At 71.7% G+C, this 227,073-nt stretch carries 213 protein-coding genes, 7 tRNA genes, 1 other RNA gene and 2 pseudogenes (1 of these 223 cut by a window edge); 89 read left to right on the top strand and 134 right to left on the bottom strand.

The window, feature by feature from the left end:
• Positions 1-72 precede the first annotated feature (72 nt).
• From DEJ18_RS15990 to DEJ18_RS07235, 4 genes are all read left to right on the top strand, one after another.
• Positions 73-312, top strand: a complete 240-nt coding sequence (locus DEJ18_RS15990) for a helix-turn-helix domain-containing protein (protein ID WP_502866262.1) — start codon at positions 73-75, stop codon at positions 310-312.
• A gap of 214 nt (positions 313-526) precedes the next feature.
• Positions 527-883, top strand: coding sequence for a hypothetical protein (locus DEJ18_RS07245; protein ID WP_146241521.1), 357 nt, complete (start codon positions 527-529; stop codon positions 881-883).
• Positions 884-1,376: 493 nt separating this feature from the next.
• The gene (locus DEJ18_RS07240) at positions 1,377-1,664 is read left to right on the top strand and encodes a hypothetical protein (RefSeq protein WP_146241522.1); all 288 of its coding nucleotides are present in this window, start codon (positions 1,377-1,379) and stop codon (positions 1,662-1,664) included.
• Between the two features lie 67 nt (positions 1,665-1,731).
• Entirely contained in the window at positions 1,732-2,436 is a 705-nt protein-coding gene (locus tag DEJ18_RS07235) for a hypothetical protein (RefSeq protein WP_111210164.1), read from the top strand.
• A gap of 99 nt (positions 2,437-2,535) precedes the next feature.
• On the opposite strand, the gene DEJ18_RS07230 is transcribed toward DEJ18_RS07235, so the two are convergent.
• From DEJ18_RS07230 to DEJ18_RS07210, 5 genes are all read right to left on the bottom strand, one after another.
• The gene (locus DEJ18_RS07230) at positions 2,536-3,597 is read right to left on the bottom strand and encodes a toll/interleukin-1 receptor domain-containing protein (protein WP_146241523.1); all 1,062 of its coding nucleotides are present in this window, start codon (positions 3,595-3,597) and stop codon (positions 2,536-2,538) included.
• Between the two features lie 203 nt (positions 3,598-3,800).
• Entirely contained in the window at positions 3,801-4,613 is an 813-nt protein-coding gene (locus tag DEJ18_RS07225) for a TIGR02391 family protein (RefSeq protein WP_111210166.1), read from the bottom strand.
• A gap of 202 nt (positions 4,614-4,815) precedes the next feature.
• Positions 4,816-4,887: transfer RNA gene (locus DEJ18_RS07220), tRNA-Val, on the bottom strand.
• A gap of 23 nt (positions 4,888-4,910) precedes the next feature.
• A tRNA-Cys gene (locus DEJ18_RS07215) sits at positions 4,911-4,984 on the bottom strand.
• Between the two features lie 87 nt (positions 4,985-5,071).
• A tRNA-Gly gene (locus tag DEJ18_RS07210) sits at positions 5,072-5,143 on the bottom strand.
• Positions 5,144-5,424: 281 nt separating this feature from the next.
• Between DEJ18_RS07210 and DEJ18_RS07205 the strand changes: the two genes are divergently transcribed.
• The 5 genes from DEJ18_RS07205 to DEJ18_RS07185 all read left to right on the top strand — a co-directional run bounded on the left by DEJ18_RS07205 (position 5,425) and on the right by DEJ18_RS07185 (position 11,718).
• Positions 5,425-5,497, top strand: a tRNA-Val gene (locus DEJ18_RS07205).
• 98 nt (positions 5,498-5,595) lie between these two features.
• Complete coding sequence (locus tag DEJ18_RS07200) at positions 5,596-7,131, top strand: DUF3375 family protein (protein WP_111210167.1); 1,536 nt, start codon at positions 5,596-5,598, stop codon at positions 7,129-7,131.
• Complete coding sequence (locus DEJ18_RS07195; RefSeq protein ID WP_181434164.1) at positions 7,128-7,961, top strand: DUF4194 domain-containing protein; 834 nt, start codon at positions 7,128-7,130, stop codon at positions 7,959-7,961. The genes DEJ18_RS07200 and DEJ18_RS07195 overlap by 4 nt, the downstream gene beginning before the upstream one ends.
• Entirely contained in the window at positions 7,958-11,323 is a 3,366-nt protein-coding gene (locus DEJ18_RS07190; RefSeq protein WP_111210168.1) for an ATP-binding protein, read from the top strand. Before DEJ18_RS07195 ends, DEJ18_RS07190 begins: the two co-directional genes overlap by 4 nt.
• 56 nt (positions 11,324-11,379) lie before the next feature.
• Positions 11,380-11,718, top strand: a complete 339-nt coding sequence (locus tag DEJ18_RS07185) for a hypothetical protein (protein WP_146241524.1) — start codon at positions 11,380-11,382, stop codon at positions 11,716-11,718.
• A gap of 243 nt (positions 11,719-11,961) precedes the next feature.
• On the opposite strand, the gene DEJ18_RS07180 is transcribed toward DEJ18_RS07185, so the two are convergent.
• Entirely contained in the window at positions 11,962-13,425 is a 1,464-nt protein-coding gene (locus tag DEJ18_RS07180; RefSeq protein ID WP_111210169.1) for a peptide MFS transporter, read from the bottom strand.
• A 231-nt stretch (positions 13,426-13,656) separates the two neighbouring features.
• On the opposite strand from DEJ18_RS07180, the gene DEJ18_RS07175 reads away from it, so the two are divergent.
• Entirely contained in the window at positions 13,657-15,792 is a 2,136-nt protein-coding gene (locus DEJ18_RS07175) for an acyl-CoA dehydrogenase family protein (RefSeq protein WP_111210170.1), read from the top strand.
• 96 nt (positions 15,793-15,888) lie between these two features.
• Here the strand turns inward: DEJ18_RS07175 and csrA are convergent, their stop codons facing one another.
• The 17 genes from csrA to aztB all read right to left on the bottom strand — a co-directional run bounded on the left by csrA (position 15,889) and on the right by aztB (position 30,925).
• On the bottom strand, positions 15,889-16,140 hold the full coding sequence (gene csrA, locus DEJ18_RS07170; RefSeq protein ID WP_111080142.1) for a carbon storage regulator CsrA: 252 nt from the start codon (positions 16,138-16,140) through the stop codon (positions 15,889-15,891).
• Positions 16,141-16,200: 60 nt separating this feature from the next.
• Positions 16,201-17,163 carry a hypothetical protein gene (locus DEJ18_RS07165; protein ID WP_111210171.1) on the bottom strand — a complete coding sequence of 321 codons (963 nt, stop codon included), beginning with the start codon at positions 17,161-17,163 and terminating at the stop codon, positions 16,201-16,203.
• Positions 17,138-19,192 carry a flagellar biosynthesis protein FlhA gene (locus DEJ18_RS07160; protein WP_111210172.1) on the bottom strand — a complete coding sequence of 685 codons (2,055 nt, stop codon included), beginning with the start codon at positions 19,190-19,192 and terminating at the stop codon, positions 17,138-17,140. Before DEJ18_RS07160 ends, DEJ18_RS07165 begins: the two co-directional genes overlap by 26 nt.
• On the bottom strand, positions 19,189-20,382 hold the full coding sequence (locus DEJ18_RS07155; protein WP_111080145.1) for an EscU/YscU/HrcU family type III secretion system export apparatus switch protein: 1,194 nt from the start codon (positions 20,380-20,382) through the stop codon (positions 19,189-19,191). Before DEJ18_RS07155 ends, DEJ18_RS07160 begins: the two co-directional genes overlap by 4 nt.
• Before the next feature lie 4 nt (positions 20,383-20,386).
• The gene (locus DEJ18_RS07150; protein WP_111080146.1) at positions 20,387-21,148 is read right to left on the bottom strand and encodes a flagellar biosynthetic protein FliR; all 762 of its coding nucleotides are present in this window, start codon (positions 21,146-21,148) and stop codon (positions 20,387-20,389) included.
• The gene (locus tag DEJ18_RS07145) at positions 21,148-21,423 is read right to left on the bottom strand and encodes a flagellar biosynthetic protein FliQ (RefSeq protein ID WP_110824888.1); all 276 of its coding nucleotides are present in this window, start codon (positions 21,421-21,423) and stop codon (positions 21,148-21,150) included. The genes DEJ18_RS07150 and DEJ18_RS07145 overlap by 1 nt, the downstream gene beginning before the upstream one ends.
• Positions 21,424-21,447: 24 nt before the next feature.
• The gene (fliP, locus tag DEJ18_RS07140; RefSeq protein WP_111080148.1) at positions 21,448-22,275 is read right to left on the bottom strand and encodes a flagellar type III secretion system pore protein FliP; all 828 of its coding nucleotides are present in this window, start codon (positions 22,273-22,275) and stop codon (positions 21,448-21,450) included.
• Positions 22,272-22,838, bottom strand: coding sequence for a FliO/MopB family protein (locus DEJ18_RS07135; RefSeq protein ID WP_111210173.1), 567 nt, complete (start codon positions 22,836-22,838; stop codon positions 22,272-22,274). The genes fliP and DEJ18_RS07135 overlap by 4 nt, the downstream gene beginning before the upstream one ends.
• A gap of 5 nt (positions 22,839-22,843) precedes the next feature.
• Positions 22,844-23,557, bottom strand: a complete 714-nt coding sequence (gene fliN, locus DEJ18_RS07130) for a flagellar motor switch protein FliN (protein WP_111080150.1) — start codon at positions 23,555-23,557, stop codon at positions 22,844-22,846.
• Positions 23,554-24,435, bottom strand: a complete 882-nt coding sequence (locus DEJ18_RS07125) for a flagellar motor switch protein FliM (RefSeq protein WP_111080399.1) — start codon at positions 24,433-24,435, stop codon at positions 23,554-23,556. The genes fliN and DEJ18_RS07125 overlap by 4 nt, the downstream gene beginning before the upstream one ends.
• A gap of 66 nt (positions 24,436-24,501) precedes the next feature.
• A complete protein-coding gene (locus DEJ18_RS07120; RefSeq protein WP_111210174.1) occupies positions 24,502-25,428 on the bottom strand; it encodes an OmpA/MotB family protein in 927 nt (308 codons plus the stop codon).
• A 2-nt stretch (positions 25,429-25,430) separates the two neighbouring features.
• On the bottom strand, positions 25,431-26,243 hold the full coding sequence (locus tag DEJ18_RS07115; protein ID WP_111080152.1) for a motility protein A: 813 nt from the start codon (positions 26,241-26,243) through the stop codon (positions 25,431-25,433).
• A gap of 1 nt (position 26,244) precedes the next feature.
• On the bottom strand, positions 26,245-26,532 hold the full coding sequence (locus DEJ18_RS07110; RefSeq protein WP_111080153.1) for a flagellar FlbD family protein: 288 nt from the start codon (positions 26,530-26,532) through the stop codon (positions 26,245-26,247).
• 172 nt (positions 26,533-26,704) lie between these two features.
• Positions 26,705-27,922, bottom strand: coding sequence for a hypothetical protein (locus DEJ18_RS07105; protein WP_181434165.1), 1,218 nt, complete (start codon positions 27,920-27,922; stop codon positions 26,705-26,707).
• A gap of 26 nt (positions 27,923-27,948) precedes the next feature.
• A complete protein-coding gene (aztC, locus tag DEJ18_RS07100) occupies positions 27,949-28,869 on the bottom strand; it encodes a zinc ABC transporter substrate-binding protein AztC (RefSeq protein ID WP_258376889.1) in 921 nt (306 codons plus the stop codon).
• The gene (locus DEJ18_RS07095) at positions 28,866-30,086 is read right to left on the bottom strand and encodes an ABC transporter (RefSeq protein WP_111210176.1); all 1,221 of its coding nucleotides are present in this window, start codon (positions 30,084-30,086) and stop codon (positions 28,866-28,868) included. The genes aztC and DEJ18_RS07095 overlap by 4 nt, the downstream gene beginning before the upstream one ends.
• Entirely contained in the window at positions 30,011-30,925 is a 915-nt protein-coding gene (gene aztB, locus DEJ18_RS07090; protein ID WP_111210177.1) for a zinc ABC transporter permease AztB, read from the bottom strand. The genes DEJ18_RS07095 and aztB overlap by 76 nt, the downstream gene beginning before the upstream one ends.
• 50 nt (positions 30,926-30,975) lie before the next feature.
• Between aztB and DEJ18_RS07085 the strand changes: the two genes are divergently transcribed.
• On the top strand, positions 30,976-31,605 hold the full coding sequence (locus tag DEJ18_RS07085) for a metal ABC transporter ATP-binding protein (protein WP_258376890.1): 630 nt from the start codon (positions 30,976-30,978) through the stop codon (positions 31,603-31,605).
• An 11-nt stretch (positions 31,606-31,616) separates the two neighbouring features.
• Here DEJ18_RS07085 and DEJ18_RS07080 read toward each other — a convergent pair whose 3' ends face one another.
• From DEJ18_RS07080 to DEJ18_RS07070, 3 genes are all read right to left on the bottom strand, one after another.
• Positions 31,617-33,206 carry a Na+/H+ antiporter gene (locus DEJ18_RS07080; protein ID WP_111210406.1) on the bottom strand — a complete coding sequence of 530 codons (1,590 nt, stop codon included), beginning with the start codon at positions 33,204-33,206 and terminating at the stop codon, positions 31,617-31,619.
• Positions 33,207-33,312: 106 nt separating this feature from the next.
• Positions 33,313-33,531, bottom strand: coding sequence for a hypothetical protein (locus DEJ18_RS07075; RefSeq protein ID WP_146241525.1), 219 nt, complete (start codon positions 33,529-33,531; stop codon positions 33,313-33,315).
• A 190-nt stretch (positions 33,532-33,721) separates the two neighbouring features.
• Positions 33,722-34,423: an SDR family oxidoreductase gene (locus tag DEJ18_RS07070; RefSeq protein WP_111210179.1), complete on the bottom strand. Its 702-nt coding sequence runs from the start codon at positions 34,421-34,423 to the stop codon at positions 33,722-33,724.
• Positions 34,424-34,516: 93 nt separating this feature from the next.
• On the opposite strand from DEJ18_RS07070, the gene DEJ18_RS07065 reads away from it, so the two are divergent.
• The 9 genes from DEJ18_RS07065 to DEJ18_RS07025 all read left to right on the top strand — a co-directional run bounded on the left by DEJ18_RS07065 (position 34,517) and on the right by DEJ18_RS07025 (position 42,339).
• The gene (locus DEJ18_RS07065) at positions 34,517-34,918 is read left to right on the top strand and encodes a MerR family transcriptional regulator (protein WP_111080159.1); all 402 of its coding nucleotides are present in this window, start codon (positions 34,517-34,519) and stop codon (positions 34,916-34,918) included.
• A 161-nt stretch (positions 34,919-35,079) separates the two neighbouring features.
• A complete protein-coding gene (locus DEJ18_RS07060) occupies positions 35,080-35,484 on the top strand; it encodes a hypothetical protein (protein WP_111210180.1) in 405 nt (134 codons plus the stop codon).
• A gap of 300 nt (positions 35,485-35,784) precedes the next feature.
• Positions 35,785-37,377, top strand: a complete 1,593-nt coding sequence (locus DEJ18_RS07055; protein ID WP_111210181.1) for a peptide chain release factor 3 — start codon at positions 35,785-35,787, stop codon at positions 37,375-37,377.
• Positions 37,378-37,494: 117 nt separating this feature from the next.
• Positions 37,495-38,043: an alternate-type signal peptide domain-containing protein gene (locus DEJ18_RS07050; protein ID WP_111210182.1), complete on the top strand. Its 549-nt coding sequence runs from the start codon at positions 37,495-37,497 to the stop codon at positions 38,041-38,043.
• Positions 38,044-38,107: 64 nt separating this feature from the next.
• Positions 38,108-38,995: an SMP-30/gluconolactonase/LRE family protein gene (locus tag DEJ18_RS07045; RefSeq protein ID WP_181434166.1), complete on the top strand. Its 888-nt coding sequence runs from the start codon at positions 38,108-38,110 to the stop codon at positions 38,993-38,995.
• A 126-nt stretch (positions 38,996-39,121) separates the two neighbouring features.
• Positions 39,122-39,358: a hypothetical protein gene (locus DEJ18_RS07040; RefSeq protein WP_110911277.1), complete on the top strand. Its 237-nt coding sequence runs from the start codon at positions 39,122-39,124 to the stop codon at positions 39,356-39,358.
• Between the two features lie 70 nt (positions 39,359-39,428).
• Positions 39,429-40,238: a glycosyltransferase family A protein gene (locus DEJ18_RS07035; RefSeq protein WP_111080166.1), complete on the top strand. Its 810-nt coding sequence runs from the start codon at positions 39,429-39,431 to the stop codon at positions 40,236-40,238.
• Entirely contained in the window at positions 40,235-41,425 is a 1,191-nt protein-coding gene (locus DEJ18_RS07030; protein ID WP_111210184.1) for a cytochrome P450, read from the top strand. Before DEJ18_RS07035 ends, DEJ18_RS07030 begins: the two co-directional genes overlap by 4 nt.
• Positions 41,422-42,339, top strand: a complete 918-nt coding sequence (locus DEJ18_RS07025) for an NAD-dependent epimerase/dehydratase family protein (RefSeq protein ID WP_181434167.1) — start codon at positions 41,422-41,424, stop codon at positions 42,337-42,339. The genes DEJ18_RS07030 and DEJ18_RS07025 overlap by 4 nt, the downstream gene beginning before the upstream one ends.
• A 145-nt stretch (positions 42,340-42,484) precedes the next feature.
• Here DEJ18_RS07025 and DEJ18_RS07020 read toward each other — a convergent pair whose 3' ends face one another.
• The 18 genes from DEJ18_RS07020 to DEJ18_RS06935 all read right to left on the bottom strand — a co-directional run bounded on the left by DEJ18_RS07020 (position 42,485) and on the right by DEJ18_RS06935 (position 58,048).
• A complete protein-coding gene (locus DEJ18_RS07020) occupies positions 42,485-43,144 on the bottom strand; it encodes a hypothetical protein (RefSeq protein ID WP_111210186.1) in 660 nt (219 codons plus the stop codon).
• Between the two features lie 134 nt (positions 43,145-43,278).
• Complete coding sequence (locus DEJ18_RS07015) at positions 43,279-44,454, bottom strand: flagellar hook protein FlgE (protein ID WP_111080186.1); 1,176 nt, start codon at positions 44,452-44,454, stop codon at positions 43,279-43,281.
• A gap of 42 nt (positions 44,455-44,496) precedes the next feature.
• A complete protein-coding gene (locus DEJ18_RS07010) occupies positions 44,497-44,937 on the bottom strand; it encodes a flagellar hook assembly protein FlgD (RefSeq protein ID WP_111080187.1) in 441 nt (146 codons plus the stop codon).
• A gap of 27 nt (positions 44,938-44,964) precedes the next feature.
• Positions 44,965-46,452 carry a flagellar hook-length control protein FliK gene (locus DEJ18_RS07005; protein ID WP_111210187.1) on the bottom strand — a complete coding sequence of 496 codons (1,488 nt, stop codon included), beginning with the start codon at positions 46,450-46,452 and terminating at the stop codon, positions 44,965-44,967.
• Positions 46,449-47,207, bottom strand: a complete 759-nt coding sequence (locus DEJ18_RS07000) for a C40 family peptidase (RefSeq protein ID WP_111210188.1) — start codon at positions 47,205-47,207, stop codon at positions 46,449-46,451. The genes DEJ18_RS07005 and DEJ18_RS07000 overlap by 4 nt, the downstream gene beginning before the upstream one ends.
• Complete coding sequence (locus tag DEJ18_RS06995; RefSeq protein WP_111080190.1) at positions 47,204-47,629, bottom strand: flagellar FliJ family protein; 426 nt, start codon at positions 47,627-47,629, stop codon at positions 47,204-47,206. Before DEJ18_RS06995 ends, DEJ18_RS07000 begins: the two co-directional genes overlap by 4 nt.
• Positions 47,629-48,972, bottom strand: a complete 1,344-nt coding sequence (locus tag DEJ18_RS06990; RefSeq protein ID WP_111210189.1) for a FliI/YscN family ATPase — start codon at positions 48,970-48,972, stop codon at positions 47,629-47,631. Before DEJ18_RS06990 ends, DEJ18_RS06995 begins: the two co-directional genes overlap by 1 nt.
• Positions 48,969-49,598, bottom strand: a complete 630-nt coding sequence (locus tag DEJ18_RS06985) for a FliH/SctL family protein (protein WP_111210190.1) — start codon at positions 49,596-49,598, stop codon at positions 48,969-48,971. Before DEJ18_RS06985 ends, DEJ18_RS06990 begins: the two co-directional genes overlap by 4 nt.
• A complete protein-coding gene (fliG, locus tag DEJ18_RS06980; RefSeq protein ID WP_111080193.1) occupies positions 49,591-50,628 on the bottom strand; it encodes a flagellar motor switch protein FliG in 1,038 nt (345 codons plus the stop codon). The genes DEJ18_RS06985 and fliG overlap by 8 nt, the downstream gene beginning before the upstream one ends.
• Complete coding sequence (gene fliF, locus DEJ18_RS06975) at positions 50,625-52,295, bottom strand: flagellar basal-body MS-ring/collar protein FliF (RefSeq protein ID WP_111210191.1); 1,671 nt, start codon at positions 52,293-52,295, stop codon at positions 50,625-50,627. Before fliF ends, fliG begins: the two co-directional genes overlap by 4 nt.
• On the bottom strand, positions 52,295-52,600 hold the full coding sequence (fliE, locus tag DEJ18_RS06970; RefSeq protein WP_111210192.1) for a flagellar hook-basal body complex protein FliE: 306 nt from the start codon (positions 52,598-52,600) through the stop codon (positions 52,295-52,297). Before fliE ends, fliF begins: the two co-directional genes overlap by 1 nt.
• Positions 52,600-52,995 (bottom strand): flagellar basal body rod protein FlgC, encoded by a 396-nt coding sequence (locus DEJ18_RS06965; protein ID WP_258376891.1) that lies wholly within the window; start codon positions 52,993-52,995, stop codon positions 52,600-52,602. Before DEJ18_RS06965 ends, fliE begins: the two co-directional genes overlap by 1 nt.
• Positions 52,992-53,336: a flagellar basal body rod protein FlgB gene (locus tag DEJ18_RS06960; protein WP_111210193.1), complete on the bottom strand. Its 345-nt coding sequence runs from the start codon at positions 53,334-53,336 to the stop codon at positions 52,992-52,994. Before DEJ18_RS06960 ends, DEJ18_RS06965 begins: the two co-directional genes overlap by 4 nt.
• Before the next feature lie 159 nt (positions 53,337-53,495).
• A complete protein-coding gene (locus DEJ18_RS06955) occupies positions 53,496-53,849 on the bottom strand; it encodes a hypothetical protein (protein WP_111210194.1) in 354 nt (117 codons plus the stop codon).
• Entirely contained in the window at positions 53,839-54,321 is a 483-nt protein-coding gene (locus DEJ18_RS06950) for a flagellar export chaperone FliS (RefSeq protein WP_111210195.1), read from the bottom strand. Before DEJ18_RS06950 ends, DEJ18_RS06955 begins: the two co-directional genes overlap by 11 nt.
• Before the next feature lie 17 nt (positions 54,322-54,338).
• Positions 54,339-55,742 (bottom strand): flagellar filament capping protein FliD, encoded by a 1,404-nt coding sequence (gene fliD / locus DEJ18_RS06945; RefSeq protein ID WP_111210196.1) that lies wholly within the window; start codon positions 55,740-55,742, stop codon positions 54,339-54,341.
• Between the two features lie 122 nt (positions 55,743-55,864).
• A complete protein-coding gene (locus tag DEJ18_RS06940) occupies positions 55,865-57,100 on the bottom strand; it encodes a flagellin N-terminal helical domain-containing protein (protein WP_111210197.1) in 1,236 nt (411 codons plus the stop codon).
• 129 nt (positions 57,101-57,229) lie between these two features.
• Entirely contained in the window at positions 57,230-58,048 is an 819-nt protein-coding gene (locus DEJ18_RS06935) for a sigma-70 family RNA polymerase sigma factor (protein ID WP_111210198.1), read from the bottom strand.
• Between the two features lie 370 nt (positions 58,049-58,418).
• On the opposite strand from DEJ18_RS06935, the gene DEJ18_RS06930 reads away from it, so the two are divergent.
• From DEJ18_RS06930 to DEJ18_RS06910, 5 genes are all read left to right on the top strand, one after another.
• Positions 58,419-58,904, top strand: coding sequence for a flagellar protein FlgN (locus DEJ18_RS06930; RefSeq protein WP_111210199.1), 486 nt, complete (start codon positions 58,419-58,421; stop codon positions 58,902-58,904).
• Between the two features lie 2 nt (positions 58,905-58,906).
• Positions 58,907-60,343, top strand: a complete 1,437-nt coding sequence (gene flgK / locus DEJ18_RS06925; RefSeq protein ID WP_258376892.1) for a flagellar hook-associated protein FlgK — start codon at positions 58,907-58,909, stop codon at positions 60,341-60,343.
• Positions 60,344-60,345: 2 nt separating this feature from the next.
• Complete coding sequence (locus tag DEJ18_RS06920; RefSeq protein ID WP_111210200.1) at positions 60,346-61,230, top strand: flagellin N-terminal helical domain-containing protein; 885 nt, start codon at positions 60,346-60,348, stop codon at positions 61,228-61,230.
• Positions 61,227-61,619, top strand: a complete 393-nt coding sequence (fliW, locus tag DEJ18_RS06915; protein WP_111210201.1) for a flagellar assembly protein FliW — start codon at positions 61,227-61,229, stop codon at positions 61,617-61,619. The genes DEJ18_RS06920 and fliW overlap by 4 nt, the downstream gene beginning before the upstream one ends.
• Before the next feature lie 68 nt (positions 61,620-61,687).
• Positions 61,688-62,527 carry a hypothetical protein gene (locus DEJ18_RS06910; RefSeq protein ID WP_181434168.1) on the top strand — a complete coding sequence of 280 codons (840 nt, stop codon included), beginning with the start codon at positions 61,688-61,690 and terminating at the stop codon, positions 62,525-62,527.
• Between the two features lie 80 nt (positions 62,528-62,607).
• Here DEJ18_RS06910 and DEJ18_RS06905 read toward each other — a convergent pair whose 3' ends face one another.
• Together DEJ18_RS06905 and DEJ18_RS06900 are read right to left on the bottom strand one after the other, a co-directional pair.
• Entirely contained in the window at positions 62,608-63,576 is a 969-nt protein-coding gene (locus DEJ18_RS06905; RefSeq protein ID WP_111210202.1) for a beta-ketoacyl-ACP synthase III, read from the bottom strand.
• Positions 63,577-63,653: 77 nt separating this feature from the next.
• On the bottom strand, positions 63,654-64,046 hold the full coding sequence (locus tag DEJ18_RS06900) for a ChaB family protein (protein WP_111210203.1): 393 nt from the start codon (positions 64,044-64,046) through the stop codon (positions 63,654-63,656).
• Positions 64,047-64,165: 119 nt separating this feature from the next.
• On the opposite strand from DEJ18_RS06900, the pseudogene DEJ18_RS06895 reads away from it, so the two are divergent.
• Positions 64,166-64,270: pseudogene (locus tag DEJ18_RS06895) on the top strand (aldo/keto reductase); the annotation flags it as partial.
• Between the two features lie 70 nt (positions 64,271-64,340).
• Positions 64,341-64,664 carry a hypothetical protein gene (locus DEJ18_RS06890; RefSeq protein ID WP_146241526.1) on the top strand — a complete coding sequence of 108 codons (324 nt, stop codon included), beginning with the start codon at positions 64,341-64,343 and terminating at the stop codon, positions 64,662-64,664.
• Between the two features lie 69 nt (positions 64,665-64,733).
• Here the strand turns inward: DEJ18_RS06890 and DEJ18_RS06885 are convergent, their stop codons facing one another.
• Both DEJ18_RS06885 and zapE read right to left on the bottom strand, forming a co-directional pair.
• Positions 64,734-66,008 carry an ammonium transporter gene (locus DEJ18_RS06885; RefSeq protein ID WP_111080205.1) on the bottom strand — a complete coding sequence of 425 codons (1,275 nt, stop codon included), beginning with the start codon at positions 66,006-66,008 and terminating at the stop codon, positions 64,734-64,736.
• A gap of 177 nt (positions 66,009-66,185) precedes the next feature.
• Positions 66,186-67,256: a cell division protein ZapE gene (zapE, locus tag DEJ18_RS06880; RefSeq protein WP_258376894.1), complete on the bottom strand. Its 1,071-nt coding sequence runs from the start codon at positions 67,254-67,256 to the stop codon at positions 66,186-66,188.
• Positions 67,257-67,391: 135 nt separating this feature from the next.
• Between zapE and DEJ18_RS06875 the strand changes: the two genes are divergently transcribed.
• Complete coding sequence (locus DEJ18_RS06875; protein ID WP_111210204.1) at positions 67,392-68,303, top strand: sulfurtransferase; 912 nt, start codon at positions 67,392-67,394, stop codon at positions 68,301-68,303.
• Entirely contained in the window at positions 68,300-68,752 is a 453-nt protein-coding gene (locus tag DEJ18_RS06870; protein WP_111210205.1) for a SufE family protein, read from the top strand. The genes DEJ18_RS06875 and DEJ18_RS06870 overlap by 4 nt, the downstream gene beginning before the upstream one ends.
• 203 nt (positions 68,753-68,955) lie before the next feature.
• Here DEJ18_RS06870 and DEJ18_RS06865 read toward each other — a convergent pair whose 3' ends face one another.
• Positions 68,956-69,096 carry a hypothetical protein gene (locus tag DEJ18_RS06865; RefSeq protein ID WP_181434169.1) on the bottom strand — a complete coding sequence of 47 codons (141 nt, stop codon included), beginning with the start codon at positions 69,094-69,096 and terminating at the stop codon, positions 68,956-68,958.
• 267 nt (positions 69,097-69,363) lie between these two features.
• Between DEJ18_RS06865 and DEJ18_RS06860 the strand changes: the two genes are divergently transcribed.
• From DEJ18_RS06860 to DEJ18_RS06820, 9 genes are all read left to right on the top strand, one after another.
• The gene (locus DEJ18_RS06860) at positions 69,364-70,143 is read left to right on the top strand and encodes a DUF6531 domain-containing protein (RefSeq protein WP_146241527.1); all 780 of its coding nucleotides are present in this window, start codon (positions 69,364-69,366) and stop codon (positions 70,141-70,143) included.
• Positions 70,140-70,496, top strand: coding sequence for a hypothetical protein (locus tag DEJ18_RS06855; protein WP_146241528.1), 357 nt, complete (start codon positions 70,140-70,142; stop codon positions 70,494-70,496). Before DEJ18_RS06860 ends, DEJ18_RS06855 begins: the two co-directional genes overlap by 4 nt.
• A gap of 402 nt (positions 70,497-70,898) precedes the next feature.
• Positions 70,899-71,633, top strand: coding sequence for a hypothetical protein (locus DEJ18_RS06850; protein ID WP_146241529.1), 735 nt, complete (start codon positions 70,899-70,901; stop codon positions 71,631-71,633).
• The gene (locus DEJ18_RS06845; RefSeq protein ID WP_146241530.1) at positions 71,633-71,896 is read left to right on the top strand and encodes a hypothetical protein; all 264 of its coding nucleotides are present in this window, start codon (positions 71,633-71,635) and stop codon (positions 71,894-71,896) included. The genes DEJ18_RS06850 and DEJ18_RS06845 overlap by 1 nt, the downstream gene beginning before the upstream one ends.
• A gap of 237 nt (positions 71,897-72,133) precedes the next feature.
• Positions 72,134-72,913 (top strand): hypothetical protein, encoded by a 780-nt coding sequence (locus tag DEJ18_RS06840; RefSeq protein ID WP_146241531.1) that lies wholly within the window; start codon positions 72,134-72,136, stop codon positions 72,911-72,913.
• Positions 72,910-73,320, top strand: a complete 411-nt coding sequence (locus tag DEJ18_RS06835) for a DUF6188 family protein (RefSeq protein ID WP_111210211.1) — start codon at positions 72,910-72,912, stop codon at positions 73,318-73,320. The genes DEJ18_RS06840 and DEJ18_RS06835 overlap by 4 nt, the downstream gene beginning before the upstream one ends.
• Positions 73,317-73,691: a hypothetical protein gene (locus tag DEJ18_RS06830; protein WP_111210212.1), complete on the top strand. Its 375-nt coding sequence runs from the start codon at positions 73,317-73,319 to the stop codon at positions 73,689-73,691. The genes DEJ18_RS06835 and DEJ18_RS06830 overlap by 4 nt, the downstream gene beginning before the upstream one ends.
• Positions 73,688-74,083: a DUF6188 family protein gene (locus tag DEJ18_RS06825; protein WP_111210213.1), complete on the top strand. Its 396-nt coding sequence runs from the start codon at positions 73,688-73,690 to the stop codon at positions 74,081-74,083. The genes DEJ18_RS06830 and DEJ18_RS06825 overlap by 4 nt, the downstream gene beginning before the upstream one ends.
• A 48-nt stretch (positions 74,084-74,131) precedes the next feature.
• Positions 74,132-74,926: a hypothetical protein gene (locus tag DEJ18_RS06820; protein ID WP_111210214.1), complete on the top strand. Its 795-nt coding sequence runs from the start codon at positions 74,132-74,134 to the stop codon at positions 74,924-74,926.
• A gap of 125 nt (positions 74,927-75,051) precedes the next feature.
• On the opposite strand, the gene DEJ18_RS06815 is transcribed toward DEJ18_RS06820, so the two are convergent.
• Positions 75,052-76,296, bottom strand: coding sequence for an alpha/beta hydrolase family protein (locus tag DEJ18_RS06815; RefSeq protein WP_146241532.1), 1,245 nt, complete (start codon positions 76,294-76,296; stop codon positions 75,052-75,054).
• Between the two features lie 98 nt (positions 76,297-76,394).
• Here DEJ18_RS06815 and DEJ18_RS06810 point away from each other — a divergent pair, with 98 nt between their 5' ends.
• From DEJ18_RS06810 to DEJ18_RS06795, 4 genes are all read left to right on the top strand, one after another.
• A complete protein-coding gene (locus DEJ18_RS06810; protein ID WP_111210216.1) occupies positions 76,395-76,991 on the top strand; it encodes a DUF3000 domain-containing protein in 597 nt (198 codons plus the stop codon).
• Complete coding sequence (locus DEJ18_RS06805) at positions 76,984-78,342, top strand: HRDC domain-containing protein (RefSeq protein ID WP_111210217.1); 1,359 nt, start codon at positions 76,984-76,986, stop codon at positions 78,340-78,342. The genes DEJ18_RS06810 and DEJ18_RS06805 overlap by 8 nt, the downstream gene beginning before the upstream one ends.
• 126 nt (positions 78,343-78,468) lie before the next feature.
• Positions 78,469-79,680 (top strand): thiolase family protein, encoded by a 1,212-nt coding sequence (locus tag DEJ18_RS06800; RefSeq protein WP_111210218.1) that lies wholly within the window; start codon positions 78,469-78,471, stop codon positions 79,678-79,680.
• A gap of 2 nt (positions 79,681-79,682) precedes the next feature.
• Positions 79,683-81,821: a 3-hydroxyacyl-CoA dehydrogenase NAD-binding domain-containing protein gene (locus DEJ18_RS06795; protein WP_111210219.1), complete on the top strand. Its 2,139-nt coding sequence runs from the start codon at positions 79,683-79,685 to the stop codon at positions 81,819-81,821.
• A gap of 154 nt (positions 81,822-81,975) precedes the next feature.
• Here the strand turns inward: DEJ18_RS06795 and dxs are convergent, their stop codons facing one another.
• The 5 genes and pseudogenes from dxs to dut form a co-directional block, all read right to left on the bottom strand.
• Positions 81,976-83,910 carry a 1-deoxy-D-xylulose-5-phosphate synthase gene (dxs, locus tag DEJ18_RS06790; RefSeq protein WP_111210220.1) on the bottom strand — a complete coding sequence of 645 codons (1,935 nt, stop codon included), beginning with the start codon at positions 83,908-83,910 and terminating at the stop codon, positions 81,976-81,978.
• Between the two features lie 162 nt (positions 83,911-84,072).
• Positions 84,073-86,910, bottom strand: coding sequence for an aconitate hydratase (locus DEJ18_RS06785; protein ID WP_111210221.1), 2,838 nt, complete (start codon positions 86,908-86,910; stop codon positions 84,073-84,075).
• A 129-nt stretch (positions 86,911-87,039) separates the two neighbouring features.
• On the bottom strand, positions 87,040-87,885 hold the full coding sequence (locus tag DEJ18_RS06780; RefSeq protein WP_258376895.1) for a DUF3159 domain-containing protein: 846 nt from the start codon (positions 87,883-87,885) through the stop codon (positions 87,040-87,042).
• Positions 87,886-87,925: 40 nt separating this feature from the next.
• Complete coding sequence (locus DEJ18_RS06775) at positions 87,926-88,645, bottom strand: DUF3710 domain-containing protein (RefSeq protein ID WP_111210222.1); 720 nt, start codon at positions 88,643-88,645, stop codon at positions 87,926-87,928.
• Between the two features lie 104 nt (positions 88,646-88,749).
• Positions 88,750-89,205 (bottom strand): annotated as a pseudogene (gene dut, locus DEJ18_RS06770) (dUTP diphosphatase); the annotation flags it as partial.
• Positions 89,206-89,282: 77 nt separating this feature from the next.
• Between dut and DEJ18_RS06765 the strand changes: the two are divergent.
• Positions 89,283-89,765 carry a DUF3093 domain-containing protein gene (locus tag DEJ18_RS06765; protein ID WP_111210223.1) on the top strand — a complete coding sequence of 161 codons (483 nt, stop codon included), beginning with the start codon at positions 89,283-89,285 and terminating at the stop codon, positions 89,763-89,765.
• A 109-nt stretch (positions 89,766-89,874) separates the two neighbouring features.
• On the opposite strand, the gene DEJ18_RS06760 is transcribed toward DEJ18_RS06765, so the two are convergent.
• On the bottom strand, positions 89,875-90,174 hold the full coding sequence (locus DEJ18_RS06760; protein ID WP_110825450.1) for a DUF4193 domain-containing protein: 300 nt from the start codon (positions 90,172-90,174) through the stop codon (positions 89,875-89,877).
• A gap of 262 nt (positions 90,175-90,436) precedes the next feature.
• On the opposite strand from DEJ18_RS06760, the gene sepH reads away from it, so the two are divergent.
• The gene (gene sepH / locus DEJ18_RS06755; RefSeq protein ID WP_181434170.1) at positions 90,437-91,456 is read left to right on the top strand and encodes a septation protein SepH; all 1,020 of its coding nucleotides are present in this window, start codon (positions 90,437-90,439) and stop codon (positions 91,454-91,456) included.
• 102 nt (positions 91,457-91,558) lie between these two features.
• Here sepH and DEJ18_RS06750 read toward each other — a convergent pair whose 3' ends face one another.
• Positions 91,559-92,707: an alkaline phosphatase family protein gene (locus DEJ18_RS06750; RefSeq protein WP_111210225.1), complete on the bottom strand. Its 1,149-nt coding sequence runs from the start codon at positions 92,705-92,707 to the stop codon at positions 91,559-91,561.
• A 43-nt stretch (positions 92,708-92,750) separates the two neighbouring features.
• Between DEJ18_RS06750 and DEJ18_RS06745 the strand changes: the two genes are divergently transcribed.
• On the top strand, positions 92,751-95,237 hold the full coding sequence (locus DEJ18_RS06745) for a DNA gyrase/topoisomerase IV subunit A (RefSeq protein WP_111210226.1): 2,487 nt from the start codon (positions 92,751-92,753) through the stop codon (positions 95,235-95,237).
• A gap of 30 nt (positions 95,238-95,267) precedes the next feature.
• Here DEJ18_RS06745 and DEJ18_RS06740 read toward each other — a convergent pair whose 3' ends face one another.
• The gene (locus DEJ18_RS06740) at positions 95,268-97,457 is read right to left on the bottom strand and encodes a DNA gyrase/topoisomerase IV subunit B (RefSeq protein WP_111210227.1); all 2,190 of its coding nucleotides are present in this window, start codon (positions 97,455-97,457) and stop codon (positions 95,268-95,270) included.
• A 179-nt stretch (positions 97,458-97,636) separates the two neighbouring features.
• Here DEJ18_RS06740 and DEJ18_RS06735 point away from each other — a divergent pair, with 179 nt between their 5' ends.
• A complete protein-coding gene (locus tag DEJ18_RS06735; RefSeq protein ID WP_111080230.1) occupies positions 97,637-97,864 on the top strand; it encodes a DUF7455 domain-containing protein in 228 nt (75 codons plus the stop codon).
• 136 nt (positions 97,865-98,000) lie between these two features.
• On the opposite strand, the gene DEJ18_RS06730 is transcribed toward DEJ18_RS06735, so the two are convergent.
• The 5 genes from DEJ18_RS06730 to DEJ18_RS06710 form a co-directional block, all read right to left on the bottom strand.
• The gene (locus DEJ18_RS06730; RefSeq protein ID WP_111210228.1) at positions 98,001-98,774 is read right to left on the bottom strand and encodes a type 1 glutamine amidotransferase; all 774 of its coding nucleotides are present in this window, start codon (positions 98,772-98,774) and stop codon (positions 98,001-98,003) included.
• Positions 98,771-100,033, bottom strand: coding sequence for a MurT ligase domain-containing protein (locus DEJ18_RS06725; protein WP_111210229.1), 1,263 nt, complete (start codon positions 100,031-100,033; stop codon positions 98,771-98,773). The genes DEJ18_RS06730 and DEJ18_RS06725 overlap by 4 nt, the downstream gene beginning before the upstream one ends.
• 7 nt (positions 100,034-100,040) lie before the next feature.
• The gene (locus tag DEJ18_RS06720; protein WP_111210230.1) at positions 100,041-101,354 is read right to left on the bottom strand and encodes an RNA polymerase sigma factor; all 1,314 of its coding nucleotides are present in this window, start codon (positions 101,352-101,354) and stop codon (positions 100,041-100,043) included.
• A 171-nt stretch (positions 101,355-101,525) separates the two neighbouring features.
• Complete coding sequence (locus DEJ18_RS06715; RefSeq protein WP_111210231.1) at positions 101,526-102,845, bottom strand: MFS transporter; 1,320 nt, start codon at positions 102,843-102,845, stop codon at positions 101,526-101,528.
• A gap of 216 nt (positions 102,846-103,061) precedes the next feature.
• On the bottom strand, positions 103,062-103,976 hold the full coding sequence (locus DEJ18_RS06710; RefSeq protein ID WP_111080235.1) for a proteasome assembly chaperone family protein: 915 nt from the start codon (positions 103,974-103,976) through the stop codon (positions 103,062-103,064).
• A gap of 95 nt (positions 103,977-104,071) precedes the next feature.
• Between DEJ18_RS06710 and DEJ18_RS06705 the strand changes: the two genes are divergently transcribed.
• From DEJ18_RS06705 to sucB, 3 genes are all read left to right on the top strand, one after another.
• Positions 104,072-105,577: a leucyl aminopeptidase gene (locus DEJ18_RS06705; protein WP_111210232.1), complete on the top strand. Its 1,506-nt coding sequence runs from the start codon at positions 104,072-104,074 to the stop codon at positions 105,575-105,577.
• Positions 105,578-105,745: 168 nt separating this feature from the next.
• The gene (gene lpdA / locus DEJ18_RS06700) at positions 105,746-107,119 is read left to right on the top strand and encodes a dihydrolipoyl dehydrogenase (RefSeq protein WP_111210233.1); all 1,374 of its coding nucleotides are present in this window, start codon (positions 105,746-105,748) and stop codon (positions 107,117-107,119) included.
• 67 nt (positions 107,120-107,186) lie between these two features.
• A complete protein-coding gene (gene sucB, locus DEJ18_RS06695; protein WP_111210234.1) occupies positions 107,187-108,719 on the top strand; it encodes a 2-oxoglutarate dehydrogenase, E2 component, dihydrolipoamide succinyltransferase in 1,533 nt (510 codons plus the stop codon).
• A gap of 12 nt (positions 108,720-108,731) precedes the next feature.
• On the opposite strand, the gene DEJ18_RS06690 is transcribed toward sucB, so the two are convergent.
• Positions 108,732-109,655, bottom strand: coding sequence for a hypothetical protein (locus tag DEJ18_RS06690; protein ID WP_146241533.1), 924 nt, complete (start codon positions 109,653-109,655; stop codon positions 108,732-108,734).
• 128 nt (positions 109,656-109,783) lie between these two features.
• Here DEJ18_RS06690 and DEJ18_RS06685 point away from each other — a divergent pair, with 128 nt between their 5' ends.
• Positions 109,784-110,497, top strand: a complete 714-nt coding sequence (locus DEJ18_RS06685; RefSeq protein WP_111210236.1) for a DUF4191 domain-containing protein — start codon at positions 109,784-109,786, stop codon at positions 110,495-110,497.
• 172 nt (positions 110,498-110,669) lie between these two features.
• On the opposite strand, the gene DEJ18_RS06680 is transcribed toward DEJ18_RS06685, so the two are convergent.
• On the bottom strand, positions 110,670-111,107 hold the full coding sequence (locus DEJ18_RS06680) for an RDD family protein (RefSeq protein WP_111210237.1): 438 nt from the start codon (positions 111,105-111,107) through the stop codon (positions 110,670-110,672).
• Between the two features lie 142 nt (positions 111,108-111,249).
• Here DEJ18_RS06680 and glnA (DEJ18_RS06675) point away from each other — a divergent pair, with 142 nt between their 5' ends.
• Complete coding sequence (glnA, locus tag DEJ18_RS06675; protein WP_110825433.1) at positions 111,250-112,674, top strand: type I glutamate--ammonia ligase; 1,425 nt, start codon at positions 111,250-111,252, stop codon at positions 112,672-112,674.
• 315 nt (positions 112,675-112,989) lie between these two features.
• Here glnA (DEJ18_RS06675) and DEJ18_RS06670 read toward each other — a convergent pair whose 3' ends face one another.
• From DEJ18_RS06670 to glnA (DEJ18_RS06650), 5 genes are all read right to left on the bottom strand, one after another.
• Complete coding sequence (locus DEJ18_RS06670) at positions 112,990-114,417, bottom strand: UDP-glucose dehydrogenase family protein (RefSeq protein ID WP_111210238.1); 1,428 nt, start codon at positions 114,415-114,417, stop codon at positions 112,990-112,992.
• Complete coding sequence (locus DEJ18_RS06665; protein WP_146241534.1) at positions 114,414-115,943, bottom strand: glycoside hydrolase family 26 protein; 1,530 nt, start codon at positions 115,941-115,943, stop codon at positions 114,414-114,416. Before DEJ18_RS06665 ends, DEJ18_RS06670 begins: the two co-directional genes overlap by 4 nt.
• The gene (locus DEJ18_RS06660) at positions 115,936-117,510 is read right to left on the bottom strand and encodes a glycosyltransferase family 2 protein (protein ID WP_111210240.1); all 1,575 of its coding nucleotides are present in this window, start codon (positions 117,508-117,510) and stop codon (positions 115,936-115,938) included. The genes DEJ18_RS06665 and DEJ18_RS06660 overlap by 8 nt, the downstream gene beginning before the upstream one ends.
• Before the next feature lie 514 nt (positions 117,511-118,024).
• Complete coding sequence (locus DEJ18_RS06655; RefSeq protein WP_111210241.1) at positions 118,025-121,000, bottom strand: bifunctional [glutamine synthetase] adenylyltransferase/[glutamine synthetase]-adenylyl-L-tyrosine phosphorylase; 2,976 nt, start codon at positions 120,998-121,000, stop codon at positions 118,025-118,027.
• 34 nt (positions 121,001-121,034) lie between these two features.
• Positions 121,035-122,372 carry a type I glutamate--ammonia ligase gene (gene glnA / locus DEJ18_RS06650; RefSeq protein WP_111210242.1) on the bottom strand — a complete coding sequence of 446 codons (1,338 nt, stop codon included), beginning with the start codon at positions 122,370-122,372 and terminating at the stop codon, positions 121,035-121,037.
• A gap of 187 nt (positions 122,373-122,559) precedes the next feature.
• Between glnA (DEJ18_RS06650) and DEJ18_RS06645 the strand changes: the two genes are divergently transcribed.
• Entirely contained in the window at positions 122,560-123,651 is a 1,092-nt protein-coding gene (locus tag DEJ18_RS06645) for an iron-containing redox enzyme family protein (RefSeq protein WP_258376896.1), read from the top strand.
• Positions 123,641-123,886, top strand: coding sequence for a CDGSH iron-sulfur domain-containing protein (locus DEJ18_RS06640; protein ID WP_111080247.1), 246 nt, complete (start codon positions 123,641-123,643; stop codon positions 123,884-123,886). Before DEJ18_RS06645 ends, DEJ18_RS06640 begins: the two co-directional genes overlap by 11 nt.
• A 4-nt stretch (positions 123,887-123,890) precedes the next feature.
• On the opposite strand, the gene DEJ18_RS06635 is transcribed toward DEJ18_RS06640, so the two are convergent.
• The gene (locus tag DEJ18_RS06635; RefSeq protein ID WP_111210243.1) at positions 123,891-124,076 is read right to left on the bottom strand and encodes an SPOR domain-containing protein; all 186 of its coding nucleotides are present in this window, start codon (positions 124,074-124,076) and stop codon (positions 123,891-123,893) included.
• 68 nt (positions 124,077-124,144) lie between these two features.
• On the opposite strand from DEJ18_RS06635, the gene map reads away from it, so the two are divergent.
• The 3 genes from map (at position 124,145) to rnpB (ending at position 126,225) form a co-directional block, all read left to right on the top strand.
• On the top strand, positions 124,145-125,008 hold the full coding sequence (gene map / locus DEJ18_RS06630) for a type I methionyl aminopeptidase (protein WP_111210244.1): 864 nt from the start codon (positions 124,145-124,147) through the stop codon (positions 125,006-125,008).
• Positions 125,009-125,051: 43 nt separating this feature from the next.
• Positions 125,052-125,804 carry a polyphosphate--glucose phosphotransferase gene (gene ppgK, locus DEJ18_RS06625; RefSeq protein ID WP_111210245.1) on the top strand — a complete coding sequence of 251 codons (753 nt, stop codon included), beginning with the start codon at positions 125,052-125,054 and terminating at the stop codon, positions 125,802-125,804.
• A gap of 60 nt (positions 125,805-125,864) precedes the next feature.
• An RNA gene (gene rnpB, locus DEJ18_RS06620) (RNase P RNA component class A) lies at positions 125,865-126,225 on the top strand.
• Between the two features lie 86 nt (positions 126,226-126,311).
• On the opposite strand, the gene DEJ18_RS06615 is transcribed toward rnpB, so the two are convergent.
• From DEJ18_RS06615 to DEJ18_RS06580, 8 genes are all read right to left on the bottom strand, one after another.
• Positions 126,312-127,046, bottom strand: coding sequence for a zinc ribbon domain-containing protein (locus DEJ18_RS06615; RefSeq protein WP_111210246.1), 735 nt, complete (start codon positions 127,044-127,046; stop codon positions 126,312-126,314).
• 2 nt (positions 127,047-127,048) lie between these two features.
• Positions 127,049-127,882: a Nif3-like dinuclear metal center hexameric protein gene (locus tag DEJ18_RS06610; protein ID WP_111210247.1), complete on the bottom strand. Its 834-nt coding sequence runs from the start codon at positions 127,880-127,882 to the stop codon at positions 127,049-127,051.
• Positions 127,883-127,920: 38 nt separating this feature from the next.
• Entirely contained in the window at positions 127,921-129,051 is a 1,131-nt protein-coding gene (locus tag DEJ18_RS06605; RefSeq protein ID WP_111210248.1) for a hypothetical protein, read from the bottom strand.
• 155 nt (positions 129,052-129,206) lie between these two features.
• Positions 129,207-130,166 (bottom strand): helix-turn-helix domain-containing protein, encoded by a 960-nt coding sequence (locus tag DEJ18_RS06600; protein WP_111210249.1) that lies wholly within the window; start codon positions 130,164-130,166, stop codon positions 129,207-129,209.
• Positions 130,167-130,232: 66 nt separating this feature from the next.
• Positions 130,233-130,661, bottom strand: coding sequence for an ATP-binding protein (locus DEJ18_RS06595; RefSeq protein WP_111080254.1), 429 nt, complete (start codon positions 130,659-130,661; stop codon positions 130,233-130,235).
• The gene (locus DEJ18_RS06590) at positions 130,652-130,990 is read right to left on the bottom strand and encodes an STAS domain-containing protein (RefSeq protein WP_110825419.1); all 339 of its coding nucleotides are present in this window, start codon (positions 130,988-130,990) and stop codon (positions 130,652-130,654) included. The genes DEJ18_RS06595 and DEJ18_RS06590 overlap by 10 nt, the downstream gene beginning before the upstream one ends.
• Positions 130,991-131,100: 110 nt before the next feature.
• A complete protein-coding gene (locus DEJ18_RS06585) occupies positions 131,101-133,758 on the bottom strand; it encodes a phosphoenolpyruvate carboxylase (RefSeq protein ID WP_111210250.1) in 2,658 nt (885 codons plus the stop codon).
• 158 nt (positions 133,759-133,916) lie between these two features.
• Positions 133,917-134,585: a biliverdin-producing heme oxygenase gene (locus DEJ18_RS06580; RefSeq protein ID WP_111210251.1), complete on the bottom strand. Its 669-nt coding sequence runs from the start codon at positions 134,583-134,585 to the stop codon at positions 133,917-133,919.
• Between the two features lie 76 nt (positions 134,586-134,661).
• Between DEJ18_RS06580 and DEJ18_RS06575 the strand changes: the two genes are divergently transcribed.
• Entirely contained in the window at positions 134,662-135,522 is an 861-nt protein-coding gene (locus DEJ18_RS06575; RefSeq protein WP_111210252.1) for a siderophore-interacting protein, read from the top strand.
• Between the two features lie 83 nt (positions 135,523-135,605).
• Positions 135,606-136,181 carry a GIY-YIG nuclease family protein gene (locus DEJ18_RS06570; protein ID WP_111210253.1) on the top strand — a complete coding sequence of 192 codons (576 nt, stop codon included), beginning with the start codon at positions 135,606-135,608 and terminating at the stop codon, positions 136,179-136,181.
• Between the two features lie 174 nt (positions 136,182-136,355).
• Here the strand turns inward: DEJ18_RS06570 and DEJ18_RS06565 are convergent, their stop codons facing one another.
• The 4 genes from DEJ18_RS06565 to DEJ18_RS06550 form a co-directional block, all read right to left on the bottom strand.
• Positions 136,356-137,375: a putative endonuclease domain-containing protein gene (locus tag DEJ18_RS06565; RefSeq protein ID WP_111210254.1), complete on the bottom strand. Its 1,020-nt coding sequence runs from the start codon at positions 137,373-137,375 to the stop codon at positions 136,356-136,358.
• Positions 137,376-137,422: 47 nt separating this feature from the next.
• Positions 137,423-138,100, bottom strand: coding sequence for an RES family NAD+ phosphorylase (locus DEJ18_RS06560; RefSeq protein ID WP_111210255.1), 678 nt, complete (start codon positions 138,098-138,100; stop codon positions 137,423-137,425).
• Between the two features lie 10 nt (positions 138,101-138,110).
• Positions 138,111-138,713, bottom strand: coding sequence for a hypothetical protein (locus DEJ18_RS06555; protein ID WP_111210256.1), 603 nt, complete (start codon positions 138,711-138,713; stop codon positions 138,111-138,113).
• A 131-nt stretch (positions 138,714-138,844) separates the two neighbouring features.
• Positions 138,845-139,039: a zinc transporter permease gene (locus DEJ18_RS06550; protein ID WP_111210257.1), complete on the bottom strand. Its 195-nt coding sequence runs from the start codon at positions 139,037-139,039 to the stop codon at positions 138,845-138,847.
• A gap of 127 nt (positions 139,040-139,166) precedes the next feature.
• On the opposite strand from DEJ18_RS06550, the gene DEJ18_RS06545 reads away from it, so the two are divergent.
• Positions 139,167-140,135 (top strand): acetylxylan esterase, encoded by a 969-nt coding sequence (locus DEJ18_RS06545; RefSeq protein WP_258376897.1) that lies wholly within the window; start codon positions 139,167-139,169, stop codon positions 140,133-140,135.
• A gap of 37 nt (positions 140,136-140,172) precedes the next feature.
• Here the strand turns inward: DEJ18_RS06545 and DEJ18_RS06540 are convergent, their stop codons facing one another.
• Both DEJ18_RS06540 and DEJ18_RS06535 read right to left on the bottom strand, forming a co-directional pair.
• Complete coding sequence (locus DEJ18_RS06540) at positions 140,173-140,424, bottom strand: DUF4287 domain-containing protein (RefSeq protein WP_111210412.1); 252 nt, start codon at positions 140,422-140,424, stop codon at positions 140,173-140,175.
• A 110-nt stretch (positions 140,425-140,534) separates the two neighbouring features.
• Entirely contained in the window at positions 140,535-141,848 is a 1,314-nt protein-coding gene (locus DEJ18_RS06535) for a reverse transcriptase family protein (protein ID WP_220034313.1), read from the bottom strand.
• Between the two features lie 235 nt (positions 141,849-142,083).
• Here DEJ18_RS06535 and DEJ18_RS06530 point away from each other — a divergent pair, with 235 nt between their 5' ends.
• Entirely contained in the window at positions 142,084-142,587 is a 504-nt protein-coding gene (locus DEJ18_RS06530; RefSeq protein ID WP_111210414.1) for a heme-degrading domain-containing protein, read from the top strand.
• Positions 142,584-143,018, top strand: a complete 435-nt coding sequence (locus DEJ18_RS06525; RefSeq protein ID WP_111210259.1) for an HIT family protein — start codon at positions 142,584-142,586, stop codon at positions 143,016-143,018. Before DEJ18_RS06530 ends, DEJ18_RS06525 begins: the two co-directional genes overlap by 4 nt.
• 147 nt (positions 143,019-143,165) lie before the next feature.
• On the opposite strand, the gene DEJ18_RS06520 is transcribed toward DEJ18_RS06525, so the two are convergent.
• The 3 genes from DEJ18_RS06520 to DEJ18_RS06510 are packed head-to-tail and all read right to left on the bottom strand — an operon-like array spanning position 143,166 to position 147,006.
• The gene (locus DEJ18_RS06520; protein ID WP_111210260.1) at positions 143,166-144,125 is read right to left on the bottom strand and encodes an SDR family NAD(P)-dependent oxidoreductase; all 960 of its coding nucleotides are present in this window, start codon (positions 144,123-144,125) and stop codon (positions 143,166-143,168) included.
• A gap of 31 nt (positions 144,126-144,156) precedes the next feature.
• On the bottom strand, positions 144,157-144,915 hold the full coding sequence (locus DEJ18_RS06515; protein ID WP_111210261.1) for a hypothetical protein: 759 nt from the start codon (positions 144,913-144,915) through the stop codon (positions 144,157-144,159).
• A 51-nt stretch (positions 144,916-144,966) separates the two neighbouring features.
• The gene (locus tag DEJ18_RS06510; RefSeq protein ID WP_111210262.1) at positions 144,967-147,006 is read right to left on the bottom strand and encodes an acyltransferase family protein; all 2,040 of its coding nucleotides are present in this window, start codon (positions 147,004-147,006) and stop codon (positions 144,967-144,969) included.
• A 135-nt stretch (positions 147,007-147,141) separates the two neighbouring features.
• Here DEJ18_RS06510 and DEJ18_RS06505 point away from each other — a divergent pair, with 135 nt between their 5' ends.
• Both DEJ18_RS06505 and DEJ18_RS06500 read left to right on the top strand, forming a co-directional pair.
• Positions 147,142-147,603 carry a BLUF domain-containing protein gene (locus DEJ18_RS06505; RefSeq protein WP_111210263.1) on the top strand — a complete coding sequence of 154 codons (462 nt, stop codon included), beginning with the start codon at positions 147,142-147,144 and terminating at the stop codon, positions 147,601-147,603.
• A 42-nt stretch (positions 147,604-147,645) separates the two neighbouring features.
• Positions 147,646-148,908 (top strand): APC family permease, encoded by a 1,263-nt coding sequence (locus tag DEJ18_RS06500; protein ID WP_111210264.1) that lies wholly within the window; start codon positions 147,646-147,648, stop codon positions 148,906-148,908.
• Between the two features lie 49 nt (positions 148,909-148,957).
• Here DEJ18_RS06500 and DEJ18_RS06495 read toward each other — a convergent pair whose 3' ends face one another.
• Genes DEJ18_RS06495 through DEJ18_RS06485 form a run of 3 tightly spaced genes read right to left on the bottom strand, consistent with a single transcriptional unit; the run spans position 148,958 to position 152,083 of the window.
• Entirely contained in the window at positions 148,958-150,139 is a 1,182-nt protein-coding gene (locus tag DEJ18_RS06495; RefSeq protein WP_111210265.1) for a low temperature requirement protein A, read from the bottom strand.
• Positions 150,136-150,804, bottom strand: a complete 669-nt coding sequence (locus tag DEJ18_RS06490; RefSeq protein ID WP_220034314.1) for a response regulator transcription factor — start codon at positions 150,802-150,804, stop codon at positions 150,136-150,138. Before DEJ18_RS06490 ends, DEJ18_RS06495 begins: the two co-directional genes overlap by 4 nt.
• A 13-nt stretch (positions 150,805-150,817) precedes the next feature.
• Complete coding sequence (locus DEJ18_RS06485) at positions 150,818-152,083, bottom strand: sensor histidine kinase (protein ID WP_146241535.1); 1,266 nt, start codon at positions 152,081-152,083, stop codon at positions 150,818-150,820.
• A 255-nt stretch (positions 152,084-152,338) separates the two neighbouring features.
• Here DEJ18_RS06485 and DEJ18_RS06480 point away from each other — a divergent pair, with 255 nt between their 5' ends.
• The 11 genes from DEJ18_RS06480 (at position 152,339) to DEJ18_RS06430 (ending at position 168,194) form a co-directional block, all read left to right on the top strand.
• Positions 152,339-157,798, top strand: a complete 5,460-nt coding sequence (locus DEJ18_RS06480; protein WP_111210268.1) for a discoidin domain-containing protein — start codon at positions 152,339-152,341, stop codon at positions 157,796-157,798.
• A 141-nt stretch (positions 157,799-157,939) separates the two neighbouring features.
• Complete coding sequence (locus DEJ18_RS06475) at positions 157,940-158,611, top strand: NADPH-dependent F420 reductase (protein ID WP_111210415.1); 672 nt, start codon at positions 157,940-157,942, stop codon at positions 158,609-158,611.
• Entirely contained in the window at positions 158,608-159,108 is a 501-nt protein-coding gene (locus DEJ18_RS06470) for an SDR family NAD(P)-dependent oxidoreductase (RefSeq protein WP_111210269.1), read from the top strand. The genes DEJ18_RS06475 and DEJ18_RS06470 overlap by 4 nt, the downstream gene beginning before the upstream one ends.
• Positions 159,109-159,189: 81 nt before the next feature.
• Positions 159,190-160,149 (top strand): alpha/beta hydrolase, encoded by a 960-nt coding sequence (locus DEJ18_RS06465; RefSeq protein WP_111080274.1) that lies wholly within the window; start codon positions 159,190-159,192, stop codon positions 160,147-160,149.
• A gap of 109 nt (positions 160,150-160,258) precedes the next feature.
• Complete coding sequence (locus tag DEJ18_RS06460; protein WP_146241536.1) at positions 160,259-160,720, top strand: nuclear transport factor 2 family protein; 462 nt, start codon at positions 160,259-160,261, stop codon at positions 160,718-160,720.
• Positions 160,721-160,776: 56 nt separating this feature from the next.
• On the top strand, positions 160,777-161,181 hold the full coding sequence (locus tag DEJ18_RS06455) for a nuclear transport factor 2 family protein (protein ID WP_258376898.1): 405 nt from the start codon (positions 160,777-160,779) through the stop codon (positions 161,179-161,181).
• Between the two features lie 85 nt (positions 161,182-161,266).
• Positions 161,267-161,782, top strand: a complete 516-nt coding sequence (locus DEJ18_RS06450) for a MarR family winged helix-turn-helix transcriptional regulator (RefSeq protein WP_111080276.1) — start codon at positions 161,267-161,269, stop codon at positions 161,780-161,782.
• Positions 161,783-161,862: 80 nt separating this feature from the next.
• Complete coding sequence (locus tag DEJ18_RS06445) at positions 161,863-164,649, top strand: helix-turn-helix transcriptional regulator (protein WP_111210271.1); 2,787 nt, start codon at positions 161,863-161,865, stop codon at positions 164,647-164,649.
• A 179-nt stretch (positions 164,650-164,828) separates the two neighbouring features.
• Complete coding sequence (locus tag DEJ18_RS06440) at positions 164,829-165,563, top strand: ABC transporter ATP-binding protein (protein ID WP_111210272.1); 735 nt, start codon at positions 164,829-164,831, stop codon at positions 165,561-165,563.
• On the top strand, positions 165,560-166,933 hold the full coding sequence (locus DEJ18_RS06435; protein ID WP_111210273.1) for an FtsX-like permease family protein: 1,374 nt from the start codon (positions 165,560-165,562) through the stop codon (positions 166,931-166,933). Before DEJ18_RS06440 ends, DEJ18_RS06435 begins: the two co-directional genes overlap by 4 nt.
• Positions 166,934-167,048: 115 nt before the next feature.
• On the top strand, positions 167,049-168,194 hold the full coding sequence (locus tag DEJ18_RS06430; RefSeq protein WP_111210274.1) for a glycosyltransferase: 1,146 nt from the start codon (positions 167,049-167,051) through the stop codon (positions 168,192-168,194).
• Positions 168,195-168,206: 12 nt separating this feature from the next.
• On the opposite strand, the gene DEJ18_RS06425 is transcribed toward DEJ18_RS06430, so the two are convergent.
• On the bottom strand, positions 168,207-168,806 hold the full coding sequence (locus DEJ18_RS06425) for a TetR/AcrR family transcriptional regulator (RefSeq protein ID WP_111210275.1): 600 nt from the start codon (positions 168,804-168,806) through the stop codon (positions 168,207-168,209).
• A gap of 123 nt (positions 168,807-168,929) precedes the next feature.
• Between DEJ18_RS06425 and DEJ18_RS06420 the strand changes: the two genes are divergently transcribed.
• Positions 168,930-169,913, top strand: a complete 984-nt coding sequence (locus DEJ18_RS06420; protein WP_146241537.1) for a hypothetical protein — start codon at positions 168,930-168,932, stop codon at positions 169,911-169,913.
• 69 nt (positions 169,914-169,982) lie between these two features.
• Positions 169,983-171,092 carry a fatty acid desaturase family protein gene (locus DEJ18_RS06415; RefSeq protein ID WP_258376899.1) on the top strand — a complete coding sequence of 370 codons (1,110 nt, stop codon included), beginning with the start codon at positions 169,983-169,985 and terminating at the stop codon, positions 171,090-171,092.
• Between the two features lie 115 nt (positions 171,093-171,207).
• On the opposite strand, the gene DEJ18_RS06410 is transcribed toward DEJ18_RS06415, so the two are convergent.
• Positions 171,208-172,425 (bottom strand): glycosyltransferase, encoded by a 1,218-nt coding sequence (locus DEJ18_RS06410; protein WP_284178499.1) that lies wholly within the window; start codon positions 172,423-172,425, stop codon positions 171,208-171,210.
• Positions 172,426-173,016: 591 nt separating this feature from the next.
• A tRNA-Val gene (locus tag DEJ18_RS06405) sits at positions 173,017-173,092 on the bottom strand.
• Positions 173,093-173,169: 77 nt separating this feature from the next.
• Here DEJ18_RS06405 and DEJ18_RS06400 point away from each other — a divergent pair.
• A complete protein-coding gene (locus DEJ18_RS06400) occupies positions 173,170-173,724 on the top strand; it encodes a lipoprotein (RefSeq protein ID WP_111210278.1) in 555 nt (184 codons plus the stop codon).
• Between the two features lie 271 nt (positions 173,725-173,995).
• Entirely contained in the window at positions 173,996-174,817 is an 822-nt protein-coding gene (locus tag DEJ18_RS06395; RefSeq protein WP_111210279.1) for a L,D-transpeptidase, read from the top strand.
• Here the strand turns inward: DEJ18_RS06395 and DEJ18_RS06390 are convergent.
• Both DEJ18_RS06390 and DEJ18_RS06385 read right to left on the bottom strand, forming a co-directional pair.
• Positions 174,810-175,697, bottom strand: a complete 888-nt coding sequence (locus tag DEJ18_RS06390; protein ID WP_181434171.1) for an alpha/beta fold hydrolase — start codon at positions 175,695-175,697, stop codon at positions 174,810-174,812. The two genes, DEJ18_RS06395 and DEJ18_RS06390, sit on opposite strands and share 8 nt — an antisense overlap.
• Before the next feature lie 114 nt (positions 175,698-175,811).
• Complete coding sequence (locus tag DEJ18_RS06385; RefSeq protein ID WP_111210281.1) at positions 175,812-176,300, bottom strand: peroxiredoxin; 489 nt, start codon at positions 176,298-176,300, stop codon at positions 175,812-175,814.
• A gap of 243 nt (positions 176,301-176,543) precedes the next feature.
• Between DEJ18_RS06385 and aceE the strand changes: the two genes are divergently transcribed.
• From aceE to DEJ18_RS06355, 6 genes are all read left to right on the top strand, one after another.
• Entirely contained in the window at positions 176,544-179,288 is a 2,745-nt protein-coding gene (aceE, locus tag DEJ18_RS06380; RefSeq protein WP_111080287.1) for a pyruvate dehydrogenase (acetyl-transferring), homodimeric type, read from the top strand.
• Between the two features lie 7 nt (positions 179,289-179,295).
• On the top strand, positions 179,296-180,522 hold the full coding sequence (locus tag DEJ18_RS06375; protein WP_111080288.1) for a PucR family transcriptional regulator: 1,227 nt from the start codon (positions 179,296-179,298) through the stop codon (positions 180,520-180,522).
• A gap of 115 nt (positions 180,523-180,637) precedes the next feature.
• Complete coding sequence (locus DEJ18_RS06370) at positions 180,638-181,567, top strand: ACP S-malonyltransferase (protein ID WP_111210282.1); 930 nt, start codon at positions 180,638-180,640, stop codon at positions 181,565-181,567.
• Positions 181,564-182,652: a beta-ketoacyl-ACP synthase III gene (locus tag DEJ18_RS06365; protein ID WP_258376901.1), complete on the top strand. Its 1,089-nt coding sequence runs from the start codon at positions 181,564-181,566 to the stop codon at positions 182,650-182,652. The genes DEJ18_RS06370 and DEJ18_RS06365 overlap by 4 nt, the downstream gene beginning before the upstream one ends.
• Before the next feature lie 83 nt (positions 182,653-182,735).
• A complete protein-coding gene (locus tag DEJ18_RS06360) occupies positions 182,736-182,984 on the top strand; it encodes an acyl carrier protein (protein WP_058741348.1) in 249 nt (82 codons plus the stop codon).
• An 88-nt stretch (positions 182,985-183,072) separates the two neighbouring features.
• Positions 183,073-184,317 carry a beta-ketoacyl-[acyl-carrier-protein] synthase family protein gene (locus DEJ18_RS06355; protein WP_111210283.1) on the top strand — a complete coding sequence of 415 codons (1,245 nt, stop codon included), beginning with the start codon at positions 183,073-183,075 and terminating at the stop codon, positions 184,315-184,317.
• Positions 184,318-184,476: 159 nt separating this feature from the next.
• On the opposite strand, the gene DEJ18_RS06350 is transcribed toward DEJ18_RS06355, so the two are convergent.
• From DEJ18_RS06350 to DEJ18_RS06330, 5 genes are all read right to left on the bottom strand, one after another.
• A complete protein-coding gene (locus tag DEJ18_RS06350; protein WP_502866261.1) occupies positions 184,477-184,977 on the bottom strand; it encodes a DUF3145 domain-containing protein in 501 nt (166 codons plus the stop codon).
• A 176-nt stretch (positions 184,978-185,153) separates the two neighbouring features.
• Positions 185,154-186,194: an AI-2E family transporter gene (locus DEJ18_RS06345; RefSeq protein ID WP_258376902.1), complete on the bottom strand. Its 1,041-nt coding sequence runs from the start codon at positions 186,192-186,194 to the stop codon at positions 185,154-185,156.
• Between the two features lie 94 nt (positions 186,195-186,288).
• Positions 186,289-186,363 (bottom strand) — tRNA-Ile (locus tag DEJ18_RS06340).
• Positions 186,354-187,586, bottom strand: a complete 1,233-nt coding sequence (locus DEJ18_RS06335; protein WP_111080292.1) for a glycosyltransferase — start codon at positions 187,584-187,586, stop codon at positions 186,354-186,356. The genes DEJ18_RS06340 and DEJ18_RS06335 overlap by 10 nt, the downstream gene beginning before the upstream one ends.
• Before the next feature lie 230 nt (positions 187,587-187,816).
• Entirely contained in the window at positions 187,817-188,731 is a 915-nt protein-coding gene (locus DEJ18_RS06330) for a DMT family transporter (protein WP_181431046.1), read from the bottom strand.
• Positions 188,732-188,770: 39 nt separating this feature from the next.
• Here DEJ18_RS06330 and def point away from each other — a divergent pair, with 39 nt between their 5' ends.
• Positions 188,771-189,346: a peptide deformylase gene (gene def, locus DEJ18_RS06325; RefSeq protein WP_111080293.1), complete on the top strand. Its 576-nt coding sequence runs from the start codon at positions 188,771-188,773 to the stop codon at positions 189,344-189,346.
• 38 nt (positions 189,347-189,384) lie between these two features.
• Here the strand turns inward: def and DEJ18_RS06320 are convergent, their stop codons facing one another.
• The 11 genes from DEJ18_RS06320 to dusB all read right to left on the bottom strand — a co-directional run bounded on the left by DEJ18_RS06320 (position 189,385) and on the right by dusB (position 202,479).
• Complete coding sequence (locus tag DEJ18_RS06320) at positions 189,385-189,897, bottom strand: hypothetical protein (protein WP_111210285.1); 513 nt, start codon at positions 189,895-189,897, stop codon at positions 189,385-189,387.
• A gap of 148 nt (positions 189,898-190,045) precedes the next feature.
• Positions 190,046-190,118 (bottom strand) — tRNA-Asn (locus DEJ18_RS06315).
• A 128-nt stretch (positions 190,119-190,246) separates the two neighbouring features.
• Positions 190,247-191,254 carry a D-isomer specific 2-hydroxyacid dehydrogenase family protein gene (locus DEJ18_RS06310; protein WP_111210286.1) on the bottom strand — a complete coding sequence of 336 codons (1,008 nt, stop codon included), beginning with the start codon at positions 191,252-191,254 and terminating at the stop codon, positions 190,247-190,249.
• Entirely contained in the window at positions 191,251-192,126 is an 876-nt protein-coding gene (locus DEJ18_RS06305) for an ATP-binding cassette domain-containing protein (RefSeq protein ID WP_111210287.1), read from the bottom strand. The genes DEJ18_RS06310 and DEJ18_RS06305 overlap by 4 nt, the downstream gene beginning before the upstream one ends.
• A 138-nt stretch (positions 192,127-192,264) precedes the next feature.
• Positions 192,265-193,971, bottom strand: a complete 1,707-nt coding sequence (locus DEJ18_RS06300; protein WP_111210288.1) for an ABC transporter ATP-binding protein — start codon at positions 193,969-193,971, stop codon at positions 192,265-192,267.
• Entirely contained in the window at positions 193,968-194,966 is a 999-nt protein-coding gene (locus DEJ18_RS06295; protein ID WP_111080298.1) for an ABC transporter permease, read from the bottom strand. Before DEJ18_RS06295 ends, DEJ18_RS06300 begins: the two co-directional genes overlap by 4 nt.
• 2 nt (positions 194,967-194,968) lie before the next feature.
• On the bottom strand, positions 194,969-196,063 hold the full coding sequence (locus tag DEJ18_RS06290) for an ABC transporter permease (protein ID WP_111080299.1): 1,095 nt from the start codon (positions 196,061-196,063) through the stop codon (positions 194,969-194,971).
• 71 nt (positions 196,064-196,134) lie between these two features.
• Entirely contained in the window at positions 196,135-197,754 is a 1,620-nt protein-coding gene (locus tag DEJ18_RS06285; RefSeq protein WP_111210289.1) for an ABC transporter substrate-binding protein, read from the bottom strand.
• Positions 197,755-198,046: 292 nt separating this feature from the next.
• Positions 198,047-199,981, bottom strand: a complete 1,935-nt coding sequence (dnaG, locus tag DEJ18_RS06280; RefSeq protein ID WP_111210290.1) for a DNA primase — start codon at positions 199,979-199,981, stop codon at positions 198,047-198,049.
• A gap of 69 nt (positions 199,982-200,050) precedes the next feature.
• On the bottom strand, positions 200,051-201,331 hold the full coding sequence (locus DEJ18_RS06275) for a deoxyguanosinetriphosphate triphosphohydrolase (RefSeq protein WP_111210291.1): 1,281 nt from the start codon (positions 201,329-201,331) through the stop codon (positions 200,051-200,053).
• The gene (gene dusB / locus DEJ18_RS06270) at positions 201,328-202,479 is read right to left on the bottom strand and encodes a tRNA dihydrouridine synthase DusB (protein WP_111080303.1); all 1,152 of its coding nucleotides are present in this window, start codon (positions 202,477-202,479) and stop codon (positions 201,328-201,330) included. Before dusB ends, DEJ18_RS06275 begins: the two co-directional genes overlap by 4 nt.
• Before the next feature lie 47 nt (positions 202,480-202,526).
• Here dusB and DEJ18_RS06265 point away from each other — a divergent pair, with 47 nt between their 5' ends.
• The gene (locus DEJ18_RS06265) at positions 202,527-203,015 is read left to right on the top strand and encodes an aminoacyl-tRNA deacylase (RefSeq protein WP_111080304.1); all 489 of its coding nucleotides are present in this window, start codon (positions 202,527-202,529) and stop codon (positions 203,013-203,015) included.
• A gap of 115 nt (positions 203,016-203,130) precedes the next feature.
• Here the strand turns inward: DEJ18_RS06265 and DEJ18_RS06260 are convergent, their stop codons facing one another.
• The 4 genes from DEJ18_RS06260 to DEJ18_RS06245 all read right to left on the bottom strand — a co-directional run bounded on the left by DEJ18_RS06260 (position 203,131) and on the right by DEJ18_RS06245 (position 206,786).
• Entirely contained in the window at positions 203,131-203,298 is a 168-nt protein-coding gene (locus DEJ18_RS06260) for a hypothetical protein (RefSeq protein ID WP_181431047.1), read from the bottom strand.
• Positions 203,295-204,014: a DsbA family oxidoreductase gene (locus tag DEJ18_RS06255; protein ID WP_111210292.1), complete on the bottom strand. Its 720-nt coding sequence runs from the start codon at positions 204,012-204,014 to the stop codon at positions 203,295-203,297. Before DEJ18_RS06255 ends, DEJ18_RS06260 begins: the two co-directional genes overlap by 4 nt.
• 174 nt (positions 204,015-204,188) lie before the next feature.
• On the bottom strand, positions 204,189-205,574 hold the full coding sequence (locus DEJ18_RS06250) for a glycine--tRNA ligase (protein WP_111080306.1): 1,386 nt from the start codon (positions 205,572-205,574) through the stop codon (positions 204,189-204,191).
• Between the two features lie 105 nt (positions 205,575-205,679).
• Entirely contained in the window at positions 205,680-206,786 is a 1,107-nt protein-coding gene (locus DEJ18_RS06245) for an aminotransferase class V-fold PLP-dependent enzyme (protein ID WP_111210293.1), read from the bottom strand.
• A 71-nt stretch (positions 206,787-206,857) separates the two neighbouring features.
• On the opposite strand from DEJ18_RS06245, the gene DEJ18_RS06240 reads away from it, so the two are divergent.
• Positions 206,858-207,799 (top strand): LysR family transcriptional regulator, encoded by a 942-nt coding sequence (locus DEJ18_RS06240; protein WP_111210294.1) that lies wholly within the window; start codon positions 206,858-206,860, stop codon positions 207,797-207,799.
• 58 nt (positions 207,800-207,857) lie between these two features.
• Here the strand turns inward: DEJ18_RS06240 and DEJ18_RS06235 are convergent, their stop codons facing one another.
• The 15 genes from DEJ18_RS06235 to hrcA all read right to left on the bottom strand — a co-directional run bounded on the left by DEJ18_RS06235 (position 207,858) and on the right by hrcA (position 223,176).
• On the bottom strand, positions 207,858-208,658 hold the full coding sequence (locus tag DEJ18_RS06235; protein WP_111210295.1) for an isoprenyl transferase: 801 nt from the start codon (positions 208,656-208,658) through the stop codon (positions 207,858-207,860).
• A complete protein-coding gene (recO, locus tag DEJ18_RS06230) occupies positions 208,655-209,512 on the bottom strand; it encodes a DNA repair protein RecO (RefSeq protein ID WP_258371031.1) in 858 nt (285 codons plus the stop codon). Before recO ends, DEJ18_RS06235 begins: the two co-directional genes overlap by 4 nt.
• A gap of 175 nt (positions 209,513-209,687) precedes the next feature.
• Positions 209,688-211,457 (bottom strand): 2-isopropylmalate synthase, encoded by a 1,770-nt coding sequence (gene leuA / locus DEJ18_RS06225; protein ID WP_111210296.1) that lies wholly within the window; start codon positions 211,455-211,457, stop codon positions 209,688-209,690.
• A 237-nt stretch (positions 211,458-211,694) separates the two neighbouring features.
• Positions 211,695-213,089 carry an ABC transporter permease gene (locus DEJ18_RS06220; protein WP_111210297.1) on the bottom strand — a complete coding sequence of 465 codons (1,395 nt, stop codon included), beginning with the start codon at positions 213,087-213,089 and terminating at the stop codon, positions 211,695-211,697.
• On the bottom strand, positions 213,086-213,835 hold the full coding sequence (locus DEJ18_RS06215) for an ABC transporter ATP-binding protein (protein ID WP_111210298.1): 750 nt from the start codon (positions 213,833-213,835) through the stop codon (positions 213,086-213,088). The genes DEJ18_RS06220 and DEJ18_RS06215 overlap by 4 nt, the downstream gene beginning before the upstream one ends.
• Positions 213,836-213,943: 108 nt before the next feature.
• Positions 213,944-214,636 (bottom strand): response regulator, encoded by a 693-nt coding sequence (locus DEJ18_RS06210; RefSeq protein WP_111210299.1) that lies wholly within the window; start codon positions 214,634-214,636, stop codon positions 213,944-213,946.
• Between the two features lie 40 nt (positions 214,637-214,676).
• Positions 214,677-215,912 (bottom strand): sensor histidine kinase, encoded by a 1,236-nt coding sequence (locus DEJ18_RS06205; RefSeq protein ID WP_111210300.1) that lies wholly within the window; start codon positions 215,910-215,912, stop codon positions 214,677-214,679.
• Positions 215,913-215,968: 56 nt separating this feature from the next.
• On the bottom strand, positions 215,969-216,904 hold the full coding sequence (era, locus tag DEJ18_RS06200) for a GTPase Era (RefSeq protein ID WP_111210301.1): 936 nt from the start codon (positions 216,902-216,904) through the stop codon (positions 215,969-215,971).
• The gene (locus tag DEJ18_RS06195; protein WP_309146580.1) at positions 216,901-218,232 is read right to left on the bottom strand and encodes a hemolysin family protein; all 1,332 of its coding nucleotides are present in this window, start codon (positions 218,230-218,232) and stop codon (positions 216,901-216,903) included. Before DEJ18_RS06195 ends, era begins: the two co-directional genes overlap by 4 nt.
• Positions 218,229-218,690: an rRNA maturation RNase YbeY gene (gene ybeY / locus DEJ18_RS06190; RefSeq protein WP_111080316.1), complete on the bottom strand. Its 462-nt coding sequence runs from the start codon at positions 218,688-218,690 to the stop codon at positions 218,229-218,231. Before ybeY ends, DEJ18_RS06195 begins: the two co-directional genes overlap by 4 nt.
• Positions 218,687-219,730: a PhoH family protein gene (locus tag DEJ18_RS06185; RefSeq protein ID WP_502866260.1), complete on the bottom strand. Its 1,044-nt coding sequence runs from the start codon at positions 219,728-219,730 to the stop codon at positions 218,687-218,689. The genes ybeY and DEJ18_RS06185 overlap by 4 nt, the downstream gene beginning before the upstream one ends.
• Positions 219,720-220,073: a histidine triad nucleotide-binding protein gene (locus DEJ18_RS06180; protein WP_111210420.1), complete on the bottom strand. Its 354-nt coding sequence runs from the start codon at positions 220,071-220,073 to the stop codon at positions 219,720-219,722. The genes DEJ18_RS06185 and DEJ18_RS06180 overlap by 11 nt, the downstream gene beginning before the upstream one ends.
• A gap of 149 nt (positions 220,074-220,222) precedes the next feature.
• Complete coding sequence (locus DEJ18_RS06175) at positions 220,223-220,987, bottom strand: 16S rRNA (uracil(1498)-N(3))-methyltransferase (protein WP_111210303.1); 765 nt, start codon at positions 220,985-220,987, stop codon at positions 220,223-220,225.
• Positions 220,987-222,102, bottom strand: coding sequence for a molecular chaperone DnaJ (gene dnaJ / locus DEJ18_RS06170; protein ID WP_111210304.1), 1,116 nt, complete (start codon positions 222,100-222,102; stop codon positions 220,987-220,989). Before dnaJ ends, DEJ18_RS06175 begins: the two co-directional genes overlap by 1 nt.
• A 51-nt stretch (positions 222,103-222,153) precedes the next feature.
• Positions 222,154-223,176 carry a heat-inducible transcriptional repressor HrcA gene (hrcA, locus tag DEJ18_RS06165; protein WP_111210305.1) on the bottom strand — a complete coding sequence of 341 codons (1,023 nt, stop codon included), beginning with the start codon at positions 223,174-223,176 and terminating at the stop codon, positions 222,154-222,156.
• A gap of 108 nt (positions 223,177-223,284) precedes the next feature.
• Here hrcA and DEJ18_RS06160 point away from each other — a divergent pair, with 108 nt between their 5' ends.
• Positions 223,285-223,818, top strand: a complete 534-nt coding sequence (locus DEJ18_RS06160) for a DUF4870 domain-containing protein (protein ID WP_258376903.1) — start codon at positions 223,285-223,287, stop codon at positions 223,816-223,818.
• Here DEJ18_RS06160 and hemW read toward each other — a convergent pair.
• Positions 223,808-225,049 (bottom strand): radical SAM family heme chaperone HemW, encoded by a 1,242-nt coding sequence (gene hemW, locus DEJ18_RS06155; RefSeq protein WP_111210421.1) that lies wholly within the window; start codon positions 225,047-225,049, stop codon positions 223,808-223,810. The genes DEJ18_RS06160 and hemW overlap by 11 nt on opposite strands.
• Positions 225,050-225,057: 8 nt before the next feature.
• On the opposite strand from hemW, the gene DEJ18_RS06150 reads away from it, so the two are divergent.
• Positions 225,058-225,822, top strand: a complete 765-nt coding sequence (locus DEJ18_RS06150; protein WP_111210306.1) for an HAD family hydrolase — start codon at positions 225,058-225,060, stop codon at positions 225,820-225,822.
• Between the two features lie 84 nt (positions 225,823-225,906).
• Here the strand turns inward: DEJ18_RS06150 and DEJ18_RS06145 are convergent, their stop codons facing one another.
• Positions 225,907-226,551 (bottom strand): DUF1990 domain-containing protein, encoded by a 645-nt coding sequence (locus tag DEJ18_RS06145; protein ID WP_258376904.1) that lies wholly within the window; start codon positions 226,549-226,551, stop codon positions 225,907-225,909.
• A protein-coding gene (gene lepA / locus DEJ18_RS06140; RefSeq protein WP_111210307.1) for a translation elongation factor 4 crosses the window boundary here: on the bottom strand, positions 226,548-227,073 show its final stretch. 1,322 nt of this gene lie beyond the right edge of the window; 526 of the gene's 1,848 nt are visible here — the last part of the coding sequence; its start codon lies beyond the right edge, outside the window; the stop codon is at positions 226,548-226,550. The genes DEJ18_RS06145 and lepA overlap by 4 nt, the downstream gene beginning before the upstream one ends.

Genomic DNA, 227,073 nt, shown 5'->3' with positions numbered 1-227,073 from the left:
GCCGGGAGCCCCCGACTAGACCGAAATCGCTGACGGCGGGAACCTCGGACGTAGGTCGTTCATCATCGAGCAGTGCCGTGTCATCGCGCTGCTCTCCGAGCGACTTCACCGGAGGACTCCGTGAGTACACCGACGACCCCAGACCTGTCCATTGCTGACGCAGCAGCGCAGATGGGCGTGGACTATAAGACGATCCGACGTTGGGTGTCGAGCGGCCGTCTGGCCGCCTACCGCTACGGACCTCGACTGGTCCGAATTCGCCAGGCCGACCTTGACGCCCTTGGCACGCCGCTCGGGCCGGGTGGTCGCTGATGGGGGCGCTGCTCACTTGGGCGGCCGTCCCATGGCTACTGCTCTTGCTCTACTGGGTAACGGGCGCCTGGCTCGCCCCACGGGGAATAGAGCGAGCCAGGCCAGTCGCCGAGATCCGAAGCCATCACCAAGAGGCAGATTCGCAGCAGGTTCAGTATAGCGACCTACTGCCGGAATCGACCGGTTCGGAATGCGCACCGTGGGCGCGCGGCTAGTGGGCGAGGCATTCGCGTTCGCCACTCAGGCGGAACTGACGCACTCCGAGGCGCGGCTTTTGGCTTACATGGCATTGACGGCTCTCGACACCCCAAACCCAGAGCGTGGCGTCCCAGCCCGCCGCTATTTCGGCGGTCGCGAAGATGCCGCCTATGGGCTCGGCAAGATAGTGCCGCCAGAGCCTGACGATGGCGCCGGCGATGCCGCAGAGATCCAACGCCAGCGACGCAACATCTTCGAGTCGGTGAACACCGCAACCCGAGTACTGGTGTCCAAGGGCGCCCTGCGAGTCGTGACCTTCGGCCGAGAGGGTCGCCGGTCCGAGTACGAACTGACGATGCGAGTGCGCTCATGAGGCACGACGGTCGGATGGCAAACAGGAAAATCCTGTCGTCACAACAGGAAAATCCTGTCGTCACAACTGGAAAATCCTGTCACGGCTACAGGAAAAACCCCACCCCAAGGAACCACCAGGAACCACCAGGAACTACGGCAGGAAGAACATCACCTGACCCGACCACCTCACCAGGGCCTGTGGACAGATTTTCGAGGTGGGGCGTCGAGATCTCGTACGGGACGGCGCACGTCCGGGTGCGGGAGGCACGAGGCCGGGCAAGCGAACACGAGTGCATCGACTGTGGTCGCCAGGCGGAGCAGTGGTCCTACCGCGGTGACTCGGCCCACGAACTCCAGGGATGGAACCAGCCCAGGGCTCCGCACTCCTGGATGACCTACGGGCCGCACCCGGAGGACTACGACCCACGGTGCCGGCTGTGCCACGGAGCGTTCGACAGTGAGCGTCGGTGGCAGGCCCGAGCCGATGCCAGCAGCCGGTCAGAGGTGTTCGCATGACCCATCACGGACCAGTCACGCCGCCCGACGGGCGCACAACATCGTCAGCGCGGCCCCCTGCGCCGGTTTCAGCGGCTTTGGTCGCGGATCTGACTGCCGAACACCAGGACGAGATCCTGGCCGCTCAGAGGGCCGAGGACGCCGCCGAGGGCAAGCGGGCCAGAGCCCTGGCCCGCTACGAGAAGACGCTGGCGAAGGCGACGACCCGCCCGCAGATGCAGCGGGCGCTCGATCGGCTGCTGACCGACCTGGAGCGCGCCGGTGGCAACCGACCCATCGGCTGACCGCATGGCTCACCAGACCAGCACCACCAACTCACCAACGGGCACCAGCCCAGACAGGAGCACCACCATGATCGAGAACGCTGCACCCACGCCCGACACCACCCCGCACGCCGACGCTCAGGTGGCACGAGACGCCGCTGCCCAGGCCGCCGTCAACATGCGCAACGACGATCTGACGCCCGACGCACTCGACCGAGCGCGAGCCACCGCCATCCGCACGGCCGACGCCACGCACGCCGAGGCCGCTGCTGCCGCTCGTGCAGCCCGGGACGACCTCACCGGACCGAGCCGCAGCGACGTGCTCGCCGGCCGTGCCCCGGCGAACGCCGACCAGGTGGCGGTGGCCACGATCCAGCGAGCCCAGGTGCAGGCGCTGCTCGACCACGGCCGGACCATCCTCGACGTCATCGACGCAGCCGACGAGAACCGGGTGACTGCGCTGCTGTCGATGGTCGAGACCCTGCCCGACGTGCTGAGCGCCACCGAACCTGAGGCCGTGGCCGCCGAACTCCAGGACCGGCTGTTCGATCGGCTCGTGGCACACGGCGCAGCGGACGCCGTGGCCGCACACCAGAACGAGGCCGCCCTGGCGCCGCTCGCTGCCTGGGCTGCTGTGCTCAGCGAAAGCGAGAACGGCGGCGAGGTGACGTCCGGCGCACGCTCCGCTCTGTTCCGAGCGGATGAGCCGGGCTACCACCGGGTGTTTGCGTCCGACGCGGCGTACGCCCTTGACTCGCAGGCCATCGCCCGCCTGCGGTCCAGTCAGCTGTAGCGGCTCACGCTAACCACATCGAACCGCCCTCGGAGTAGGCCCGGGGGCGGTTCGATGCGCCTAGATGGGATCAGCCGGATCAGTCGGCACACGCGCCCGTCATATCTGAGCTTTGCCGAAGCGGTCGAGGGCGGCTTGATGGCGCGACGAGACCTCCTCGGTGATGTCAAAGGCGATCGTGAGCTGCATTGAGACCGTTTCGCCGCGGTCCAACGTCTCGGTCAGTACGTCCATGCGGTTCTGTAGGTCGATGATGAACTCACGCACGGCTTCAACGGGCTGCGCCGCGTATTCGGCGGCCGCCCGCAGAACGGCCCGGCCCTCGTCCGTCGGGGTCGAGGCAGAGCGAAGCCTGTAAGCCCAAGCCAACAACTCGTCGAAGATCAGCAACATTCGTCCGGCCAGATGCTCGATAAGGTCCGCATCGCCAGGTTCGCCCGGCGCACCCATCGCCGCGTCCTGAGCCGGACCGAGCAACAGACTCTCGAAGGTCTCAGTGATGCTGAGGATGCGCGCCATCTCGGAATTGACGTAGTTAGGGAGGGCGTCGGTGGAAATGAACTCGCCGCCCAGAGCGAAGCGCATCACGTGGTCGTTGTAAGCCGACCGACGCTGTTCCAGCCCGGCACTGAGCCAGTAGCTGAACGCGATGTACTCCCAAGCGCGCGGACGCTCGCCCAGGAGTATTGCCGCTTCTGCTGGTGACCGTGGAACTCGACCGTTGAAACGACGTTCGCCGTCGGCTCGTGATGCCCCGACCTTCGCCTGCACGGCCTTCGCGACTCCAGCTGGTCCCTCGGCCAGACCATCGAGGTAAGCCACTGTGCTTCGCACTCCAGGCAGTGTCGTCGAATCGAGGCGGACGGGCAGCAGGTAGGGCGTCGGGCTCTCGATGGCCCTCACCAAAACGCTCCGCCGCTCGTGGCGAGTCCAAGCCTTTGCTGCGTAGTGGGCCGAGACGAACATGACTGCGTAGCGCGCACGTCGCTCGTACACGTCAGCGAAGAACTCCGTGAGGTCTTCGCCCCACATCTCGACCTTGGCGTCCTCGTCGTAGAACACCGTCATCCCGGTCGCCTTGACCAGCTTCACGACCTCATCGACGAACTCCCGGTCCTCCCCCGCGAACGTCACAGCGATGTCGAAATCATGGTCGGTCATGGTGCCCCCTCGGGTCGTCGTCTTCTCAGAGTAGAGGGTCACTCAACAGCCCGGCCCCGCGCATGTCTTCGCATCCAACGCGATGTACGCCCGCGATTCGCGGGCCAACGCTCGCCCGCGCTTCGTGGCGATCCGACCACCAAGCCTGAGACCCGAACGGCCCCCAGAGATCTCACCGCTGCGGGCCGTTCGGCATGCTGGCGCTAGACCTCTTCGATCACGCAGGTCTCCAGCCACCTGGCGACGAGGCTGAGGACCGCCAGCCGCTCCGACGCCTCTACCAGCGTCCACTGCCCGGTCTCATGCGCTGCGGCATTGCGGATGGTCATCTGCACGCCAGCCGTGATGCTCCGCAGGCCCTCGTTCATGGAGCGCACGGTGCGGTCGGTCGGGTTGCCCGGCCAGCGCAGCCGCGGCTTGCCGGTCTCGGGCGGTCGCTCGGAGAACGTCTCCTGCCAGAGCGCGGTCTCCGCGATGCCGTTGCGTCCGGTGCGGGCCTTCAACTGCCCCACCAGAGCCTCGGCTGCCCCTGCCACCGCCTGGCGGTAATGCCCGTCGCGCCACATGGCCCGGGCGGCGCCCCACACCAACGGGTGCATCGCCTCAGCGCTCACAGACGGCACCGCGTTCGCCTCTGCCTCCGCGATGTGCACTTCGAGGCGTCCGAGCATCTGCCCGCACGCCGACAAGATGTTCTCGGGCTCCAGGACGGGCTTCGGGCCGAGGATGGTTGACCACGCCGCTACTGGATCGACCACACCCATGCCCTGCACCTCGTAGCGCGTTCCTGTGATGGCGACCGCAGCAACAGCACGGCCAGATGCGATCTCCACGCGACGTTGCGAGGCGGCGTACTCCGCGTCGGCTACGCCCTCCCGCCTGTAGACGGCAGGCAAGACCCCGCGGGCGAAGGTGTTCGGGTCGTGCATCGTCAGGAACTCGCGCAAGGCTGCCTCGAACTCGGCAACCGCATCGACCAGGGCGCGAAGGTAGGCGGGAGAGTGCTTCTTGCTCATGCCGGCAGGGTGCCACAAAGCGCCGCCACCGAACCGACCAGTCGATTGCCAAAAATGCGCGCGCGCTCGTGCGCGTACGCGAGGGCGCCTTGCTCAGCGGCAACCGCCACGCGGGCGCCTCTTTCGCAGGCCGTTCTCCCACGTATGTCCCACGGCCTCCGCAGGCAACAAGAAAACCCCCGGTGAAACCGGGGGTTTTGTGTGGGCGATACTGGGATCGAACCAGTGACCTCTTCCGTGTCAGGGAAGCGCGCTACCGCTGCGCCAATCGCCCAGATGAGTTCCGCCGGAGCGGACTGGAGGTGGGGACGGGATTCGAACCCGCGTGGACGGCTTTGCAGGCCGCTGCCTCGCCTCTCGGCCACCCCACCATCAAGGTCCACGTCTGGCGTGAGTACCCGATCGGTGGGATACCTCTTCTGGAGAGTTGCTGTCTTCCGGAGAAGACAGGCACCTCGAGCGGATGACGAGATTCGAACTCGCGACCCTCACCTTGGCAAGGTGATGCGCTACCACTGCGCCACATCCGCATGACGTGACCGGAGTCACATCGCTTTCGTCCGACCCGCTCTCGCGGCGACTCGTAAACTGTACCGATACCCCGCCGTTTCTCCAAAACCGTTCTCGTTCACCGGGCGTGTCCCCCGTGTTCACGCGGATCGGCGGGGTCTGGGCGGGCACTACGGCCGGATGGGACGACATCCCCACGCGCCTCCCGGTCGGACCCGAGCAGCGCGACGCGCGCGACGACCCACACGTGTTCGGAGCACGGCCCGACATCCGCTACTATCGATCCGCACGCAAGTGCAGGGGGCGATTGGCGCAGTTGGTAGCGCGCTTCGTTCACACCGAAGAGGTCATCAGTTCGAGTCTGGTATCGCCCACGTGCCCATCACGGGCAAGCAAGACCACCCGAAGAGCCCGACGCAACCGCGTCGGGCTCTTCGCATCCCACGACCCGTACGACCGCAGCAAGGGCAGCATGACCGACGTCGACCTCGAGTTCGCCAGGGTCCGCCAGGTGCTCGACCGGCCGACGCTCCGACTGATGTCGCGTCCGACGAGCGCCGCCGTGGTCACGGTCTTCCGCACGGTGTTCGACCGTGACGTGCAGTACGTCCCCGCCGACCGCATGCACCTGCAGGTCGAGGAACACGTCGCCCGCCTGCAGGCCACGGGCGCCCGGGTGCCCGCGGGCGACTCCCCCACCGGAGACGTCCCGGCGGGCGAGGCGCCACGTCCGAACGGCCGGTCGCTCTGCCGCGAGTGGGTCGCGGCACAGTGGCTGGTGCGCTCGAACTCGCCGGACGGCGACGAGCAGTACAGCCTGACGAGCCACGCCCTCGAAGCCCTGAGCCTCATCGACGCGCTGTCCGCCGAACGGGCCCTCATCAGCGAGAGCCGCCTCGCGATGATCGTCGACGCCGTGCACCGCTGGGCCGCGCGCGCCGAGCCGGACCGGGAGACCCAGGTCCGTCGGCTCGACGCGCAGATCGCGGAACTGCAGGCCGAGCGTGCGCGTCTGGCCAGCGGGGACGAGGTCGTCACCGTCGACGCCGACCGCATGCGGGACGGCTACGCGAACATCACCGACCTCATCCGGCAGTTGCCGAGCGACTTCAAGCGGGTCGAGGAGGCGGTCGCGACCATGCACCGCGAGATCGTCGAGGACTTCCGGCGGGAGGTGCGCCCGATCGGCGAGATCCTCGACGGCTACCTCGCCCGGACCGACAACCTCATGGAGTCGACACCGGAGGGCCGGGCCTTCCAGGGCGCGTTCGAACTCCTCCGCGACGACGCCCTGCTCCTCCGGCTCCGGGACGACATCACCACGATCCTCGAGCACCCCTTCGCCGGCTCCCTCAGCGCGTCCGAGCGACGGACCTTCCGCGGGACGGTCGGCATCCTGCGGCAGGGCATCGAGGACGTCCTCGCCCAGCGCCGGATGCTCACCGCCACGCTCCGCGACCAGATCGTGGCCCACGACGTCGTGCGGGACCGCGAGCTCGACGCCGTGCTCCGCTCGGTGAACCGCGGCCTGGCGGCGTGGATGGAGGTCGGTTCCGCCCGCGACCGCGTGCCGCTCGGACTCCTGCCACCGTCGGCGGCCGTCGGCACCCTGCGGGAGAAGTTCTACGACCCGGACGCCGAGTCCGTGCCACCGCCGATCGAGGAGCCGGACGACGACGTCTTCGAGGAGATCGACGTCGAGTCCCTCCGCCGGCACGGCGGGCCGCTCCTCGCCGAGCTCCGGCACGTCCTGGCGGGCGGGTCGGCAGCGACGAGCGTGGATGCGTTCCACGAACTGCCCACCGAGCAGCGCCGCCCCGTCGAGCTCTTCGGCCTGGCGCACCTGCTCACCGGGCACGACGACTTCGAATCGGGCACCGCCTCCGCGCCGCACCGCACGGTCCGACCCGACGGCGAACCCGTCACCTTCCAGATGCCGACCGCCGCGCTCCCCCGCGGCGGCGGCACGACCCACCCCGACGACGAACCCGGCCAGGAGGCACGGTGAGCGACACGACGCCAGTACCCGTCCACGACGAGGTCGCGTTCGAGGACGCGTTCGGAGCCTCCGGCGTGTCCTCAGGGGGCCACGGCGAGGCGACCGTCGACGAGCCGGTGCGCGACGAGAGCACCTTCGCGCTGTTCGAGGGTGACGAGGGCCGACTCGACGAGCCGCAGCGCCGCGCCCTGGTCGCCCTCCTCCGGCACCCGTACGTGAGCGCACGGACCCACGTGGACGAGTGGCGCGCGGTCCTCGACGCCGAGCACCAGCTCCGGTCCCGGCTCAACGACCTGTTCCTGGAGCTGCACGTCGACCGTGACCGCGAGGTGGCCTTCAAACGCCAGGCGCGCTCCGAGAGCACCCGGCGCGGGTTCCCGACCCTGCTCCGGGACGCCCCGTACACCCGCGAGGAGACGATCGTCCTCGTCTACCTGCGCATGCGCCTGCGGGCAGACGGCCGACCAGGCCCCGACCAGGTCGTCGTGGACCGGTCCGAGATCCTGGGACACGTGTCCGGCTTCCGGCCTGCGACCGCGACCGACCGCACGCGGGACGAGGCCCGGGTCGCCAAGGCGATCGAGCGCCTCGTCACGGCACGGGTGCTGCTGAAGACCAGCGACCCGGACCGCTTCCGGGTCGCGAGCGTCGTCGAGGTCCTGCTCCCGTTGGAGCGCCTCGTCGAGCTCGACACCTGGCTGCGGACCGCGGCCACCGGCGGCGGCGGTGAGCCGACGGACGGCGACGGGGCGGGCCTCCCGGCCACCTCGGACGCCGAGGACGGCGACGACACCGAGCCCGGGACAGCGGGCGACGACACCGAGGAGGACCGCGCGTGAGCACCGTCGACATCGACACCACGGGCATCCCCGCCCTGTTCGACACCGTCGCGCAGTGGCGCGCCGAGTCGATGCAGGTGGTCAACTGGGGTGGCTTCCAGGGGCATCGTCAGGTCGAGCTCTCCGGGACGGCGACCCTCATCTCCGGCGCGTCCGGGACGGGCAAGTCGACGTTGATGGACGCGTACCTCGCGGTGATGATGCCGTCCGACGTGCCGTTCAACGGCGCCTCGAACGACGCGACCACGGGCCGCGCGCGCAGCGCCGACCAACGCAACCTGCTCACCTACCTGCGCGGCAAGGTCGACACCCGGCGCGATCCGGAGACCGGGGCGCTCAAGGACGTCACGCTCCGCGGCGACGAGCAGACGACCTGGGGCGCGGTCGCGGTCACCTTCCGGAACGACGACGAGCGGCGCTTCACCGTCCTCCGCGCCTACATCGTGCCGCGGCGTGCCCGGGGCGTGGCGGACATCCAGATGACCATGGCGACCGTCGACGACGTCTTCGACCTGCGCCGGCTCGAGGACTTCGTGCCGTCGCGGTTCGCGCACCTCGAGCTCACCGGTCGGATCCCGGGGCTCGTGATCCGCGACACCTACCAGGAGCTGGCGTACACGCTGCAGACCCGGCTGGGCATCGGCGACTCGGGTGGCGGCAACCGCGCGATGCGCCTGCTCGCCCGGATCCAGGCCGGACAGCACATGCCGACGGTCGACGCCCTCTACAAGTCGCTCGTGCTCGAGACCCCTGGCACGTACGAAGCGGCCGACCGTGCCCTCGCGCACTTCGCGGCCCTCGACGAGGCGTACGAGGCGATGGACACCGAGGAGCGCAAGGTCCGCATCCTCTCCCCCGTCACCGCGCTGCACGACGAGATCGAACGCTCCCGTGCCGCAGCAGCCGCGCTGGACGGCATCGCCACGGGCGCCGACGTCTCACCGTTCGCGCACTGGACGGCGTCGCGGAAGCGGGAGCTGCTCGACCTCGAGGTCGAACGGAACACCCGGGAGCGCACCGCCACGCGCGCCGAGGTCGAGGCCGCGTCGGCCCGGCACGCCGCGGTGGAGGTCGAGCTCCGCGACGCCGAGGCCCGACTCCGCGACTCCGGCGGCAACGCGCTCGCCCAGCTCGAGGACCGCATCGACCGCGGGACCCGGGAGCGTGCCGCCGTCGCCCGCGCCCGCGAGGTCTTCGACGAGCGCACCGCACCCCTCGGCGAACCGTCGACGACCGAGGCGGAGTTCGCCGAGGCCCAGCGCGCGAGCCACGAGTTCCTCGGCACGTACGCGGCGCGCCGCGACGAACTCGACGGCCGCCGGGACGCCCTGACCCGCGAGGAGTACCCGCTCCTCGACCGTGAGCGGACCCTGCGCCAGGAGCGCCGGTCGCTCGAGCACCGCCAGGGCGCGATGCCGCTGCCGATGCACGAGGCCCGCGTCGCGATGGCCCGGGCCGCCGGTCTCGACCCCGCGGACGTGCCGTTCGTCGCCGAGCTGCTCGACGTCCTGCCGGCCGAGGAGCAGTGGCGCACGGCGATCGAGTCCGTGCTCGCGCCCGTGGTCCGGACGTTGCTCGTCGACGAGGACCGACTCGACGACTTCAGCGCCGCGATCGACTCGCTGCGCCTGCCGGTGCGGGTGCAGTTCGAGGGCGTCCCGATGGGCCCGCACCTCGACCTGCCGGGTGACAGCTCGATGGTGTCCGGCAAGCTCGCGATCAAGCCGTCGCCCTTCAGCACCTGGGTCCGGGAGCGCATCGAGTCCGACCGGATCGACGCCCGCTGCGTCAGCGACGCCACCGACCTCGGTGGTGGCGGTCGGCGCGTCACCGTCGCCGGGCAGCTCCGGGACGGCCGTCGCGGTGCGCACGGCGACCGCCGTCAGGCGAACGTCATCGGGTTCACGAACGAGTCCCGCGTCCGCTCCGTCGAGACCGAGCTCGCCGAGATCGCCGCGGACCTCACCGCCCTGGAGGCCCGCCGCACCGACATCGCGCAGGACCTGGCCGCCCTCGACGCGCTCCGCACGGCGCACCAGCACCGGGTCGACGTCACCTGGGACGCCGTCGACGTGGCGGGCGCCGACGCAGCGCTCGCCCGTCTCGAGGACGAACGGCAGGCACTGCTCGCCGCCGACGACGGGCTGCGGACGCTCCGCGAATCCGTGGCACGCCTGCGCGCCGCCCTCGACGAGGCCGCCGACCGCCGCTCCGCCGCCCGCCTCGGCGTCAAGCGCCTGGAGGAACGACACGGGGTGCTCGTCGACGGCCAGGACGCCGCCGCCGAGATCCTCGAGCGGTTCGCTGACGCACCGGAACGCCTGCCCGACGAGCAGCAGGAGCGCCTGCTCGCCGAGGCGTTCGACGAGGTCGGGGCGCCCGACGGCGTGGACGGCTTCGACGACGCGACCAAGCGCCTCCGCCGGCGGCTCGAGGAGCGGCTGTCGCAGGCCCTCGACGGTGCAGCGACCGCGTCGGTGGCGCTGACCACGACGTTCGAGCGCTACCAGGACGCCTGGCCGGACCCGAACCTCGGCACCGGGGTGGCGTCGTACCCGGACTACCGGGCGATCCTCGACCAGATCGTCGCCACGGGCCTGCACGCCCGACGCAGTGAGTGGCGTCGACGGCTGTCGCAGTGGAGCGGTGAGGACCTCGTCCCGCTCTCCGGTGCGTTCGACCGCGCCGTCGTCGAGATCGAGGAGCGGCTCGAGCCGGTCAACGAGATCCTCCGAGACCTGCCGTTCGGTGCGAACCGGGACCGTCTGAAGATCGTCATCCGCCGCGTCACCCGTGAGGACGTCACGCAGTTCCGCAAGGAGCTCCGCGCGCTGTCGGCGTCGGTGGACGCCGAGCTGACCGACGACGTGCTCGAGACGCGCTTCCGGCGGCTGCGGCGGTTCATGGCGGTCATCCGCCCCGATCCCGGAGCCCCGCGAGGCCGGACCACCCAGCGTGACGCCGTGCTGGACGTCCGCCGCCACATGGAGATCACCGCCGTGCGGTACGACGTCGAGGGCAACGACCTGGGGGTGTACTCGTCACTCGGGGACAAGTCCGGCGGTGAGACGCAGGAGCTCGTGGCGTTCATCGTCGGCGCCGCCCTGCGCTACCAGCTCGGCGACGAGACCCGTCCCCGGCCCCGGTTCGCGCCGGTGTTCCTCGACGAGGCGTTCATCAAGGCGGACTCGGAGTTCGCCGGCCGCGCGGTGACGGCCTGGCTGCGGCTCGGGTTCCAGCTCGTGGTGAGCGCACCGCTCGACAAGGTCACCGCACTCGAGCCGTCGATGGAGCGGCTGCTGTCGATGCGGAAGCACCCGGACACGGGGTACTCGTCGGTGACGGAGATCCGCCGGGTCTGAGGGAGTGGGGCCGGGCGACGGGGGCCGTTCCGGGCCGGCGACGGTAGGGTCGTCGCGTGTTCGGACGTCGTGAGCCCCGCCCCACTCCCCCTGACGCCACCGCGGCGTCGGACCTCCCCGTGCTCGGCATCGGTGCCGTCGTCCGGGTCGTGCCGTCGGTCCGGGGTGAGCAGTGGGCCGACGAGCCGATCGGTCTCGTCGTCGCGCCGGGCGGCGCCCAGCTGGCCGGGTACGCGGGCGCCGGTGTGCGGGTGGCCTGGGTGGTCGAGTTCGACGAGCCGGCGTACACGACGGACGGCCGCGGCCCGTTCGAGCGCGCGACCGTCCAGAGTCGTCAGTTGGTGCCGGTCCCGATGGAGCACGATCCCGCGTCGGTGGACGCCGGAGTGTCCTGACCGCCCGGTGCCGCCCGGAGGCCGGTGGCGTCCGGGGTCCGGTACCGCCGAGGGCTCAGTACTCTTCCGAGCCGGCCTTCATCATGGCGGCGGCCGCCATGCAGGTGCCCACCCCACCGATGACGCCGATGCCGATGATGATGCCTGCGATGAGCTCGAGCATGGGGTGACTCCTCGTGATCCGGGGCCGGTGTGGCTGGGCCTGGGGTGGCCGGGTCCAGGGTACCGGACGACGGGTGCCGACTAGCGGATGCCGCGCATGAGGCGGAGCACCGGACGGGCGACGGCGAGCAGCACGACCCCGACCACGACGGCGGCGAGTCCGAGCACCGTGAAGTACGGCGCCTCGTCCTCCGGGTCGTAGAAGGCGGACAGCACACCGGTCATCGCGGTGCCGAGCGACACCGACAGGAAGAACAGCGCCACCATCTGCGTCTGGAACTTCGGTGGCGCGAGCTTGGTCGCCACGGACTGCCCGGTCGGCGAGAGCAGCAGCTCCGCGAGCGTGAACACCAGCAGGATGCCCACGAGCGCGATCACCGGGGTGCCGTTCTCGCCGGTGCCGGTGAACGGCAGGAAGAGCAGGAACGCGACGCCCATGATGCCGGTGCCGAGCGCGAACTTCGTCGGGGTGGACGGCTGGCGGTCCCCGAGCCGGGTCCAGAGCGCCGCGAAGACGCCGGAGAGCAGGATGATCATGATCGGGTTGATCGACTGCACCCACGACACCGGCATCTCGAACCCGAACAGGTCGCGGTCGAGGCGCTGGTCGGCGTAGACCGTGACGACGGTGAACTGCTGCTGGTACAGCGACCAGAACACCGCGCTGCCGACGAACAGCGGGATGAACGCGAACACGCGGGACCGCTCGTCCGGGGTCAGCCCGCTGCCGAGGATGACGACGAAGTAGCCGACCGTCGCGACGACCACCACGACGACGACCACGAGCGGGAGGGTCGAGACCGTCAGGAGGCCCGTGAGGACGGCGACCGCGACGACGGCGAGCCCGACGACCGCGAGCACCGCGACGAGCGGGTAGCGGGAGCGCGGCAGCGGGTTCGCGACGTGCTGCACGGCCTCGGGCAGGTTGCGCCGGCGGACGGCGTACTGCACGAGGCCGGCCGCCATCCCGACCGCGGCGAGGCCGAAGCCGAAGTGGAACCCGAGCGCCGACTGCAGCAGTCCGGTGAGGATCGGCCCGGCGAACGCGCCGAGGTTGACGCCCAGGTAGTACAGCGAGAAGCCGGCGTCCCGCCGCGGGTCCTCGGGGGCGTACAGCGACCCGACGATCGTCGTCGCCGTGGCCTTGAGTCCGCCCGAGCCGAGCGCGATGAGCACGAGGCCGACCCCGACCCCGGCGACCCCCGGGACGAGGGCCAGCGCGATGTGCCCGATCATGACCACGACCGCGCTGCCGAACAGGGTCCGGTCGGCCCCGATCAACCGGTCGGCGGTCCAGGCCCCGAGGATCGTGAAGAGGTACACCGAGCCGCCGTACGCGCCCATGATGCCCGTCGCGACACCCTCGTCGATGCCGAGCCCGCCGCGGGTGAGCGAGTAGTACATGTAGATGAGGACGATGCCCTGCATCCCGTAGAACGAGAAGCGCTCCCAGAGCTCGACGGCGAACGGTGTCGACAGCTCGAACGGTTGCCCGAAGAAGGTCCGTCCGGTGCGCTGCTGCTTCGGTCCGGTGGTGCTCGACATGTCAACCAGTGTGACGCCCGTACCGGCGCGGCACACAATCGTCGCGCGGGTCGCACCGGAGGCGGGCGTCGGATGTTGGAGGGTTCCCACCATCGGAGGGAGGCGCCACCGGGTCGCGCTTGTGGTCCGGCACGGCTGTCATGCCTTCCGCAACACCGGTGCCTACGCTGGACCGGTCGGACCGCCGTGGCAGTGACGCGGTCCGCGACCGTGCAGTTCAGGAGGCACCCGATGGTCGAGACCGCACCAGTCCGCAGCAGCAGCTCCACAGCCGGCAGCGGCGTCCGCACCAGCACGGGTGGCGTCAGCGCTCCGAAGGCCGACGCCACCGGTGACACCGCGGCCGGGACGCCCACGGGCGGGACCGACACCGACGTCCGCATCGACGTCGACCTGCTCGCCGAGCACCTGCTCGGTCGTTGGGCGGAGGACCGCCGCACCTCGCGTCGCCTGGTCCGCGACCCGGCTCTGCACAAGATCGAGGGCCAGCCCCTCGCCGAACACCGGGCGCGCACGCTGGAGCAGCTCCGGCTCCTCGTCGACGCCGGAGCGATCCAGCGCCCGTACCCGCCGGAGTTCGGCGGTCAGGACAACCACGGCGGGAACCTCGCGGCGTTCGAGGAGCTCACCGTCGCCGATCCCTCGCTGCAGATCAAGGCCGGTGTGCAGTGGGGCCTGTTCGGTTCCGCGGTGCACCACCTCGGCACCGAGCGGAACCACCGGGAGTTCCTGCCCGGCATCATCGCCTTCGACGTGCCCGGCTGCTTCGCGATGACCGAGACCGGCCACGGCTCGGACGTCCAGAACATCGCCACGAGCGCGACCTACGACCCGGAGACGCAGGAGTTCGTCGTGCACACGCCGTTCCGCGGTGCGTGGAAGGACTACATCGGCAACGCGGCCCTGCACGGCAAGGCCGCCGTCGTGTTCGCGAAGCTCGTCACCCAGGGCGTCGACCACGGCGTGCACGCCTTCTACGTCCCGCTCCGCGACGACACGGGCGCGTTCCTGCCCGGCGTCGGCGGCGAGGACGACGGCGTCAAGGGCGGCCTCAACGGCATCGACAACGGGCGGCTCTGGTTCGACCACGTCCGCGTGCCCCGCACGAACCTGCTCAACCGGTACGGCGACGTCGCCGAGGACGGCACGTACTCCTCGCCGATCGACTCCCCCGGACGTCGGTTCTTCACCATGCTCGGCACCCTCGTGCAGGGCCGCGTGTCCCTCGACGGCGCGGCGGTCGTGGCCCAGAAGATCGGCCTGCAGATCGCGCTGACGTACGCGATGGAGCGCCGCCAGTTCCCGACCGGTGACGGCCACGAGGGCGTCCTGCTCGACTACGGACGGCACCAGCGACGGCTCATCCCGCGCCTGGCCACCGTGTTCGCGCAGTCCTTCGCGCACGAGAAGCTCCTGCAGACGTTCGACGACGTGTTCAGCGGCCGACAGGACACCCCGGAGCGCCGCGAGGACCTCGAGACCCAGGCGGCGGCGTTCAAGGCGATGTCGACCTGGTCGGCGCTCGACACCCTGCAGGAGTGTCGGGAGGCGACCGGCGGCGCGGGGTTCCTCGCCGAGAACCGGATCACGGGCCTCCGGGCCGACCTCGACGTCTACGTGACCTTCGAGGGCGACAACACCGTGCTCCTCCAGCTCGTCGGCAAGCGTCTGCTCACCGACTTCCGCAAGGCCGCGCCGCGGGACGCTGCGTCGACGGCGAAGTTCGTCGCCGCCCAGGTCGGGTCGAAGTTGGCGGACGCGACGGGTCTGCGTCGTCTGGGCCAGACCGTCGCGGACCGCGGGTCGCTCGCAGCCTCGGTCGCGGACCTGCAGGACCCGGCGACGCAGCGCTCCCTGCTCGTCGGACGGGTCGAGACGATGGTCACCGAGATCGGCATGCGCCTGCGCACCGCCGGCAAGGACCGTGCCCGCGCCGCGGTGCTGCTCAACCGCTCGCAGCACGAGCTCATCGAGGCGTCGAAGGCACATGCCGAGCTGATGCAGTGGGAGGCGTTCACCGAGGCGATCGACGACGTGCCGCCGGGCGACACCCGCACGGTGCTCGTCTGGCTCCGCGACCTGTTCGCGCTCGGGCTCATCGAGGAGCACCTCGACTGGCACCTGCTGCACGGGCGGATCTCGGCGCAGCGCGCGCGTGCCGTCTCGGCGTACGTCGACCGCCTCGTCGCACGGCTCCGTCCGGTGGTCCCGCAGCTCGTCGCGTCCTTCGGCTACGAACCCGCCCACGTCCGCTCGCCCATCGCGAGCGGTGCGGAGCAGGCCCGGCAGGACGAGGCCCGCGCCTGGTACGAGGCCGAGCGCGCCGCCGGACGGCTGCCCGAGCAGGAGAAGAAGCCGCGCCCGTAGGCACCGCGCAGCGGCCGCGACCGTCCTCCGGTCATCGCGTCCCGTCGCCCTGACGGGGCGCGACGAGCGTCGTGGGGCCGGGTGACGGGACCCGCGTCAGCCCGCGGCGGGCGGTCGCGAGGCGCCGAGCGCTGCGCGGAGCCGGGCCTCGGCGTCGTCGTCGGCCCCGGCGGCAGCGGCGACGTTCGCCTCGGCCACGGCTCGGACGACCTCTTCGCGCTGGATCTTCACACCGCGGGGAGCGTCGATGCCGATCCGCACGCCGTCCCCGCGCGAGTCGAGCACCGTGATGACGATGTCGTCACCGATGAGGATCCGCTCGCCGACCTTGCGCGTGAGTACCAGCACCCGGCAAGCCTAGCGACTCCCCGCGGACGAGCGGGTCGACGCCCCGGTGTGGGTCGGTGGTCAGAGGGTCCGGACCGGCAGGCCGAGCAGGTGCACGGTGTCCGGGGTCGCGGTCTCCTCGGCACCGATGGCGAGCACGCCGGCGAGCGGGACCGGTGTCTCGGCCACCGCGGCGAGCATCCGGACGGCGTCCTCGTGCTTCCGTCCGGCGTCGACGACGACCCAGACCTGGTCGGGTGCGAGGGAGGTCGTGGTCGCGACGTCCGTCCACGCGGCGACCGCGAGCAACGCCACGCCGTCGCGCACGGCGTCGGCGCGCGCGAGGATCCCGCTCCGTCGGTCGGACGCAGCCGTCGCCCGCAGGCCGTGCCGGGTGGCGAACACGCCGGCGGCGGCGTCGACGTCGGCGGCCCGGCCGACGAGGAGCACGAGGTCACCGTCGGCGGAGCAGACCGCGGGCGCGGGTGTCCGGACGGGCGCAGGAGCCGGAGGAGCGGGCCGCTCGGGACGCATTTCGGCCCACGGGTCGGTCTCCGGGCCTCCGGGCCCGACGGACGCGACCGAGGTGGTCGACGCGACCGGCTCGGGCGACGTCGCCCCGGACGGGACGACCTGGAGGCCCGGCTCGGCCGGAGCGGGGACGCCGGCGGTCCGGCGCGGCGGAGCCAGCCCGTCGGCCGCGAAGCCGTCGAGCACCGACGCGAACGCGTCGGCGCGGGTGGTGGCCGTCCCGTCGGTGTCGGCGATGCGCGCCTCGGCGGCCTCGGCGTCGGCGAGGAGTGCCGCGATCCCGATGCGCTTCGCCGGCGAGGCCGCGATCGCGACGCGGGCCGTGGGCGGGTCGAGCGGATCCGGGACCTCGATCGTCGCCTCGACGTGGGCCTTCCGGAACAGCCCGGCGACCCCGCCGGTGGTGACGCGTTCGGCGGCGACGATGCGCGCGCCGGGGCCGAACTCGGCGAGGACGGCGGCGCGGACCTCGTCGAGCGTGGCCCCGCTACGCTGCGATCGGATCGGCGGCACGGACCACTCCCACGGTCTCGATGGTGGACCCCGCTGCCGTGGCCTCCTGGTAGGAGAGCACGGGCAGCCCGTTCGCCTGCGCCGACACCATCCGGTGCACGGCCGGACGGAGCTGCGGGGCGCAGACGAGGACCGCGGACAGCCCCTGCTCCTCGACGGCCTGGACCGAGTCGCGCACGGAACCGAGGACCTGCTCGATCCGGTGCGCGTCGAGCAGGATCTGCGTGCCCTGCTCGGACGGACGGAGTCCCTCGAGCATCGCCTGCTCGAGGCCCGGGTCGATCATGATCACCCGGAGCACGGAGCCGTCGAGGTGTCGGGCGGCGAGGGCCGGACCGAGCGACGCACGCGCGGCCTCGACGAGCCCCTCGGGGTCGGTGGAGACCTTCGCCCGGAGGGTCAGCGCCTCGCAGATGCGGCCGAGGTCGTTGATCGGCACGCGCTCGGCGAGGAGCCCCTGCAGCACACGCTGGAGTTCCGCCATCGAGAGCATGCCCGGCACGAGCTCCTCGACAGCGGCGGGGTTGACCTGCTTGACGCCCTCGGCCAGGACCTTGACGTCCTCGCGGGTGAGGAGCCGGGCGGCGTTGTCGCCGATCACGGCCTGCAGGTGGGTGACGAGCACGGACACGCGGTCGATCACGGTCGCACCGGTCATCTCGGCCGCGTGCCGGAGCTCGGAGGGCACCCACTTGCCCACCAGGCCGAAGACCGGCTCGACGGTGGGGTCACCGGGCAGGCCGTCGAGCTGCTCGCCGAGGGCCAGGACGCTCCGCGCGGGGGCGGTGCCACGCCCGGCCTCGACCCCGGCGATGCGGATGGCGTACGTCGACGGCGGCAGGTCGATGCTGTCCCGGGTGCGGACCGGCGGGACGACGATGCCCATGTCGACGGCGATCTTCCGCCGCAGCGCCCGGACCCGCCCGAGCAGGTCGTCCGACGCGCCGGAGACCATGTCGACGAGGTCGGGGGCCAAGAGGATCTCGAGGGCGTGCACGCGCATCTGTTCGAGGAGGTCCTCCGGGGTGTCGCTCGGCGGGGCGGCCGCGGCGATGGCCTGTTGCTCGGCGGCTGCGGCGGCGGCCTTCTTCGCGTTCTGACCGATCCGCCAGCCGGTGAACAGCAGCGTGCCACCCACGAGCAGGAACGGCAGGATCGGCATGCCCGGGATGAGCCCCATCGCGATGGCGGCGACCCCGGCGATCATGAGGGCGACCCGGGACTGCGAGAGCTGGTCGGCCGCCGAGGTGCCCATCTCGGTCTCGGCACCGGAGCGGGTGACGATCATGCCGGTGGAGACGGCCATGAGCAGCGCCGGGATCTGGGTGACGAGCCCGTCGCCGATGGTGAGGATGCCGTAGTGGGACAGCGCCTCGGTGACGCCCATGCCGTTCTGCAGCATGCCGATCGCGATGCCGCCGATGAGGTTGATGACGATGATGAGGATGCCGGCGATGGCGTCGCCCTTGACGAACTTCGAGGCGCCGTCCATCGCGCCGTAGAAGTCGGCCTCGGCGGAGACGGCCGCGCGGCGCTCCTTCGCCTCGGCGTCCGTGATGAGCCCGGCGTTGAGGTCGGCGTCGATCGCCATCTGCTTGCCGGGCATCGCGTCGAGGGTGAAGCGCGCTCCGACCTCGGCGACGCGCTCGGCGCCCTTCGTGACCACCACGAACTGGATGACGATGAGGATGAGGAAGACCACCGAGCCGATGATGATCGAGCCCGAGACCGCGACGTGCCCGAACGCCTGGATGACCTCGCCCGCGAAGCCCTCGCCGAGGACGAGCCGGGTGGACGCGACGTTGAGGCCGAGCCGGAACAGCGTCGCGACGAGCAGCAGCGACGGGAACACCGAGAAGTCGAGCGGCTTCTTGACGAACAGCGTCGTGAGCAGGATGACGAGCGCCAGCAGGATGTTGCAGATGATGAGGAAGTCCAGCAGGAACGACGGCACCGGCAGGATGAGCAGCAGGATGATGCCGACGACGAACACCGGCACGGCGAGCTTCGGCAGGTCGGAGCGCTTCATGCGGGGACCCCTTCTGGTTCGGTCTGGACGCCGCGCGGGGTGCGGAGCTTCCGGGGGCGGACGTCGCCGGTGAGCGTCGTCGGGTCAAGGACGGTGGCGACCTCGTCCGGGGTGGTCGGACGGGGCGGGGTGTGCGTGCCGCTCGCCGCACCGTGGGCGGCGAGGGTCATGACGAACGACAGGACGCGGGCCACCGGCGTGTAGAGGTCGACCGGGATCTCCTGACCGAGCTCGCACGCCGCGTGCAGCGCCCGGGTGAGCGGGACGTCGCGCACCATCGGCACGCGCTCCTCCTCGGCCCTCTGCCGGATCGCGTCCGCCACCGGGCCGGCCCCCTTCGCGACGACCCGGGGCGCGGACTTGCCGGCCTCGTACTTGATCGCCACGGCGTAGTGCGTCGGGTTCGTCATGACGACGTCGGCGGTCCCGATGGCGGCGATCATCCGGTTGCGGCTGCCGGCGAGCTGCCGGGAGCGGCGCTGGGACTTCACGAGCGGGTCGCCCTCGGCCTGCTTGTTCTCGTCCTTGACCTCGCGCTTGGTCATCATGGTGCGCTTGCGGTTCCGGCGGATCACGACGAACACGTCGAGGGCGGCGAGCACGAGGCCGGCGGCGACGGCGGCCTGCAGGAGGGTGCCCGCGCCGGCGCCGGCTGCCTCGAGGACGCTGGTGAGCGGCAGGGACCCGCTCGACATGAGCACGGGGACGAGGCCCTGCACGGCGAACCACAGCACGAGTCCGACGACCGCGGTCTTCAGGAGCGCCTTGACCCCGTTCCAGAGCGCCTGCGTGCCGAACACCCGCTTGAGGCCGGCGACGGGGTCGAAGTGGTCGGGCTCCGGCGTGAGCTTCTTGATGTGCACGCCACCCTGCGCGACCGAGGTGGCGAGCACCGCCACCGCGACGACCCCGAGCATCGGGCCCAGTGTCGTGCCGATCGAGGCGAGGGCGTCGTCGAACACGTGCCGCATGGTCCCGATCGAAGGGTCCGCGATGACGAGCGCGACGGCGTGCATCTGCTGCTGTCCGGCGGCCGAGGCGTGACCGATCAGGGACGGGAACATGAGCGCCGCGACGGCGATGCCGATCCAGGCGCTGAGGTCCTGCGACCGCCCGAGCTGTCCCTTGCGGTGGACCTCGCGCATCCGCTTCGAGGTCGCTTGTTCGGAGCGTTCTCCGCTGTCCGACACGTCGTCACCCCCTGCCCGTGATGGCCTGCACCGCGTCGCCGGTGAGGGACGACACGACGCTCGGCAGCGCCATGAAGAGCGCGCCGGCGAACAGGACGGTGAGGCCGATCTTGATCGGGAAGCCCATCTGGAAGGCGTTGAGGGCCGGGGCGACGCGGGTGAGGAGCCCGAGGCCGACGTCGGCGAGGAACAGCACCACGACGAGCGGCCCGGCGATCTGGAGCGCGGCGAGGAACATCTGTCCGAAGGCCGCGACCAGCATCGGGGCGACGCCGTCGATCGGGAAGCGTCCGTCGACGAGCGGCACCCCGTCGAAGGACCGCACGAGCCCGCCGATGATGAGCTGGTACCCGCCGGAGGCGAACAGCAGGGCGAGGGACGCCATCTGGAACAGGCGGGTGAACTGTGCGCCGTTCACCTGGGACTGCGGGTCGAACGCCTGCGCGAGGGTGAAGCCGCCGAACAGGTCGATGAGCGCACCCGCGGACTGCACCGCGGCGAAGACCAGGTAGACCATGAAGCCGAGCACGAGGCCGACGAGCAGCTGCGTCACGAGGGCGACGAGGAAGGTCGCGGTGTCGAGCTGCTCGTAGCCGGCGGTCACCCTGGGAGCCACGCCGATCGCGAGCCCCAGGCCGAGGATGACCTTCACGACGCCGGGGAACGCGCGGTACGAGAACGGCGGTGCGACGACGAAGAACGCGACGAGCCGGACGCCGGCGAGCATCGTGCCCTCGAGCCGGGCCGCGTCGAACAGCAGCTCCATCAGCCGCTCCCGAGCAGCTTCGGGATCATGTCGAACGCCACGTGCGTGAACGCGACCATCTCGGAGATCATCCAGTTGCCGCAGACGACGAGGGCGACGGCGACCGCCAGGGCCTTCGGCACGAACGAGAGCGTGACCTCCTGGATCTGCGTCACCGACTGGAACAGCGAGATCGCGAAGCCGACGACGAGCGAGGTGACGAGCACGGGCGCGGCGAGCTTGCCGGCGACGAGGAGCGCCTGGAGGGTGAGGTCGATGACCGCCTGCTGGTTCACGAGTGCCCCCCGGGCCGGACGGCGTCAGACAACGTGGTAGCTCTCGATGAGCGACGTGATGATGAGACCCCATCCGTCGACGAGGACGAACAGCAGGATCTTGAACGGCAGCGAGATCATCACCGGCGGGAGCATCATCATGCCCATCGACATGAGGGCCGCCGAGACCACGAGGTCGATGACGAGGAACGGGATGAAGATGACGAACCCGATGATGAACGCGCTGCGGAGCTCGGAGATGATGAACGCCGGGATGACGGTGGTCATCGGCACGTCGGCCATCCGCGCGGGGTTGTCACGACCGGCCGCGCGGGTGATGAGGGCGACGTCCTCGTCACGCGTCTGGTGCAGCATGAAGGTCCGGAGCGGTGCCGTCCCGGCGTCGACGGCCTGCTGGAAGTCGATCTTGCCGGCCAGGTAGGGCTGCAGGGCGTCGTCGTTGACGTGCCCGATCACCGGCGCCATCACGAAGAGCGACAGGAAGAGCGCGAGTCCGGCGATCACCTGGTTCGGCGGGATCGACTGCAGGCCGAGCGCGTTCCGGGTCATGGCGAGGACGACGAAGATCTTCGTGAACGACGTCATCATGAGCAGCAGCGCCGGGGCGACGCTGAGCAGCGTGATGCCGATGAGCGTGACGACGGCGGACGACGGCGTGCCGTCGGGCCCGTTCACGTCGACGCTGAAGCCGCCCGTGGACGGGGTCGCGGGGGCGGTCGGCACAGCGGGCGCGGTGGGTTGGACGACGCCGGCGGCGGAGGCGCCGGTGGTCGTGAGCATGAGGAAGCCGGCGACCATCGTCAACCCGAGGAGGACGAACAGCACGATCCTGCCCGTGCGGGCCGCGCTCACCCGGTCCGCCGCGAGCGGAGGACCGACGCCGCCTGGCGCCAGGTGTCCGCGGAGAGGATCGAGCCCTGCAACTGCGCGGCGATCGGGACGACCCGCTTGTCCCCCGTCACCGTGCGGTGGGCACGGCGACCGCGGGGCCGGAGCGGCAGTGGGTCGGAGCCCGGCCGGCCGGTGTCGGCCGGGGTCGCGGCGACGACCGGGAGGCCCGGTGCGGCCTGGTCCTGCCGGTCGAGTTCGGCACGGAACGCGTCCGCCGTCGGCAGCGCCACCGGACCCGTCACGAGCGTGAGCTCCGGCGCGGGCGCCTGCCCGCTCGTCAGGAGTGTGACGCCCTGTTCGGCGACCCCGAGGACGAGTCGCTCGCCGTCGACGTCGACCACGACGACGCTCGCCTTGCCGCCGATGCCCTGCCGGGCGACCACCTCGACCGACGCCGAACGACGCCCGCGCGTGCGACCCGCGCCGAACTGCCCCTTCTGCATGCGTCGGTGCAGCACCCACATGAGGGCGAGCACGACGCCGAGGGAGAGCGCGACGCGGAGCGCGATGACGAGCGTGTCCACCGGGGTCAGACCGTCTCGGCGACGTCGAGGATCTTCGTGATGCGGACGGCGTAGTCCTGGTCGACGACGACGACCTCGCCGTGCGCGATGAGGCGTCCGTTGAGCAGGACGTCGGCGGGGGCCCCGGCGGAGCGGTCGAGTTCGACGACCGCGCCGGGCTCCATGCCGAGCACGTCGCGGACGGACATCCGGGTGCGGCCGATCTCGACGGTCAGGGTCATCTCGACGCTGTTGATCCGGCCGAGGTTGCCGGCGGGCAGGCTCGGCGCGGCGCTGACCGGTTCGGCGACCGTGCCGTTCTCGCGGATCCGGACCGCGACCCACCCGGCGGGGGCCCCGGCGCCGGTGAGCGCGAAGACGACGGTCTCCGGGTCGGCGACGAGCGCCGCCGCGGACTCGCGTCGGCCCTCGCCGAGCACCCCGGCGCCGAACGGGGCGACCGCGGCCTCGAGCGACGGGCGGAGCACGTCGGCGACCGAGACGAGTCCCGAGTCGACCCCGCCCGCGGCGGTGATGCCGGCGAGGTCGACGAGGACCACGGCCAGGTCGGCGGACACACCGCCGACGAACGAGGCGACCACGGCGTCGGCCGCGCGCGCCTGCAGGTCGGGGGTCGGGCCTCCCGGCTGCGCGGACGCGATGAGCGGGACGGGGGTGGGCAGCGCGCTGGCGAGCGCCTCGGCGGCGGTCGTGTGCAGCGTGGAGGTGACGGCGGTCATGCGGACGGCTCCGATGCGGTGGTGGTGACGACGACGCCCGCGAGTCGCGAGCCGTTCGCGCCGACGGCGGCGGTGCCGACGGGTTCACCGTCGACGGAGATGGTGAGCGGGCGGTGCTGGGGGTGCGGCAGCGGCAGGACGTCCCCGACGGCGAGGCCGAGGACCTGGGCCGGCAGGACGGTCGCGGGCGCGAAGCGGAGCGAGACGCCGACCGGCACCGCGGCGAGCTGCGCGTCGATGAGGGCCTTCGCGTCGGCGGTCGAGACGTCGGCCGGACGGTCCACGAGCTGGGGCAGGACGGCCTCGGCCGGCAGGGCCAGCGTGCCGTCGGCGATGCGCTCCCCGACCCGGATCTCGAAGGACGCGACGATCATCAGGTCGGACTTCTGTGCGGCCTGGGCGAACTGGCTGTTGAACTGGAAGGCTCCGGCGGAGATCGCCCGGTCGAGCAGCCCGCCGAGCGAGTAACGGAGGTCGTCGAGGGCGTCCTCGACCAGGCGGCGCACGAGGGCCTGCTCGATCGGGGTGAAGGTGCGCTCGGGCGTCGGCAGCGGCTTCGAGGCACCGAGCGAGTGCGACACCCACGTCAGTGCGGCGTCGAGCGGCACCTGCAGGACGCCCTTCGCGGGCACGCCCTCGATCGGCAGCAGCACCATGCCGGTGAGCGCCGGCAGCGAGGCGGCGTACTCGTCGTAGGTCATCATCGCGACCTGCTCGCACGTGACCTGGCTGAGGACGCGGACCTTCGCGGTCAGCTGCGTGCCCCACTGGCGTGCGAACGTCTCGAAGGCGAGTTCGAGGACCCTGGCGTGCTCACGCGCGAGCGTCGACGGGCGCGCGAAGTCGTACACCTCGGGCGCGGTCAGGGTCTCGGTCACGAAGCGCACTCTCGACCACCGGACGGCGGCCGTCAGCTCTGGCCCCTCTTCTGGGGCGGCGTCCCGCTACCCGGAGCGGGCCCCGTCCTGTGCTGCGGCGAGGGCCGGCATGAGGGCGCTGACGTCCTGGTCGGCGTTCGACAGGACCACGATGTCGACGCGTCGGTTGAGCGCGAGGTCCTGGTCGCGGGTGCCCTTCGCCAGCGGTCGGCTCGACCCGAAGCCGACGGACTGGATGTGCTCGGCCGGCATCCGCCCGCGTTCGACGAGGTCCCGCAGCACCCCGGTCGCTCGGGCCGAGCTGAGCTCCCAGTTCGTGGCGTACGGCGCGGTGGAGTTCCGGCTGTCGGCGTGCCCCTCGACGCTGACGTCGTGGTCGGCGTCGCGGAGGACCGGGGCGATGGCGTCCATGATCCGCCGTGCCTGGTCGGACAGGTCCGCGCTGTTGGTGCCGAAGTAGGTGTCGCTGCCGACGAGCCGGACGGTGAGGCCGCGGGCGTCGAGGCGGAACTGGACGTTCGCGTCCTGCCCGGCCTTCTGGAGGTTGCCCGAGATGGCCCGCTCGATGGCCTGCAGGTCGTCGAGCTCCTCCTTCGCCGCCGCCAGGTCGGCCTTCGTCGCGGTCGGCGGCACGACGGCGGCCGCCGGGTCGGCGTTCGTGTCCTCGGCGCCGGAGGCTGCGGTGGAGTGGTCGGCCTGCGCCTTGTCGACGGAGTACCCCGCGCCGTCCTCGACCTCGTCCTTCGTGACGATGGTCCCCGAGGCGGTGTCGATCTTCTGCGACTCGACCTCGCCGAACCCGGTGGCCAGGGACTCCTTCAGGGCCATGTACTTGTCCTGGTCGACGGAGGACATCGCGAAGAGCACGAGGAACATGCACATGAGCACCGTGATCATGTCCATGTACGAGGCCATCCAGCGCTCGTCGGGGTGCTCGACCTCGTGCCCGCCCTTCGTGCGACCGCGTCCGCGACCGCGCGGGTTCGCGCTCACGGTCAGGCCGCCAGCTGCTGGTCGTCGGCGCCGGCCCTGGTCTTCCCGCCCTTGCCGGCTGCGCCGCGGGCGCTCGGCGGCACCATCGCGGTGAGACGCTCACCGAGGAGCCGCGGCTGGCTGCCGGCCTGGACGGCGAGGAGGCCCTCCATGAGGAGCGTCTGCCGGTCGGACTCGAGCTGCGCGAGCTTCCGGAGCTTGCCACCGAACGGCAGCCAGAGGAAGTTCGCGGTGAGCAGACCCCAGAGCGTGGCGACGAAGGCGCTGGCGATGAGCGGGCCGAGCTCGTCGGGCTTGCCGAGGTTCGCCAGGACGTGGGTGAGCGAGACGACGGTGCCGATGATGCCGACCGTCGGGGCGAAGCCGCCGAGGCCCATGAAGAACGCGCTCGCGCTCCGCATCGGTGCCGCGTTCGACTCGATCTCGTCCTCGAGCAGGATCCGCAGCTCGTCGCCGTCGGTCCCGTCGGCGATGTTCTGCAGGGCCTTCTTCATGAACGGGTCGTCGTGCTTGTCGGCTTCCTGCTCGAGGGCGAGCAGGCCGTTCGCGCGGGCCGTCTCGGCGAGTCCGACGACGTCGTCGATGACCGTCTGCGGCGGGGTGACCTTGCCCGTGAAGGCCTTCGGCACCATCGCGAAGGCGGCCAGGGCGTCCTTCAGCGTCGTGCTCGCGACGCCGCAGCCGATGGTCGCGACGAACACGAGGAGCATCGGCGCGGGCAGGAAGAGCCCCGCCATCTCGACGTGCTCCATCTGGGCCATCCCGAACAGGGCGCCGAAGGCCAGCAGGATCCCGATGATGGTCGCGATGTCCACGTCAGCGCCCCCCGTCCTGCGAACGGAGGGTCGCCACGGGGGCGAGGGTGGGCTGCGGCCCGGTGGCCGCCGTGTCCCGGGCCGTCGGCAGGTCGGTCCCGTAGGCCATGCTGACGATGCGGGCGCGGTACGCGGCGATCCGCTCGATGACCTCGGCCAGGGACTCGCGGACGATGTACTTCGCCCCGTCGACCATGATGAGCGTCGTGTCCGGCGTCTCCTGGATGCGCTCCACGAGATCGGGGTTCACAGCGAATCCGCTGCCGTTCAGTCGTGTGACGACGATCATGGCCCGTCCTGGTTCTCGATCGACCCGCCGCCGTCCGTGGGGCAGGTGTTCGACCGCCCGTCCGTGGGTGGTCAGTGCGCACTATCGGCGCGTCGCGCCACGCCGTAAGTGCGGGACGGACGCGAGGCCCGTGACCGACTGGTCACGGGCCTCGCGGGTGCGGTCGGTCGGCTCAGACGACCGCGATCTCGTTCGGGACGCCGGGCAGGCGGTCGCTGGTCGCGACGACCTCGCCGGTCTCGAGGTCCACGGCCGAGACCGTGCGCTCGCTCGGGTCCGTGACGTAGGCGATGCCGTCGACGACCTTGAGTGCGGGGTGCGCCTCCTGCCACTCGGCGGGACCCTCCCACGCCTCGATCACCGGGAAGGTGTCGAGCGACTCGCCGGTCTCCTCGTCGAGGACGTGCAGGGCACCGTCGCTGCCGAGGAGCACGGCCGAGTCACCGGGACCACGGGCGATGTCACGGAAGGTGAAGCCGACACCGTCGGGCATGTCGGCGAGGCGGTACTCGCCGGCAGCCGCGTCGATGAGTGCGACCTGGTCGAGGAGGTACCCCTCGGAGTCCGGGTCGTCGTTGTAGTCGCCGACGGCGATGCTCGACGACTCGGTCGTGAAGAGGTTGCCGGTGCGGCCGTACTCGGTCGGGGCGTCGATCTTCTCGAAGGCGCCGTCCCGGTACACGAGCGCGCCGTCGGTGCAACCGAAGACGGCGACCTCGTCGGCCACCGCACCCTCGCCGTGCACGTCCGGGCACTCCTCGGAGCGGGCCGTCTCCTGGCCGTCGGCGTCGAGCGCGCGGACGCCGGAGCGGGACTCCTCGGTGCCGATGGTGGTGAGGAGGGTGCCGTCCTCGAGTTCGATCGCGACGCCGTGGTGTGCGGCCTCGGACTCCGTCGTGTCGACGTCGGGCAGGTCGCCGCCCTCGACGGCGCTCGCCAGGTCGGCCGTGTCGAACGTCGTGACGTCGCCGGAGCCGTCCGCGAACAGCGCGGTGCGGTCCCCGTGGACCACGACGTGCCCACCGGTGTCGGCCGGGAACGTGACGTCGGTCAGGGCGGTGTCCGCGCTGGTGCCGGCCGCGGTGTCGAGCACGCGGAAGCCCTCGGGGACGGTGACCATCACGTGCCGGTCGTCGCCGGCGGGGTTGACGCGGGTGAAGCCGTCGATGGCGTGCTCCCCCACGACCTGCAGGTCGCTGTCGAGCACGAGCAGGCCGCCGTCGTGCGTCAGGGTGATGCGGTGACCGGTGTCGGTGTCGGTGTCGGCGGCCTGCGTGGCGGAGGCGCTGCCACCACCGGCGGGCGCGGTGCCGGTGCCGGCACAACCGGTCAGGAGGAGGGCGGACGCGCCGAGCAGCACGGCCGGGGCGAGGAGTGTCTTCTTCGTCATGGTCATGACTGTATTGATTCTCATTCTCAATTGCGAGCCGACAGGCCGTCGACGATCGCCTCGGTGTTCGCGCGCATCATCTCGAGGTAGGTGGCAGCTCCCTCGCCTTCGGGCGTGAGCGACTCGGTGGCGAGGGAGCGGATCCGGACGTGGACGTCGACTTCGTCCGCGAGCACCTCGGCGAGGCGCGCAGGCTGGGACGCGTCGACGAAGATCGTCGGCACACCGGCGTCCTCGATGGCCGACGCCAGGTCCCGCAGGTCCGCCGCGCTCGGGGAGGCCAGGGTCGTGCCGCTCGGGATCACCGCCCCGACCACCCGGAAGTCGAACCGGTCGGCGAGGTACCCGAACACGTGGTGGTTCGTCACGAGGGCCCGTCGCTCCTCCGGCAGCGCAGCGAACGCGGTCGCCATGTCGTCGTCGAGGGCGTCGAGTTCCCCGCGGTAGTCGCGGAGGGCGCTGTCGAGCGTGTCGTCGTCGAGCCCCTGGACCTCGTGGAGCTCCGCACCGAGGGCGTCCACCACCGCGCGCATCCGGGCGGGGTCGGTCCAGAAGTGCGGGTCGGGGCCGCTGGCGTCCTCGGTCGTCCAGTCGAGCACGTCGATCGCGTCCCCCGCGGTGAACACCGGGACGCCGTCCGTGGCCGCGGCCTCGACGTGCCGGGCGACACCCTCTTCGAGCCCGAGGCCGTTCTCGACGACCAGGTCCGCGGAGCGCAGCCGGGCCGCCTCCTGCGCGGAGACCTCGAACGAGTGCGGGTCGGCGCCGGGCGGCATGAGGACCATCACGTCGGCACTGTCGCCGACCACCCGTTCCACGACGTCGCCGAGGATGTTCGTGGTCACGGCGACGAGGGGTCGCTCGTCGGCACCCGCCGCGGTGCACCCGGTCGTCGCGAGGGTCGCGAGCACGGCGGCGGTGACCGCGACCCGGCGGACGCGGATCACCGGCCGACCTCGGCGAGCACGTCGGGGCGGACCGGGACCTCGATCGACCGGGCGACCCGGGCGCCGTCGGCGAAGTCGATCTCGTGCACGACCGAGCCCTCCGGGTCGGACAGGTAGGCGCGCTGCGCGTCGAGCTGCAACGTCGCCCGGCCAGCGGCCGCGAGGGGTTCGGTCGTCACCGGGGCGGAGTCCCCGTCGGACCAGACGCGGACCCGGCCGTCGGTGTCGAGCGCGACGACGTGCGCGTCGGCGTCGTCGACCGCGACCGCGTGCACCAGGGGGCGGTCGGTCGGGACGTGCTGCCAGGTGCGCTCACGGGTGTCGAGCAACCAGTACCCGGAGTCCCCGGCGAGGGCGGCAACGGTGGGCCGACCGGTGCGGTTCGCGAAGTCGGTCGCCCGCGGGAGGTCCGCATCGGCTGCGGGGACCGCGACGGTCTCGACGACCGGGTCGCCACCGTCCGGCCCCTCCGTCACGAGGACCGCGCCGTCCGCGCAGCCGACGACCGCGCCGACCCGGGTGACGATGCCACCGGCCGGGTCGGTGCAGGCGGCGTCGACACCGGTCGGCTCCCCCTCGGCGTCGAGCACCGTGACGCGGTCCTCGTCGACGTCCCCCGCCACGAGGAGCGTGCCGAGCGGCAGCAGCACGCCGGCGCCGGCGACCGTCGCGGTCTCGCGTACCTCACCCTGTCCGAGCGCCGCACGGTCGAGCGCGACCGCCCGGGCCGACTCCGGCCAGGCCAGCGTGGTGGTCGACTCCGAGGACGCGAGTTCGACGGGCCCGCCGTGGTCGAGTCCGCCGACGACCCGTGCCGTCGCGTCGTAGTAGTGCGTGTGGTCGCCGTGGTCGACGGTCCAGGACCCACCGTCCACGATCGTCGTGCGCTCCCCGTCACTCGTGGCGAGGAAGCGCCCGTCGGTCGCCGCGTGCGCGGGAGCCGGGACGTCGTCGAGGGACGCCGTCTCGCCGGCCAGCAGGTCGTGGACGGCGACGCTCCCCTCGTCGTCGGCGAGCAGCAGCCGCAGCTGGGGCTCGGACGCCTCGGACGCGCCCTCGACGTACCCGTGCGGTTCCGCCGGAGCGGACGACGCACTGCCCGGTGCGCCGGACGGGTCGGCGTCCGGTGACGAGCAGGCGGTCAGGAGGAGCGCGGCAGCGACTCCGAGGGCTGCCGGGACGGCGATCGGGGCTGGTCGTGTGCGGAGGTGGTGCATGGTTCCTTCCGGGGACGGTGGACGAGGAGCTGGGTCGAACGGCGGAGGCCGTGCGAGAGGGCGACGGCGACGATCGCGACGAGGGCGATGCTCGCGCCGGCGGCGGTGCCGGCGTGCCACGAGACGAGGAGACCGACCGTGACCGCGGCGACCCCGAGCACCGCACCGAGGGCCATGGTCGCTCCGGCGCCACGCGTCCAGGCGCGGGCGGCCGCGGCGGGGGCGAGGAGCAACCCCACGACGAGGAGCGTCCCGACGGCCCGGTACGAGGCGACGACCGCCAGTGTCACGAGGGCGACCAGGACGACCTCGGCCAGTCGGGGTCGCAACCCGAGCGTCGCGGCCTTCCGCGGGTCGAACGCGGCGGCGGTGAAGGAGCGGTGGAACAGCCCGGCGACGGCGAGGGCGACACCGGCGGCGACCACCAGCGTGCCGACGTCGGCCGGGGTCACGGCGAGCACGTCGCCGAACAGGATCGCGGTCACGTCGGTGGCGAACGACCGCGACCCGGACACGATGATGACCCCGAGCGCGAGCATGCCGACGAAGAGCAACCCGATGGCGGTGTCGTAGGACAGCCCGCCGCGACGACGGAGCGCCTGCACGCCGAACACCATCACCCCGGCGCTCACCGCGGCACCGAGCACGGCCGGGACCCCGGTGAGGGTGGCGACCGCGACGCCGGGGAGCATGCCGTGCGCCAGGGCCTCGCCGAGGAACGCCATCCCGCGGACCAGGACCCAGGTCCCGACGACGGCGCAGAGCACGGCGGCCGTCGCTCCGGCCGCGAGGGCGCGGAGCATGAAGTCGACGGAGAACGGATCGGTCAGCCAGGTCACGGACGACCACGCTACATGGGAATGATTCTCCTTACTGATAGCCTCCTCAGGTGTCGACCCTCCCCGTGCGCCTCCGTTCCGTGACCGTCCGACGCGGGGGACGCACCGTCCTCCACCGCGCCGACGCGGTCTTCGAACCCGGGTCCGTGACGGTCGTCGCGGGTGCGAACGGCTCCGGCAAGTCGACGCTGCTCGAGACCGTCGCCGGGGTCCTCCCCGCGGTCGAGGGCACCGTCAGCGGCGTGTCACCGCGCTCGGTCGCGCACGTCGCCCAGTCGGTGTCGATCCCGGGGCCGCCGCTCACCGTCCGCGCGACCGTGGCGATGGGGCGGTGGGCCGCGCTCCCCTGGTGGCGTCCCCTCCGCGCCCGGGACCGGGCCGTCGTCGACGAACAGCTCGCCCGCCTCGACCTCGACGACCTGGCGGACCGCCCCCTCGCCGAACTCTCCGGCGGACAACGGCAGCGTGCGCTCGTCGCGACCGGGCTCGCCCAACGCGCGCCGGTGCTGCTCGTGGACGAACCGACGGCGGGCGTCGACGCCCGCTCGCTCGGCCTCGTCCTGGACGCCCTCGCGACCGAGGCCCGCCGCGGCGCGGTCGTCGTGCACGCGGCCCACGACCCCGAGGCGCTCGCCGCGGCCGACCGGGTGCTCACCCTCCGCGGCGGCACCCTGTCCTGACCGCGGACCGGTCAGTCGCGCTGGTCGAGGCGGAGCAGTCGGGTCTCCTCGGCGTCGTACTCGGCACGCACCTGCCGGAGCACGAGGTCGTCGATCTCCCCCTGGTCACGCAGCCGCAGGACCGTGGCGGCCTTGAGACGCACGAGCGCCAGTTCGAGTTCCACCGCCGCGCCGCGCTGCTGCAGGAGCGGGTGGTCGTCGTCCTCGCTCTCTTCGGCCTCCACGAGCGCCAGGTGTCCCTCGTAGTCCGCACGGATCCGGTCGACGATCTCGGCGTCCGCCCCGGTCTTCCGGGCCAGACGCGGCAGCGCGTCGAGGGCCTCCTCGAGTGCGGTGCGCTCCGCCGACCGACGCTCCTCGAGCACTTCGCCGCTGCCGTCGAACGCCGCCCACCGGACGACCGCGGGCAGCACGAGCGACTGTCCGACGATCGTCACCACGACGACGCCGGCCGTGACGAAGACGATGAGGTCCCGGTCCGGGAACGCGCCGCCGCTCTCCACCATCCGTGGGACGGCCACCGCCGCCGCGAGCGAGACCGCGCCGCGGAACCCGGTCAACCCGCTCACCAACCGGTCGCGGTGTCCCTCGCGGGGTGAGCCTCCCGTCCGGAGCGTCACGAGCCGCACCGTGCCCCAGGTGAGGTTGAGGAACGCGAACCGGAGCACGACGACGGCCAGCGACACGGCGCCGATGAGCCCGAGGCCGACCGCGATCTCCCCGCCCGTCAGGGCACGGACCGAGATCGTCGCCTCGATGCCGACGAGCACGAAGAGCGCGGCGTTCAGCAGGAACGTGGCGAACGACCAGAAGGACCGGACCTGCTGCCGCGTCTCCGCCCGGTCGAGCTTCGGCGCGACCTGGCTGACGACGAGGCCCGCCACGACGACCGCCAGGACTCCGGACGCGTGCACCGCCTCGGCCACGAGGAACGCGGCGAACGGCACGAGCAGCGTCAGCAGGTTCTCGAGGACGACCGCGTGCACGCGACGGAGGACGAGCATCCCGAGCCACGAGGTCAGCAGCCCCGCGGCGATCCCGCCGACGTACGACAGCAGGAGCATGCCGGACACGTTCCAGAACGTGAGCTCCTGCTCCCCCGCCGTCACCGCGACCGCGATGCCGTAGATCACCAGCGTCGTGCCGTCGTTGACGAGCGACTCGGCACGGAGGACCGTGGTGTTGCGCCGCGGCAGCGACCGGGTCAACGCCCCGACGGCGGTGGCGTCGGTCGGGGCGACGGCCGCGCCGAGCACCCACGCGGGACCCCACGGCATCCCGAGCAGGTGCAGGAGCGTCGCGACCCCGCCGGCGGTCAGCACGACCAGGAGCGTGCCCATCAGCACGATGCCCCGGAGGTTGGCGCGGATCTCGCGCAACGAGATGGTCAGGCTCTCCCAGTACAACAGCGCCGGCAGGAAGAGCAGGAGCACCGCGTCCGCCGGCAGCTCCAACTCCCCGAACACGGGGATGAACGCGATGCCTGCGCCGAAGGCGAGGAGCAGCACCGGGGGTGCGATGCGCACGCGGTTCGAGACGGCGGTGGCGACGGCGATCGCGACCACGAGCACGACGACCAGTTCGGGTGCGATGAGTTCCATGAGGAGCACAGCCTGACAGGGCGGAGGTGTCCGCGCTCACGCCTGGTCCGCGTGGCGAAGTCCGACGGACCGGCGCGGCGTGCCGGGGGGGGGCGGGGTGATCGGCTCAGCGGCCCCGCTCGGCCCGGCTCGTGATGACCAGGAACGTCACGTGCCCGAGCAGCGCGATGCCGAAGAAGACGAGTGCGACGGCGTAGACCCGGTCGAGCGTGCCGTCGCCCGTGAGCAGCAACACGACGCACCCGACCACGGCCGCGGTCAGCACCCCGACCTGCACCATCGACCACGTCTTCCGCCAGCGCGGCTGCTGTCCCTGCCCGTTCACACTCCCATCATCGACCACGTCGGACGCGGTGCCGACGGAACACACCGTCCTCGTCGCCGTCCGTCGACCCTGCCGTCCGGTCCGACTGAGGCCACTGCGGACGGGAGGCCCGTGGCGGGGTCGCCTCGGGCCTCCCGTCCCGACCGTCTCGACGCTCGGACCGGTGTCCGCGCTCGCGCCAGCGGGTCGATCAGCCGAGCTGCGCGGCGAAGTCCACCGGGTCGCCGGCGAGGGACGCCTTGACGAGGCGGCTCCAGTCATCGACCAGGACCTCGGCCGTGTCACGCTCCACACCGTCGAGCGCGAGGCGGGCGACCTCCGTCGGTGCGGTCTTCGGCCCGTCGTACTCGGCCATCATGTCGGTGTCCGCAGCACCGAGGTGCAGGCCCTGGACGGTGATGCCGCGGCTCGCGAGCTCGGAGCGGACGCTGTTCGTCATGTTCCACTCGGCGGCCTTCGCGGCCGCGTACCCGCCCGCACCCGGTGCGGCGAACCAGGAGAGCGCCGACAGGACGTTGACGATCGCGCCGCCGCCGTTGCGTTCGATGACCGGAGCGAACGCCCGGACCATCTCGAGCGTGCCCCAGAGGTGCGTGTCCATCGCGGACCGCGCACTCGCGAGGTCGCCGGTGACGAGCGAGCCCGACGTCGAGATCCCGGCGTTGTTCACGAGCAGGGTGACGTCGGTCGCCGCAGCGGCAGCCGCAGCGACCGACGCGGGGTCGGTGATGTCGAGGGGCAGCACCTCGACCCCGGGGACGTCGACGAGCTCCGGTCGCCGGGCCGTCGCGTAGACCTTGGCGGCGCCGCGCTCGAGGAGGTGCTCGACGAAGCCCCGGCCGATGCCGCGGTTCGCGCCGGTGACGAGGGCGACCGATCCGGTGATGTCCATGGTTTCCTTCCGCCGAACGGGTCCGTCCCGCTGCGGCTCGGTTACGGTAGGACCTCACATCAGTGTCAGGGGCAAGCCCGGGACGGAGACGACATGCGCATCGGGGACCTCGCTGCCGAGACCGGGGTGAGCGTCCGCTCGCTCCGCTACTACGAGGAGCAGGGGATGCTCGCCGCGACCCGCACCGGGAGCGGACAACGGACCTACGGTGCGGACGCCGTGGACCGCGTGCGGCTGGTCCAGCAACTCTTCGCCGCCGGGCTGCCGAGCCGGACCATCGTGCAGCTCCTGCCGTGCGTCGACGCGGGTCGCGCGACCCCGGAGAGCTTCGCCCTGCTCGTGCAGGAGCGCGACCGGATCACGGCCCAGCTCGCCGAGCTCACGGCGGCGCGGGACCGACTCGACGAGGTCATCCACATCAGCGAGCACCCGACACCGGAGCACTGCCCGGCACTGCGGACCGGGGCGGAAGCGGTCGTCACGGCGGCAGCCTGACCGCAGGGGCCCCTCCCGCCGACGGCCGGCCGGACCGGCAGTGGACGGCGCAGCGCCGAGCGGCGACACTCGGAGCATGCGGGCGACGGGCGGGGACGTGGGTGCGGGCCGGCCCTGAGTACCGGCTTCGGGCACGTCCGGACGGACGTCGGATCGCCGTCGTGGTGGTCGTCCTCGCCGTCGTCGTCGTGGTGGTCGTCGCGCTCGTGCGCGTCCTCCACCCGCCGGTGATCGGCGAGGAGTACTCGGGTGCTGGCCCCGGGACCCTCGGTGTCGACGGCTCCGGGGACACCACGCCGACCGTCGGCTGGGTCGAGCCCGGCAGGCGGTTCTTCGTGATGGCCTACGGGTCCTCGACCTGCCCCCAGGCCCCGACCGGCATCGACCAGCGCGGCACGTCCGTCGAGGTCGAGTTGCGACTGCAGGGCGGACCGGCGTGCACGGCGGACTTCGGACCGACGGCCTACGCGCTCGACCTCCCTCACCCGACCGGCCCCGGGACGGTGCTCGACGTGACCATCCGCCTCGACGACGGCGGGACCACGGTGGCACGGCTCAGTGGGTGACGAGTACCGCCGACCCACCCGGACCAGCACACGGACGTCGAGCGGGTCCGGGACCTGGCGTTCCAGTTCCCGGCGGGTGACGGAGCCCGTCGACGCCACCCTGGCGGCACACGGGTGTCAGCCGCGCCGGAGCGCGTGGGGCAAGCTGTTCCGTCGGGTCCTGGGGATCCCGCCCTGCGGTGGAGCCCGTCTCGACTCGTCCGGTTCGTCGTCTGTCCGAGGCAGTCTGTATCGTCGTGGGGTGCAGATGACGGAACACCAGGATGTCGCCGTCCGCGGACGGCTCGAGCGAGGCGCAGCATGACCGGCCCCGCTGTGGTCGAGGTCGCTTCGGCCGGCCTCGTGCAGCGCGAGGCCTCACGCCGTCGGACCGTCGCCGTCATCGCGCACCCGGACGCGGGCAAGTCGACGCTGACCGAGTCGCTCACCCTCGCGGCCGACGCCATCGACGAAGCCGGCGCGGTCAAGGGGAAGGCGACCCGTCGTGCCACGGTCTCCGACTGGATGGAGATCGAGCGGAGCCGCGGCATCTCCATCAGCTCCGCGGTCGTCCAGCTCGACGCCGGTGGGACGCTCATCAACGTCGTGGACACGCCGGGGCACGCGGACTTCTCCGAGGACACCTACCGGGCCCTCGCCGCCGTCGACTGCGCCGTGATGCTCATCGACGCCGCCAAGGGCATGGAGGCCCAGACGATCCGGCTGTTCGAGGTGTGCCGCACCCGCGACATCCCCGTCATCGCAGTCGTCAACAAGTGGGACCGGCCCGGGCGCGAGGCGCTCGACCTGCTCGACGAACTCGAGGAGCGCACCGGCCGCACCCCCACCCCGGTCACCTGGCCGGTCGGTGAGGCCGGTGACCTGCGCGGTCTCGTCGACACCGCGACGGGAACCCTCACGACGTTCGAGTCGACCGGCGGCGGACACCTCCCCGTCGCGACCGGACACCCGGCCGGAGCAGCGGCCGAGCTGCTCGGCGCCGCCTGGCAGACCGCCCTGGAAGAGGTCGAACTCACCCGAGAGGTCCGCGGCCTGCCCGACGAGGGCGACTTCCACGACCGGATGAGCATGCCGGTCTTCTTCGGCGTCGCCACCAAGCACGTCGGCACCGTCGACCTGCTGCGCTTCCTCCGCGACGCCGCTCCCGCCGCCCTGCCCCGCCGCACCCAGGACGGCGCCGCCCGCCCGGTGACCGAGCCCTTCGCCGCGCAGGTCTTCAAGGTGCAGGCCAACATGGACCCCGCGCACCACGACCAGGTCGCCTTCGTGCGCATCTGCTCCGGCCGCTTCGACCGGGGCATGATGCTGACGCACGCCCAGTCCGGTCGGCGTTTCAACACCAAGCACGCACTGAGTGTGTTCGGGCGTGAGCGTGACACCGTCGACGTGGCCTGGCCCGGCGACGTCGTCGGCCTCGTCAACGCGACGATGCTGCACCCCGGCGACACGCTGTTCAGCGAGGAGGCCGTCGAGTTCGAACCGCTCCCCCGCTTCGCTCCGGAGATGTTCGCCACCGTCGCCCCCACCGACCCGAGCACGGCGAAGAAGTTCCGGAAGGGCATGCAGCAGCTCGCCGGGGAAGGCGTCGTCCAGCTGCTGCACTCCGAGCGTCGGACCGCGCAGGCGCCGATGGTCGGCGTCGTCGGGTCGCTGCAGCTGGAGGTCCTCACCTCCCGCCTGATGGCGGAGTTCGGCACCGCCGTCCGGGTCGAGCCGTTGCCGTGGACCATGGTGCGCACCGTCACGGACGCGGACTTCGCGATCCTCGAGAAGCGTCGCGACCTCGAGATCGTCACCACCGACCGCGACCGGTACGGACTGTTCCGCGACCAGTGGCACCTCAACTCGGTGATGCGCGAGCTGTCGGGCCTGGAACTGCCGGCGCCCGTCTGACCAGCGGTGCGCGTGCCCCTCGATCTGGGGCCGCACGAAGCGGACGGCGTCCCGTGTCCGCACTTCTGGGGACCGGTACGGTCGGGGCATCCACCGACCCGACCCGAACGGGCCCCCATGCACAAGATCGTCACCGGTGTCGTCGCCAGTGCCAGCGGCCTCGCCCTCCTCCTCGGCGGCGCGGGCACCTTCGCGCTCTGGAACGCCGAGGCCTCCACCCGTCCAGCGACGGTCTCCTCCGGCACGCTCGCGCTGTCCGCGAACCCGGACGGCGTGTGGACGGACATCACGAACGGTCGGTCGGACGTGGTCGACATCACGACGGTGCGGATGGTCCCCGGCAACGCGTACCAGTTCCACCAGACGCTGGACGTGACGGCGACCGGCGACGAGCTGACGGCGGACCTGTCCTGGGTGCCGCAGAGCATCACGGGCGACGCGGAACTCATCGCCGCGTCGACGCAGTCCCTGTCGCTCGCCTCCACCAGCTCGAGCCTCGCGCCCGCGGGCCGCACCTCGTGGACCGTGACACCGACGGACGGTACCTCGGTCCTCGACGTCACCTTCACGATCGGGCTGTCGTCGGACGTCACGACGGGCAAGGGACAGTCCATCGACCTCAGCGGCATCGCCTTCACGCTCAACCAGAAGCCGATCGGGCCCTGAGCCCGGTCGTCCGGCACACGTCCTCCCCGTGCGCCGACGCCGGGCCGGGTGGCAGGCTGGGGGTGTGCACACCACCCTGCAGTCCGCGACCGACGTCGTCACCGGTATCCGCTTCCCCGAGGGGAACCGCTGGTACCGCGGCCGGCTCTGGTACTCCGACATGCACACGGGCGAGGTCTTCTCGATCGACCCCGGCACGGAGGACGGGCCGCGTCTGGAGACCACCGTGGACGGCCAGTCGTCCGGGCTCGGGTGGTTGCCCGACGGACGGCTCATCGTCAGCGCGATGGAGTCCCGCACGGTCGTGGCGGTGGACGCCGCGGGGACGACGAGCGTCTTCGCGGACCTGTCCGCCACCGAGCCGTCGCTCCTGAACGACCTGGTCGTCGACCCGGAGAGCGGCCGCACGTACATCGGCGCGTTCGGGTACGACCTGTACGGCGGCGAGGAGTTGCGCCCCGGCCCGCTGTACGTGATCGACCCGGACGGCTCCTCCCGGCTCGCTGCGGACGGACTGGTGTTCCCGAACAGTGCGAACGTGTTGCCCGGGACGCGGACCCTGGTGGTCAGCGAGACCTGGGGTGGCCGTCTGACCGCGTTCGACATCGAGCCGGACGGCAGCCTGACGGGACGGCGCGAGTGGGCGGCGTTGCCGGACGGGGTCACGCCGGACGGGAGCACGGTGGACAGCGAGGGGGCGATCTGGGTCTGCTCGGTCGACACGGGCGAGTTCCTGCGCGTCGTCGAGGGCGGCGAGGTCACGGACCGCATCGACGCACCCGGCCTCTGCGCGATCGACTGCGCACTCGGCGGACCCGACGGCCGGACGCTGTACCTCGCCACCGCGGACAGCTACGACCCGGCCACCACCGCGCAGACACGCGCGGGGCGGATCAGCGCCGTGCAGGTCGCCGTCCCCGGGCCGTCGACCGTCGCGCGGGACGGTGCCTGACCGGCAGTCCCCCGGGACGGCATCTCCCGGGACGAGCCGACACGCTCCCATGGGACCGTTCCCAGCAGCGGTCTCCGGGCCGCTAGGTTGTCCCTACCGGACATCGTCCGGGAAGGGGGGAACACCGTGATCGTCGTCCTGACACTCACCGCCGTGGCCGTGCTCGTCGTGTCCGCACTCGTCGTCCTCGAGCTGCAGGACCGCCGCCGACGTCGTGTCCTCGGGCACCTGGGACGTCCGGACCGGGCCGTCGGGGACCGCGCGGTCGCCGACATGGACGCAGCACGGTCGACCGCCGAGGGCATCTCGAGGGCAGCGCACCCCGGGACCTCCGGTGCCGCAGGGATGTCTTCCGTCGCCTGACGACCCGTTCGTGCACGACCCCGCCTCGACGGGACCACGCGCACGAGTTCCGTCAGTCCGGAGAGCGACCATGTCCCGTACCGTCCCGTCCGACACACCCGAGACGAGCGCCGGCATCCGTCTCGGTGTCATCGTCCCCGCCTGGAACGAGGCGCGCCTCGTGCCCGGTCTGCTCGACGCGCTCCGCGACCAGGTCGACCCGGACTTCACCGTCGTCGTCTGCGACAACGGGTCGACCGACGGCACGGAGCGGATCGTCGCCGACCACGTCCGTCGGCACGCCCTGTCCTGGCAGGTCGTCGTCGAGCGGCAGAAGGGCACCGGTGCCGCATCGGACACCGCCGCCCGCGCCGCGATCGCCGCCGGGTGCACGCACCTCGTCCGGACGGATGCGGACTGCCTCCCGGCCCCGGACTGGACCGCCACCGTCAAGCGCCTGTTCGCCGAGACGGACCACCTGTTCTTCGGCGGCCTGACGCTGCCACGGCGCGACGACTTCCCGGTCGGGCCGCTCCGCTACCGGTTCCTGTGCGTCGTCAACGAGGTCGCGATCTGGTGTGGGCGCCTCCTGCCGGAGAACCGGGGCAGGCAGTACCAGGGCCCCTACGTGATGGTCGCCGGGAACAACCTCGCCATCACCAGCGAGCTGTACGAGCGCGTCGGCGGGTTCCCGCGGACCGCCATCGAGGACACGCACGAGGACCGTGACCTCACCAACGCCGTCCGGCGGGTGACGGACCGGTACGGCCTGCACCGCGAGATGGTCGTCACGATGTCCGTCCGCAGGATCGCCGTGTGGGGCATCGTCCGGTCGCTCGCCTGGTACGCCGGCCACCGGTACCGCCCGCGGTCCACGAGCACGGTGGACGTCCGACCGTGACCGGCATCGACGCCCGCGCCGCTCGCCGCGCCACCCGGGAGGACCGCCGCGTCGTCCTGCACGCCCACCGCGCCGGGTACCTGGCGCTCCGCGGGATCACCCGGCTCGGCCGGGTCGTGCGGGTCCCCGGTCTCGGGGTCGTCGTCAGCGACGCGGCGCGGATGCGACAGATCCTCCTCGACCCCGTCACCTACTCGAAGGTCGGGCCGGGAGGCTCGGACCGGCTCTGGACGCCCATCATCGGTCCGAGGGGCCTGCTCAACATGGACGGGGAGGAGCACGCGCACCTGCGCCGGAAGCTCACTCCCCTGTTCTCGCAGCGGTTCCTCCGCAGCATCGTCGACGAGGTGCTCACCCCGGAGATGGACCGGTTCGAGGACGCGGTGAGCCGAGGCGAGGACGTCGACGTCGTGACCGTCATCGAACGCGCGGCCGCGCTCATCATCTGTCGCTTGACCGGGTACCCGGAGGACGACGCCGCCGCGCAGCTCGCACGGGCTCGCGAGATCCTCGGCTTCGTCACCCTGACGACGAAGGAGTTCTCGGGTGTGCAACTCGCCGTCATCCACGAGAAGCTCGCCGTCCTCAACCGCAGCACCCGCAGGGCGTACCGGGACGCCGACACCGGGACGGTCCCGGCGCTCATGCGGGCCGAGGGCATCAGCGAGGAGGACACCGTCTCGGTCGTCACGGCGATGATCGTCGCGGGCACCGAGACCATCGTCAGCTTCGTCCCCCGCTTCACCAACCTCGTCATCGAGTCCGGGTACCTCGACCACCTGACCGAGCACCCCGAGGACGTCCCGACGGCCGTCGCCGAAGCGATGCGCGTGACGGTCCCCTCGCCGGTGATGATCCGGAGCGTGCTGCGGGACCACCGCATCGACGGCGTCCGGGTCCGTGCCGGTGAGCGGATCGTCCTCGCGAACGTCTTCGCCTGCGCCCGGGCTGGCGACTTCGACCCGTTCCGCACCGTCCCGAAGGAGATGCGCCAGCTGTGGTTCGGTGCGGGGGCGCACTTCTGCATCGGGATGCCGCTGGCGACGCTCGAGGCCGAGGTGTTCGCCGCGGCACTCGCCCGCGCGGCCGCGTCCGGGCCGCTCCGGATCCGGGCCCGGGTGCGGAAGCAGCGCACGATGGCGGCCTCGTACAGCCGACTCGTGATCCGCGCGGAGGGGGCGACGTGAGGAGTGCCGTCGCCGTCACCGGCGGGAGCGGGTTCGTGGGGGGCCGGGTCATCCGGGCCCTGCAGCAGGAGGGGCACCACGTCATCGACCTCGGACGGCGCCCCGCTCGGGGCGACGCCGACGAGCACGTCCACGTCGACCTGACCGCCGGTCCCTCCGGGGTGCCGCGGCTCGGTGACGTCCCGCTCGTGCACTGTGCCGCGGAGGTCCGGGACGGGTTCGACCGTGCCGTGCTCGACCGGAACCTCCGGATCATGGAGTCCGCGCTCGCCCTCACGACGGGCAGGGTCGTCCACGTCAGCTCGTCGTCCGTGTACGACCTCGCGCGCCCGTCCGTCGATGCGCAGCCCGGCGAAGCGACCGGACGGTACCGCTGGTTCGGCACCTACGGCGAATCGAAGTACGCCAACGAACGGCAGCTCGTGGCGGCCCGTCGGGACGCAGCGGTCATCCTCCGGCCGCACGCCGTCTACGGTCCCGGTGACGGGACGTTGCTCCCGCAGGTGCTCCGTGCTTCACGCCACGGGGTCCTCCCGCTCCCGCGGGGTGGACGGGCGCCCCATGCGCTCACCTGGGTCGACAACCTCGCTGCGGCCGTCATCGCAGCGCTCCGCGCCGACGTCGACGGCACGCACGCGCTGAACGTCACCGACGGCGACCCCGTCCCGATCGGCGACGCGTTCCGAGCCGTGGCCGGCGGACCGCTGGCGGTCCTCCACGTGCCGATGCGGACCGCTCGACACGTCGCCGCTGTCATGCGTGGCCGACTCGGGATCTCGCCGTACGCCGTCCGTCAGCTCGGTCTCGAGCGCACCTACGACCTCAGCCGCACGACGGATCTGCTCGGCTGGGTCCCGGAGCCCGGGACGCTGGGACGTCTGACGGGTCTCCGCCACCCCGTCCCGGTCCACTGAGGACCGAGCGTGCGGCTTCAGCGTCCGCCGTCGTCCGGTCGCACCAGGGGTTGACGACCGGTCGCAGGACGAGGACGGACCGCGCGCTCTCGCGCGGCCGACACGTCTCGGGCCCCGTCCGACACGGTGGATGACGGGCCGTCGGTCAGGTCAGCGCGACCTGCGCGGCGACGAGGACGTCGTGCAGGTCCGGGCGGAGTGCCTCCTGTGACGACGTCCGCACCTTCACGATGAGCGCAGCGCCGGGCTTCGCGAACGCCCGCGCCACCGTCGCGGACCACGACCCGTCGGTGTCGTGCCCGGCGATCGACAGGAACTGTGCGGTGCCACCGGTCATCGTCGGCAGGAGTTGCTCCTCGAGCTGCTCGGCCGGCAGCCCCGCTGCGGTGAACATCTGCTCCGTCGCGGCCCGGTCCCCGATCGTCGGGTCGAGGTCGGTGATCCGCTGCTGCGTGATCGTCGCGACCGAGCCGTCCGCGTTCGTGTACTCCCGCGAGCCCGCGGTCGGGTCCTCGCCCGTCTGCTCCCACCCGTCGAGCGCGGAGACCTCGAGGCTGAACGCGGGCAGCGAGCTCGCGGAGAGCGTGGCGCCGTCCTCGAACGTCAGGTCGGTGGGCGCTGCCGCATCGGTGGGCGCCGCTGCCTCAGCGGTCGGTGTCGACGACGACGCAGCTGGTGCCGGTGCCTGCGACGCCGACCGCTGGGCTCCCGCCGGCCCGTTCCCGGTTCCCGCGCAGCCGGACGACACGACGACGGCGAGCACGGCGGCCGCACCCGCCTTGGCGATCCTGGACGTGATGGACATGTGGTTCCCCCTCGGCTGTCGCCGTGCGCCCCGTGCACCGGCGAGTCCGCTCTCGACCGTACGCGTCCGGGCCGAGGTCGTCCGGAGGACCCCCGGATCCCGATCGACAGGAGGCCGGGGGTCCCCGAGGTCCGTCAGCGCTTCAGGTTGGTGAGCTCCTGCAGCACCTCGTCCGAGGTGGTGATGATGCGCGCGTTCGCCTGGAACCCGCGCTGGGCCACGATGAGGTTCGTGAACTCCTGCGACAGGTCGACGTTCGACATCTCGAGCGTGCCCGACGCCAGGGTGCCGACACCGGCGGACCCGGCGACGGCGACGGTCGCCTCCCCCGAGTTCGCCGTCGCACGGTAGCCCGACGCGCCGGTCTTCTCGAGGCCGGCCGGGTTCGCGAACGTCGCCAGGGCGATCCGACCGATGGCGAGCGACGCGCCGTTGGAGAACGACCCGAGCACGGTTCCGTCCTTGGAGATGGAGTAGCTCTGCAGCGCCCCGGCAGCCTGACCGTTCTGCGACGAGATCGACGCGGTGTTGAGGCCCGCGAAGCCGGAGAGGTCCCGCATGTCGACCGCGATCCCACCGACGCGGAGGGTGGCTCCGCTGGCGATCTTCCCGTCGGCAGCGAACGTGATCGCACCGGTCGCGGAGGCGCCCTGGCCGTTCGACGCCACGACGGACCAACCGGCGTTCGTCTTCGTGTACGCGAGGGACAGGGTGTGCTTGGCGCCGCCCTGGTCGTACACGGTGGCGTCGCGGGTGATCGTGACGCCGACGGCGGTCTCGGCGGGGAGGTTGCCGGTGACGCCCGCGGCGGTCGTGACGGTCGCGGGCGCGGCGGTGTCGATCGGCAACCGGATGTCCGTCATCTGCCCGCCGTCGTCGACGACGCCGTTCGTGGCCGAGTAGCCCTGCACGATCTTGCCGTCGGCGGTGACGAGGCGGCCGTCGGCGTCGAAGTCGAACGCTCCGGCGCGGCTGTACACCGTGTCGTTGCCGAGACGGGTGACGAAGAAGCCGTCGCCCGAGATCATCAGGTCGGTCGCCTTGCCGGTGGCCTGGGCGGAGCCCTGCGCGAAGTTCGTCGAGACACCGGCGACCTGCACACCGAGGCCGATCTGGGCGGGGTTCGTGCCGCCGACGCCGGTCTGCGGCCCGCCGGCGCCCTGCGTCATCTGCGAGAGGGTGTCCTGGAACACGGTGGTCGAGGTCTTGTACCCGACGGTGTTCACGTTGGCGATGTTGTTGCCGGTGACGTCGAGCATCTGCTGGTGCGAGCGGAGGCCGGAGATGCCGGAGTAGAGCGAGCGGAGCATGGTGCGTCCCTTCGTGGACGAGGAGCGGAGGAGGAGGGAGGGTCAGGAACCGGAGGTGGTGGAGATACCGGAGATCACGTCGAGATCGACCTCCTTCCCGTTCACGGTCACGGTCGGCACGCTCTCGGCGTAGGACACCGCGGTCGCGGTCCCGGTGACGGCCTTGCCCGAGGTGGCGTCGGTGTAGCTGACCTGCTTCCCGACGAGGTTCGCGGCGGCCATGCGCATCTGCAGCGAGAAGCCCTCGTTGGCCGTCGTGGTCTGGTTGGTGATCTGCTCCATCATCGCGAGCTGCGTCTGCTGGCTGATCATCTGGTTCGTGTCCATCGGCGACGACGGGTCCTGGTTGCGGAGCTGTGTCACGAGGAGCTTCATGAAGACCTCGGAGTCCATCGTCTGCGACCGCGAGGACGCCGCGTTCGCGGCGAGGGCGGCGGCCTGGGCAGCGGGGTCCACGGACCCGGTGATCCCGTCGAGTGGCATGGTTGCGTTCCTTGTCGTGGTGGCCGGTCAGGCGAGGACGTCGAGTCCCGCGGTGCGGACGGTGGTCGAGGCGGACGGCTGCTCGGTGGCGGTGACGGGCCGGGCCTCCCGGCCGGGCAGACGGGCGTCGCCGCGGACGGCGTCCGCACGAGCGCCCTGGCGGCCGTCCCGTGGGCCGCCGTCCGCCGGCTCACCGCTCGGCCGGTTCTGGGCGGACAGGTCGAGGGTCGTGCCACCGGCGGCGTCGCGACGGAGGTCCGGCAGGATCTGCCGCACCGCGTCGCGCCCCGCGTCGGAGGCGGCGAACAACTCGACGTGCATCCCGTGCCCGCCGACGTGGGCGCGGACGGTGACCGGGCCGAGGGCGTCGGGGCTGAGCTGGACGGTCACGACGTGCTCGCCGGGCCCGGCGGCGGCGAGTGAGAACAGCGGGCGCGCGAGCTGCTGGGTGAGCGGCTGCGCCGTCGGTGCGCTGCCGTCCGGCGCGGTGGACGGGGCCGCGGTGGCCGCGGTGGTGTTCGTCGCGGCGGCCGCGGGCACGGCCAGCACGGCGGGTGCGTCCTGCGCCGTCACGACCGGGAGGCCCGGCCCGCTCTGGTCGATCGCCGTCCCCGTGGGTCCGTGGAGGGGCGGGGCGGTGCCGGCCGTCCCGGTCGTCGGCGTGGCTCCGGTCACCGGCAGCGCGGGAGCGCGGCCGGCGTCGGCGGTGTGTGCTGCCGGCAGCCCGGAGCCGACGGGTGACGCCGGTGCGCCGACCGCACCACCGGTGGCAGTCCGAGTGGCCTCCTCCTGCGTCACGGCCGAGGCGGTGCCGGCGGTCGGCTCCGTCACTCGGGCGGTGGCGCCTCCGAGGACGGGGACGGTCGACGCTCCGGCGGCGGACACCGGCCCCGGAGCCGTGACCGAGGCGGTGGCACCCGCGGCGGCACCGCCGGACGGCTCGGCCGGGGTCGCCGTGGGGGCGCCGTCGTCGGCGCGCGTCGAGCTCCCGGTGACGCCCGAGCCCTCGTCGGTGCCCGGACCAGCGTGGAGGCCGTCGCCCGCGTGCGCTGCCGGACCGGTCTCCGTGGTGGTCGAGGTCGCTCCCCCGACGGTGGTCGAGGATCCCTGCAGGCCCGGTGTCGCCTCGGTCGTCGTCGAACCCGGGCCCGTGACGGCAGCGACGACCAGGGTCGCGTCGACGGCAGCGGGGTCGGGATCGACGAGCGTCGCGGGGTCGCCCTCCGCCGGCGTCTCGACAGCCGAGGGGCCGCCGGTTGACGTCCGGCCAGCCGGTTGCTCGACCACCGAGCCGAGCAGGGACCGGGCCACCGCCGCCGCGGTCGGGTCGGCTCCGGGGTCGCTGACGCGAGTGGGCGCGGCGGGCGTGCCCGTCGGCAGGAGCGCGGTGGCGGCGGACAGCGCCGCACCGAACCCGGTGGGGCCGCTGTCCACCGCGACGGGACCGCCCGCCGGGCCGCGGTTCGCGTCGACGCTCCGCGGGGTGCCGGACGGCGGCGCGGTGACGGCGTTCACGCGGCGCTCCCGGCGGCGAGCAGCGACTTGAGTGCCGCGGTCTGCAGGTCGGTCGTGCTCGTCGCGCCCGCTGCACCGACGGTCGAGGCGACCTTCGTGGCGGCGGTGGCTGCCGCCTCCTGGGCGGAGGGCACGATGCGGCGGATGGTGGCGATGTCGCCCTCCGAGTACCAGTTGTCGACGATCCGGACGTCCTTGCCGGGGCGGGGTGCGTGCAGCACCTTGCCGTCACCGAGGTAGATGACGATGTGTCCTTCGCCCTTCGGGATGATGAGGTCGCCGGGCTGCGCCTGCGCGAGCGAGGGCACGGCGACGCCCATGTCGGCCTGGTCCGGCACGACGCGGGGCATCGTGACGCCGAGGTCCTTGAACACCGTCTGCACCAGGCCGGAGCAGTCCATGCCGGCTCGGGTCTCGCCACCGAACACGTACGGGACGCCGAGGTACTTCTTCGCGGCCGCGACGACGTCGTCCCCGGTCGCGCCGCTGCCCGTCGCGATCGTGCCGCGGCCGGCGTCGACGGAGGTCGCGGGGGTCGCGGACGCCGACGGACCGGCGCCGGCCGCCGCCGCGGTCGCGGCCGTCGCGGACGAGGCACCGGTCCCGGTCGCGGTCGCCAGTGCGTCGGCGAAGGCGGCGGACGACGGTGACGACGTGGCCGGACCCGCCGCGGTCGAGGCGGTCGAGCGCCCCTGTAGCGTGTCGATCTGGCTGCGGATCTCGCTGATCCGCGACAGCACGGCGTCGATGCTCATCGGTGTCCCCCCTCGGTGCGACGTCGCGCGGCGATCTCGTCGAGCGCGGTCTGTTCGGTGCGCAGGTCCTCGGCGGCGACACGGGTCGCGTGCTGCCCCTCGAGCTTCTCCAGCCCGAGGGCGGAGCGGCGTGCGGCGTTGTAGGTGTCCTGGGCGCGCTCGGCGTCGGCGCGACGGGAGCGGACGACGGCGTCGAGCTCCTCGAGCATGCCCCTGGTCGCGGCGCGAGCCGATGCGACGGCGCTGAGGGTCGCGGCGTCGGAGATCGTCCGGGGCTCGTCGTCGAGGGTCCGGCGGGCTGCCATCCGGGCGTCGGCGGCGTCGCGCACCCGACCGTTCGCGTCGGCGAGGGACGCTGCGGCGCGGTCCTGTTCGGCGTGCCGCAGGCGGAGGAGCCCGGCGAGCGGGAAGCGGCGCTGCATCAGGAGACACCTCCCGCGACACCGAGGGTGCGGACGAGTCCGGCCAGACGCTCCCACGAGCCCGTGGCCGTGACCCGCTCGGCCATGCCCTGCCGGAGGAAGGCGTCGATCGCGTCCTGGTGGTCCACCGCGGCGTCGACGAGCGGGTTCGTGCCCCGCTGGTAGGCACCGACGTCGAGCAGGTCCTGCGCACTCCGACGCGCCGCCATCACCTTCCGCAGGGTCGTCGCGACGGCCCGCTGCTCGGGCGTCGTCACCTTCGAGGCCACGCGCGAGATCGACCCGAGCGCGTCGACGGAGGGGAAGTGACCGGTCACCGCGAGCTTGCGGTCGAGGACGACGTGCCCGTCGAGGATGCTGCGTGCGGCGTCGGCAATGGGTTCGTTGTGGTCGTCACCGTCGACGAGCACGGTGTAGAGCCCGGTGACGCTGCCGACCCGGTCCGTCCCGGCGCGTTCGAGCAGCCCGGCGAGCACCGAGAACGTCGACGGCGGGTAACCCCGGGTGGCCGGGGGTTCCCCGACGGACAACCCGATCTCCCGCTGCGCCATCGCGACGCGGGTGAGCGAGTCCATCATGAGGACGACGTCCTGGCCGGCGTCGCGGAACGACTCGGCGATGCGCGTGGCGACGAACGCCGCACGAAGGCGCATGAGGGCCGGCTCGTCGGACGTCGACACGACGACGATCGACCGCGCGAGCCCCTCCGCGCCGAGGTCGTCCTCGAGGAACTCGCGCACCTCGCGCCCGCGCTCACCGACGAGGGCGATGACGTTCACGGCCGCGTCGCTCCCCCGCGCGATCATCGACAGCAGCGACGACTTGCCGACGCCGGAACCCGCGAAGAGCCCCATGCGCTGCCCGCGGCCGACGGTCGTGAGCGTGTCGAGCACGCGGACACCGAGCTGCAGCGGCGTGTCGATGCGGGTGCGTGCCATCGCGTTCGGGGTGTCGTGGTCGAGCGGTACCCAGGACTCGGCGGCGAGCGGCCCACGGTCGTCGATCGGTCGGCCGAGTCCGTCGAGCACACGCCCGAACAGGCCGGTACCCGTCGGGACGAGCACGGGCTGCCCGGTGGACCGTGCCGGGGTCCCCGCGGTGATGCCGGTGAGTCGTCCGAGGGGCATGCAGCGCACACCGGACGCGTCGGTCGCGACGACCTCGACGGCGGTCTGGTCGGCACCCTCGGCGCCGACCGTGACGACCTCGCCGACGCGGGCATCGAGCCCGGCGATCGTCAGTCCGAGACCGACCGCGCTCGTCACGGTGCCGACACGCTGGGGGCGCGCCGCCGCGACCGCGGCGTCGAGGCCGCGCGGCCGGAGCAGGGTCGCCGCCGTCACCGGAGGCCTCCCAGCGCGGTACGGGCACGGTCGAGGGCGGCACCGATGCGCGCGTCGAGGATCCCGTCCGGCAGGTCGACGACGGCGTCGCCGTCGCGCAGTGCCGGGTCGGCGACCACCGGGACCGGCAGTGGCAGTCCGTCGAGCACGTCGGCGTCGCCCGGGCTGAGCCGCACCGCCGTCGCCACGGCACCGTCGACGGCGGCGAGGGCGCGGCGGACGGTCTCCTCGGCGGACGCGGCGCGACGCCCCGACGGCCCCGGCCCGTCGCCGTCCGGACGGGAGGCCCGGATCGCCGACCCGACGACGGCCTCGGCCAGGTCGACGGCCGCGCGGGCGACCGACTCCTCGGCGGCGGCGAGCACCGGCGCGACCCTGGCCTGCAGCGCTGCCGCCGCACGGTCGAGGACGGCGATCCGCTCGGCGACGACGGCGTCGAGGGCCGCGGCCCTGGCTTCGTGCTCAGCTGCCATCCGGGCCCGGAGCGCGTCGGTCTCGACCTGCGCGGCCCGGAGTCCGGCGGCGTACCCGGCGGCGTGCCCGCGGACGTCGGCGCTCGCGGCGCGACGGGTGAGCGCTGCGTCCGTGATGACCGGGAACGCGACCGGGGCGAAACGGTCAGTCAACGAGCTCGTCCTCCTCGGCGCGGTGGACCGTGATGACGCCCTGGGCCTCGAGTTCGCGGACGGACCGGACGACCTCGGCGCGGGCCTCCTCGACCTGCGACACCCGGACCGGACCCATCGACTGCAGCTCGTCGTCCAGCAGCTCGCGGTTGCGCTCGGACACGTTCGCGCGGATCGTCTCGACGACCGGGGCGGACGCGCCCTTCATGGCGGTCGCGAGGATCTTCGAGTCGATGCCGCGGAGCACCTGCTGGATGTCGCGCGACTCGAGCTTGACGATGTCCTCGAAGGTGAGCATCCGCGAACGGATGTCCTCGGCGAGTTCCGGGTCACGGGCCTCCAGGCCGTCGAGCACGGCCTTCTCGGTGGCGACGTCCGAGCGGTTGATGATCTCGACCAGCGGTGCGATACCGCCGACGACCTCGACGCTCTCGCGCGGCGAGACGACGGCGCCGGCACGCGCACGGAGCACGCCCGCGACGATGCCGACCGACTCCGGGGTGGCGGTGCCCATCGTGGCGAAGGCCTGCGCGACGTCGGTGCGGACGCGCTCGTCGACGCCGGCGAGGACCGCGCTGGCCTGGGCCGGCTTGAGGTGCGCGAGCACGAGGGCGATCGTCTGGGGCAGCTCGCCCTCGAGCAGGGCGATCACCTGGCCGGGCTCGGCGTCGTCGAGGAACTCGAACGACTGGCCGGCCAGGTTCGACGCGAGCCGGTCCATCACGCCCGCGGCGCGCTCGGCGCCGAAGGACGCCTCGAGCAGCCCGAGTGCGGTCTCCTTGCCACCCCGGCGGCTGGTGCGACCGGTGCGGGTGAGCCGGTGGAACTCGCCGAGGGTGCGGTCGACGGTCTCGTCGTCGACCCGGCGCATCCGGACGATCTCGGCGGAGATCTCCTCGGCTTCGAGTTCGGAGAACTGCTTCATCACCTCGGCTGCGCGCTCGGTCTCCATCTGCATGAGGATGAGCGCCACCTTCTGCGCACCCGTCAGCTGACGGTCGGTGCCGGGCGCGGGGACGACGGCGCTCACACGGACGCCCGGTCGTCGAGCAGCCCGCGGAGGAGCTCGGCCGTGCGCTTCGGGTCACGCTCGGCGAGGGCGGTGATGTCCTGACGCCGACGTTCGGCGGTGATCTCGTCGGTGGTGAGGACCTCGGTCGGGGCGTCCTCGACCGGCAGGGCCTGCAGCGCCACGGTGGGCGCGTCGCCGGCGTCGAGCCCGCTGCGGTGCTCGGCCGGTTCGACCGCGAGGGGCAGCTGGAAGGAGTCACCGAACGCGTCGAGTTCGCCGATGTCGACCTGTTCGCGCTGCTGCCGGCGGCTCCGGCGGGCGAGGAAGACCATCAGGGCGACGAGGGCCAGGACGATGCCGACCACGATGCCGGCGGTGCGGATCGCCGACCACAGGGCCTCCTGCTCCTCCGCCTGCTGCTGGGCCTCGAGCGCCTTCGCCGCGTCGTCGGCAGCGCTCGTGTCGAAGTCCATCACCGCGACCTTCACCTGGTCGCCGCGGGCTGCGTCGACCCCGGCCGCGTTCGCGACGAGGTCGTTGATGCTCTGCAGGTTGACGCCCTGCACGGACTCGGCCTTCGAGTTGAGCGCGACCGAGATGGTCTGGCGGTCCATCGCCCCGGCGGGGATCTGGGTCGTCTCGGTGGTCTTGTCGACGGCGTTGTTCTTCGTCGCGGACTCGTTCTGGTACCCGTCGTCCGTGCCGGCCGCGCCGTCGGCGGTGCCGTTCGGGACGGCGATGTTGTCGGGTCCGAGCACGCCCGTGGCGTTCGCGCCGGCACCGGCGCCCGCGCCGTACTCCTCCTTGGTGGAGGACTCGTTGAGCGCCACCGGACCGGTCGTCGGCGTCGTGTAGGACTCGGTCGTGCGGGTGCCGGAGTTGTCGCTCATCGTGGCGGCCACCACGACGCTGGCGTTGCCCGCACCGAGCGTGGTGTCGAGCAGGTCCTGGATCTTCTTGCTCGTGGCGGCGTCGTAGTCGGCGGCCTGGTCGGTGCCCGAGCCGGTGGCGCCGGTGCCGACGGCGGACAGGGTCTGCCCCTTCTGGTCGACGACGGAGACGTCGGTCGGCTGCATGCCCTCGACGGCGGCGCTGGTCAGGTGCACGATCGCCTGGACCTGGTCGGACCCGAGCTGTGCGCCGTTCTTCGTGGCGACGAACACCGACGCCGTCGGGTCCTCCTCCTCGTCCACGAACACGGACTTCTCCGGGATCGCGAGCTGCACGCTGGCGGTCTGCACGCCGTCCATCGCCGAGATCGTCTTCGCGAGTTCGCCCTCGATGGCGCGCTTGTAGGTGACGTCCTGCTGGAACTCCGAGCTCGTCACGCCCATGTCGTCGAGCAGCGAGTAGCCGCCCTCGTTCGACGACGGCAGCCCGTTCGACGCGGCCTTCAGTCGTTCGCCGTACACCTTCGCCTGCGGCACGAGGATCGTCGCGCCACCGTCGGTGAGTTGGTAGGGGACGCCGTCGGTCGTCAGCTGGTCGGTGATCGAGCTGGCGTCCGCCGCGGCGAGCCCGGTGAACAGCGGCGCGTAGGACGGCTTGCCGAGCCAGGACGCGAGCGCGACGCCCCCGAGCACGAGGGCGGCCACGCCGATGATCGCGATGGTCCGCTGCGCGGCGGTGAACCCCTTGACGTACGCGCCGAGCCGGCCGAGCACGTTCTGCATCCCGGCGGGCATCAGGCCTGCATCCGCATGATCTCGTTGAACGCGTCGACGCCCTTGTTGCGGACGGCGGCGACGAGTTCGAGGGTGACCTGGGCGCGGGTCGACGCGATGGTGGCGTCGTGGATGTCGTCGAGGTTGCCGGTGACGGCCTTGAGCGCCAGCGTCTTCGAGTCGCTCTGCAGCTGCTGCAGTCCGTCGACGGCGGAGCCGAGGCTCGCGGCGAAGCCGTCACCGCTGTCGCTCGTGGTGCCGGACACGCTGGTCGCGGCGTTCGTCATCGCGTTGGTGGTCACACCGTTCACGGCGTCGATGGGCATCAGTTCTTCCCGATCTGCAGTGCCGCCTCGTAGGCGGTCTTGGCACGGTCGACCACGGCGGCGTTCGCCTGGTAGCCGCGCTGGGCCATGATGAGGTCCGCCATCTGCGTGCCGAGGTCGATGTCCGGCATGCGGACGTAGCCCTCGTCGTTCGCGAGCGGGTTGTCCGGGTCGTACGTCACCCGGCCGGCGGCGCTGCCGAACGCTGCGCCCTTCACGTAGGCGCCGGAGACGCCGTTGCCCTCCTGGACCTCCACGTACCGGGCCTGGAACGCGGAGTCGTCCATCGAGCGCACGGTGTTGGCGTTGGCGAGGTTGTCCGAGATCGCGTCGAGCCACTTGCGGTGCACGGTCATGCCGGTGCTCGCAATGCCGATCGCGTCGAAGGTCGTCACGAGTTGGTCCGCATCGCCGTGCGGAGGCTCGTGGCCTCACCGCCGACCGCCTGGGTCGCGAACTGGTAGCGGAGCACGGTGTCGACGTTCGAGAGGGTCTCCTCGTCGAGGTTGACGTTGTTCCCGTTCGTGTTCGTCGGCTCGAGGCTCTGCGCGACGGTCGGCGTGGTGCGGCCGTCCCCGTCGACGATGCTCTTGGCGAGCGCGTCCTCGAACCGGACCTTCTCGGCCCGGTAGTTCGTGGTGTTGATGTTCGCGATGTTGTCCGCGATCACACGCTGACGCATCGAGAGACCGTCGAGCGCGCTCTGCAGCGCAGCCGACGTCACGGAGTCGAACACGGAGGGGTCCCCTCGTCGGGCGTCGCCACGAGGGACGTCGCCGAAGCGGTGGTGGCCGATCCGTGGCCGGTTGTCGAGCGATCCGTGCTCGTGGGGGCCTATCGGCGGGCCCGCGGAGCCGTGTAAGCCGTCGCCCCGAACGGGGGGCCGACGGACGGGTCAGGCGCTGGCGTCGAGGTAGACGGAGCCGGACGGCAGGCGCGTCGCGTCCACGGCCCGCAGTGCGCCGAGGTGCTCGAGCGTGGTGCGGCGCGCGTCCTCGACGGCCGCGATGCGGTCGCGTTGCGCGGCGAGCAGCCGGGAGGCCCGCCCGACCAGGTCGCGCGGGATCGGTCCCAGCCCGGCCGGCTCGGTCCAGGCGGTGCCATCGCCGTCGACCGTCGCTTCGAGGGCGGCGAGGGCCGCCTCCCAGCGCTCGTGTGCCCCGCTGTACTGATCGCCGACGGTCCGGTCACCGGCGATCAGGTCACCGGTGGTGTCGCCGGTGACGGCCTGCTCGGGGTCAGGCGACACCGAGTGCTCCGCCGGCGCTCTGCTGCCCGGCGGCCGGGGGCGCCGGCAGCGCGGCTGCGGCGTCGTGCCAGGCCTGACGGAGCGGCTCGAGGATCCGGATGCAGTCGCGTGTGGCCTCCACGTCGCGGTGCACGTTCGCGGTGATGAGCGAGGTCGACGCGTAGTTGTACACCGCGAGCAGCCCCTCGCCGCCGTCCCACACGTCGATCTTCAGCGTGGAGGACAGCTCCCCCACGATGGCCTGGGCGTGCAGGAGCTGGTCGCGGGCGGCGTCCCAGTCCGCGGCGACCTGAGCGGTCTCAGCGCGGTGCAGGTCGAGCAGCAGCCGGTCGTAGAGCATCGTGACGAGCTGCGCGGGGGTGGCCGACAGCACGGCTTCGTTCGTGTACTGCGCACGGCGCTGCTCGGTCACCGACCGGGGCTTCGCCGCCTGACGGAAGGCGGCCGCGCCGCTGAGGTCGTAGGCGTTCATGTCGGTTCTCCTGCGTCTCAGCTCGAGCTCATCGACGAGATCTGGCTGGCGAGCCAGCTCGACTGCGACTGCAGCCTGCTGAGGCTCGTCTCGAGCGCCGCGTACTGCGTCTGCAGCGTTGCGCGGCGCATCGTCAGCCGGTCGGTCCACGAGTCGATCTGCGTGTTGAGGTCCTTCACCACGGACTGCTTGCCCGTGATGGCCGTGGTGATGGAGCCGTTGTACTTGTCGCTCGCGGTGGCGGCGGCGTCCGCGACCGTCTTCGCGACACCGGTCAGGATCGCCTGCGTGCCGGCGGGGTCGGCCGCGAGGGCCTTCTGGAACGCGGCGGCGTCGAAGTCGAAGTCACCGTCCTTCGAGATGACGATGCCGATGGAGGACGGTGACTTCCCGTTCACCGGCGTCGACATCGCGCTCGTCAACCGCTGGACGGCCGAACGGGTGGTGGCATCGCCGAGCAGGACACCGGCGGTGGTGCTCGTCGTCCCGTTCGTCGGGCTCGTGGTGCTCGTGACGCCGGTGTTCGAGGCGTAGTAGGACGTGACGGCGTTCAACGCGTCGACGAGTCCCGACGCCACGCCCTGCGCCTTCGTCGTGTCCCGTGCCACCGTGATCGTGACCGGGTCCGCGGACGCCTTCGAGACGGTGACGTTCACGCCCGGCAGCAGGTCGGTGAACGCGTTCGTCGCGCTCGTCACGGTCTGGGCGGCCGCCGTGCCGGCCCAGAGGGTCACCGAGGCGTCGGCGGCACGGGTCACGACGGCCGCCCCGGTCTCGGCGAACACGTCCGTCGCGGTCCCCGCCGTGACGTCGGCGGCCGTGCCCCGGTGCAGGGTGAACCCGTTCGCGGCACCGGTCGCCGTGCTCGTCAGCTGCAGTCGGTAGAGCTTCGTCCCGGAGGCGTCGGTACCGGCGGCGACCTTCGTCGCGGTGACCCCGGCGGCCGAACCGTTGATCGCGGTGACGGTGTCGTCGAGCGACCCCGACCCCGGCGTGACCGTCGTGGTCGTACCGTCCGGCTTCGTGAACGTCAGCGGCGACGCGGTGTCCCCCCAGGACGACATCGCGGCGGTGACGCCGACCTGCGCCGCTGCGGTCTGCCCGACCGTGAACGAGACGGAACCGGGCGTGGCCGCGGTACTGGTCGACACGGTGGCGTTGGTGCCGCTCGACGTCGCGGTGTACAGGTCGAGCGACCCGGCCTTCGCCGCGGCCGAGGCCTTCGTCGCGAGCGACTGGACGAGCCCGTTGATCGTCTGCAGTGACGAGATGAACGAGTTGGTCGTCGTGACCTTCGACTTGAGCAGCGTCTGCGGGACCTGCTCGATGGTCATGAGCGAGTTGATGAGGTCCGAGGTCTTGAGCCCGGACACCAGGCCGTCGATCGCGAGCGAGGTGCTCGTCGCGGACGTGGTGGACATCGCGGGCTCCCCGGCGGTCGTCGGATCGAGGTGGTGGTGGACCGACCGCGGTCAGTCCGAGGGGGTGGGCGCCACCACCGAGGAGCACCCGAACGGCTCCTCGGTGGTGGCGACCGGTGCGACTAGCGGAGCAGCGACAGGACGCCCTGCGTGCTCTGGTTCGCCTGCGCGAGCATCGACGTGCCGGCCTGGCTGAGGATGTTGTCGCGCGTGTACTTGACCATCTCCTCCGCCATGTCGACGTCGGTGATGCGGGACTTCGCCGCGGTGAGGTTCTCCTTGGCCACGTTCGTCACGTTGATGGCGTGGTCGAAGCGGTTCTGGATGGCACCGAGGTTGGAGCGGGCCGAGGAGACGGCCGCAATCTGCTTGTCGATCGCGACGATCGCCGCCTGTGCGTGGTCGGCGGTGTCGAACAGCAGGCCAGCAGCGGCGTCGCCCTGCTTGCCCGTGAACACGGCTTCCGCCGGGTCCGCGCCGTCTGCACTGTCGGAGGCGAGCGGACTGGTCTCTGCCACGAATCCACCGTTCCGCGCCTGCACCGTGAAGCCGGTTGCGGCACCGTTGGTGTCGCGCGTCGTCGTCGCGGTGAAGTTCGTGGAGAAGTTGGCGTCCGAGTTGAGCGCGGACACGTAGTCGTCGACCGACGTGAACGCGCCGTCCTCGCCGGAGCCAGTCAGCTTGCCCGTCGTCACCGTCGAGGAGTCGACGGCGGCGCCGGTAGCCTTTCCGTCGGCCGTGACGGTCGACGTGAAGGACAGCTTGTCAGTGGGGAGCGCGGTGAGCGCGGTGCCGCTCTTGATGGTGAACGCCGTGCCGGCGGCCGTGGTCGCGCCGAGCGAGTCCAGGACCTTCTGCACGTTTGCGCCCGACAAGTCGACCGCGATCTGGCTGTCCGCACCGGCGTTCGCGCCGACCTGGAACTTCAGGGTGTCGTTGCTGTTGAGCAGCGACGTGCCGTTGAAGTTGGTCGACGTCGCGATGCGGCCGAGCTCCTTCTGGAGCTGTCCGACCTCGGTCTTGATCGCGTCACGCGAGGACGCGTTGTTCGAGTCGTTGCCGGCCTGGACGGCCAGGTCGCGCATGCGCTGGAGGATCGAGTGGGTCTCGGTGAGGCCACCTTCAGCGGTCTGCACGACGGAGATGCCGTCCTGCGCGTTGCGGGCGGCGACCGTGAGGCCACCGACCTGCGACTTCAGGCCCTCGGAGATCGACAGACCGGCAGCGTCGTCGGCAGCACGGTTGATGCGGAGGCCGCTCGAGAGCTTCTCGAGGGACTTCGACAGGTCGTTCTGCGTCGCGTTGAGGTTCCGGTACGTGTTGAGTGCCGAGAGGTTGGTGTTGATGGACATACCCATGATGTGTTCCTCCGTGAAACTGGGCCGATCGTCAGCCCGTCCGTGGGCTGACATGTGCTCCTCTCGGCCGTTCGGCCGGAGGCGTTAGACGATCCGTCGGACGATTCCGTCCGTCGGACCGTCGGACGGTCAACTCGCCGCGACCCTGCCGAGCGGGGCGGCGTCCTGCACCGCGCGGGCGACGCCGGCGGCGGCGTTCGTGGCGACGCGGGCGAGGTAGGCGCTCCGGCGCGCAGCCGTGGTGCGCGAGGCGGGCTCGGGAGCGGTGCCGTCGTCGCCGTAGTGCGCGGCCAGGCCGTCCCGGAGCAGGCGCATCGCCTCGGAGCGCTGCTGCGACACGGCCGAGTGGGTGATCCCGAGCTCGGCGGCGACGTCGGTCACGGTGCGGTCACCGAAGTAGACGGCCTCGACGATGAGCCGCATCCGGTCGGGCAGCGCCTGCACGGCGGCGAGCAGGTAGCGACGCTTCTCCGCTTCGAGCAGGTCCTCGCCCGGCAGCGGCAGGTCGGCGGCGACCGTGTCGTGCACGGTCTCGTCGATCGGTGTGATCGTGCGGGCCGCGTCGGTGAGTGCGTCGACGGCGGTCTGCCGGTCGACACCCATCGCGTCGGCGATCTCCTGCGGGGTGACGCTCCGCCCGAGACCGGCGGAGAGGGCCTCCTGGGTGGCGAGGGTCTCGCGGATGCGCTTGCGGGTGCCGCGGCTGGCCCAGTCGCCGGCACGGAGGTCGTCGGCGATCGCGCCGGTGATCCGCGTCCGGGCGTAGGCGCCGAAGGGGACGCCGAGGGTCGGGTCGAAGGCGTCCGCCGCCTGCACGAGGGCGACCGAGCCGACCTGCGCCAGGTCGTCTCGGCTGAGGTGGGTGGCGCGTGCGCAGGTCTCGGCGACGATGTAGCCGACGAGCGGCAGGTGCTCGACGATCATCGCGTTGCGAGCGGTCCGGTCCATGTGGTTCCCCTGGTCGTCCTGGTTCGACTGACCCGTCCGTGGGCATGACGAGCGCCGGCGTCGGGACCGCCGGAGTACGTCGAAGAACCGCGAGGGTCCGTCCTCGCGGTGCACCCGCGCCCTGGGCGCGACCTGGGGGTTGTCCCCCGGTGCTGCTTCCGAACCTATCGGCTGTGCAGGTGCTGAACGAGTGCCTGTCCGTACCCAGTGCGGGGGTCGGTACCGCCTGCGTCGGTCGGCACTTCGGGGGACCCCGCCGGCGGTTGTCCCCCGATCGGCGGACCCGGCCGTCGGTGCTTACGCCGGAGCCGCGGACGCCGATAACCCCAGGAGACCGCAGCCGGCGGTCGACTGATCCCGGAGGGAGCTGATGAGCGTGAACGACCTGTCCGCCGTCCTGTGGCGTGAACGCGAACTGCTCGAGCTGCTCACGTTCAAGCTCGAGGAGGAACAGCTCATCCTCGCCGCCGGGCGCTCCCGCTGGGTCTCGCACGCCAGCCGCGAGGTCGAGCAGGTCCTCGACCGCCTGCGCACCACCGGTCTCGAGCGCAGCGCCCAGAGCGCTGCCGTCGCCGAGGAGTGGGGTGTGTCGTCCGACGCTCCCCTGCGTGAGGTCGTCGCCGCGGCACCGTCCGGACCGTGGGGCGAGATCCTCGCCTCGCACCTCGCCGCCATGCTCGAACTCACCACGCGCATCGGCGCCCTCCGCGACGAGAACGACCGGTTCCTCCGGATCGCCGCACAGGCCACGCAGGAGACCCTCGCCGGCACGGTCGCCGACGCCGACACCTACGACGCGACCGGGTCCTCCGGCGCGAACCCGGACGGCGCGCGCCTGTTCGACGGGAACCTCTGACCGTGGTGAGCACCTTCGGCTCCCTCCAGACCGCGTACTCCGGGCTCGCCGCAGCGCGCGCCGGACTCGACGTGACGGGCCAGAACATCGCCAACGCCGGCACCACCGGCTACACGCGCCAGCGCATCGTCCAGTCCGAGGTCGGCGCGCCGGCACAGACCGGCTTCGTCCGTGGCACCGCCGTGCTCGCGGGTCAGGGTGTCTCCGTCGACGCGATCGCCCGCCTGGCGACCGCGACCCTCGACACCCGCGTCCGGTTCTCCGCCGGTGCCGCCGCGTACGCCGACACCCGGGCGACCGCACTCGACCAGCTCGAGACCGGCCTGCACGAGCCCGGCACCGACGGCCTCTCGGCGAAGCTCGACGGGCTCTGGTCCGCCTGGAGCGACCTCGCGACCCACATCGACGACCCCGGCGCCGCCAGCGCGCTGCTCGGTGCCGCGAAGACCGTCGCCACAGCGCTGTCCGCCGGCTCGAAGAGCGTCGACGCGCAGTGGTCCGCCGCCCGGTCGACCGTCGCCACGCAGGTCACCCAGCTCAACGACGCCGCGGCACAGATCGCCGACCTCAACGGCCAGATCCGGTCGACCGTTGCATCGGGCGGGAACGCGAACGAACTCCTCGACCGCCGCGACCAGCTCACCGAGACGATCGCGACGCTCACCGGCGCCGCCGTGCGTGACAACGGCGACGGCACGGTCGACGTCGTCATCGGCGGCAACGCACTCGTGCAGGGCACCACCGCGCGCTCGGTCGCCCTGGACGGTGCCACCACACTCGCCGACACCCGCAGCGGGACCGCCGCTCCCGGCCTGACCTGGGTCGGTGGCTCCGCGGGCGCCGTGGCACTCGACGGCGGCTCGGTCGCCGGCGGACTGTCCCTGCTCGCCCCGGCGAACGGTGCACGGACCGGCGGCGCCCTGGCCGAGGCCGCCGCCGCGTACGACCGTGTCGCCACCGACCTCGCGACCTCGGTGAACGCCCTGCACGCCACCGGCACGACGCCGACCGGCGCGACCGGCGTCCCGTTCTTCGCCCTCGCCGCCGGTGTCCCCGCGGCGGAGGGGCTCTCCGTCGTCCCCACGGACGCGAGTGGCCTCGCCACCCGGAGTGCCACCGGTCAGTTCGACGCCTCGGTCCTGACGGCCATCGCCGCCGTCGGCAACCGCGCCGGAGGCCCCGACACGACCTGGGCGACGTTCGTCACCGGGGTGGGCAGCGCCTCCCGGACGGCCACCTCGGAGGCGACGCTCACCGGACTCGCCCTGACCAACGCGCGGACGCAGCAGCAGTCCAGCGCCGGTGTGGACATGGACGAGGAGAACGTCTCCCTGCTGGCGTACCAGCACGCCTACCAGGGCGCAGCGCGTGTCCTGACCGCCGTCGACGAGATGCTCGACACCATCATCAACCGCCTCGGCCTCGTCGGGAGGAGCTGATCGTGATCACCCGTGTGACCACCCAGATGACCATGGCCGCTGCACAGTCGCGGCTGCAGGCCGGCGCCGCGAAGGTCGCCGACCTGACCGACCAGGCGACGACGCTCAAGGCGATCCGGAAGCCCTCCGACGACCCCGCCGGCACCGCCACGGCCATGCAGGTCCGCAAGGAACAGGCGCAGGCCGCGCAGCACGCCCGGAACGCCGACGACGCCGTCGGTTGGCTCGCCACGACCGACAGCGCCCTGGCCGGGGTGTCGAAGGTGCTCGGCAAGGTCCGTGACCTCACCGTGCAGGCCGCCAACGACGTCGCGATGAGCCCCAGCGCCCGGGACGCGTTCGTGCAGGAGCTCCAGGGCCTCAAGGCCGACCTGCTCAGCTCGGCGAACACGAAGTACGGCACCCGCTCGGTCTTCGCTGGGTCGTCCCCCGCCGCCGCCGCCTACGCGCCGGACACCACGTGGGCCGGATCCTCGGCCGCGAGCGTCATCCGGACGATCGGATCCGGCGACGAGGTCCGCGTCGACACCGACGGCAGCGCCGTGTTCGGCACCGGCGACACGTCGGTCTTCGCACTCCTCGACGACATCGTCGCCGACCTGCAGGCGGGCACGAACGTGAACCCACGGCTCGACGAGATCGACGCGGCGCAGGTCGCCGTCCGCAGCGCCCAGGCCGACGTCGGCGTGCGGCACTCCGCGGCCCTGTCCGCGCAGGACGCGTTGAAGTCGCTGTCCACCACGCTGGAGGGACGCCGGTCGGGCGTCGAGGACAAGGCCCTCGCCCAGGCCGTCCTCGACCTGCAGGTCCAGAGCACCAACTACCAGGCAGCCCTTGCCGTCACCGCGAAGGTCCTGCAGCCGACCCTGATGGACTACCTCCGATGAGCATCGACCTGACCTTCGCCGTCGCCCCGTTCGGCCTCGAACCGCTGCGGTCGTTCACCCTCGACCCCGTCGAGGGTGCCGACGGCCTGTTCGCCCTGGCGGGGTCCGGCACCACGGAGTCCGGCGTCGACGACCCCCGGCTGTACCTGCTCGACGCCGCGGTACACCTGCCCGACTACGCGCCGGAGCTCTCCGACGAGCAGGCCGACCGCATCGGACTCGAGCGTGCCGAGGACGCCATGCTCCTCGTCGTCGCGAACCCCGACGCCGCCGGCACGACCGTGAACCTGCTCGCCCCGGTGGTCGTCAACGCGCGCAGCGGCGTCGGCGCGCAGTTCATCCTCGAGGACCAGGACCTGCCGATCCGGGCCGAGCTCGCCCACAGCTGAGCACGAGCGCTGGCCCCGGTACCGTCCGTCCCAGCGTCTCCGGGCACCTCCGGCGTAGCGTCTGGCACATGTCCCGCACCCCCAAGGACCACGACGCGCTCGTGCCGATGCCCCCCGCACCCGTCCAGGCCGCTCCCTCCCCGGACGGAGCCCGCGTCCAGCCCGACGACGCCTCGGGTTGGAGCAGCTGGCTGGACCGCGCCATCTCCGTCCAGCGTCCCGTCGTCGTCGCCCACGTCGCCCGAGTCCGACGCCGTCACCCCCACGCCACCCCCGCCGAGGTCATCGAGATCCTCGAGCGGCAGTACCTCACCGCAGTGACCTCGGGCGGCGCAGCGGTCGGCGCCAGCGCCGTGATCCCCGGTGTCGGCATGATCGCGAGCCTGGGGCTCAGCGGCGCCGAGACCGTCGGCTTCCTCGAGGCGAGCGCCCTCTTCGCACAGTCGGTCACCGAGGTGCACGGCATCACCGTCGAGGACCCGGAGCGTGCCCGCGCCCTGGTCATGGCGATGATGCTCGGCGCCCCCGGGACCCAGCTCGTCAAGCAGCTCGCCGGCCAGGCCCGTGGTGGGCAGGGCCGCACTGCCTTCTGGGGCGAACTCGTCACGTCGTCGCTGCCGAAGCAGGCGGTGAGCGGTATCGGCGGCAAGCTCCGCAACACGTTCGTGAAGCGGTTCCTCACCCGTCAGGGCACCTCCGTCCTCGGCCGGGCGATCCCGTTCGGGATCGGGGCCGTGGTCGGTGGGCTCGGCAACCACGCGCTCGGCCGCAAGGTGGTCCAGTCGTCGCGGAGCGCGTTCGGTCCGCCCCCCTCGCACTTCACGGTCGTGGTCGACGCCACCCCGGTCGGATCCGCTGATTCCGCCAAGCCCCTGAGCAAGCGGCAGCAGCGCAAGCTCGACCGCTGACGCGGACGACGGACGGGAGGCTCCCCACCGAGTGGTGGGGAGCCTCCCGTCCGTCATGGGGTCGCCCGAGGCGACCGCGGTCAGCGGCGGCGGACCGGGGTGGTGACCACCTGTCCGGCGTGCGCGAACCCGCCGCCGAACCCGAACAGCAGTGCCGGCACGCCCTCGGGCAGCTCGCCGCGGTGCCAGGCCTTCGACAGGCCGAGCGGCACACTCGCCGCCGAGGTGTTGCCGGACTCGACGACGTCGCGGACGACGTACTTGCCCTCGCCGCCGAGCGCGGTGACGAGCGGCTCGATGATCCGCAGGTTCGCCTGGTGGAACGCGAACACACCGATGTCGTCGAGGGTGAGGCCGGCACGCTCGACGACCGCGCGGGCGTGGCCCTCCGCTTCCGTGATGGCCCAGCGGTAGATGGAACGGCCCTCCTGCTGGAAGACCTCCGGATCGTGGGTGACGCGCACGGCGTCCTGCAGGTGCGGCACGCTCCCCCACGACACGGGTCCGATCCGCGGTTCGTCCGACACCTGGAGGACGGCGGCCCCCGCCCCGTCACCGACGAGCACGCAGGTCGAGCGGTCGGTCCAGTCGGCGATGCGGGACAGCGTCTCGGAACCGATGACCAGCGCGGTGTCGGCGGACCCGGTGCGGATCGCCTGGTCGGCGATCGCCGTGGCGTACTCGAAGCCGCTGCACGCGGTGTTGATGTCGATCGGCGCCGGGCCGTTCGACATGCCGAGCGCCGCCGCCACCCGCCCGGCGGTGTACGGCGAGCGGTCCCGGTGCGTCGTCGAGGCGACGACGACGAGGTCGACGTCCGTCGGGGCGACCCCGGCGTCGGCGAGGGCGTTGCGCGCGGCCTCGGTCGCCATCGAGGTGACGCTGTCCTCGGGGCCGGCGATGTGTCGGGTCCTGATGCCGGTGCGTGTGGTGATCCACTCGTCGTTCGTGTCGACCATGGTCGACAGTTCGTCGTTCGTGAGGATCCGGTCGGGTTGGTGGTGGCCGAACCCGGTGATCCGGCTGCCTCGGAGTGCTGGGATGTTCACACCCGGCACGCTACGCCTGTCGTGCGCCTCCGCATGCCGGGCTCGGCATGCACTCGCGTCGTGGTGGCGGGGCGGGGTCAGTCGCGGGCCTTCGCCGTCGCGCGCCGGTTCGCCTTCTTGATCGCGTCGACGAGCTCGTCCTTCGTCATGGTCGAGCGGCCGCTCACGTCCAGGCGCTTCGCGACGTCGAGCAGGTGCGCCTTCGAGGCGTTCGCGTCGACACCCTCCTCGGTCGACCCGGAACCGCGGGGACCGGCAGCGCCGGAGTCCGACGGGCCGGAGGAGCCCTTCTCCTCCCAGTGGTCGCCGACCTTCTCGTACTCGTGCTTCACAGCGGCCCAAGCGGTCCGTCCGGCTCGCTGGCCGTCGCCGTACTCCGACTCGGCCGACTTCCGGGCAGCACGGTAGATCTCCTGTGCGTGCTCGGGAGACCGCTGCAGGGTGCTGGGGATGTCGTCGTCGGCGGGCATGTCGCTCCTTCATCGCGTGGTCGTCCAGTCTCTCCACCGGTACTCGCGGTGCCTGGCAGGGCGCCGAGGGAGGGGCGTAGACCTGGACCATGGACTACACACACCTCGGGCGTACTGGATCCGCGGTCCGCGCCGTCGACGTCCGCCTCGACCAGGCCACACTCGACCGCCTCGACGATCTCTTCCCCGGTCACCGGACGTCCCCCGAGGACTACGCCTGGTAGCTCCGCACACCGGTCCAGGGTTCGACGACTACCGATGGAGCCTCGGACCACCGATGAGAGGACACCCACGATGACCACTTCCATGCCGAACGACCACGGCGGCGAGGGCGGCAACACCGAGCTCGGCGAAGCGCTGCAGCACGAAGCCGCCACCACCGGCGACTCCGGGTCGGCCGAGGAGCAACCACGTGCCGAGGACGACCGTTCCGGACTCGACCTGGAGGACCGTGGGGACCAGGAACAGTCCGCGCTCGCCGCGCTCGGGAACGACGCTCGCGGAGGTGACGCCCTCGTCGGTGGCGGCGACGACCTCGGGGACACGTCTACCGGGACCCAGACCGACGACCAGGCGGCCCCGGCCGGCTCGCGCGAGGACGGTGCCGACACGCACTGACCACCGGCCGCACGACGACGGCCCCCGCTCCGAGTGAGCGGGGGCCGTCGTCGTGCGTGGCAGGAGCGGTCAGCGCACGCCGACCGGGCTGCTGTCCTCCTGGTCGTAGAGGACGTAGCCCTCTTCACCGTGGACCGCGGTGTCGATGCCGGCGACCTCGTCCTCGGTCTTGACGCGGAAGCCGATCGTCTTCTCGATGATGAAGCCGATCACGAAGGCCAGGACGAACGAGTAGAGGCCGACGATGAGGGCCGCGGCCGCCTGCTTGCCGAGCTGCTCGAACGATCCCGAGTAGATGAGGCCGGTGTCGTTGGCGAAGAAGCCGAGGAACAGCGTGCCGAAGACACCGCCGACCAGGTGCACGCCGACCACGTCGAGCGAGTCGTCGAACCCGAGACGGTACTTCCAGTCGATGGCGAAGCAGCAGACGACGCCGGCGAGGAAGCCGAGGACGATGCCCCAGCCCGGCGTGAGCGCGGCGCAGGCCGGGGTGATCGCCACGAGGCCGGACACGGCACCCGAGGCGGCACCGACGGAGGTGGCCTTGCCGTCCTTGAGCTTCTCGATGAGGAGCCAGCCGAGGATCGCGGCGGCCGGGGCGGCGAGCGTGTTCACCCAGGCGATGGCGGCGATGCCGTCGGCGGCGCCCTCGGAACCGGCGTTGAAGCCGAACCAGCCGAACCAGAGGATGGCCGCGCCGAGGAGCACGAAGGGCGGGTTGTGCGGCTTGTGCGCGCCCTTGGCGAAGCCGACGCGCTTGCCGAGCACGAGCGCCAGGGCGAGACCCGCGGCACCGGCGTTGATGTGCACCGCGGTGCCACCGGCGAAGTCGATGACGCCCCACGTCGCGGCCCAGCCGGAGGTCAGGTTGAAGACCCACGAGGCGACCGGGAAGTAGACGACCGTGACCCAGACGCCGGCGAAGACCATCCAGGCACCGAACTTCGCGCGGTCGGCGATGGCGCCGGAGATGAGCGCGACGGTGATGATCGCGAACGTGGCCTGGAAGCCGACGAAGGCCATCGACGGGTAGGCCGCCTGGATGTCCGACGACTGCGCCTCCTCGAACGCCTGGCCGAGGCCGAGCAGGTTCCAGTCGATGCTGAAGAAGCCGACGATGCCCGTCACCGCGGTGTTGTCCCCGTGGTTCGCGAAGGCGATCGCGTAGCCGTAGAGCACCCAGAGGACGCTCACCAGCGCGATGGCCCCGAAGGACATCATCATCATGCTGATGACGGACTTGGCCTTCACCAATCCGCCGTAGAAGAAGGCCAGGCCGGGTGTCATGAACAACACCAGCGCCGCCATGACCAACACGAACGTCGTGTTGCCCTGATCAAGCATGTGTGCACCTCTCGTGAGCTGTGCGGCTCTCCGTCCGCCTCGGGTGCGACTGAGTCTGGCGACGACGTGTTTCACCGGAGCGCGCGCTCTGTTTCGCGGAGGTAACGTCACAGCGCCTTCTGTGAACGCTGTGTTTCACGACCCCGTACAGCGCCCAGCGTGCCGGGGCGGGGACGCTCAGGAGGCCCGGGGCGCTTCGTCCGCGCGGGTCAGCGCGACGACGCGGCTGGCGGCCCGCAGGTACTTCTTGCGGTACCCGCCCTCGAGCATCACGTCGGGGTACACCGTGTCGAGCGGGATGCCCGAGGCGACGATCCGGACCTGCGCGTCGTAGAGCCGGTCGACGAGCGCCACCCAGCGCAGGGCGTCGGTCTGGTCGGTGAACGCCTGCACGTCGGTGAGCCCGACCGCGTCGAGCCCGTCCACGAGCGCGACGTACTTCGACGGGTGCACCGCCGCCAGGTGGGCGACGACGGACCGGAAGTCGTCCTGCGTGACGCGGGCTGCGCCTCCCGTCCCGGACGCCGTCGTCGAGGACAGGGCCGCCAGCGCGGCCGGGACGTCGTCGACGACCGACGCCGATTCGTCGACGGCACGGCGGCGGAAGTCGAGGCCGTCGATGCGCATCGTGTCGAACCGGTCGGACATCGCCTGGATCTCGCGGAGGAAGTCCTGCGCGGCGAACCGGCCCTCGCCGAGCGCCCCGGGCGGGGTGTTCGACGTCGCGGCGAAGCGGGTGCCGGTCTCGGTGAGTTCCTTGATGAGCCGGGTCATCACCATCGTGTCGCCCGGGTCGTCGAGCTCGAACTCGTCGATGCAGACGAGTGACGTCCCGCGGAGCAGGTCGACCGTGCCCTGGAACCCGAGCGCGCCGACGAGCGCCGTGTACTCGATGAACGTGCCGAACGTCTTCCGCCCGGTGGCCGCGTGGTACGCCGCGGCGAGCAGGTGCGTCTTCCCGACGCCGAACCCGCCGTCCAGGTACACCCCGGACTTCGCGGGCACCTCGGGCTCCTTGCGCTTCCGACCGAACAGCCCCCGCTTGGCCGGCTCGGGGGCCGTGGTCACGAACGACTCGACCGCGTCCCGCACCTCGGCCTGCGAGGCGTACTCGGGGTCGGGCCGGTACGAGGCGAACGACGCCTGGGCGAACTGCGGCGGCGGCACGAGTGCGGCGGCCATCTGCTGCGGGGTGACCTGCGGGTCGCGGTCGACGAGGTGTTCCGGCGCGGGGCGCGGTTCTGGCACGGTGCGGGACCTTCCGGTGGCCTGTCGTCTGGTGTCACGTCACGGCTGCGACACGGAGCTTCCGCGTACCGTTGGCGGTGACGCGCAGGGACCGATCCTAGTCCGCGCGCCATCGATCCCCAGGAGGTACCCCCGATGACCGCACCGGTCGACCCGTCCGAGAAGTTCCGCTCCTACGCGCACCCCGAACGCCTGGTGTCCACCGAGTGGCTGCAGGAGCAACTCGACGCCGGCGTGGGGTCGCCGGAGCTCGTCGTGGTCGAGTCCGACGAGGACGTCCTGCTCTACGAGACCGGGCACATCCCGGGTTCGGTGAAGATCGACTGGCACACCGACCTCAACGACCCGGTGCAGCGCGACTACATCGACGGCGAGGCCTTCGCCCGACTCGTCGGCGGCAAGGGCATCGGCCGTGACACCACCGTCGTCATCCACGGCGACAAGGACAACTGGTGGGCCGCGTACGCCCTCTGGGTGTTCACGCTCTTCGGGCACGAGGACGTCCGGCTGCTCGACGGCGGCCGGGCGAAGTGGATCGCCGAGGGCCGTGCGATGACCACCGACCGGACGTCGGTCGACGCGGTGGAGTACCCCGTCGTCGAGCGCGACGACGCCACCGTCCGCGCCTTCAAGGAGGACGTGCTCGCACACCTGGGCAAGCCGCTCATCGACGTCCGGAGCGCCCCCGAGTACTCCGGCGACCGCACCACCGCGCCGGACTACCCAGAGGAGGGTGCGCTCCGCGCCGGTCACATCCCGACCGCCGTCAACATCCCCTGGAAGTCCGCCGCCGCGGCCGACGGCACGTTCAAGTCGCGCGCGGAGCTCGACACCGTGTACCGCGAGGGCGCCGGCATCGGCGACGCGGACGAGGTCATCGCCTACTGCCGCATCGGGGAGCGGTCGAGCCACACGTGGTTCGTCCTGCAGCACCTGCTCGGGGTCGAGGACGTGAAGAACTACGACGGCTCCTGGACCGAGTGGGGCAGCGCGGTGCGCGTCCCGATCGTCACCGGCACCGAACCGGGTACCGTTCCCTCCCGATGAACGACGTACTCCCTCAGCCCCTCGCCGAGATCCGCGACGACTTCCTCGAGCTGTCCCAGCAGGACCGCCTGCAGCTGCTCCTCGAGTTCTCCGACGAACTCCCCGCGCTGCCCGAGCGCCTGCAGGGGCACGAGGACGAGCTCGAGCGCGTCGAGGAGTGCCAGTCCCCCGTGTTCATCACCGTCACGGTGGGTGCCGACGGCGACGCCCCGGACGTGGTGCGGATGCACGCGACGGCGCCGCGTGAGGCACCGACCACCCGCGGCTTCGCGTCGATCCTGACCCAGGGGCTCTCCGGGTTGACCGTCGAGCAGGTGCTCGCCGTCCCGGCCGACTACCCGCTGACGCTCGGGCTGAACGAGGCGGTCAGCCCGCTGCGGATCCGCGGCATGGTCGGGATGCTCGGGCGGGTGCAGCGGCAGGTGCGGGCGGCGGTCGCGTCCGCCTGATCCGGGTCGCGTGATCGCGACCTGCCGACGGACGGGAGGCACCGTGCCAGCTGGCACCGTGCCTCCCGTCCGTCGTCTTCTCGCCATGTGAACACAACATCCCGGTGGAACGACCGGTGCACGTGGCAGGATGGGCCCGTCAACCGACGAGGGGAACGGGACGACATGGGGAAGATCCACGGCAACGACCCGACGGGGTACTCCTACGGAGACGCCGACGGACTGAAGTCCGCTGCGACGGGGCTCGCGAGCGCGATCAGCGGCCAATCGGGGTCACGGGCGTCGTACGTCACGACCGCGAGCCGGGAGTTCCGGGGGTACTTCTCCCAGGTCTTCGCGGACAACGCGGACGTCGCCTCCCGGGGGGGGCGTCCGAGCTCGTCGGTGCCCTGCAGAGCCTGTCCGGCTTCGTCGAGCAGCTGCGTGAGGCCGCGAAGCAGGAGGACGACCGGCGGGCGAAGGCGAAGGCATGGGCGGCGCGCAAGAAGGAGCGCGAGGACAACCTCTTCGTCGCCGCGACCCACGAGGTCGGCACCTGGTTCGGCGCCGACGACGACCCGAAGCCACCGGAGCCGGAGCCCGAGCCGCACCGCCAGGCCGACGCCGTGACCGTGAGCGGCCGGACCATCCCGGCCGGTGGGGGCGGCGGAGGCGGCGGCACGTCGTCGGCGGTGCCCGCAGACCTCCGGTCATTCCAGTCCGGTGTCCGGTCGTGCGACGAGTCACTCGCTGGTGCGGTCTCGACCTTCCGCAACGCCCTGACCGACTACGAGTCCGGCTGCAACCCGTGCTGGGGCACGCTGAACGCGCAGTCGCTCGTGACCGCCGTGAACGACTGGCTGACCGCGAACGGTCAGGACGCGGCCTGGGCAGGGACCGTCGCGGCGCAGTTCGAGGCCGCAGGCGGTGGCACCGGACCCGCCACACTGTCGGACGCCTCGATCTCCGCGGCCCTGGCCGCGGCCGGCATCGACGCCACTCGCGACGACCTCACCATCGCCCCGTTCTCGGCGATGGGCACCCCGCCGACGAACGGCTTCGCCGACGATCCGGTGAACACCGCGACGGGCAACTTCCTCGAGCCGGAGACCGACCTGCGCTTCGGTGGGGCCGCGGCAGCGCTGCACTTCTCGCGGATGTACAACTCGCTCGACACCCGGGTCGGGTGGTTCGGCATCGGCTGGTCGTCGGTGCTCGACGTCCGGTTGGAGCTCGGCGACGAGGTCGCGTCGATCGTGCTCGAGGACGGACGCCAGGTCGACTTCCCCCGGGACGGCGACGGCTGGGGACGCGGGGTCGGCGAGGACCTCTGGCTCCGCCGTGAGGACGCCGTGCTCGTCGTCGCCGACAACGCCGGATTCCCTACCAACACATCGAAAAACTCACGATGAACGACCTTGGCAATTACCGAGATCAGGCACTCCGCATCATTAGCGAACTCGAGGATCGGCTCGGAATTCAAGCGCTGGAAGATGCGCGCGATCTCGTTGAATGCGACGAAGCCCCTCTCGGTCTGAGCATCGCAGCAGGGATCATCGCGGAGCGCAACCTTACTGTTCCCATGTGGATCGTCGAGGACATCAAACGTCTCTTGCAAGCGTGGCCAGAGGAACTGGCTGAGCTTCCCGAACATTTCGAGACGCATGGCTCTGTTCTCCTCCGCGGCGATGTGCCACCCGAGGGCCGAGCACCTGATCGAGGGTTCCGTTCAAATTTGTCGCGATCAGCGGGGCCGCGAAGGTAGGGGAATTTGCTGCTGCGTTGACTCACGTCTGTGGTCGCCGCCCCTCCTGGACACCGGGGTCTTGAACTGATGCCTGCTGAGAACCTTGCTCGGCAATGAGTCGATCTCGGACGGCGTGAGCCGGCTCATCCTGGACAGCTCGCTGGAAGGCGTGCGGATTTCTGAATCAGAGTATCCACACACCGAACTTGGATGGCAGGTGAGCAGCACGGGGACGGAGTATCCCCAGGCCCGCGAGTGGGACGGCGACGGAGATATGGTTCGGGACCTTGACTTCACCGATCACAATCGACCGAAACTCCATCCAAACCCTCACTACCATCTGTGGGAGCCTAATGAAACGGTCGGATCACGAAAACGGAGCAGGATTGCCCTTCCACTTTTCTAGCCGCAAGGTACCGGATGCTGCGCCTTTTCACTCTTGACTTGATCCAAAATGAAGACGTGGATGTCGAACTCGACGACATTCTGGAGTCTCTGTACCTGCCCGAGCTTCACTGGACAGCAGAGGACATCTTCGTCAACGTCTCCCCTGGTTCCGGATTGGAGATTCGCGAACTCGAACAAGTGTCCGGCACGCCGGGTCTTCCGAACCCGGTGCTCGACCACGCCACGTTCACTCGTCTCGTCGCAGCCACGGTGCAGTTCATCCAGGGCGAGTTCATCGGCTTCGAGGAAGCAGATGTGGGTCAGCTCGACAAAGCCGTCATCGTCATCGATGTGGTGGACGGAGCATGGTGGACGGTGATCCTCGACCTGGATCGAGTCGGAGTGCAAGACCGTTTTACTTCGATCTTCGGGGAAGGAACACCGGCGACGGCCATGTCCCGCCGGCCACACGACGCCCGAAGGAAGGCCCGTGGTCGTCTTCGACTGGATCGAGAACACCCCAGCGCGGTGGTGAGACGAGGGCAGCGCTTTCCCCGGACGGCAACCGAGGCGGACTTGACGAGTACATCATCTGAACGGCATCAAGAAGGGCGCGATCCAGCTCGATCGCGTCAGCGGCATCAACCCGGAGTTCTGACATGCAAGAAGTCTTCTTTCTCTCGTCCATGGACAGCAAGCGGTTCTCGTCTGTCTTCCGGTGCGAAGTGGAACGACCGATCGAGCTCCCGAACGGTCACCATGCACTGATGGTCAGCTGCGATCCGCCGCTGAACGGACAGGAACTCGGCCACCCACTCGGCATCGGAGAGCTGTTGCTCTGGAGTCGCTTCGAAGACGAAGACCTCTGGACCTTCCCCGCCTTCCCGCACTTCGTGCAGATCTGTCTCCCTGACGTCGATCTGCCTGTCCATGCCATGCCTCCGAGCATCGCATGGGGCGAGATCTACAAGACCGAGGCCGACGCGCACGCCCACGAGATGAACGCTCGCCCGCGCTCCTCGACGAAGTGATCGAGTTGTCTGGCAAGCTCCCGCAGACTCGCGAACCGCTCTACGAGGCAGTAAGGAGCGATCCGTGCGAGTGAGTGAGTGAGTGAGTGAGTGAGTGAGTGAGTGAAGATCATGTCGTTCCGCAGGAGATCAGGCCGCCCGGCCACCCGGCGGTCGGAGCCGGAATTCGTCACCTACCACTGTCTGATCGGCTCGCAACCGATGGGCGTTCTGACGTTCCGCAACATCGTCAACGGGATGACCATCCCTCCGCTGCGCTGGCTCGTCACCGACCTGAACATGGTGGTGCTGCCGGACTCGGACATCAACGTCCTCGAGTGGGAGCAGAAGGTTCGCGACAGCAGCGGCGCCGGACTGTGGATCACCGACGACGACATGCGGCGCTTCGTCCGGTACAACCACCAGATGATCGATGGCGAGTTCTTCGGCTCTCCGATCGACAGCACCGCCGATGACGCGTCGCAGGCCATGGTCCGCATCGACTTCTTCGACAGCACGACGGTCACCGTCACCCTGGATCGTTCGGTGATCGGGACCTCCTGGGAGTTCGACCTGTTCCTCGGACCCGGCGTTCCCGCGTCCGGCATCGGGAGCCGCGACGAGGAGATCGCGGACGAGCAGCGCCGCGCACAGGAGGCACGGGACGGTCAGCAGATCCGCGCGCTCGTCCGCGCGTGCCTCCAGAACGCTCGGATCGACGAGGCGCCGGCGCTCCTCACTCAGCTCGACGCAGTGGTCGACGTCACGCCGTCCGGGCCGCGCGCGTGGTCGCTCGCGCTCGAACGCGACGACGCGCCCCGCGTCGACCTCCCCGACGGACCACTGCCGCAAGCCGCCAGGTACCAGACCGACGCCGAGGCAGCCGGGGGCGAGTTGCTCATCTGGGTGCACGACGGCAGGATGCAGATGGTCGAGCTCCCGTGGTGCACCGACGCGATGCCGACCGAACTGCCGCGTCTCGATCAGCTCGTCTTCCCCGCAGAGCGAGACGCCGGCGACGGCGAGAGGACACCGTGACGAACACCACGTCGGTTCCCATCCAGCTGCACCTCGCTGGCGACACGGTGGACGCCGTCACGGTCGACAACGCCGTCACCGTCAGCTTCTCGAGCGGGGCGACCCTCCGGTTCGAGACCGCCTTCTCGCTGACCGAGACCGACGGCACGCACACCTTCATGGAACCGGGCGACCCGCCCTCGCTCCTGCCGCTCCTCGCGCTGCACACGAAGGTGGTGGAACGCGGCACGGTCACCGTCGCCCGCATCGCCATCCGCTTCGCATCGGGTGAGCTCCTGGAGGGGTGGTCCCACCGCGACCGGCCCTCGTGGCACTGGTCCGAACCAGGACGAGCGCGCCTGGACATCGACGTCCTGACCGGCGGCGAGGTCGTCTCCCGCACGCTGCCGGGAGGGATGCCGTCATGACGGACGTCGTGTCGGTCGACGTCCTGCGCCGACGCATCCCGAGATCCGACCCACTCGTCCCAACCCGGGTGCACGAGGTGTTGTCCGGTATCGCCGACGACGCCGAGGTCCTCACCTACGACGTGCCGGCACGCTCCTTCGCCGACGTCGTCCGGAGGGGCTACGCGCAGGACGAACCCAACCTGCTGCCACTGGTCGAACCACTCGAGCCGCTCGGGGACGCGCTCGTCCTCGTGTGCCAGGTCGAGTCCGGGCCGGAGATCATCACCGTCCTCCTCCGTGCTGCCGACCGGGGGTTCCTCTCCGCGACGGCGTACGACCGTTCGGTGATCACCAGATCGCCCATCCGACCGACGGAGGAGGCACCATGACCGACGATCCCGTTCTCGAGTTCGCCGCCGCCCGCGTGGACGTCCTGACCGTCACCTTCCAGACCACCATCGGGTTCTCGAACGGCACGACGATGCAGTTCGAGGCCGAGTTCGCGATCACCGGTTCGGACGGGGAACGCCGGCTCGTGGACCCGACGACCCCATCGTCGCTCGCACCCGTCCTGGCCCTGCACGGCGACACGGTCACGAACGCGACACTCGACGGCGCCGACCTCCGGCTCCACTTCGCATCCGGGACCGTCCTCGAGGCCTGGCCCGACGAGGCGTACGAGTCCTGGCACCACCACGGCGGCGGACCGGAGCGCCGGATGATCACCGCCATGCCCGGCGGTGGCCTGGCGGTCTTCGGCCCACCAGCAACGTCAGACTGACCAGTCGTGCCACGATGAGGGTGTCATCGGACGAGGGGGACGGACGACGTGTTCGGCAAGCGCAAGAAGGACCAGCCATCGGGCTCCGAGTTCCACCAGGCTGACAGCGGGCAGCAGCTCTTCGCGCAGCTCCTGGCCGAGACCAGGGCTGACCCCGAGAAGGTCTTCACCATCGACATCGTCGGCCGCGGCACACCCGGCCGTGACCTCGACGAACAGGTCGAACGACTTCGACGCTCCGGTGCGGCGGCGTTGCATCCGCCCGCAACGGAATCAGCGGCAGACCGCTCGTCCGCCCGCGCCGAGACGCCCGCCGACGAGCTGGTCCCACTCAGCCGCCAACCGTTCACCGCCGAGCCCGGTGACGTCTTCTTCATCCCGGACGGCGGCGGCCGCGTGCTGCTCGGGCACGTCCTCGCGACGCTGCACGACGCCGTCTACGTCGCGGTCTTCCAGCGCCCCGAGGACCTGCCGCGCCCCGCCGACCCGCTCGTCGTGCTCGCCACGCAGCCGGTGGTGGCCGGGCTGACCCTGCCGGCGCGGTTCCAGCCGGGCATGTGGGAGGTCGTCGGCAACGTCGCCCCGGACACCGACCGCCTGTTGCCCGCGTACACCTGGGGCACGGACCTCGACGGCGTGTACGTCACCGACTTCAGCGGGTCGCGCTCCCGACCCGCCACCGAGATCGAGGCGACGACGATCCCCCGCCGCGTCGTCGTGTCGCCGTACTTCATCGACATCGCCGTCCGCGCCGTGGTGGGCCTCGTCGACTGGCACCCGGACTTCGAGCACCTCCGCTACCGCTCCACCCCGCGGTCGGTCGACCTCTTCCCCGCGCGCTGAGCCGGGCAGGCGCTGCAGCGGGCAACCGATGAAGCCGGACGCGTCGCCACGGAGGGCGGGTGGTGACCACCCGTCGGACGGGAGGCGCGTCACGGCTGGTCCCCGCGCCTCCCGTCCGATGTCGGTCACCGCACGTCGGCCGCCGGCCGCGACGCCACCACCTCGGTCAGCCACGCCAGGATCCGCGCGTCGAACCAGTCCGCGTCGTGGTTCCAGAGCTTCGTGTGCCGGGCGACGTGCGCGACCTCGAGCTGCACCAGGTCGGGCCGTGCTGCAGCGAGGTCGTGTGCCGCCGACGAGGGGACGAACCCGTCGTCGTCGCTGTGCAGCAGCAGGATCGGGACGTGGAGTTCGTCGGCGCGGGCGACCATGTCGAGTTCGCGGAGGTCGATCGGCTGATCGAGCCCGGCGATCCGGTGCACGACCGGCGTGCGGAGGACCCACTGCGCCACCTTGCGGACCGGCCGGGGCAGCCGGAGCGCGCGGCTCTGCGACTTGAGGACGGCGTTCCAGTCGACGACGGCCGAGTCCAGGACGATGCCGGAGACCAGGTGCGCGAGCCCCGAGCGCACCAGCGTCTGCAGGACCACGGCTCCGCCCATCGACCAGCCCATGAGGACGACGCTTGCGGCGCCCTGCTGCGCGACCCAGTCGAGCGCGGCGTCGACGTCCTCCCACTCGGTCGAGCCGAGACCGTAGCGGCCGTCCGCACTCGGGGGCGCGACGCCGTCGTTCCGCCACGACACCAGCAGCACGGAGTACCCGGCCGCGCGGAACACCGGGACGGCACGGATCGTCTCGGCGCGGGTGACGCCGCGACCGTGCACGAGGACTGCCCAGGGCGCCCCCGGGTCCTCGGCACGGACGACCCAGGCGGGCGCCGGGCCGTTCGGGGTCAGCACGTCGACGTCCTCGACCGGGACGCCGAGCTCCCCCGGGGTCAGGTAGAACCAGCCGCCCCATCGTCCGCGCCGTGCAAGGGTCGGGTCGCCGGCGTCCACCGCGATGATCCGACGGGTGACGGCGGTGTCGGTGACGGCGAGCACCTCGCCGACACGCATGTGCCCGGTCGCTCCGCCGAACCACAGGCTGTACCGGCCCTGCAGCTCGGTGTCGGGACTCCGGCCCAGGGTGACGGTGCGGGCCTCCAGGTCGACCGCGATGATCGGGACCCGCTCGGTGCGCTTGCGGTCCGGGGTGACGACGGCGCGAGCCACGGCCGCCACCGAGCCACCGATGACGGCGACGCCGAAGGCGGCGGCGGTGAGGCCGGCTCCGAGCGCGAAGAAGCCGGCGGAGCGCGCCGTGCGTTCAACCCGCCCCGGCCGCGACCGACGTGCGGGACGGACGGCGGCGGAAGGGCGGGGCATGCGGGCCTCCAGGAAGAGGACGACTGCGGGCAGCACGACTGCGCGGCGGACGGCGTGCCGCCCGCACCGGTGCTCGATCCGGAGCCTAGTCTGCATCCGTGCCCGAATCCCGAGTCCCCGACGCCGAACCGGAGGCGTTCGCGCGTCTCCGCGCGTTCGTGTCGAGTGGCAGGACCCGCACCGAGACCACGGTCGCCGAGATCCCCTCGCCGAGCCGCATCGCACCCTTCTCGCTCGCCCTCGCGGCGGACGTGTCGGGTGCCGTGCACGGGGTGGACTCGGACCTCGGCACCGGACGCTTCATCGCCCTGCACGATCCGGCCGAACCCGAGGGCTGGGGCGGTGCGTACCGCATCGTCACCTTCGCGCAGGCGCCGCTGGAACCGGAGATCGGTGTCGACGAGTTCGTCGCCGACGTGACGTGGAGCTGGCTCGTCGACGCCCTCGGAGCGCACGGTGCCCGGTACGCGAACGCCTCGGGTACCGCGACGAAGATCATCTCGCGCGGCTACGGCGAGCTCGCGGCGCAGGGCGACGGTGCGCAACTGGAACTCCGGGCGTCGTGGACGCCCCTCGACGACGACCTGACGCCGCACGTGCAGGCGTGGGAGGAGATCGTGGCGATGCTCGCCGGACTCCCCCCGGCCTCGGACGGTGTCTCACTCCTGGCCCCTCGGAGGCTCGCCCGTGACTGACGCCGATCCCGCCTACGAGGACACGCACGACGCCGTCCACGTCATCGAGGACCGCGAGGAGTACCTCGACGCCGTCGCACGACTCGCCGCCGGGCACGGCCCGGTCGCCGTCGATGCCGAGCGCGCCAGCGGCTACCGCTACTCGCAGCGGGCCTACCTCATCCAGGTGTTCCGCCGCGGCTCCGGCTCGTTCCTGTTCGATCCGATCGCGATCGGTGACTTCAGCGACCTGCAGGCGGCCATCGTCGACGAGGAGTGGGTCTTCCACGCCGCGTCGCAGGACCTGCCGTGCCTCCGCGAGGTCGGACTGGTCCCGACGAGGATCTTCGACACCGAGCTCGGGGCCCGGATCGCCGGCTTCCCGCGCGTGGGGCTCGGCGCGGTCGTCGAGCAGCTGCTCGGCATCACGCTCGCGAAGGCGCACTCCGCCGCGGACTGGTCGACCCGTCCGCTGCCCCAGGCCTGGCTCGTCTACGCCGCCCTCGACGTCGAACTGCTCCCCGATCTGCGTGACTCCCTCGCCGAGGTCCTGGAGGCCGCCGGCAAGACCCGGATCGCCGAGGAGGAGTTCGCCGCCGTCCTCGCCCGCGCCCCGAAGCCCCCGCGCGCCGAGCCCTGGCGTCGCCTGTCGGGCATGAACGCGCTCCGCGGTGCCCGGGCCCTCGCGATCGCCCGGTCGCTGTGGCTCGCACGTGACGCGTACGCGCAGGAGACCGACATCGCGCCGGGACGGACCATCCCCGACTCCGCGATCATCGCCGCCGCCGCTGCCGCTCCGACCTCGCGCGCCGAGCTCGGCGCGCTGAAGACCTTCACCGGTCGGGCCAGCCGCTCGGAGCTCGACCGCTGGTGGGCCGCCGTCGAGGAGGGCCGGACCACCGAGGACCTGCCGCGCCTGCGTGGCGGCGGCGAACCGAGCCTCCCGCCGCCGCGCGCATGGGCGGACCGCAACCCGGACGCGGACCGTCGGTACCGTGCCGCCCGCGCGGCCGTCACCGCCCGCGCCGCGGAACTGGACCTGCCCGTCGAGAACCTGCTCACGCCGGAGACGCTCCGTCTGGTGTCCTGGAACCCGCCGAAGTCCGTCGCGACGGAGACCGTCGGCGCCGCCCTGGCGTCGCACGACGCCCGGCCGTGGCAGGTCGAGGAGACCGCCTCGGTCATCGCGCACGCGTTCGAGGTCGCCGCGGACCGGTCCGTCGCGGACCCGGCGGCCGCGGTCACGGCGACCACGGCCTCCCGGCCGGACGACGACACGGACGGCGCAGCACCCGACGCAGCCGAGCAGGGTGACGCCGCTCTTGTCGCAGACGGACAGCCCGACGCAGCCACCGGGACGACCGGCTCGTAGGAACCGCCCAACCGACGTGCCGCCGCTCAGCCGGGGGTACTAGCGTCGGAGCGTCGCCGGGCGAGGCCCGGCCAGGTCGGGGCGACAGGACCCCCGACCCGATCGTTGTGGATCTGGAGGCTCGCATTGCCGAAGACATCAGACGTCGTGTTCGTGGACGGTGTCCGCACACCGTTCGGCCGCGCCGGTGAGAAGGGCGTCTTCTGGCGCACCCGTGCCGACGACCTCGCGGTGCACGCGATGCGCGGCCTGCTCGACCGGAACAACTCGCTGGACGGTGCCGCCGTCGACGACGTCGCGGTCGCCGCGACCACGCAGCAGGGCGACCAGGGGCTGACCCTCGGCCGCACCGTCGGGATGCTCGCCGGCCTGCCGAAGTCCGTCCCCGGTTACGCCATCGACCGGATGTGTGCCGGCGCGATGACGAGCGTCACGACCCTCGCCGGCGCGATCGCCTTCGGTGCCGCCGACGTCGCCATCGCCGGTGGCGTCGAGCACATGGGTCGCCACCCGATGGGCTTCAACGCCGACCCGAACCCCCGCTTCGTCGCGGAGCGCATGGTCGCGCCGGACGCGCTCGTGATGGGCAACACCGCCGAGCGCCTGCACGACCGCTTCCCGGCGATCACGAAGGACCGCACCGACGCCTTCGCCGTGCAGTCCCAGCAGCGCTACGCCGCCGCCTGGGGCGCCGGCAAGCTACAGCCCGACGTCATCCCGGTCGAGGTCAACACCGGCCAGGGCTGGGACATCGTCACGAAGGACGAGCCGCCGCGCCCCGGCACCACCCTGGAGGCCCTGGCTGCGTTGAAGACGCCCTTCCGGCCCCACGGACGGGTCACCGCCGGCAACGCCGCGGGCCTCAACGACGGCGCGACGATGAGCCTGCTCGCGTCCGAAGACGGCGCGAAGCAGCACGGTCTGCCGACGAAGATGCGCATGGTCTCCTTCGCCTTCGCGGGCGTGGATCCCGAGGTGATGGGCGTCGGGCCCATCCCCGCGACCGACAAGGCGCTCCGGAAGGCTGGCCTGTCGATCGACGACATCGGCCTGTTCGAGATCAACGAGGCGTTCGCGGTCCAGGTGCTCGCGTTCCTCGACAACTACGGCATCGCGCAGGACTCCCCGAACGTGAACGCCTGGGGCGGCGCCATCGCCGTCGGGCACCCCCTCGCCTCGAGCGGCGTCCGCCTGATGACGCAGCTCGCAGCACAGTTCGCCGAGCGCCCGGACGTCAAGTACGGCATCACGACCATGTGCATCGGCCTCGGTCAGGGCGGCACGGTCATCTGGGAGAACCCGAACTACAGCAAGAGCGCGGCACGGAAGGCGGCCTGACCATGACCATCGCACCGACCGACCAGTTGACCGCCCTGAGCGAGGACGAGGTCGTCACCCACTCCTACGTCAAGCACGTCGCGCTGCCCTCCGGCGGCACGCTCGCGCTCATCACGCTCGACAACGGCAAGGACTACAAGCGCCCGTCGACGCTCGGTCCGCGGACCATGCGCGAACTCTCGGACGTGCTCGACGAGCTGCGCGCAGCTGCAGCGGCCGGCACCGTGCAGGCCGTCGCCGTCACCGGCAAGGAGTACTGCTTCGCCGCGGGCGCCGACCTCTCGCAGGCTGCCGCGCTGCCCTCGCGCGAGGTCGCGCACGAGCTCGGCGTCCTCGGGCACGCCACCCTCCGCAAGTTCAGCGAGCTCGGGGTGCCGTCGTTCGCGTTCGTCAACGGCATCGCGCTCGGCGGCGGGCTCGAGGTCGCGCTGCACTGCACGTACCGCGTGTTCTCGTCCGCCGCGCAGGGCATCGGGCTGCCCGAGGTCTTCCTCGGCATCATCCCCGGCTGGGGCGGCGCGACACTGCTCCCCCGGCTCATCGGCCCGGAGAAGGCCCTGCGGGTCATCGTGGAGAACCCGCTGAAGAACAACCGCCTGATGGACGGCAAGGCCGCGGTCGAACTCGGCATCGGCGACGCGCTGATCCCCTCGGTGACGTTCCTGCCGTCCGCGGTCGCCTGGGCCGACGCCGTCGTGACCGGCCGCACCAAGGTCGTGCGGAAGAACGAACCCGGCATGCTCGAGAAGGCCGCATGGGGCACGGTGGTCAAGGTCGCCCGCGGGCAGGTCGCGTCGAAGATCGGCACCGTCCCGAAGTCCCCGTTCCGCGCGCTCGACCTCGTCGCCGAGGCGAAGTCCGGTTCGCTCGACGAGCGGTTCGCGGGTGAGGACGACGCCCTCGCCGACCTCCTCGCCGGAGACCAGTTCGCCGCGTCGATGTACGCGTTCGACCTCGTGCAGAAGCGGGCCAAGCGTCCCGTGGGTGCCCCCGAGGGCGTCGACGCGAAGAAGATCACGAAGGTCGGCGTCCTCGGCGCCGGGCTCATGGCGTCGCAGTTCGCCCTGCTCTTCGCCCGCCGTCTCGGTGTGCCCGTCGTCATCACCGACGTGTCGCAGGAGCGGGTCGACGCGGGGGTGGCGCGGATCGCCGGTGAGGTCGCGAAGCTCCTCGAGAAGGGCCGCATCTCCCCGGACGACGCGAACCGCATCACCGGGCTCGTCTCCGGGTCGGTGTCCTACGACGCGTTCGCCGACGCCGACTGGGTCATCGAAGCCGTCTTCGAGGAGATGGGCGTCAAGCAGGACGTGTTCCGGAAGATCGAGCAGGTCATCGCACCCGATGCGATCCTCGCCACGAACACGTCGTCGCTGTCCGTCGACGAGATGGCCTCGGTCCTGACGAACCCCGAGCGTCTGGTCGGCTTCCACTTCTTCAACCCGGTCGCGGTGATGCCGCTGCTCGAGGTCGTCCGTGGGGCGAAGACGTCCGACGAGGCCGTCGCCACCGCGCTCGCGGTCGCGAAGACCCTGAAGAAGACGGCGATCGTCACGGCCGACCAGCCGGGCTTCGTCGTCAACCGGGTGCTCGCCCGGGTGCTCGGCGAGGCCATGCGCGGCGTCGAGGAGGGCACCTCGTTCGACACCGTCGCCGAGGGCGCCGCTCCCCTGGGCCTGCCGATGTCGCCGTTCGAGCTGCTCGAGCTCGTCGGCCTGCCGGTGGGCGCGCACGTGCTCGACTCGCACCACGCGGCGTGGCCGGAGCGCTTCTACCCGGGCGACGGCCTGAAGCGGATCGCCGAGCACGGCACGATCCTGACCCGCGACAAGAAGGGCAACGCGACCGGGTACGACCCCGCCGCCGTGAAGCTCGTCGCGCCGCCGAAGAAGGACGCGAAGCCCGTCGATGCTGCCGAGATGCAGCGCCGGTTCGAGGACGCCCTGGCCGACGAGGTGCACCGCATGCTCGAGGACAACGTGGTCGAGCACGTCGAGGAGATCGACCTCGGGCTCATCCTCGGCGCGGGCTACCCGTTCCAGGCTGGTGGCATCAGCCCGTACCTCGACCGCAGCGGTGCCTCGGAGCGTGTCTTCGGCGGCACGTTCCACGAGCCGCGGATCGTCGGCCCCGCTTCGCGATAGCGCGGCGCGGCCCGGCGCCCGGCGCCGACCGGCCCCTCACGACAGGAACCGCCCCGGACCACGGGATCCCGTGGTTCGGGGCGGTTCCTGTTGTGCGACGCTGAAGCGCGGTGGGCGCGACGAGGCGGGCACGCCCAACCTGGCCGTCGGGCGCTCAGCGCTCGGCGGACTCCCGCGGGCGAGCCGGCTTCGCCTGGGGCACCTTCGTGCCGACGACCTGGTCGATGACGTCGCGGGCGATCGCCTGTGGCGTCAGTCCCGCGTCGGCGAGGATCTGGCTCCGGCTGGCGTGGTCGATGAACTCGTCCGGCAGACCGAGCTCGTTCACCCCGGTGTCGACCCCGGCAGCGCGGAGGTCCTGGCGCAACCGGGTGCCGACGCCGCCGACACGGACGCCGTCCTCGATCGTGATCACGAGACGGTGGCTGCGGGACAGGTCGATGAGCGACACCGGGATCGGCACGACCCAGCGCGGGTCGACGACGGTCACGCCGATGCCCTGCGCCTCGAGGAGCTTCGCCGTCTCGAGCGCCGTCGGCACCATCGAGCCGACGGCCACGACGAGCACGTCCTGTTCCTGGTCGGCGGCAGGCTCCCGGAGCACGTCCACCCCATCGGAGAGCCGTTCGACGGCCGGGATGTCCGCCCCGACCTGGCCCTTGGACCACCGGAGGACCGTCGGCGCGTCGTCGACGGCCACGGCCTCCCGGAACTCCTCGCGCAGGGTCACGGCGTCGCGCGGCGCGGCGATCCGGATGCCGGGGACGACCTGCAGCAGCGCGAGGTCCCACATGCCGTGGTGCGACGGGCCATCCGGACCCGTGATGCCCGCGCGGTCGAGGACGAACGTGACCCCGGCACGGTGCAGTGCGACGTCCATGAGCACCTGGTCGAACGCGCGGTTGAGGAACGTCGCGTACAGGGCGACGACCGGGTGGAGCCCCCCGTACGCCAGCCCGGCCGCGGTCGTCACGGCGTGCTGTTCCGCGATGCCGACGTCGATCACCCGCTCGGGGTGCGCCTGCTGGAACAGGTGCAGCCCGGTCGGCCGGAGCATCGCCGCCGTGATCGCCACGACGCGGGGGTCCTCGTGCCCGACCTCGGCCAGGGTGGTGGCGAAGACGGACGTCCAGGAGGGCCCTGACGAGACGTCGAGCGACTCGCCCGTCTCCGGGTCGATGTGCCCGACCGCGTGGAACTGGTCCGCCTGGTCGCGGAGGGCCGGCTCGAACCCGTGGCCCTTCTCGGTGATCGCGTGCACGATGACCGGTGAGCCGTAGCCCTTCGCCTGGCGGAGCGCCGACTCCATCGCCTGCTGGTCGTGCCCGTCGACGGGCCCGACGTACTTGATGTCCAGGTTCGAGTAGAGCGCCTCGTTGTTCGTGAACCGCGAGAGGAACCCGTGCAGGCCGCCGCGCAGCCCCCGGTACACCGCGCGTCCTGGTGCGCCGAAGTGGTCCGCTGCCGCACGGCTCTTCTCGTACAGCGTGCGGTACTCGCGGCGCGTCCGGACGGAGCTGAGGAAGCGGGCCATGCCGCCGATGGTCGGTGCGTACGAGCGGCCGTTGTCGTTGACCACGATGACGAGTCGACGGTCGTTCTGGTCCGAGATGTTGTTGAGCGCCTCCCACGTCATGCCACCGGTGAGCGCTCCGTCACCCACGACGGCCACGACCGTGCGGTCGGACTGCCCGGTCTGCTGGAACGCCCGGGAGATGCCGTCCGCCCACGACAGGGACGAGGACGCGTGCGACGACTCGACGATGTCGTGCTCCGACTCGCTCCGCTGCGGGTACCCGGCGATGCCGCCGCGTTCACGCAGGTGCGAGAAGTCCTGGCGCCCGGTGACGAGCTTGTGCACGTAGGACTGGTGCCCGGTGTCGAAGACGAACGGGTCGTGCGGTGATTCGAAGACCCGGTGCATCGCGAGGGTGAGCTCGACGACGCCGAGGTTCGGTCCGAGGTGCCCGCCGGTCTTCGCGACCTCGGCGACCAGGAAGCTGCGGATCTCCGCGGCGAGGTCGGTCATCTGGGCGTCGGAGAGACGCTTCAGGTCGCGCGGCGACGTGATGCTGGCGAGCAGGCTCACGGGCGCTCCTTTCGTGCGGTGTCGGCTCACTCTATGCGCGCGGACTGGAGGCGTGGTGCTGGCCCGCCACGCGCCTCCCGTCCGTCCGCACGACGCAACGAAGGCGGCTCCTCGCAACGGAGTACCGCTGCGGGGAGCCGCCCGTGTTGTGTGTCGCGCGGGTCAGACCAGGGAACGGAGCACGTACTGCAGGATCCCGCCGTTGCGGTAGTAGTCGGCTTCGCCCGGGGTGTCGATGCGGACGACCGCGTCGAACTCGACCGTCTGCTTGCCGGCGGGCGAGTGCTCGCTGGGCTCGGCGGTCACGTGCACGGTCTTCGGCGTGGTTCCCTCGTTGAGTTCGGTGAGGCCCGAGATCGAGATCACCTCGGTGCCGTCGAGCCCGAGGGACTCGATCGACTCCCCCGCCGGGAACTGCAGTGGGACGACGCCCATGCCGATGAGGTTCGACCGGTGGATGCGCTCGAAGCTCTCGGTGATGACCGCCTTCACGCCGAGCAGGCTCGTGCCCTTCGCCGCCCAGTCACGGGACGAGCCCGAGCCGTACTCCTTGCCACCGAGGACGACGAGCGGGATGCCCTGCGCCTGGTAGTGCTCGGACGCGTCGTAGATGAACGACTGCGCGCCGTCGGTCGTCGTGAAGTCGCGGGTGTAGCCGCCCTCCACGCCGTCGAGCAGCTGGTTGCGCAGGCGGATGTTCGCGAACGTGCCGCGGATCATCACCTCGTGGTTGCCGCGACGCGAGCCGTAGGAGTTGAAGTCCTTGCGGTCGACGCCGTGGTCGGCGAGGTACTTGCCGGCGGGGCTGTCGGCCTTGATCGAACCGGCCGGCGAGATGTGGTCGGTCGTGACCGAGTCGCCGAGCTTCGCGAGCACGCGGGCGCCGGAGATGTCCGAGACGGCGTCCGGCTGCATGGTCATGCCCTCGAAGTACGGGGGCTTCCGGACGTAGGTGGACTCGCTGTCCCACTCGAACGTGTCCCCGGTGGGCGTCGGCAGGTTCTTCCACCGGTCGTCGCCCTCGAACACGGAGCCGTACTCGTGCGTGAACATCTCGGTGTCGATCGACGAGTCGATGACCTGCTGGACCTCGGCCGTGTCGGGCCAGATGTCCTTGAGGTACACCGCGTTGCCGTCGGTGTCGGTGCCGAGCGCGTCGGTGTCGAAGTCGAAGTGCATCGAGCCGGCGAGGGCGTACGCGATGACCAGCGGCGGGGACGCCAGGTAGTTCATCTTCACGTCGGGGTTGATGCGGCCCTCGAAGTTGCGGTTGCCGGAGAGCACCGCGGTGACGGCGAGGTCGTTGTCCTGCACGGCCTGCGAGATCTCCTCGGGCAGCGGGCCGGAGTTGCCGATGCAGGTGGTGCAGCCGTAGCCGACCGTGTAGAAGCCGAGGTCCTCGAGGTAGGTCGTGAGACCGGCCTTCTCGTAGTAGTCCGTGACGACCTTCGACCCCGGGGCCAGGGTGGTCTTCACCCACGGCTTGGCCTTGAGGCCCTTCTTCGCCGCGTTGCGGGCGAGGATGCCGGCCGCCATCATCACGGACGGGTTCGACGTGTTCGTGCACGACGTGATGGCGGCGATCGCGACGGCGCCGTGGTCGATGGTGAACGGGTCACCGTCGGCGATGGCGACCGAGGTCGGCTTGGAAACGGTGCCGGGGGCACTGGAGGCGTGGGCGGGGACTTCGGACGCGGGCGCGTCCTGCAGGTCGTCGACGGCGTGCTCGTCGCCCGGGGCCGCGGCCACCGGGTCGGAGGCCGGGAACGTGTCCGCGACGGCCTTGTCCTCTTCGGTGTGGTCGATGCTCGCGTAGTTGGCGAGGTCGACCTCGAACTGGTCCTTCGCCTCGGAAAGGACGATGCGGTCCTGCGGACGCTTCGGGCCGGAGATGGACGGCACGACCGTGGACAGGTCGAGTTCGAGGTACTCGGAGTAGTTCGGCTCGACCGAGGGGTCGTGCCACAGGCCCTGCGTCTTCGAGTAGGCCTCGACCAGGGCGATCTGCGCCTCGTCACGGCCGGTCAGACGCAGGTAGTCGAGTGTGACGTCGTCGACCGGGAAGATCGCCGCCGTCGAGCCGAACTCGGGGCTCATGTTGCCGATGGTGGCGCGGTTGGCGAGCGGCACGGCGCCGACGCCCTCACCGTAGAACTCGACGAACTTGCCGACCACCCCGTGCTTGCGGAGCTGCTCGGTGATGGTGAGCACCACGTCGGTCGCGGTCACGCCGGCGGGGATCTCCCCCGAGAGCTTGAAGCCGACGACCTTCGGGATGAGCATCGACACGGGCTGACCGAGCATGGCCGCCTCGGCCTCGATGCCACCGACGCCCCAACCGAGCACGCCGAGGCCGTTGACCATCGTGGTGTGCGAGTCGGTGCCGACGAGGGTGTCCGGGTAGGCGTAGGTCTCGCCGTCGAAGTCACGCGTGTAGGTCACCTTCGCCAGGTACTCGATGTTCACCTGGTGGACGATGCCGGTGCCCGGCGGGACGACCTTGAAGTCCTCGAACGCCGTCTGGCCCCAGCGGAGGAACTGGTAGCGCTCCCCGTTCCGCTCGTACTCCAGGTCCGTGTTGCGCTGGAGGGCGTCGGTGCTGCCGAAGAGGTCCGCGATGACCGAGTGGTCGATGACCATCTCGGCCGGGGACAGCGGGTTGATCTTGTTCGGGTCGCCACCGATCTCGGCCATCGCCTCGCGCATGGTGGCGAGGTCGACGATGCACGGGACGCCGGTGAAGTCCTGCATGACCACGCGAGCCGGGGAGAACTGGATCTCGGTGTCCGGCTCCGCCTCCGGGCGCCACGAGCCGAGGGCGCGGATCTGCCCTTCGGTGACGTTCGCGCCGTCCTCGGTGCGGAGCAGGTTCTCGAGCAGCACCTTGAGGCTGTAGGGCAGCTTCTCGTGCCCCGGCACCCGGTCGATCCGGTGGATCGCGTAGTCGACACCCCCAACCGAGAGCGTGTCCTTCGATCCGAAGCTGTTGACTGCAGCCACTGTGCCGCCTCCTGAGTTGATCGGTGTGCCCTCATCCTCGCGGGCCGCGGGACGTCCCACCAGCAAGGTGAACCTAAACCCGGGACCGGCGTCGTGCCCGGGAGAAAGTGTCTTGACGTCGAGACAACTCTACACCGGGGCCGGTTCGTCCCGCACGAACACGGAGCGGACGAGGAGCCACGTCACCCAGAGCAGCGCGGCGTACAGCGGCACCCCCGTGATGAGCTTGATGCCGGCGAGCAGCTCGACCTGCGCGGTCAGCCAGAGCGGGATCTCGAAGGCGAGACGGAACGCGAACAGTCCTGCCCACATCCAGGTCGCGACGGTGAGCACCCGACGCTTCGCGGGGTCGTCCCGCCAGTCGTGCCCGTCGTCGTCGCCCGGCACGAGGAGTCCGACGACCAGGCCGATGAGGGGCCGCCGGATCGCCAGCGTGACGAGGATGACCGCCAGGAACACCGCGTTGATGACGATGCCGGGGATGAAGTTGCTCTCCGCTCGCCCCGTGAGCAGCGCGAGCCCGGCCGAGACGGCGACGCCGAAGATGCCCGCGAAGGACATCATGATCGACTGCCGCTGGACCAGGCGGAGCACCACGAAGACGAGCCCGATCGCGACCGGGACGACGACGCTCGGCACGACCTCCTTCGTGACCGCGTAGACGATGAGGAACGCGAAGCCGGGCAGGACCGACTCGGCGAGCCCACGGACCCCGCCGACCGCGGTGAGGAGCGCCTTGCCCGACGGGGCCTCTCCCGGAGCGACCTGTCCGATGCCGGCGTTCCGGACCGCGTCGCGGAGCTGCGCGTTCAGCGACAGGGGCTCGGCGCGTTCCTCGGCGTACGGGTCCCCGGCGGGGACGGCACCGCTGCGCACTGCACCATCGGGGACGGCGTCGCCGCGGACTGCACCGTCCGGGACGGCACTGCCGGGGGCGACCCCGTCGAGATGCGGGCGGTCGTCGTGGTCCGTCACCGGGCCTCCAGGCTGGGTCGTCGGTCGGCGAGCGGCCGGGTCAGATGGCCGACTGCGTCGACTTCGGCATGTGCAGCGGGATGAGGTCCCGCGGCGGCATCGGGGTGGTGCCGCGAACGACGACGACGCTCCGGAAGAGTTCCTCGATGTCGGCGGAGTCGTCGGGCTGGTCGGCCGCCTTGCCGGCGATCACGCCGCGGAGGAACCAGCGCGGACCGTCGACGCCGACGAAGCGGGCCGCGCGGACCCCGTCGGTGACACCGGCGCCACCGACGACCGGCACCTGGGCGCGGAGCTCCGGACCGAAGGGTCCGTCGACCTCCGTGACGACGCCGCCCTGCTGTTCGATCTGCTCGGCGATCTGCGCACGGATCTCGTGCCAGAGGCCGGTCGACCGCGGGGCGGCGAACGGCTGCACCTGCAGCGTGGACTCGTCGAAGTCGAGCCCGACGGCGACGACCCGCTTGGAGTCCTCCTCCACCTCGAGCCGGAGGTGCAGACCCTCGCGCGGCAGGATCTTCACGCCGCCGAGGTCGACGTACGGGCGCACGAGGTTCGCCTCGGTCTCGTCGAGCGGACCGTTCTCGCTCCGGTCGGCCGGAGCGGACTTGTCGGTGGACTCGGTGGCGAGCACCTCGTCCAGTCCGGCGTCGGCGTCGTCGGCGAGTTCGATCTCGGGCGAGGGCCCCGCGACCTCGACCTCGTCCGCCACGACCTCGGCGACCTCGACCTCGTCGCGCTTGCGTCGTCCGATCCTCATGACGGTGTCCCTTCTCGACCCTGTTCGTGCATGTCGACGGGCGTCGCCGCGCCGTCGTGTCCGCTCGTCCCGGTGATCGGGCGGGCATCGCCGACCCCGTACGTGGCCGGATGCCCGACCCGCTCGTCACCGTAGCCCGACGATCCGAACCCGCCCTGGCCGCGCACGCTGTCGGGCAGCTCGGCGACCTCGGTGAAGGTCACCCGCGGGACCGGCAGGACGATGAGCTGCGCGATGCGGTCGCCCACCTGCACGGCGTACGGCTCGGACGCGTCGGTGTTCAGCAACGCGACCTTGACCTCGCCGCGGTAGCCGGCGTCGATCGTGCCCGGCGCGTTCACGACGGTGATGCCGTGCTTGGCGGCGAGTCCGCTGCGTGGCACGACGAACCCGAGGTGCCCGTCCGGCAGCGCGACGGCGAGACCGGTCCCGACCAGGCGCCGCTGCCCGGGCTCGAGGACGAAGGCCTCCGCGGACACGAGGTCGGCCCCGGCGTCACCGGGGTTGGCGAAGACGGGAGCGGCACCGCCGGTCCAGAGCACGTCGACTGCTTCGGTCACGAGACGAGGGTAGTGCAGACCGTGACCGATCCGTGACCTGGGTCGGAGCACGCAGCGGCTCGTGGTCGAATGGAGGGGTGACCGTGTACCGCGAACGACTGTGGGCCCCGCCCGCCCTGTACCTGGCGACGGCGCTCGTCATCCCCGCGAGCCTGCTCGTGTTCCTGCCGATCAGCGTGACGGCCGGCGTCGTCGTGGCGATCGCCATGGAGCTGGCCGTGCTCGTGCTGCTGTGGGTCCTCGCACCCGTGGTCGAGGTGACCGAGACCGAGTTCCGTGCGGGCCGGGCGCACCTGCCCCGGACCGCTGTGGGCGAGGTGGCGGGCTTCACCGGCGCGGCGGCGACGAAGCAGCGCGGGCCGGAGCTCGATGCCCGCGCCTGGACCCTCTTCCGCGGGTACGTCTCGGGCGTGGTGAAGGTCGAGGTCCGCGACGACGCCGACCCGACGCCCTACTGGCTGGTGAGCGTGCGGCACCCGGACGCCGTCACCCGGGCACTCGTCGGCACCTCTGCCGTGCCCGGTGAGGACCGACGGACGACGCGCGACGACCGCCGCTGACCCCGGCGGCATCCCCGGCTCCGACCGCTGCCCCGACACGCAGAACGGCCCGCATCCAGCAGGATGCGGGCCGTTCTGCGCTCAGCAGCGTGGGCTGTCGGACACGGCTCTAGAGAGCAGCGCACTCCATGCACACGGGGCCGAGCTTCGTCTCGTGGTCGAGCTGCGAGCGGTGCTTCACGAGGAAGCACTCCACACACGTGAACTCGTCGACCTGCGGGGGCAGGACGACGACGTCGAGGTCGACGTCACTGAGGTCCTGCCCGGCGAGTTCGAAACTGCCGGGGTTGTCGGAATCGTCGTCGACGACCCCCGACATCTTGTCGGGAACGCGCTCCTTGAGGGCCTCGATCGACTCCGAGTCAGAGTTGTCGTCGGTCTTCCGAGGGGCGTCGTAATCGGTGGCCATGCCCATCCATTTCTCGTATCGAGAGGGTCGTCGCCGGAATCGGCGGCGACAGTTTGCACCACGACCCGTCCGAGTGCAAACCGGGCGGTCGGGCGGTGCGTTCTGGCCGTGCAACCCGGCGCGCACCCCGGCCATTCCCGAGGTCGACGACCTGCACGCGGCACGCCGTGCGCCTCCCCGGAAACTGCCCGGACGGCCTGCATACTCCTCGGGTACGACGCACGACCGTACGCAGGCAGCGGAAGGCGGAACCATGCAAGACGTGAGAGTCATCGGAGTCGAATCCGGGTCACTCCTCCTCGCGACCGACGGCGGGACCGAGTTCCGGTTGCCGGTCACGGCGTCGCTCCCGGCTCAGGTCCGGCAGGCGAACCCGGACTCCGGTCCGCAGAAGCGCGTGTCCCCGAAGGACGTGCAGGCGCGCATCCGCAGTGGTGCCGACGCCGCCGACGTCGCCGCTGCTCTGGGCGTCGAGGTCGAGTACGTCCGCCGCTTCGAGGGACCGGTCCTCGCCGAGCGCGCGTTCATCCTCGACGCCGCACGCCGGGTCAGCGTCACCCCGGTCGACGACGCGGCGCCCGACACCTTCGGTCAGGCGATCACCGCCCGTCTGGAGTCCGGCGACGCGTCCGACATCTCGTGGTCCAGCTGGAAGCACGTCGAGAACGGCTGGCAGGTCCAGGTCCGCTACACGGTCGCCGAGGTCGAGCACGACGCCCAGTGGCGCTTCGACCCGAAGACCGCCACGCTCGTCCCCGACAACGGCGACGCACACCGGCTGTCCCACACCGAGGACGAGGGCATCGCGCCCCGCCTCCGCGCCGTCGAGTACGAGCACCAGGACGACGACGGCACCCGCTTCGACTCCGGCGCCTTCCGCGTCGAGGAGACCCCGACCGAGGACGAGACGGCGGCTCCCGAGGCCACGGAGCGCGCACCGCTCCGTCCGCCGCTCCCCCGGATCGGCACCGCCTACGTCGAGGAACGCGCGCCCGGCAACGAGACCGCCGACCTGCTCGAGGCGCTGCGCCGCCGCCGCGGGGAGCGTGAGGCCGCTTCGTTCTCCGAGCAGCGGGACGCGCCGCGCGGTCCGTCCGTCAGTGTGGTCGACATCCCCCTGCACGGCGCCGACGACTCGGACACCGCCCCGCAGCCGGAGGCCCGGTCCACGTCGAACGCGGAGGGTGACTCCCAGAAGGACCGCCGGAAGCGGAACCGCCGCGCGATGCCGAGCTGGGACGAGATCGTCTTCGGCACACGCCCCGACGACGACACCGTCTGAGCCGTCCGCCACCGAGCAACCGACAGGAGGCCCGTCCCACGTCCGTGGGGCGGGCCTCCTGTCGCGACACGGGCTGGCTCGAGCCAGCGGACGGGCGGGGCGCTACGCGAACGCGCCCGCGAGGCGCAACGGCACGAGGAGTTCGTCGTCGGTCATCGCGCCGTGCTGCCCGATCATCCGGCCGGGGTCGGTGCCGGCCGGGACGGCACGGTCGTCGTTGAAGGCCCACGAGCCGCGGGCGACGAGCAGCACGTCGCCGATCCGGGGCAGCACCTCGGGAGCGACCGCGCCGAACCACCCGGCGGCCACTGCCTCGTCGCGACTCGCCACGACGGCGCGCTTGCCGAGTGCGGTGCGGAACGCCTCGACGAGGGCGGGCACGTCGGTGCCGGGTGCCACGGTCAACTGTCGGCACCGGGGGTCGCCCGCCACACCGACGACGTCGGTCAGGAGCGCGGGGTCCATCGCCAGGTTCGACTCCGGCGGGACGTCGAGGACACCGTGGTCAGCGGTGACGAGCACGCCGACGTCCGGTCCGATCCGGGCCGCCAGCCTCGCGAGTTCACCGTCGACGAGTTCGAGCGCCGCCGTCCACCGGTCGGACTGCCACCCGTGCTTGTGCCCGATCGAGTCGAGTTCCGGGATGTAGAGGTAGACGAGCTGCTGCCCGGTCGCCGTCGCGTCGAGTGCGGCGTCGATCCGGGCGGGGACGGTGTCCGCCGACACGAAGCGCGCGCCACCGAGGACGTTCGCCGTCATGCCCGAGGAGCGGTACCGTCCGGGGGCGACGACGACCGGGTCGACGCCGAGGGCCGAGGCCGCGGTGAACACGGTCCCGGAGCGCAACCACCCGGCGGGCACCTCGTCGTCCCAGCCGCTGAGCAGGTTCATCACCCGGGACTCGTCGGGGTTCCAGCCGCTGTAGCCGACGACGCCGTGCGTGCCGGGCGAGCGGCCCGTGGCCAGGGTGGTCAGCGCGGCGGCCGTGGTCGTCGGGAACCCGCTCCGCAGGCGCTTCTTCGTCGCCGTCAGGAACCGGGCGTGCCCGGACCTGGCGGCGAGGGCGTTCGCCCCGAGTCCGTCGACGAGCACGACGACGGCGGAACGGGCGGTGCGGAGGGCGATCCGGGCCTCCAGGCCGTGGTCCCGCAGCCAGGCGTCGTCGGCGGCGCCCAGCGCGACCAGACAACTCGGCAGCACGTCGGCGAGGTTCGCGGCGCCGTCGGGGGCCGTCGGTACGCTTGTTCCCACCCCCAGAGTCTCCCAGATCGAACTGGGTCAGCAGGAAGGTGCCATGGCACGCACGGACGTCGTCGGTCTGCCCGACGGTGAGCGCATCGAGGACGTCGACGTCTCGGAGGAGATGCAGGGCTCCTTCCTGGAGTACGCGTACTCCGTCATCTACTCGCGCGCCCTGCCCGACGCCCGCGACGGCCTGAAGCCCGTGCAGCGACGCATCCTGTACCAGATGGCCGAGATGGGCCTGCGCCCGGACCGCGGGCACGTCAAGAGCGCGCGCGTCACGGGCGAGGTGATGGGCAAGCTGCACCCGCACGGCGACGGAGCCATCTACGACGCGCTCGTCCGGCTCGCCCAGCCGTTCACGATGCGGGTCCCGCTCGTCGACGGACACGGCAACTTCGGCTCGCTCGACGACGGACCCGCAGCCGCCCGGTACACCGAGGCGCGGCTCGCCGAGCCGTCGATGGCGATGACCGAGGGGCTCGGCGAGGACGTCGTCGACTTCGTCCCGAACTACGACAACCAGATCATGCAGCCGAGCGTGCTGCCGGCGGCGTTCCCGAACCTGCTCGTCAACGGCGCCTCGGGCATCGCGGTCGGCATGGCGACGAACATGGCGCCGCACAACCTCGGCGAGGTGGTCGAGGCCGCGAAGCACCTGCTCCTGCACCCGCAGGCCACCCTCGACGAGCTGATGGAGTTCGTGCCGGGTCCCGACCTGCCCTCTGGCGGCACCATCGTCGGGCTCTCCGGCGTGCGGGACGCCTACGCCACCGGGCGCGGCACCTTCCGGACCCGCGCGAAGGTCTCCGTCGAGAACCTCACGCCGCGCAAGACCGGGCTGGTCGTGACCGAGCTGCCGTACCTGGTCGGTCCGGAGCGGGTCATCGAGAAGATCAAGGACGGGGTGCAGGCGAAGAAGCTCGTCGGCATCTCGGACGTGAACGACCTCACCGACCGCAACCACGGTCTGCGGCTCGTCATCGGCATCAAGTCCGGCTTCAACCCCACAGCGGTCCTCGAGCAGCTGTACAAGCACACCCCGCTCGAGGAGAACTTCGGCATCAACAACGTCGCGCTCGTCGACGGGTCCCCGCGCACGCTCGGACTGCGCGACCTGCTCGACGTGTACGTGCGGCACCGCCTGTCCGTCGTCACGCGGCGGTCCGAGTACCGACTCGCCCGGCGCCGGGAGCGGCTGCACCTGGTGGAGGGGTTGCTCATCGCGATCCTCGACATCGACGAGGTCATCCAGGTCATCCGCACGTCCGACGACTCCGAGGCCGCCCGCAACCGGCTGCGCGACGTGTTCGACCTGTCCGAGGTGCAGGCCGAGTACATCCTCGAACTGCGCCTCCGACGCCTGACGAAGTTCTCGCGCATGGAGCTCGAGGGCGAACGCGACCAGCTGCTCGCCGACATCGCCGCGCTCGAGGAGCTCCTGGCGTCCGACGACCGTCTGCGGGCCCAGGTGGCGACGGAGCTCTCCGAGGTGTCCGACCGGTTCGCCACGCCCCGCCGCACCCTCCTCACCGAGGCAGACGCCCCGGTCCGCGGCGGGCGCAAGGCAGCGGTCGACCCCGAGTCGCTGCAGGTCGCGGACGCCCCGTGCCGCGTGCTGCTCTCGACCACCGGGCGGCTCGTCCGGGTCGACATCCCCGCAGCCGAGTCGGGCATCGTACACGTGCCGAAGCGCTCGAAGCACGACGCCGTCCGCTCGGCTGTCGTCTCGACCGTCCGCGGGCAGGTCGGTGCACTCACCTCCACCGGCCGTGTGCTGCGGTTCTCCCCCGTCGACGTGCCCGCCGTCCCGCCCGCGTCCGTCCGGCTCGACGCCGGCGTCCGGATGACCGACTACCTGGGCATCACGAAGTCCGTGACCGTGGTCGCGCTCGTGTCCCTCGACGCCACGGCGCCCGGATCCCTCGCGATCGGCACCGCGCAGGGCGTCGTGAAGCGCGTCGTCCCCGGGGCATGGACGGACAAGCCCGAGGTCGTGGCGATCGGGCTGAAGCCCGGGGACCGGGTCGTCGGTGCCACCCAGGCACCCGAGTCGGACGACCTGGTGTTCATCACGTCGAACGCGCAACTGCTGCGGTTCCCGGCCGCCGCCGTCCGCCCGCAGGGGCTGCCGGCCGGAGGAGTCGCCGGGGTGTCGCTCGCGGCGGGCGCGTCGGTGATCTGGTTCGGCTCCGTCGCGCTCACCGAGGACTCCGTGGTCGCCACCGTCTCGACGACGTCGACAGCACTCCCGGGGACCGATGCCGGGCGTGCCAAGGTGTCCGCGCTGACCGAGTTCCCGGCGAAGGGCCGCGGCACGCAGGGGGTCCGCGCGCACGCGTTCCTCAAGGGCGAGGACGGCCTGACGGTGGCCTGGGCGGGCGTCGCTCCGCCGCACGCCGTGGGTGCGGACGGTGCCGCCCGGACCCTGCCGGACTGGCTGTCGAAGCGCGACGGGTCGGGCAGTCCGCTCGACGCCGAGGTCGTCACCATCGGCGGCAGTGCGGCGGCGGTCGACGGGACGCGCGGCGAGGCCTGACGCGGCCGGCGGGTCCGTCGCCCCGATCGGTCAGGCGTCGATGCGCTCGCGGTCGAGGCCCTCGCCGGCCAGGATGAACTCCTTGCGCGGTGCGACGTCGTTGCCCATCAGCAGCTCGAAGACCTTCGCCGCCGACTCGGCGTCCGACACGTTCACGCGACGCAGGGTGCGGTGTGCCCGGTCCATCGTCGTCTCGGCGAGCTGGTCGGCGTCCATCTCCCCCAGGCCCTTGTAGCGCTGGATCGGCTCGAGGTACTTCTTGTTCGAACGCTCGAGCTTCTTCAGCAGGGTCGTGAGTTCCTGCTCGGAGTAGGTGTACAGGGTGTCGTTCGGCTTGCCGCGGTTGACCACCACCACCCGGTGCAACGGCGGTACCGCGGCGAACACCCGGCCCTGCTCGATCATCGGACGCATGTACCGGAAGAACAGCGTCAGCAGCAGCGTCCGGATGTGGGCGCCGTCGACGTCGGCGTCGGACATGATGATGACCTTGCCGTAGCGCGCCTGGTCGAGCTCGAACGTGCGCCCGGACCCCGCGCCGATCACCTGGATGATCGAGGCGCACTCGGCGTTCGAGAGCATGTCCGACACGGACGCCTTCTGGACGTTGAGGATCTTGCCGCGGATGGGCAGGAGCGCCTGGTACTCGCTGTTGCGGGCGAGCTTCGCGGTCCCCAGTGCCGAGTCACCCTCGACGATGAAGAGCTCGGTGCCGTCGACGTCGTTCGACCGGCAGTCGGCGAGCTTCGTCGGCAGCGAGGAGTTCTCGAGCGCGTTCTTGCGGCGCTGCGTCTCCTTGTGTGCCCGCGCGGAGATGCGGGTCTTCATCTCGGCGACGACCTTCTCGAGCACGACCGCGGCCTGGGCCTTCTCCGTCCGCTGCGTCGAGGTGAGGATCTCGGTCATCCGCTTCGAGACGACGGAGTCGAGGATCCGTCGGACGGCCGGCGTCCCGAGGATCTCCTTCGTCTGCCCCTCGAACTGCGGCTCGGGCAGGCGCACGGTCAGCACGGCGGTGAGGCCGGCGAGCACGTCGTCCTTCTCGAGCTTGTCCTGGCCGACCTTGAGCTTGCGGGCGTTGGCCTCGACCTGGGCACGCACGGCCTTGACCAGGCCCGACTCGAACCCGGCCTGGTGCGTGCCGCCCTTCGGCGTCGCGATGATGTTGACGAAGCTGCGGAACACCGTCTCGTACCCGTCGCCCCAGCGCAGGGCGACGTCCACCTCGCACGTGCGCTCGACCTCGGTCGAGACCATGTGGCCCTTGTCGTCGAGCATCGGCACGGTCTCCTTGAAGGTGCCGGTCCCCTGGATGCGCCACACGTCGGTCTTCGCGCCGTCGACGGCGAGGTGCTCGACGAACTCGCCGATGCCGCCCTCGTACCGGAAGCGTTCGACGACGGGCCCCTGCTCGAGGACCGGCGTCGCGTCCTGCTCGGCACCGGCCGGAGCCGCGCCGTCCGACGCGCCGGCGTCCGGAGCGGACACCGCCAGCGCGGCCCGCTGGGCAGCGGCGGCGATCGACGCCGGCCGAGCGTCGGTGATCGTGAGCCCGAGCCCCGGCACCAGGAACGCGGTCTGTCGCGCACGGTTGACGAGGTCCCCGGTGCTGAACGCCGCGTCCTTGGTGAAGATCTGCCGGTCCGCCCAGTAGCGCACCCGCGTCCCCGTCACGCCCTTCTTCACCTTGCCGACCACGCGCAGTTCGCTGCCCGACGTGAACGGCGCGAAGGGCGCGTCCGGACCGATGCCCTGCGAGTCGTCGAACACGCCCGGCTCGCCCCGGTGGAACGACATGGCGTAGGTCTTGCCGCCGCGGTCGACCTGCACGTCGAGGCGTTCGGACAGTGCGTTGACGACCGAGGCGCCGACGCCGTGCAGACCGCCGGAGGCCGCGTACGACCCCGACCCGAACTTGCCACCGGCGTGGAGCTTCGTGAAGACGACCTCGACCCCGGTCAGGCCGGTCTTCGGCTCGACGTCGACGGGGATGCCACGCGCGAGGTCGGACACCTCGACCGACCCGTCCGCGTGCAGCGTCACGCCGATCTCGTCACCGTGCCCGGCCAGCGCTTCGTCGACGGAGTTGTCGATGACCTCCCACAGGCAGTGCATGAGGCCGCGGGAGTCCGTCGAACCGATGTACATGCCGGGACGCTTCCGGACCGCCTCGAGTCCTTCGAGGACCGAGAGGTGCCGTGCGGAGTAGTCGGAGCTCACCTGAGAAGGGTACCGATCCGCACCGACACCAGCGGGCGGGACGAGCCGTGACCCTCGGCCTGGGGACAACCGCTCCGCGCTCAGCGAACGAGGCCCGTCAGGATGCGGGGCATCCAGGCAGGACGTGTTGGAATGGATGCATTCACCGCACCGTACTGCGATCCGTGAGGAGCACAGCAATGACCCAGACCGTGCAGGACCTCTCCGTCGACGAACTCAGCAACAACCACCAGCTCACCGCGGCCGACCGCTGCGACAGCTGCGGTGCGCAGGCCTACATCCGCGCCACCATGGCCAGTGGTGAACTCCTGTTCTGCGCCCACCACGGCGCCGAGTTCAAGGACAAGCTGGCTGCCACCGCACTCGAGTGGCACGACGAATCGTCGCGACTCCACGAGTCCAAGTAGGACCCGTCCGAGCAGGCGACGCCGCCGCGACAGACTGGAGGCCCGGTGCCGGTTCCGTGAACCAGCACCGGGCCTCCGGTCTGTCGCCCGCCGGTCGGCGGGCAGCTTCGCCCACCGGACGGCGGGCAGCGCGTCGCTAGGCGATGCGCTTGAACGCCTTGTCGACGTAGCGGTCGATCGTCGCGCGCGCCTCGCGGGCGTAGCGGTCGATCGTGGCGGTGCGTTCCGCGTCCGGCGCGTACGACCGGCCGAGCCGCGCGGTCGCCGCCGCGAGGACCGCATCGGTGAGCTGCGGGTTGAGCGGCAGGATCGGTCCCTGCGTGTGGGTGCCGAACGAGGTCCCGGCGATCGCTCCCTCGACCGGGGCGCCGGCCTGGCTGCCGCCGCCGGACACGACGTCGGCGAACGGCTCGACACCGTCGGCGAGCTCGATGCGCGCGGCGTGGTCCTCGAACCCCGCCAGACGCGTCGGTGCCCCTGGGAGCAGCGGGTAACGGGTCTCGAGCACGAAGTAGTTCACCCGGCGCTCGGCACCGCGGACAGCACGGGCGTCGAACACCCCGAAGCCGTCGACCGGTGCCCCCTCGGTGGGGACGACCTGCTGCGTGGCGAGGTCGAATCCCCCACCGACGGCGATGACCGGCACTCCGGCCGCGGCGAACGCACGCAGGGGTGCTCCGATGCGGGAGACGTCGGCACCGAGGGACCGCATCGCACTGAGCGGTCCGTTCCCGACCAGGACGACATCGGCCGTCGTGGGCAGCTCGTCACCCGGGGCGTACTCCACGACCTCGGTCGCGATGTCGGCCGCGTCGGCACGCCGGACCAGCGCCGCGACGTTGCCGCGGTCGCCGGAGACACCCATCTGGCGTGGGTACACGTGCAGGATGGTCAGGCGATCGGCCGTCATGCGGTCTTCTCCAGGTCCGGGTGGCCGAGGGCCTTCCGGGCGATCATCATGATCTCGTAGTTGACGATGAAGTTCTTCGTGCCGGTCGTCGTCGCGCCGAGGCCCTGCATGTGGCGGATGGCCGACTCGACGTCGGGTTCGACCCGGCCGATGCGGACGCCGGCGTGCTCCAGGGCGATCGCGATCTGCCAGGCCTTGTCACCCGAGACGACGTCGACGTGGTCGAGATTCGAGAAGTCGATGTCGTAGATCCAGGAGATGTCCGGCGTGCCCTCGTCGATCGCCATGAGCACCTGTTCCGGGTGCGCCGGCAGGGCATCGAGGTTGAGCTGCAGGCTCGCGGCGTTCTTGAACATCGTGAACTCGGCGGACTCCCCCGCGATCGGCAGCCGCTCACCACGGCCGTAGGCCGGCTTCATCCGCTCGAACGCCTTCGTCACGGCGTCCGGGCGGAACTGCTCGCCGAGGGCAGCACTCGCGGTGGCGGTGGCCGCCGCCGCGTCGACGGCGTAGTGCAGGCCGCGCGCCGGGAGACGCACCGGGACCTGGTCGCCGGCGAAGGCGATCGTCGCACCGTCACCCGTGAAGGTCACGACCTCGGCGTCCGCGGTCGTCTGCGCACGATCGGCTCCCGCGAAGAAGTCGTCGGCGTTCTGCAGGCCGTTCGGCGCGGCGGCGACGACCTCGGTGCTGGCGCCGAACCGGAGCACGCGCTGCCCCTCGACGGCCGTGTAGGCGTCGAGGAACTGGTCGTCGTGGTTCGTGATGACGTTCGCGGTCGACAGGGCCGCCGTGTCGAGCATCATCGTCGCGACGCGCTCGGTCTCGAAGAACCGGTAGAGCTGGTCGACCTGGACGTTGAGCATCGTCACCGTGGACGGCGACAGGATGCCGGCCAGCTCGACCGCGAAGGCCTCGTCGACCTCGAGGATCCCGATGTCGGCCTTGAGCTTGCCGGTGAGCGAGACCTCGGAGAGGAGCGCCGACGCGATGCCCTGCGGCAGGTTCGCACCGGACGGGTTCGTGAAGACCCGGAGCCCGTGCGCGCGCACGATCTCGGAGATCATGTGGGTCGTCGTGGACTTGCCGTTCGAGCCGAGCACGAAGACGACGCCGTTCGGGAACTGTCGCGTGACGTGCTGCAGGAAGTCCGGCACGAGCTTGAGGACGATGTAGCCCGGGTAGGCGGACCCACCGCCCCGCGCACGAGCGAGGGCACGGAGGATCCGCCCGACCAGGATCGGGATCGCGAAGCGCACGTCCGGCCTACTCGAGGTAGTCGCGGAGCGACTGCGACCGGGACGGGTGGCGGAGCTTCGCCATCGTCTTCGACTCGATCTGACGGATGCGCTCGCGCGTGACGCCGAACGTGTCACCGATCTGGTCGAGGGTCTTCGGCTGGCCGTCGCCGAGGCCGAAGCGCATCCGGATCACGCCGGCCTCGCGCTCGGACAGGGAGTCGAGCAGGCTCTCGAGCTGCTTCTGCAGCATCGTGAAGCCCACGGCGTCGGCCGGGACCACGGCTTCGGTGTCCTCGATGAGGTCACCGAACTCGGAGTCGCCGTCCTCGCCGAGCGGCGTGTGCAGCGAGATCGGCTCGCGGCCGTACTTCTGCACCTCGACGACCTTCTCGGGCGTCATGTCGAGCTCGCGCGCCAGTTCTTCCGGCGTGGGTTCGCGGCCGAGGTCCTGCAGCATCTGCCGCTGGACGCGGGCGAGCTTGTTGATGACCTCGACCATGTGCACGGGGATGCGGATGGTGCGCGCCTGGTCGGCCATGGCACGGGTGATCGCCTGGCGGATCCACCACGTCGCGTAGGTCGAGAACTTGAAGCCCTTGGTGTAGTCGAACTTCTCGACCGCACGGATCAGACCCAGGTTGCCTTCCTGGATGAGGTCGAGGAACTGCATCCCGCGGCCGGTGTAGCGCTTGGCGAGCGACACGACGAGGCGGAGGTTCGCCCCGAGCAGGTGCGACTTCGCACGCTGACCGTCACGAGCGACCCAGCGGAGCTCGCGCTCCTCCGGCTTCGACAGGCCGGTGGAGTGCTGCAGCTTGTCCTCGGCGAACAGGCCGGCCTCGATGCGCATCGCGAGCTCGACCTCCTGCTCGGCGTTGAGCAGCGCGACCTTGCCGATCTGCTTGAGGTAGTCCTTCACCGGGTCGGCCGTGGCGCCCGTGATGGTCGTCGAGTAGACCGGCGCCTCGTCGTCGTCGGTCTGGGAGATGACGAGCGCACCCGCGGCGACCGCGGCAGCCTCGGTCGTGGGCTTCGCAGCCGAGTCGTCCTCGGTGTCCTCGGCGACGTCGTCGGTCGTCTCGGTGACGTCCTCCGCCACCTCGACCGGCGCGTCGTCCTCGCCGTCGCCGTCCTCGTCGTCAGCGGCGGCCGTGGCCTTCTTGCCGGCCGCCTTCTTCGGAGCCGCCTTCTTCGGGGCGGCCTTCTTGGCGGCGGTGGTGGTCCTGGTGGCGCGCTTCTTCGGCGCGACCGTGCCTTCCGTCTCCGTGGCGTCTTCCGCCACGACGCCGTCGGGCGTGGTGTCCTTCGTGGGATCGACCGTCGTGCTCCGGGCAGCCATGCGATCACCTTCCTCGTCGTGCCACGTTCCTGGGGTCGTGGCCTTCCCTCGCCGCCCAGGGCCACCGCCGCAGTCCCCCACGTCGTCTGGTCCTACCGTTCCGGGCAGCACTAGGACCCATGTCAAGTCCCCCGACGTCGGACGCGGGGAACCCGAAAGGGTCCGTGGTCATTATTGCACGCGCCGTTTCCGCAAGCGTGCAACGAGTGCAACCCACAGCGGCCCCACCCGTATTCCGTCCTCTGCGTGCAGACGCGCGCGGGTGCGTCGGCGTGCGAGCAGCAGCATGACGACGCCGAACCCGACCACGACGTACTGCACGGTCATCGCCACGCGGAAGTTCTGCCAGGCGAACGTCTCCGTCCCCGAGGCGGACGCCAGCACGTCGAGCGACGTGCCGATCGCGAACATCATCACGAAGGCCGCCAGGAAGCCGCCGACGTTGACCACGCCGTTCGCCGAGCCGAGCGACCCCACCGGGTTGAACGACCGGGCGAAGTCGAACCCGATGAGCGATCCGGGGCCGCCGACACCCATCGCCACCACCAGCAGGACGAGGAGCCACGTGGGTGGCTGACCCGGCCAGAGCAGGACGGCGGTCCACACGACACCGAGCGCCGTGACGATCCCGAGGACCAGGTTGGAGCGCCGCATCGGGAAGCGTGCGCACAGGAGCCCGAGGACGGGTCCCGCGACGAACCCGACGACCACGATGACGGTGAGGAAGCTCGCCGCCTCGGTCGGTGAGTACCCGAGCCCGCGGAGCATCGGCACACCCCAGAGCAGGCTGAACACGGTGCCCGACGACTGGGTGACGTAGTGCGACCAGAACCCGAGTTGCGTGCCCGGGCGTCGGAGTGCGTGGCCGAACGTGCTGAACGCGGCCGCCCACGAGTGCGGGATCGGGATCGTGTCGGTGCGCACGGCCACCGGACCGGCCCGGACGAACACCACCGCCAGGACCAGTCCGAACGCGCTGGCGATCGCCGCGACACCGAACGCCGCGTCCCACCCGAGGGAGTGCAGGAGCAGGGCGAACGGGAACGCGGAGACGATCTGGCCGACCTGCCCGAGGTTGCCCGTCCACTGCGAGATCTGCGGCAGCAGGGACCCGGTGAACCACATCGGGAGCAGACGCATCACCGAGATGAAGGTCATCGCGTCGCCGGCACCGACCAGCACCCGCCCGACGATCGCCGGGCCGATGGTGGGCGACAGGGCCACCACGGCCTGTCCGATGGTCAGCAGCAGCGCTCCGAGGAGGACCAGTCGCCGCGGGCCGACGCGGTCGAGCGCGATCCCCACGGGGATCTGCAGGCCCGCGTACACGGCGATCTGCACGACGGCGAGTGTCGACAGCACGGCGGCGGACACGGCGAAACGGTCCTGCGCGTCGACCCCGGAGACACCGAGGGACGACCGCTGCACGACCGCCAGGACGTACGCCAGGACGGCGACGCCCCAGACGACGAAGGCGCGGCGGGAGTTCACCCGACCAGGCTAGCCACCGCTCGAGCGGCACCTGCGCGGCCGCCGGTGCCGGTGGACGGATCAGCCCGGAGCGCGGGCTGTGGAGCACCGGGTACGGGCCGCGCGGGCTGTGGAGCACCGGGGACGGGCCGCGCGCACCGCGCGGCGTCCGTCGGGACGGGAGGCGTGACGGCGGGAGGCGGACCAGCGGGGGCGACCCGGGCCTCCGGACCGACGTCAGTCGTCGTCGGCCGTGCGACGGTCCGCGAGGAAGCGTTCGAGCTCGGCGGCGATCGCGTCCGCCGTCGGCACCTGACCGTCGGCGCCCGTCAGCGGCGACGCCACCGGGTTGCCCTCCATGTACGTGTCGTGGCGCTGCTCGAGCGCCCCGACCAGCCGCTGCAGCTCGGCGTTGCCGGCGACCTGCTCATCGACCCGGGACAGGAACTCCCGGCCCTCCTCGCGGAGAGCGTCGGTCGGGAAGATGAGCCCGGTCGCGGCCGAGATGCCGGACAGGGCGGCGACCGCTGCGTCCGGGAACTCCGTGTCGGACAGGTAGTGCGGCACGAGCAGCACGAGACCGGTGACCTGCTGCCCGAGCTCGGCGAGACGGTGCTCGACCAGGTGCAGGACGTTCGCCGGCGCCTGGGTCTCGGGCTTCCAGACGCTCAGGGACTCGACCAGGTCGGCGCGGGTGCCCGAGATCGTCATGCCGATCGACCGGGTGTGCGGGACCGGCATGGGGATCGCCTGCACCCACGTCGTGTCCGCGACCTGCAGGTCCTCTGCCAGGTCGACGACGGCGCGGACGAAGCGGTTCCACTGGAAGTCCGGCTCGTACCCGGAGAGGAACAGGAACTGCTGCCCCAGTTCGTCACGCACGAGGTGCAGGGTCAGCCGCGGCGGTTCCACCGCGGTGATGTGGTCGTGCTCGAAGGTGATCACCGGACGACGGGCACGCCAGTCGAGCAGGACGTCCGGGTCGAACTCGGCCACGAGCTGCGTCTCGAGCGTGCCGGTGATCGACGCGGTGATCTGCGCCACCGCCGAACCCGCATCCGCGAAGCCCGTGAGGGCGGCGACGAGGTGCAACCCGGCAGGGACCGTCGGGGCGGACTCGTCGAGCGTGTAGAGGTCCTCGGGGTGGTTCACCAGGCCAATGCTAGGCGGGGCCACCGACGCGACCCGGGCAGCGGCCCACGCCGACAGCGAACAGGCCGACAGAGGGCCGTCAGTAGGCTGGACGCATGGTCCGACCGACGCTCTCCACCACTTCCTCCTCCCCCGCCTCCGTCGACGCCGACGTGCTCGTCGTGGGTGTCCGTCCCGGCACCGACGGCGGCCCCGCGACACTCGCACCGAGCGCTGCCGGCACCGTCGCCGGCCTCGAGCAGCTCGACCTCGGCGCCGTCGGCGCGACCGGCGCGAAGGACCAACTCGTCCGCATCCCCGGCGGCGCACCCGCCGGCGTCGCCGCCGGCGGCATCGCGCTCGTCGGGCTCGGCAGTGCGACCGGCCCCGCCGCCGTCCGCTCCGCCGCCGGCAGTGCCGTCCGCCAGCTCCCGCACGTCGCCGCGATCGCCCTCGCCCTGCCGACCGAGGACGACGAGACCGTCGCCGCCGCGCTCGAGGGCGCAGCCCTCGGTTCCTACGCGTTCACCCGCCACAAGGGCGCCGGCACCACCGGGCCAGCCCGCGGCGACCAGCGCATCACCGTCGTCGCGCCCGCATCGGTCGACGCCGACGCCACGGTCCGACCGGCGATCGTCGCCGACGCCGCGGCGCTCGTGCGCGACCTCGTCAACACCGCCGCCGGGGACCTCGGTCCGTCCGACGTCGCCGAGGTCGCCACCGCCGTCGCCGACGGGCTGCCCCTCACCGTGGAGGTCCTCGACGAGACCGAGCTCGAGGAGCAGGGCTTCGGCGGCATCGCCGGTGTCGGTCGCGGGTCCGTCCGTCCGCCGCGGCTCGTCGTCGTCCGCTACGAGCCCGCCGGAGCCACCAGGCACCTCGCGCTCGTCGGGAAGGGCATCACGTTCGACTCCGGCGGCCTCTCGCTGAAGCCCGCGGCGTCGATGCTCGGGATGAAGACCGACATGACCGGTGCCGCGACGGTGCTCGCCGCGACGGTCGCCGCGGCACGCCTCGGCCTCGACACGAAGGTCACCGCGTGGCTCTGCCTCGCCGAGAACATGCCGTCCGGATCGGCGACGCGCCCCGGGGACGTCCTCACCCTGAAGAACGGCAAGACGGTGGAGGTCACCAACACCGACGCCGAAGGGCGCCTCGTCCTCGGTGACGGCATGGCCGCGGCCTCGCTCGAGCAGCCCGACGCGATCGTCGACGTCGCGACGCTCACCGGCGCCCAGATGGTCGCCCTGGGCGACCGGACGACGGGACTCATGGGCAGCGACGAGTTCGTCGCCCGGGTCCGCGCCGTCGCCGACGCCGTCGCCGAGCCGGTCTGGCCGATGCCGATGCCGGAGGAGCTCGACGCACGACTGGCGAGCGACGTCGCCGACATGGTCAACGCCACGGTCGGCCAGACCGCGGGCGGCATGCTCCTGGCCGCGAAGTTCCTCGAGCGCTTCGTCGGTACGACGGCCGACGGTGTGACCATCCCGTGGGCACACCTCGACATCGCCGGCCCCTCGGAGAACCGCGGCGCGGGATACGGATGGCTCGGCAAGGGCGCGACCGGCGTGATGGTCCGGACCCTGGTCGCACTCGCAGAAGACCTGCAGTCCAAGTAGTAGGTTTGGTTCCGGCGGGGCCGCCGCGTCAGCGTGCTCCCCGCCGGAACTGACGGGACGGGACCGGCACCGACGGTCCGACCGCCGGACGCCGCCGCGCGGTGTCCACCGGGACGGCGTCCAAGAGACACCAAGCCGCCCCTGACACGCACGAGGGAGTTGCACCAGGTGACGGAACAGACTTACGACGTCGTGGTCCTCGGTGGCGGCAGCGGCGGCTACGCCGCAGCGCTCCGGGCCGCCGAGCTCGGCATGAGCGTCGCGCTCATCGAGGGAGACAAGCTCGGAGGGACGTGTCTGCACCGCGGCTGCATCCCCACGAAGGCGTTGCTGCACTCGGCCGAGATCGCCGACGGCACCCGTGACGCCGAGAAGTACGGCGTCCTCGCCGAGTTCGCCGGGGTCGACGTCCCCAAGGTCATCGAGTACCAGCAGGGCGTCATCAACTCGAAGTACAAGGGCCTGCAGGGACTCATCAAGGCCCGCGGCATCACCGTGGTCGAGGGTTGGGGTCGCCTGACCTCGCAGAACACCGTGCAGGTCGGCGACCAGACCGTGACCGGGCGCAACGTCGTCCTGGCCACCGGCTCCTACTCGAAGTCGCTGCCCGGCCTCGAGATCGGCGGCCGCGTGATCACCTCCGAGACCGCCCTCCGCATGGACTACGTCCCGAACAAGGTCGTCATCCTCGGCGGCGGCGTGATCGGCGTCGAGTTCGCCAGCGTCTGGAAGTCCTTCGGCGCCGACGTCACCATCGTCGAGGGCCTGCCGCACCTCATCCCCGCCGAGGACGAGTCGATGTCCAAGCAGCTCGAGCGCGCGTTCCGCAAGCGCGGCATCGAGTTCTCGCTCGGCGTCCGGTTCGACCACGTCGACCAGCACGAGAACGGCGTCGTCGTGACGCTCGAGGACGGCAAGACCTACGAGGGCGACGTCCTCCTGGTCGCCGTCGGCCGTGGTCCGGTCACCCAGAACGTCGGCTACGACGAGGTCGGCGTGGCGATGGACCGCGGGTTCGTCACCACGAACGAGCGCCTCCTCACCAACCTGCCGAACGTCTACGCCGTCGGCGACATCGTCCCCGGTCTGCAGCTCGCCCACCGCGGCTTCCAGCAGGGCATCTTCGTCGCCGAGGAGATCGCCGGCCTCAACCCGGTCGTCATCTCCGACACGAACATCCCGAAGGTCACGTACTCCGACCCCGAGGTCGCCTCGGTCGGTCTCTCCCAGGCGAAGGCCGAGGAGCAGTACGGGGCCGACAAGGTCGACACCTACGAGTACAACCTCGCCGGCAACGGCCGGAGCCACATCATCGGCACGGCCGGCGCGGTGAAGGTCGTCCGCGTCATCGACGGCCCGGTCGTCGGTGTCAGCATGATCGGCGCCCGCGTCGGCGAGCTCATCGGCGAGGCTCAGCTCGCCGTCAACTGGGAGGCACACCCGGAGGACGTCGCGCCGCTCGTGCACGCACACCCCACGCAGAACGAAGCCCTCGGCGAGGCGTTCCTGCACCTCGCGGGCAAGCCGCTGCACGCGCTGTGAACCACACGCCCGTGCACACCACGAACACCACAACCACGCACCACGCCTGCGAAGAGGAGTCAACCCGATGAGCGAATCCGTCAACCTCCCGGCGCTCGGAGAGAGCGTCACCGAGGGTACGGTCACCCGATGGCTGAAGAACGTCGGTGACCGGATCGAGGTCGACGAGCCGCTGCTCGAGGTCTCCACCGACAAGGTCGACACCGAGATTCCGTCGCCGGTGGCCGGCGTGATCGAGGAGATCCTCGTCCAGGAGGACGAGACCGTCGAGGTCGGCACCCCCCTCGTCAAGATCGGTGACGGCTCGGGCGGCGGCGGCTCCTCCGACCAGGGCGGTTCCGAGTCCACCGACAGCTCGACCGAGGCGGTCGCGCAGGACACCGAGCCCGAGACGGCCCCGAGCACCGAACAGGACACCGAGGTGAAGGCCCCGGAGCCGACGGAGCCGGAGCCCGCCCCGGCCGGCCAGACGCAGCCCGCCGCCCCGCAGGCACCGTCCGCGCCGCCGGCGGCATCCCCCGTGCCGCAGGCCGCACCGGTCCCGCCGCCCGCCGCGGCCCCGCCGGCCGCGGTCCCCGCTCCGGCGAAGGCGGCACCGGCTCCGGCCGCCGCCCCTGCTGCTGCGGCCCCGGCTTCCACGCCGTCCGCCGAGGTCCCGAACCCCACCACCACCGGTGCGGCCTCGGGGTACGTCACTCCCCTCGTCCGCAAGCTCGCGAACGAGCAGGGTGTCGATCTGTCGACCGTCACCGGTACCGGTGTGGGCGGCCGCATCCGCAAGGAGGACGTGCTCGCCGCGGCCTCCGCAGCAGCAGCCGCTCCGGCAGCGTCGGGCTCGACGGCCGCTCCGGCACAGGCCGGTCCCTTCGTCCCCGAGGTCTCGCCGCTGCGTGGGACGCGGGAGAAGATGACCCGCCTCCGCAAGGTCGTCGCCGAGCGCGCCGTGCAGTCGATGACCTCGACCGCACAGCTCACCAGCGTCGTCGAGGTCGACGTCACGAAGGTCGCGCAGTTCCGCGACGCACACAAGGCGGAGTTCCTCGAGAAGACCGGCTCGAAGCTGTCCTTCATGCCGTTCTTCGCCCTCGCGGCGTCCGAGGCGCTCAAGGCCCACCCGAAGATCAACTCGACCGTCGACGGTGAGGAGATCGTCTACCCGGAGACCGAGAACGTCTCCATCGCGGTCGACACCGAGCGCGGCCTGCTCACCCCGGTCATCAAGGACGCAGCGTCGCTCGACCTCGCCCAGTTCTCGAAGGCCATCGCCGACCTCGCCGAGCGGACGCGCAACAACCAGCTCAAGCCCGACGAGCTCGCTGGCGGCACGTTCACGCTGACCAACACCGGTTCGCGCGGCGCGCTGTTCGACACCCCGGTGGTCTTCCTGCCGCAGTCGGCGATCCTCGGCACGGGCATCGTGACGAAGCGCCCGGCCGTCGTGAAGGTCGACGGCCAGGAAGCCATCGCGATCCGCTCGTTCGTGTACCTGGCGCTGTCGTACGACCACCGCATCATCGACGGCGCGGACGCGTCCCGGTACCTGGTGGCCGTGAAGAACCGTCTCGAAGAGGGCAACTTCGCGCCCAACCTCGGGTACTGACCGCGCAGCGCGTCACCGCGGCGGCCCCGTCTCTCCCATGGGAGGCGGGGCCGTCGCCGTTCGTCCGGGGACGTCACCCGGCAGGAGGGCGCCTGCGACGTCGGCGGCGCGGTCGTCCCCGAGTGCGCCCACCGCGGCCACGACGAGCCCCACGGTGACCACGACCGCGGTGGCGAGCGGGCGGATGCCGATCCGCCGGCGGCCGAACGGCACTCCCGACGACACCAGCTCACGACACCCGACGAACACACGCACGAACGGATCGTCGGCCGAACGGCCCCGGGCTCGTCCGCTGGTGGTCGATGCGCCGCGGTCAGGGTCGAACGTGAAGGTCAGGGGTGGCGGGTCCCACCGGACGGGGCGGGGCGGAGCAGCAGCCCGCACGACCCGCTCGAGGTCGACGAGAGCGGCACCGCCCTGAGTCCGAGCCGCCGAACACCGATCGTCGATGCCGACCAGCCCCGGGCCGGCCACCCCGGTCCCCCTCGGGTCGACCCGGTCCCACACGGCGCGGACGGCGAGCACGAGGGCCTCGGCCCCGCTGACCGACCCGGCCGGCACGGTGCCGTCGGCGCCGGGCGGACGATCGACGAGGACCACCGCACCGGCGTCGTCGACGAGGACGTCCTCCACCCGAGCCGTCCCGAGCAGCACGGCGCCGCTGTCCGCGAGCCGGGCGAGTTGCACCAGCGGGAGCGTGAGGGTCACGGCGACCCCGGGCGTCGGCGACCCGATCCGGTCGAGCGCAGCGGGCAACGGCAGGCCGGCGGCGGCGGACGCGCGCACGACGAGCGATCCGGTCTCGTCACGACCCACTTCGGCGATGCCGACCAGGTGGTCGTGCGTCATCGCACTGCGGTCCGCCACCCATTCCCAGAATGCGTCGGACGGCGTTGCCGCACGCCAACAGAGGTCGATCTGTTCCCACGGTTCCATGGCGACCAGCGTGGCGGCGGTGGGGCGGGCCTCCCGGTCGGAGCAGGCATCGGTGGAGAACCGGTGTTCGCCCACAGCCGCGCGACGGACGGTCTTCGATCTGTTTGCCAGGCCGTATCCTTGACGGCATGGCACGCAGCAGTTCCTCAAGCACCCCGGCGAAGGAGCCCGGTCGTCTCAAGCAGATGTACCAGGTCTTCACCATGACCCGTCGGGCCGACCCGTCGTCGGTCTGGTGGTTCGCCCTCGCGTTCCTCGGTCCGGTCGTGGCGGGCGTCCTGTTGGCGCTGCTGCTCCCCGGTCAGAACTGGCTCGCGATCACCCTCTGGATCCTCGCCGGTGTCCTGCTCGGCGTGCTGCTCTTCCTGATCGTGCTCGGTCGTCTCGCCGAGCGGGCTGCGTACTCGCAGATCGAGGGACAGCCCGGCGCGGTCGGAGCCGTGCTCTCGAACTCGCTCCGTCGTCAGTGGCGCTCGAGCGAGATGCCGGTCGCGGTCCACGGTCGCTCGCAGGCCGCGGTGTACCGGGCGGTCGGGACGCCGGGCGTCCTCCTCATCACCGAGGGCCAGGTCAGCAACCTCACGCGTCAGGTCGAGGAGGAACGCCGCAAGGTGGCCCGCATCGTGCCGAACGTGCCGATCCACGTCGTGAACGTCGGCGACGCGGACGGCCAGGTGAGTCTGCACAAGCTGCCCAAGGCGATGAACAAGCACAAGAAGGCCCTCAACCGGAACGAGGTGCTCGCGGTGTCGAACCGCCTCGACTCGTTGACGCACGGTCCGGCGGCTGCGATCCCGAAGGGCATCGACCCGACGCGCGTCCGTGCGGGACGCCCGCGCTGATCGCCTCCTCCACGTCACGACGCCCCCGGCCACTGCGGCCGGGGGCGTCGTCGTTCCCCGGCCGCATCGTCGTTCCTGCTCGCCGTCCGTGGGCTGCGACGCCGGGCAGCGCCGGCGGCGGGACCGTCCTGCGGGCGACCGTCCTGCGACGCGAGAGTCCGGCGGACGAGCGTCAGCGGCGGACGAGCACGGTGCCGGCTGCACCGTCGTGGAGCGGACGGCCGTCCTTGGCGTGGATCAACGCCGGGACGACGATGCACAGCAGGAGCGTGCGGACCACCGGCCGCCACGCCCCGACGTAGCCGCCACGGATCGGGACGACGCGCAGCCCGACACAGAGGTGCCCGAACGACCCGGACAGCAGCGCGATGAACAGGACCTGCAGCGCGGCGAAGATCCCCAGCGTGACGAAGTTGCCGGCGACGCCGTAGGTCCCGATGGCCAGGGAGACCAGCGACGCCAGGGCCCAGTCGACGAGCAGTCCGAGGAACCGACGGCCGAAGCTGCCCATGCTCCGCGGCCCGGACTCCGGCAGCCCCAGGACCTTGCCGGGCCACTCGGTCCGTCCGGAACCGGCTGCGGGCGGGGTGGACGGAGTGGAGCGGGCCATGTCCCCAGCGTAGGCGCTCGCCCGGTGCGTAACACGCTGGAAACAACGCAGTCACGTCCGGGAAACCCGGTGTCTCTAGCCTCGTCGGAGGGTGCCTCCTGGTTCCCTCGACACCACCCAACCCCACAGGAGACCGACTCGCATGTTCAGTGATTCCTCCGAGGTGCTCGCCTTCATCAAGGACACGGACGTCAAGTTCCTCGACATCCGGTTCACGGACCTCCCCGGGGTCCAGCAGCACTTCAACATCCCCGCATCAACGGTCGACGAGGACTTCTTCGCCGTCGGTCAGCTCTTCGACGGCTCCTCGATCCGCGGCTTCGCGTCGATCCACGAGTCGGACATGCAGCTCATCCCCGACGTGACGACGGCGTACGTGGACCCGTTCCGCGCGGAGCGCACGCTGATCATGGTGTTCGACATCTACAACCCGCGCAACGGCGAGATCTACGGCCGTGACCCGCGTCAGGTGGCGAAGAAGGCCGAGAAGTACCTCGCCTCGACCGGCATCGCCGACACCGCGTTCTTCGCCCCCGAAGCCGAGTTCTACATCTTCGACGACGTCCGCTACTCGGTCACCCAGAACGAGTCCTTCTTCTCGGTCGACTCCGAAGAGGGCGCCTGGAACACCGGTCGCGAGGAAGAGGGCGGCAACCTCGCCAACAAGACCCCGTACAAGGGCGGCTACTTCCCGGTCTCGCCGGTCGACAAGACCGCTGACCTCCGCGACGACATCTCGCTGAAGCTGATCGACGCCGGCCTCGAGCTCGAGCGCGCACACCACGAGGTGGGCACCGGTGGCCAGCAGGAGATCAACTACAAGTTCGACACGCTGGTCCACGCTGCGGACGACATCCTCAAGTTCAAGTACATCGTCAAGAACACGGCCGAGCAGTGGGGCAAGGTCGCCACGTTCATGCCGAAGCCGCTGTTCGGCGACAACGGTTCGGGCATGCACACCCACCAGTCGCTGTGGTCCGACGGCACCCCGCTGTTCTACGACGAGAACGGCTACGGCGGCCTGTCCGACGTCGCCCGCTGGTACATCGGCGGCATCCTCCGTCACGCGCCGGCCCTGCTCGCCTTCACGAACCCGACGGTGAACTCGTACCACCGCCTGGTCCCGGGCTTCGAGGCCCCCGTCAACCTCGTCTACTCGGCGGGCAACCGTTCGGCGGCGATCCGTATCCCGATCACGGGCACGAACCCGAAGGCCAAGCGCATCGAGTTCCGCGCGCCGGACGCGTCGGGCAACCCGTACCTCGCGTTCGCCGCGCAGCTGATGGCGGGCCTCGACGGCATCCAGAACCGCATCGAGCCGCACGAGCCGGTCGACAAGGACCTCTACGAGCTCCCGCCGGAGGAGGCCAAGAACATCCCCCAGGTGCCGGCCGGCCTGTCCCAGGCGCTCGACGCGCTCGAGGCGGACCACGAGTTCCTCACGAAGGGCAACGTCTTCACCGAGGACCTCATCCAGACCTGGATCGACTACAAGCGCGAGAAGGAGATCCTCCCCCTCGCGCAGCGTCCGCACCCGTTCGAGTACGAGCTGTACTTCGGCGTCTGAGTTCCGCGCACGAGGAAGGGCCCCGCACCGTCAGGTGCGGGGCCCTTCCTCGTGTCCGCGTCCGGAGGGCGGCGGCGCCGAGACGGACGGGAGGCCCGGCACCGACCCGTCGGACCGACACCGGGCCTCCAGGCCGTCACCACCGACCGGCGACGCCGAGCCTCGGCTGAGCGGACGATCCGCGGCCCGCGGACCGCGCAGGCCGCCTGCCGGGCCGAGGTGCGGCGAGGTGCGCCATCACCGGGGCGGGGGCGGCGCGCACGAGTGCGGGGCCCGTACCGTCCCCGGCACGGGCCCCGCACGACCCGTGCTGGGTCAGCGCGCCGTCGCCAGCGTGTCAATCGCGCCGGCGGCGACGCTCGGCGCTGCACCCACGACGGGTGCCGGCCGGCCGAGGGACCGGACGGTCCAACCCGCCCTGACCCAGGCGTCGGCCGGGAGGCAGTTGCGCGCGTCGATCACGACGCGCTGACCGACGACCGCTGCGAGGGCGACCGGGTCGGCCTCGACGATCTCGTCCCACTCGGTGAGGACGAGCACGAGGTCCGCGCCCTCGATCGCCTCGACCATCGACCCGGCGTAGGTCAGGGTCGGGAAGGAGCGGCGGGCGGTCTCCATCGCCTCCGGGTCCCACAGCGTCACCTGGGCACCGCGCAGGTGCAGGGCCGCGGCGACGTTGAGCGCCGGCGAGTCGCGGACGTCGTCGGTCATCGGCTTGAACGCCGCACCGACGACGGCGACCCGGCGGTTGAGCACCGAACCCCCGGCGGACTCGATCGCCATGTCGATGACCCGCTGGCGCTGGCCCATGTTGATCTCGTCGACCTGCTGCATGAGCCCGACGACCCGTCCCGCACCGAGCTCGTTCGCGCGGTGCATGAGGGCGCGGATGTCCTTCGGCAGGCAGCCCCCACCGAAGCCGAGGCCGGCGTCGAGGAACTTGCGGCCGATGCGGACGTCGTGCCCGAGGGCGTCCGCCAGGGTCGAGACGTCCGCGCCGGTGATCGCGCACATCTCGGAGATCGCGTTGATGAACGAGATCTTCGTGGCGAGGAACGCGTTCGCGCTGACCTTGACGAGCTCGGCCGTCGCGAGGTCGGTCGTGATGACCGGGGTGCCCTCACTGATCGGGGCGGCGTAGACCTCGCGGATCACCGCGTCCGCCGCCTCCGATGCGCCACCCCAGACGAGGCGGTCCGGGTGGAGCGTGTCCTCGACGGCCTTGCCCTCGCGGAGGAACTCGGGGTTCCAGACGAGTTCGGCGTCGATGCCCGCGGGTGTGGACTCGGCGACGATCCGGCGGAGCCGAGCGGCGGTGCCGACCGGGACGGTGGACTTGCCGACGATGAGACCAGGGTGGGTGAGGTTCTCGGCGACGCCGCGGGTGGCGCTCTCGACGTAGGCGAGGTTCGCCGCGTGCGACCCGGCCTTCTGCGGGGTGCCCACGCAGACGAAGTGGACGTCGGCCGCAGCGACCGCCTCCGAGATCGACGCGGTGAAGCGGAGCCGCCCGGTCGCGACGTGCTTCGTGATGAGTTCGGGCAGTCCGGGCTCGTAGAACGGCACCTGACCAGCGGAGAGCGCCGCGAGCTTCGCCGGGTCGACGTCCACGCCGATGGTCTCGAAGCCCATCTCCGCCATCGCAGCGGCGTGCGTGGCGCCGAGGTAGCCGGTGCCGATGACGCTGATGACGGGTGCGGGGCGCGTGTCGGCCGAGGTGGTCGACTGCTTCGATGTGGTCACTTCTTGACCTCCTGCAGGTCGTAGTCGATGTCGTTGCGCGCGATGCCGGTGGCGAAGGCCGCCAGGCTGTCGGCGCGTGAGTTGAGACGCCAGTCGTTGGTGGTGCGGGCACCGTCGACGATGGTGGTGGCGGTCTCGCTGAAGTACGCGAAGCCGATGACGTCCGCGTTGGCCGGGTCGGCGAGGGCGTCGAAGAGCGAGGTGATCCACCGCGCCTTCTGGCCGTCGGTCACCGCGGCACCGGTCTCGGTCGCGCCGATCTCGCTGAGCAGGATCGGCTTGTCCGGCGCGATCTGCCGGATCTGCTCGAGGGTCGCGGCGAAGGTGGTGTCGAACGTCGGTGCCTCGGCGGCCTTGCGGTAGTAGCCGCTCATGCCGACCCAGTCGACGTAGTCGTCGCCCGGGTAGTACGCCTCGAGGTAGTCGAGGGTCTGGTACTTCGCGTTGCCCAGGGCGTCGATGCGGGTCGGCGACCAGTTCCAGATGACGTAGTCGTTCGCCCCGGCACGGTCGAACACTTCGTGCACGTGCTGCCACATCGCGACGAAGGACCCGGGTGCGTTCCGCTGGGCGGTGCCGTCGGCCCAGTTGTACCAGCTGCCGTTCATCTCGTGGTCGAGCCGGATGACGACGGGCTGCCCGTTCGCGACGAGGGCCTCGGCGTACTCCGTCAGGTAGCGGTCGAACGCTCCGCCGGTGATGTCGCTGTTCGTGTAGCCGGGGACGTACTTCTGGTCGTTGCCGGTCTTCAGGGGCCGGCTCTCCCACGTGAGCATCGGGACACGCCCGTTCGTCCAGGAGCGCTGCACGGCGTTCGCGTTGAAGTCCTGGTCGAAGCCCTGGAAGTAGCCCACCATGTTCGTGGACCGGCCGACCTGCTGGGACACCTGGTCGTACTCGGCCCAGTTGAAGGGCGACTGCGCCGTGTAGAGGCCGTACCAGCGGGACTGTTGCGCGAGTACCTCCGCCTTGGTCGGGACGTCGACGGGGGTGGCGGGGTCGGGGTCGGTGGACGGGCCGCCCTTCCCCGGCACCACGGTCGGGCCGCCGCCGTGGCCGGACGAGCCGCCGTGCGCTCCCGCCCCACCGGTCCCGCCGCTCGCCGAGGCCGACGTGCCGGAGGAGGACGAGCCTCCCGAGGAGGAGTCCGAGCCGGACGCGGTCCGTGCGTGCCCGAGCTGCGACCGCAGGTCCGCGATCTGGGCCTTGAGCTGCGCGACCTGGTCCCCACGGGAGCCGGACTGCGCCGTGGTGCTCTGCAGCTTGCCCTCGAGCTTCCAGATCTGCTGCTGGGCCGCGGTGAGCTTCGCCTGCAGGGCGTCGGCGTCAGCGGACGGTTCCTGCTTCGTGGGGACGCCGAGCGCCCGACTGACCGCAGAGGAGACGGGGCCGGAGGGCGAGATCCACACCGACCAGGTGATGAGCGAGAGGACGGCGACGATGGCCGCCATGCCCACCGCGGTGCGCTTGGCGTGTCGCGTCGAGGGAGCCCACCAGGTACCGGTGGGGCGAGGGAGATCAGACAATGAGGAACGCCTCCAGTGCGAAGACCGCGATCCCGATGACGTACGGGATCGACGCGTAGGGGTTGAGTCGACGGGTGCGGGTGGGCTTCGGGGTGCGCTGCGCCGCTCGCTCGGTCACGGTGGCGACGTCGCGGCGGGTGGCGAGGACGGTCGTCGTGGAGGCCGTGGTGGCGTCCGGTCCGAAGATCTCGTCGAACGCGCGGTCGACGGCGGCCTGCTCGTCCACCACTCCGACCGGTGCGGACGGGTCGCGGTCGACGGGGCTCATCGGCACCACACCCGTGCTGGGCTGCGGCTGCGCCGGCACTTCCTCGACGGGTCCGCCGGCGTAGGCACCGGCACGCGTCCCCCAGCCGCTCGCGTGGGCCAGGCGGAAGAACCCGATGAGGCGGATCGGCATGAGGAAGAACGTCGAGACGATGATGAACATCGGCAGCCGGAAGAAGTCCGACGGCTTCTCGGCGAGGTGCCGCATCTGCCGGATCGCCATGCTCAGCACGCTCGAGACGACCATGAGCGCCGCCACGTAGACGAACCCGGTCGAGAACCCGTACTGGTGCAGGATCCCCTCGTAGAGGTTCTGGCCCTGCCCGGTGAGTGCCCGGTAGACCCAACCGGCGATCACGCCGAAGAGCATGAACGGCAGGATGATGTCGGTCAGGAAGAACAGGGCCAGGACCGGCGCGTGACCGAGCATCCACGGGAGCATCCGCAGCGTGTTGTACTGCGAGCCGCGCGCCCAGCGGAGCTGCTGCTTGAACAGCTTCTTCACCTGCAGCGGGGCGTCCGTGTAGACCAGCGAGGTGTACTGGTAGACGGTCCGGTACCCCTCCTTGAGCGTCAGGTTCGTCAGTGTCCGGTCGTCGGACACCTCGAGGAAGACGCCCATGAACTCCTCGTGCATGAACTTGTCCATGACGCGGACGAGGATGTTCCGGCGGAAGGCGATCGTGCGGCCCGGCAGGCAGCCGATCTGGCCGAGGACGCTCTGGGCGGGCATCGAGTAGAGCGCGCGGGAGTTCTCCAGCCAGTCCGCCCAGCGGGTGATCCACGAGCGCGTCGGCTCGAGGATCCGCTGCCGGGTGGTGACGCCGCCGACGGACTCGTCCGCGAACGGCCGGAGGAGCTCGACCAGCGTGCCGGGCGTCCACACGGTGTCCGAGTCGACGAGCACCGTGATGTCACCGGTGGACATCTCGGTGCCGACCTTGACCGCGTTGCGCTTGCCCGGGATCGGCGTGTGGGTCCAGCGGACGAGGGGTGCGAACTCGTCGCAGACCGCTTCGAGCGCCTCGTTCCGTGCGCCGTTGATGACGACGATGATCTCGCCGGGACGTTGTTCGACCATGCGGCCGATGACGTCCCGGAACAGGTCGAGCGGCTCGTCCACGACCGGGACGACGACGCTCGTCGTCCCGGTGTACGTGCCGGTGAAGGGGCGGTAGCGCGCGGACAGCACGACCTTGAGCAACCAGAGCAGCCAGATCACCAGTGAGTACACGGTGAAGAGGTAGAACTCGGGGTGCCCGTCGACCATCTGCCGGACTTGGAGGATGAAGGTGAACATCGATCCCTGCTTCAACGTTCGAGGGGAGATTCCGCGCCATCGGGAAATCGGGGTCGGTTCGGGTGTCCTCATTCAGACAGAACGCAGACTCGCCGCGCAACGTGGCCCTCGGGTGGGGGTGACCACGGCAGACGACGGGGTACAGGGGGGTCCGCTGCACGCCGGACAAGCCCGTGTCCGCACTGGTGCTGACAGCAGTTGCGTGGACCGGTCCGACGGACACCGCAGGGTCGCGCGCACCGCCGGACGACCGGGAGGTCCGACGCGGCTCGCCAGGGAACCCCAGGTCAGCAGGCCCCCACTGGACGATCGTCAGCCCTGGCCGCCGGTTCGTCGACACGTGTTCCGAAACCCTGGTCGCTCCCTGAGGACGGTTCCGGCGTCGAACCATCCGGGGTACGCATGCTCACGATGCGGGGTACGGTGATGACCGACCGGAAATTGCCATTGACAACTCGTCATCTTCGACCCCTCCGACGCACCCCGGGCGTGTCGCGTGCGGCGGGACGGCGTCTCAGGCGCCGTAGAACTCGCGCTCGAAGACCTGTCGCGCCCGGCGGGTGACCGCGAGGTAGTCCTCCTCGAGCTGCGACGCGGACCCGGGCGGGTACTCGAGCAGTCGCGCGATGCCCTCGAGCTGCGTCCGCTCGACCGGCAGGACGTCGGTGGTCCGGCCGGACCAGAGCACGAGCGCACTCCGGGTCCGCGAGGCGAAGCGCCACGCCGCCGCGAGCTTCTCGGCGTCCTCCGCGGCCACCCAGCCCGCGTCGGTCGCGGCCTCGAGCGCTTCGAGCGTCGAGGTGGTGCGGAGTGCCGGATGCTCGCGTCCGTGCTGCAGCTGGAGCAGCTGCACGAACCACTCCACGTCGCTGAGGGAGCCGCGCCCGAGCTTGAGGTGCCTGGCGGGGTCGGCACCGCGCGGGAGGCGCTCCGACTCGACGCGTGCCTTGATCCGCCGGACCTCGCGCACCTCGCGCTCCTCGATCGCGTCCGGGTAGCGCGTCCGGTCGGCGAGGTGTTCGAAGTCGCGCAGCAACTGCTCGTCCCCCACGGCGCCGCGCGCCCGGAGCAGCGCCTGGGCCTCCCACGTGAGCGACCAGCGGGCGTAGTAGGCCGCGTACGATTCGAACGACCGGACGACCGGCCCGTTCTTCCCCTCGGGCCGCAGGTCGATGTCCAGGTCGAACGGGTGCAGCGCGTCCTCGGTCAGCCGGTTCAGTTCGCGCACGATCACCTGCGCCGCACGGGACGCGACCTCGTTCGACACCGTCGACGACCGGTAGACGAAGAGGACGTCGGCATCGGAGCCGAACCCGAGCTCACGGCCGCCGTACCGCCCCATCGCGATGACCCCGAACTCCAGCCCTCCGGGCGCGTCCCGTCGCGCGAGGTCCAACGCACCGCTCAGGGTGGCCTCGGTCACGTCGCTGAGCGCCGGCCCGAGCCCGTCGACGCCGAGGTGGCCGAGGACCGCCGCCATGCCGAGCCGGAGGGTCTCACGGCGACGGACTCCGCGGAGGAGCGATGCGGCGGTGTCCACCGCGTCACCGTGTCGAGCGGTCGTCGCACCGGTCTCGGCGAGCAGCGCCGGCAGTGGACGGGGCCGCAGCAGGGTCTCGGGCTCGTCCAGCCAGGCGACGGCCTCCGGGAAGCGCTCGAGCAGGCCGGACAGGAACGCCGACTCGGACAGCACCGTGGTGAGGCTGTGGGCGGCACCCGAGGAGTCGCGGAGCATCCGGAGGAACCAGCTCGACTCCCCCAGCGTGTCGCTGAGCCGACGGAAGGCCAGCAGGGCGCGGTCCGGAGCGGGTCCCTCGGCCATCCAGCGCAGGAGCACCGGCAGCAGGTTCCGCTGGATGGTCGCTCGCCGTGACGTCCCCTGCGTCAGGGCCCGGATGTGGGTGACGGCGCCGTCGGGGTCGAGGAAGCCGATCGCCGTGAGACGATCACGGACCTGGCCGCTCGTGAGCACGATCTCGCCGTCGGTCGCGGCCACCGCCGAGAGCATCGGCCGGTAGAAGAGCCGCTCGTGGAGTCCGCGCACCTCGAGCTTCACCGAGCGCCACCGGTCCTGCAGCGCGGCCGCCGAGGACGCCAGGCGCGTCGACCGGGCGAGGACCCGGAGCTCGTCCTCGTCGCTCGGCATGAGGTGGGTCCGCTGCAGGCGGCGGAGCTGGATGTGGTGCTCGAGCACGCGCAACAGCGCGTAGTCCGGCCCGAACCGGGCCGCCTCGACGCGACCGACGTACCCGGCCGTGGCCAGGGCGTCCATCGCCTCGAGCGTCGACCGGACGCGCACGGACTCGTCGTCGCGGCCGTGCACGAGCTGGAGCAACTGCACCGTGAACTCGACGTCGCGCAGGCCGCCCGGCCCGAGCTTGAGCTGCCGGTCGACCTGGGCGTCCGGGATGTGGGCGGTGACGCGCTCCCGCATCCGCTGCACGGACTCGACGAACCCCGGGCGCTTCGACGACTCCCAGACGAACGGGGCCACCGCGGCGACGTAGCGCTCCCCCAGGTCCGTCGAACCGGCGATCGCACGGGCCTTCAACAGCGCCTGGAACTCCCACCCCTTCGCCCACCGCTCGTAGTAGGCCACGTGGGACTCGAGCGTGCGCACGAGCGCGCCGTCCTTGCCCTCCGGCCGGAGGTTCGCGTCGACCTCCCAGAGCGCGGGCTCCGCGGCGAGGTCGGTGATGACGTGTGTCGCCGCGATCGCGAGCCGTGTGGCGATGAGCACCGCGCGGTCGGTGCTGATGCGGGGCGCATCGTCCCCCTCCTGCGGCTCGGTCGGCTCGGTGACGAAGATGACGTCGACGTCGCTGACGTAGTTGAGCTCTCGCGCGCCGGCCTTGCCCATCGCGATGACGGCGAGCGGTGTGGCGGCCACGTCGGCCGCGGGGAACGGGACCTCGCGGCGCGCGACCGCCACCGCGACGTCGAGGGCGGCCCCCGCGAGGTCGGCGAGCCCGGCGGCGACGGCCGGGAACGCCTCGGTCGGGACCGCGTGCAGCACGTCGAACAGCGCGATCTGCGCGAGGTGCCGTCGGTAGCGGACACGGAGACGGCGCCGGGCCGTCTCCCCGGAGGCGCCGTCGACCGCGTCGGTCAGCGACGCCGTGTACCGCTCCTGCGACCACGGCGGCGTCACCGGCTCGAGCAGCAGGCCGAGCTCGTCCGGTCGGCGCTGCAGGAACTCGGCGAGGCCGATCGAGGACCCGAGCAGCCGGACCAGGCGTTCGGTGGCGGCCGGGTCCGCGAGGACGGGACGCAGCTGGTCCGGGACCGCCTCGACCAGGCGCTCGATCGCGAGCAGCGCGCCGTCCGGGTCCGCGGTGGCGGCCCAGACGGACTCGGCGTCCGCGATCGGGACCCGCGGGTCCGACGCGGGACGGGCCTCCAGGGCGGCGATCCGCTCGAGCGTGCCGGACAGGTCGGCGAAGCCGAGCCGGGCCAGTTGCGACCGCGACGTCGCCGTCCTGCTGGTCATCTCGCGAGTGCTCCCGTGGTGCGCTTCCGGATGGTCAGAGCATGCCGAGGTTCGTGTCCAACTCGAACGGCGTCACCTGGTCGCGGTACCGCTTCCACTCCTGCCGCTTGTTGAGCAGGACGAAGTTGAACACCTGCTCCCCGAGGGTCTCGGCGACGAGCTCCGAGTCCTCCATGAGCGACAGGGCGTGGTCGAGGCTCGCCGGCAGCTGGCTGTACCCGAGGGCCTTGCGCTCCGAGTCGGACAGGCTCCAGACGTTGTCCTCGGCCTCGGCGGGGAGTTCGTAGCCCTCCTCGATGCCCTTGAGCCCGGCGGCGAGCAGGAGCGAGTACGCCAGGTAGGGGTTCGCGGCGGAGTCGATGCCGCGGTACTCGATGCGCGCGGACTGGCCCTTGTTCGGCTTGTACAGCGGGACGCGGACGAGCGCCGAGCGGTTGTTGTGGCCCCACGTGACGAAGGAGGGTGCCTCGTCGCCGCCCCAGAGGCGCTTGTACGAGTTGACGAACTGGTTCGTCACGGCGGTGATCTCCGGGGCGTGCTCGAGCACTCCCGCGATGAAGTGCTTGGCGGTCGGCGAGAGCTGGTACTCGCCCCCGGGCTCGTAGAACGCGTTCTGGTCACCCTCGAAGAGCGACACGTGCGTGTGCATCCCGGACCCGGGCTGGCCGGACAGCGGCTTCGGCATGAAGGTCGCGTAGACACCCTGCTCGATCGCCACCTCCTTCACGACCGTGCGGAAGGTCATGATGTTGTCCGCCATCGTCAGTGCGTCGGCGTAGCGGAGGTCGATCTCGTTCTGCCCCGGACCGGCCTCGTGGTGGCTGAACTCGACCGAGATGCCGAGGTCCTCGAGCATGCGCACGGAGCGCCGCCGGAAGTCGTGGGCGCTCCCGCCGGGCACGTTGTCGAAGTAACCCGCCTGGTCGACGGGCTGGGGGCCGCCGTCCTTCCAGTCGCGGCTCTTCAGCAGGTAGAACTCGATCTCGGGGTGCGTGTAGAACGTGAAGCCGCGGTCGCTCGCCTTGGCGAGGGTGCGCTTGAGCACGTTGCGGGGGTCCGCGACGGCGGGCTGCCCGTCCGGCGTCGTGATGTCGCAGAACATCCGCGCGGTCGGGTCGACCTCACCGCGCCACGGCAGGATCTGGAAGGTCGACGGGTCCGGGTGTGCGAGCACGTCGGCCTCGTACGAGCGGGTGAGCCCCTCGATCGCCGAACCGTCGAAGCCGATGCCCTCGGCGAACGCGCCCTCGACCTCGGCCGGCGCGATGGCGACCGACTTCAGGGTGCCGATCACGTCGGTGAACCAGAGTCGGATGAACTTGATCCCGCGCTCCTCGATGGTGCGGAGCACGAAGTCCGTCTGCTTGTCCATGCGCGACCTTTCCGTGTTCGCCGGGCCGCATCGCGGCTCGCCGGGGGCCGCATCGCGACCGTGCACACAGGCTAGTGCCCGAGCCGCTGGTCGTGGGCGGGACGCGCGCGGTCGACGTCCCGCGCGGCCCGTTGTCAGGGGTACCGACCAGTATCGGACCGGTACCGATCCGCGAAGGAGCAACCTCATGGCCGTCCTCGACGCCGCCGAAGTCCTCACCCAGACCCCCATGCCGGCACCGGAGCCGCGCGGCGCGCTGAGTGCGGCCGTCCTCGACGCGCTGCTCGCCGGCGCACCCGATGCGTCACTGCCGACCACCGCCGCCGCCGCCGTCGCCGCCTCGTCCGACGTCCTGGACGACGACGACGTCCAGCTCGCCCTCTTCGTCCTGTACGAACTCCACTACGGCGGGGTCGACGGCGTCGACGACCGTCTGGAGTGGGACACCACGCTGCTCACGACACGCGCCGTGCTCGAGACGGCCCTCGAGGCCGCCGTCCGCGCCGTCGTGCCGGTGCCGGAACGACCGGAGCCGACCGCGGAGGGCGTGTCGGAGGCCCTCTTCGCCCTCACCGCAGCCGACAGCGGGCCGAGTGTCTCGCGGTGGGTGGCGCGCAAGGCCGACCGCGAGCAGATCCGCGAGTTCCTCGTGCAGAAGACCGCGTACACCCTGAAGGAGGCGGACCCGCACAGCTGGGCGATCCCGCGTCTGTCCGGGCGCGCGAAGGCGGCGCTCGTCGAGATCCAGTCGGACGAGTACGGCGGCGGACGCCCGAAGCGCATGCACTCGGCGATCTTCGCGCGGACGCTCCGGGCAGCGGGGCTCGACGACTCGTACGGCGCCTACGTCGACCACCTGCCGGCGATCACGCTCGGCGCGCTCAACATGATGAGCATGTTCGGGCTGCACCGGCGCCTGCGCGGTGCGATCGTCGGGCACCTCGCCGCGTTCGAGATGACGTCGTCGATCCCGAGCAAGCTCTACGGGGACGGGTTCCGGCGGAACGGGTTCGACGAGGACGCGACCTGGTACTTCGACGAGCACGTCGAGGCCGACGCCGTGCACGAGCAGATCGCCGGGCGCGACCTCGCCGGTGGGCTCGTGGAGGCCGATCCGACCCTCCTGGACGACGTCATGTTCGGGGCAGCGGCGTGCCTGACGGTCGAGGGGATGGCCGGGGCGCAGTTGCTGTCGAGCTGGGAGGCCGGACGCAGCTCGCTGCGTCGCCCCCTCGACGACGCACTCGTCACGCCGAGCGGGGTCGCCGATGTCGCGTGAACAGGCCGACGAACCGTCGATCGTCGCCTACCCGGACGGGCCGTTCCTGCTCCGCGGCGACGTCGCGGTGCTCGGGCCGGACGGGCAGGAGCTGCCCCGGCGCCGCCGGACCGTGGCGCTCTGCCGGTGCGGCAAGTCGATGCTGAAGCCGTACTGCGACGGCACGCACAAGATCATCGGCTTCCGCACCGAGCCCGAACTCCCGGCGGAGGACAGTGACCGCTCGGCGGACTAGCGGCTCAGCCCTCGGCGTCGGTCGCGTCGGCGCGCTCGTTGTTCGCGCGGATGCGGTCGAGGGCGTGCGCGGCCTCGTCACGGGTGGCGAACGGACCGATGTGGTGTCGGTTCGTCGACTTCAGCCCCTGCTCGACCTCTCCGGTCTTGTCGTTGTACCACCACTGGGATTCGATGCGCTCGTCGGTCATGGGCCCGACCGTACCCGCCGACCGCACCGGGCGGCAGCGGTCTCCGACACGCCGCTAGAGTGGAGCGCATGCCCCGGGACGAACACGGACACCTGACCGCCGGCCGGATCTCCCCGCAGCGGCCCGTGCCGAAGGACGTCGAGCGGCCGGAGTACGTCGGCAAGGTCGAACCGCACGAGCACGGTCTCGGCGACACGTACACGCCGGACGAGGTCGAACGCATCCGCACGGCCGGTCGGATCGCCTCGCAGGCCATCGACGCCGTCGGCGCCGCGATCCGCCCGGGTGTCACGACCGACGAGCTCGACCGCATCGGCCACGAGTTCGTCGTCGGACACGGGGCCTACCCGTCCACGCTCGGCTACCGCGGGTTCCCGAAGTCGCTCTGCTCGTCCTTGAACGAGGTCATCTGCCACGGGATCCCGGACGACACCGTGCTGCAGGACGGTGACATCGTCAACATCGACATCACCGCGTACAAGGACGGCTTGCACGGCGACACGAACCGCACCTTCGTGGTGGGCTCGGCGTCCCAGGAGGTCCAGGACCTCGTCACCCGGACCGAGGAGGCGATGCGCCGCGGCATCCGCGCCGTCGCACCGGGGCGTCAGGTGAACGTCATCGGGCGCGCGATCGAGTCCTACGCGAAGCGCTTCGGCTACGGCGTTGTCCGCGACTACACCGGCCACGGCGTCGGTCGGGCGTTCCACTCCGGGCTGATCATCCCCCACGTCGACGACGTCCGGTACGACACCGTCATCGAACCCGGCATGGTCTTCACGATCGAACCGATGCTGACCCTCGGTGGCATCGAGGCCGACATCTGGGACGACGACTGGACCGTCACCACGCGTGACCGGTCGTGGACCGCGCAGTTCGAACACACGCTCGTCGTGACCGAACGCGGCGCCGAGCTCCTCACCGTCTCCTGACCGCACCACCCCGAAGCACGACTACCGGAAGGCACCGTTCCTCATGACCTCACTCGCAGTCGGCGTCGACATCGGCGGAACAGGCATCAAGGGCGCGATCGTCGACACCGAGTCCGGTCAGCTCACCACCGACCGGATCAAGAAGGCCACGCCCGAGGGCGGCAAGCCACAGGACATCGTCGACGTCGCGAAGTCGATCCTCGACGACCTGTCCCCGGCCTCCGACATCGCCGTCGGCGTCTGCTTCCCGGCGATCGTGCGCGGCGGCAAGACCATGTCTGCTGCCAACGTCTCGAAGAAGTGGATCGGTTTCGAGGCCGAGGCGCTCTTCGAGAAGGAGCTCGGCCGCTCCATCCACTTCGTCAACGACGCTGACGCCGCGGGGTTCGCCGAGCAGCAGTTCGGTGCCGCGAAGGGCCGCGACGGTCTCGTCATCATGACGACCCTGGGGACCGGCATCGGCACGGCGCTCATCAACGACGGCGTGCTCATCGTCAACGCGGAGCTCGGTCACCTCGAGATCGACGGAGTCGACTACGAGACGAAGGCGTCGTTCGCCGCCAAGGAGCGCGACGACCTGTCGTGGAAGCACTGGGCGAAGCGGCTGCAGAAGTACTACTCGCGGCTCGAGGCGCTGCTCTCCCCGGAGCTGTTCGTCATCGGCGGCGGGGTCTCGAAGCAGTACGAGGAGTTCCTGCCGCTGCTCGACCTGCAGGCCGAGATCATCCCGGCGACGCTCCGCAACAACGCCGGCATCATCGGCGCGGCGACCCTGGCTGCACGGAGCGCGCACTAGCCCTCCCCCGACGCGGGCGGGCGGGCGTGTGCCGTCTCCCGCTAGACTCTCCAGAGCGAACGGGTCGGTGAGACGGTCGCGTCACTCCCCCGGGAGTGCCGAGGAACGTCCGGGCTCCACAGAGCAGGGCGGTGGGTAACACCCACCCGGAGCAATCCGCGAGACAGTGCCACAGAAAGCAGACCGCCGGCGGTGACGTCGGTAAGGGTGAAACGGTGGTGTAAGAGACCACCAGGGGTCCGGGTGACCGGATCCGCTCGGTAAACCTCGCCCGGAGCAAGGTCAGACAGAGGATGTCGAAGCTGCTCGCTGAGTCCTCGGGTAGACCGCTGGAGGCCGACGGCAACGTCGGTCCGAGAGAGATGGCCGTCACCGCGGCGGAAGTCGCGGGACAGAACCCGGCGTACGGCCGACCCGTTCGCCCAGGACCGTACCGAACACGACAGCCCGGCACCGCGCGGTGCCGGGCTGTCCTGTTCGTCGGACGCCGCGATCGAGTCGGTCCGACTACAGGCCGGACTCCGCCGTCCGGACCAGGATCGCGTCGCTGTCCGGGCAGAGCACGACGTCGTCCGGCGCCGCTGCCCGGATGGCCGCCAGGTCGGAGTTCGTCAACGTCACACCGGACGCCGTCGACACCCCACCCTGCAGCAGCGAGGCACCGAACCCGTACCGTGCGCGCTGTCGCTCGTACAGTGCGAGCAGGTCGGCCGGCACCGCAGCCGCCACGTCCGAGCGAGCCTGCACGGCCGCGACCCGGTCCTTCTCGAAGCGGGCGATGCCGTCGTCGCGGACGCCCATCAGTCGGCCTCGTTCGCCGTCGAGTTCGGCGAGCTGCGACTCGATGTCGCCGACCCGGGCGCGGAGGCGGTCCAGCGTCTCCATGACCTCGAGCTCCTGCGTCTCGAGGTCGCCGATGCGCCGGTTCAGCGAGTCGAGCTCGTTCTGGAGCCCGGCGGCGTCCTTCGCGTTGCCGACGTTCTGCAGCAGCGTGGTGTCGCGCTCGACCCGGGCCTGGGCGGTCGCGGTGTCGGACTCGAGGCGGGCCAGGTCACGCTCGGCGTCCTCGACCTCGCCGACGGCGACGACGAGCTGCGCGCGCAGGGCGGCCGCCCGGGTGCCGAGCTCCGTCAGGTGCTCCCCCTTCTGCAGCGAACTGATCCGGTGCGCCAGACGCGTGATGTCGTTGTCGAGCCGCTGGAGGTCGAGCAGGGTGGCCTGGTCCTCGGGTGATGCCTTCATGGTCAGGCTCCTTCGTTGGGTGCGGATGGCAGGACGGCGAAGTCCCACGGGTCGGTACGGAGGTCGCTCACCGTCACCTGGACGCCGGCGGCGGCCCGGAGCTGCTCGGCGGCGACGTCGAGCCAGAGCCACTCCGTCGCCCAGTGTGACGTGTCGATGAGTGCCGGTCCGTCGGTGAGCAGCGCTTGCTCGCGGAACTCCGAGGCGGGGTGGTGCCGGAGGTCGCTCGTCACGTAGACGTCGGCCGCACGCACCGCCGGGTGCCCGAGGTACGAGTCACCCGCACCGGCACAGAGCGCCACCGTGCGCACGGGCTGGTCGTACTCCCCCGAGACGCGGACGCCGGTCGCCGTGGCGGGCAGGACGTCGACGATCCGGCGGGCCAGGGCGCCGAGCGGCATCGGCTCTGACAGCACGCCGACGCGGCCGATCCCGGTCACACCGTCGCCGGCGGGGTCGATCGGGCGCTGGTCGACGAGACCGATCCGGTCGGCGAGCACCGCGGAGGTCCCCGTGGTCACGACGTCGGCGTTCGTGTGGGCGGCGAGCAGCGCGCAGCCGCCCCGGACCAGCGTCGCGAGCACCGACCCCTTGTAGGTGGACTCGTCGATCGTCGTCACGCCCCGCAGCAGCAGCGGGTGGTGCGTGAGCAGCAGGTCCGCGCCGACTGCGACGGCCTCGCGAGCAGTGTCCGGGACGGCGTCGACGGCGAGGTGGACGTGCTCGACCGGCGCGTCCGGGTCACCGGAGACGAGGCCGACGGAGTCCCAGGACTCCGCCCCGGCCGCCGGCCACAGGGACTCGACGACGGACTGCAGTTCTCGGAGCGTCGGCATCCCGCCAGTGTACCGAGACGCGGGGGTCGGACCGGGGGTCAGCGTCGGCCGACGAGGTGCAGGAGGCGGGCGACGAGACGCGACCACCAACCGGGGCCGGTCTCGGTGGCGGCGGCGCCACGGGCCTCCCGGTCGACGGTGTCGACGACCGTCGTGCCCTCGGTGGACGCGGTGGCCGTGGTGTCCTCCGCGACGACCGGCGGCGCGGCCGGGACGGCGACGGAGACGACGGGCGTCTCGCCGGTGTGGGCGCGGAGCACCGCGGCGAAGGCCTCGCGGTCGATGACCGTCGGCCCGGTGGCTGGCTGCACGAGCGGCGTGGGGCGACCCGAGGCCGGCAGCGGCGGCGAGACCGGCGTGACGGACTGGAGGCCCGACACGGGTCGAACGGCGGCGCGTGGTCCGACGGCGGTCGCCGCCGGAGCGGTCGCCGCATCGTCGAGGTCGTCAGCGTCGTCACGGTCGGCCGCGGAGTCGAGGACGACGGGCAGGACGAGCGCGACCGGTTCGGTGACCGCGGCGTGCGGCGCGGGCAGGAGCGCTCGGACGGCACCGACGAGGACCGGAGCCGTGGCAGCCCGGCGGAGCGCGGCGCGCTCGCGGCGGTCGGCCTCGCGCGCAGCGTCGGCGAGCAGGTCGGCGAAGACCTCTCGGGCGAAGGCGCGGGCCCCTGCGATCTCGGCCTCGGACACCTTGGTGCCGGACAGGCCGGCGACGACGGCCTCCCAGGCGGCGAGGCGGGCCAGGTCCTCGTCACGGACACGGACCTCGTCCTCGAGCAGGTCGATGCGCTCGATCGTCGTCCGGCCGCTGGCGGCGTCGAGTGCCACGGCGAGGTCGTCGATGCGCAGGGCGAGCCGCTCGGGGGGCTCGGGGAAGGACGGGGCGCAGACGGCGACGTGCCGGGCACGGTCGCGGCGGAAGGCTCGGTCGTCCGCCTGCTCGACGGCGAGCACGTCGGCCACGGCCGCCGGCTCCGTGTGGGCGGCGGGCTCGTCCTGCGCCTCGACGGGCGGCAGCACCGGACGACGGACCGGGCCGGTGACCGGAGGCACGACGAGGTCGGCGACGTACGGGGAACGCGTCGCCGGAGCGTCGCGCAACCACTCCTCGAGTTCACGACCGAAGGGGTCGACGAGGGGGGTGCGTGCACCGGACTGCGTCTCCATGTGAGGAGTATGAATATCGCGGGCCCGTGGACGGCGGACATCCGCGGAGTGTCGCGCGATCCGGTGGCATGTCGCGCGGGAGATGAGCGGCGTGTCGAGCGGAACACGGGCCGACGGCGCCGACCAAGCGTCCGAGCCGTCCGCTCGGGACGCGGTCAGCTGTGCAGGGTGTCGCGCGGGTACTCCCCGAACCGGCGTGCGTAGGCGGCCGAGAACCGCCCGAGGTGCGCGAACCCCCACTGCACCGCGACGCTGGCGACGGTCGTCTCGGCGGGCGATCCGGCGCGGAGCTCGTCGCGGACCCGGTCGAGCCGGATGCCGCGCAGCACGGCGTTCGGTGCGACACCGATCTGCCGCTGGAACGCCTGCTGCAGCCCGCGGACGCTCAGCCCGACGTGCTCGGCCACGTCCGTGGTCGTGATCGGGGTGTGCGCCACCGCCTGCATGTACTCGACTGCCGCACGGACCCGGCCGGACGCACCGGTCGGGATCGGGAACCGGCGTGCGACGACGTGGTGCGGGAACGTGCTCAGCAGCGCGAGCGCGGTCCGGCGCGCGGTCTCGGCGAGGGCGAGCACGGACACCGGGGCGCTGCCGAGCACGATCCGGGCAGCGTCCTGCACCTGGGCGTTCCAGGCGCGGACCGCCTCGGCCCCCGGCGGGACGGCATGGTCGAGCACGAGGGTGCCGGGCTCGGTGCCGTGCACCTCGGCGGCGACGCGCTCGAGGAAGACACGATCGATCTGCACGAGGTTCTGCCGGACGTCGGCGAGGTCGAACCGGAAGGGGCGCTCGTTCGGGAACACGACCGGGCGGCCGGGCGCGAGCGCGACTTCGTCCCGGCCGACGTCCACGACACCGCCACCCTCGCCCACCCATGTGACGACGAACTCGTCGGGTGACGCGACCTCTCCGACCATCCGCGCGTCGTAGCGCGTCGACCGGAACGACATCGTCGCGTCGCCGACGGACCGGAACCGGTAACCGAAGTCGCGCTCGGAGCGCTCCGGCAGGAACCCCGACGCGCCGTAGGCCTCCTCGAACATCGCGCGGGCGGCATCGAGGTCGGTCCCGGTCGTCTCGAAGACGGTCCGGGGGTCGGGCAGGGCGGTCATCACCGGAAGGCTGCCACGAGGTGGACTGAGTCCATGAATCCGGATCGATTCAGTGCGGGAAGCGGCTCAGTCCGCGCGGGTGGCCTTCCGGACCGTCCAGCGGTTCTCGTCCCCGTGACGGTCGTAGCGCAACTCGTCGACGACCATCTGCACGAGGGCGAGGCCACGACCGCTCTCCGCCAGCTCGTCCGGCAGGGTCGCACCGGCCACGTCGACGGCTGCGGGACGGCCGTCGTCGGTGATCCGGGCCTCCAGGGCGTCCGAGGCCACCGCGAGCGTCAATGAGCACGTCAAGGGCACACCGGAGGTGGCGTGCTCGATCACGTTCGAGGCGAGCTCGATGATCGCGAGCTCGAGGGCCATGCGGTCCTCGACGCTGACCGCGGGCTCTGCCGTCCAGACGTCGGCGAGGAAGTCGTGCACCGAGGAGACGTCGTCGGGCGGCGACGCGAAGTCCAGCCGGTGTTCGCCCACGACGGCCCCGGTCAGACCCATTCGCTGACGGCCTCGTCGCCGTCGGCGTAGCTACGGAGGATCTTGTCGATGTTCGACAGCTTCAGGACCATCGCCACCTGCTCGGAGGGCGCGGCGATCCGGAGGTCGCCCCCGGCCTGTCGCGCCGTCTTCAGCGCACCCACGAGCGCCCCGAGTCCCGACGAGTCGAGGAACTCGACCTTCGAGAGCTCGACGGCGACGCGCGGGCGTCCACCTTCGATGACGGAAGCGACCGTCTCGCGGAATGCAGGGGCCGACACCATGTTGAGGCGGCCCGAGCACTCGAGCACCGCCGCTTCCGTGCCGGCTTCGTGTACGACGATGTCCATTGTCTCCGGGGCCTCCTCGAGAACGTGCGCGTGCCTTCCAGGGAGGCTACCGATTGTGGGTGACCGGGGGAACAGGACGCGCTGACTCCTGCGCCCCCGGTCCGGGGGGATCACCCCGTGTTCTGGAGCCCGGCGGCGATGCCGTTGACCGTCAGCAGCAGCAGACGGTGGTCGGCATCGGTGGTGTCGGTGCTGCCGGAGGTCCGGATCGACCGGAGCGCCCGGAGCTGCAGGTGCGACAGGGCATCGACGTACGGGGAGCGCAGACGCACGGCCCGGGCGAGGACCGGACGGTCCTCGAGGACGCCGTCGGCTCCGCTGATCCGGAGCACCCACCCGCGGGTACGGTCCATCTCGTCGAGGACCTTCCGACCGAGGTCGTCGCGGTCCGCCAGTTCGAGGTACCGGCGGGCAATCTGCACGTCGGTCTTGGCCAGTGACATCTCGACGTTCTTCAGCAGGGCGGCGAAGAGGGGCCATTCGGCGGCGGCGGTGCGGAGCAGCTCGAGGTCACCCACGGCCTCGAGTGCGGAGCCGAGGCCGTACCAGCCCGCGAGGTTGATGCGCGCCTGCGTCCACGAGAACACCCACGGGATCGCCCGCAGGTCCTCGAGGGACTCGACGCTCAGGCCGCGTCGGGCCGGGCGGGAACCGAGCGGCAGGAGCCCGAGTTCCTCCATCGGGGTGACACGCGCGAACCACGGCGCGAAGCCGTCCGCCTTGACGAGGTCGTAGAAGGCGGCGCGCGAGACGTCGTCGAGCTGCTGCGCGAGGTCGGCGAAGCGCTCGGCCGCGGCAGCGGTCCGCGCCTCGTTCGACGGCGAGGACGCGAACAGCGTCGCGGAGGCCATCTGCTCGAGGTGTCGGGCCGCGATGTCCTGGTCCCCGTACTGGGCGAAGATGACCTCGCCCTGCTCGGTGAGCTTGAGACGGCCGTCGATCGACCCCGGCGGCTGCGCGAGGACGGCCTCGTTGGCCGGACCGCCACCGCGGCCGAGCGAGCCACCACGGCCGTGGAACAGTGTCAGCTCGACGTCGTTCGACGCCGCCCACGTGGCGATCCGGGCCTGGGCGTCGTAGAGCGCGAGGTTGGCCGACACCGGGCCGACGTCCTTCGACGAGTCGGAGTAGCCGAGCATGACCTCGAGTCGACGCCCGGTGGCGGCGAGGCGTCGCTGGAACGGCTCGGTCCGGACGGCCTCGTCGAGGATGTCGACGCTGGCGTGCAGGTCGGCGAAGGTCTCGAACAGCGGGATGACGTCGAGCACCGGCGCGGCCTCGACCGATCCGAGTGCTGCGACCGCGAGTTCGTGCACGTTGGCCAGGTCGGCGGCGGACTGGGTGAAGGAGACGATGTAGCGGCTCGCCGAGCGGACGCCGTAGCGGCACTGCAGGTCCGCGATGGTGCGGAAGACGGCGAGGACCTCTTCCGTCATCTCGCTGCGCGGTCCCCCGGCCCGGATCTCGGCCAGGGCCGTGCGGTGCACCTGGGAGTGCTGTCGGATCTCGAGTTCGGCGAGGTGGAACCCGAAGGTCTCCACCTGCCACACGAGGTTCTGCAGCTCGCCGTTGGCGGCTCGGACGGCACCGGCGGCGGTGAGCGACCCCTGCACGACGCGGAGGTCGGCGAGGAGCTCGTCCGGACCGTGGTAGGCGAGCGGTCGGTCGTCGCGACGGGTGGCGTCGATGCGGGCCGCGATGAACAGCAGCGCCCGCCGGTGCGTCTCGTTGGGCGCACGGATCCCGATGCGTTCGGCGACGTCCGGGTCGAGCGACTCCTGCGCGGCCACGAGGGCGGTGAGCCCGGCGTCGGCCGGTGTGTGGTCGGCGTCGAGCGTCAGCGCGCTGCCGATGCGGGTGGCGGCCCGGGTCAGACCGAGCAGGATGTGCTCGGCGGCGATCTCGGCGGCCTGCCGGGTGACGTCGGCGGTCACGTGCGGGTTGCCGTCCCGGTCCCCGCCGATCCAGGTACCGAAGCGCACGAACGCGGGCGCCTGCACGGGGGCACGGCCGGCGTCGTCGCCCTGCAGCCGGTCGTCGAGCAGGCGGTACACCTGCGGCACGATCTCGAACAGGGTCTGGTCGAAGACGCTCATGGCGGTGCGGACCTCGTCGAGCGGGGTCGGCCGGGTGGTGCGCAGCGGTGAGGTCCGCAGCAGGGTCGCGATCTCCTCGAGCAGGCGCCGTTCGTTCTCGGCACGGGCCGTGGCGTTCTTCGTCCGGTCGCGCTCGTCGATGAGGTCGGTGATGCGGCGGACGCCCGTGGTCACCGCGCGGCGCCGGGCCTCGGTCGGGTGGGCGGTGAGGACGGGGTGGAACCGGAGCCCCTCGAGACGGGCTGCGGCCTCGTCGGCGCCGACCTGCTCGACGAGTTCGACGAACGTGGCGGGGAACGAGTCCCCCGGCTGACCGCCGTCGTCCCCGCGGGACCGGAGGACACGCACGCGGTGGTGCTCCTCGGCCAGGTTCACCAGGTGGAAGTACGACGTGAAGGCGCGGGCGACCTCTTCCGCACGTTCGGCGGAGAAACCCGCGACGACCGCCTCGGCGCGCGCGGCCCCGTCGGCGTGGGTGCCCTCGTACGCGTCGATGACCGCCTGGCGCAGGGACTCGACGTCGCGCAGCAGGTCGGCACCGCCGGTCTCGCTGAGCACCCGCCCGAGCAGGTTGCCGAGGTACCGCACGTCTGCGCGGAGGTCGCTGTCGACCGCTCCGCTGACGTCGTCACGCGCGCGTCCGAAGCGCGTCGAACCGTCGATCGCCGTCATCAGGGTCCTTCCCGGGTCGGTCCGGGCGTTGTGGCCCGGGTCGGTCCGGGGTGTCCCGGCGTGCCAGCAGCGTACCGGGCACGGCAGCCTCGTGACGACGACCGTCCGGACGGCCGGAGGGACGGGGCACGTCGGCCGGGTCGGCTGGCTCCGTCGGGTCAGGCCGGGTCGGCGAGGACCGACGGCAGGCGCGTGCCGTCGACCGCCGCGAGCAACCCGGCGTCGAGCCGGTAGGCCAGTTCCACCTCGGCGATGACACGCTCACGCTCGTCCTCGGTCCACGGTGCCGCGTCGAGTTCGGCACGGTAGGTGTCCGTGAACGCCGCGGGGTCGGCCACCTGGTCGAAGATCCACAGCAGCACGCCGTTCGTCTCGAACCCGAACTGGTCGGCCAGCAACCGGCCGATGGCGTGTCCGCCGGTCAGGTCGCCGAGGTACCGCGTGTAGTGGTGTGCGACGAAACCTCCCGGCCAGGTGGCCGCGACCTCGTTGAGCCGGCGGACGTACGCCGTCGTCGCCGGCAGCGGGGTGAGCAGCTCGTCCCAGTCCGGTCCGACCAGGTACTCCAGGTCGGCCCGGATCCCCGGCAACCGGGTGAGTCGGCTCGTCACGAACGGGGCCGCCACGGGGTGGTCCGCCATGCGGTCAGCGGCGCGTTCGAGGGCGTCGTACACGAAGGCGTACTGCCCGAGCAGGGCCGCGTAGTCGGCGACGTCACAACGTCCCTCGACGAGGTCGTGCATGAAGCCGTTCCCCGCCGAGACTCCGTGCGAGCGCCGGGTCCGGACCCGCAGGGCCTCGGAGAACGGGACGACGTTCGTGCTCATGAGGTGAGGCTAACCTCACCTGGTGTCCGTCGTCACCCTCCGACGGGAAGACCCAGGAAAGGAGGCTCGTCCGCAGATGAGCCCGAAACCGAACCGCCCGCAGCACGTCCTGGTCGTCGAGCGCACGGAACGACTCACCCCGCACATGGTCCGCGTGCACCTGGGCGGCCCCGGGTACGACGCCTTCGTCGCCGCCGCCGACCCCGACCGCCTGGCCATGACGGACAAGTACGTCAAGCTGCTGCTCCCGAAGCCGGGCACCGGCCTGCAGCCCCCGTACGACCTCGACGTCCTCCGCGCGACGACGCCGAAGTCCGACCTGCCGGCCCGACGGACGTACACGGTCCGGCAGGTGGACCCGGTCGCGCGCACGATCGCGATCGACTTCGTCGTGCACACCTCGACCGGGTCCGGGGACGACGGTCTCGCCGGACCGTGGGCCCTCGCCGCACGGCCGGGCGACCGCGTCGCCCTGTCGGGTCCGGGTGGCGGCTACGCACCCCCGACCGACCCGGCCGTCACGCACGTGCTGCTCGGCGACGACAGCGCCCTGCCCGCCATCGGCGCCGCCCTGGAGGCGATGCACCCCGCCGCCACCGGGATCACCGTGATCGAGGTGGCCGGTCCCGCCGACGAACAGCCGCTCGTGCACCCCGCCGGCGTCGTGCTCCGCTGGCTGCACCGCGACGCGGGCGGAGCCGACCCGGGCACGCTGCTGCTCGCCGCGACCCGGGAGCTGCCGCGGGCCTCCCGTCCGACCCGCGTCTTCGCGCACGGCGAGCGAGCCGCGATCAAGGCGATCCGTCGGGTCCTGCAGGACGACTGGGGCCTCGAGAAGGCGGACATGTCGCTGTCCGCGTACTGGGCGCTGGGGCGTGCCGAGGACCGGTTCCAGGAGGAGAAGCACGAACCCGTCGGCGTGGTCTTCGAGGACTGAAGCGGCGACCGGGACGCCACGGCGACGGCCGACCCGACGGGAGGCCCGGGCCGGGGTCGGTGGCGAGCGGTAGCGTCCTGCGCATGGTCCGGTCGGCAGAGGTCACGGGGTGCTGCGCGCCCGGGTGCGACCACGTGGCGGCGGGCGACACGCCGGTGCCGCTGTGCACCGGGCACGTCGTCCAGGTCAGCGAGTTCGCCGCCGAGCACGTCGGAGTGGAGGACGTCCTGCCGGGCCCGTGCATCGTCTGCGGCGGGCGGATCGGCGTGCGCTTCCCGTCCGGGACGCTCTGCGCGGTGTGCGAGTGGCGGTTCGGGGACGTGCCCGACGGCGGACTCGGGGCACCGCGGGTGGACGTCGTCTACTACCTCCGGATGCGCGACGCCACCGGGGACCGGATCAAGATCGGGACGACCGCGAACCCGCGGCAGCGGCTCGGTCGGATCGCCCACCAGGACGTGCTCGGTTTCGAGCGGGGCGACCGCACGCTCGAGCGGCGGCGTCACGGGGAGTTCGCGGCCTCGCGGTACCCCGGCACCGAGTGGTTCCGGGTGACGCCGGAGCTCCTGGCGCACGTCGCGGTCGTCGCTGCCGGGGTGCCGGACCCGTGGGCGTTGCACACGCGGTGGGTGAGCGAGGCGCTGGCCCTCCGAACATGATCGGAGCGCTCGCACCGGGTGCCGCGCGAGGTGACAGGACGCGGTCGGACGGGCGCGACGAGCCGCGCGGCCAGACGGGTCGGGCGCGCAAGACGGGTCGGACGGGCGCGACGGATCGGGCCCGCCAGACGGGTCGGGCGGGCGCGACGGATCGGTCGGTTCGCCGCCCCACGGTCAGCGAGCGTAGGCGTCGACGAACAGGGGACCGCGGATCTCGCGCAGGACGTCGACGAGCCGGTCGACGGTGCGCCCGGACACGCCCGACACCTGCAGGTCCCACGGCCCGAGGGCCGGCAGACGCCCGGTGCGGATGCGCACGACCTCCCACCCGACGGCCCGGGTCGCGCGGTCCTTACGCCGGTCGGACTCCTCGCGCGAGCCCACGTGCTCGAGCCCGTGCCGACCGGTCGAGTCGTACTCGATCGCGACCCGGAGTTCCGGCAGCACGATGTCCGGCCAGACCTCGACGTGCTCGTGGAAGGGCCGGTCGAGGCGGATCGCGGTGTGGTCGAACGTCAGGTCGAGACGCTCGCGCAGGGCGGCACGGAGTTCAGCCTCCACCGCCGAGGCCGGCACGGGCGCGCACCGGCTGACGAACGACTCCCCCGACGGCAGGCGCGGGGTCTTCGGGCAGATCGTCCGGGCAGCCGTGGTCCGGGCGCCCCGCACACGCGGAGAGCGGCCGGAGCCGCGGCGGGTCGACGCGACTGCCCCGCTCGGGAGGCCGGCAGCGCCGGACGCGCCCGCAGCGGAAGCGACAGCGGCAGCGGCGCGAGCACCACCGCGAGCCGGTGCCGCCGGCAGCGTCTGCCGACCGGTCGTGCGGACCGCCCGCTGCGGGACCGGGACGCCGGCCGGCCAGTCCTCCGGCAGGACGGGCCACCGCTGCGGCTGGGCGAGCATCGCGCACTCCGGGCACCACACCGACCGCCGGCGCTCACGGCCCGGACGGGACCGCTGCTCGCTCGGGGTCGCGATGAAGACGTGGCCGACGTCGCACTCCCACGTCAGCAGGACGTCGGCAGCAGGTGGGACCTGCGTGAGCACGACCCCCGCGTTCCACTCCGGGTGGTACTGCCGGACGAGGACCGGCCACGAAGCCCACTCGGCGCGGAACTCCCCGACGGCGTACGGCACCGGGACACCGCGCGACCACTGTCGGCGGCGCCACCACGCATCGACTGGTTCGGCCACGAGCGGCACGGTAGGACGAACCACCGACACACGCCGGTCGGAGGTCCTCAGCGCGGCGGGGTGACGAACGTGAACCGCTCCGGGCCGGCGTCCGACCCGTCCTCGAGCACCCGGATGCCGGATTCCCGGCACGCCGTGATGCCGTCGCGGTGCACACGCTCGGGACGTGGGCGCGTCGGTACCCCCGCGCTGCCGAAGACCGCCCACGCGTTGGCGTCGGCGGCGCTGGTGAACCGGGTGCTGTAGCGGACCCCGGCGAACCCGGCACCGTCGAACGCCCGCGCCCAGGCCTGCGGCACGCGGTAGTCCCCCATCGTCTGGAGCTCGGCGCCGACCCCTGCGCGGACCGCCGCCGGGTCGGTGACGTCGGCGAACCGGCGCCCGCGTGAGGCGCGGGCCGACACGACGACCATCTCGCGTGCACGTGCGGCGAACACGGTGTTGGTGGTGAGGGTGTGGTGCGCCAGCCGCTCGCGGACGGCGACCTCGACCGAGTCCGCCCAGTAACAGGTGCCGCGCGGCGTGGCCAGGTCGAAGCGACCGCCGTCGACGCCGTCGGCATCCGCAGGCGTCGACGCGAACCACCAGGCACCGCGGTCGTGCCGCTTGGCCCGGTAGAAGGTGGTCCCACGGGACTCCACCGCGGGGAACGTCGACAGGTCGACGTCCCGGTGCGGGGGCTCCTGGGCGACGTCGGTGCGTCGGGGTTCGTGTGCCGGGGTCATCGGGGTGGACTCAGGCGTCGGCGTGCCAGGCGTTCGCGGCACGGCGGGCGGCGGCCAGCACGGGCTCGACACGGCCGTCGCGGAGCGCCTGCGCAGCCGTCGTCCCGCCGAACTCGTCGGCGACGGTGTTCAACCACAGCGCGCTGCCCCAGGGGTCGATGCCGTCGCGGTCGAGCAGGTCGAGGACCTCGCGCAGGTGTGGCAGCGGCGTACCGGAACCACCGAACTGGAACGAGGGGAAGATGCGGCTGCCGTCGCCGATCTTGAGTCCGAGCAGGTCGCGCTTCTGGCTCGCCTTGTGGATCGCCTGGCGTGTGACACCGCGCCAGGTCGCCAGCGAGGCGGTGTCGTAGAAGGGCCCGACGAGGGCGTCGGCCTCGTGCTTGACGGTGGGCAGGGCGGCGAGCATCCGCTCGGCCAGCGCGTCGACGTCCGCGGTGTCGGTGAGTGCCGCGTCCGCTCGGCCGCGCCGGACGCGGTCGGCGATCGCGTCGACGAGGGCCGCTTCCGTGGTCGAGAGCCCCCGGGCCGCGACGGGGTCCACGGCGGCCGCGCCCCCGGTGCGCCGTGCGCCCGCGCCCCGCGTTCCCGAGCGGTGCAGTGTCGATCCCATGCGGACTCCTCCCGTCAACCGTGTCAACCCGAGCGTACGCGTCTGGTGACAACCGCGTCAACCGACGAACGGGAGGCGCGGTGCACGTCCGGCACCGCGCCTCCCGTCCGGCGTCACCGCGTCAGCGGGCTTCAGTGCTCGTCGTAGTGGTCCTCGTGACGAGCGTGCCGGTGTCCGTCGTGCACGAAGTCGACGTGGTCGCCGTGCTCGACGGTCTCGTGCTCGCCCCCGTCGCCCTCGTGCTCGTGCTCGGTGACGCCGTGCTCGGCGACGCGGTGCTCGTCCTCCGGCGACTGCCCCGGGGTGGGTCCGGTCGTGTCGGTCATGGTCCCGTCCTTTCGTGAGATCGGTTCTCACATCCACCGTACGGCGTGGCCCTCGCCGTGTCCGCTGCCGGTGGCATCGCCCCGATCGGCCTTCCCACGCACTCCGGGCCGTGCCAGGGTCGGAGCCGTGTACACCGACATCACCGGACCGGACCTCACCTCGTACCGTGGCAGCGTCGCCGAACCGGACGACTTCGACGACTTCTGGCGACGCACGCTCAGCGCAGCCCGTGCGCACCCGATCGCGGTGCGGGCCGACCGGGTCGACACCGGCCTGACCACCGTCGACACCTACGACGTCTCGTTCGCCGGGTGGGACGGGCAGCGCATCGCCGCGTGGCTCACCGTCCCCGCCGGCAGCGGTGCTGACGCCCCCCTCCCCGCCGTCGTGGAGTACATCGGGTACGGCGGCGGTCGGGGCCTGCCGACCGAGCGGCTGCTCTGGGCGTCAGCCGGCGTCGCGCACCTGCTCATGGACACGCGCGGGCAGGGCTCGGGCTGGGCCACCGGCGACACCCCCGACCCGGACGGCACCGGACCCGCGATCCCCGGGGTCATGACGCGCGGGATCGAGTCCCCCGACACCTACTACTACCGGCGTCTCACCGCCGACGCCGTCCGCGCGGTCGACGCCGCACGGGACATCGACCTGATCGACAGCGACCGGATCGCGGTCCTCGGCGGCAGTCAGGGCGGTGGCCTGGCGATCGCCGTCGCCGGGCTGGTCGAGGGGCTGGCCGGGGCCTTCCCGCGCGTGCCGTTCCTCTGTGACCACCGCCATGCGACGCAGATCACCGACGCGTACCCGTACCACGAGCTGGTCGACTACCTGGCGACGCACCGCACCGCGACCGACCGGGTCTTCGGCACCCTGGCATACTTCGACGGGGTGCTGCACGCGGCCCGCGCGAGTGCGCCGGCGTGGTTCTCGGTGGCGCTGATGGACCCGATCTGCCCGCCGTCGACCGTGTACGCCGCGTACAACGCGTGGGCGGGGCCGAAGGAGATCACCGTCTGGGAGTACAACGGCCACGAGGGCGGCGGTCCGCACGAGGACGCCGACACGATCCCCCGACTGCGCGAGCTGTTCGGCTGAGACGCCACCGACGGGGCGACGGGACGGCACCGACGACTCAGCGCGCGAGCACCTGTCGGACGTAGGCCACGACCGCGTTCGCGTGACCGTGCCCCAGGCCGTGCTCGGTCTTCAGCCACTCGACGACCTCCATGTGGCGGTGGTCGTCCAGCCGGTCTGCCGCCAGGTCGAGCCAGTCCTGCACGGGTCGCCCGTACGTGGTCGCGATGCTCGGGAAGTAGGACGCCGGCCCCTTCGGCTTGCTGCCGTCGGCCGAGGGCTCCGGGGCGGTGACGCGGTGCTCGCTCATGGCGCCACGGTAGCGACCGGACGCGAACGACGGAAGGTCCAGCAGGGCGGTGGTTCCCGCGCAGCGGTGGGGCCGTGCGATGCCCGGTCCGAGGACACCAGCGCTCGGGGTCACCAGATGATGCGAGCGAACTCCTCGCGCAGCCGGACCGCGCGAGCCGGGTGCACCTGGGCGACCCAGCCGATCCGGCCGAGCAGGTGCGCCCGGAAGTCCGCGTGCCCGCCGCGGTCCTGCGACGCCGGCCCGTGCACGACGCAGTTGTGCAGGACCGCGTGCAGCCGGTCGACCTCGCGGCGCCCGGGTGCCGTCCGCTCGTTGACGACGACGCCGGTCACGGACTGACGGACGCCGGCGCGGCGGACCCGGGTCTTCCGCGCGTTCAGTCGGTACCCCTGGTCCGTGACGATCCGCTGCACACCGCGGAGGAACGCGTCCGGTCGTCGCGCCAGCTGAGCACCGCCGCTGAACGTCAGGTCGTCGGCGTACCGCGTGTACGCAGCACCGACCGATGCCGCCCAGCCGGCGAGTCGGGCATCGAGGTGTCGCAGCACGCTGTTCGCCAGTGCCGGCGAGGTCGACGACCCCTGCGGCAGGTGCGACTCGGCGAGCACCCGACGGAGCGCTGCCCGCTCGTCCGGGTCGCCCCCGGGTGGCATCGCGGTGAGGACGTGCGGCGGCACCCGGTGCGTGCAGAGTCCGGTGAGGACGTGCGCGAGCGGTTCGGCGAACCCGGCGCTCCGGAACACCCCGTACACCGACCGTGCCCGCACACTCGCGAAGAACGAGGTGAGGTCCGCCGACACCACGATCTGCTGCCCGACGTGCGCGGCAGCACCCGTGACGACGCTGCGTCCGGGGACGAAGCCGTGTGCCGCGTCGTGCACCGGCAGGACCACGAGCAGCTCGTCGAGCACGGTGCGCTGAGTCCGACGGAGCAGGTCCATCGGCTTCTCCAGCAGCCGCGGGGTCCGTCCGGGTCGACGCACCCACTCGTGGTGGTGGTGGTGCAGCGGACCCGAGGGACCCGATCGACGGTTCCACCCGCGGGTGTCGGCGAGCCAGAGCAGCCGACCGACGGTCACGTCGAGTTCGCGCGCGAGCTCGGGCAGGGTGTCGACGAGGAGACGACTCGACACGGTCGGGACCGCCTGCACCGCGACGGCGCGACGGAGGAGCACCCGGACGGGTCGGCGGTCGCGCCGTGAGTCGTGCAGGCGCACCAGCGGTGGAGACCCGGCCAAGACGGCGGCCAGCTGGCGAGGAGCACCGACGGGAGGCCGTGGGTACGTCTCGAGAGCAGCCCGGACCGCGAGTCCCACGTACGCACGCTCCAGGCCGACGACGTCGTACCCAGCGGCGGTCAGGTGGTCGGCGTCCCACCCGCCGGAGGCGAGGAACGCGTCGGCCAGGGCGGTGGCGACCACGTCGAGGGGCGTGGGGTTCCCGGGGGACCTGTCGGTGCCTCCGTGAGGACGAGCGCGCGGAGCGCGCCGAGCCTCTCGGGGCGTGTGGTGCTGCTGGTCCTGCGTGCACCGGGGTGACCCCGGAGAGGTCGACGCGTCACGCGCGCCGTCCGCCTCCCCCGGGAACTCCACGTGCTCAGCCTAGGAGGAAGCCGCTACGGTGACGAGCGACACCGCCGTCCCCGTGAGGAGCACCATGTCCGACGCCACCGGAGCCCAGTACCGCGAACTCGGGACCGAGCAGAAGCTCGCCGTCCTGCTCGCGGAGGAACGCGAGCTCGACCACGACTCGTTCGACCTCGACGACGCCTGGGCGGTGGGCTCCTGGCTGCGGGCGACCGCCCTGGAGCGCGGGCTCGGCGTGGGGTTCGCGGTGTCCTTCGGCGAACAGCGGGTGTTCCACGCGGCGACCCCCGGCTCCGGCGCGGTGAACGACGCCTGGTTGGAGCGGAAGTTCCGGGTGGTCCGGCACTTCGGCCACTCGACGCTCGCGGTGCGGACGCAGTACGAGGCCGGTGGATCGACCTTCGACGAGGCCGCGGCGCTCGACCCACGGCAGTACCAGGCCGCTGGTGGGGGCTTCCCGCTCGTCGTGCGCGGGTCGCTCGTCGGTGCCGTCGGCGTCAGCGGCCTGGAGATGCACGACGACCACGCCCTCGTGGTGGAGGCACTCCGGGCCCACCGGGCCGGGCGCTCGTGACGGGGACGGAGTCGGACGACTGCGTCTTCTGTCGGCTCATCGCGACGGACGACCCGGACACCGTCTGGATCGAGCGGGAGCCCGCGGCGGTCGCGTTCCGGCCGCTGCCGGGGTCGGAACTCGCGCCGGGGCACACGTTGGTCGTCCCTCGCGAGCACGCCGCGGGCCTCCTGGACGCGTCACCGGACGCGCTGCGGGCGACGACGCTGCTCGCGCAGCAGGTGGGACGGGCGATGCGTGCGGCCCTCGGTGCGACCGGCGTGGTCGTGCTGAGCGCGACCGGAGCGGACGCCGGACAGAGCGTGGCGCACCTGCACCTCCACGTCGTGCCGTGCTGGCCGGACGACGGCGTCCTGCGCTGGCCGGAGCGGCGGTCCGCGCACGTGGTGGACGGGGACGCGGCGGCGATGCTCGCGGAGATGTTCGAGTGAGCGAGCAGGACCGGCGTCACACCGTGACGACGAGCAGCCCCCACCGGTCCGCTCCCCCGGACGCCTGAGCTCGACGGACGCGACAGCTGACGGACGGGAGGCCCGGGCCCGACCGGACCCGGGCCTCCCCTCCGTACGGTGGCGGCGTCAGCGGCGGCCGCGCCGCACCACGAGCGTGACGAGACCAGCCAGACCGAGCCAGACGAGCGGCCGGGTGACGCGACGGCGCTTCGCGACCCAGCCGCCGTCGGTGGCGTTGCCGGCGTCGTTCGGCGCGTAGAGGTTGCCGTCCGTCGGGGCCTGGTGCCCGCGGAGCGCGAAGACCTCCACCGCGGGCGTGGTGATGCGGTGGAAGAGCCACGGCACGATGAACTCCGCCGAGACGAGCGAGGCCTGGATGCGGCCGACGTACCGGTTGCGCTTCGGGTGTCGGGCCTGGGCGACGACGGCCTTCGCGGCCCGCTGCACCGACACGGTGGGCGGCAACGGGTGCGAGGCCTTCTCGGTGTAGTTCGCGCCGTTCTGGTAGATCGGGGTGTCGATCGTGGAGGGCAGGACCGCGCCGAAGCGGATGCCCGTGCCCTGGTGCTCGTCGGCGAGGACGTCCATGAGGCCGAGCGCGGCGTGCTTGCTCGTCACGTAGGCCGACTGGTACGGCGCGGAGAGCAGTGACTGGATCGAGCCGACGAGGACGTACGTGCCCTCCCCGCGCTGCTTCCAGTGCGGCAGGAGCGCCTTGACCGCGTGCACGTGGCCGTGGAGGTTGGTGTCGACGACGCGCTTGAAGGCCTCGGTCGGGGTCTGGTCGAACAATCCGTAGACGAAGAGTGCGGCGTTGCCGACGAAGACGTCGATGCGGCCGAAACGGGAGGTGACGGCACCCACGAGGTCGTTCACCTGCTGCTCGACGGCGACGTCGGTGGGGATCGCCACGGCCTCGGCTCCGAGCTCCCGGCACTCGGCGGCGGCGGCCTCGAGGCTCTCCTTCCCGCGTGCGGCCAGGACGAGCGTGGCGCCCTGCTTCGCGAACTCGTGCGCAGCAGCCCGGCCGATGCCGCTCGATGCTCCGGTGATGACGACGACCTTGCCGCGGAAACGTGAACCCATGGATCAATGGCTACCCGGCGGCCACTGGCCGTCAGCCCAACGCGGTGTCCCCCGGTCCCGTGGCCCGCTGCTCGCGTGCTCGTCGCCGTGCTGTGTGAGCGGGGGCTCGTGCTGCTGCGGAGGGAGGGGTGTCCCGGGCTGTGGACGTTCGGTCGATCTCGCGGCGGAGCGCACGCAGCACCTGCACCAGCGCATCGAGCTTCGCCTGGCCGGCACCGAACGGACGACAGAGCGTCGTCCGGGGCACGAGCACGACATGGCCGCGTGAGGTGTTGACCCAGATCCCCCAGTACCGCTGTTGGCCTCTCTCCTGGGTCTCCGCCAGGGCGAAGGAGCGGATGCGCTCCCACGGCAGTTCGTGGACGGGCCGCTCGTGGTCCGGGGACCAACCGTGCAACCCGGCGTCGTCCACGGTCCAGACGACGGGCTTCGGGTCAGCGAACTCCTCGGTGGTCACGAGGGCGCTCTTCTCGACGGGGAGGTGGAACGCCGGCTCGGTTCCCGAGGCACGGATGTGGGCGAGGGTCCGTCGATCCCGCCGACCGGACGACCACGCCATGAGCGCCACGACCGGACCGGTGAGCACCAGGACGGGAGGGATGAGCAGCAACACCCCGCTCCGCCTCGACGCGTCAGCGATCCCCTGCGTCACCGCCGGGTGGACGAACAGCTCCCACAGCAGGAAGGCACCGACCACCGAGACGAGCGACGTCACGAGGACGATCCGCCACGTCGGCGGCACCTCGCCATCGCGCAGTCGCTGCACCCACCGCTGTGCACTGTCGTCCATCGACCCAGCCTGGCAGCGGCGCCGAGGGGTGTCCGGCGCGCCTGCGACCGCTCAGCCTGCGTCACGCAAGGCCACGTCCGTCCGACTCCCCAGCGCTGCGGTCAGCGTCGTGACGTACGTGCGCGTCAGGTGGTGCGAATCCCGGTACACGAGCACGTTCCCGATCACCGCCGGGCAGGACCCCGCGGTGCAGAACGAGGAGGTCAGGTCGGCGACGACGGCCCCCCGTGTGGCTCGCGCCGCGTCCACCAGCCGGTCCTCCGCCGCGAAGGCCCGCTCGGTGTCGATGCTGCAGGAGCCGATGTCGTCCGGGTGCTCGTCGACGCAGCGCTGCACCCCGCTGCCGGCGGCCGGGGTGTCCCGGATCGCGACGACGGTCGCGCCCCGGTCGATGAGGGGCTGCCAGGAGGCCCGGTACCCCTCGTGCGCGCTCCTCGCCGGGTCCGAGCCCACCGGCTCCCCCCGCAGGTCGGCCCGGGAGGACGTGAACACGAGGTCGAACGGTGCCTCTGCGGCGAGGGACCGGTCGACGGCCCGGTTCCAGGTACCGCACCGACTCCGGTCGGCGTCCGACACGTCGGACCAGTCGACGTGCGAGAACTCGCACCCGCCCTTCACGACGAGGTGCAGCTCCCACCCACGCTCCTCGGCCAGGGCGATGAGGGCGGAGGACCACTGGTGGGCGTGGGAGTCCCCGACGAGCGCGACACGGGTACCGCCCGGCACACCGACGACGCAGCTGCGCACCACGGTGGCGTCGGCCTCGCAGTCGTCCCAGGTCGGGTCGACGTCGTACGCCGCCGTCATCGTCGACGGGGTCGTGCCCCGGCCCGGCAGGCCGCTGACGGCGCACCCGCTGCCCGGCGCGATCGCGGCGGCGCCCCAGCACCGGTCGCCGTCGGTGCTGAGCTCCGCGGCCAGGGCGCTGTCCTCGCGGAGCTGCCCCGTCAGTGCTGCCCACCCGGCCGTCGGGGCGAGCAGCACCAGGGCGGTGCCGGCGGCCACGACGGTGAAGGTTACGCGCGGACGGAGGCGGGCGAGCCTCCCGGTCGTCACCGGTCGTTCCACCAGGACGGTGGTCAGGTGCGCGAGCACGCCGGCCAGGAGGACCGTGGCGGCCACCCGCGCCGGCGTCGGCAGGTCGACGGCGCGCGGCAGCAGGAGCGCGACGGGCCAGTGCCAGAGGTAGAGCGGGTACGAGACCCGGCCGAGCCAACGGACCGGCGGCAGGGTGGTGAGACGCGTGAGCGTGCGGTCCTCGTTGTGCCCCACGATCACGAGGGCCGTCGCCACCACGGGGAGGGCGGCGGCGATGCCCGGGTAGGGCACCGACGGGGTGAGGAGGAGCCCGCAGGCGACGAGTCCGACCCAGCCGACGGCGGCTGCCCCGGTGCCGATCCGCGGGTGAGCCGCCGTCGTCGGTGCCGGGGCGAGTGCGAGGAGCGCGCCGACGCCGAACTCCCACGCCCGGGTGTGCGGCCAGAAGTAGGCGGGGGCGGGGTCCGTGGCGGTGAGGACGACCGAGCAGACGAGGGAGACCACGACCACGACGACCACGACGGCGGCGACCGCCCGGATGCGGACGACACCGCGTCGGCCGGCCTCCCAGGCGAGGAGCAGGAGCATCGGCCAGAGCAGGTAGAACTGCTCCTCGACGCCGAGGGACCAGAAGTGCTCGAACGGCGTCGAGGGGTCCCCCGCCGCCAGGTAGTCGGTGCTCGACGCGGCGAGCGCCCAGTTCTCGACCGAGACGGCGCTGGCGGCGAGCTGCGTGCCGAGGGTCGGCCAGTCCTCGCGGGGGAACAGCAGCACGGACGCGACGGCGGTGACGGCGAGGACGAGCAGTCCGGCGGGCACGAGGCGGCGGGCGCGGCGTGCCCAGAACCCGGGGAGGTCGATGCGTCCGGTGCCGTGGAGCTCCCGGACGAGCTGGCCGGTGATGAGGAACCCGGAGACGACGAAGAAGGCGTCCACGCCGACGAAGCCACCGCGGAGCCAGCCGACGTCGAGGTGGTACACGAGCACGAGCACGACGGCCACGGCGCGGATCGCGTGGACGTCGGTGCGGAAGGAGCCGTGCTGCGGTGCCATCAGGGGTGACGGTAGGCACGGCGGGTGAACGGCAGGGGACGCGGCGGTGCCGGTGCTGCGGGCTCGAGTGCGGGATCCGGCCTCTCGTCGCGGGCGCGGTTGACCGCTCTCGGTGACGCGGGGGATGGTGAGGCGATGCTCTCCCTCGTCTACATGTCCGTCGCCGTCGACGACCTCACCGACGCGCAGCTCGTCGACCTGCTCCGTGACGCCCGTCTGAAGAACGACGCGCTCGGCGTCTCCGGGCTGCTCGTCGCGAAGGAAGGTCGGTTCATGCAGGTCCTGGAGGGGCCGGCGTGGAGCGTCGAGGACCGCTTCGGTGCCATCCAGCGGGACCCCCGCCACATCGACGTCCGTTCGCTCAGCCGCGAGGACATCGCCGCCCGCCGGTTCGACGGCTGGTCGATGGCGTTCGGCAACCCCTCGGACGCCGAGCTCCGCGACGAGCCGGGGTTCAGCGACTTCCTGCAGCGCCGCGGGGGCCTGCCGGCCGGGCTGTCGGGGTCGCCGGCGGACTGGCTGCTCCGGTGGTTCCGTGGGCGCGAGCTGCGGGACACCCCGGTCGAGGCCGTCTCGCTCGGTCGCCACGCAGCCTGAGGCAGGGGGTCCAGTTCACCTGGACCTGGCACGGTTGGGACTGTGACGTCTCCTCCCACCACCGGTGCACTCGCGCGTCGACTGCGGCTGCGTGACGCCGTCGTGATCGGCCTCGGGTCGATGATCGGTGCCGGCGTGTTCGCCGCGTTCGCCCCGGCGGCGTCGGCTGCCGGGTCCGGCCTGCTGCTCGGCCTCGTCGTGGCCGGCTGCATCGCGTTCTGCAACGCCACCTCGTCGGCGCAGCTCGCGGCGCAGTACCCCACGTCCGGCGGCGCCTACGTCTCCGGCCGCGAGCGGCTCGGCCCGTGGGCGGGGTTCGCGGCCGGGTGGGGGTTCGTCATCGGCAAGACCGCCAGTTCCGCGGCGATGGCCATCACGTTCGCCGCGTACGTCGCCCCGGAGCCGTGGCAGAAGCCGGTCGCGATCGCGGCCGTCGTGGCGCTGACGGTGGTGAACACGCTCGGCATCACCCGGACGGCGTGGCTGACGCGGGTCCTCGTCGTGGTGTCCCTCGTCGCGCTGACCGTCGTCGTGGTCGTCGGTCTGACGCACACGGGTCCGAGCACGGCCGTCCCCGGCTCCGAGGTGTCCCCGCTCGGTGTCCTGCAGGCGGCGGGGTTCCTGTTCTTCGCCTTCGCCGGCTACGCCCGCATCGCGACCCTGGGCGAAGAGGTGGTCGACCCGGCCCGGACCATCCCGCGCGCGGTGACGACGGCACTCGCCGTCACGCTGGTGGTCTACGCGCTCGTCGCGGTCGCCATGTTGCACGCGATCGGTCCGGGAGGCGCGGCCGCGTCGGCAGCGCCGCTCCGGTCCGTCGTCGCCACGGCCGGGCAGGCGTGGCCGGACGTGGTCGTGCAGGTGGGGGCCGCGGCGGCCTCGCTCGGTGCGCTCCTGGCGATGGTGGCGGGGATCGGGCGGACGAGCCTGGCGATGGCGCGGAACCGGGACCTGCCGGGGTGGTTCGCGGCCGTGCACCCGAGGACGAGCGTCCCGGCTCGGGCGGAGGTGGCGCTCGGCGTCGTCGTGTGCGTCCTCGTCGCCGTCACGGACCTGCGCGGGGCGATCGGGTTCTCGTCGTTCGGCGTGCTGCTGTACTACTTCGTTGCGAACGTGGCCGCGTGGACGCAGGAGCGGCGGGACCGGCGCTACCCGCGCCTCCTGTCCGTGGCCGGTGCGCTCGGGTGCGTGGTCCTCGTGGCGGCGCTGCCCGTGTCCTCGATCGTGGGCGGGGTCGTCGTCACGGTCGTCGGGCTGGGGTACCGGTGGGCCCGGCTCACGCTGGGACGGCGTCGGCAGGGTTGAGCCCGACAGCAGCCCGGCACGGCCCGCCGAGCGGTGCGCTCGGCGGGCGTCAGGGCACCGTGACGGGAGCGCCGGGCGCGCGCATCCCCCGCGGCGACGCGACCTCGAGCGTCACGACGACGGCCGCCACGAGCAGCGCGGTCACCGGGAGCGACAGGGCCGGTACCGCGACCGAGGCCGGGACGGCGAGGGTGAGGGCGATGACGACGGTGTTCGCGCTCCGGGACAGCGACGGCCGGATGGCGAGTGCCCAGATCGACAGCACGAACAGGGCGACCGGGACCGCCACCGTCGCGGCCACCGCGGACGACGACAGTTCCACCCGGCCGCCGTCGGCGCGGATCGCCACCTCGAGGCCGGCCGGCAGCGCGCCCGCCGCCGCGAAGACGACGTAGTGGCCGTACCCGAAGACGAGCGCCGTCGGCAACGAGCGGATGTGGTCGTGCTGCTCGCGGGAGAAGTAGATCCACCACATGCCGACGGTGATGACGAGTCCGCAGGCGGCGAGGGTGAGCAGTGATGCCAGGTGCTCGGTGTGCTCGAGTGCGTCGATCACGGCGTTCGAGGACGCGAGCAGCCCCTCGCCGAGGACGATGAGGGTGAACAGCGAGTACCGCTCCGCCAGGTGGTGCGTGTGCCACGGTGTGGTCTCCGACCGGGACTCGACCCAGACGGGGACCAGCACCTCGGCCAGGATGAGCAGCGGTGCCGCGACCGGCCGCAGGTCGTGCGGGAGCGCGAGGGAGGCCACCCAGAGGACCTGCACGGCGGTGATGCCGACGGCGTAGCGGACGGCGCTCGGGCGGAAGCGCGTGGACGAGACGGCGGCGCGGATCCACTGGCCGACGAGGGCGAGCCGCATGATGACGTACCCGGTGATGCCCACGGTGAAGTCGCCGTCGACCATCACAGCGTGCACCCCGGCGGCGAGCACGAGCACACCCGCCATCTGGACGACCGTCATCACCCGGTAGAGCCAGTCGTCGGTGTCGAAGGACGTGGCGAACCAGGTGAAGTTCATCCACGCCCACCAGATCGAGAAGAACACCAGCCCGTAGGACAGGACCGCCGAGGTGATCTCGCCCTCGGCCTCGATCTCGTGCAGGTTCGTTGCGGCGAGCCCCACCGCGACGACGAACACGAGGTCGAAGAGCAGTTCCAACGGGCTGGCTGCGCGGTGGCGCTGGGCCGGGTCACGCGGCACCATCCGGCGCAGACCGATCCTGGTCACACGCCGCTCCGCTCGCGCAGGTAGGTCAGGACCGCTCGGACCCGGCGGTTCGCGTCGTCCGGTGCCAGGTCCAGTTTCGTGAACACGTTGCCGACGTGCTTGGCGACGGCGGCGTCGGACAGGTGCAGTGTCCCCGCGATGTCCGCGTTCGAGGCCCCCTCGGCCATCAGGCCCAGGACGGTGGCCTCCCGCGCGGTCAGCCGTGCCAGTGGGCCGTCCGCCGATCGGCTCCGGGTCAGGTGCCGCACGACGTCCGGGTCGACGACGACGCCGCCGTCGGCGACCGTCTCGAGTGCCCGCAGGAAGGCCGGCACCTTGCCGACCCGGTCCTTGAGCAGGTAGCCCACGCCGCCCCGGCCGTCGTCGAGCAGCTCCTGCACGTACGCGTCGGCGACGACCTGGGACAGCACCACGACGGCGAGTCCGTCGTGTCGAAGTCGGAGGGTGACGGCGGCGCGCAGTCCGTCGTCCGTGCCGGTCGGCGGCATCCGCACGTCGGTGAGGACGAGGTCGGGCGCCTCCCCCGCCGCGGCCAGGGCCGAGACGCCGTCGAGCAGCCCTCGCGCATCGGCCGCGGTCCCCACGACCGTGTGCCCGAACCGTTCCAGCAGGCTGACGAGTCCCTCCCGGAGGAGGACCGCGTCTTCCGCCACGAAGATCTTCACGACCGCCATTGCATCACGACTCTGCGGCTCCCCGCTCGTCCTCGTGCAGGGGCGCGGTGAACCGGAGCGTCGTCGGGCCGCCGTCGGGGCTGTCCACCGCGAACGTCCCGCCGAGCACGGTCGCGCGTTCCCGGAGGCCGTCGAGCCCGCCCCCGGGGCGCAGCGCCGCTCCCCCGACGCCGTCGTCGGCGACCTCCAGGCGGAACCGGTCCGCACCGGTCGTCGCCGTCACGGACACCGTCCGAGCCCGGCCGTGGCGGGACGCGTTCGTCAGGGCCTCGCTGACGACGAAGTACGCCGCCGTCTCGACCCGTGCGGGTGGCCGGACGGGCAGGTCTACGCGGACGTGCACGGACAGCGGCGAGCGCGACGCGAGTTCCGTGACCGCCGCGCCGAGGCCGTGGTCGACGAGCACGCGGGGGTGGATGCCCCGGATGCTCGTGCGCAGTGCCTCGACCGCGTCCTCGACGTTGCCGGTGATCTCGTCGAGTGCCTCGCGGACGGCGCCGAGGCCACCGCCGTGTCGCTCGGCCTCGTCGAGGTCGACGGCGAGGAGCCCGATGTTCATCGACAGGACGGCGAGCTGCTGCTGTGCGCCGTCGTGCAGGTCCCGTTCGATGCGTCGGCGTTCGGCGTCGAACCCGTCGAGCAGTGCGCGGCGGGAGTACGTCAACTCCTCGACGCGGTCGGCGAGCGCTTCGGCGCGTCCGGACAGCAGCGCCCGGGCGGCCCTCGCGTGGACGACGGCGAGCACGGTGACGGCGTAGAGGACGGCCACGAGGGCGACGAGCGACGCCGCCAGCACGACCGGGGCGGCGAGCCCCAGCCCGGCCACCCAGGTCCGGAGGACGTCGTCGGCGGGCGGCCGGATCCCCGTGGCGGCGCCGACCGCGGTCGTCACGGCCAGCAGCGCGAGCACGACCAGGACGAACCCGAGGGTCGCCACGACGGCGAACACCAGCAGGTACCCGAGCTCCGACCAGACGAGCGGGTCGCGGACGCGGTCGCGGAGGGTCACGCCCCGATCGCGGCCGGTCCGCCGTGGGTCCTGGATCCGCGGCAGGCCGAGCACGAGCGGCAGCCACCGGCCGAAGCGGGCGATCAGCACGGCCCAGAAGGGCGCGGCGAACCAGGTCGCGACGGCGGGAGCCGCGACGACCAGGCCGAGCGCCGCGGTGACGGCCACCGCGAGCACGGACCGCCACGGTGTCGGCGAGAGCAGGAACGTCCACGGTGCGACGCCGAGCGCCAGGGGGTCCGTCCGGTCGGTCCTCGTCACCTGCCCACGGTAGGGCGGCGCCGGTTCCACCACCAGGGAGGTGGCTGTCGGACACCGGTGGTGCCGGGTCCACCACGAGGACTCGACCGAGCACCCGTGCGACCCGTGCCGGCCCGGGGCAGGATCGGCCCGACGGTCTGCTGACGAAGCGACCGGACCTGCCGATCAGTCCGGGTGCAGGTCCCGCACCTCCCGCACCCCGTCGAGCACCGGACGTGTCCGCCGTGCTCGGCCCTTCTCCCACAGGAGTCACCGGTGAGCACACCGCGTCCCACCCTCCGTACCAGGACCGTCCTCGCGGCCACCGCTGCGGTCGCCGCCGTGACCCTCGCGGTCACGGGCGTCGCACCGGCCGTGGCCGACACCGCTCCGCGGCGAGCGCCGGGCGACCCGGCAGCGCCCTCGGTGGTCGACCGCGGTGACTCCGGCGTCGTCGCGGGGACCGATGCGGCAGCGGCGCCACCCGCTGGTCCGGCGGCCGACGGCGTCCGCGTCGGGGACGGCTCCTACGCGCCGACCCCGCCGTCGACCATCACCGACATCGACGACGTGCGGAAGACGCTGGACCAGCGCCTGTACATCGACCCGTCCCGGGCGGGTGAGCCGGTCCCGACGAACCAGTGGTGGACCGACCTGCTGGTCAGCAAGTACTCCGGTGACATGTGGGCGTACCCGTTCGTCTCGTCGAACAGTGCCGCCGGGACGAAGGTCACCATCCCCACCCGCTGGAACAGCGACGGGACGGCGATGCGCCTGGAGGCCCCGGTGACGGTCGGCGGGACGGTCGAGGCGACTCCGGACGCGTCCGACCGGGTCCTGGCGGACTTCGAGGACGGCCTGCCGAGCGGGTGGGTCGCGACCGGCGACGCGTTCACCCGGACCGCGACCGGCACCAACGCCGGACAGAGCGCGGTCGCCGGGTGGCTCGGTGACGGTCTCCTCAACTCCTTCACCGACGCGGACGGCGACGGCGCGACCGGCACCCTGACCTCGCCGTCGTTCACGATCGACCGGTCGACCCTGGCGTTCCTCGTCGGAGGCGGGAACCACCCCGACCACGAAGCGGTGCAGCTGCTGGTCGACGGCGACGTCGTCGCGAGCAGCACCGGGGCCGACAGCGAAGAGCTCCGGTGGGAGACGTGGGACGTGTCGGCGCACCGCGGGCAGCGCGCGCAGCTGCGGGTTGTCGACGACCTGCCTGCCGGATGGGCCCACGTCCTGCTCGACCAGGTGCTGCTCACCGACGCGCCGGAGGGTGTGGCCGAGCGGTTCTCGACGGCCTTCAGCGCCGCCCGCGCCGACGCGCTGCGGTGGGGCGACTGGAACGTCAGCTGGCGGATGCCGCAGGACGGGCCCGGCGGCCAGTACATGGACGTCACGAGCGTGCAGGGGTCGCCGTACGAGTGGTTCGAGTTCCACGGCATGACACCGCGGATCACCCTGCAGGACGGCGCGACGATCACCGACGGGGACGGTGGACCGCTCGACCTGCCGGCCGAGACCGACCGGTTCGAGATCCGGCAGGACGGCCACGTCTTCGGCGTGCACGCCCCGGACGGCACCACGTTCACCCGTGTCGGCAACACCGTCGAGGCGTCCGGCGGGACCCCGTACCTGGTGCTGAGCGCCGTCCCCGAGCACGGACTCACGCTCGACGACCTGCACCGCACCGCGTTCGCCGTGCCCCGCGACACGACCATGGAGTACTCCTACGACGCGGCCGCCGCGAACGTCCGCCAGCAGTGGTCGATCGACACCGAACCCCTGCAGGGCGACGACCACGACACGGTGCAGGGGTGGCTGCAGCACCAGTACGCCGACGCCACCACGAACCTGCGGTTCACCGGTGCCACCTACGCGACGCCGCGCGGCACGATGAAGACGACGGTCGGACACGACGGGTGGACGCTCGACTACCGGTTCACGGGCATCACCCCGATCGGTGCCGACCCGGAGGCGGTGGGCGACGACGCGTACTCCGAGGACGTCATGCGGGAGTACCTGCACGACTACGCGGCGAAGACCACCTACGGCGGGGACACGTACTGGGGCGGCAAGGACGTCCTGCAGCTCGCGGAGTACATGACCATCGCGCGGCAGATCGGCGACACCGAGGACGCGGCGGCACTGCAGGAGACGCTCGAGACCGCCCTGACCGATTGGTACACGTACACGGACGGCGAGAAGGAGCACTTCTTCGCCATGTACCCGACGTGGAAGGCCCTCGTCGGGTTCGCTGACTCGTACGGGTCGGCGCAGTTCAACGACAACCACTTCCACTACGGCTACTTCGCCGTCGCGACGGCCCTGCTCGGCCGGGTCGACCCCGCGTGGGCGGACCGGTACGAGGGCATGGCGACGCTCGTGGCGAAGCAGTACGCGAACTGGGACCGTGACGACGCGCGCTTCCCGTACCTGCGCACGTACGGGGTGTGGGAGGGCCGGTCGAACGCCGGCGGCGTGTCCTCCCCCGGCGGCAACAACCAGGAGTCGTCGTCCGAGGCGATCCAGTCCGAGGCGGGCCTGTTCCTGCTCGGCACCGTCCTCGGCGACGAGGACATGCAGGCCACCGGGGCGATGCAGTACGTCACCGAACGCGCCGCCGTCCGTGACTACTGGCAGAACGTGCGCGGCAACCCGGCGTCGGCGTCGTACGACGGCAACAGGGCGTTCCCGGACGCGTACCAGCACGGCCAGGCGGGGATCCTGTTCGACTCCGGGCAGGCCCACGCCACGTACTTCTCGGGCGACCCTGCCTGGATCTACGGCATCCAGTGGATGCCGACCGCGCCGTGGTTCGACTACTTCGGGTGGGACCCGGACTTCTCGAAGGCGGTCATGCGGCAGATGATGGCCGCTCGGCCCCGGGTACTCGGGCAGGCCGGGGTCACCGACGGCAACGCCGGTCGCATCCAGATGCTCACCAAGAAGTGGTGGGGCGTCGGGACGTACGGTGACGCGAAGATCACGCGCGACCGTCCGGCCGCGATCGGCGAACTGCAGGAGGCGGTCCGCGCCGTCGAGACGAACCACCCCGGGTACGTCACCCGACGCACCGCGTCGAACCCGCTCTACGACCCGGCCACCGACACCCTGTTCGTGAGCGTCGACGACGACGGCCGGGTGGTGTTCCCCGACCGGTACTGGACCCCGGACACGCTGCCGGCGGCACTCGTCCCCGCCCAGCTCGACGGCCCCACCGCGGACCGGCTGCCGAAGGACTGGCCGGTGCCGTCCCCGCTGATGCCGTTCCTCGTCGACGACTTCCGCGCCGACACCGCCACCATCGACCGGCTCTACGGCGTCGACCTGACGGACCACACGCCCGGCGTCGACACCGAGCACGCCGCGACGGTGTTCAGCGGCATGGGTGACGCGCTCGGCAACGTCGTCCTCGGGTTCCTCGCCCAGTACGACCCCACGACCTACGCCGACGTGCACGCGGCGCTGTGGGAGGCGGACGACCCTGCCGTCACCGGGCAGTCGATGGCCGGCCTGGTCTACCACCAGGCCATGTCGAACCGCACCGTGGGCACCGAGGTCACCGACCGGCACACCTCCGACCCGCTCAGCCAGGTGTTCCGTGCCGCGGACGGCACCATCAGCTACGTGCTCGACAACCCGGACACCGTGCAGCACACCTACGACGTGTACGAGGGCTCCGAGGTCATCGGGCAGATCGCGGTCCCCGCGCAGACGCAGATCACGTCGCGGATGGACGCCCGCCTGACCGAGGTCGTCGTGCGCGCCGAGGGCGACCCGAAGACCCTCGTCCCGGGCACCACGACGACCTTCACCGCCACCGGGTACGACCAGTACGGAGCGACGATCCCCCTCGACGACGTGGAGTGGTCGACGACCAGCGGCACCGTCAGCAGCTCGGGCGTCTTCCGGGCGACGACGCCGACGGACGCGGCCACCGTCACCGCCACCGTCGGTGAGGTCCACGGGTCGTACCGGTTCCGCGTCGGTCCGGCCCCGGTCCTCACCGGCATCGACGTCTCGCCCGGGTTCGACCGGCTCGTCGTCGGGGAACCCCGACGCTTCCGCGCCGCGGGCCACGACCAGTACGGCGACCGGGCCGCCCTGCCCCGGGACGTCTCGTGGTCGTACACCGGAGCCGGGACCGCCTCCGACGACGGCACCGTGACGACCACCTCGCCCGGGTCCGGTCACGTCGTCGCGAGCGCGGGCGACGTGGAGGGGTCGGCGGTCGTCGCGTCGGTGGCGACGGTCCCCGACGCCGCGGCCGGCGCGGACGTCGAGGCGAGCTCGACGGACGGCGGCAACACGGCCGGGAAGGCCGTCGACGGCGACTCCACCACACGGTGGGAGAGCGCCCACGGCACCGACGACGTCGACTACACGATCGACCTCGGCCGCCCCACCGACGTCACCAGCGTGCAGGTCGACTGGGAGGCCGCCGCCGCGGCCCGGTACGTGCTGCAGGTCAGGGACACCGCCGACGACGAGTGGCGGGACGTCCGCACCGTCGACAAGACGACGGCCGCCAGGGACACCGTCGACGTCGGGACCACCGCCCGGTTCGTCCGCCTGCACATGACCGACCGACTGACCGGGTACGGCTACTCGATCTGGGAGGTGCACGTCTCCGGTACCCCGGCCGCGTCGGCCGTCGACGTCGAGGACGTGCTCGTCGCCCCGCGTGCGACGACCGTCCGGCCCGGCGACGACGTCCGCCTCGCTGCGTACGGCTTCGACCGCGACGGGTACGGCGGCCGACTGGGTGCCGCTCGCCCGGAGTGGTCCGTCGCGGGTGGCGGCAGCGTCGACGGCGGCGGCGTGGTCACCGCACCGACCGAGGGCGGCGCCACGGCGACGGTCACGGCCACGGTCGGTGGCGCCTCCGGGCGGGCCACCGTGACGACGCTGGCCGGGACGGCCAAGGACGGATCCGCCGCCGGCCGGTCACGGGACGTCGCCACCGGCAAGCCCGTGACGACGTCCTCCGACGAGCGCGGCGACCTCGCGGGCGGGAACGCGGTCGACGGGGACGGGGCGACCCGGTGGTCGAGCGCTGCCCGGGACGGCGAGTGGTTGGCCGTCGACCTCGGCGCCGTGCTGCCGATCGACCAGGTCCAGGTCGACTGGGAGGCCGCGTCAGCCGACCACTACCGGATCCAGGTCCGCGACGACGTCCAGGACGACTGGCGCACGGTCGCCGAGGAGGTCGACGGGGACGGCGGACGGACCGCGCACCCGCTCGACGGCGTCCCGGCGCGCTTCGTCCGGTTGCTCGCCGACACCCGGAACACGCAGTACGGCGTGTCGGTCTGGGACCTCCGCGTGTACTCCACCCGCGGTGCCCCCACACCCGACCTCGCGCGCGGAGCCACCGCGTCGTCGTCCGCCGACGAGGGCGACGGCGTCCCCGCCCGGAACGCCGTCGACGGCGACCCGGGCTCCCGCTGGGCGAGCGCGCAGACCGACGACCAGTGGCTGGCACTCGACCTCGGTGCCTCCCGGGAGCTGCACGACGCTGTGGTCCGCTGGGAGGACGCGTTCGGCCGGGCCTACCGCATCGAGGCGCGGAACCCCGGCGACGACCGGTGGACCACGCTCGCCGACGAGGCGGACGGGGACGGCGGGACCGACCGGCACACCCTCGACGGGTCCTGGCGGTACGTCCGGCTCCATGGTGTCGAACGGGCCACGCCGTACGGCTACTCCGTCTACGACCTCGAGATCCGGTAGGCCGGCGCGGCGGCCGCGACGACACGTCGTGGCCGCCGCGGGTTACGTCGTCCGACGGATGCCTCCGGCCGGGAGGACCGTGGAGCGTTGACGGGACGGACCGCGCCCGGCGGTCCCCGCGACCTCCAGGAGCACGACGACATGACCCCCACCCCCGTCCGGACCCTCGGCATCATCGGCGCCGGCAACGTCGGCGCACAGATCGCACGACGAGCCGTCGAGGTCGGCCTCGACGTCGTCCTGGCGAACTCCCGCGGCCCGGAGTCACTCGAGGAACTCATCGCCGAGCTCGCGCCGTCGGCCGGCGCAGCGACGGTCACCGACGCGGCACGTGCCGGCGACGTCGTCGTGGTCGCGATCCCGATCAGCGGCTACCGCGACCTCCCGGCAGAGGCCTTCGCGGGCAAGACCGTGATCGACACCGGCAACTACTACCCCGAGTACTCCGGCCCCGTCGACGAACTCGAACAGCCCGGGGCCCCGACCACGTCGGAGCTCCTCCAGCGGCACCTGCCGGACGCCTCGGTCGTGAAGGCGTTCAACAACCTGAGCGCCGCCGACGTCACGACCGACGGTTCTCCCGCCGGCAGCCCCGGCCGACGGAGCCTCGTCGTCGCCGGGGACGACGCCGACGCCAAGGCGGTCGTCGCGGACCTGGTCGACCGCTTCGGGTTCGACGTCGTCGACGCCGGAGCCCTCGACGAGGGCTGGCGGTACGAGCGCGACCAGCCCGCGTACGGCGTCCCGCGGGACCGGGCGGACATGACGGCGGCGCTCGCCGCCGCCGAGCGTCGGACGGAGCGCGCACGGTGACCACCCGCCCCGGTGACGCCACCGACCTCCACGAGCTCTCCGGTGCCGTCCGGACACCGTTCTCCGCCGAGGCGACCGCCGCCGACGTGCTCGCCGGCCTGGACCTCCACGGCCGCCGCTACCTGGTCACCGGCGGCGTCGCCAGCCGCTGGGCGGACGTCGGTGTCACCGCGAACTCGCTCATGCCCGGATGGATCACGACGGGGTTGCAGCGCCACCTCGACGACGACACCCTCCGCGCCATGGGCGCGATGGACGACGACGGCAACCGGATCGAGCAGCCGTCCTTCAAGACCCCGGCGCAGGGCGCGGCGACGTCGACCCTCCTCGTCGCGTCGCCGTCCGTCGACGGGGTGACCGGTCGCTACTTCGAGGACAACCAGGAGGCCGCGGTCCTCGACGACGGGACCGGTCACGACCGCGGGGTGGCGCGGTACGCCCTCGACCCCGGGAACGCCGAGCGGCTCTGGGAGCTGAGCGCCGGATACGTCAGCTGACGGATGCCCGTCGAGTCGGGCTCCTGCGAGCGTTGACGACGTCACACCCCACCCCGCTGACACCCACACGAGGAGCAGACCATGCCCGGAAACCCGAAGCACATCGCCCTGGAGCCCGCCGCCCAGGAGTTCGTCGACGCCACGTCGAACCCGCCGTTCCTGAACGACCTGCCGCCGGCCGAGGGGCGCAAGGCGGTCGACTCCGTCCAGGACTCCCCCGTCTTCAAGCCGGACGTCGACGAGGAGTGGCTCGAGGTCCCCGGCGGCCCGACCGGCACCGTCCGGATCCGCCTCGTGAAGCCGGCCGGCACCACCGCGAACCTGCCCGTGGTCCTCTACGTGCACGGAGCCGGCTGGGTCTTCGGCGACGCCCACACCCACGACCGTCTGGTGCGCGACCTGGCGATCGGCTCGAACGCGGCCGTCGTGTTCCCCGAGTACGACCGCTCCCCCGAGGCCGGGCACCCGGTCGCGCTGGAGCAGTCCTACGCGGCCGCGCAGTGGGTCGTGCGGGAAGGCCGCGACAAGGGACTCGACGCGTCGCGCTTCGCGGTGTCGGGTGACTCCGTCGGGGGCAACATGGCGATCGCCCTGGCGCTCATGGCGGCGGAGCGCGGGGACGTCGAGTTCGTCGAGCTCGTCGCCTTCTACCCGGTGACGAACGCGGCGTTCGACACCGGGTCCTACGAGGAGTTCGCGGAGGGGTACTTCCTCACGCGTGCCGGCATGCAGTGGTACTGGGACCAGTACACGACCGACGAGGCCGTGCGGGCACTCCCGACGGTGTCGCCGCTCCGCGCTCCGCTCGAGGTCCTCGCGACGCTGCCGCCGACCCTCGTCATCACGGGCGAGGCCGACGTGCTCCGCGACGAGGGCGAGGCGTTCGCCGCACGTCTCCGCGAAGCCGGGGTGAAGGCCACGAACGCGCGCTTCGGCGGGATCGTGCACGACTTCGTGATGGTCAACGCGCTGCACGACACCGAGGCGGCGAGGCACGCGCTGATGCTCGCGACCGCGTCCCTCCGCGCCGCCCTGGCCTGACGGACGGGCGACGGGACGGGGCCGACCCGGACGCCCCGTCCCGCCGCCACCGCCGAGCACCCCAGCAGCAACCCCGACACCGAGCGTGACCGACCCCGACGAGGACGACATGGACGAGACACTGACGACCCTGGTCGACCGGGAGGAGATCCGCACCCTCCTGTCGACCTACGCCCGCGGAGCCGACCGCCGCGACGCGGTGCTCGAGGCCTCGGTGTTCACCGAGGACGGCGTCGTGGTCCTGTACCAGGGCGACCCCACGACCTCCGACCCGGTCGACACCATCCGCGGACGCGACCGACTCGCCGAGACCTTCGCCGGGCTCATCGAGCAGTACGACGTGACGACGTACCTCAACGGACAGTCGACGATCCGCTTCACGAGCCCGGACGACGCCGAGGGTGAGACCTACTGCATCGCCTTCCACGTCCTGCACGAGGGCGACGAGCGCACGCTCCTGACGATGTCGATCCGGTACCTCGACCGGTTCGTCCGGGTGGACGGTGCCTGGGCGATCGCGCTCCGACGCCTCGTCTTCGACTGGACCGACCGCGCCCCGTCCGCGCCCTGAGCACGACCCCGGTCGAGGAGCTCGACCGGCACCAGCACCACCGAACGGAGACCACGATGTCGCAACCCCTCGAGTCCCTCATGCACGCCAACCTGTTCGAGGTGTTCGGCGAACGGGACCCCGACCGCCGCCGCGCCGCGGTCGAGCGCACGTACGCCCCGGACGTCGTCTTCCTCGACCCCGACGAGGTGGTCACCGGGCACGATGCCCTGCACGCGAAGGCGCAGCGTCTGCTCGACGAGGCCCCCGGGTTCGTCTTCTCCCCCGCCGGCCCCGTGTACGAGAACCACGGGATGGGCTACCTCGCCTGGCACTTCGGTCCGGAGGGACAGGAGCCCGTCGTGTCGGGCATGGACGTCTGCTTCGTCGAGGGCGACGTGATCGCGAAGGTCTACACGCTCCTGACCAGCACCCCGCCGGCACCGAGCGAGCCGCCCGCGCCGGAGGCGCCGACCGCCTGACGGGCGTGCCGTGCCGTCGGGCACCGCGTCCTGCGATGATGGACGCCACGCCCGCGGCCGGGCGGGCGACGGGAGGTGACGGACGATGGCAGCACACCCCGAGGTGCCACCGGAGTCGCCGTACGCCTTCCTCACAGCCGAGCAGACCCGGACCTGGTACGCGTGGATGAAGCTGCAGCTGCGGCTGCGCTACGAGATGAACCGGCAGCTGCGCGCCGACAGCGACATCTCGCTGGCGGACTACGACGTCCTGGTCGCGCTGACCAGCGAGCCCGACGGCGCGATGACGATGTCCGCCCTCGCCACCCGCATCGGGTGGGAGCGCAGCCGTGCCTCCCACCACGCGAAGCGCCTGGCGGACCGTGGCCTGCTCGACCTCCGCCGCTGGGAGCACGACCGACGGAGCACGGCGGTGGCGCTGACCGACGACGGCTGGCGCACCCTCCGCGAGGCGACGCCACGGCACACCGAGCTCGTCAAGCAGATGTTCTTCGGCGACCTGACGGCGGACGAGCTGCCCGGCTTCGCCGCCGTGCTGGAACGCGTCTACGAGTCCGTGATCGAACACGGCACCCTGCCCCGCCCCGCCGACCACCCCTGACGACGCCGCTCCGCTTGCTCGGTGGCGACGATCCCCGTAGTTTGGGTGAAAGATCACGCAAATGACGGGGAGGACGGGCCATGCGCGCAGTCGGAGCCGGGTCGGGCCTCCCGTCCGCACCGGACGGCGTCACCGTCCGCAGCGGCGCGCGGCACACCCTGGTCGGGCGCGACGACGACCTCGCCGCGCTCACCCTGGCCGTCGACGACGCCGGCCAGGGCGGCACCGCCGTCCTGGTGGAGGGCGAGGCCGGCATCGGGAAGACCGCCCTCGTCGCGGCGGTGGAACACCACGCCCGCGCCGCCGGCTTCCGGATCCTCACCTGCACCGGCCTGCAGGGGTCGAACGCCGGCGGGTTCGACGGCCTCCACGAACTGCTCCACCCGCTGCTGCCCTACGCGCAGGCCCTGCCTGCCCGCCAGCGCGCGGCGCTCCTCACCGCACTCGAACTCGAGGACGGCCCCGTCCCCGACCGGCTCCTCGTGAGCACGGCGGCGCTCGGTCTGCTCGAAGAGGCCGCGACGCAGCGGCCGGTGTTCGTCCGTGCCGAGGACCTGCACTGGCTCGACCGGTCCAGCGCAGAGGTGCTCAACTTCATCGGACTGCGGCTCTCGAACGCCCCGATCGTGATCGTCGCCACCGCCAGGACCGGCCACGCTGCCACCGTCACGCTCCCCTGCTCCTTCACCCGTTCCACACTCGGCCCCCTCGACGCGGACGCCTCGGCAGCCCTCCTGGACGGACACGCCGCCACCCTCAGCAGCACCGCCCGCCGCCGGGTCCTCGCCGAGGCGGGCGGCAACCCGCTCGCGCTCCACGAACTGCCCGCGGCGCTCGCGGCGACGGGCTCCTCGGGGACGTCGCTCGCCACCCGCCTGCCGACGACGCGCCGACTCGAGCAGGCGTTCCTCGACCAGCTCGGCGACGTGCCCGTCGGCAGTCGGTCCCTCCTCATCCTCACCGCCGCCGCCGACGGCGCGCCCCTGCAGGACGTCATGGCGGCCGCACGCACCATGGACCTCGGGCTCGGCGACCTCGAACCGCTCGAGGTGCGCGGACTCCTCCGCACCGACCTCGAGTCCCTGCGTTTCCGACACCCGCTCCTCCGGTCCGCGGTGATCGGCACCGCGTCCGCCGCCGAACTCGCAGCCGTCCACCGAGCACTCGCGTCCGTGGTCGGCGACGAGAGCCGGGCCGCCTGGCACCGGGCGTCAGCGACCTTCGAACGCGACGAGACCATCGCCGCCGACCTCGAGGCCGTCGCCGACCGGGCTGCGCAACGCGGTGCACGACCCGAAGCGGTCCGTGCGTACGAACGCGCGGCCACCCTGTCCCAGGGCGTCGTCGGACGGGCCCGACGGCTCGGACGCGCCGCCGAGACGGCACGGGCCGCCGGCATGACGAACGAGGCGATCGCCCTCCTCGAGCAGGTGAACGCCCTGGACGGCGACGCCGACACCGTCACCCAGACCGCCGTCACGAGCACCGTCCTCGGCCTCACCACCGGCTACCCGGGCGTGCCGCGGATCGAGGTGGAACGGATCCGGGCCGTCCTCGCGGCCCCGCAACACACCGAACGGCTCGTCCGGGTGCTCTGGGCGTCCGCGCTCAACGCCCGCGGCCGGAACCTGCCCCGCGCCGAGTGGCTGGAGATCGAGACCGCCCTTCGCGCCCTCCCCTCGACGAGTCCGCTCAAGCCCGTCGCGCTCGCCGCGCTGGCACCGCTCGGTGCCGCACCGGCGCTCCGGGCGAGTCTGCCGCACCTCGTGCCGCAACTGACCGACTCGCCGCTCGGCATGGCGTCCCTGGCCATCGCGGCGGAGTCCCTGCAGGACCTCGAGACGGCGCTGACCTGCTGGGAGCTCAGCTACGAGCGCGCGCACGAGCTCGGCGCCGTGGCCGACGAGACCCAGGCGCTCCGTGGCCGGTCCACCGTCCTCCTGCTCCGCGGTCGGGTGCGGGACGCCGTCGCCGACGCGGAGTACGCCATCCGGATGGCCCGCGAGAGCCACATCCCGCTCATCGCCGGCATGGCCGCCGGCACGCTCGCGCGCGCACACGCCCTCCTCGGTGACGCGGAGGCCGCCCAGGGTGCCCTCCGCGACGGTGCCGCCGAGTCGATGGGCGGCCGGCTCGCGCTCGCCAGCGCCGACGCCCGTTGGGCCGCCGGGCTCGTCGCCCTCGGCCAGCACCGCTACCGCGACGCGCAGATCGAGTTCACGCACATGGCCGTGCACCCGACGCGAGCGCTCTGGGCCATCGCGGACCGGACCGAGGCCGCGGTGCACGGCGGCCGCCCGGAGTCGGTCATCGACAACCTCGACGAGGCCGAAGCGGTGGCCACCGCCTCACACTCCGCGCACCTCATGTCGCTCGTGCTGCGCAGCCGCGCGCTCCTCGCCGTGGACGACCGCGCGGAGTCCTGCTTCGTGCGGGCGATCGAGGCGGGACGACTGAGCGAGTCACCGCTGGAACTCGCCCGGACCCGACTGCTGTTCGGCGAGTGGCTCCGCCGCAGCCGCCGGGTCGTCGAGGCGCGGGAGCACCTCCGAGACGCCCTCCGCGAGTTCGTCGCGGCCGGGACCACCGGCTTCGCCACCCGAGCTGCCGCCGAACTCCGCGCCGCGGGCGAGGCCCCGCTCCGCGACGCGACCGCGCCGCCCACGACGAGCGCGCCGCTCACCCCGCAGGAACTGCAGATCGCCCGGCTCGCCGCCGCCGGCATGTCGAACCGTGAGATCGCGGACCGGATCTACCTGTCGCACCGCACCGTGAGCACGCACCTCTACAAGGTGTTCCCGAAGCTCGGCGTCACCAGCCGCGCCGGGCTCGCCGAAGCGCTCGCCGCCACCGGGTACGCCGACTAGTCGCCGGTCCCGCGGCTCGGGGAACAGGAGCGGTCGGGAGGCCCGACGTACGTCACGCGACGGATGCTGCGTCGCCGACGCCGCTGGCACGCTCGTGCCCGGAGGGGTGGAGTGCACTCCACCACCGGTGTCCTGCCTGCACCAGTGACCCGACGACCCGATCGAGATGGACTGACGCCATGACCGAACCACTCCTCCACGCGGAGGACCTCACCAAGTCCTTCCCCGGCCCGGACCAGGCCAGGGTCCCGGTGCTCCGGGGGGTCTCCCTGTCCGTGCTCCCGGGCGAGTTCGTGGCGATCGTCGGGCCGAGCGGCTCCGGCAAGTCCACCCTGCTCTACTGCCTGTCCGCCCTCGAGCCCTACGACAGCGGGTCGGTGTCGATCGCCGGGCAGCGCCTCGAGACGCTCCGACCGAAGCGACTGCAGGCCCTCCGCCGGTCCACCGTCGGCTTCGTCTTCCAGTCGTTCAACCTCATCCCGTCTCTGACCGCGCGACAGAACATCGCGCTCCCGGCCAGCCTGGCGCACCGGCCCGTGTCCGCGACCGAGGTCGACGCCGCCCTGGCGTCGGTCGGGCTCGCCGACCGTGGCGACCACCGGCCGGGCAGCCTGTCCGGAGGCCAGCAGCAGCGGGTCGCGATCGCCCGGGTCCTGGCGTCCCACCCCGACGTCGTCTTCGCCGACGAACCGACCGGCGCGCTGGACACGACCGCCGGGGACGCCGTGCTCGGACTCCTCCGCCAGGTGGCCTCGGGTGACCGTGCCGTCGTGATGGTGACGCACGACCTCGAGGCGGCCGCGCGTGCCGACCGCGTGCTCGTCCTCCGTGACGGCAGCATCCACCGCGAACTCGTCCGACCGAGTGCCACCGAGGTGCTCGACGCGCTCACCGCCGCCGCCCAGGAGGCGTGACCGTGTTCCGACTCGTCCTCAGCGACCTCCGATCGAACGCCGGGATCTGGACCGGCGCACTCGTCGTCAGCGCCGCGACCGCAGCAGCCGCGGCGATCGCGGCCGGGATGCTCGAGACCGGACTCGAACTCGTGACGTCCGGCACCCGGTCGGACCTCCTCCGAGCCGGTGGACTCGCCACACTCGCATCGCTCGTCCTCGTCCTGACGGTCGTCGCCGTGACCGCGGTGCTCGGCAACGTCACGCGGTTGACGATCGACCTGCAGCGCCGCGGGTACGCCCTCTGGCAGCTCGTGGGGGTCCCGTCATCGACCGTGACGGTCATCGTGCGACTCCAGCTCGCCGTCGTCGCGCTCGTCGGCAGCGCCCTCGGGTGCCTCGTCGCCGGCCCGTTCGTGCCGGCCTTCCTCCACTTCGGGCTCTCCGAGTCCGACGGGCTGCGGGGCCTCGACGAACGGTTCGGCGCGGTCAGCGGGGCCGCGGTCGTCGTCGGGGTGACCGCGGTGGTGGTGCTCAGCAGTCTCCGGCCCTCCCGCCGGGCGGGCCGGGTCCGTCCCGTCGAGGTCCTCCGCGAACCGGAGGCCGTCGAGGGGCGGACGGGGTGGACACGATGGACGGGCGCGGCCGTCGCGCTCCTCCTCGCGAGCCTGATGACCCTCGCACTCGCCGGGGCGGGGGTCCGTGCCGGGTCCCAGGTCCTGCTCATCGGGCCCCTCGTCACCGGGGCCGTCATCGCCGTCGGACCGTCGGTCTTCCCCGCCCTCCTCCGCGCCTGGACCGCGGTCGTGCCCGCGCACGCCTCCGCCTCGTGGTTCCTGGCCCGGAACGCGGCCGCCGCCGCGGTGAGCCGCAGCAGCGCGACCGTCAGCGCACTCGTCATCACGATCGCCCTGCCGGCCAGCATCACGTCGGGCTTCGCGACGCTCGGCGACGCCGTCCGACGCACCACCGGTTCCGAGATCAGCGGCCTGGCGCCACAGAGCTTCCTCCTCATGCTCGGCGGGCCGCTCCTGGTCTCGCTGTCCGGGGCCGCCGCGACCGTGCTCATGGCGGGACGGACCCGAGAGCAGGAGGGGGCGCTCGTCGAGGCCGCGGGTGGGTCCCGCGGTGTCGTCCTCGCGCGCGCCGCCTGGGAGTCGGTCATCCTGGTCGGGACAGCGGTCCTCGTGTCGAGCGCCGTCCTGGTGGTGACCAGCTGCGCGCAGGCCGTCGCACTCGGCGTCACCGCCCCCGGGACCCTCCCGCACCTCGGCCTGCAGGCCGCCGCCCCCGCCGCGCTGGTGAGCCTGGTCCTCATGGTGGTGGCGGGCACGCTCCCGCTCGTCGTCGGAGGGCGCCGCAGCGTCCCGCTCGTCCTCGCGGCGGACTGACGCCGGCGCTCCCTGCCGTTCCGGGCCTCCAGCCCACACCCGGCTGCCCGGACTGCCCGGGTGCCCCCTCCGTCCTCCCCTCCAACCGCTTCGCCGACCCCACCAGGAAGAACCCATGCGCATCCTCTTCTCCGGTGTTCCCGCACTCGGACACCTGCTCCCCCTCGTCCCGCTCGCCCGCACCGCCCAGGCGGCGGGGCACGACGTCGCCCTCCTCACCAGCGGGGGCATGCGTGATGCACTCGCTGCCGAGCTGCCGACGGTGCCGCTCCTGGCGGCCGGGCCGATGCCGTCGGCGCTGTTCGCCGAGGTGGCCCGACGCATCCCGGGCAGCGACCCCGCGAACCGACCGGAACCCGCCGACGTCGCCGAGTTCTTCGCCGGCACCCGCGTCGACCTGACCGTCGACGACGCCCTGCGAGAGGCGACCACCTGGTCGCCCGACGTCGTCGTGGCCGACGCCGTCGACCTGGTCGGGCCGCTCGTCGCGGCGGCACTCGGCATCCCGTACGCCGTCGTCGCGTTCGGCCCGGAGGTCCCCGACGCGTTCCGCCGGCCCATGACGGACCTCGTCCTCCCCCGCTACACCCAGCGCGGCCTCGTCCCGTCGCCGCCGGTGGCGCTGCTCGACCCGACCCCGGCGTCGCTCCAGGCGCCCGGGTGGACGCAGCACCCCGTGACCGTCCCCTTCCGGTCCGAGCCGCACAGCCGGCCCGGCGAGCGCGCACCCCTGGCGCCGTTCCCGGCGTCGCACCGGCGGCCACGCGTCCTCGTGACACTGGGGACCGTCTTCGGTGACGCTGCGCTGTTGCAGACGATCATCGACGGGTTCCACCCCGACGAAGCAGACGTCCTCGCGACCGTCGGCGTCATCGGGGACCACCTCGCCGACAGCGAGCACGTCCACTTCGTCCCGTTCCGACCGATGCGCGAGCTGTTGGACGGCGTCGACGTCGTGGTCAGCGCTGCCGGTGCCGGTACCGTGCTCGCGGCGGCGAGTGCCGGCGTCCCGATGGTGCTGCTGCCCCAGGGTGCGGACCAGTTCATCAACGCCGCCCGCGCGGCGGAAACCGGCATGGCCGTCGTCGTGGACCGCGCGGAGGCCGTCGGTTCCGCGGTGCACCGGATGCTCGCCGGATCCGCGCACGCCGACGCCGCCCGACGGTTGCGTGCGGAGACCGAGCAGCGGCCGAGTGCCACCGACGCGATCAGCGAGCTCGTCGCCCGCGTGCGACGGGTGGCGATCGCCGAGCAGGGCTGATCCCGGTCCCCGTCACGCTCCGCTCGGCCCGGGCCCTGCCGGACCCGGGCCGAACACCGTCGCGGTGAAGCGACGCGCGAGGTCGTCGTCGTGGTCGTACAGGCGCATGCCGAGCAGCGTGTTGATGAGCATGCCCTTCGCGAGGAAGGTCTCGGCTGCCGACGGTGCGAGTCCGGCCTCGTCGACCAGGAAGCGGAGGATCCGCGTGAACCCGTCCCGCGCCACGGGGCCGATGACAGGGTCCGCGCCGAGCATGTACGACTGCATGACGATGAGGTGGACGCCGTCCTCGGTCGCCAGGGCCTGGTACGCCTCGCCGAGCCGCGACTCGACGGTGCCGGGCCGGTCCTCGTCGAGTGCTGCGCGGAACGCGTCGAGCACCGCCTCGAGGCACCCTTCGATGACCGCGAGGAACAGGTTCTCCTTGGAGCCGAACATGCGGACGACGTAGGGCTGGCTGATCCCGGCGGCCTTCGCGATCCGCTCGGTGGTGGCGCCGTGGTACCCCTCGCGCGCGAACACGGTGGCCGCAGCGGCGAGGGTGGACTCTCGCCGTCGACTGCCGGCCATGCGCTCCGTTGCCTTCGGGATCGGGCCGCTTGCTGTCGCCATGGCTCGAGGGTATCATCCGATGCCATAAGTAATGAATCGATTACTAATGTCACTTCCCCCGCCGGGGTCCTGCCGCCGCTGGGCCGGGTCCTCCCCGTCCTCGTGGTCCAGGTCCTCGTCGCCATGACCGTCGCCGGAGCCTTCGTCGGGCTGTACGTCGGGCTGCAGAAGGCCCCCGTCCCGCACCACCTCCCGGTCGCCGTCGCGGACGCTCGACTCGCCGACGCAGCGTCCGCGGCGCTGGGCGACTCGGCCGACGTACGCCCCGTCTCCTCGGCCACGGCGGCTCGCGAACTCGTCCGCTCCCGCGAGGTCGTCGCGGCCCTCCTCCCCAGCGCGGACGGCTCGACACTCGCCACCGCTGGCGCGAACGGGCGGAGCGCGAGCGCCGCCGCCTCGGCGATGCTCATCCGGGTGGCGCAGGCCGGCGGCGCCCCGGTGTCGCGGACGCAGGACCTCGTGCCCCTCACGACGAGTGACGCGCAGGGCATCGCGGGGTTCTACCTCGTCTTCGGCACGACACTCGCGGCCTTCATCCTCGCCCAGGTCATGAACTCCCTGGGCGCCCTCGCCCGCTTGCGTGTCCGGGTCCTCGTCACCGTCGTCGGGAGCATCGCCGCCGCCATCGTCGTGGCCGTCATCGCCGGTCCGGTCGACGGAGCCGTACCCGCCGGGACCGGAGTCGTCATCGCCGTGCTGTCGCTCCTCGCCGTGGCCGTCTCGATGTCCACCCTCGCCATCACCGCGCTCCTCGGCCCGATGGGGGTGGTCGTGTCCACCCTCGTGTTCACCACCCTCGGCAACGCGACCAGCGGCGCCACGGTGAGCACCCACCTCCTGCCGCCGGCACTGGCCGCCGTGGGCAGCGCGTTGCCGCCCGGGGCCGCGTTCGGCGCGCTGACGTCCTTCAGCTACTTCGACGGCGCCGGGGCCGCACGCGCGCTCGTCACGCTCGCCCTGTGGATCGTGGTCGCGTCGGGCGTCCTGGTGCTCACGAGCCACCGCTCCCGGACGCGGCGGCCCACCCCCGGTTCCGCCGACCGAGCGGCCACACCCCGGTCGGATGCGGACAGTCATGCCACTTCGCATCGTGATCGCCTATCGTGACCACCAGCGCGATCGCGCGAACACCCCACGTCGGTCGCAGGACCGGCGGCGACGGAAGGTCGGTCTGCGTTGACCACCACCCCGATCCAGGCCGGCTACACCCGCACCCGCCCCGCCGTCGGCAATCGCGGGTCCAGCACCTCCACGTACTCGGCGGTCCTCGCGCAGGTCAAGGAACACGACCTGCTCCGCCGCCGCACCGGTTTCTACTGGTCCCTGTTCGGCTCGCTCGTCGGCACACTCGCCCTCGCCTGGGTGGCGTTCGCCCTCCTCGGTCACTCGTGGTTCCAGCTCATCGTCGCCGGCGCGCTCGGCGTGCTCTTCACGCAGTTCGCCTTCCTGTCGCACGAGGCCGCGCACCGTCAGGTGTTCGCCTCGCAGCGCTGGAACGACCGTGCGGGCCGGTACGTCGGCACGTTCCTGGTCGGTCTGAGCTACTCGTGGTGGATGAACAAGCACACCCGCCATCACGGCAACCCGAACACGATCGGCAAGGACCCCGACATCGCCCCCGGTGTCATCCGCTTCACCCCGGAGGACGCGGCGGTCACCAAGGGGCCGCGAGGGCTCTTCACCCGGTTCCAGGGGTGGCTGTTCTTCCCACTCCTGACGCTCGAGGGCGTCAACCTGCACTGGTCCGCCGTCCGGACCGTGCTGACGGGCGGTGACACCAAGGCCGACCTCCGCAACCGCATGCTCGAGGCCACGCTCCTCGTCCTGCGCTTCGGCATCTACCTCACCATCGTGTTCTGGTTCCTGCCCTTCGGGATGGCGTGCGCGTTCCTCGGGGTGCAGCTCGCCGTCTTCGGCGTGATGATGGGCGCTTCCTTCGCCCCGAACCACAAGGGCATGCCGACCATCGCCCACGACGCGAAGGTCGACTTCTTCTCGCGCCAGGTCCGCACATCGCGGAACATCCGCGGCGGATGGTGGGTGTCCTTCCTCATGGGCGGCCTGAACTACCAGGTCGAGCACCACCTGTTCCCGTCCATGCCGCGCCCGGCGCTCAAGCAGGCCCGCTTGCTCGTCCGCGAGCACTGCGAGACGCTCGACGTCCCGTACACCGAGACGACCCTCCTCCGTTCGTACGGCATCGTCGTCCGCTACCTGAACCGCGTCGGCCTCGCCGCCCGTGACCCGTTCACCTGCCCGATGGTCTCGCAGCTCCGCATCCACTGAGGTGCACTGATCACCGACACCAGCCGGGCGGACGAGCTCGGCACGGCGGTCACCCCGATCGGTGCGGAGAACCCCTTCCGGCGCGCCGAGGACCTCGGCACCGTGGCCGAGGGGATCACCCGACCCGACGGCGGCGAGGCCGTCGAGCGCCCATCCCTCGCGCGTTGCTGCGGAGACGTCGTTGCGCCAGGTCGGATGTCGGCTCGTCATCGGCGGCACGTTCGTCCACGGCGTCACGCTCTGTGGGGCGTCCCGGTCCGCACTGCGCCCGCAGGAGCTGCTCGTACGCTGCACAGACCTTCTCCCAGGTGTAGACCTCGGCGGCTCGACGCTTCGCCGACGTGCTCAGAGCGGCCCGGCGTTGCGGATCAGCGAGGACCGATCGGATCGACGTGACGATGGAGGCGGCGTCAGGGTCCGTGAACTCCGCTTCCTCGCCGAGGACTTCACGGTTGTACAGCGTGTCCCGTGCGACGACCGGGGCGCCCAGTGCCATCGCCTGGACGAGCGCGGGGTTCGTCCCACCGACACTGTGTCCGTGGAAGTACGCGCCGGCGTCGGCCCAGAGTGCGTGCAGGAGGTCGTCGTCGCTCACGTGTCCGAGCCAGCTGATGCGAGGATGCTGCTCTGCCAGCTGCCGAGCACGGTCGTCCAGATCGCCTCCGAAGCCCGTGGAACCGACCATCACGACTTCGTGGGTCTCTGCGAGTGCAGGCGCGGCCTCGAAGAACTCGGCGATGGTGTTCTCCGGGACGAAGCGAGCGACGACGAGGACGTAGGTGCCCTTGGGCAGTGGCGCCGGATCCGTCGACTCCTTCGCTTCGCCCCCGTAGGGGATGAAGTGACCGGCGCGCCCGAAGTCCTCCAGCCAGTGTGCTCCGATCGCCTTCGCGTCGACGATGATCTCCGTTGCCCACCGAGCGGTGAAGCGGGCGCCCGTCCGGAACGTCGTCCGTGCCAAGCGGCCCCACTTCGCGCGTTCCCACTCGATGCCGTCGACGTTCACGACGGTCCGGATCCCGCGAGCACGGAGGAGCGGCAGCCAGAAGCCGTTCGCGACGTTCATCACGAGTGCGACGTCGGGCCGCTTCCAGAGGGCATGGAGCGACGACGTCAGACCGAAGCTCAGGGTGCTGAGCGACTTGCTCTGCACACCACGGGTGGTGACGGTTCCGATGCGCTCGTCTGCCTCGAGCTCCTCCGAAGTGGTCCCAGGGCGGCCGTAGACGGTGACGTCCCATCCGTGGTCGGCGAGGTACGGCGCGATGTACCGGACGGCGGTCTCGAACCCGCCGTAGGAACTCGGGTAGCCACGCGTGCCGATGATCGCCACCGTCGGTCGTCCTTGCTCAGTCAACTTGCCTCTCATCACGACGGGAGTCAGCTCGATGACCCTGAACCAGCACGAGCGGGTGTCGTGCGTCGAAGGCCCTCGTGAGGGTAACATACCACACGTCATCTGGTCGCATACTGGCTCGTCGACGGGCGCGGCACCGGCACGGGTGGTGCCGGCCGCTCCGGCGCCCATCGGGTAGGTGGCGTTCGTCGCACTGATGCCGGAGGAACTGCGCCCGGAGACCCACACGGCCGTCCGCCCGGACGCCGAGCAGGACAACGTGGTCCTCGAGTTCGGTGAGCAGACGTCGCCGCTGTCCTCCACGGGCGCGATGGCACCGCCGTCGGCGACGATGGCCGTGATGCTGACACACGGGCACGACCCCCAGCGGAGCACCCGGCGTTGCAGGCGCTGCGGGCCTGACCCTGCTCGCCCTCCCGCGCGAGGAGGGTCAGCCGTCGGTTCGCAGGACGCCGCGCAGCGCCGCCCGCAGCAGCAGCAGCAGGAGCAGGAGCAGGAGGATCGTCTTGCCGTCCGAACTGACCGCCCGCTGATCTCGCCCTGGTGCCCTCCGACCTCGGCTCCTCGTGGTGGGCCCTGCCGGGATCGAACCGACGACATCCACGGTGTAAACGTGGCGCTCTACCAGCTGAGCTAAAGGCCCTCGCACCGCTGCCGGTGCACCCCACATCCTACGGGTGCGCCGAGAGCGACGCCGCTCGCCTGACTACGCTCGGCCGCATGCGCCGCTCCCCCGCCGTCGTCGTCGCCGCCGTGCTCGTCGCCCTGCTCACCGGTTGCTCGGCGCCCGCGGCCGACACGAGTTCGGTCGCACCGCCGTGGCCACGTCCGACGGACCTGGCGCACCGTGCCGACGAGGCCGGACTCGAGGACGTCTGGGGCGAACGTCTGGTCAAGCACGTCCACACGCACCTGACCATCACCGACGGTGACACCCCGGTCGTGGTGCCGGGGAACGTGGGCCACTCGAAGTCGCAGCGCTTCGCCGCACAGCTGCACACGCACGACACGTCGGGCATCCTGCACGTCGAGTCCCCGACCCGTTGGACGTTCACGCTCGGGCAGTTCTTCGACGAGTGGGGCGTCTCGCTGGGGCCGGCACACGTCGGCGGGCTGCGCGGTGAGCTCACGGTGTGGGTGGACGGCAAGCGGTACTTCGGCAACCCGCGGTCCATCGAGCTGACGAACCGGCGCGACATCGGGCTCGGCGTGACGACGATCGGTGAGGTCCCGCATCGTCCGGCGCCGTTCGACTGGCCGCCGCAGTACCGCTGACCGACCCGCAGAGCCGGACCGGACCGGACCACCCGCTCAGTCCTCCTTCGGTGCCACCCACCCGAGGTCCAGGTCCCTCTCGTCCGCCGAGCCTGGTCCGAGTTGCCACGCACTCGTGCGCTTCCGGACCGGCTCCCTCCGGTACGGGCAGGACGCCACGGGCGGCAGCCTGTGGACGACGCAGCACCATCTGGGATGCTGTGGAGGAACGACAGCGGACCAGGCCGCGGTCGTGGGCCCGGATCACCGGGACAGGGGAACGGGGACTTCGATGACGGAACCGTCAGCACCGCCGCACGGCAACCCACGACGCTGGTGGATCGTCGGGGCCGGGGCGCTCGCCGTCGTGGTCGCCGCCGGCACGGTTGCGTGGTCACTCGCCGCACTGCCCCTGGCGTTCCACGACGCCGTGATCAGCCAGCTCCTCGACGGTTCCCAGGTCGACGCCCGCAACCAGTGGACGACCGCGACGCCGAAGGCCCCCCTCGTCCCGCTCTACGCCGCACCCGACGCCGACGCTGCCCCGGTCGCGACACTGTCCTCGTCGGTGTCGACCCTGAACACGCCGACCGCGACCGCCGTGTGGGGTCGTACGGCTGGCGAAGACGGTGGCATGGTCCTCGTCTCGACGCCCTCCCGGAACCGGACCCCGGGTGACGGCGGGGTCGCCGAAGCCCCGAGTTCGACCTTCGCCTGGGCCCGCGCCGCCGACTTCACGCTCGCGAGCATCGACCGCGAGGTCCGGATCGACAACGCGACGTCCACGATCGCGATCGTGCACCGCGACGGCACCACGGAGACGAGCGAGACCGCACGGCTCGGCACCCCGGAAGACCCGACACCCGCTGACACGAAGACCTACATGGAGGCGAACTACGTCGATCCGCAGGTCCCGTACACGCAGGGACACCCGATCGCACTGACCGGGGCGCACTCGTCGAAGCTCGCCGGGTACGGCGGCAACGCGGCCCTCACCGCGCTGCACTTCTACCCGGACCCGACCGGCTCGTCGCACGGCTGCGTCCGCGTCACGGCCGCGATGACGGACGCGCTCGCGACGCTGCCGATCGGCACGCCGATCGAGTTCAGCTGAACAGTTCGCGGACCACCGCGCCGGGACGTTCGACGTGCGCGAAGTGCCCGCAGTCCTCCAGGAGGACCGTGCGGACGTCCGGCAGGACACCACCCAGACGCGCGAGGTCGTCGACCCGAGCGAACACGTCCTGCCGCCCCGAGACCGCCACGACCGGGCATCGCACCCCGGCCCATCGCCGGGTGTCGTAGCGGGCGGCCGACCGGGCCGCGCCGAGGAAGCCCACCGGACGGAACTCCTCGACGAACGCCCGCAGCACACTCGGGTCGAGTCGCCGGACGGTGGCGAACACCGGCCCGGCGAGCAGCGGGAGCAGTCCGATCCGGGCGAGTCCGCGCAGGAGGCCGTGGGCAGCCCGCCGGGTCACGGCGAGCCCGGCGCGCAGGAGCGTGAAGGCCGGCAGTGTCCGGAGGGCCCGGACCGGGTGGCGCGCGGCGGTCGCCGTGGCGAAGGTGGTGCCGGAGACGAGGCCGAGGGAGCGCACCCGGTCCGGCCGGGTCACCGCGAGGTGGAGGCCGACGAAGGCCCCCATGGAGTGCCCGACGACGTCGGCCTGGTCGAGGCCGAGGGCGTCGAGCACCTCGACGATCACCTGTGACGACTCGTCGACGTCGAGCGGGACCGCCGGCGCGGGTGAGGAACCCCACCCCGGCAGGTCGACCAGGACGAGTCCACGGCCGACGACGTTACCCGCTGCGGACAGGAGCGGCGTCCACGTGGTCCACGACCCGGCGACACCGTGCAGGAACAACAGCGGACGCGCACCCGGTCGGTGCCGGACCACGGTCGGGCCGGCACTCGTCGACACCGTCGTCGTGGTGAGGCCCCACCGAGCAGGGTCGCCGACGACGGGGTACGGCGCGTACGCGTCGGGGTGCACGGATCCCACCTGAGGGACCGCGCCGGTGTCGGTGACGGCCACCGTGCCTCCAGTCCGACGTCTCGTGACGTCACCCGGAGTTCGGAACCGACGCCGTCGGGGAAGGGGCGACGCTCAGCCGACGGAGACCGGCGCGGCACAGGCCGCGAGGCGGTCGAGGGCCGCCCGGTACTCCGTCACGTCCCGGGCGACGCCCGGCTCGGTGATGATCGAGGCCTTGATGCGACCGTCCACGTCGATGACGAAGGTCGCGCGGGTGGCGAAGCCCTTCTGCTCGAGGAAGACGCCGTACTCCTTGGACACGGCACCGTGCGGCCAGAAGTCCGCGAGCAGCTCGAAGTCGTAGCCGTTGACCTGCGCGAAGGAACGCAGCGTCGCCTTGGAGTCGACCGAGATGCCGATCAGCTCGATGCGCTGGTCCTGGAACATCGCGATGTTGTCCTGCAGCGTGCAGAGCTCATCAGTGCAGGTGGACGAGAACGCGAGCGGGAAGAAGACGAGGGCGACCGGGCGGCGTCCGCGGTGGTCGCTGAGTCGGACGTGCTCACCGAACTGGTTCGGGAGCTCGAAGTCCGGCGCGAGTGAGCCGATCTCCAGTGCCATCGTGGTGGTGCTTCTCTCCCCGGGCGTTGGGTGTGCCCGTCGGTTCCACACGTCCGCCGGTCGCGGACGCACGATCGGCCATGCTACGCCGACGGCAGGCGAACGCAAGTGCCGTCCGCACCGCGTCGTCATCAGCATCGCCGTCGGTGCGGGGGCCTAGAGTGGACGCGGCCCGTCCCCGGTCGTGATCCGACCACCGACGGCTCGACATGTCCACCACCACGAGAACGAACGAGGTCAACGGTGACGGTGAACGACCAGGACCCGCGCAGCACCGCAGGGCAGGACCAGGACCCGGAGGAGACCGCCGAGTGGCGTGAGTCCCTCGACGGTCTCGTCGCGACGCACGGGCACCAGCGGGCGCGCGAGATCATGCAGAGCCTGCTGAAGCGCTCGAACGAGCTGCACCTCGGCGTGCCGATGGTCCCGACGACGGACTACGTCAACACGATCGCCCCCGAGGACGAGCCCGAGTTCCCGGGCGACGAAGAGCTCGAACGCCGCTACCGCCGGTGGATCCGCTGGAACGCGGCCGTCACCGTGCACCGCGCGCAGCGCCCCGGCATCTCGGTCGGCGGCCACATCTCGACGTACGCGTCGAGTGCTGCCATGTACGAGGTCGGCTACAACCACTTCTTCCGTGCGCAGGACCACCCGTCCGGCGGCGACCAGGTCTTCTTCCAGGGCCACGCCTCCCCCGGCATGTACGCCCGCGCCTACATGGAGGGGCGTCTCAGCGAAGACCAGCTCGACGGCTTCCGACAGGAGAAGTCGCACGCCGGCGGCGGACTCTCCTCGTACCCGCACCCGCGCCTCATGCCGCACTTCTGGCAGTTCCCGACCGTGTCGATGGGCATCGGTCCGATCAACGCGATCTACCAGGCACAGCAGGCCAAGTACCTGTCGAACCGTGGCATCAAGGACGCCTCGGAGCAGCAGGTCTGGGCGTTCCTCGGCGACGGCGAGATGGACGAGGTCGAGTCCCGCGGTCAGCTCCAGGTCGCGGCGAACGACGGTCTCGACAACCTCAACTTCGTCATCAACTGCAACCTGCAGCGCCTCGACGGCCCCGTCCGTGGCAACGGCAAGATCATCCAGGAGCTCGAGGCGTTCTTCCGCGGTGCGGGCTGGAACGTCATCAAGGTCGTCTGGGGCCGCGAGTGGGACGACCTGCTCGCCCGCGACACCGAGGGCGCGCTCCTCAACCTCATGAACCAGACGCCGGACGGCGACTACCAGACGTACAAGGCCGAGAACGGTGCCTACGTGCGCGAGAACTTCTTCGGGCGTGACCCGAAGGCGCTCGAGCTGGTCGAGGACTACACCGACGACCAGATCTGGAACCTCAAGCGCGGTGGCCACGACTACCGCAAGGTCTACGCCGCGTTCAAGGCCGCGACCGAGCACAAGGGCCAGCCGACCGTCATCCTGGCCAAGACGGTCAAGGGCTACGGCCTCGGCCCGAGCTTCGAGGGGCGCAACGCGACCCACCAGATGAAGAAGCTCACGCTCGACAACCTCAAGCAGTTCCGCGACGAGATGCGCATCCCGGTCACCGACGCGCAGCTCGAGGAGAACCCGTACACCCCGCCGTACTACCACCCGGGCAACGACGACGAGGCGATCCAGTACATGCACGAGCGCCGCCGTGAACTCGGTGGCTACGTGCCGGAGCGTCGCACGAAGTACACGCAGGTCAACCTGCCCGACGAGTCGAAGTACCAGGTCGTCAAGAAGGGCTCCGGCAAGCAGGAGGTCGCCACGACGATGGCGTTCGCCCGCCTGCTGAAGGACCTGCTCCGGTCGCCGGACTTCGGCAACCGCGTGGTCCCGATCATCCCGGACGAGGCGCGCACGTTCGGCATGGACGCGTACTTCCCGACCGCGAAGATCTACAACCCGAACGGCCAGCACTACACGTCGGTCGACCGCGAACTCCTCCTGGCCTACAAGGAGAGCCCGCAGGGCCAGATCATCCACGTCGGCATCAACGAGGCGGGCGCCCTCGCGGCCTTCACCGCGGTCGGCACCTCGTACTCGACGCAGGGCGAACCGCTCATCCCGGTCTACGTCTTCTACTCGATGTTCGGCTTCCAGCGCACCGGCGACGCGATCTGGGCCGCCGGCGACCAGATGGCCCGCGGGTTCATGATCGGTGCCACCGCCGGTCGCACCACCCTGACCGGCGAGGGTCTGCAGCACGCGGACGGCCACTCGCCGCTCCTCGCGGCGTCGAACCCGGCCGTCGTCTCGTACGACCCCGCGTACGGGTACGAGATCGGGCACATCGTCCGCTCCGGCCTCGAGCGCATGTACGGCACGAACGAGGACGGCACGCCGTCGCACGACGACCCGAACGTCATGTACTACCTCACGGTCTACAACGAGCCGCTCGTGCAGCCGGCCGAGCCGGAGGGCGTCGACGTCGACGGCATCGTCAAGGGCATGTACCTGCTCAAGGCGAGCGAACACGACGGCCCCAAGGCCCAGCTGCTCGCGTCCGGTGTCGCCGTGCCGTGGATCCTCGAGGCGCAGGAGCTCCTGGCCTCGGACTGGGGCGTGTCGGCTGACGTCTGGAGCGTCACCAGCTGGGGTGAGCTCTACCGCGACGGTGTGGACGCCGAGCAGCACGCGTTCCTCAACCCGAACGAACAGCCGCGCACCCCGTACGTCACCGAGCGCCTGCTCGGTACCGAGGGTCCGGTCGTGGCGGTGAGCGACTTCATGCACGCCGTGCAGGAGCAGATCCGCCCGTTCGTCCCGGCCGACTACGCCACGCTCGGCGCGGACGGCTTCGGCTTCTCGGACACCCGTCCGGCAGCACGCCGCTTCTTCCACATCGACGGTCCCTCGGTCGTCGTGCGGACGCTGCAGCAGCTGGTCCGCCAGGGCAAGCTCGACGCCTCCGTCCTGCAGCAGGCGATCGACAAGTACCGCCTGCACGACGTGACGGCCGGCACCACCGGCAGCGCGGGCGGCGAGAGCTGATCTGGGCGTGACCACACCCCGCACCGCCACCGCCGCGGGCCGGGAGGACGACCGGCAACGGGCGCTCTCCTGGCTCCGGCAGGTGTCGGGCGAACTCTCGACCGCGACGATCAAGCGGCTCGAGGACACCCTGCCCTGGTACAGCGAGATGCCTCCCGGCCGTCGCTCGGCCGTCGGCATGGTGGCCCAGGCCGGCATCACCTCGTTCATCTCATGGCTCGAGGGCAGCGCCTCCACCCCGTGGATCGCCGCCGCAGACGTCTTCGGCTCGGCGCCACGTGAGCTCCTGCGCTCGGTGAGTCTGCAGCAGACCCTGCAGCTCATCCGCGTCGTGGTCACCGTGGTCGAGGAGCGCGCTGCCGACGACGAGATGCTGCAGGAGGCGATCCTCAAGTACTCGCGTGACATCGCCTTCGCGGCTGCGGACGTCTACGCCCGCGCCGCGGAGGCCCGCGGGCTCTGGGACGCCCGTCTCGAGGCCCTCGTGGTCGACTCGATCCTGTCGGGCGAGTACGACGACGAGCTGCCGTCGCGCATCGCCGCGCTCGGCTGGCACGGACACGGCGAGGTCGCGGTGCTCGTCGGCACGGCGCCGAAGCAGCTCGAGGTCGACCAGGTCCGCCGGACGGCCCGGCACCAGGACGCGGACGTGCTCATCGGCGTCCAGGGGTCGCGGCTCGTCGTCGTCATCGGCCGGGCCACCCCGCGGGACGACGTGCCCGAGGGGGAAGAGCCGGTGTCGTTCATGTCGATCGCGCAGGAACTCGAACCGCTCTTCGGGGAGGGACACCTGGTGCTCGGCAACGAGGTGCCCGGGGTCGTCGACGCGTCGACCAGCGCGAAGGCCGCCCTCGCCGGGTTCGCGGTCGCACGCGCCTGGCGCGGGGCACCCCGCCCGGCGCTGGCCGACGACCTGCTCCCCGAGCGGGCACTGGCCGGCGACCCGCTCGCCCGGTCGGCACTCGTGCAGCGGATCTACACACCCCTCAAGGACCAGTCGACCGAGCTCCTGCAGACCCTGTGGTGCTACCTCGACACCGGACGGTCACTCGAGGCCACCGCGCGGGAACTGTTCGTGCACCCGAACACCGTGCGCTACCGGCTCCGACGGGTCGCGGACATCATCGGGTGGGACGCCACCCACGCCCGCGACGCGTTGATCGTGCAGTCGGCGCTCATCCTCGGAGCGATGTCCGAGTCGGCGTCCACCCGCCGTCGTCCGACCCGCCGGTAGACCCCGGTCCTGCCGCCTCACCCGCTCCACCCGTAGGGGTTCCTACAACCCGTCCCCGCAATCCGTGTGGGGAGTCCACACGGATCCCGGGGTGGTGGCCGTGCAGGATTGACCGGTGATCGTCGTCGTCGCGCCCGGACAGGGCTCCCAGACCCCCGGATTCCTCGCCCCCTGGCTCGAGGACGCCGCCGTCCGTGAACGAGTCGGCCAGTGGTCCGAGGCGATCGGCGTCGACCTCGCCGAGCACGGCACGAACTCCGACGCGGACACCATCAAGGACACCGCCCTGGCGCAGCCGCTCATCGTGGCTGCCGGACTCGTCACCGCCGACGCCCTGCTCGCCGACGGCCGTCGCGCCTTCGTCGGCGGGGTCGCGGGGCACTCGGTGGGTGAATTCACGGCCGCCGCCGTCGCCGGGGTCCTCACGCCGACCGACGCCGTGTCGCTGGTCGCCGAGCGCGGGCGGGCGATGGCCGACGCCGCGGCGCTGGAGCCGACCTCGATGGCAGCAGTGCTCGGCGGTAACGCCGACGAACTCGCAGCCGCCCTCGAGTCCTTGGGCCTCACCGCCGCGAACCACAACGGTGGTGGCCAGACGGTCGTCGCCGGACCCGCCGACGCGATCGCGCGCCTGGCGGAGCAGCCGCCCGCCAAGGCCCGAGTGGTGCCCCTGGCGGTCGCCGGCGCCTTCCACACCCGCTTCATGGCCCCGGCCGTCGATCGTGTCGCCCCCGTCGCCGCGGCCGCGACCGTGCAGGACCCGACGCTCCCGCTCTGGACGAACGCCGACGGCTCCCGGGTGGACGACGGACGCCGGTTCGTGGACCTCATGGTCCGACAGATCGCCAGCCCCGTGCACTGGGACGCCGTCATGACGTCGTTCCAGCAGGCCGGCGTCACCGGGATCATCGAGCTCGCCCCGGCCGGTGCCCTCGTCGGCCTGGCGAAGCGCGGACTCCGCGGCACGCCGACCGTCGCGATCAAGACGCCGGACGACCTGCCCGCGGCCGTCGAGCTGCTGAGCGCCACCGAGGCCACCCGATGACCGACACGAGCACGACCGGCCCAGGCGCCACCACGCCGGCCGCAGAGGCCGGTGCGGCGGACGCGACCCAGGGCCTCCAGGCGGGCGCCCGGCCCGTCCTTGCCCAGCGACGCGGCCACGACTTCACGCGCATCCTCGCCTTCGGCGCCGCCCGCGGCGAGAACGTGGTCCCGAACAACGACCTGGTCGGCCCGATCGACTCGTCCGACGAGTGGATCCGCCAGCGGACCGGCATCGTGACCCGCATGCGGGCCGGCCGTGACGTCGAGGCCGTGGACCTCGCCGAGGCCGCCGCACGTGAGGCGATCGAGAAGGCCGGGCTCACCCCCGACCAGATCGGCGTCGTCCTCGTCGCGACCGTCACCCACACCGTCGCGACCCCGTCGATGGCCTCGTTGCTCGCCGAGCGCATCGGCGCCGCACCGGCCGCTGCCTACGACATCAGCGCCGCGTGCGCCGGCTACGCCTACGGCATCGCGCAGGCCGACTCGTTCATCAAGTCCGGCATCGCCGACCACGTGCTCGTCATCGGCGCGGAGAAGCTCAGCGACGTCGTCGACCCGACCGACCGCTCCATCTCGTTCCTCCTCGGGGACGGCGCGGGCGCCGCGGTCGTCGGTCCGAGCGACACGGCCGGCATCGGCCCGAGCATCTGGGGCTCCGACGGCTCGAAGTGGGACGCCATCGGCATGACCGCGACCTACAACGAGTGGGAGGCCGGCGCGCCCCGCCCGACCATGCGCCAGGCCGGACAGACCGTGTTCCGCTGGGCCGTCTGGGAGATGGTCAAGGTCGCGCGTCAGGCACTCGAGGCCGCCGGCGTCCGCGCCGACCAGCTCTCGGCCTTCGTCCCGCACCAGGCGAACATCCGGATCATCGACGAGTTCGCGAAGCAGCTCGGGATCCCGGACACGGTGGCGATCGCCCGCGACATCACCACCACCGGCAACACCTCGGCCGCGAGCATCCCGCTCGCCACGCACCGCCTGCTCTCCGAGCACCCGGAACTGTCCGGCGGCCTCGCCCTGCAGATCGGGTTCGGCGCCGGACTCGTGTTCGGCGCACAGGTGGTCGTCCTCCCCTAGCCCCTCGTGCCTCCGGGCGCGGGCAGTGCCCGTGCCCTAGGCTGTCCCACGGTCAAACGACACCCCCCTCAAGGAGAACACCCATGGCCCTGTCCAACGAAGAAGTCCTCGCCGGCCTGGCCGAGCTGATCAACGACGAGACCGGTATCGCCACCGACACCGTCGCCGCTGACAAGTCGTTCACCGACGACCTCGACATCGACTCGATCTCGATGATGACCATCGTCGTGAACGCCGAAGAGAAGTTCGACGTCAAGATCCCCGACGAAGAGGTCAAGAACCTCAAGACCGTCGGCGACGCCGTCGACTTCATCGTCAAGGCCCAGGCCTGAGTCGAGCTTCCTGAGCGCCGCGGGCCGCTGACCCTCGAGTCGTGGCCCGCGGCGCTCGTCTTGTCCCTCGCAGAAAGAACCGTCGTTCATGACCAAGAGAACCGTCGTCGTCACCGGGATCGGTGCGATCAGTCCCCTCGCTGCGACCGCCAAGGAATCCTGGGCGGCACTGCTCGCCGGTGAGTCCGGCATCAGCCGCATCGAGGACCCGCGCTACGCCGAGCTCGAGCTCCCCGTCGAGTTCGCCGGCCAGGCGCGTCGCTTCGTCACCGACCAGCTCACCCGCCCGGAGTCGAAGCGTCTCGACCCCTCGTCGCAGCTGTCCCTCATCGCCGCGCGCGAAGCATGGGCGGACGCCGGCATCGACGCCGAGTCCGTCGTGCCCGAGCGCCTCGTCGTCGACTGGGCGACCGGCATCGGTGGCGTCAACACGCTGCTCGACGCGTGGGACACCCTCCGCGAGAAGGGCCCGCGTCGCGTCATGCCGATGACGGTCCCGATGCTCATGGCGAACGGCCCCGCCGCCGCCATCGAGATGGAGTTCGGCGCCCGTGGTGGCGCCCGCACCTACCTCTCCGCCTGCGCCTCCTCCACCGAGTCCCTGGCCGAGGCCTACCGTCACGTCGCCTTCGGTGACGCGGACATCGTCATCGCCGGTGGTGCCGAGGCTGCGCTGCACCCGCTGCCGCTCGCCTCGTTCGCCGCGATGCAGGCGCTGTCCCGTCGGAACGACTCCCCCGAGACGGCCTCGCGTCCGTACGACGTCACCCGTGACGGCTTCGTGCTCGCCGACGGTGCGGCCGCGCTCATCCTCGAGACGAAGGAGCACGCCGAGGCCCGGGGCGCCCACATCTACGCCGAGGTCGCCGGCTCCGGCATCACCTCCGACGCGTTCCACATCACCGCGCCGGACCCCGAGGGTTCGGCGGCTGCCCGTGCCGTCATCATGGCGCTCGAGCACGCGGACGCCAGCCGGTCCGACGTCGCGCACGTCAACGCGCACGCGACGTCGACGCCGGTCGGCGACGTCGCCGAGTACCACGCCATGCGTCGGGTCTTCGGTGACCACCTCGACCAGGTCGTCGTGTCCGCCACGAAGGCGTCCACGGGGCACCTGCTCGGTGGCGCCGGCGCGATCGAGGCGGTCTTCACCGTCCTCGCGCTCGAGAACCGCGTCGCACCGCCGACGATCAACCTCACCGAGCAGGACCCGGAGATCGTGATGGACGTCGCAACCGCGCCGCGCGACCTGCCCCAGGGCGACCTGCTCGCGGTGAGCAACTCGTTCGGCTTCGGCGGGCACAACGCGGTGGTCGCGTTCCGCTCGGTCTGATCCACGCTCGTCCAGGAGGCCCGTCCCGCGTCGCGGGGCGGGCCTCCTGTCCGTGCGGCCGCCCTGGCGGTCAGCGCTTCCCGCGGCTCCTCGTCACGCGGGCGACGGCGCCGCCTCAGCAGAGACGACGCCGTCGATCGGAGGAACCTGAGTCGGGGACTAGCCCACGCGGTGCAGCCAGACGACCGGGTTGCCCTCGGCAGCGTGCCGGAAGGGCTCGAGTTCGTCGTCCCACGCCTGGCCGAGCGCGAGTCGCAGTTCACGGTGCAGCTCGAGGGCGTTGCTGCCCGCGACCTCCATCGCGTAGCGGATCCGGTCCTCCGGCACGACCATGTTCCCGGTGACGTCGGTCTGCGCGTAGAAGACACCGAGGTCGGGCGTGTGCATCCACCGTCCACCGTCCGATTCCGCGGTGGCGTCCTCGGTGACCTCGAAGCGGAGGTGCTCCCACCCGCGCAGCGCAGAGGCGATCGCGGCGCCTGAGCCCACCGGACCGGTCCAGGTGAACTCCGTGCGGCGGGAACCGTCCAGCGCGGGCTGGTCGAGCCACGAGAAGTTGACGGCGCGACTCATCGCGCGACCTGCCGCCCATTCGACGTGCGGGCAGAGCGCGCGCGGTGAGGAGTGCACGTAGAGCACTCCTGACGTTGTCCCAGTCACGATTCCTCCGATCGTCAGGTGCGACTTCCCCATCGACCTGTACAGCGGAGGACCCGTTCGGGACCATCGGTATGCGATTGTGATGTCCCGGAGGACACGCTCATCATGCCAGGTGCCGACCGGGAACGGCAAGCACCCCGACGAACCCGGTCCGACCGGCCGCCCGCGGACTGCCGCTACGCGAGTTCCTGGCGCGGGTAGATGACCTTCTGCACGATGATGATCACCGACGCGGCGGCCGGCACCGCCACGAGTGCGCCGAGCACCCCGCCGATCGTCGCACCGGCCACGGCGGCGATGACCACGAGGGCTCCCGGGACCTGGACGGCACGGGACATGATGCGCGGCGAGATGATGTACGCCTCGACCTGCATGTACACGAGGTAGTAGATCGCCGCCGCCAGCGCCGTCGCGGGCGAGGCGAACAGGCAGAGCAGTGAGATGAGCACCGCGGCACCGATCGTCCCGACGAGCGGGATGAGCGACCCGAGGAACGCGAAGGTCGCGAGCAGCACGGGCAGCGGGGCGCCGATGATGAGCAGCCAGATGATGCTCAGCACGCCGTTGATGCCCGCCTGGGTGATCTGCCCGACGACGTAACGGCCGACCGAGGACGTGACCTCCTCGCTCACGGCGACGAAGTTCTCGCGACGGGACGCCGGCACGAAGCGGTACGCCATCGTCTTAAGTCCGCGCATGGACGCCAGGAAGTACAGCATCAGGATGATCACGATGAGCGCGCCGGTCAGCCCGGAGAGGATGCCGCTGCCGACGGCCAGGATCCCGCCGCCGAGCGAGAGCAGGTTGCCCGGGTTCTCGACGAAGGTCTGCACCGACTCGAGGGCGTGGTCGATGTCGAACGACCCGTCGAACTGGCGCGACAGGTCCTGCACCCAACCCTGTTGCGAGATGTCCGCGACGATCTCGGGGAAGTTCTGCACGAGGTTCGTGGCCTGCTCGACCAGGAGGGGCACGATCGCGAAGACGACCCCGACGAAGGCGCCCAGCACCGCGACCACCACGATCGTGATCGCCGACCACCGCGGGATGTAGCGCTCGAGCAGCGTGACGAGCGGGTCGAGACCGAGAGCGATGAACAGCGCGACACCGATGTAGACGAGGACGGTGCTCAGCTGGTGGATGAGGGTGCCGGCCAACAGGGCGACGAGCACGCCGATCGCGCCCATGAACCCGATGCGGAAGGCGTTGACGCGCACGCCCGTACCGGCCCGGCTCACCTCGAACACCACGTTCGGGGTGGGCGCGTGACTCGTGTCTTCGGGTGGGCGCTTCTTGGACGGCAGGTGCACGTAGGGCGGGCGGGACTTGAACCCGCGAATCGTTCGGTTATGAGCCGACTGCCTTGACCAGCTTGGCTACCGCCCCTCGGGGCCAGCGGCCACCGGCTCCCCACGATACAGCGCCTCGAACGTCGAGAGCGTGCGGTTGATGTCGTGTGCCTCGATCATCGTCAGGCTGCGCTCCCGCATCCGTGCGTACTCGTCGTCCGGAGCGGTGAGCACCGAGGTGAGCTTCGCCGCGAGGTCGTGCTCGTCACCGGGCGCGAAGAGGGCGCCGTTGCCGTCGACCAGGTGCGGGAGCGCCATGGCGTCCGCCGCCACGACGGGCAGCCCGGAGGCCATCGCCTCGAGCGACGAGATGCTCTGCAGCTCGGCGGTCGACGGCATCACGAACACGGTCCCGTTCGTCAGCGTGCGGAGCTTGACCTCGTCCGGGACGAACCCGAGGAAGCGGACGCGGTCCTCGACACCGAGCTCCTGCGCGAGCGCCGTGAGCTTCGGGATCATGTCGCCGTCACCGACGACCGTGAAGTGCGCGTCGAGCGAGGCGGGCAGGAGCGGGAGCGCCCGGATGACGACGTCGAGGTTCTTCTCCGGTGCCACGCGTCCGACGAAGACGATGTCGTTGCCCGCCGGCCGGCCCGTCGCCGGGGTGTAGCGGGTGGCGTCGATCCCGCACGAGATCGCGAGGACCGGCTGACCGGCGATCGCATCGCGCAGGTAGTCGGCCGCGAGCTCGGTCGGCGTGGTGATCGCCTCGGCCAGCCGGTACGTCTTCGCAGCGTCCGCCCACGCGACCTTGAGGGCGATCGGCGTCGTGCGCTTGCCGAACGGCGTGTACTCGAGCAGGTTCTCGGGCATGAAGTGGTTCGTGCCGATGATCCGGATGCCCCGGTCGTGCGCCTCGCGGGCGACGCCGCGACCGACCACGATGTGGGACTGGATGTGCACGACGTCGGGCTGCAGGGCGTCGATGACCGGAGCGGTGTGCTTGCGGACCGTCCAGGGCCAGGCGAAGCGGTACCAGGCGTGGGCGGGCCACCGGTACGACGCGAGGCGGTGGACGGTCAGGGTGACGCCGCGGTGCTCCTCGTCGAAGGAGCCGTGGTGCGTGCGGTTCCAGGACGGCGCGATGACGTGCACCTCGTGCCCGCGCTCGGCCAGCCCGACGGCGAGCTCTTCGGTGAAGGTCGCCGCGCCGTTCACGTCGGGGGCGAACGTGTCGGCGGCGATGAGGACCCGCAGCGGCCGTCGCCCCCCGGTGGCGGCCGTGGTGTCGGTCGTCTCGGTCGTGGCGTCTGCTGACACGGCGGGGGTCGTCCTCTCGTCGCGATCACCGGCGTACGTCGTCGCAGCACGCCGGACTGGTCGGTTCGGAACGCTACCGCACCCCTCTGGCCGCCCGCCTCCGCCGCGCGGCTGACCTGCGTCATCCCGTGGTACCGCCCGGTGGGGACCAGGACGTGCAGCGGGTCGGCGTGCGCCACGTCGCGGACGCGGGTCCGGAGACGGACGGGAGGCATGCCTCCCGGCTGTCGCTACCGGCGCGTGTCGGGGTGGTGCTTCGCGAGCAGGAACACCCCGGTGATCGCGATGGCGCCGGCGACGAGGAAACCGATCCCGGCCCCGACGGGTGCGCCCGCCGCCTCGTCGAGGACGATCACGCCGATGCCGACGGCGACGATCGGGTCGACCACGGTGAGTCCGGCGATCACCAGGTCGGCGGACCCGCTCGAGTAGGCGTTCTGCACGAAGTACGCACCGACGGCCGAGGCCACCACGACGCCCACGATCGCGAACACCGTCACCCAGTCGAAGCTGCCGTTCACGAGGCGGTTCAGGGTCACCTTGGCGAGGGTCGCCACGAAGCCGTAGAGGACACCGGCACCGATGATGTAGTAGAGCGCATTCCGTCGCTTGGCGACGAGACGGAACGAGACGACGACGAGCACGAGGACGACCGCGAGGACCACGAGGACGGTGATGAGCTGCCCGCGTCCGATCGGACTCTCACGGCCGTACAGGGCGGCGATGAGCACGAACAGGCCGACGCCGCCGATGCAGGTCCAGACCGCCCGCCGTGCCTGGGTGCCGAGCGGGACGCCGGAGCTCCGGGAGGAGAACCAGGTCGTGACGACGAGGGCGACGGCTCCGAGCGGTTGCACGACGATGAGTGGCGCGTAGGTGATGCTGACGAGCTGGAGCACGATGGCGGCTCCGAGCATGAGCGTGCCGAGCACCCAGTTGCCGCTGCCGAGCAACGCCAGGACGTGCCGGACGGACAGGCCCTTCGACTGCTGCCCGAGCCGGGCCTCCACCCGCTGGACCCCGCGGCTCTGGAACTGCGCACCGAGGGACAGGAACACCGCTCCGATCAGTGCGACGGGGATCATCAGGGCCTGGAACGGGGTCAGGTTCTGCACCACGTCGGGGATCGGCAGGTCCGGTGTCACGCGTCGAGGCTATCCGACGGGCGCAGATAACCTGGTTGCATGGCCGTCCTCCCGATCCGGATCACCGGTGAACCCGTCCTGCACACCCCCGCGACCGAGGTGACCGTCTTCGACGACGCCCTCCGCGCGCTCGTCGCCGACATGTTCGAGACGATGGACCTGGCGCCGGGCGTCGGGCTCGCCGGTCCGCAGGTCGGCGTCGACAAGCGCCTGTTCGTCTACTCGTGGACGGACGACGAGGACGTGCTCTGGCGGGGCGTCGCGGTCAACCCGGTGCTCTGGACCACTCCCCCGGTGCCGGAGTCGGTCGAGGAGCTCGACGAGGACGAGGAGTCCGAGGGCTGCCTGTCCATCCCCGGTGAGCGCTTCCCGCTCCGTCGCGCCGAGGGAGCCCTCCTCCGCGCGGTGGACGAGCACGGTGCGCCGTTCGAGATCGAGGCGCACGGCTGGCTCGCCCGGGTGTTCCAGCATGAGTACGACCACCTGGACGGCCTGCTGTACGCGGACCGTCTCGTCCACCCGTACGCGAAGCAGGCGCAGAAGGCCGTGCGGAAGAACAGCTGGGGCGGCCCGGGCAGGTCGTGGTTGCCGGGGCGGGACCACCCCGAGGGCTGAGCGCTCCGACCGCGCCGGTTGCGGCTCGGTTCCGCGCCTCAGCGCTGGTACGCCGCCAGGGCCCGGCGGAGCCGTTCGATCTCCGGGTGCCCCGGGCAGTACCGTTCCAGCCCCGATGCCAGGTGCGCCTGCGACGGGTTCGTCACCGCACTCGTCCACGGGGCGGTACCGCTGACGGCGCATCCGGCGGCGAGCTGCTCGAGGGTCACGTCACCGGCGGCGGCGTCCAGGGCGGAGCGCTGCTGCTCCGACGGTTCGGTGCCGGTGATCGGGGCCGCCGTGCACGAGGTCCGGCCGTCCTCCCACACCGCCGCGGCCGTCGTGTAGGTCTCCTGCTCGGCGCCGTCGCCGGTGTCGCAGGTGAAGGCGAAGACGATCGGCGACGACCCGGTCGGGCCGGACGGATCGGCAGCGGATGACGAGATGGGGCCCTCCGCATCAGCCAGGCCGGCCCGGTCGTCCGTCGACGAGCACCCGGTCAGGGCCGCGACGACGAACCCGGCCGACAGCACGGCGACGAGGGTCGCGGAGCGGCGGGGAGGACGGGGCACCTGTGGACGTTAACAGCATCGGGCGCGGTGACGGCTGAGCACGCGCACCACGACGCCCGAGAACCGCACCGACCACCTGCGACAGTGCGACAGTGGGGACGGCCGGAGAACGCAAGAGGCCCCCACCCCGAAGGGTGAGGGCCTGTCGCTCCCCGAGTTGGACTCGAACCAACAACCTGCCGGTTAACAGCCGGCTGCTCTGCCAATTGAGCTATCGAGGATCACTGCCGGTTCCGCTGGAAGGCGGTTGAACAGCGGGTAACAGCATAGCAGCAAACGTCCAGCGTCCCGCGCATCGGTTGCGCATCCCGGGCGCGCCGTGGCGGAAGCCCTGGTCAGCCGCGGTGCGTCAGTACCCTGCGGCCGGGTCGACCACGCCGATGAAACCGGTGCCGTCGCCACGGAGGAAGGCCGCGACGTTCGCCCCGACCCGCTCGGCCAGCAGCGGCGCCACCATCTCCGGGGTGTCCGCCTGGTGCGGGGTGATGAGCGCGCCGGGCTCGTCCCACAGCGGGTGACCGTCGGGCAGCGGCTCGGGATCGGTCACGTCGAGTCCCGCGGCGGCGATGCTCCCGGAGCGCAGGGCGTCGACGAGCGCGTCCGTGTCGACGAGCCCGCCGCGGGCGATGTTCACCAGCCGGGCGTGCTCCGGCATGATCGCGAACTGGTGCGCACCGAGCAGCCCCGACGTCCCCGAGGTCATGGCCGCGGCGACCACGACGACGTCGGCGCCGGGCAGCACCTCGTCGAGCTGGTCCGTCGTCACGGTGCGTTCGGCCCCGGGCACGGCCTCGGCGGACCGCCGGACGACGGTCACGCGGACGTCGAAGGGCGCCACGAGGCGCAGGTACTCGAGCGCGATGCCGCCCGCACCGATGAGGACGATCGAGCGGCCGTAGAGCGACACGCCCTCGGGCTCGCGACCCCATGACGTCGTGCGTGCGCGCTTCTGCAGCACGCGCAGGGTGGCGAGCGTCAGCGCGAGGGCGTGCTCGGCGACCGGCTCGGCGTAGGCGCCCTTGGCGGAGGTGAACAGGACACGGTCCCCGTGCTCGGCGATGAGGTGCGCGAACGCGTCCACTCCGGCGAACGGCAGCTGCACCCAGGACACGTCCGGGGCCGTCGTCAGCGCACGCTGCAACCCGTCGGGGTCGCTCGCATCGAGCCAGACGATCCCCCGCGTGTCACCGCCGAGGTCGGCGAGGGTGCCGCCGGCCTGCCGGACCGCGTCCTCGTGCAGGTCGGTGGGTGTCGGCAGGATCGTGATGGCCCCCGGTGCGGGCGTGCCGACGGGGAGCGGACGGCCCTCGTCGGTGACGACGGCCCGGTGGCCTCGTGACTGGTGCTGCTCGCTCATGCCTGGCGGACCCCTCCTCGGCCGGCGGTGGCCGGCTTGCGCTTCACCGGACGCGACGCGGTCGCCGCGAGCGTCCGGACGTACGGGTCGAGCGGGTTGTCGAGGACCTCGTCGAAGGTCCCGAGCCCGACCAGCCGACCCTCGTTCATGATCGCCACACGGTCGGCGAGGGCCCGGGCCTCGCGGAGGTCACTCGACACCACGATCGCCGAGAACCGTCGCTTCCGCTGCAGTCCGACCAGGGCCTCGAGCACGGACTGGCGGACGAGCACGTCGACACCCCGCGCCGGTTCGTCGGCGACGAGCAGCTGCGGCTCGAGCACGAGCGCCCGAGCCAGTGCGACGCGCTGCCGTTGTCCGCTCGAGAGCTCCCACGTGTTGAGCCGGAGGACCCCGAGCGGCAGGTGCACGGCGTCGACGAGGCGCGCGACGATGAGGCCGGCTTCCTTCCGGTCGAACCGGCGGTCCCGCGCGTAGATGGGTTCGGCGATCGCCTCGCCGACGAGCAGGTCGGGACGGAGCCGGTCGGCGCCGTCCTGCGGCAGGTACCCGATCCGACCGGTCAACCGCGAGTACCGCCGCGACGACTGCCGGATCCGGCGGGTCTGCTGCCCGAGGACGGTGAGCTCCCCGCCGATGATGCGACGACGGTGGGCCCCCTCGCCCTCACCGTGGGTCCCGAGCTGCCCGGCGACCGCCGCGGCGAAGGTCGACTTGCCGGATCCGGAGGCCCCGAGCACCGCGAGGACCTCGCCCCACCCGAGTGACAGGCTCACGCCGTCGACGGCACGGATGGGGCTGGTGACCGCACCGCCCCGGTACTCGATGCTGACGTCGTCCGCGACGACGGCCGGCTCGTTCTCCCCGGTCATGCAACCCCTTCTCGTGCCACGCGCGCCCTGCGGCGGCACCATGTCGCAAGGCCCGGCCGCCCCGCCGACGCGACGGTCGTCGCGGACGGGGGCCGGGCCTCCTGGCTGGTCGTGCTGCCGTCGGTCGTGACCGAGCGGTCAGGCGCCGGCCTGCTCCAGTCGCTCCAGCGTACGCCGTCGCTCGGCCTGCTCCTCCGGGTCCGGCACCGGCAACGACGCGAGCAGCCGCTGCGTGTACGGGTGCTGCGGGGCGCCGAGGACCTGCGCGGTCGTGCCGGTCTCGACCAGGTCGCCGCGGTACAGCACCGCGATCCGGTCGGAGAGCGCCCCGACGACGGCCAGGTCGTGGCTGATGAACAGCGACGCGAACCCGAAGTCCTGCTGCAACTCGAGGAACAGCTCGAGCACGCGTGCCTGCACCGACACGTCGAGCGCACTGGTCGGCTCGTCGGCGATGAGCAGCTTCGGCCGGAGCGCCAGCGACCGTGCGAGCGAGGCGCGCTGTCGCTGTCCGCCCGAGAGCTCGTGCGGGTACCGGTCGCCGTACGCGGCGGGCAGCTGCACGGCCTCCATGAGCTCGTCCACCTGCTTCCGGGCCGCGCGCGGTGACGCGGCCACGCCGTGCACGACGAGCGGCTCGGCGACGGCCTCGGCGATCGTCAGCAGCGGGTTGAACGACGTCGCGGGGTCCTGGAAGACGAACCCGATGTCCTTGCGCAGCCGCTTGAAGTCGCGCTCCTTGTACCCGAGCATCTCGGTGCCGAGGACGTTGAGCGAGCCGCCGGTGATCTTCGTGAGGCCGGCGATGGCCCGACCGATGGTGGTCTTGCCCGATCCGGACTCGCCCACGAGCCCGAGGACCTCGCCGGGACGGATCGCCAGGTCCACGCCCTTCACCGCGCGGAACGCCGCCGATCCGAGCCGGCCCGGGTAGACGATCTCGAGGCCCTTCGCCGACACGACGGGTTCGACGTCCTCGGTGACGGCGGCACGGCGGGCATCACCCGTCGACGCCTCGAGGCGGGGCACCGCGGCGAGCAGCCGCTTCGTGTAGTCGGCCTGCGGCGCAGCGAAGAGCTGGTGCACCGGGGCCTCCTCGACGATCTCGCCCTGGTACATCACGGCGACCCGGTCGGCCAGGTCGGCGACGACACCCATGTTGTGCGTGATGACGACGATCGCGGCACCGAACTCGTCGCGGCACCGGCGGAGCAGGTCGAGGATCTCGGCCTGCACCGTGACGTCGAGCGCGGTGGTCGGCTCGTCGGCGATGATCACCGACGGTTCGAGGGCGAGCGCCGACGCGATGACGACACGCTGCTTCTGCCCGCCCGAGAACTGGTGCGGGTAGTGGTCGACGCGCGTCTCCGGGTCGGGGATGCCGACGCGGCCGAGGTAGTCGATCGCCTTCGCCCGCGCCTCCTTCTTCGACATGCCGCCGTGCGCTCGGAGGCCCTCGGCGATCTGCCACCCGACCGTGAAGACGGGGTTGAGCGCGGTCGAGGGCTCCTGGAACACCATCGCGCCCGCCGTGCCGCGCAGGTCGCGCAGCTTCTGGGCGCCGACCGACACGACGTCGGTGCCGTCGAGCAGCACCGCGCCGCCGAGCGTGGCGGTCTCCGGCATGAGCCGGAGCATGCTCCGCGCGGTCACCGACTTGCCGGAGCCGGACTCGCCGACCAGGGCCAGGACCTCGCCCGGCCGGACGTCGAGGCTGACGCCCTTCACCGCGTCGACGGCGCCGCCGTCCGTCGCGAAGGTGACGGTGAGGTCGTCGACGACGACCACCGGGTCGGCTGCGGTTCGGCCCGAGCCGGACCGGAGGCCCGTGGGGATGCCCGTCATGCGCCCGTTCCTTCCGTCGTGGCCGCCGCGCGCCGCGTGGAGACCAGCTGCTTGAGCCGACGACGCGCACGCAGACGCGGGTCGGAGATGTCGTTGAGGCTCTCCCCGATGAAGGTCACGCCGAGCACGAGCACGACGATCGCGACGCCCGGGTAGACGCCCGTCCACCAGACACCGCTCGCGACGTCGGAGAGCGCCCGGCTGAGGTCGTATCCCCACTCGGCGCCCTGCGTCGGACCGATGCCGAACCCGAGGAAGCCGAGGCCGGCCAGGGTGAGCACCGCGTCACTCGCGTTGAGCGTGAGGATGAGCGGCAGCGACCGGGTGGAGTTCCGGAGCACGTGGCGTGTCATGATCCGCCACGGGTTCGTGCCGATCACGCGCGCGGACTCCACGAACGCGTCGTTCTTGAGCCGCACGGCCTCGGCGCGCACCACGCGGAAGTACTGCGGGATGTACACGACCGTGATCGAGATCGCCGCCGCCGTGATGCCGCCGAAGTAACTCGAGTTGCCGCCGGACACCACGATCGAGACGACGATCGCGAGCAGCAGCGACGGGAACGCGTAGATCGCGTCGGCGACGACCACGAGGATCCGGTCGAGCCAGCCGCCGATGTAGCCGGAGACCATGCCGAGCAGGACGCCGATCGCGATCGACACGATGACGGCGACGATGACGACGAGGACCGCGGTCCGGGCCCCGAAGACGACACGACTGAAGACGTCGAGGCCACCAACGGTCGTGCCCCAGATGTGCTCGGCGCTCGGTTCAGCGGTGCGCGGGAAGTTGACGCCGTCGGCGCCCTGCTGCTGCCCGAAGCCGTACGGTGCCAGGAGCGGGGCGAACAGCGCGACGAGCAGGTACACCGCACAGATGACGACGCCGACGATGAGCATGGCACGCTGCCAACCCGTGCTGCGACGGAGCTGGACCACGACGGGGAGCCGCTTCCACAGCGGCTCGTGGCGGTCGACGAGTGTGATGTCGGACATCGTCAGAACCTCACTCTCGGGTCGATGAGCGCTGCGACGACGTCGACGACGAAGTTGGTGACGGCGACGATCACCGCCAGCATCGCGACGATGCCCTGGACCGCGATGAAGTCACGGGCGGACAGGTACTGGTTGAGTTCGAAGCCGAGCCCGCGCCACCCGAAGGTGGTCTCGGTGAGCACCGAGCCGCCGAGCAACATGGCGATCTGCAACCCCATGACGGTGATGATCGGCACGAGGGCCGGGCGGAACGCGTGCGTGCGGACGAGCCGCGACTCGCGGACACCCCGGGAGCGGGCCGCGTCGACGTACTCCGAGCCGAGCGAACCGATCATGTTCGCGCGGACCAGGCGGAGGAAGATGCCCGCGGTGAGGAGACCCAGGGTGAGCGCCGGCAGCACGGCGTGCTGGAGCACGTCGCTGATGATCTGCCCGTTGCCCGTCCGGATCGCGTCGATGATGTAGATGCCCGTGGGGTTCTCGATGCGGTCGAGCACCAGCTGCGCCCGGGTCGACGCACGGTCGCCGAGGGGCAGCCAGCCCAGCCAGACCGAGAAGACGAGCTTGAGCAGCAGGCCACCGAAGAAGACCGGGGTCGCGTAGGTCAGGATCGCCAGCGCGCGGAGCAGCACGTCGGGCCACTTGTCGCGCAGGTAGGCGGCGAGCATGCCGAGCGGGATGCCGAGCACGAGGGCGACGATGAGCGCGTAGAACACAAGCTCCGCGGTCGCGCCGCCGTACTGCAGGATGATCTCGGTCACCGGCCGGTTGTCGGTGGCCGTCGTGCCGAAGTCACCGCGGACGATCTGGCCGAGGTACTCGAGGTACTGGACGATGACCGGGCGGTCGTAGCCGGCGTCGTGCAGGCGTTCCTGCAGCTGGCTCGGGGTGAGCCGTCCGCCGACCGAGGCGGTGATCGGGTTCCCGACGACGCGCATCAGGAAGAAGACGAGCGTCACCAGGATGAAGACCGTCGGGAAGATGAGGAGGAAGCGGACGAGGACGTACCGACCGAGTCCGCCGCCGCCACTGGCACGTCGCTGTGCCTGTGGCTTCGTGGGCTCCGTGTCGATCGCCTCGGGGTTCGTGAGGGTCACGGGGTGGGTGCCTTTCGCATGACGCCGAGAGGGGGCGCTCCTCGTGGGAGCGCCCCCGGTCGTGCATCGGGTTACTTGGTGATCGTCCCGTAGCGGAACTTGAACGACGCGTCGAGGGTGACACCCTTGACGTCCTTGCCTGCGACGGCCACCGACTTGCCCTGGAGGAGCGGCAGGGTCGAGATCTGCTCGGCCTCACGCTCCTGGGCCTGCTCGATGATCTCGGCGCGCTTGGCCGGGTCCGACTCCTGCTGCTCGTCGGCGATCAGACCCTGGATGGTCGGGTCGTCGTAGTGGTTCTGCACGAAATTGTCCTTCGTGAAGAACGGCGAGAGGTAGTTGTCGGCGTCCGAGAAGTCCGGGAACCAGCCGAGCTGGTACAGCGGGTAGGCGTCCTTCGTGCGCTCGACCGCGTAGGTCGTGTACACCGTCGACTGGATGTTGACGGTGAACAGGCCCGAGTCCTCGAGCTGGGTCTTCAGCGTGGCGTACTCGTCGTCCGAGGCCGAACCGTAGTGGTCCGGCGAGTACTGGATGTCGAGCTCGACCTTGCCGGTGACACCCGCGTCGGCGAGGGTCTTCTTCGCCTTGTCGACGTCCGGGGCACCGTTGCCGTCGCCGTAGAGCGACTTGAACGGCGTCGCGGCACCGGTCAGGCCGTCCGGCACCATCGAGTAGACGGGCGTGTAGGTGTTGTCGTAGACCTCCTCCGCGAGCTCGTCACGGTCGACGACGTCCGCCACGGCCTGACGCACGGCGAGGGCCTTGGCCTCGTCGGCGCCGTCCTGGTCGGTGCCGAACGGCTGCGTCGCGAAGTTGAAGACGACGTAGCGGATCTCACCGCCGGGGCCGTCGATGACCTGCAGGTCCTCGTCCTTGCGGAGCGAGGAGATGTCGGTCGGGGTCAGCGAGCGGTACGCCACGTCGACGTCGCCCTGCTGCACCGCGAGCTTGAGGTCCGTCTCCTTGGTGAAGTACTGGGCGGTGACGTCCTTCGTCTTCGCCTTGTCGAGCACGCCGTCGTACTTCTCGTTCGCCTCGTAGGCGATGAGGTCGTTCTCCTTGTAGGAGGTGATCTTGTACTGGCCGGCGAAGGCGTTGCCCTTGACGATGTCGTCCGCGCTCGTCAGCTCGGTCGCCGAGAAGACGTCCTCGTCGACGATCGGGCCGGCGGGGCTCGAGAGCACCTGGGGCCAGGTCTGGTCGGCGTGGTCGAGGTTGAACACGACGGTGGTGTCGTCCGGCGTGTCGATGCTCTTGAGGTTCGCGAGCAGCGACCAGGGGCCGTTGTCGTTCTTGATCTTCAGGTCGCGGTCGAACGAGAACTTGACGTCGCTCGACGTGAGCGGGTTGCCGTTGGCGAACTCGAGGCCCTCCTTCAGGGTGACCTCGTACGTCGTCGGGTCGGTGAACTCGCCCTTGGTGGCGATGTCCGGCTCGACGTCCGGGCTGCCGGTCGGCGTGTTCATGAGGAACGGGAAGACCTGGTTCTGCACGGCGAACGAGCCGTTGTCGTACGAGCCGGCCGGGTCGAGCGACGTGATCTTGTCGGTCGTGCCGATGATCAGGCCGTTCAGGTCGCCGGAGCCGCCGCTGGTGCCGCCTGCGCAGCCGGTGAGCACGAGCGCGGTCGCCGCTGCTCCGGCGCCGAGCGCCAGGGTGCGCTTGCCCCATGTGGAAACGGATGCCATGTCCGATTGCCTCTCTGATGTGGTTGCAAGAGTCCCGGGACCGAGGTGGAACGGGCTGTGACCGGTCGCGGGGACGTTCAATGGTCACACCCTGTCAGACAACTGGCGGCCCCGGGAGCGGATTGTTTACACCGCTGTAACGCACGATCGCGTCTCGCGGGGCACGATCGGAGGCAGTGTGCCCGGCGCGGCGCGCAGGTTCGTTGCGCCCGTGGCGGTGAGTTGCGTCGGGCAACTCCGCGAGATGACGGGCCTGACGGGCCGCGGGCGGACGCGCGACCGCTGGTCGGGATCAGGCTCCCGGGGTGTCCGCGCGGAGGCGCATCCGCTGCGCGTCGAGGTCGACGAGTTGCCGCTGCACATCCGCCCGGCGCTCCTGGTCGGACGGGTCGGTGCGCTGCAGCTGTCCGAGCAGCGACGCCTTCCGTGCGAGCAGGTCGCGTTCCACGAGGGCGACGACGATCCCCCGGCAGTAGATGGCGAGGTCCTCGTCGGACCGCGCCGGGATGGGCGCGAGCGCGAGCTCCTGCACGAGCGACCGGAACGGCGTCGGCACGTCACTGATCAGCTTGTCGAGCCACGCCCGGTCCCCCACCGCGTCGATGTTCGCCACGACGGCGTCGCGCACCACCGACAGCATCCGGGCCGAGAACGTCGCCGACGCCGCCAGACCGAGCAGCGGCGCGCCGACGGACTGCGGCTGCTGCACCATCGCCATCACGGCGTCGCGCTCCATGCGGGCGATCGGGTCGTCCGGCAGGGAGCGCAGGCTCGCCTGCGGTTCCTCGGGGATGCTCGACGCCTCACCCTGGCCGCCGTGTCCGCCGGCCGGGCCGACGTGTCCGGCGCTGGCCGAGCCTCCTGTGCGGTGGTCCGAGCCGCTGTCGGCCGGACGGCGACGCGCGGCCGCGACCGCGCGTCGGACGTCCTCGATGTCCATCCCGAGCCATCCGGCGGTGTTCCGGATGTATCCGTCGGCGAGGGCGCGGTCTCGGATGCCCGCGATCACCGGAGCGGACTCGCGGAGCCCACCGACCCGGCCCTCGACGGTGTCGAGGTCGTGGCCGTCCAGGCGTCGCCGGATCATGAACTCGAACATCGGTCGGCGGTTCTCGACGAGCCGCCGGATCGCGTCGTCCCCGCGGGCCAGCCGCAGGTCGCAGGGGTCGAGCCCGCCCGGAGCGACCGCGACGTAGGTCTGCGACGCGAAGCGCTGCTCCTCGGCGAAGGCGCGCGACGCCGCGCGCTGACCGGCCTCGTCCGGGTCGAACGTGAAGACGATCTGACCGAGCTGCGACACGTGCTGTGCGGCCGAGTCACCGAGCATCGGGCGGAGGACCTTGATGTGGTCGACGCCGAACGACGTCCCGCAGGTCGCCACTGCCGTCGTGATGCCCGCCAGATGGCAGGCCATGACGTCGGTGTAGCCCTCGACGATGACGACCTGCTTGCCCTTCGCGATCTCCTTGCGGGCGAGGTCGATGCCGTAGAGCACCTGGCTCTTGTGGTAGATCGGCGTCTCCGGCGTGTTGAGGTACTTCGGCCCCTTGTCGTCCTCGAGCAGCCGCCGTGCGCCGAAACCGATCGTGGCCCCCGTGACGTCCCGGATCGGCCACATGAGCCGTCCGCGGAACCGGTCGTACGGGGAGCGGTCGCCCTGGCTGACCAGGCCCGCGGCGACGATCTCGTCGATGCTGAAGCGGAGGCCGCGCAGGTGGTCCTTGAGCGCGTCGAAGGACTTCGGGGCGAAGCCGACGCCGAAGTGCTGCGCCGCCGCCGGGTCGAAGCCGCGCTCCCCGAGGAACCGGCGAGCCGGCTCGGCCGCAGCGGTCGTCAGCTGCGCGGTGAAGAACGACTGCGCTGCCTCGTTCGCCGCGATGAGCCGGGCGCGGGCGTTGTAGTCGGTGCGGGGCCCGTCGCCCTCCTCGTAGTGGAGCGTGAAGCCGATCTTGGCGGCCATCCGCTCGACGGCCTCCTGGAACGTCGTGTGGTCCTGCGACATCAGGAAGCTGAAGACGTCGCCGTCCTCGCCGCACCCGAAGCAGTGGTAGCGACCGACCTGAGGCCGCACGTGGAACGAGGGCGTCCGCTCGTCGTGGAAGGGGCAGAGGCCCTTCAGCGAGCCGACGCCGGCGGACTTCAGTGTGACGTAGTCGCCCACGACGTCGGCGATGTCCACGCGCGCGCGGACCTCGTCGATGTCGTTCCGCGCGATCAGGCCAGCCACCCCACGATTCTAGTTCGCACGGACCGACGCCGGCCGACCGGTGCAGAGCGGCCGGGGCCGCGCGGCCGCTCAGACGGCGATGTGGACCGTTTCGCGCTCCCCCACGACCATCCGCTTGTGCCAGGCGAGCGCCCCCTGGTCCGTGAGGCTGGCGACCTGGTCGACGACCGCGCGCGACCTGCCCTGGTCGTCGTCGGCGGCACGCCAGTCCGCGGCGAAGCCCGGCTCGAGGGCGCCGTCACCACGTGCCGCCAGTGCGTCGAGCAGCTCGGTCAGGATCCGGCGCTGGTCCTCGTAGACCGGCTGACGGTCGCCGTGCGTCATCACGAAGGCCGCGACGATGCCCTTGAGGACCGCGATCTCGCCGATGATCTCGGGTGGGGTGACGACGCTCGCCGCGAACCGCACGAGCGAGCCCGAGGCGTAGGACTCCCGGGTCGCGGTCGTCGCGGTGCGGGCGAACCGCCCGATGAGCTGGCTCGTCAGGTTCTTCAGACGTGCCTGGTCCTGCCGCGAGCCGTCGTACGAGGTCATCCACAGCGACATCCCGCGTAGCCGGTCGAACGCCTCGAGCAGTTCGTCCCGGCTCAGGTCGTCACCGACCCAGGCGTGCATGGCCGTGACGATGTCGTTCTCCCCGACGCGGTCCCCGAGCGCGGCGACGTCGATGAACCCCGCGACGACGGCGTCCTCGAAGTCGTGCACGGAGTACGCGATGTCGTCGGACAGGTCCATCACCTGCGCCTCGATGCAGCGTTGGCGGCGGGGTGCGCCGGCGCGGAGCCAGGCGAACGCCTCGTGGTCGTCGTCGTAGAAGCCGAACTTCGTGCGACCCGAGGACGCTTCACCGACGCCCTGCGACGCCGGCCACGGGTACTTGCAGCTCGCGTCGAGGGACGCACGGGTGAGGTTGAGCCCGTACGCACGCCCGTCGTCGCCGTAGACCTTCGGCTCGAGGCGGGTGAGCAGGCGGAGGGTCTGGGCGTTCCCCTCGAACCCGCCGATGTCGGCTGCCCACGCGTTCACCGCGGTCTCGCCGTTGTGTCCGAAGGGCGGGTGCCCGATGTCGTGCGCCAGGCAGGCGGTGTCGACGACGTCCGGGTCGAGACCCAGGCTGTCGGCGAGCTCACGCCCGACCTGGGCGACCTCGAGAGAGTGCGTCAGGCGGTTGCGGGCGAAGTCGAGCCCGGTCGTCGGACTGAGGACCTGCGTCTTGGCGGCGAGTCGGCGGAGCGCGCTGGAGTGCAGCAGGCGCGCGCGGTCCCGCGCGAAGTCGCTCCGCCGGCTGCTGTGCTGCTCGGGGAACCACCGGTCCGCATCGGCCGGACCGTACGACGAGGTGGCGCTCATCCGCCGCTGTGGTGCATCTCGGCGGCGGCGAGGACCTTGCGGAACTCGGCGTCGACGTCGCGGCTCTCGAGCCAACGGTCCGGCAGCGCGGTCTTCTTGGGGTGCCCGGCACGACCGCGCGGGCCCTCGACGTCGGCGCCCGGGTACGGGGCGCTCCAGTCGAGCTTGCCGAGCAGGTCGTCGATCTCCTGCAGGCTGGACGCCATCGCCAGGCCGGATCGGACCTCACCACCGATCGGGTAGCCCTTGAAGTACCAGGCCACGTGCTTCCGGATGTCCCGGCAGCCGTGCTCCTCGGACTCGAAGAACTCGACGAGCAGTTCGGCGTGCCGACGGAACGCGACCGCGACGTCGCCGAGGCTCGGGGCCGCGCGGAGGTCCTCACCCCGGAAGGCGGCCGCGAGGTCGCCGAAGAGCCAGGGTCGGCCCAGGCAGCCGCGTCCGACCACGACGCCGTCGCAGCCGGTCTCGTCGACCATCCGCAGGGCGTCGGCGGCGGACCAGATGTCGCCGTTGCCGAGCACCGGGATGTCGGTGACGGTCTCCTTGAGGGTCGCGATCGCCGACCAGTCCGCCTGCCCCGAGTAGTGCTCGTTGGCGGTCCGAGCGTGCAGCGCGACGCTCGCGACACCGGCGTCGCGGGCGATCTTCGCAGCGTCGAGGTACGTCAGGTGGTCGCCGTCGATGCCCTTGCGCATCTTGACGGTCACCGGCACGTCCCCCGCGGCCTTGACCGTCTTGGTGACGAGGTCGCGGAACAGCTCGAGCTTCCAGGGGAGGGCTGCCCCGCCGCCCTTGCGCGTGACCTTCGGCACGGGGCAGCCGAAGTTGAGGTCGATGTGGTCCGCCCGGTCCTCGCCGACCAGGATCGTGGCGGCTTCGGCGACGGTGTTCGGCTCGACGCCGTACAGCTGGATCGACCGCGGGGTCTCGGACTCGTGGTGCCGGATGAGCCGCATCGACTCGGGTGTCCGCTCGACCAGGGCACGGGAGGTGATCATCTCGCACACGTACAACCCGGCGCCGTACTCACGGCAGAGGCGGCGGTACGCCATGTTCGTGATGCCGGCCATCGGGGCGAGCACGACGGGCGCATCGACCTGGATCGGTCCGATGCGCAGGGGCGCTGCTGCTTGTGTGATCGTCATACCTTCCTCATCCTCCCACGTCGCCGCCCGCCGGTAGCGTTCTCCACATGACCGTTCCCGCCGCCGTCGCCCGCTTCGATGCCGACGCCGCCGCCCGAGGCCTGGACGTCCAGGTCGTCGAGCGTCCCGCAGCCGACTCCCTCGAGGGCGCCGCGGCCCTGCTCGGCATCGACCCGGGCGACATCGTGAAGACCCTGGTCGTGAAACGGCACGACGGCGGGTTCCTGCTCGCGCTGGTCCCCGGGGGCCGGAGCATCGCCTGGAAGAAGCTCCGCACCGTCGTCGGCGTGAACAAGCTGTCGATGCCCGACGCGGCCACCGCCCTCGAGGCCAGCGGCTACGAACGCGGCACCATCACCCCGATCGGCGCGACGGGCGAGCTGCCGGTCTTCGCCGACGAGCGCGTGCTCGGTCGGCGGGTCGCCCTCGGCGCGGGGCGCCACGGCGCGAGCGCCTTCGTGGACGGCGACGCACTCGTCGCGGCCTACGGTGCGACGGTCGCCGACATCACCGACGAGGAGCCGGCGCGCCCCTGAGGAGCGTCCCGCATCGCCGGCCACGCGCCCGGACCGGCGATCGGCCCGGCTCCGCCGACGGCACCCCGCGGGAACCCGGCGCAGTGTGCGGACCGGGGCGCGAACGAGGACGGCGTCAGTCCGGGACCTCGGACCAGTCCCCCTCGGCACCCGGCACGAAGCACGAGTCGCCCTCGCAGACGGGGGCGCCGCCGGGCGTCACGAACGTCAGCAGCGCAGGCCGGCTCTCGGAGCCAGCCGGGAGGCCCGACCCACCGGACAGCGGGACCGACGCGCCCGTCATCGGGTCACCTCGGCGTCCGCTGCCGCGTCGTCCTCGGCGCGCTGGGCGGCCTCGGCCATCTCGGCCGGGGTCGACTCCCGGAGCGCCACCACCTGGCGGAGGACCTGCTCGAACGCGGCCGGGTCCTGCGCGCCGGAGACGCCGTACTTGCCGTCGATGACGAAGAACGGGACACCGTTGATGCCGTACGCCTGCGCCTGCGCCTGGTCCGCACGGACGGCCGCGAGCTGCGCGTCGTCGCGGAGGGTGGCGATCACCTCGTCGCGGTCGAGTCCGACCTCGGCGGCGAGGTCGGCGAGGGACTCGTCCTGGCCCACGTGCTCGCCGCGCTCGAAGTAGCCTGCGAAGAGGCGCTCGACCATCTCGAGCTGCTTGCCGTGCTGCTTGGCGACGTGGATCACCTGGTGCGCCTTGACGGTGTTCGTGTGCCGCAGGGCGTCGTAGTCGTAGTGCAGGTCGACCTGGGCGGCGATGCCGGCGACCTGGTCGATCATCTGCTGGGCCTGCTGCACCGGCAGGCCCTTGTGCTGCGAGAGGAACTCGGCCTCGGTGCCCTCGAAGTCGACGGGCGTGTCCGGGCTCAGTTCGAAGGAGTGGTACTCGACCTCGACCGGTCCGCCGAACGCGGCGACGCCCGCCTCGAACTTGCGCTTGCCGATGTAGCACCAGGGGCAGGCGATGTCCGACCAGACATCGACCTTCACGGAGTCGTTCATGCTGAGCTCAACGCGGGCACGGGCGCGGCATTCCCCGTGGGTCGGGCGGCCCGGCGTCGTCCGACTGGGCACGACAGGAACCGCCCCGGACCACGGGATCCCGTGGTCCGGGGCGGTTCCTGTCGTGCGAGTCCGATCGGCGCCGGAAGGGCCGCGGGCGTCGAACGCAGCGCGCTACGCGCCGAGCAGCCGCTCCGCCAGGTACCCCTGCAGGCGGTCGAGCGAGACACGCTCCTGGCCCATGGTGTCGCGCTCGCGCACGGTCACGGCCTTGTCCTCGAGCGTGTCGAAGTCCACCGTGATGCAGAACGGCGTGCCGATCTCGTCGTGGCGACGGTAGCGGCGACCGATCGCCCCGGCGTCGTCGAAGTCGACGTTCCAGTTCTTGCGCAGGTCGTCGGCCAGGCCGCGGGCGACCGGCGAGAGCTGCTCGTTCCGGGACAGCGGCAGGACCGCGGCCTTGACGGGCGCCAGGCGCGGGTCGAGACGCAGGACCGTGCGCTTGTCGACGCCGCCCTTCGCGTTCGGAGCCTCGTCCTCGGAGTACGAGTCGAGCAGGAACGCCATGAGCGCACGGGTCAAACCGAACGACGGCTCGATGACGTACGGCACGTACTTCTCGTTGGCGGCCTGGTCGAAGTACCGGAGGTCCTGCCCCGACGCCTCGATGTGGTTTTTCAGGTCGAAGTCGGTGCGGTTCGCGACGCCCATGAGCTCGCCCCACTCGGTGCCGGCGAAGCCGAAGCGGTACTCGATGTCGGCGGTCGCGTCGGAGTAGTGCGCGCGCTCTCCGTCCGGCACGTCGAAGCGGCGCAGGTTCTCCGGGTCGATGCCGAGGTCGGTGTAGAACGCGACGGCGTCGGCGATCCACTGCTCGTAGTGCTCCTGGGCCGAGGCCGGCGGCACGAAGTACTCGATCTCCATCTGCTCGAACTCACGGGTGCGGAAGATGAAGTTGCCCGGTGTGATCTCGTTGCGGAACGCCTTGCCGACCTGGCCGATGCCGAACGGGGGCTTCATGCGGCTGGTCGTCACGACCTGCGCGAAGTCGACGAAGATGCCCTGCGCGGTCTCGGGGCGGAGGAAGTTCAGGCCCTCTTCCGACTCCACCGGGCCGAGGTAGGTCTTGAGCATGCCGCTGAACTCGCGGGGCTCGGTCCACTCGCCGCGGGTGCCGCAGTTCGGGCAGGCGATCTCGGCCATGCCGCCCTCGGGGGCGCGGCCCTTCTTCGCCTCGAACGCCTCGAGCAGGTGGTCCTCGCGGAACCGGTGGTGGCAGTGCAGGCACTCCACCAGCGGGTCGGTGAAGGTCGCGACGTGGCCGGAGGCCTCCCACACCTTACGGGGCAGGATGACGGCGGAGTCGAGGCCGACCATGTCGCCACGGCCGCGGACGAACCGCTGCCACCACTGGCGCTTGATGTTCTCCTTGAGCTCCACGCCGAGGGGCCCGTAGTCCCACGCGGAACGAGAGCCACCGTAGATCTCCCCCGACTGGAAGACGAACCCACGGCGCTTGGCCAGGGCGATGACGCTGTCGAGACGGGAGGGCTGTGCCACGGGGAGCTCCTGTGTTCGCCGAGCTGGGTGCTCGGTGTTGCGGGCGGACCCGGCAATGCTAGCGGCCCGGGAGGCCCGCCCCGGCTCCGCCACCGCTCGTCCCGGTCACGACGTGGCCGGCTCCAGCCCCGCCAACGCCGCCGCCACGGCGGTCACGTCGTCCTCGTCGTTCCAGTGGTGGAACGCGATGCGGAGCCGTCCGGCCCGTCCCGAGGCCGTGAGCCCTGCGGCGGTGAGGCCGCGCAGCCGGGTCCCGTCGGCATCCGGGAACGTGACGATCGCCTGCCCGTCCGCACCGCTGCCGGCCGCGACGCCGGTGCCGACCGCGGCAGCGGCAGCGTCAGTGCGACCTTGCCGCGGTGACCCGAGCGCGTCGCAGAGCCGGTCCGCGAGACCGGTGGCGTGCCTCCAGGCCGCACCCGGGTCGAGCGAGACCGCGTGCCGGAGCGCCGCCACGGCGCCCGGCCACGCCTGCCAGGCCGGGGAGACGTCGAAGCGGCGGGCGTCGTCGGCCAGGCGCATCGTCGGGCCGTAGCAGGAGGACCACACGTCCTCGCCCGCGTACCACCCGGCCTGGACGGGGCGGAGCCGGCCGAGCGCGGTGTCGGACAGTGTCATGAAGGCGACGCCGCGCGGGGCGCAGAGCCACTTGTACGCGTGCGTGAGCGTCACGTCGAACGGCGCCGCCGACACGGGCAGCACGCCGGCGGCCTGGGTGAGGTCGCACAGGGTGAGCGCACCGACGCGTCGGGCGGCCGCGACGACCGGCTCGGGATCGGTGACGACCCCGGTGGCGGACTGCACGGCGGACCAGGCGACGAGTGCGGTGTCGGGTCCGACGGAGTCGGCGAGGCGGTCGAGGGGGACACTGCGGACGCGGACGCCGCGATGGGACTGGACGAGGAAGGGGAACACGACGGAGCTGAAGTCGCCGTCGGGGACGACCACCTCGGCCCCGTCGGGCAGGGCGTCGGCCACGACGGCGGCCATCACCGACGTCTGGGAGCCGGTCGCGACCCGCGCCGCCGGGACGCCGACGAGGTCGGCGAACAGGGCGCGCCCCTCCTCGACGAGGGCGCCGTAGCGGGCGGGGGACGTCTCGGCGCGCGACCACGCGTCGAGGTCGGCGCGCTGCGCGGCGAGGGTGCCGAGCGTCGGGAGGCCTGCAGTGCACGCCGCGAGGTAGCCGCGGCCGTCGGGGAACGAGTCCATGTCCGACAGGCTCCCCCCGCAGACGTCATCACACCAGGGGCTGTTCGTTGTGCCACCGGTAACATCACGTGATGGACGAGATCGACCCGCAGCTGCTCCGGGTGCTCCGCGCCGTGGCCGACGGTGGCTCGATCACCCGCGCCGCCGCCGCACTCGGGTCGAGCCAGCCCGCCGTGAGCCAGCTGCTGACCCGGGCCGAGCAGCGCCTCGGGCACGCACTCGTCCTCCGCGGTGGACGTGGTGCGACACTCACGCACGCCGGCCAGGTGCTCGCCGACCACGCCCTGCACGTGCAGGCGGCGCTGACGGCCGCACGGGAGGACCTCGACGCGGTCGGCGGACTCACCCGCGGCCGCGTCCGGCTCGCCGGGTTCCCGAGCGCTTCGTCGGCCCTCGTCCCCGCGGTGCTCGCCCGGATGGCGGCGACGGCCCCGGGTGTGCACACCTCGTACGTCGAGGTCGAACCACCCGAGGCGCTCGACCTGGTGCGCAGTGGCGCGGTCGACGTCGCCCTCACCTTCACCTACGTCGGCGACGAGGTCGGAACCGTCCCGGACCCCGGCCTCGTCACCCGCGCGCTCGGCCGCGACCCGCTGGCGCTGGTGACGCCGGCCGATGCGAGCCGACCGGGAGGCCCGGGCCCCGTCCGCGCCGGTGGCTCCACCGTCGTGGACCTCGCGTCCCACCGCGACGCCCGCTGGATCGGCGGTTGCCCGCGCTGCCGTGGTCACCTGCTCGCCTCGTGCGCGACGGCGGGGTTCACGCCGGACATCGTTCTCGAGACCGACAACGCGGCCGCGGTCGTGGGGCTCGTGGCTGCCGGACTCGGGGTCGCACTGCTCCCCCGGCTGGCGCTCGCCACCGCGGTCGTCCCCGCCGGTGTCGCCGTCGACCCCGTGGACGACGACCTTGCCCGCCGTGTCGAGGTCGTCGTCGCCCGCGGGGCCGACCGGGTGCCGAGCGTCCGGGCGGCGCTCGACGCCGTGCGCTCCGCGGCGCACCTCCTCGCCTGACCGGATGGTCGGTCCGCTGCGCGAGCCGGGGCTCGGCGCCGCCCGTCGGGGCGGGCGGCTAGGCCGTCGGGGTGTCCACCGCGCCGCCGTACCGACGGTCGCGGCTGGCGTACTCCTCGATCGCTCCCCAGAGGTCGGAGCGGCGGAAGTCCGGCCAGAGCCGGTCGAGGAACACCATCTCGGCGTAGGCCGACTGCCAGAGCAGGAAGTTGCTCGTCCGCTGCTCGCCGGAACTCCGGAGGAACAGGTCGACGTCCGGCAGCTCGGGGACGTACAGCCGCTTCGCCAGGGTCTTCTCCGTGACCTGGCTCGGCTTGATGCGTCCGGCGGCGACGTCGTCCGCGATCGAGCGCACGGCGTCCGCGATCTCGTTGCGGCCGCCGTAGTTGACGCACATGGTCAGCGTGAGGACGTCGTTGTCCGCGGTCATCTGCTCCGCGGTCTGCAACTCGTCGATGACGCTGCGCCACAACCGCGGGGTCCGACCGGCCCACCGGACGCGGACGCCCCACTCGTGCAGCTGGTCGCGGCGGCGACGGATGACGTCCCGGTTGAAGCCCATGAGGAAGCGGACCTCTTCGGGTGACCGCTTCCAGTTCTCCGTCGAGAACGCGTAGGCCGACACGTGCGTCACGCCGATCTGGATCGCCCCGGCGACGACGTCGAGCAACGAGGCCTCGCCGGCCTTGTGCCCCTCGATCCGCGTCAGCCCGCGCTGGTTCGCCCACCGGCCGTTGCCGTCCATCACGATCGCGACGTGCTCCGGGACGAAGCGCTTCGGGATGGTGGGCGGCTGCTCGCCCGTCCAGTCGACCGGCAGGAAGGGTTCCGGCTCGGCGGCGGGACGGCGAGGGTTCATGCGCGGGTTCCTTCGGGGCCGGGGGCGGGATCAGGGCCGTGGTCGTCCGGGGTCGGCACGGGAGGCGCCGGCACCGCTGCGACCGCCGCCGGCACTCCGCCGGGGTGCGGCGCCAGCGGCGAGGGGTGCTCGGTGCGGTCGACGTGCGGCAACGACCTGAGCGATCGTTCCAGGTGCCACTGGGCGTACGCCGCCACCACGCCGGAGGCCCGCGACCTGGTGCGCTCGTCGGTCGCGTCGACACTGCCCCAGTCCCCCGCCAGCAGCTGCCCGAGGACGGCCAGCGTCGCCGGGTCCAGGCGGGGCGTGCCGGGAGGCGCGGCCGCGTCCGCCACGACGCCGCCGAGCTGCACGACGAAGGCCGAGTGCGGCCCGGGCTCCCCGGTGACCGCGCAGTCGCTGAACGAGGGCGCCCAGCCGGCGATGCTCATCGCCCGGAGCAGGTACGAGTCGAGGGTCGCGCTCGGTTGGTGCTCCCCGCGCGACAGCGACCGCAGGGCCCCGACGAGCAACAGGTACTGCTGCAGTCCGGCGTCCGCCTCGCTCAGCCGGTCCGCGGTCTCGACCATCGCGCTCGCTGCCGTGTACGCGCCGTAGTCGGCCACGATGCGGGCGCCGTACGCGCCCAGGGACTCGGCCTGCGTGACGATGTCGAGCGACCGGCCCTCGTAGAACTGGGCGTCGACGACCATGAACGGTTCGAGCCGCGAGCCGAACTTCGATGCCGTGCGCCGGACGCCCTTCGCGACGGCGCGGATCTTGCCGTGCTCCCGGCTGAGCATCGTGACGATGCGGTCGGCTTCACCGAGCTTGTGGGTGCGCAGCACGACGCACTCGTCCCGGTACAGCGGCATGTCCCCAGTATCCCCCGCGCCGCCGACACCTCCCGCTCGCCACCGCCGACACTGCCGAGCCGCACCGCGCCTCCCGGCTGCGCTGCGATGCGCCACCGGACGCACATCGCGCCCCGTCGGAACGGGGCGCGATGGGCGGAACGGGTGCGACCACGGCGAGTGAGCCGCCGCGGCGTCAGGCGGAGACGAGCTCCGGCGTGCCGGAGGCCGCGCCCGCGCGGACGGCACGGTTCACCGCGGAGACGATCGCCTTGAGCGACGCGGTCGCGATGTCGGCGTCGATCCCGACGCCCCAGAGACGGACCCCGTCGACGTCGAGCTCGACGTAGGACGCGGCCTGCGCGTCCCCGGAGGCACTCATCGTGTGCTCCGAGTAGTCGTACAGCGTGACGGCGACGCCCTGCTCCTTCATCACCGTCAGGAAGGCGTCGATGGGACCGGTCCCGACGGCTTCGGCGGTGACGGTGCCCTCGTCGACGCGCATCGCGACCGAGAGCTTCGTCGTGCCGTCGAAGTCGCTCGACGTCGCGGTCTTCGTGATCTCGTAGCGGCCCCACTTGTCGTCGTCGACGTGCGCGGGCAGGTACTCGTCGTGGAACAGGTCCCAGATCCGCTCCGAGGTGAACTCGCCACCCTCGGCGTCCGTGCGCCGTTGGACGACCCCGGAGAACTCGATCTGCAGCTTGCGGGGCAGGTCGAGCGCGTGGTCGGTCTTCAGCAGGTAGGCGACGCCGCCCTTGCCCGACTGGGAGTTGACGCGGATGACGGCCTCGTACGAGCGGCCGATGTCCTTCGGGTCGACCGGCAGGTACGGCACCGCCCAGACCACGTCGTCGACACCGACGCCCTCGGCCTCTGCCCGGGCCTCGAGCGCCTCGAGGCCCTTCTTGATGGCGTCCTGGTGCGAGCCGCTGAAGGCCGTGTAGACGAGGTCGCCCGCCCACGGCTGGCGCTCGGGCACCGGCAGCTGGTTGCAGTACTCGACCGTGCGCTTGACCTGGTCGATGTCCGAGAGGTCGATCTCCGGGTCGATGCCCTGCGTGAACAGGTTCATGCCGAGGGCGACGAGGTCGACGTTGCCGGTGCGCTCCCCGTTGCCGAACAGGCACCCCTCGATGCGGTCGGCCCCGGCCATGTAACCGAGCTCTGCGGCGGCGACGGCGGTGCCGCGGTCGTTGTGCGGGTGCAGCGACAGGATGACGTCCTGCCGGTGGGCGAGGTTGCGCGACATCCACTCGATCGAGTCGGCGTACACGTTCGGCGTCGCCATCTCGACCGTCGCGGGCAGGTTGATGATCACCTTGCGATCGGGGGTCGGCTCGAACACCTCGAGCACGGCGTTGCAGATCTGCACCGCGACCTCGAGCTCGGTGCCCGTGTACGACTCCGGCGAGTACTCGTAGAACACCGCGGTGTCGTGCTGCAGCCGGGCCTCGGCCGCCTTGCACATGTGCGCCCCGGCGACCGCGATGTCGATGACGCCCTGCACGTCGGTGCGGAACACGACCTCACGCTGGACGATGCTCGTCGAGTTGTAGAGGTGCACGATGGCCTGCTTCGCGCCGTCGATCGCCTCGTACGTGCGGTCGATGAGGTGTTCGCGCGCCTGGGTCAGGACCTGGATGGTGACGTCGTCGGGGATCGCGCCCTCGTCGATGAGCGAGCGGACGAAGTCGAAGTCGGTCTGCGAGGCGCTGGGGAACCCGACCTCGATCTCCTTGTAGCCCATCTGCACGAGCAGGTCGAACATGGCCCGCTTGCGTTCGGCGTCCATCGGGTCGATGAGCGCCTGGTTGCCGTCACGCAGGTCGACGGCACACCAGCGCGGTGCACGGTCGATGCGCTTGGTCGGCCAGGTGCGGTCGGGCAGGTCGACGGTGATCTGCTCGGAGAAGGGCACGTACTTGTGGATCGGCATCCCGGAGGGGCGCTGTGCGTTCTGCATCGGTTCGCTTTCGTCGGTGTGGTTCAGGAGCGGCCACGACGGACTCCGCGACGAGGTGGGCCGGTTGTCAGGCCTCGTCGCGGCGACGAAGGAGGAGGAGTGCCGAGGACATCGAGATCACGCTAGCACCGGAGGCGGCGCACGGCCCACCGTGTGACGCGTGGACGACGGACGGAAGGCGCGGTGCCGACCGGCACCGTGCCTCCCGTCCGTCGTCCCGGCGACGACCTCGACCGGTCAGTCGACCGCGAGCGCCTCGGTCGGCGGCACGCGCATCGCCCGCCGGACGGGTGCCACGGTCGCGACGACCGCGAGGACGAGCGCGCCGACGACCACGATCGCGATCGTCAGCGGCGGCAGGACCGGCGTGACCGGCGAGCCGAGCGTCCCGAGCAGCGTCTGTCCGCCGAGCCAGCCGTACGCGGTGCCGAGCACGAGCCCGGTGACGACGGCCGCCACGACCATCTGCACGGCCTCGGTGACGATCATCCGGCGGACCTGCGCGCCGGTCAGGCCCAGCACGCGGAGCAGCCCGAGCTCCCGACGGCGCTGCAGCACCCCGAGCGCGAGCGCGTTGACGACCCCGACGGCGGCGATCACGGCGGAGAACCCGACGATGACGCTGACCACCGCGTTGAGCTGCGCGAAGAAGCCCCGCTGCTCCTCGAGCATCGCCGGCGTGATGCCGCTCTGCCCGGACAGCGTGGACTCGGTGACGTGCTGCATGATGCCCAGCGCGACGGCGAAGGTCACCAGGAGCGTGACGCCGATCACGAGGCCGATCGTGGCGCGGGAGGACCGGGCCGGCGCGCGCATGGCGTTGCGGCCCGCGAGCAGGACCACGGGGTCGTTCGCCCCGATCCGGCCGATGGCCTGCAGGACCGGGGGCATCACGATCGTCGCACCGACCGCGACCCCGGCGAAGGACACGAAGCCGCCGAGGGCAGCCGGCAGCACGGCGAGCGGCGTGAGGGCGCTGAGGGCGAGCCCGACCAGGGCGAGGAGCGCGCCGCCGGCCATGAGGACGATGGCCCAGACCTTGCGTGCGGTGCCCGACCGGACGTCCTCGTGGCTGGGTTCGACGCTCGAGGACAGCGCCTGGAGCGGCGTGACCGTGAGCACGCGACGCGAGCCGGCCGCGAAGGCCCCCCACGTGGCGAGGACGACGGCGACGACGGGCAGCACGAGTTCCCACGGCAGGAGCGTGTAGGAGCGGTCGGGCAGGAAGCCGTTGCCGCGCAGGACCGCGACGAAGACGGCGGACAGGCCGGTGCCGACCACGGCACCGGTGACGGCGCCGAGCAGTCCGACGAGCAACCCGGTCCGGGTGATCCGCGCCCGGAGGGTCGCGCCCGAGGCACCGACGAGCCGCTGGAGTGCGATCACGCGGGTCTGCCCTGCGATGAGCGTCGCGCAGGTGTTCGCGGTGACGATGGCGCCGACGTAGAGGGCGATCCCGAGGAAGAGCCACCCGATCACGGACAGGATCTCCTCGACCGCCCCGACGTCGTCGAGCCCGGTGGCGGACATCGCCTCGGTGACGATGCCCGGCGCGATGACGAGCGCCGAGCCGAAGGTGGTGCCCAGCGCCGCGACCAGGACGGTGGGCGCGAACTGCCGGATCCCGTTCACGCTGCCGCCTCCATCCCGAGCATCGTCGCCGAGATGTCCGCGGCGGACATGCCCGGACGGTCCCCGACGATGCGGCCGTCGGCGAGGAACAGGATGCGGTCCGCGTTCGCCGCCGCGACCGGGTCGTGCGTGACCATCACGACGCTCTGCCCCCAGTCGGCCACGGCACCGCGGAGGATCGCGAGCACGTCGCGACCCGTGCGGGAGTCGAGGGCGCCCGTCGGTTCGTCGGCGACCACGACCGCGGGCCGCGAAGCCAGCGCACGCGCGATCGCGACGCGCTGCTGCTGTCCGCCGGAGAGCTGGTGCGGCCGATGTGTGAGGCGGTTGCCGAGCCCGAGCATCTCGACGAGCCGGTCGATCCACGCCGACTCCTCGCGGTCGGGCTTGTGCCCGCCGAGCAGGAACGGCAGTCGGATGTTCTCGCTGACGTCGAGGGTCGGCACGAGGTTGAAGGACTGGAAGACGAACCCGAGGCGGCGACGCCGGAGTTCGGTGAGCTCCCGGTCGCCGAGGCCGGTGATGTCCGCGCCGTCGATCGTGATGCGCCCGGAGGACACCTGGTCGAGCCCGGCCGCGACGTGCATGAGCGTCGACTTGCCGGAGCCGGACGGCCCCATCACGGCGGTGAACTCACCTGCCCCGATGTCGACGCTGACGTCGTCGAGCGCCGTCACCCGGCGCGCGGCGTCGCCGTAGTGCTTGGAAACGTGGTCGAGGCGGATGATCGGAGCGTGGTTGGTCATGGCTCCACGATCGCGTCCGGGAGGCCCGCGGCGCGTCCGTCGCCCGACTCGCGTCCGTCATCCGCTCGGCTCGGATCGGCGGACGGCGTCCCCCTGACGGATGAGGTGTCAGTCGCCCTTGGTGACGAGTCCGTGCTCGTGCGCGAAGACGACCAAGCGGACGCGGTCCCGCAGCTCGAGCTTCGTGAGGACGCGGGAGATGTGGGTCTTCACCGTGGCCTCGCTGACGTACTCGTGCTTGGCGATCTCGGCGTTGCTGAGCCCCCGCGCCGCGAGGTCGAAGATCTCGCGTTCCCGTGGCGTCAGGTCGGCGAAGGCGGCCGGCGCGCTGGCACGCTGCTCGGCCGGGTCCTCGTACCGGCGGAGGAGTTCCCGCGTCGCCGAGGCCGCGAAGACCGTGGTGCCCGCGTGCACGGTCCGGATGGCGGCGAGCAGGAACTCGGGGTCCGCGTCCTTGAGCACGAACCCGCTCGCCCCGGCCCGGATGGCCTTCGCCGCGGCCTCGTCGAAGTCGAAGGTGGTGAGGACGAGCACCTTGGCGGCGGACCCGCTGGCGATGATGCCGGCGGTGGCGGTGATGCCGTCCATGACGGGCATGCGGACGTCCATGAGCACGACGTCGGGCCGGCTCTGTCGGACGAGTTCGATCCCCTCGGCACCGTCCCCGGCCTCCCCCACGAACTGCAGGTCCGGCTGGGAGCCGATGAGCATCCTGATGCCCGTGCGGAACAGCGCCTGGTCGTCGACGAGGGCGACGCGGATGCGCGGCGCGTCGGCGGTCGTGGTGTGCTCGCTCGTCATCGTGTGCTCGTCACCGTGTTGCTCGTCACCGTGTTGCTCGTCACCTGGGGCTCCGCTCCTGGTTCGTGGACGGGATCGTGTTCCGGGGCATCTGCCCGGTCGACGGCTGGGCCGGCATCCGGACGGCCACGGCGAAGTCCTCGCCGCGGGGTCCCGCTGTCATGCTCCCGCCGGACATCGTGGCACGTTCGCGCATGCCGACGAGCCCGTGCCCGGTCCCGGGGCCCGGGCGGTCGCCCTCGGCCCGCCGGTTCACGACGTCGATCTCGACCGTGTCGGGGCGGTAGGTCAGCCGCGCGCGGACCGGGGCACCGCGCTCCCCGTGCTTGTACGCGTTCGTCAGGCTCTCCTGCACGATGCGGTAGACGGCGAGCTGCGTCGTGGTGGGCAGCGCCGACGGGTCGCCCTGTCGTTCCACCTGCACGTCGAGGCCGACGTCCCGCATCTGTCCGACGAGCTGTTCGATGTCGTCGACGTCCGGGGTGGGGGCCGTGCCCTGCTCGTGCCGGAGGGCGCCGAGCAGTTCGCGGACGTCTCCCAGGGCGCGACGGGCCGTGGAGCCGATCGTGCCGAGCGCTTCGTCGGCGACCGCGGGGTCGGCGCGCAGCGCGTACCGGGCGCCGTCCGCCTGCGCGATGACGACCGCGAGCGAGTGCGCCACGATGTCGTGCATGTCCCGCGCGATGCGCACCCGCTCCTGCTCGATCGCGACGGCTCGGTCTGCTCGGGCGGCGTCGCGCTCGGCGAGCAGTTGCGCCTCCCGGCTCATCCGCGCGGAACGGCGGGCGCGGACGGCGAGGCCGGCGAGCCACGGCAGCAGCAGGACGGCCAGGGTGAAGACGAACCACGTGACGCCGTAGTTCACCGACTCCATGAGGGACTCCGGACGGCCGCCGATGCCGGAGACACCGTAGATCCGGACCCCCGTGTAGACGCCGGCCAGGACCGCGCCGACCACGGCGGAGACCAGTCCGAGCACCCGGACGCGTCGGCTGCCGTAGACGCTGGTGGTGTACACGACCCCGGCGACCATCGCGTCGGCGATGTTCGGGTCCTGCAGCGTGGCCATCTGGAATGCGGCCGTCACCCATGCGACGGCCAGACCGGGTCCCGGTGCCATCCGGCGGAGGGCGAGCGCCAGCGTCAGCCCGGCGATCGTCCCGAGCCCGGCCACCCCACCGACGTCCGCGCCGGACAGGACCGTGATGAGGCCGCCCAACACGATGGCCACCGAGACGTCGACGACGATCTGGGTGCGCAGGAGTGGGCGGAACACCAGTCCACGGTACGGCGCTCGACCCGACCCCGCGTCCGACGGCGGGATGATCCGGGTCAGAAGCCGAGACGTCCCAGCTGCTTCGGGTCGCGCTGCCACTCCTTGGCGACCTTCACGCGGATGTTGAGGTAGACGTGGCGACCCACGAGCGCCTCGATCTCCGCACGGGCCCGTGTCCCGACGTCCTTGAGTCGCCCGCCCTTGTGCCCGATGACGATCGCCTTCTGGCTGTCCCGCTCGACGAACAGGTTGGCGAAGATGCGCAGCGGGCCGTCCGGGTCGTCGTCGTCCGGCTCGACCACGTCCTCGATGACGACGGCGAGCGAGTGCGGCAGTTCGTCGCGGACGCCCTCGAGCGCGGCTTCGCGGATGAGCTCGCCGATGCGCTCCTCGTCGGTCTCCTCCGTCACGGCCAGGTCGTCGTACAGCTGCGGCGACTCCGGCAGCAGCGACACGACCTCGTCGAGGAGGTCCTCGAGCTGCAGTCCCTCGGTGCCGGAGGTCGGGATGATCGCGTCCCACTCCCGCAACCGCGACACCGCGAGCAGCTGCTCGGCGACCTTCTCCTTGCCGGCGCGGTCGATCTTCGTGACGATCGCGACCTTCTTGGCCCGCGGGTACTGGTCGAGCGTGTCGTTGATGAACCGGTCGCCCGGCCCGATCGGCTCGTTCGCGGGGACGCAGAACCCGATGACGTCGACGTCACCGAGCGTGGACTGCACGAGGTCGTTGAGGCGCTCCCCGAGGAGGGTCCGGGGGCGGTGCACCCCGGGGGTGTCCACGACGATCACCTGTCCGTGCGGACGGTGCACGATCCCGCGGATCGCCCGTCGTGTCGTCTGCGGCTTCGACGAGGTGATCGCGACCTTCTGCCCGACGAGGGCGTTCGTCAGCGTCGACTTGCCGACGTTCGGACGACCGACGAAGGAGACGAACCCCGCGCGGTAGGGCGCGGTGGTCTCGGGCGCGGCGTCGGTTCCGGAGTCGGTCATGTGGTTCGTGTTCCCGTCGTGGAGTGGTCGGTGTCGCCGAAGGCCTGCTCGGCGGACTCGAGGTCGGCGGTGCGCTCCGCCAGGACCGTGATGAGGTGACGCCGCTTGCCCTCGACCCGGTCGGCCGTCAGCACGACGCCGGACACCGTCACGGTGTCCCCGGCGGACGGCAGGTGCCCGAGTTCCTTGGTGAGCAGGCCGCCGACGGTGTCGACGTCGTCGTCGTCGAGCTCGATGCCGAACAGGTCCCCGAGCTCGTCGATGGACAGCCGGGCGGAGATGCGCCAGTGCCCGGGTCCGATCTCGGCCCGGTCGACCACGGTGCGGTCGTACTCGTCGGAGATGTCGCCGACGAGCTCCTCGATGAGGTCCTCCATCGTCACGAGCCCCGCGACGCCGCCGTACTCGTCGACCACGAGGACGAGGTGGTTCTTGGCCAGCTGCATGTGCCGGAGGGTCTCGTCCGCCGGTTTCGACTCCGGCAGGAACTCCGCCGGGCGGAGCATCGTCCGCACGGCCCGCGTGCCCACCTCGGGCCGCTCGTACAGGGCGCGGGCGAGGTCGCGGAGGTAGGCCACGCCGAGCACGTCGTCGCTGTCCCGGCCGGTCACCGGCATCCGGGAGACGCCGGTCGCGAGGAACTGCTCCATCACCGCGGCGACGGTGTCGTGCGCGTCCGCGGTCACCATGTCGGTCCGGGGCACCATGACCTCGCGGACGAGGGTGTCGCTGAACGCGAAGACCGAGTGGATGAGCTCACGGTCGTCCGCTTCGAGCACGTTGCTCTCGGTCGCCTCGTCGACGAGTGAGAGCAGCTGCTCCTCGCTCGAGACGCTCGAGGCGCTGCGGACACGACCCGGCGTCACCCGGTCACCGATCGCCACGAGGAGACCGGCGAGCGGTCCGAGCACGATGCGCACGCCGCGGACGAGGCCTCCGGTGGCGGCGATGATGCCCTCGGCATGGGCCCGACCGACGCTTCGCGGGCTCGAGCCGACGAGCACGAACGACACCGCGGTCATCACGGCTGCCGACACGATCAGCGCGAGCCACCACGTGTCGAACACCGTGACGAGCGCGATCGTCACGAGCACCGCCGCCGCCGTCTCGGCGAGCACGCGGAAGAAGTTGAGGGCGTTGACGTGGGCACCGGGGTCGTCCGCCAGCGCCTCGATCGCGCGACGACGCTTGCTGCCGCGGGCGATCTCCTCGAGGTCGGCGCGCGAGAGCACCGACAGGGCGGAGTCGGCGGCCGCGAGCAGTCCGCCGAGGACCACCAGCACGAACGCCACCGCGAGCAGGACGGCGACGAGGAACACTGCGGTCACCGCCCCCGGCGCGCGGCGGCGAAACCACGGAGGATCTCGCCCTGCAGGCCGAACATCTCGGCCTTCTCGTCCGGCTCCGCGTGGTCGAAGCCGAGCAGGTGGAGCACCCCGTGGCACGTGAGCAACAGGATCTCGTCGAGGGTCGAGTGTCCGGCGGTCTTCGCCTGCTCCTCGGCCACCTGCGGGCAGACCACGATGTCGCCGAGGAGCCCGGCGGGGGTCGGCTCGTCCTCGGTGCCCGGGCGGAGTTCGTCCATCGGGAAGCTCAGGACGTCGGTCGGACCGGGCTCGTCCATCCACCGGATGTGCAACTGCTCCATCGCGCCCTCGTCCACGAAGACGATCGCGAGCTCGGCATCCGCGTGCACGTGCATGGCGTCCAGCGCGAACGCGGCGAGGCGCTGCACCGCGTCCTCGTCGACCGCCACGCCCGACTCGTTGTTGAGCTCGATGCTCACCGGTTGCCTCCTCGGCGGTCGTCCTGGTGCTGGGAGCGGTGCCCGGCCTGCTCGGCGAGACGTTCTTCGTCGTACTGCGTGTACGCGTCGACGATGCGGCCCACCAGCGTGTGGCGGACGACGTCCTCGCTGCCGAGCCGGGCGAAGTGGATGTCGTCGACGTCGTCGAGGATGCGCGTGACGAGGCGCAGACCCGAGACGTTGCCGGGCAGGTCGATCTGGGTGATGTCACCCGTGACCACCATCTTCGAGCCGAAGCCGAGACGCGTCAGGAACATCTTCATCTGCTCGGGCGTGGTGTTCTGCGCCTCGTCGAGCACGACGAACGAGTCGTTCAGCGTCCGCCCACGCATGTACGCCAACGGAGCGACCTCGACCGTGCCGGCGGCCAGGAGCTTCGGGACCAGCTCGGGGTCCATCATCTCGTTGAGCGCGTCGTACAGCGGACGGAGGTACGGGTCGATCTTGTCCGTGAGCGTCCCGGGCAGGAACCCCAGCCGCTCGCCGGCCTCCACCGCGGGGCGGGTGAGGATGATCCGGGTGACCTCGCGCCGCTGCAACGCCTGGACGGCCTTCGCCATCGCCAGGTAGGTCTTGCCGGTGCCGGCGGGGCCGATGCCGAACGTGATCGTGTTCTCGTCGATCGCGTCGACGTACGCACGCTGCCCGTCGGTCTTCGGGCGCACGGATTTGCCTCGGCTCGACACGATCGGGGTCCCGAACACGTTCGACGGGCTGCGCTCGTCGTCGATGATCCGCGCCGACGTCGGGATGTCCGACTGCCCGATGTCCTGACCACGCCGGACCATGCCGACGAGTTCGTCGACGAGGGCGCGGGCCCGGGTGACGTCGCGCTCGGGGCCGGAGAGCGAGACCTGGTTGCCGCGCACCAGGACGCGGACGCCCGGGTACTGGCGCTCGACGGTCTTCAGCAGGCGGTCCTGCGGTCCGAGCAACTGCACCATGGCGATGCCGTCGACGGTGAGTTCCGAGACGGAGACGGACTCCGGCTCGGTGGTGGCTGGTTCGTCAGCTGGCAAGGGTGCCTTCCTGCAGGTCTCCTGCGAGTACGTGCGCATGCACGTGGAACACGGTCTGCCCGGCGGCTTCGCCGGTGTTGAACACGAGTCGGAACTGGCCGCCGGCGCGTTCGTCGGCGATGCGCTGCGCCGTCACCACGACGTGCGCGAGCAGCTCGGGATCCGCGTCCGCGAGTTCGCCGACGTTCGCGTACGCCTGGGTCTTGGGGACGACGAGCACGTGGACCGGGGCCTTGGGGGCGATGTCCTCGAAGGCGATGACGCGGTCGTCCTCGGCGACGATGGTCGCCGGGATCTCGCGCGCGACGATCTTCGTGAAGACGCTTGGCTCGGTGCTGGTCATGACTCCATCGTAGAACGCACGACCCGCGCCGCGCCTTCCCGGTCCGTCGACGCGGTCCGATCCGCGCCGGACCGTGACGTCGGGGTACGGATCGCCGTCCTGGCGATCCAGCGTCCGGGCCACCAGCGTCCGGGTCACCAGCGTCCGGGTCACCAGCGTCCGAGTCGCGTCTGCAGGACCGCCAGGGCGGCGGGTCCCGCCGTCGAGGTCCGCAGCACGCTGTCGCCGAGCCGCACCCGGACGGCACCGGCCGCTTCGAGCCGGTCGAGTTCGGCGGGGTCGATCCCGCCCTCCGGACCGACCACGAGGGCGATCTCGTCCGCATCGACCGGCGGTTCCCAGGTCGCGAGCCGACCCGAGGCGGTCGGTTCGAGCAGGACCAGCTGCCGACGCGCCTCCTGGCCGGCTTCCACTGCTGCCGTTCCCGCGCCACCGGCGAGCTGCGCCGTCGTCACCGGGGCGACGACGTCGGGGACCCGCGAGCGCACGGCCTGCTTCGCTGCTTCCTGCGCGATCGCCGCCCAGCGGGCACGGCCCTTCTCGATCTTCGGGCCCTCCCACCGCGAGACGCTCCGGGCGGCGGCCCACGGCACCACGCGGTCGACCCCGATCTCGGTGGCCGCCTGGACGGCCATCTCGTCGCGACCGCCCTTGGCGAGCGCCTGCACGAGCGTCAGCGAGGGCCGCGGTGCCGGGTCCACGTCCACCGCGGCGACGGTGAGCACGAGCGAGTCCTTGCCCACCGCGCTCACCGCACCCGCGACGACCGTGCCGCGCCCGTCGGACAGCCGGAGCTGTTCGCCGACCCGGACGCGCGCGACCGTCACGGCGTGGCGACCCTCGGCGCCGTCGAGCGACACCGTGCCGCCCACCGTGACGTCGTCGAGCGCGCCGACGAGGTAGAGCGAGGCCATCAGAAGTTGAAGAACCGGTCGCGGAGCTTGCCGAACATGCCCTGCTGGAAGCGGGACAGCTGCGGCGAACCGGCCTTGTGCGTCTTCGCGAGCTGCTCGACGAGCTGGCGCTCCTTGTGGGAGAGCTTCGTCGGGGTGACCACCTGCACGCCGACCTTCAGGTCGCCGCGACCCGAGCCCCGCAGCTTCGTGACGCCGCGGTCCTTGATGACGAGGACGTCAGCGCTCTGCACGCCCGGTCGGAGTTCGAGTTCCACCGGACCGTCGAGGCCGTCGATGGTCGTCGTGGCGCCGAGGATCGCGTCGGTCATCGGGACCTCGAGCGTGGCGAGCAGGTCGTCGCCGTCGCGGCTGAACACGTCGTGGTGGCGGACCCGGACCTCGAGGTACAGGTCGCCCGCGGGACCACCGGCCGGACCGACCTCGCCCTGGCCGGGCATCTGCAGGCGGAGCCCGGAGTCGACCCCGGCGGGCACGTCCACCGGGACCGTGCGGCGGGCGCGGACCCGGCCCTGACCCTGGCACGTCGGGCAGGGGTTCGGGATGACGGTGCCGTAGCCGCGGCAGGTCCCGCACGGGGCGCTCGTGACGACGTTGCCGAGCAGCGAACGGACCTGGCGCTGGATGTGTCCGGATCCGCCGCAGATGTCGCAGGTCTGCGGGCTCGTGCCGGGTGCACAGCAGGAGCCGCCACACGTCTCGCAGAGCACGGCGGTGTCGACCTCGAGGTCCTTGTGCGTGCCGAAGACGACCTCGTCGAGGTCGACCTCGAGCCGCAGCAGGGCGTCCTGACCGCGCTCGGCGCGACTGCGCGGGCCGGTCCCCCGGCCACCGCCGCCGCCCCCGCCGCCGAAGAAGGCGTCGAAGATGTCGCTGAAGCCGGCGGCTCCGCCACCGCCGAACGGGCCGTCCTGGCCGCCGGCGTCGAAGCGGCGGCGCTGCTCCGGGTCGCTCAGCACGTCGTACGCGTGCGTGACGTCCTTGAAACGCTCCGCGGCGTCGGGGCTCGGGTTCACGTCCGGGTGGAGTTCACGGGCGAGCCGCCGGTACGCCTTCTTGATGTCGGCATCGGAGGCGTCGCGCGGGACGCCGAGGACGTCGTAGTGGTCTGCCAAGTGTTCCTCAGGGGGTGCGTGGGTGGACGGGGTGGGAAGCGCGCCGGGCGATCAGTTCTCGCCGAGCAGCCGGGACAGGTAGCGGGCGACCGCACGGACCGCGGCCATGTTCGTGCCGTAGTCCATCCTGGTCGGGCCGAGGACGCCCAGCCGGGCGATCTCACCGCGGGCGGCCAGGTAGCCGCCCGCGACGATGCTCGTGGCGTCGAGACCGTACTCGGCGTTCTCGGCACCGATGCTGGCGGCGACCGCGATGTCGTCGACCTGCATCTCGCCGAACAACCGGAGCAGGGTGACCTGTTCCTCGATCGCCTCGAGCACCGGGAAGAGGCCGCCGGAGAAGTCCTGCTCGCTCTTGGCGAGGTTGGCCGCTCCGGCCATCAGCAGGCGGTCCTGTCGGTTCGCCGCGACCTGCTCGACGAGGCTCGCGACGACCACGCCGGCGAGCGGCTGGACCTCGGGGCGCAGCTGACCCGGGATCGCCCGGAGCGCCTGCGGGGCGTCCTGCAGCGGCAGTCCGACCGTGGCGCCGTTCACGACGGAACGGACCTCGGCCAGCGCGGATTCACCGACGGCGACGTCGGTCTCGATGACGCGCTGCTCGACCCTGGCGGTGTCGGTGATGAGGACGACCATCAGCCGGGTGTCGGCCAGCCGGACGAGTTCGACGTGCTGGACGCGCGCGTGCCCCATGGTCGGGTACTGCACGAGCGCGACCTGGTTCGTCAGCTGGCTCAACAGCCGGACCGTGCGGGTGAGGACGTCGTCGAGGTCGTTCGAGGCGCCGAGGAAGGTCTCGATCGCCTGGCGCTGGGCACCGGAGAGCGGGCGCGCGGCCGCGAGGTGGTCGACGAACACCCGGTAGCCCTTGTCGGTCGGGACCCGACCGGAGGAGGTGTGCGGAGCGATGATGAGCTGCTCGTCCTCGAGCTGCGCCATGTCGTTGCGGATCGTGGCCGCACTCACCCCGAAGGCGTGACGCTCGACGATGGTCTTCGACCCGACCGGCTCCCGCGAGGCGACGTAGTCACGCACGATGGCCTTGAGGACCTCGAGGCTGCGTTCGCTGACCATCGGTTCCCCTTCCGCTCGTGCTGGCACTCTCACTGGTCGAGTGCTGATCTTACGCCCGACCACCGACGGCACGGGACTTCTGCACAGCAGCCTCGGTACGCTGCGGGCATGAGCTACGGACAGGAGCCCGGCGGCCCCGAGCAGCACCGCGACGACCGCGCCGGCGGCAAGCCCGACGGACAGCAGTACCCCGGGCAGTACCCGGGCGCTCAGCAGGCCGGCGGCGGGTACCCGGGCCCGGCCGGCGGGTCGCAGTACGGCGGGTGGCAGCAGCCCGGCCAGCAGTACCCGAACGGCTACCAGCCGCCGCAGCCGATGACCCCCGAGGACCAGCGCCTCTGGGCGACCCTGACGCACGTCGGCGGCATCTTCTTCAACCTCCTGGTCCCGCTCGTCGCCTACCTCGTCCTGCGGGACCGCGGACAGTTCGTCCGCGAGCACACCCGGGTGGCACTGAACTTCCACATCACGATGGCCATCGCCTACTTCGCCGGCGGCCTGACGTCCGTGCTCGGCATCGGGTTCCTCGTCATCGCGGCCGTCGCGATCGTGTCGATCGTGTTCGGCATCATGGCCGCCATCGCCGCGAACCAGGGCCAGTTCTACAAGTACCCGCTCTCGATCGAGTTCTTCAAGCCCTGACGTCGTCGGCCGGCTCGTCGAGCAGGTCGCGCACGACGGCGTCCGCCAGCAGGCGGCCCTGGACCGTCAGCTCCAGGGAGCCGCCGAGGGCGGCCCGTCCGTCCACGAGACCGCGCGCGATGAGCCCGGCGACGCGGCTCCGGGCCTCCTGGCGGAGCTCGTCGATGCGCAACTCGCCTCGCACGCGAGCGGCCAGGAGCACGCGCTCCACGTACCGCGTCTCGTCGTCCAGCGTCTCGCGACCGGCGGCTGGCGACTCGTCCTGCAGCACCCGGTTTGCGTACGCGGCCGGGTGCTTGACGTTCCACCAGCGCGTCCCGGCGACCGCGGAGTGCGCACCGGGGCCGATGCCCCACCAGTCGTGACCCTTCCAGTAGGACAGGTTGTGCCGGCTGGCGTGCTGTGGGCCGCGCGCCCAGTTCGAGACCTCGTACCAGTCGTAGCCGGCGTCGCCGAGCACCCGGTCGGCGAGCTCGTACATGTCCGCGGCCAGGTCGTCGTCCGGTGCGGGGAGTTCCCCCCGCGAGACGGCGCGGCCCATCGCGGTCCCGTCCTCGACGATGAGCGAGTACGCCGAGACGTGGTCCGGCGCGCACGCGATCGCGGCGTCGAGCGAGGTGCGCCAGTCGTCCAGGGACTCCCCCGGCGTCGAGTAGATGAGGTCGAGGCTGACGTCGAGACCCTGCTGCTTCGCGAGGTCGACGACGACCGGCACCCGCTCGGGGTCGTGCGTGCGGTCGAGGGTCGCGAGCACGTGCGGGACCGCGGACTGCATGCCGTAGCTCATCCGCGTGAAGCCGGCCCGCTGCAGGGTGGCGATCGAGTCGGCGTCGACGGAGTCCGGGTTCGCCTCGGTCGTGACCTCGGCCCCGGGGACGATTCCCCACGTGTCGTCGATCGCCCGCAGGATCATCGCCAGGTCGGACGCCGGCAGCATCGTCGGGGTGCCGCCACCGAAGAACACCGTCGAGACCGGGCGTCGCGGGACCCCGGAGCGCTCGAGCACCCGGTCGGCGAACGCGATCTCACGCAGGGCATGGCCGGCGTAGTCGTCACGGCGCACCCCGCGGAGCTCGGACGCCGTGTACGTGTTGAAGTCGCAGTAGCCGCAGCGCACCCGGCAGAAGGGCACGTGCACGTAGACGCCGAACGGGACCTCGCCCGCTCCGGGTGCCGGTGCGACCAGCCCGTCCGACGGAGCGGGATCGGCGATCGGGAGAGCACTCGGCATGGAGTCCATTGTCCGTCATCATGGACGGCATGGAGCACCACCCCGTCCCCACCACGGTCCTCTGGGACATCGACGGCACCCTCGTGCGCAACGCCGCCTCACCGGGCAACCTCTACCACCTGGCCCTCGAGCGCGCCCTCGGACGGGACCTGCCACTGCTCGTCGGCCACCAGCACGGCCGGACCGACGCCGGCATCATCGTCGAGCACGTCCGAGCGCACCACCTGGAGGACGACCTCGTGCCGACCGTGAGCGGGCACCTGCGCGACCTGTCGGAGGAGCGTCACCGGTCCGGGGACCGCCGCACGCCCGCGCCGGGCGCGATCGACCTCGTCCGGCGCTTCGCCGCGCTCGGGTGGCGGAACGGGCTGCTCACCGGCAACTCCGCGCACCGCGCCCGGATCAAGCTGCTCGGCGCGGGCTTCGACGTCGACGCCTTCGACTGGGAGCACTCGTACTTCGGCGACGAGCAGGTCGAACGCTCCGGGGTGACCGCCCTCGCGGCCGCCGCGCTCTCGGGCACCCGCGCCGTGATCGTCGGGGACACACCACGTGACGGCGAGGCCGCGGACGCCGTGGGGATACCGTTCCTGGCGGTCGCCACCGGCGTCTACGACGTCGACGCCCTGCGGTCGACGAGCGCGGTGGCGGTCGCGCGCGACTGCGTCGAGGACGCGCGCCTCATCGAGGAGGCGATCGCGGGGCTCCCGCCGCTCGCCGAGGCACAGCCGGCCCGCCCGTCGTTCGATGGCGGGCCTCCCGGGCAGCGTTGAGCGTGGTCGGCTCGACGGGTGCTGCCGCTCCGGCCGGATGCGGCCGGGTCTGCCGGTGTCGCCGGAGCTGGCGGTCCCGCCCGGTCAGTCGCCGCGGAGCGCGGCCAGGTACTTCTCGGCCATCACGCGCTGCTGACGACGCAGCAACGGCGCCACGAAGCGCCACTTGCGACTCGCCGGCTGGGAGAACTGCCGGACCTGCAACCAGACCGAGCCGTCCGACGTGCGCTCGACGACGAACGACTCCTCACCCGACAGCGGGTGCCCCTCGAGCGTGCCGTAGGCGAAACCCTTGCGGTCGCGCTCGTCGATGATCGCCACGACGCGGACCGGTGCCTGCACCGTCTGCCCGAACGCGTGCATCGTCAGCGTCGCCGTCGTGCCCGCGGTCAGCAGCGGCGTGCCGTCCGGCGTGGTCTTCTCCACTCGCGGGGTGCCGATCGAGGCCGGAGCGATGGGGACGCCCTGCTCGTCGAAGGTGACGGGGTTGTAGCGGACCTCGTCGTCCTCGGGCATGTCCTCGACCCGGACGCCCATGCCGCTGCGCTCCTGGATCTGCCAGGTCAGCGCCTGCATGACCGCGGTCTCGAAGCGCTGGTCGCCGTGTCCGATGCGGGCGCGGGACTCGGCCGGGGTGAAGCCCTCCGGCGGGTAGGTCATGAGGTCGGAGGCCTGCGTGGCGCCGACCGCGCCGTACGTCAGCGCCGTCCGGTGCTGGCCGCGGCTCACTTCTTCTTCTCTTCCACGTCGCCGGAGAGCGCCGCGATGAAGGCCTCCTGCGGGACCTCGACCCGGCCGATGGTCTTCATGCGCTTCTTGCCCTCCTTCTGCTTCTCGAGGAGCTTGCGCTTGCGGGTGATGTCGCCGCCGTAGCACTTCGCGAGGACGTCCTTGCGCATCGCGCGGATGCTCTCGCGGGCGATGATGCGGGCACCGATCGCGGCCTGGATCGGCACCTCGAACTGCTGACGCGGGATGAGTTTCCGCAGGCGCTCGGTCATGAGCGTGCCGTACGCGTAGGCCTTCTCGCGGTGCACGATCGCGCTGAACGCGTCGACCTGGTCGCCCTGCAGCAGGATGTCGACCTTGACGAGGTCGGCGGCCTGGTCACCGGTGGGCTCGTAGTCGAGACTCGCGTACCCCTGCGTCTTGCTCTTCAGCTGGTCGAAGAAGTCGAAGACGATCTCGCCGAGCGGGATCTCGTAGCGGATCTCGACGCGGTCCTCGCCGAGGTACTCCATGCCGAGCAGG

It is taken from the genome of Curtobacterium sp. MCSS17_015, from assembly GCF_003234265.2.
GTDB lineage: Bacteria > Actinomycetota > Actinomycetes > Actinomycetales > Microbacteriaceae > Curtobacterium.
This window is presented reverse-complemented; position numbering and strand designations above follow the sequence as displayed.

Excerpts from the sequence above, each read along its gene's own strand:
- DEJ18_RS06560 (WP_111210255.1), bottom strand. The coding sequence starts at position 138,100 with ATGACCCCGGCACACGAACCCCGACGCACCGACGTCGCCCAGGAGCCC.
- DEJ18_RS06610 (WP_111210247.1), bottom strand. The coding sequence starts at position 127,882 with ATGCCGACGCTCCGAGAACTGCAGTCCGTCGTCGAGTCCCTGTGGCCG.
- DEJ18_RS07065 (WP_111080159.1), top strand. The coding sequence starts at position 34,517 with ATGCGCATCGGGGACCTCGCTGCCGAGACCGGGGTGAGCGTCCGCTCG.
- DEJ18_RS07010 (WP_111080187.1), bottom strand. The coding sequence starts at position 44,937 with ATGCCACTCGACGGGATCACCGGGTCCGTGGACCCCGCTGCCCAGGCC.
- DEJ18_RS06555 (WP_111210256.1), bottom strand. The coding sequence starts at position 138,713 with ATGGGATCGACACTGCACCGCTCGGGAACGCGGGGCGCGGGCGCACGG.
- DEJ18_RS06870 (WP_111210205.1), top strand. The coding sequence starts at position 68,300 with ATGAACGACGTACTCCCTCAGCCCCTCGCCGAGATCCGCGACGACTTC.
- DEJ18_RS06180 (WP_111210420.1), bottom strand. The coding sequence starts at position 220,073 with ATGACCAGCACCGAGCCAAGCGTCTTCACGAAGATCGTCGCGCGCGAG.
- DEJ18_RS06510 (WP_111210262.1), bottom strand. The coding sequence starts at position 147,006 with ATGGCACCGCAGCACGGCTCCTTCCGCACCGACGTCCACGCGATCCGC.
- DEJ18_RS06430 (WP_111210274.1), top strand. The coding sequence starts at position 167,049 with ATGCGCATCCTCTTCTCCGGTGTTCCCGCACTCGGACACCTGCTCCCC.
- DEJ18_RS06400 (WP_111210278.1), top strand. The coding sequence starts at position 173,170 with ATGCGCCGCTCCCCCGCCGTCGTCGTCGCCGCCGTGCTCGTCGCCCTG.
- DEJ18_RS06420 (WP_146241537.1), top strand. The coding sequence starts at position 168,930 with ATGACCGTCGCCGGAGCCTTCGTCGGGCTGTACGTCGGGCTGCAGAAG.
- DEJ18_RS06775 (WP_111210222.1), bottom strand. The coding sequence starts at position 88,645 with ATGAGGATCGGACGACGCAAGCGCGACGAGGTCGAGGTCGCCGAGGTC.
- DEJ18_RS06445 (WP_111210271.1), top strand. The coding sequence starts at position 161,863 with ATGCGCGCAGTCGGAGCCGGGTCGGGCCTCCCGTCCGCACCGGACGGC.
- DEJ18_RS07180 (WP_111210169.1), bottom strand. The coding sequence starts at position 13,425 with ATGTCGAGCACCACCGGACCGAAGCAGCAGCGCACCGGACGGACCTTC.
- DEJ18_RS06815 (WP_146241532.1), bottom strand. The coding sequence starts at position 76,296 with ATGCCCCGCCCTTCCGCCGCCGTCCGTCCCGCACGTCGGTCGCGGCCG.
- DEJ18_RS06530 (WP_111210414.1), top strand. The coding sequence starts at position 142,084 with ATGTCCGACGCCACCGGAGCCCAGTACCGCGAACTCGGGACCGAGCAG.
- DEJ18_RS06890 (WP_146241526.1), top strand. The coding sequence starts at position 64,341 with ATGACCACTTCCATGCCGAACGACCACGGCGGCGAGGGCGGCAACACC.
- era (WP_111210301.1), bottom strand. The coding sequence starts at position 216,904 with ATGACCGACTCCGGAACCGACGCCGCGCCCGAGACCACCGCGCCCTAC.
- DEJ18_RS06900 (WP_111210203.1), bottom strand. The coding sequence starts at position 64,046 with ATGCCCGCCGACGACGACATCCCCAGCACCCTGCAGCGGTCTCCCGAG.
- DEJ18_RS07055 (WP_111210181.1), top strand. The coding sequence starts at position 35,785 with ATGACCGGCCCCGCTGTGGTCGAGGTCGCTTCGGCCGGCCTCGTGCAG.
- DEJ18_RS06475 (WP_111210415.1), top strand. The coding sequence starts at position 157,940 with ATGACCCCCACCCCCGTCCGGACCCTCGGCATCATCGGCGCCGGCAAC.
- DEJ18_RS06680 (WP_111210237.1), bottom strand. The coding sequence starts at position 111,107 with ATGGCCCGCTCCACTCCGTCCACCCCGCCCGCAGCCGGTTCCGGACGG.
- DEJ18_RS06275 (WP_111210291.1), bottom strand. The coding sequence starts at position 201,331 with ATGAGCGCCACCTCGTCGTACGGTCCGGCCGATGCGGACCGGTGGTTC.
- fliW (WP_111210201.1), top strand. The coding sequence starts at position 61,227 with ATGAGCATCGACCTGACCTTCGCCGTCGCCCCGTTCGGCCTCGAACCG.
- DEJ18_RS06265 (WP_111080304.1), top strand. The coding sequence starts at position 202,527 with ATGACCGTTCCCGCCGCCGTCGCCCGCTTCGATGCCGACGCCGCCGCC.
- DEJ18_RS06910 (WP_181434168.1), top strand. The coding sequence starts at position 61,688 with ATGTCCCGCACCCCCAAGGACCACGACGCGCTCGTGCCGATGCCCCCC.
- DEJ18_RS06845 (WP_146241530.1), top strand. The coding sequence starts at position 71,633 with ATGGTCAGCTGCGATCCGCCGCTGAACGGACAGGAACTCGGCCACCCA.
- DEJ18_RS06745 (WP_111210226.1), top strand. The coding sequence starts at position 92,751 with ATGGCACGCACGGACGTCGTCGGTCTGCCCGACGGTGAGCGCATCGAG.
- DEJ18_RS07230 (WP_146241523.1), bottom strand. The coding sequence starts at position 3,597 with ATGACCGACCATGATTTCGACATCGCTGTGACGTTCGCGGGGGAGGAC.
- leuA (WP_111210296.1), bottom strand. The coding sequence starts at position 211,457 with ATGCAGAACGCACAGCGCCCCTCCGGGATGCCGATCCACAAGTACGTG.
- DEJ18_RS06655 (WP_111210241.1), bottom strand. The coding sequence starts at position 121,000 with ATGACCAGCAGGACGGCGACGTCGCGGTCGCAACTGGCCCGGCTCGGC.
- DEJ18_RS06615 (WP_111210246.1), bottom strand. The coding sequence starts at position 127,046 with ATGAAGGCATCACCCGAGGACCAGGCCACCCTGCTCGACCTCCAGCGG.
- fliN (WP_111080150.1), bottom strand. The coding sequence starts at position 23,557 with ATGACCGCCGTCACCTCCACGCTGCACACGACCGCCGCCGAGGCGCTC.
- DEJ18_RS07160 (WP_111210172.1), bottom strand. The coding sequence starts at position 19,192 with ATGAAGCGCTCCGACCTGCCGAAGCTCGCCGTGCCGGTGTTCGTCGTC.
- recO (WP_258371031.1), bottom strand. The coding sequence starts at position 209,512 with ATGCCGCTGTACCGGGACGAGTGCGTCGTGCTGCGCACCCACAAGCTC.
- DEJ18_RS07020 (WP_111210186.1), bottom strand. The coding sequence starts at position 43,144 with ATGTCCATCACGTCCAGGATCGCCAAGGCGGGTGCGGCCGCCGTGCTC.
- DEJ18_RS06585 (WP_111210250.1), bottom strand. The coding sequence starts at position 133,758 with ATGACGGCGATCGACGGTTCGACGCGCTTCGGACGCGCGCGTGACGAC.
- DEJ18_RS06310 (WP_111210286.1), bottom strand. The coding sequence starts at position 191,254 with ATGAGCGAGCAGCACCAGTCACGAGGCCACCGGGCCGTCGTCACCGAC.
- DEJ18_RS07000 (WP_111210188.1), bottom strand. The coding sequence starts at position 47,207 with ATGAGCATCGACGCCGTGCTGTCGCGGATCAGCGAGATCCGCAGCCAG.
- DEJ18_RS06940 (WP_111210197.1), bottom strand. The coding sequence starts at position 57,100 with ATGGGTATGTCCATCAACACCAACCTCTCGGCACTCAACACGTACCGG.
- fliE (WP_111210192.1), bottom strand. The coding sequence starts at position 52,600 with ATGCCCATCGACGCCGTGAACGGTGTGACCACCAACGCGATGACGAAC.
- DEJ18_RS06850 (WP_146241529.1), top strand. The coding sequence starts at position 70,899 with ATGCTGCGCCTTTTCACTCTTGACTTGATCCAAAATGAAGACGTGGAT.
- DEJ18_RS06660 (WP_111210240.1), bottom strand. The coding sequence starts at position 117,510 with ATGTTCACCTTCATCCTCCAAGTCCGGCAGATGGTCGACGGGCACCCC.
- DEJ18_RS06425 (WP_111210275.1), bottom strand. The coding sequence starts at position 168,806 with ATGGCGACAGCAAGCGGCCCGATCCCGAAGGCAACGGAGCGCATGGCC.
- DEJ18_RS06460 (WP_146241536.1), top strand. The coding sequence starts at position 160,259 with ATGGACGAGACACTGACGACCCTGGTCGACCGGGAGGAGATCCGCACC.
- hrcA (WP_111210305.1), bottom strand. The coding sequence starts at position 223,176 with ATGGTCAGCGAACGCAGCCTCGAGGTCCTCAAGGCCATCGTGCGTGAC.
- DEJ18_RS06245 (WP_111210293.1), bottom strand. The coding sequence starts at position 206,786 with ATGGACTCGTTCCCCGACGGCCGCGGCTACCTCGCGGCGTGCACTGCA.
- map (WP_111210244.1), top strand. The coding sequence starts at position 124,145 with ATGCCCCGGGACGAACACGGACACCTGACCGCCGGCCGGATCTCCCCG.
- DEJ18_RS06595 (WP_111080254.1), bottom strand. The coding sequence starts at position 130,661 with ATGGGTCTGACCGGGGCCGTCGTGGGCGAACACCGGCTGGACTTCGCG.
- dusB (WP_111080303.1), bottom strand. The coding sequence starts at position 202,479 with ATGACGATCACACAAGCAGCAGCGCCCCTGCGCATCGGACCGATCCAG.
- DEJ18_RS06930 (WP_111210199.1), top strand. The coding sequence starts at position 58,419 with ATGAGCGTGAACGACCTGTCCGCCGTCCTGTGGCGTGAACGCGAACTG.
- DEJ18_RS06210 (WP_111210299.1), bottom strand. The coding sequence starts at position 214,636 with ATGACGAGCGAGCACACCACGACCGCCGACGCGCCGCGCATCCGCGTC.
- DEJ18_RS07235 (WP_111210164.1), top strand. The coding sequence starts at position 1,732 with ATGATCGAGAACGCTGCACCCACGCCCGACACCACCCCGCACGCCGAC.
- DEJ18_RS07150 (WP_111080146.1), bottom strand. The coding sequence starts at position 21,148 with ATGGAGCTGCTGTTCGACGCGGCCCGGCTCGAGGGCACGATGCTCGCC.
- DEJ18_RS06635 (WP_111210243.1), bottom strand. The coding sequence starts at position 124,076 with ATGACCGACGAGCGCATCGAATCCCAGTGGTGGTACAACGACAAGACC.
- DEJ18_RS06855 (WP_146241528.1), top strand. The coding sequence starts at position 70,140 with ATGAACGACCTTGGCAATTACCGAGATCAGGCACTCCGCATCATTAGC.
- DEJ18_RS06260 (WP_181431047.1), bottom strand. The coding sequence starts at position 203,298 with ATGACGGGCGCGTCGGTCCCGCTGTCCGGTGGGTCGGGCCTCCCGGCT.
- DEJ18_RS06735 (WP_111080230.1), top strand. The coding sequence starts at position 97,637 with ATGACCCAGACCGTGCAGGACCTCTCCGTCGACGAACTCAGCAACAAC.
- DEJ18_RS06885 (WP_111080205.1), bottom strand. The coding sequence starts at position 66,008 with ATGCTTGATCAGGGCAACACGACGTTCGTGTTGGTCATGGCGGCGCTG.
- DEJ18_RS06720 (WP_111210230.1), bottom strand. The coding sequence starts at position 101,354 with ATGGCTGCCCGGAGCACGACGGTCGATCCCACGAAGGACACCACGCCC.
- DEJ18_RS06590 (WP_110825419.1), bottom strand. The coding sequence starts at position 130,990 with ATGGACATCGTCGTACACGAAGCCGGCACGGAAGCGGCGGTGCTCGAG.
- DEJ18_RS06215 (WP_111210298.1), bottom strand. The coding sequence starts at position 213,835 with ATGACCAACCACGCTCCGATCATCCGCCTCGACCACGTTTCCAAGCAC.
- DEJ18_RS07080 (WP_111210406.1), bottom strand. The coding sequence starts at position 33,206 with ATGGAACTCATCGCACCCGAACTGGTCGTCGTGCTCGTGGTCGCGATC.
- DEJ18_RS06515 (WP_111210261.1), bottom strand. The coding sequence starts at position 144,915 with ATGGACGACAGTGCACAGCGGTGGGTGCAGCGACTGCGCGATGGCGAG.
- DEJ18_RS06570 (WP_111210253.1), top strand. The coding sequence starts at position 135,606 with ATGGTCCGGTCGGCAGAGGTCACGGGGTGCTGCGCGCCCGGGTGCGAC.
- DEJ18_RS06385 (WP_111210281.1), bottom strand. The coding sequence starts at position 176,300 with ATGGCACTGGAGATCGGCTCACTCGCGCCGGACTTCGAGCTCCCGAAC.
- DEJ18_RS06365 (WP_258376901.1), top strand. The coding sequence starts at position 181,564 with ATGACCGACACGAGCACGACCGGCCCAGGCGCCACCACGCCGGCCGCA.
- DEJ18_RS06300 (WP_111210288.1), bottom strand. The coding sequence starts at position 193,971 with ATGACGGGCATCCCCACGGGCCTCCGGTCCGGCTCGGGCCGAACCGCA.
- DEJ18_RS06795 (WP_111210219.1), top strand. The coding sequence starts at position 79,683 with ATGACCATCGCACCGACCGACCAGTTGACCGCCCTGAGCGAGGACGAG.
- DEJ18_RS07225 (WP_111210166.1), bottom strand. The coding sequence starts at position 4,613 with ATGAGCAAGAAGCACTCTCCCGCCTACCTTCGCGCCCTGGTCGATGCG.
- def (WP_111080293.1), top strand. The coding sequence starts at position 188,771 with ATGGCCGTCCTCCCGATCCGGATCACCGGTGAACCCGTCCTGCACACC.
- DEJ18_RS06575 (WP_111210252.1), top strand. The coding sequence starts at position 134,662 with ATGAGCCCGAAACCGAACCGCCCGCAGCACGTCCTGGTCGTCGAGCGC.
- DEJ18_RS06935 (WP_111210198.1), bottom strand. The coding sequence starts at position 58,048 with ATGGACCGGACCGCTCGCAACGCGATGATCGTCGAGCACCTGCCGCTC.
- DEJ18_RS06255 (WP_111210292.1), bottom strand. The coding sequence starts at position 204,014 with ATGAACGACTCCGTGAAGGTCGATGTCTGGTCGGACATCGCCTGCCCC.
- glnA (WP_111210242.1), bottom strand. The coding sequence starts at position 122,372 with ATGGACAAGCAGACGGACTTCGTGCTCCGCACCATCGAGGAGCGCGGG.
- hemW (WP_111210421.1), bottom strand. The coding sequence starts at position 225,049 with ATGCCGAGTGCTCTCCCGATCGCCGATCCCGCTCCGTCGGACGGGCTG.
- DEJ18_RS06295 (WP_111080298.1), bottom strand. The coding sequence starts at position 194,966 with ATGTCCGACATCACACTCGTCGACCGCCACGAGCCGCTGTGGAAGCGG.
- DEJ18_RS06360 (WP_058741348.1), top strand. The coding sequence starts at position 182,736 with ATGGCCCTGTCCAACGAAGAAGTCCTCGCCGGCCTGGCCGAGCTGATC.
- DEJ18_RS06875 (WP_111210204.1), top strand. The coding sequence starts at position 67,392 with ATGACCGCACCGGTCGACCCGTCCGAGAAGTTCCGCTCCTACGCGCAC.
- DEJ18_RS06505 (WP_111210263.1), top strand. The coding sequence starts at position 147,142 with ATGCTCTCCCTCGTCTACATGTCCGTCGCCGTCGACGACCTCACCGAC.
- DEJ18_RS06685 (WP_111210236.1), top strand. The coding sequence starts at position 109,784 with ATGGCACGCAGCAGTTCCTCAAGCACCCCGGCGAAGGAGCCCGGTCGT.
- DEJ18_RS06450 (WP_111080276.1), top strand. The coding sequence starts at position 161,267 with ATGGCAGCACACCCCGAGGTGCCACCGGAGTCGCCGTACGCCTTCCTC.
- DEJ18_RS07105 (WP_181434165.1), bottom strand. The coding sequence starts at position 27,922 with ATGACGAAGAAGACACTCCTCGCCCCGGCCGTGCTGCTCGGCGCGTCC.
- DEJ18_RS06240 (WP_111210294.1), top strand. The coding sequence starts at position 206,858 with ATGGACGAGATCGACCCGCAGCTGCTCCGGGTGCTCCGCGCCGTGGCC.
- DEJ18_RS06760 (WP_110825450.1), bottom strand. The coding sequence starts at position 90,174 with ATGGCCACCGATTACGACGCCCCTCGGAAGACCGACGACAACTCTGAC.
- DEJ18_RS07110 (WP_111080153.1), bottom strand. The coding sequence starts at position 26,532 with ATGATCGTCGTCACACGACTGAACGGCAGCGGATTCGCTGTGAACCCC.
- DEJ18_RS07175 (WP_111210170.1), top strand. The coding sequence starts at position 13,657 with ATGGTCGAGACCGCACCAGTCCGCAGCAGCAGCTCCACAGCCGGCAGC.
- ppgK (WP_111210245.1), top strand. The coding sequence starts at position 125,052 with ATGACCTCACTCGCAGTCGGCGTCGACATCGGCGGAACAGGCATCAAG.
- DEJ18_RS06995 (WP_111080190.1), bottom strand. The coding sequence starts at position 47,629 with ATGCAGCGCCGCTTCCCGCTCGCCGGGCTCCTCCGCCTGCGGCACGCC.
- DEJ18_RS06640 (WP_111080247.1), top strand. The coding sequence starts at position 123,641 with ATGTCGCGTGAACAGGCCGACGAACCGTCGATCGTCGCCTACCCGGAC.
- DEJ18_RS06285 (WP_111210289.1), bottom strand. The coding sequence starts at position 197,754 with ATGGCATCCGTTTCCACATGGGGCAAGCGCACCCTGGCGCTCGGCGCC.
- DEJ18_RS06355 (WP_111210283.1), top strand. The coding sequence starts at position 183,073 with ATGACCAAGAGAACCGTCGTCGTCACCGGGATCGGTGCGATCAGTCCC.
- DEJ18_RS06950 (WP_111210195.1), bottom strand. The coding sequence starts at position 54,321 with ATGAACGCCTACGACCTCAGCGGCGCGGCCGCCTTCCGTCAGGCGGCG.
- DEJ18_RS06160 (WP_258376903.1), top strand. The coding sequence starts at position 223,285 with ATGAGCTACGGACAGGAGCCCGGCGGCCCCGAGCAGCACCGCGACGAC.
- DEJ18_RS06395 (WP_111210279.1), top strand. The coding sequence starts at position 173,996 with ATGACGGAACCGTCAGCACCGCCGCACGGCAACCCACGACGCTGGTGG.
- DEJ18_RS06705 (WP_111210232.1), top strand. The coding sequence starts at position 104,072 with ATGGTCCGACCGACGCTCTCCACCACTTCCTCCTCCCCCGCCTCCGTC.
- DEJ18_RS06830 (WP_111210212.1), top strand. The coding sequence starts at position 73,317 with ATGACGGACGTCGTGTCGGTCGACGTCCTGCGCCGACGCATCCCGAGA.
- DEJ18_RS06305 (WP_111210287.1), bottom strand. The coding sequence starts at position 192,126 with ATGACCGGGGAGAACGAGCCGGCCGTCGTCGCGGACGACGTCAGCATC.
- DEJ18_RS06605 (WP_111210248.1), bottom strand. The coding sequence starts at position 129,051 with ATGGAGACGCAGTCCGGTGCACGCACCCCCCTCGTCGACCCCTTCGGT.
- DEJ18_RS07070 (WP_111210179.1), bottom strand. The coding sequence starts at position 34,423 with ATGGACATCACCGGATCGGTCGCCCTCGTCACCGGCGCGAACCGCGGC.
- fliF (WP_111210191.1), bottom strand. The coding sequence starts at position 52,295 with ATGCCCGCCGGGATGCAGAACGTGCTCGGCCGGCTCGGCGCGTACGTC.
- sucB (WP_111210234.1), top strand. The coding sequence starts at position 107,187 with ATGAGCGAATCCGTCAACCTCCCGGCGCTCGGAGAGAGCGTCACCGAG.
- DEJ18_RS06520 (WP_111210260.1), bottom strand. The coding sequence starts at position 144,125 with ATGGGTTCACGTTTCCGCGGCAAGGTCGTCGTCATCACCGGAGCATCG.
- fliD (WP_111210196.1), bottom strand. The coding sequence starts at position 55,742 with ATGTCCACCACGTCCGCGACGAGCACCTCGCTCGCGATCGACGGCCTG.
- DEJ18_RS06690 (WP_146241533.1), bottom strand. The coding sequence starts at position 109,655 with ATGGAACCGTGGGAACAGATCGACCTCTGTTGGCGTGCGGCAACGCCG.
- DEJ18_RS06440 (WP_111210272.1), top strand. The coding sequence starts at position 164,829 with ATGACCGAACCACTCCTCCACGCGGAGGACCTCACCAAGTCCTTCCCC.
- DEJ18_RS07050 (WP_111210182.1), top strand. The coding sequence starts at position 37,495 with ATGCACAAGATCGTCACCGGTGTCGTCGCCAGTGCCAGCGGCCTCGCC.
- DEJ18_RS06550 (WP_111210257.1), bottom strand. The coding sequence starts at position 139,039 with ATGACCGACACGACCGGACCCACCCCGGGGCAGTCGCCGGAGGACGAG.
- DEJ18_RS06235 (WP_111210295.1), bottom strand. The coding sequence starts at position 208,658 with ATGAACCCTCGCCGTCCCGCCGCCGAGCCGGAACCCTTCCTGCCGGTC.
- DEJ18_RS07200 (WP_111210167.1), top strand. The coding sequence starts at position 5,596 with ATGACCGACGTCGACCTCGAGTTCGCCAGGGTCCGCCAGGTGCTCGAC.
- DEJ18_RS06600 (WP_111210249.1), bottom strand. The coding sequence starts at position 130,166 with ATGACCGCCCTGCCCGACCCCCGGACCGTCTTCGAGACGACCGGGACC.
- DEJ18_RS06540 (WP_111210412.1), bottom strand. The coding sequence starts at position 140,424 with ATGAGCGAGCACCGCGTCACCGCCCCGGAGCCCTCGGCCGACGGCAGC.
- DEJ18_RS07240 (WP_146241522.1), top strand. The coding sequence starts at position 1,377 with ATGACCCATCACGGACCAGTCACGCCGCCCGACGGGCGCACAACATCG.
- DEJ18_RS06730 (WP_111210228.1), bottom strand. The coding sequence starts at position 98,774 with ATGACGGCCGATCGCCTGACCATCCTGCACGTGTACCCACGCCAGATG.
- DEJ18_RS07015 (WP_111080186.1), bottom strand. The coding sequence starts at position 44,454 with ATGCTCCGCTCGCTCTACTCCGGCATCTCCGGCCTCCGCTCGCACCAG.
- DEJ18_RS06580 (WP_111210251.1), bottom strand. The coding sequence starts at position 134,585 with ATGAGCACGAACGTCGTCCCGTTCTCCGAGGCCCTGCGGGTCCGGACC.
- DEJ18_RS06825 (WP_111210213.1), top strand. The coding sequence starts at position 73,688 with ATGACCGACGATCCCGTTCTCGAGTTCGCCGCCGCCCGCGTGGACGTC.
- DEJ18_RS06175 (WP_111210303.1), bottom strand. The coding sequence starts at position 220,987 with ATGGCCTCGCTCTACCTCGTCGGCGCGCTCGACGACGTCACGGTGGGC.
- DEJ18_RS06465 (WP_111080274.1), top strand. The coding sequence starts at position 159,190 with ATGCCCGGAAACCCGAAGCACATCGCCCTGGAGCCCGCCGCCCAGGAG.
- DEJ18_RS06455 (WP_258376898.1), top strand. The coding sequence starts at position 160,777 with ATGTCGCAACCCCTCGAGTCCCTCATGCACGCCAACCTGTTCGAGGTG.
- glnA (WP_110825433.1), top strand. The coding sequence starts at position 111,250 with ATGTTCAGTGATTCCTCCGAGGTGCTCGCCTTCATCAAGGACACGGAC.
- DEJ18_RS07095 (WP_111210176.1), bottom strand. The coding sequence starts at position 30,086 with ATGCACCACCTCCGCACACGACCAGCCCCGATCGCCGTCCCGGCAGCC.
- DEJ18_RS06840 (WP_146241531.1), top strand. The coding sequence starts at position 72,134 with ATGACCATCCCTCCGCTGCGCTGGCTCGTCACCGACCTGAACATGGTG.
- DEJ18_RS07035 (WP_111080166.1), top strand. The coding sequence starts at position 39,429 with ATGTCCCGTACCGTCCCGTCCGACACACCCGAGACGAGCGCCGGCATC.
- DEJ18_RS06645 (WP_258376896.1), top strand. The coding sequence starts at position 122,560 with ATGGCCGTCCTCGACGCCGCCGAAGTCCTCACCCAGACCCCCATGCCG.